Annotated in this window: 185 protein-coding genes, 6 tRNA genes and 6 pseudogenes; 102 read left to right on the top strand and 95 right to left on the bottom strand. The window is 71.8% G+C overall.

The genetic code is table 11. The features are described from left to right. The first annotated feature begins 385 nt into the window (after positions 1–385). Entirely contained in the window at positions 386–1,027 is a 642-nt protein-coding gene (locus tag ACF1A5_RS24855; RefSeq protein ID WP_392195065.1) for an SUKH-4 family immunity protein, read from the top strand. 12 nt (positions 1,028–1,039) lie between these two features. On the opposite strand, the gene ACF1A5_RS24850 is transcribed toward ACF1A5_RS24855, so the two are convergent. Then, positions 1,040–1,140 (bottom strand) — tRNA-OTHER (locus ACF1A5_RS24850). 218 nt (positions 1,141–1,358) lie between these two features. Between ACF1A5_RS24850 and ACF1A5_RS24845 the strand changes: the two genes are divergently transcribed. The 4 genes from ACF1A5_RS24845 (at position 1,359) to ACF1A5_RS24830 (ending at position 6,753) form a co-directional block, all read left to right on the top strand. Next, entirely contained in the window at positions 1,359–2,915 is a 1,557-nt protein-coding gene (locus ACF1A5_RS24845) for an MFS transporter (protein ID WP_392195064.1), read from the top strand. A gap of 149 nt (positions 2,916–3,064) precedes the next feature. Then, complete coding sequence (locus ACF1A5_RS24840) at positions 3,065–4,864, top strand: DEAD/DEAH box helicase (RefSeq protein WP_392195063.1); 1,800 nt, start codon at positions 3,065–3,067, stop codon at positions 4,862–4,864. Positions 4,865–5,211: 347 nt separating this feature from the next. Beyond that, entirely contained in the window at positions 5,212–5,853 is a 642-nt protein-coding gene (locus ACF1A5_RS24835) for an IclR family transcriptional regulator (RefSeq protein ID WP_392195062.1), read from the top strand. A 108-nt stretch (positions 5,854–5,961) separates the two neighbouring features. Beyond that, positions 5,962–6,753 (top strand): S16 family serine protease, encoded by a 792-nt coding sequence (locus ACF1A5_RS24830; RefSeq protein WP_392195061.1) that lies wholly within the window; start codon positions 5,962–5,964, stop codon positions 6,751–6,753. Here ACF1A5_RS24830 and ACF1A5_RS24825 read toward each other — a convergent pair. Genes ACF1A5_RS24825 through ACF1A5_RS24815 form a run of 3 tightly spaced genes read right to left on the bottom strand, consistent with a single transcriptional unit; the run spans position 6,750 to position 8,737 of the window. Next, positions 6,750–7,577, bottom strand: a complete 828-nt coding sequence (locus ACF1A5_RS24825) for an ABC transporter permease (protein ID WP_392195060.1) — start codon at positions 7,575–7,577, stop codon at positions 6,750–6,752. The genes ACF1A5_RS24830 and ACF1A5_RS24825 overlap by 4 nt on opposite strands. After that, positions 7,574–8,221, bottom strand: a complete 648-nt coding sequence (locus ACF1A5_RS24820; RefSeq protein WP_392195059.1) for an ABC transporter permease — start codon at positions 8,219–8,221, stop codon at positions 7,574–7,576. Before ACF1A5_RS24820 ends, ACF1A5_RS24825 begins: the two co-directional genes overlap by 4 nt. Before the next feature lie 36 nt (positions 8,222–8,257). Next, the gene (locus tag ACF1A5_RS24815; protein WP_392195058.1) at positions 8,258–8,737 is read right to left on the bottom strand and encodes an Lrp/AsnC family transcriptional regulator; all 480 of its coding nucleotides are present in this window, start codon (positions 8,735–8,737) and stop codon (positions 8,258–8,260) included. A gap of 123 nt (positions 8,738–8,860) precedes the next feature. On the opposite strand from ACF1A5_RS24815, the gene hppD reads away from it, so the two are divergent. Continuing rightward, positions 8,861–10,009: a 4-hydroxyphenylpyruvate dioxygenase gene (hppD, locus tag ACF1A5_RS24810; protein WP_392195057.1), complete on the top strand. Its 1,149-nt coding sequence runs from the start codon at positions 8,861–8,863 to the stop codon at positions 10,007–10,009. A 105-nt stretch (positions 10,010–10,114) separates the two neighbouring features. On the opposite strand, the gene ACF1A5_RS24805 is transcribed toward hppD, so the two are convergent. Further along, positions 10,115–11,743 (bottom strand): tetratricopeptide repeat protein, encoded by a 1,629-nt coding sequence (locus ACF1A5_RS24805; RefSeq protein ID WP_392195056.1) that lies wholly within the window; start codon positions 11,741–11,743, stop codon positions 10,115–10,117. A gap of 93 nt (positions 11,744–11,836) precedes the next feature. On the opposite strand from ACF1A5_RS24805, the gene ACF1A5_RS24800 reads away from it, so the two are divergent. The 3 genes from ACF1A5_RS24800 (at position 11,837) to ACF1A5_RS24790 (ending at position 16,103) form a co-directional block, all read left to right on the top strand. Next, the gene (locus ACF1A5_RS24800; RefSeq protein ID WP_392195055.1) at positions 11,837–13,252 is read left to right on the top strand and encodes an FAD-binding oxidoreductase; all 1,416 of its coding nucleotides are present in this window, start codon (positions 11,837–11,839) and stop codon (positions 13,250–13,252) included. Positions 13,253–13,559: 307 nt separating this feature from the next. Continuing rightward, positions 13,560–15,188: an RDD family protein gene (locus ACF1A5_RS24795; protein ID WP_392195054.1), complete on the top strand. Its 1,629-nt coding sequence runs from the start codon at positions 13,560–13,562 to the stop codon at positions 15,186–15,188. 135 nt (positions 15,189–15,323) lie between these two features. Then, complete coding sequence (locus ACF1A5_RS24790; RefSeq protein ID WP_392195053.1) at positions 15,324–16,103, top strand: RDD family protein; 780 nt, start codon at positions 15,324–15,326, stop codon at positions 16,101–16,103. Positions 16,104–16,233: 130 nt separating this feature from the next. Here ACF1A5_RS24790 and ACF1A5_RS24785 read toward each other — a convergent pair whose 3' ends face one another. Continuing rightward, entirely contained in the window at positions 16,234–16,548 is a 315-nt protein-coding gene (locus tag ACF1A5_RS24785; protein ID WP_392195052.1) for a hypothetical protein, read from the bottom strand. A 450-nt stretch (positions 16,549–16,998) separates the two neighbouring features. Here ACF1A5_RS24785 and ACF1A5_RS24780 point away from each other — a divergent pair, with 450 nt between their 5' ends. Both ACF1A5_RS24780 and ACF1A5_RS24775 read left to right on the top strand, forming a co-directional pair. Beyond that, positions 16,999–19,350 carry an immune inhibitor A domain-containing protein gene (locus ACF1A5_RS24780; protein WP_392195051.1) on the top strand — a complete coding sequence of 784 codons (2,352 nt, stop codon included), beginning with the start codon at positions 16,999–17,001 and terminating at the stop codon, positions 19,348–19,350. 120 nt (positions 19,351–19,470) lie between these two features. Next, positions 19,471–19,803 carry a hypothetical protein gene (locus ACF1A5_RS24775; protein WP_392195050.1) on the top strand — a complete coding sequence of 111 codons (333 nt, stop codon included), beginning with the start codon at positions 19,471–19,473 and terminating at the stop codon, positions 19,801–19,803. Between the two features lie 62 nt (positions 19,804–19,865). Here ACF1A5_RS24775 and ACF1A5_RS24770 read toward each other — a convergent pair whose 3' ends face one another. Both ACF1A5_RS24770 and ACF1A5_RS24765 read right to left on the bottom strand, forming a co-directional pair. Continuing rightward, positions 19,866–20,459 (bottom strand): isochorismatase family protein, encoded by a 594-nt coding sequence (locus ACF1A5_RS24770; protein ID WP_392195049.1) that lies wholly within the window; start codon positions 20,457–20,459, stop codon positions 19,866–19,868. 381 nt (positions 20,460–20,840) lie between these two features. Continuing rightward, a complete protein-coding gene (locus ACF1A5_RS24765; RefSeq protein WP_392195048.1) occupies positions 20,841–22,187 on the bottom strand; it encodes a nicotinate phosphoribosyltransferase in 1,347 nt (448 codons plus the stop codon). Between the two features lie 182 nt (positions 22,188–22,369). On the opposite strand from ACF1A5_RS24765, the gene clpS reads away from it, so the two are divergent. The 8 genes from clpS to ACF1A5_RS24725 all read left to right on the top strand — a co-directional run bounded on the left by clpS (position 22,370) and on the right by ACF1A5_RS24725 (position 27,945). After that, positions 22,370–22,687, top strand: coding sequence for an ATP-dependent Clp protease adapter ClpS (gene clpS, locus ACF1A5_RS24760; protein WP_392195047.1), 318 nt, complete (start codon positions 22,370–22,372; stop codon positions 22,685–22,687). 54 nt (positions 22,688–22,741) lie between these two features. Further along, on the top strand, positions 22,742–23,347 hold the full coding sequence (locus ACF1A5_RS24755) for a DUF2017 domain-containing protein (RefSeq protein WP_392195046.1): 606 nt from the start codon (positions 22,742–22,744) through the stop codon (positions 23,345–23,347). A 316-nt stretch (positions 23,348–23,663) separates the two neighbouring features. Next, entirely contained in the window at positions 23,664–25,124 is a 1,461-nt protein-coding gene (locus ACF1A5_RS24750) for an amino acid permease (RefSeq protein WP_392195045.1), read from the top strand. A 131-nt stretch (positions 25,125–25,255) separates the two neighbouring features. After that, a complete protein-coding gene (locus ACF1A5_RS24745) occupies positions 25,256–25,678 on the top strand; it encodes a Mov34/MPN/PAD-1 family protein (RefSeq protein WP_392195044.1) in 423 nt (140 codons plus the stop codon). Positions 25,679–25,811: 133 nt separating this feature from the next. Continuing rightward, a complete protein-coding gene (locus ACF1A5_RS24740; protein ID WP_356192990.1) occupies positions 25,812–25,907 on the top strand; it encodes a putative leader peptide in 96 nt (31 codons plus the stop codon). 87 nt (positions 25,908–25,994) lie between these two features. Further along, positions 25,995–26,273 (top strand): MoaD/ThiS family protein, encoded by a 279-nt coding sequence (locus ACF1A5_RS24735; RefSeq protein ID WP_356192992.1) that lies wholly within the window; start codon positions 25,995–25,997, stop codon positions 26,271–26,273. A 5-nt stretch (positions 26,274–26,278) separates the two neighbouring features. Further along, complete coding sequence (locus ACF1A5_RS24730; protein ID WP_392195043.1) at positions 26,279–27,229, top strand: PLP-dependent cysteine synthase family protein; 951 nt, start codon at positions 26,279–26,281, stop codon at positions 27,227–27,229. A 197-nt stretch (positions 27,230–27,426) separates the two neighbouring features. Further along, positions 27,427–27,945, top strand: coding sequence for a hypothetical protein (locus ACF1A5_RS24725; protein ID WP_392195042.1), 519 nt, complete (start codon positions 27,427–27,429; stop codon positions 27,943–27,945). 15 nt (positions 27,946–27,960) lie between these two features. On the opposite strand, the gene ACF1A5_RS24720 is transcribed toward ACF1A5_RS24725, so the two are convergent. Continuing rightward, positions 27,961–28,413: a type II toxin-antitoxin system PemK/MazF family toxin gene (locus ACF1A5_RS24720; protein WP_392195041.1), complete on the bottom strand. Its 453-nt coding sequence runs from the start codon at positions 28,411–28,413 to the stop codon at positions 27,961–27,963. Between the two features lie 215 nt (positions 28,414–28,628). Here ACF1A5_RS24720 and ACF1A5_RS24715 point away from each other — a divergent pair, with 215 nt between their 5' ends. After that, positions 28,629–29,381, top strand: coding sequence for an MBL fold metallo-hydrolase (locus ACF1A5_RS24715; RefSeq protein ID WP_392195040.1), 753 nt, complete (start codon positions 28,629–28,631; stop codon positions 29,379–29,381). Between the two features lie 107 nt (positions 29,382–29,488). Here the strand turns inward: ACF1A5_RS24715 and ACF1A5_RS24710 are convergent, their stop codons facing one another. Next, positions 29,489–30,700: a PTS transporter subunit EIIC gene (locus ACF1A5_RS24710; protein ID WP_392195039.1), complete on the bottom strand. Its 1,212-nt coding sequence runs from the start codon at positions 30,698–30,700 to the stop codon at positions 29,489–29,491. 330 nt (positions 30,701–31,030) lie between these two features. Here ACF1A5_RS24710 and ACF1A5_RS24705 point away from each other — a divergent pair, with 330 nt between their 5' ends. The 4 genes from ACF1A5_RS24705 (at position 31,031) to rdgB (ending at position 33,444) form a co-directional block, all read left to right on the top strand. Continuing rightward, positions 31,031–31,264 (top strand): glucose PTS transporter subunit EIIB, encoded by a 234-nt coding sequence (locus tag ACF1A5_RS24705; RefSeq protein ID WP_392195038.1) that lies wholly within the window; start codon positions 31,031–31,033, stop codon positions 31,262–31,264. Positions 31,265–31,359: 95 nt separating this feature from the next. Beyond that, positions 31,360–32,097, top strand: a complete 738-nt coding sequence (rph, locus tag ACF1A5_RS24700) for a ribonuclease PH (protein WP_392195037.1) — start codon at positions 31,360–31,362, stop codon at positions 32,095–32,097. A 173-nt stretch (positions 32,098–32,270) separates the two neighbouring features. Beyond that, on the top strand, positions 32,271–32,678 hold the full coding sequence (locus tag ACF1A5_RS24695; RefSeq protein ID WP_392195036.1) for a hypothetical protein: 408 nt from the start codon (positions 32,271–32,273) through the stop codon (positions 32,676–32,678). 163 nt (positions 32,679–32,841) lie between these two features. Beyond that, positions 32,842–33,444, top strand: a complete 603-nt coding sequence (rdgB, locus tag ACF1A5_RS24690; protein WP_392195035.1) for an RdgB/HAM1 family non-canonical purine NTP pyrophosphatase — start codon at positions 32,842–32,844, stop codon at positions 33,442–33,444. A gap of 52 nt (positions 33,445–33,496) precedes the next feature. Here rdgB and ACF1A5_RS24685 read toward each other — a convergent pair. Both ACF1A5_RS24685 and bcp read right to left on the bottom strand, forming a co-directional pair. Continuing rightward, a tRNA-Leu gene (locus ACF1A5_RS24685) sits at positions 33,497–33,580 on the bottom strand. Positions 33,581–33,619: 39 nt separating this feature from the next. Further along, entirely contained in the window at positions 33,620–34,087 is a 468-nt protein-coding gene (gene bcp, locus ACF1A5_RS24680; protein WP_392195034.1) for a thioredoxin-dependent thiol peroxidase, read from the bottom strand. Positions 34,088–34,236: 149 nt separating this feature from the next. Between bcp and ACF1A5_RS24675 the strand changes: the two genes are divergently transcribed. After that, positions 34,237–34,566, top strand: a complete 330-nt coding sequence (locus tag ACF1A5_RS24675) for a DUF3618 domain-containing protein (protein ID WP_392195033.1) — start codon at positions 34,237–34,239, stop codon at positions 34,564–34,566. Between the two features lie 56 nt (positions 34,567–34,622). Next, on the top strand, positions 34,623–34,979 hold the full coding sequence (locus tag ACF1A5_RS24670; RefSeq protein ID WP_356193026.1) for a co-chaperone GroES: 357 nt from the start codon (positions 34,623–34,625) through the stop codon (positions 34,977–34,979). Between the two features lie 79 nt (positions 34,980–35,058). Here ACF1A5_RS24670 and ACF1A5_RS24665 read toward each other — a convergent pair whose 3' ends face one another. Continuing rightward, the gene (locus ACF1A5_RS24665) at positions 35,059–37,341 is read right to left on the bottom strand and encodes a transglycosylase domain-containing protein (protein WP_392195074.1); all 2,283 of its coding nucleotides are present in this window, start codon (positions 37,339–37,341) and stop codon (positions 35,059–35,061) included. An 871-nt stretch (positions 37,342–38,212) separates the two neighbouring features. Between ACF1A5_RS24665 and ACF1A5_RS24660 the strand changes: the two genes are divergently transcribed. The 4 genes from ACF1A5_RS24660 to ACF1A5_RS24645 all read left to right on the top strand — a co-directional run bounded on the left by ACF1A5_RS24660 (position 38,213) and on the right by ACF1A5_RS24645 (position 41,844). Continuing rightward, on the top strand, positions 38,213–39,013 hold the full coding sequence (locus ACF1A5_RS24660) for an ABC transporter permease (protein ID WP_392195032.1): 801 nt from the start codon (positions 38,213–38,215) through the stop codon (positions 39,011–39,013). A 94-nt stretch (positions 39,014–39,107) separates the two neighbouring features. Then, the gene (locus tag ACF1A5_RS24655; RefSeq protein WP_392195073.1) at positions 39,108–39,932 is read left to right on the top strand and encodes an ABC transporter permease; all 825 of its coding nucleotides are present in this window, start codon (positions 39,108–39,110) and stop codon (positions 39,930–39,932) included. 128 nt (positions 39,933–40,060) lie between these two features. Continuing rightward, on the top strand, positions 40,061–41,035 hold the full coding sequence (locus tag ACF1A5_RS24650; protein ID WP_392195072.1) for an ATP-binding cassette domain-containing protein: 975 nt from the start codon (positions 40,061–40,063) through the stop codon (positions 41,033–41,035). Between the two features lie 59 nt (positions 41,036–41,094). After that, a complete protein-coding gene (locus ACF1A5_RS24645) occupies positions 41,095–41,844 on the top strand; it encodes a DUF1707 domain-containing protein (protein WP_392195031.1) in 750 nt (249 codons plus the stop codon). A gap of 384 nt (positions 41,845–42,228) precedes the next feature. Here the strand turns inward: ACF1A5_RS24645 and ACF1A5_RS24640 are convergent, their stop codons facing one another. Next, positions 42,229–43,611, bottom strand: coding sequence for an SGNH/GDSL hydrolase family protein (locus tag ACF1A5_RS24640; protein WP_392195030.1), 1,383 nt, complete (start codon positions 43,609–43,611; stop codon positions 42,229–42,231). A 298-nt stretch (positions 43,612–43,909) separates the two neighbouring features. Between ACF1A5_RS24640 and ACF1A5_RS24635 the strand changes: the two genes are divergently transcribed. The 3 genes from ACF1A5_RS24635 (at position 43,910) to ACF1A5_RS24625 (ending at position 47,632) form a co-directional block, all read left to right on the top strand. After that, a complete protein-coding gene (locus tag ACF1A5_RS24635; protein WP_392195071.1) occupies positions 43,910–45,172 on the top strand; it encodes a DUF445 domain-containing protein in 1,263 nt (420 codons plus the stop codon). A gap of 267 nt (positions 45,173–45,439) precedes the next feature. Then, a complete protein-coding gene (locus ACF1A5_RS24630) occupies positions 45,440–46,957 on the top strand; it encodes an MFS transporter (protein WP_392195029.1) in 1,518 nt (505 codons plus the stop codon). A gap of 201 nt (positions 46,958–47,158) precedes the next feature. After that, entirely contained in the window at positions 47,159–47,632 is a 474-nt protein-coding gene (locus tag ACF1A5_RS24625) for a carboxymuconolactone decarboxylase family protein (RefSeq protein WP_392195028.1), read from the top strand. 126 nt (positions 47,633–47,758) lie between these two features. On the opposite strand, the gene ACF1A5_RS24620 is transcribed toward ACF1A5_RS24625, so the two are convergent. Further along, a complete protein-coding gene (locus tag ACF1A5_RS24620) occupies positions 47,759–48,061 on the bottom strand; it encodes a hypothetical protein (protein WP_356195630.1) in 303 nt (100 codons plus the stop codon). 155 nt (positions 48,062–48,216) lie between these two features. Here ACF1A5_RS24620 and ACF1A5_RS24615 point away from each other — a divergent pair, with 155 nt between their 5' ends. Beyond that, positions 48,217–48,639 (top strand): Hsp20/alpha crystallin family protein, encoded by a 423-nt coding sequence (locus ACF1A5_RS24615; RefSeq protein ID WP_392195027.1) that lies wholly within the window; start codon positions 48,217–48,219, stop codon positions 48,637–48,639. 131 nt (positions 48,640–48,770) lie between these two features. Then, positions 48,771–49,343, top strand: a complete 573-nt coding sequence (locus ACF1A5_RS24610) for a DUF2267 domain-containing protein (protein ID WP_392195026.1) — start codon at positions 48,771–48,773, stop codon at positions 49,341–49,343. On the opposite strand, the gene ACF1A5_RS24605 is transcribed toward ACF1A5_RS24610, so the two are convergent. Next, positions 49,336–49,533, bottom strand: coding sequence for a DUF397 domain-containing protein (locus ACF1A5_RS24605; protein ID WP_392195025.1), 198 nt, complete (start codon positions 49,531–49,533; stop codon positions 49,336–49,338). The two genes, ACF1A5_RS24610 and ACF1A5_RS24605, sit on opposite strands and share 8 nt — an antisense overlap. Beyond that, a complete protein-coding gene (locus tag ACF1A5_RS24600) occupies positions 49,530–50,378 on the bottom strand; it encodes a helix-turn-helix domain-containing protein (protein ID WP_392195024.1) in 849 nt (282 codons plus the stop codon). The genes ACF1A5_RS24605 and ACF1A5_RS24600 overlap by 4 nt, the downstream gene beginning before the upstream one ends. A gap of 155 nt (positions 50,379–50,533) precedes the next feature. Here ACF1A5_RS24600 and ACF1A5_RS24595 point away from each other — a divergent pair, with 155 nt between their 5' ends. After that, positions 50,534–51,061, top strand: a complete 528-nt coding sequence (locus ACF1A5_RS24595; protein WP_392195023.1) for an ATP-binding protein — start codon at positions 50,534–50,536, stop codon at positions 51,059–51,061. A gap of 21 nt (positions 51,062–51,082) precedes the next feature. Here the strand turns inward: ACF1A5_RS24595 and ACF1A5_RS24590 are convergent. Beyond that, a pseudogene (locus ACF1A5_RS24590) lies at positions 51,083–54,230 on the bottom strand (DUF3427 domain-containing protein). Positions 54,231–54,409: 179 nt separating this feature from the next. Continuing rightward, positions 54,410–55,441 (bottom strand): SEC-C domain-containing protein, encoded by a 1,032-nt coding sequence (locus ACF1A5_RS24585; protein ID WP_392195022.1) that lies wholly within the window; start codon positions 55,439–55,441, stop codon positions 54,410–54,412. Between the two features lie 366 nt (positions 55,442–55,807). Between ACF1A5_RS24585 and ACF1A5_RS24580 the strand changes: the two genes are divergently transcribed. The 8 genes from ACF1A5_RS24580 to ACF1A5_RS24545 all read left to right on the top strand — a co-directional run bounded on the left by ACF1A5_RS24580 (position 55,808) and on the right by ACF1A5_RS24545 (position 64,016). Further along, on the top strand, positions 55,808–56,293 hold the full coding sequence (locus tag ACF1A5_RS24580) for a DUF2975 domain-containing protein (RefSeq protein ID WP_392195021.1): 486 nt from the start codon (positions 55,808–55,810) through the stop codon (positions 56,291–56,293). After that, a complete protein-coding gene (locus tag ACF1A5_RS24575; protein WP_392195020.1) occupies positions 56,293–56,514 on the top strand; it encodes a helix-turn-helix domain-containing protein in 222 nt (73 codons plus the stop codon). Before ACF1A5_RS24580 ends, ACF1A5_RS24575 begins: the two co-directional genes overlap by 1 nt. Before the next feature lie 197 nt (positions 56,515–56,711). Then, the gene (locus ACF1A5_RS24570) at positions 56,712–57,017 is read left to right on the top strand and encodes a hypothetical protein (RefSeq protein ID WP_392195019.1); all 306 of its coding nucleotides are present in this window, start codon (positions 56,712–56,714) and stop codon (positions 57,015–57,017) included. A gap of 7 nt (positions 57,018–57,024) precedes the next feature. Then, complete coding sequence (locus tag ACF1A5_RS24565) at positions 57,025–61,398, top strand: DUF6531 domain-containing protein (RefSeq protein ID WP_392195018.1); 4,374 nt, start codon at positions 57,025–57,027, stop codon at positions 61,396–61,398. Further along, positions 61,388–61,885, top strand: coding sequence for an Imm50 family immunity protein (locus ACF1A5_RS24560; protein ID WP_392195017.1), 498 nt, complete (start codon positions 61,388–61,390; stop codon positions 61,883–61,885). The genes ACF1A5_RS24565 and ACF1A5_RS24560 overlap by 11 nt, the downstream gene beginning before the upstream one ends. Continuing rightward, positions 61,875–62,282, top strand: coding sequence for an Imm50 family immunity protein (locus tag ACF1A5_RS24555; protein ID WP_392195016.1), 408 nt, complete (start codon positions 61,875–61,877; stop codon positions 62,280–62,282). Before ACF1A5_RS24560 ends, ACF1A5_RS24555 begins: the two co-directional genes overlap by 11 nt. 214 nt (positions 62,283–62,496) lie before the next feature. After that, positions 62,497–62,784 (top strand): hypothetical protein, encoded by a 288-nt coding sequence (locus tag ACF1A5_RS24550; protein WP_392195015.1) that lies wholly within the window; start codon positions 62,497–62,499, stop codon positions 62,782–62,784. A gap of 374 nt (positions 62,785–63,158) precedes the next feature. Then, positions 63,159–64,016, top strand: coding sequence for a fumarylacetoacetate hydrolase family protein (locus tag ACF1A5_RS24545; RefSeq protein WP_392195014.1), 858 nt, complete (start codon positions 63,159–63,161; stop codon positions 64,014–64,016). A 130-nt stretch (positions 64,017–64,146) separates the two neighbouring features. On the opposite strand, the gene ACF1A5_RS24540 is transcribed toward ACF1A5_RS24545, so the two are convergent. The 3 genes from ACF1A5_RS24540 to ACF1A5_RS24530 all read right to left on the bottom strand — a co-directional run bounded on the left by ACF1A5_RS24540 (position 64,147) and on the right by ACF1A5_RS24530 (position 66,702). Beyond that, positions 64,147–65,025 (bottom strand): LLM class F420-dependent oxidoreductase, encoded by an 879-nt coding sequence (locus ACF1A5_RS24540; RefSeq protein ID WP_392195013.1) that lies wholly within the window; start codon positions 65,023–65,025, stop codon positions 64,147–64,149. A 91-nt stretch (positions 65,026–65,116) separates the two neighbouring features. Then, the gene (locus tag ACF1A5_RS24535; RefSeq protein ID WP_392195012.1) at positions 65,117–65,632 is read right to left on the bottom strand and encodes a heme-degrading domain-containing protein; all 516 of its coding nucleotides are present in this window, start codon (positions 65,630–65,632) and stop codon (positions 65,117–65,119) included. After that, positions 65,629–66,702, bottom strand: a complete 1,074-nt coding sequence (locus ACF1A5_RS24530) for a Gfo/Idh/MocA family oxidoreductase (RefSeq protein ID WP_392195011.1) — start codon at positions 66,700–66,702, stop codon at positions 65,629–65,631. Before ACF1A5_RS24530 ends, ACF1A5_RS24535 begins: the two co-directional genes overlap by 4 nt. A gap of 109 nt (positions 66,703–66,811) precedes the next feature. On the opposite strand from ACF1A5_RS24530, the gene ACF1A5_RS24525 reads away from it, so the two are divergent. The 5 genes from ACF1A5_RS24525 (at position 66,812) to ACF1A5_RS24505 (ending at position 72,755) form a co-directional block, all read left to right on the top strand. Further along, entirely contained in the window at positions 66,812–68,209 is a 1,398-nt protein-coding gene (locus tag ACF1A5_RS24525) for an ROK family protein (protein WP_392195070.1), read from the top strand. Between the two features lie 203 nt (positions 68,210–68,412). Then, positions 68,413–69,282 carry a hypothetical protein gene (locus tag ACF1A5_RS24520; RefSeq protein WP_392195069.1) on the top strand — a complete coding sequence of 290 codons (870 nt, stop codon included), beginning with the start codon at positions 68,413–68,415 and terminating at the stop codon, positions 69,280–69,282. A gap of 160 nt (positions 69,283–69,442) precedes the next feature. Then, positions 69,443–70,222 (top strand): HAD-IIA family hydrolase, encoded by a 780-nt coding sequence (locus tag ACF1A5_RS24515; protein ID WP_392195010.1) that lies wholly within the window; start codon positions 69,443–69,445, stop codon positions 70,220–70,222. 397 nt (positions 70,223–70,619) lie between these two features. After that, positions 70,620–71,396 (top strand): sortase domain-bontaining protein, encoded by a 777-nt coding sequence (locus tag ACF1A5_RS24510; RefSeq protein ID WP_392195009.1) that lies wholly within the window; start codon positions 70,620–70,622, stop codon positions 71,394–71,396. Positions 71,397–71,711: 315 nt separating this feature from the next. Further along, the gene (locus ACF1A5_RS24505) at positions 71,712–72,755 is read left to right on the top strand and encodes a glycoside hydrolase family 6 protein (protein ID WP_392195008.1); all 1,044 of its coding nucleotides are present in this window, start codon (positions 71,712–71,714) and stop codon (positions 72,753–72,755) included. 81 nt (positions 72,756–72,836) lie between these two features. Here ACF1A5_RS24505 and ACF1A5_RS24500 read toward each other — a convergent pair whose 3' ends face one another. The 4 genes from ACF1A5_RS24500 to ACF1A5_RS24485 all read right to left on the bottom strand — a co-directional run bounded on the left by ACF1A5_RS24500 (position 72,837) and on the right by ACF1A5_RS24485 (position 78,109). Then, complete coding sequence (locus ACF1A5_RS24500) at positions 72,837–74,774, bottom strand: galactose oxidase-like domain-containing protein (RefSeq protein WP_392195007.1); 1,938 nt, start codon at positions 74,772–74,774, stop codon at positions 72,837–72,839. Further along, positions 74,771–76,882, bottom strand: coding sequence for a glycosyltransferase family 2 protein (locus ACF1A5_RS24495; RefSeq protein WP_392195006.1), 2,112 nt, complete (start codon positions 76,880–76,882; stop codon positions 74,771–74,773). The genes ACF1A5_RS24500 and ACF1A5_RS24495 overlap by 4 nt, the downstream gene beginning before the upstream one ends. A 318-nt stretch (positions 76,883–77,200) precedes the next feature. Further along, entirely contained in the window at positions 77,201–77,914 is a 714-nt protein-coding gene (locus tag ACF1A5_RS24490; protein WP_392195005.1) for a FadR/GntR family transcriptional regulator, read from the bottom strand. 121 nt (positions 77,915–78,035) lie between these two features. Then, positions 78,036–78,109, bottom strand: a tRNA-Lys gene (locus tag ACF1A5_RS24485). A 301-nt stretch (positions 78,110–78,410) separates the two neighbouring features. On the opposite strand from ACF1A5_RS24485, the gene ACF1A5_RS24480 reads away from it, so the two are divergent. The 3 genes from ACF1A5_RS24480 to ACF1A5_RS24470 all read left to right on the top strand — a co-directional run bounded on the left by ACF1A5_RS24480 (position 78,411) and on the right by ACF1A5_RS24470 (position 80,717). After that, complete coding sequence (locus ACF1A5_RS24480) at positions 78,411–79,388, top strand: SPFH domain-containing protein (protein WP_392195004.1); 978 nt, start codon at positions 78,411–78,413, stop codon at positions 79,386–79,388. Positions 79,389–79,485: 97 nt separating this feature from the next. Next, positions 79,486–80,091, top strand: a complete 606-nt coding sequence (locus tag ACF1A5_RS24475) for a lytic polysaccharide monooxygenase (protein ID WP_392195003.1) — start codon at positions 79,486–79,488, stop codon at positions 80,089–80,091. A gap of 161 nt (positions 80,092–80,252) precedes the next feature. After that, the gene (locus ACF1A5_RS24470) at positions 80,253–80,717 is read left to right on the top strand and encodes a hypothetical protein (protein ID WP_392195002.1); all 465 of its coding nucleotides are present in this window, start codon (positions 80,253–80,255) and stop codon (positions 80,715–80,717) included. Between the two features lie 50 nt (positions 80,718–80,767). On the opposite strand, the gene ACF1A5_RS24465 is transcribed toward ACF1A5_RS24470, so the two are convergent. From ACF1A5_RS24465 to ACF1A5_RS24435, 7 genes are all read right to left on the bottom strand, one after another. After that, a tRNA-Lys gene (locus ACF1A5_RS24465) sits at positions 80,768–80,841 on the bottom strand. A 132-nt stretch (positions 80,842–80,973) separates the two neighbouring features. Beyond that, on the bottom strand, positions 80,974–81,732 hold the full coding sequence (locus ACF1A5_RS24460) for an IclR family transcriptional regulator (RefSeq protein WP_392195001.1): 759 nt from the start codon (positions 81,730–81,732) through the stop codon (positions 80,974–80,976). Positions 81,733–81,939: 207 nt separating this feature from the next. Further along, positions 81,940–82,728 (bottom strand): ectoine/hydroxyectoine ABC transporter ATP-binding protein EhuA, encoded by a 789-nt coding sequence (ehuA, locus tag ACF1A5_RS24455; protein ID WP_392195000.1) that lies wholly within the window; start codon positions 82,726–82,728, stop codon positions 81,940–81,942. Beyond that, positions 82,718–83,368, bottom strand: a complete 651-nt coding sequence (gene ehuD / locus ACF1A5_RS24450) for an ectoine/hydroxyectoine ABC transporter permease subunit EhuD (protein ID WP_392194999.1) — start codon at positions 83,366–83,368, stop codon at positions 82,718–82,720. The genes ehuA and ehuD overlap by 11 nt, the downstream gene beginning before the upstream one ends. Then, on the bottom strand, positions 83,365–84,093 hold the full coding sequence (gene ehuC / locus ACF1A5_RS24445) for an ectoine/hydroxyectoine ABC transporter permease subunit EhuC (protein WP_392194998.1): 729 nt from the start codon (positions 84,091–84,093) through the stop codon (positions 83,365–83,367). Before ehuC ends, ehuD begins: the two co-directional genes overlap by 4 nt. Further along, the gene (gene ehuB, locus ACF1A5_RS24440) at positions 84,090–85,001 is read right to left on the bottom strand and encodes an ectoine/hydroxyectoine ABC transporter substrate-binding protein EhuB (protein ID WP_392194997.1); all 912 of its coding nucleotides are present in this window, start codon (positions 84,999–85,001) and stop codon (positions 84,090–84,092) included. Before ehuB ends, ehuC begins: the two co-directional genes overlap by 4 nt. Before the next feature lie 133 nt (positions 85,002–85,134). Continuing rightward, positions 85,135–86,082, bottom strand: coding sequence for a D-2-hydroxyacid dehydrogenase (locus ACF1A5_RS24435; RefSeq protein WP_392194996.1), 948 nt, complete (start codon positions 86,080–86,082; stop codon positions 85,135–85,137). 330 nt (positions 86,083–86,412) lie between these two features. On the opposite strand from ACF1A5_RS24435, the gene ACF1A5_RS24430 reads away from it, so the two are divergent. Next, positions 86,413–87,144: a decarboxylase gene (locus ACF1A5_RS24430; RefSeq protein WP_392194995.1), complete on the top strand. Its 732-nt coding sequence runs from the start codon at positions 86,413–86,415 to the stop codon at positions 87,142–87,144. A gap of 232 nt (positions 87,145–87,376) precedes the next feature. After that, complete coding sequence (locus ACF1A5_RS24425; protein WP_392194994.1) at positions 87,377–88,477, top strand: LLM class flavin-dependent oxidoreductase; 1,101 nt, start codon at positions 87,377–87,379, stop codon at positions 88,475–88,477. A 147-nt stretch (positions 88,478–88,624) separates the two neighbouring features. Here ACF1A5_RS24425 and ACF1A5_RS24420 read toward each other — a convergent pair whose 3' ends face one another. Next, the gene (locus ACF1A5_RS24420) at positions 88,625–90,736 is read right to left on the bottom strand and encodes a putative bifunctional diguanylate cyclase/phosphodiesterase (RefSeq protein ID WP_392194993.1); all 2,112 of its coding nucleotides are present in this window, start codon (positions 90,734–90,736) and stop codon (positions 88,625–88,627) included. A 403-nt stretch (positions 90,737–91,139) separates the two neighbouring features. Here ACF1A5_RS24420 and ACF1A5_RS24415 point away from each other — a divergent pair, with 403 nt between their 5' ends. Beyond that, positions 91,140–92,501, top strand: coding sequence for a M6 family metalloprotease domain-containing protein (locus tag ACF1A5_RS24415; RefSeq protein WP_392194992.1), 1,362 nt, complete (start codon positions 91,140–91,142; stop codon positions 92,499–92,501). 115 nt (positions 92,502–92,616) lie between these two features. Here ACF1A5_RS24415 and ACF1A5_RS24410 read toward each other — a convergent pair. From ACF1A5_RS24410 to ACF1A5_RS24380, 7 genes are all read right to left on the bottom strand, one after another. After that, a tRNA-Lys gene (locus ACF1A5_RS24410) sits at positions 92,617–92,690 on the bottom strand. Further along, positions 92,681–93,412 carry a bifunctional DNA primase/polymerase gene (locus ACF1A5_RS24405; protein WP_392194991.1) on the bottom strand — a complete coding sequence of 244 codons (732 nt, stop codon included), beginning with the start codon at positions 93,410–93,412 and terminating at the stop codon, positions 92,681–92,683. The genes ACF1A5_RS24410 and ACF1A5_RS24405 overlap by 10 nt, the downstream gene beginning before the upstream one ends. 201 nt (positions 93,413–93,613) lie before the next feature. Beyond that, a complete protein-coding gene (locus ACF1A5_RS24400) occupies positions 93,614–93,988 on the bottom strand; it encodes a hypothetical protein (protein WP_392194990.1) in 375 nt (124 codons plus the stop codon). A 142-nt stretch (positions 93,989–94,130) separates the two neighbouring features. Continuing rightward, positions 94,131–95,480, bottom strand: a complete 1,350-nt coding sequence (locus ACF1A5_RS24395; RefSeq protein ID WP_392194989.1) for an AAA domain-containing protein — start codon at positions 95,478–95,480, stop codon at positions 94,131–94,133. Further along, positions 95,477–97,126, bottom strand: coding sequence for a hypothetical protein (locus ACF1A5_RS24390; protein WP_392194988.1), 1,650 nt, complete (start codon positions 97,124–97,126; stop codon positions 95,477–95,479). Before ACF1A5_RS24390 ends, ACF1A5_RS24395 begins: the two co-directional genes overlap by 4 nt. After that, the gene (locus ACF1A5_RS24385; protein WP_392195068.1) at positions 97,117–98,325 is read right to left on the bottom strand and encodes a hypothetical protein; all 1,209 of its coding nucleotides are present in this window, start codon (positions 98,323–98,325) and stop codon (positions 97,117–97,119) included. Before ACF1A5_RS24385 ends, ACF1A5_RS24390 begins: the two co-directional genes overlap by 10 nt. Next, entirely contained in the window at positions 98,276–99,232 is a 957-nt protein-coding gene (locus tag ACF1A5_RS24380) for a phosphatase PAP2 family protein (protein WP_392194987.1), read from the bottom strand. Before ACF1A5_RS24380 ends, ACF1A5_RS24385 begins: the two co-directional genes overlap by 50 nt. A gap of 212 nt (positions 99,233–99,444) precedes the next feature. Between ACF1A5_RS24380 and ACF1A5_RS24375 the strand changes: the two genes are divergently transcribed. Beyond that, positions 99,445–100,041 carry a histidine phosphatase family protein gene (locus ACF1A5_RS24375; RefSeq protein WP_392194986.1) on the top strand — a complete coding sequence of 199 codons (597 nt, stop codon included), beginning with the start codon at positions 99,445–99,447 and terminating at the stop codon, positions 100,039–100,041. A 682-nt stretch (positions 100,042–100,723) separates the two neighbouring features. On the opposite strand, the gene ACF1A5_RS24370 is transcribed toward ACF1A5_RS24375, so the two are convergent. After that, the gene (locus ACF1A5_RS24370) at positions 100,724–102,178 is read right to left on the bottom strand and encodes a tetratricopeptide repeat protein (protein WP_392194985.1); all 1,455 of its coding nucleotides are present in this window, start codon (positions 102,176–102,178) and stop codon (positions 100,724–100,726) included. A gap of 287 nt (positions 102,179–102,465) precedes the next feature. Between ACF1A5_RS24370 and ACF1A5_RS24365 the strand changes: the two genes are divergently transcribed. Both ACF1A5_RS24365 and ACF1A5_RS24360 read left to right on the top strand, forming a co-directional pair. Next, a complete protein-coding gene (locus ACF1A5_RS24365; protein WP_392195067.1) occupies positions 102,466–102,903 on the top strand; it encodes a hypothetical protein in 438 nt (145 codons plus the stop codon). 373 nt (positions 102,904–103,276) lie between these two features. Then, positions 103,277–104,146 carry a spermidine synthase gene (locus ACF1A5_RS24360; RefSeq protein WP_392194984.1) on the top strand — a complete coding sequence of 290 codons (870 nt, stop codon included), beginning with the start codon at positions 103,277–103,279 and terminating at the stop codon, positions 104,144–104,146. 26 nt (positions 104,147–104,172) lie between these two features. On the opposite strand, the gene ACF1A5_RS24355 is transcribed toward ACF1A5_RS24360, so the two are convergent. After that, entirely contained in the window at positions 104,173–104,691 is a 519-nt protein-coding gene (locus ACF1A5_RS24355; RefSeq protein ID WP_392194983.1) for a hypothetical protein, read from the bottom strand. Between the two features lie 139 nt (positions 104,692–104,830). Here ACF1A5_RS24355 and ACF1A5_RS24350 point away from each other — a divergent pair, with 139 nt between their 5' ends. The 3 genes from ACF1A5_RS24350 (at position 104,831) to ACF1A5_RS24340 (ending at position 108,536) form a co-directional block, all read left to right on the top strand. Continuing rightward, positions 104,831–105,535, top strand: coding sequence for a response regulator transcription factor (locus tag ACF1A5_RS24350; RefSeq protein WP_392194982.1), 705 nt, complete (start codon positions 104,831–104,833; stop codon positions 105,533–105,535). Next, complete coding sequence (locus tag ACF1A5_RS24345; RefSeq protein WP_392194981.1) at positions 105,532–106,935, top strand: sensor histidine kinase; 1,404 nt, start codon at positions 105,532–105,534, stop codon at positions 106,933–106,935. The genes ACF1A5_RS24350 and ACF1A5_RS24345 overlap by 4 nt, the downstream gene beginning before the upstream one ends. A gap of 110 nt (positions 106,936–107,045) precedes the next feature. Next, the gene (locus ACF1A5_RS24340; protein ID WP_392194980.1) at positions 107,046–108,536 is read left to right on the top strand and encodes a cellulose binding domain-containing protein; all 1,491 of its coding nucleotides are present in this window, start codon (positions 107,046–107,048) and stop codon (positions 108,534–108,536) included. A gap of 184 nt (positions 108,537–108,720) precedes the next feature. On the opposite strand, the gene ACF1A5_RS24335 is transcribed toward ACF1A5_RS24340, so the two are convergent. The 4 genes from ACF1A5_RS24335 to ACF1A5_RS24320 all read right to left on the bottom strand — a co-directional run bounded on the left by ACF1A5_RS24335 (position 108,721) and on the right by ACF1A5_RS24320 (position 113,596). Next, positions 108,721–110,166, bottom strand: coding sequence for a GH1 family beta-glucosidase (locus ACF1A5_RS24335; RefSeq protein ID WP_392194979.1), 1,446 nt, complete (start codon positions 110,164–110,166; stop codon positions 108,721–108,723). A gap of 168 nt (positions 110,167–110,334) precedes the next feature. After that, complete coding sequence (locus tag ACF1A5_RS24330; RefSeq protein ID WP_392194978.1) at positions 110,335–111,240, bottom strand: carbohydrate ABC transporter permease; 906 nt, start codon at positions 111,238–111,240, stop codon at positions 110,335–110,337. Between the two features lie 11 nt (positions 111,241–111,251). Then, positions 111,252–112,265, bottom strand: a complete 1,014-nt coding sequence (locus tag ACF1A5_RS24325) for a carbohydrate ABC transporter permease (protein ID WP_392194977.1) — start codon at positions 112,263–112,265, stop codon at positions 111,252–111,254. Between the two features lie 5 nt (positions 112,266–112,270). Beyond that, positions 112,271–113,596 (bottom strand): extracellular solute-binding protein, encoded by a 1,326-nt coding sequence (locus ACF1A5_RS24320; RefSeq protein WP_392194976.1) that lies wholly within the window; start codon positions 113,594–113,596, stop codon positions 112,271–112,273. A gap of 371 nt (positions 113,597–113,967) precedes the next feature. On the opposite strand from ACF1A5_RS24320, the gene ACF1A5_RS24315 reads away from it, so the two are divergent. After that, positions 113,968–115,023 carry a LacI family DNA-binding transcriptional regulator gene (locus ACF1A5_RS24315; RefSeq protein WP_392194975.1) on the top strand — a complete coding sequence of 352 codons (1,056 nt, stop codon included), beginning with the start codon at positions 113,968–113,970 and terminating at the stop codon, positions 115,021–115,023. 165 nt (positions 115,024–115,188) lie between these two features. Here ACF1A5_RS24315 and ACF1A5_RS24310 read toward each other — a convergent pair. From ACF1A5_RS24310 to ACF1A5_RS24295, 4 genes and pseudogenes are all read right to left on the bottom strand, one after another. Next, positions 115,189–115,261: transfer RNA gene (locus ACF1A5_RS24310), tRNA-His, on the bottom strand. A 115-nt stretch (positions 115,262–115,376) separates the two neighbouring features. Then, complete coding sequence (orn, locus tag ACF1A5_RS24305) at positions 115,377–115,979, bottom strand: oligoribonuclease (RefSeq protein WP_392194974.1); 603 nt, start codon at positions 115,977–115,979, stop codon at positions 115,377–115,379. A gap of 146 nt (positions 115,980–116,125) precedes the next feature. Further along, a pseudogene (locus ACF1A5_RS24300) lies at positions 116,126–117,365 on the bottom strand (helix-turn-helix domain-containing protein). Between the two features lie 378 nt (positions 117,366–117,743). Then, the gene (locus ACF1A5_RS24295) at positions 117,744–118,076 is read right to left on the bottom strand and encodes a hypothetical protein (protein WP_392194973.1); all 333 of its coding nucleotides are present in this window, start codon (positions 118,074–118,076) and stop codon (positions 117,744–117,746) included. Positions 118,077–118,420: 344 nt separating this feature from the next. On the opposite strand from ACF1A5_RS24295, the gene ACF1A5_RS24290 reads away from it, so the two are divergent. Then, positions 118,421–118,948, top strand: coding sequence for a universal stress protein (locus ACF1A5_RS24290; protein WP_392194972.1), 528 nt, complete (start codon positions 118,421–118,423; stop codon positions 118,946–118,948). Positions 118,949–119,084: 136 nt separating this feature from the next. Next, a complete protein-coding gene (locus tag ACF1A5_RS24285) occupies positions 119,085–119,648 on the top strand; it encodes a GPR1/FUN34/YaaH family transporter (RefSeq protein WP_392194971.1) in 564 nt (187 codons plus the stop codon). A gap of 164 nt (positions 119,649–119,812) precedes the next feature. Here ACF1A5_RS24285 and glmS read toward each other — a convergent pair whose 3' ends face one another. The 3 genes from glmS to ACF1A5_RS24270 form a co-directional block, all read right to left on the bottom strand. Continuing rightward, on the bottom strand, positions 119,813–121,630 hold the full coding sequence (gene glmS, locus ACF1A5_RS24280; RefSeq protein ID WP_392194970.1) for a glutamine--fructose-6-phosphate transaminase (isomerizing): 1,818 nt from the start codon (positions 121,628–121,630) through the stop codon (positions 119,813–119,815). 24 nt (positions 121,631–121,654) lie between these two features. Further along, positions 121,655–121,912 (bottom strand): hypothetical protein, encoded by a 258-nt coding sequence (locus tag ACF1A5_RS24275; protein WP_392194969.1) that lies wholly within the window; start codon positions 121,910–121,912, stop codon positions 121,655–121,657. Between the two features lie 163 nt (positions 121,913–122,075). Beyond that, positions 122,076–122,960: a DUF4429 domain-containing protein gene (locus ACF1A5_RS24270; protein ID WP_392194968.1), complete on the bottom strand. Its 885-nt coding sequence runs from the start codon at positions 122,958–122,960 to the stop codon at positions 122,076–122,078. Between the two features lie 133 nt (positions 122,961–123,093). On the opposite strand from ACF1A5_RS24270, the gene ACF1A5_RS24265 reads away from it, so the two are divergent. Continuing rightward, positions 123,094–124,710 (top strand): beta-N-acetylhexosaminidase, encoded by a 1,617-nt coding sequence (locus ACF1A5_RS24265; protein ID WP_392194967.1) that lies wholly within the window; start codon positions 123,094–123,096, stop codon positions 124,708–124,710. A 100-nt stretch (positions 124,711–124,810) separates the two neighbouring features. Here the strand turns inward: ACF1A5_RS24265 and ACF1A5_RS24260 are convergent, their stop codons facing one another. From ACF1A5_RS24260 to ACF1A5_RS24215, 10 genes are all read right to left on the bottom strand, one after another. After that, on the bottom strand, positions 124,811–126,580 hold the full coding sequence (locus ACF1A5_RS24260) for an IucA/IucC family protein (protein ID WP_392194966.1): 1,770 nt from the start codon (positions 126,578–126,580) through the stop codon (positions 124,811–124,813). Continuing rightward, the gene (locus ACF1A5_RS24255) at positions 126,577–127,101 is read right to left on the bottom strand and encodes a GNAT family N-acetyltransferase (protein ID WP_392194965.1); all 525 of its coding nucleotides are present in this window, start codon (positions 127,099–127,101) and stop codon (positions 126,577–126,579) included. The genes ACF1A5_RS24260 and ACF1A5_RS24255 overlap by 4 nt, the downstream gene beginning before the upstream one ends. Further along, positions 127,098–128,381, bottom strand: coding sequence for a lysine N(6)-hydroxylase/L-ornithine N(5)-oxygenase family protein (locus ACF1A5_RS24250; RefSeq protein WP_392194964.1), 1,284 nt, complete (start codon positions 128,379–128,381; stop codon positions 127,098–127,100). Before ACF1A5_RS24250 ends, ACF1A5_RS24255 begins: the two co-directional genes overlap by 4 nt. Next, positions 128,365–129,831: a pyridoxal phosphate-dependent decarboxylase family protein gene (locus ACF1A5_RS24245; protein ID WP_392194963.1), complete on the bottom strand. Its 1,467-nt coding sequence runs from the start codon at positions 129,829–129,831 to the stop codon at positions 128,365–128,367. The genes ACF1A5_RS24250 and ACF1A5_RS24245 overlap by 17 nt, the downstream gene beginning before the upstream one ends. A 143-nt stretch (positions 129,832–129,974) precedes the next feature. Next, the gene (locus ACF1A5_RS24240; protein WP_392194962.1) at positions 129,975–130,841 is read right to left on the bottom strand and encodes a siderophore-interacting protein; all 867 of its coding nucleotides are present in this window, start codon (positions 130,839–130,841) and stop codon (positions 129,975–129,977) included. Positions 130,842–130,882: 41 nt separating this feature from the next. Continuing rightward, positions 130,883–131,932 (bottom strand): ABC transporter substrate-binding protein, encoded by a 1,050-nt coding sequence (locus ACF1A5_RS24235; protein ID WP_392194961.1) that lies wholly within the window; start codon positions 131,930–131,932, stop codon positions 130,883–130,885. Positions 131,933–132,097: 165 nt separating this feature from the next. Then, positions 132,098–133,258, bottom strand: a complete 1,161-nt coding sequence (locus tag ACF1A5_RS24230; protein ID WP_392194960.1) for an acyl-CoA dehydrogenase family protein — start codon at positions 133,256–133,258, stop codon at positions 132,098–132,100. 6 nt (positions 133,259–133,264) lie between these two features. Beyond that, positions 133,265–134,215: a hydroxymethylglutaryl-CoA lyase gene (locus ACF1A5_RS24225; RefSeq protein ID WP_392194959.1), complete on the bottom strand. Its 951-nt coding sequence runs from the start codon at positions 134,213–134,215 to the stop codon at positions 133,265–133,267. Beyond that, complete coding sequence (locus tag ACF1A5_RS24220) at positions 134,212–136,152, bottom strand: acetyl-CoA carboxylase biotin carboxylase subunit (RefSeq protein ID WP_392194958.1); 1,941 nt, start codon at positions 136,150–136,152, stop codon at positions 134,212–134,214. The genes ACF1A5_RS24225 and ACF1A5_RS24220 overlap by 4 nt, the downstream gene beginning before the upstream one ends. A gap of 16 nt (positions 136,153–136,168) precedes the next feature. Continuing rightward, positions 136,169–137,785 (bottom strand): carboxyl transferase domain-containing protein, encoded by a 1,617-nt coding sequence (locus ACF1A5_RS24215; protein WP_392194957.1) that lies wholly within the window; start codon positions 137,783–137,785, stop codon positions 136,169–136,171. A 96-nt stretch (positions 137,786–137,881) separates the two neighbouring features. On the opposite strand from ACF1A5_RS24215, the gene ACF1A5_RS24210 reads away from it, so the two are divergent. After that, entirely contained in the window at positions 137,882–138,484 is a 603-nt protein-coding gene (locus ACF1A5_RS24210) for a TetR/AcrR family transcriptional regulator (RefSeq protein ID WP_392194956.1), read from the top strand. Between the two features lie 49 nt (positions 138,485–138,533). Here ACF1A5_RS24210 and ACF1A5_RS24205 read toward each other — a convergent pair whose 3' ends face one another. After that, positions 138,534–138,884 (bottom strand): alpha/beta hydrolase, encoded by a 351-nt coding sequence (locus ACF1A5_RS24205; RefSeq protein ID WP_392194955.1) that lies wholly within the window; start codon positions 138,882–138,884, stop codon positions 138,534–138,536. Positions 138,885–139,284: 400 nt separating this feature from the next. Here ACF1A5_RS24205 and ACF1A5_RS24200 point away from each other — a divergent pair, with 400 nt between their 5' ends. From ACF1A5_RS24200 to ACF1A5_RS24190, 3 genes are read left to right on the top strand one after another with little or no spacing between them, the layout of a single operon-like run. Then, positions 139,285–140,442, top strand: coding sequence for an acyl-CoA dehydrogenase family protein (locus ACF1A5_RS24200; RefSeq protein WP_392194954.1), 1,158 nt, complete (start codon positions 139,285–139,287; stop codon positions 140,440–140,442). 34 nt (positions 140,443–140,476) lie between these two features. Then, positions 140,477–141,352 carry an acyl-CoA thioesterase gene (locus ACF1A5_RS24195; protein ID WP_392194953.1) on the top strand — a complete coding sequence of 292 codons (876 nt, stop codon included), beginning with the start codon at positions 140,477–140,479 and terminating at the stop codon, positions 141,350–141,352. 25 nt (positions 141,353–141,377) lie between these two features. Then, complete coding sequence (locus ACF1A5_RS24190) at positions 141,378–142,055, top strand: maleylpyruvate isomerase N-terminal domain-containing protein (RefSeq protein WP_392194952.1); 678 nt, start codon at positions 141,378–141,380, stop codon at positions 142,053–142,055. Between the two features lie 10 nt (positions 142,056–142,065). Here the strand turns inward: ACF1A5_RS24190 and ACF1A5_RS24185 are convergent, their stop codons facing one another. Together ACF1A5_RS24185 and ACF1A5_RS24180 are read right to left on the bottom strand one after the other, a co-directional pair. Continuing rightward, positions 142,066–142,854: a phosphatase gene (locus tag ACF1A5_RS24185; RefSeq protein WP_356192412.1), complete on the bottom strand. Its 789-nt coding sequence runs from the start codon at positions 142,852–142,854 to the stop codon at positions 142,066–142,068. A gap of 70 nt (positions 142,855–142,924) precedes the next feature. After that, a complete protein-coding gene (locus ACF1A5_RS24180; RefSeq protein ID WP_392194951.1) occupies positions 142,925–144,757 on the bottom strand; it encodes a helix-turn-helix domain-containing protein in 1,833 nt (610 codons plus the stop codon). Positions 144,758–144,977: 220 nt separating this feature from the next. Between ACF1A5_RS24180 and ACF1A5_RS24175 the strand changes: the two genes are divergently transcribed. From ACF1A5_RS24175 to ACF1A5_RS24165, 3 genes are read left to right on the top strand one after another with little or no spacing between them, the layout of a single operon-like run. After that, entirely contained in the window at positions 144,978–146,444 is a 1,467-nt protein-coding gene (locus ACF1A5_RS24175; RefSeq protein ID WP_392194950.1) for a sodium:solute symporter, read from the top strand. Between the two features lie 56 nt (positions 146,445–146,500). Further along, entirely contained in the window at positions 146,501–147,469 is a 969-nt protein-coding gene (gene speB / locus ACF1A5_RS24170; protein WP_392194949.1) for an agmatinase, read from the top strand. A gap of 35 nt (positions 147,470–147,504) precedes the next feature. Then, positions 147,505–149,196 carry a thiamine pyrophosphate-binding protein gene (locus ACF1A5_RS24165; RefSeq protein WP_392194948.1) on the top strand — a complete coding sequence of 564 codons (1,692 nt, stop codon included), beginning with the start codon at positions 147,505–147,507 and terminating at the stop codon, positions 149,194–149,196. Here ACF1A5_RS24165 and ACF1A5_RS24160 read toward each other — a convergent pair. Continuing rightward, a complete protein-coding gene (locus ACF1A5_RS24160; RefSeq protein WP_392194947.1) occupies positions 149,178–149,777 on the bottom strand; it encodes a low molecular weight phosphatase family protein in 600 nt (199 codons plus the stop codon). The two genes, ACF1A5_RS24165 and ACF1A5_RS24160, sit on opposite strands and share 19 nt — an antisense overlap. Then, positions 149,774–151,240 carry a polysaccharide biosynthesis tyrosine autokinase gene (locus tag ACF1A5_RS24155; RefSeq protein ID WP_392194946.1) on the bottom strand — a complete coding sequence of 489 codons (1,467 nt, stop codon included), beginning with the start codon at positions 151,238–151,240 and terminating at the stop codon, positions 149,774–149,776. The genes ACF1A5_RS24160 and ACF1A5_RS24155 overlap by 4 nt, the downstream gene beginning before the upstream one ends. A gap of 337 nt (positions 151,241–151,577) precedes the next feature. Here ACF1A5_RS24155 and ACF1A5_RS24150 point away from each other — a divergent pair, with 337 nt between their 5' ends. Genes ACF1A5_RS24150 through ACF1A5_RS24140 form a run of 3 tightly spaced genes read left to right on the top strand, consistent with a single transcriptional unit; the run spans position 151,578 to position 155,021 of the window. Further along, positions 151,578–152,297, top strand: coding sequence for an LPXTG cell wall anchor domain-containing protein (locus tag ACF1A5_RS24150; RefSeq protein WP_392194945.1), 720 nt, complete (start codon positions 151,578–151,580; stop codon positions 152,295–152,297). Then, positions 152,294–154,186, top strand: a complete 1,893-nt coding sequence (locus ACF1A5_RS24145) for a DUF4012 domain-containing protein (RefSeq protein WP_392194944.1) — start codon at positions 152,294–152,296, stop codon at positions 154,184–154,186. Before ACF1A5_RS24150 ends, ACF1A5_RS24145 begins: the two co-directional genes overlap by 4 nt. Continuing rightward, entirely contained in the window at positions 154,170–155,021 is an 852-nt protein-coding gene (locus tag ACF1A5_RS24140; RefSeq protein ID WP_392194943.1) for a glutaminyl-peptide cyclotransferase, read from the top strand. Before ACF1A5_RS24145 ends, ACF1A5_RS24140 begins: the two co-directional genes overlap by 17 nt. A gap of 82 nt (positions 155,022–155,103) precedes the next feature. Here the strand turns inward: ACF1A5_RS24140 and ACF1A5_RS24135 are convergent, their stop codons facing one another. The 4 genes from ACF1A5_RS24135 to ACF1A5_RS24120 form a co-directional block, all read right to left on the bottom strand. Then, positions 155,104–156,429: an O-antigen ligase family protein gene (locus tag ACF1A5_RS24135; protein WP_392194942.1), complete on the bottom strand. Its 1,326-nt coding sequence runs from the start codon at positions 156,427–156,429 to the stop codon at positions 155,104–155,106. Between the two features lie 101 nt (positions 156,430–156,530). Then, positions 156,531–157,721, bottom strand: coding sequence for a glycosyltransferase family 4 protein (locus ACF1A5_RS24130; protein ID WP_392194941.1), 1,191 nt, complete (start codon positions 157,719–157,721; stop codon positions 156,531–156,533). Then, entirely contained in the window at positions 157,718–158,461 is a 744-nt protein-coding gene (locus ACF1A5_RS24125) for a WecB/TagA/CpsF family glycosyltransferase (protein WP_392194940.1), read from the bottom strand. The genes ACF1A5_RS24130 and ACF1A5_RS24125 overlap by 4 nt, the downstream gene beginning before the upstream one ends. A gap of 32 nt (positions 158,462–158,493) precedes the next feature. Further along, a complete protein-coding gene (locus tag ACF1A5_RS24120) occupies positions 158,494–159,489 on the bottom strand; it encodes an NAD-dependent epimerase/dehydratase family protein (RefSeq protein WP_392194939.1) in 996 nt (331 codons plus the stop codon). Positions 159,490–159,902: 413 nt separating this feature from the next. Between ACF1A5_RS24120 and ACF1A5_RS24115 the strand changes: the two genes are divergently transcribed. After that, on the top strand, positions 159,903–160,652 hold the full coding sequence (locus ACF1A5_RS24115) for a methyltransferase domain-containing protein (RefSeq protein ID WP_392194938.1): 750 nt from the start codon (positions 159,903–159,905) through the stop codon (positions 160,650–160,652). Between the two features lie 4 nt (positions 160,653–160,656). After that, positions 160,657–161,580, top strand: a complete 924-nt coding sequence (locus ACF1A5_RS24110; protein WP_392194937.1) for a phosphotransferase family protein — start codon at positions 160,657–160,659, stop codon at positions 161,578–161,580. 288 nt (positions 161,581–161,868) lie between these two features. Here the strand turns inward: ACF1A5_RS24110 and ACF1A5_RS24105 are convergent, their stop codons facing one another. Both ACF1A5_RS24105 and ACF1A5_RS24100 read right to left on the bottom strand, forming a co-directional pair. Beyond that, entirely contained in the window at positions 161,869–162,822 is a 954-nt protein-coding gene (locus ACF1A5_RS24105) for an FkbM family methyltransferase (RefSeq protein ID WP_392194936.1), read from the bottom strand. A gap of 83 nt (positions 162,823–162,905) precedes the next feature. Further along, positions 162,906–164,144, bottom strand: a complete 1,239-nt coding sequence (locus ACF1A5_RS24100) for a lipopolysaccharide biosynthesis protein (RefSeq protein WP_392194935.1) — start codon at positions 164,142–164,144, stop codon at positions 162,906–162,908. A 517-nt stretch (positions 164,145–164,661) separates the two neighbouring features. Here ACF1A5_RS24100 and ACF1A5_RS24095 point away from each other — a divergent pair. Next, on the top strand, positions 164,662–165,618 hold the full coding sequence (locus ACF1A5_RS24095) for a glycosyltransferase family 2 protein (RefSeq protein ID WP_392194934.1): 957 nt from the start codon (positions 164,662–164,664) through the stop codon (positions 165,616–165,618). 92 nt (positions 165,619–165,710) lie between these two features. On the opposite strand, the gene ACF1A5_RS24090 is transcribed toward ACF1A5_RS24095, so the two are convergent. From ACF1A5_RS24090 to ACF1A5_RS24080, 3 genes are all read right to left on the bottom strand, one after another. Next, the gene (locus ACF1A5_RS24090) at positions 165,711–166,460 is read right to left on the bottom strand and encodes an FkbM family methyltransferase (protein WP_392194933.1); all 750 of its coding nucleotides are present in this window, start codon (positions 166,458–166,460) and stop codon (positions 165,711–165,713) included. Positions 166,461–166,616: 156 nt separating this feature from the next. Continuing rightward, a complete protein-coding gene (locus ACF1A5_RS24085) occupies positions 166,617–168,065 on the bottom strand; it encodes a glycosyltransferase (RefSeq protein ID WP_392194932.1) in 1,449 nt (482 codons plus the stop codon). A gap of 308 nt (positions 168,066–168,373) precedes the next feature. Further along, the gene (locus ACF1A5_RS24080) at positions 168,374–169,351 is read right to left on the bottom strand and encodes a UDP-glucuronic acid decarboxylase family protein (protein WP_392194931.1); all 978 of its coding nucleotides are present in this window, start codon (positions 169,349–169,351) and stop codon (positions 168,374–168,376) included. 251 nt (positions 169,352–169,602) lie between these two features. Between ACF1A5_RS24080 and ACF1A5_RS24075 the strand changes: the two are divergent. The 6 genes and pseudogenes from ACF1A5_RS24075 to ACF1A5_RS24050 form a co-directional block, all read left to right on the top strand. Then, positions 169,603–170,193: pseudogene (locus ACF1A5_RS24075) on the top strand (sugar transferase); the annotation flags it as partial. Between the two features lie 133 nt (positions 170,194–170,326). Next, positions 170,327–171,253: a serine hydrolase gene (locus ACF1A5_RS24070; RefSeq protein ID WP_392194930.1), complete on the top strand. Its 927-nt coding sequence runs from the start codon at positions 170,327–170,329 to the stop codon at positions 171,251–171,253. Positions 171,254–171,370: 117 nt separating this feature from the next. Then, the gene (locus ACF1A5_RS24065; RefSeq protein WP_392194929.1) at positions 171,371–172,432 is read left to right on the top strand and encodes an esterase-like activity of phytase family protein; all 1,062 of its coding nucleotides are present in this window, start codon (positions 171,371–171,373) and stop codon (positions 172,430–172,432) included. An 88-nt stretch (positions 172,433–172,520) separates the two neighbouring features. Continuing rightward, complete coding sequence (locus tag ACF1A5_RS24060) at positions 172,521–176,240, top strand: ABC transporter ATP-binding protein (RefSeq protein WP_392194928.1); 3,720 nt, start codon at positions 172,521–172,523, stop codon at positions 176,238–176,240. A gap of 82 nt (positions 176,241–176,322) precedes the next feature. Then, a complete protein-coding gene (locus ACF1A5_RS24055; protein ID WP_392194927.1) occupies positions 176,323–176,712 on the top strand; it encodes a hypothetical protein in 390 nt (129 codons plus the stop codon). A 136-nt stretch (positions 176,713–176,848) separates the two neighbouring features. Further along, entirely contained in the window at positions 176,849–178,300 is a 1,452-nt protein-coding gene (locus ACF1A5_RS24050) for a S28 family serine protease (protein ID WP_392194926.1), read from the top strand. Positions 178,301–178,325: 25 nt separating this feature from the next. On the opposite strand, the gene ACF1A5_RS24045 is transcribed toward ACF1A5_RS24050, so the two are convergent. The 3 genes from ACF1A5_RS24045 to ACF1A5_RS24035 form a co-directional block, all read right to left on the bottom strand. Continuing rightward, positions 178,326–178,970 (bottom strand): hypothetical protein, encoded by a 645-nt coding sequence (locus ACF1A5_RS24045; RefSeq protein WP_392194925.1) that lies wholly within the window; start codon positions 178,968–178,970, stop codon positions 178,326–178,328. Positions 178,971–179,110: 140 nt separating this feature from the next. Next, positions 179,111–180,967: a glycoside hydrolase family 3 protein gene (locus tag ACF1A5_RS24040; protein WP_392194924.1), complete on the bottom strand. Its 1,857-nt coding sequence runs from the start codon at positions 180,965–180,967 to the stop codon at positions 179,111–179,113. Positions 180,968–181,290: 323 nt separating this feature from the next. After that, positions 181,291–182,208 carry a LysR family transcriptional regulator gene (locus tag ACF1A5_RS24035; protein ID WP_392194923.1) on the bottom strand — a complete coding sequence of 306 codons (918 nt, stop codon included), beginning with the start codon at positions 182,206–182,208 and terminating at the stop codon, positions 181,291–181,293. A 145-nt stretch (positions 182,209–182,353) separates the two neighbouring features. Between ACF1A5_RS24035 and ACF1A5_RS24030 the strand changes: the two genes are divergently transcribed. Further along, positions 182,354–183,304, top strand: coding sequence for an EamA family transporter (locus tag ACF1A5_RS24030; protein WP_392194922.1), 951 nt, complete (start codon positions 182,354–182,356; stop codon positions 183,302–183,304). A 385-nt stretch (positions 183,305–183,689) separates the two neighbouring features. Here the strand turns inward: ACF1A5_RS24030 and ACF1A5_RS24025 are convergent, their stop codons facing one another. Together ACF1A5_RS24025 and ACF1A5_RS24020 are read right to left on the bottom strand one after the other, a co-directional pair. Beyond that, entirely contained in the window at positions 183,690–186,266 is a 2,577-nt protein-coding gene (locus ACF1A5_RS24025) for a SpoIIE family protein phosphatase (protein WP_392194921.1), read from the bottom strand. Positions 186,267–186,529: 263 nt separating this feature from the next. After that, positions 186,530–187,330 carry a sugar phosphate isomerase/epimerase family protein gene (locus ACF1A5_RS24020; RefSeq protein WP_392195066.1) on the bottom strand — a complete coding sequence of 267 codons (801 nt, stop codon included), beginning with the start codon at positions 187,328–187,330 and terminating at the stop codon, positions 186,530–186,532. A 481-nt stretch (positions 187,331–187,811) separates the two neighbouring features. Here ACF1A5_RS24020 and ACF1A5_RS24015 point away from each other — a divergent pair, with 481 nt between their 5' ends. Continuing rightward, positions 187,812–188,624, top strand: a complete 813-nt coding sequence (locus tag ACF1A5_RS24015; RefSeq protein ID WP_392194920.1) for a CAP domain-containing protein — start codon at positions 187,812–187,814, stop codon at positions 188,622–188,624. Between the two features lie 65 nt (positions 188,625–188,689). Here ACF1A5_RS24015 and ACF1A5_RS24010 read toward each other — a convergent pair whose 3' ends face one another. Further along, complete coding sequence (locus ACF1A5_RS24010) at positions 188,690–189,751, bottom strand: LacI family DNA-binding transcriptional regulator (protein ID WP_392194919.1); 1,062 nt, start codon at positions 189,749–189,751, stop codon at positions 188,690–188,692. Between the two features lie 303 nt (positions 189,752–190,054). Between ACF1A5_RS24010 and ACF1A5_RS24005 the strand changes: the two genes are divergently transcribed. Continuing rightward, the gene (locus ACF1A5_RS24005) at positions 190,055–190,594 is read left to right on the top strand and encodes a hypothetical protein (RefSeq protein WP_392194918.1); all 540 of its coding nucleotides are present in this window, start codon (positions 190,055–190,057) and stop codon (positions 190,592–190,594) included. Positions 190,595–190,816: 222 nt separating this feature from the next. On the opposite strand, the gene rbsD is transcribed toward ACF1A5_RS24005, so the two are convergent. The 7 genes from rbsD to ACF1A5_RS23970 all read right to left on the bottom strand — a co-directional run bounded on the left by rbsD (position 190,817) and on the right by ACF1A5_RS23970 (position 198,122). Continuing rightward, positions 190,817–191,206: a D-ribose pyranase gene (gene rbsD / locus ACF1A5_RS24000; protein WP_392194917.1), complete on the bottom strand. Its 390-nt coding sequence runs from the start codon at positions 191,204–191,206 to the stop codon at positions 190,817–190,819. Further along, positions 191,203–192,105, bottom strand: a complete 903-nt coding sequence (locus ACF1A5_RS23995; protein WP_392194916.1) for a ribokinase — start codon at positions 192,103–192,105, stop codon at positions 191,203–191,205. Before ACF1A5_RS23995 ends, rbsD begins: the two co-directional genes overlap by 4 nt. A gap of 68 nt (positions 192,106–192,173) precedes the next feature. Beyond that, positions 192,174–194,126, bottom strand: coding sequence for a substrate-binding domain-containing protein (locus tag ACF1A5_RS23990; protein ID WP_392194915.1), 1,953 nt, complete (start codon positions 194,124–194,126; stop codon positions 192,174–192,176). Beyond that, entirely contained in the window at positions 194,116–195,693 is a 1,578-nt protein-coding gene (locus ACF1A5_RS23985; RefSeq protein WP_392194914.1) for a sugar ABC transporter ATP-binding protein, read from the bottom strand. The genes ACF1A5_RS23990 and ACF1A5_RS23985 overlap by 11 nt, the downstream gene beginning before the upstream one ends. Next, entirely contained in the window at positions 195,690–196,736 is a 1,047-nt protein-coding gene (locus ACF1A5_RS23980) for a LacI family DNA-binding transcriptional regulator (protein WP_392194913.1), read from the bottom strand. Before ACF1A5_RS23980 ends, ACF1A5_RS23985 begins: the two co-directional genes overlap by 4 nt. 194 nt (positions 196,737–196,930) lie before the next feature. Then, positions 196,931–197,173 carry a hypothetical protein gene (locus tag ACF1A5_RS23975; RefSeq protein ID WP_392194912.1) on the bottom strand — a complete coding sequence of 81 codons (243 nt, stop codon included), beginning with the start codon at positions 197,171–197,173 and terminating at the stop codon, positions 196,931–196,933. A gap of 40 nt (positions 197,174–197,213) precedes the next feature. Then, complete coding sequence (locus ACF1A5_RS23970) at positions 197,214–198,122, bottom strand: hypothetical protein (RefSeq protein WP_392194911.1); 909 nt, start codon at positions 198,120–198,122, stop codon at positions 197,214–197,216. Positions 198,123–198,316: 194 nt separating this feature from the next. Between ACF1A5_RS23970 and ACF1A5_RS23965 the strand changes: the two genes are divergently transcribed. The 4 genes from ACF1A5_RS23965 to ACF1A5_RS23950 all read left to right on the top strand — a co-directional run bounded on the left by ACF1A5_RS23965 (position 198,317) and on the right by ACF1A5_RS23950 (position 203,174). Next, positions 198,317–199,153, top strand: a complete 837-nt coding sequence (locus ACF1A5_RS23965; protein WP_392194910.1) for a helix-turn-helix domain-containing protein — start codon at positions 198,317–198,319, stop codon at positions 199,151–199,153. A gap of 8 nt (positions 199,154–199,161) precedes the next feature. Further along, positions 199,162–199,347 (top strand): DUF397 domain-containing protein, encoded by a 186-nt coding sequence (locus ACF1A5_RS23960; protein WP_392194909.1) that lies wholly within the window; start codon positions 199,162–199,164, stop codon positions 199,345–199,347. Positions 199,348–199,391: 44 nt separating this feature from the next. Beyond that, positions 199,392–201,644 (top strand): ATP-dependent RecD-like DNA helicase, encoded by a 2,253-nt coding sequence (locus ACF1A5_RS23955; RefSeq protein ID WP_392194908.1) that lies wholly within the window; start codon positions 199,392–199,394, stop codon positions 201,642–201,644. A 240-nt stretch (positions 201,645–201,884) separates the two neighbouring features. Then, the gene (locus ACF1A5_RS23950; protein WP_356192495.1) at positions 201,885–203,174 is read left to right on the top strand and encodes a citrate synthase; all 1,290 of its coding nucleotides are present in this window, start codon (positions 201,885–201,887) and stop codon (positions 203,172–203,174) included. Between the two features lie 625 nt (positions 203,175–203,799). Here the strand turns inward: ACF1A5_RS23950 and ACF1A5_RS23945 are convergent. Further along, positions 203,800–204,039, bottom strand: a complete 240-nt coding sequence (locus ACF1A5_RS23945; RefSeq protein WP_392194907.1) for a heavy-metal-associated domain-containing protein — start codon at positions 204,037–204,039, stop codon at positions 203,800–203,802. 144 nt (positions 204,040–204,183) lie between these two features. Between ACF1A5_RS23945 and ACF1A5_RS23940 the strand changes: the two genes are divergently transcribed. Further along, on the top strand, positions 204,184–205,227 hold the full coding sequence (locus ACF1A5_RS23940) for a zinc-dependent alcohol dehydrogenase family protein (RefSeq protein WP_392194906.1): 1,044 nt from the start codon (positions 204,184–204,186) through the stop codon (positions 205,225–205,227). A gap of 211 nt (positions 205,228–205,438) precedes the next feature. Here the strand turns inward: ACF1A5_RS23940 and ACF1A5_RS23935 are convergent, their stop codons facing one another. Next, entirely contained in the window at positions 205,439–205,639 is a 201-nt protein-coding gene (locus ACF1A5_RS23935; protein ID WP_392194905.1) for a helix-turn-helix transcriptional regulator, read from the bottom strand. A 334-nt stretch (positions 205,640–205,973) separates the two neighbouring features. Here ACF1A5_RS23935 and ACF1A5_RS23930 point away from each other — a divergent pair. From ACF1A5_RS23930 to ACF1A5_RS23915, 4 genes and pseudogenes are all read left to right on the top strand, one after another. Beyond that, positions 205,974–206,210, top strand: a pseudogene (locus tag ACF1A5_RS23930) (5-deoxy-glucuronate isomerase); the annotation flags it as partial. Between the two features lie 34 nt (positions 206,211–206,244). Beyond that, positions 206,245–206,436 (top strand): annotated as a pseudogene (locus ACF1A5_RS23925) (hypothetical protein); the annotation flags it as partial. Between the two features lie 14 nt (positions 206,437–206,450). After that, complete coding sequence (mmsA, locus tag ACF1A5_RS23920; RefSeq protein WP_392194904.1) at positions 206,451–207,953, top strand: CoA-acylating methylmalonate-semialdehyde dehydrogenase; 1,503 nt, start codon at positions 206,451–206,453, stop codon at positions 207,951–207,953. Positions 207,954–208,331: 378 nt separating this feature from the next. After that, positions 208,332–209,729, top strand: a complete 1,398-nt coding sequence (locus ACF1A5_RS23915) for an APC family permease (RefSeq protein WP_392194903.1) — start codon at positions 208,332–208,334, stop codon at positions 209,727–209,729. A gap of 3 nt (positions 209,730–209,732) precedes the next feature. On the opposite strand, the gene ACF1A5_RS23910 is transcribed toward ACF1A5_RS23915, so the two are convergent. Next, entirely contained in the window at positions 209,733–210,149 is a 417-nt protein-coding gene (locus ACF1A5_RS23910) for a GNAT family N-acetyltransferase (RefSeq protein WP_392194902.1), read from the bottom strand. A gap of 115 nt (positions 210,150–210,264) precedes the next feature. Here ACF1A5_RS23910 and ACF1A5_RS23905 point away from each other — a divergent pair, with 115 nt between their 5' ends. From ACF1A5_RS23905 to ACF1A5_RS23880, 6 genes and pseudogenes are all read left to right on the top strand, one after another. Beyond that, complete coding sequence (locus tag ACF1A5_RS23905) at positions 210,265–212,925, top strand: alpha/beta fold hydrolase (protein WP_392194901.1); 2,661 nt, start codon at positions 210,265–210,267, stop codon at positions 212,923–212,925. Further along, positions 212,922–213,830 carry an ABC transporter permease gene (locus ACF1A5_RS23900; RefSeq protein WP_392194900.1) on the top strand — a complete coding sequence of 303 codons (909 nt, stop codon included), beginning with the start codon at positions 212,922–212,924 and terminating at the stop codon, positions 213,828–213,830. The genes ACF1A5_RS23905 and ACF1A5_RS23900 overlap by 4 nt, the downstream gene beginning before the upstream one ends. A gap of 188 nt (positions 213,831–214,018) precedes the next feature. Further along, a pseudogene (locus ACF1A5_RS23895) lies at positions 214,019–214,957 on the top strand (AMP-dependent synthetase/ligase); the annotation flags it as partial. A gap of 240 nt (positions 214,958–215,197) precedes the next feature. Continuing rightward, positions 215,198–215,467, top strand: a complete 270-nt coding sequence (locus tag ACF1A5_RS23890) for a hypothetical protein (RefSeq protein ID WP_392194899.1) — start codon at positions 215,198–215,200, stop codon at positions 215,465–215,467. Positions 215,468–215,720: 253 nt separating this feature from the next. Next, positions 215,721–215,948: a chaplin gene (locus ACF1A5_RS23885; protein WP_392194898.1), complete on the top strand. Its 228-nt coding sequence runs from the start codon at positions 215,721–215,723 to the stop codon at positions 215,946–215,948. A gap of 114 nt (positions 215,949–216,062) precedes the next feature. Further along, positions 216,063–216,653: a chaplin gene (locus tag ACF1A5_RS23880; RefSeq protein WP_392194897.1), complete on the top strand. Its 591-nt coding sequence runs from the start codon at positions 216,063–216,065 to the stop codon at positions 216,651–216,653. Between the two features lie 414 nt (positions 216,654–217,067). Here ACF1A5_RS23880 and ACF1A5_RS23875 read toward each other — a convergent pair whose 3' ends face one another. After that, positions 217,068–217,490 (bottom strand): hypothetical protein, encoded by a 423-nt coding sequence (locus ACF1A5_RS23875; protein WP_392194896.1) that lies wholly within the window; start codon positions 217,488–217,490, stop codon positions 217,068–217,070. Between the last annotated feature and the right edge of the window lie 260 nt (positions 217,491–217,750).

The following is a 217,750-nucleotide window of genomic DNA, read 5'->3' as shown; positions in this document are numbered from 1 at the left end:
AGCCCACCACGGCCAGACACCCCGACGGTCCGGCTGGTCGAGCCAACCAGAGCCACTTCAACCAGCCGGAAAACAGCCTAAATCACCAGTATTGCACCTAGGGCCGCACTTCCGGTTCTCGCCGGGGTCGCGGATCCTGGCGCGCACTCCCGCCGCCTCGTGAGGCGGGTCCGAGTCCGAAGCGCGTGCGATGAGTGCCGGGGCACGGGCAACGGAATCGGGCCGCCCGGCGTCTTCCCCCGCGGATATTCCGGGGCCGTTGTCAGTGCCCCGGCGTAGTCTTCGAGGCAGTGGGGACCGCGGGTTCGCCTCCGCCCAGGAGCGGTGGGTCCGGCCGTACCCTGCCCAGCACTGTGGATCTTCATGCGCGGGGGGAGCGATGAGCATGACCGGCACCGCTGCGGCGACCGTTCCGACCGGAGCGGACCCGGACCACCGCGTCGCGTGCGCGCCGACGCGCCCCCGGCCGATCGGGCCGGGCCTGATGGACACCCGCCCGCTCGCGCCCTGTCTGGAGACCCTGGTCCGCTTCGTGGCGATGACCCGTGAACTGGCGGGCTCGCACGGCGGGTTCGCCCTCCGTCCGGGACGTCACGGACTGACCCTGGACCTGCCCGCGCGTCTGCCGGCCCGCGAGTTCGGTCCCGGCCGCGTCGCCCGCTTCGAGGACGTCGACTTCCCCGCGGCCCTGACCCACGAGCCGACCCGCCGCTTCCTGCGCGAGACGGGCCTGCCCGACGACGGCCGTCTGCTGTGGACGGACTCCGACATCCCCCTGCCGACACTCGCCGAGTACTGCGCGGAGGAGCACCCCGGCCTGCCCCTCCCGGCCGGACTCGCCGCCGACGCGGACCGTTTGGTCCACCTCGGCCGCCTGATCGACGGCACCACCGTCCTCCTGGACGGCACGACGGGCGCCGTCCTGAACTGGCCGGGCCCCGGCAACCCGGGCGGGAACCCGCGCCCACTGACCACGGACGTCTCCACCCTGACCCTCACCCTGTGCCTGCTGCACCGGGGGATGTGACGGGGGCGTCCTTGGAGGCCGCGGCGGGGATCGAAACCGCGTGACTCTCCGCGAGCGGAGCTCGCTGACGGATGCTGCGCAGGCGAGTCCCTGAACCACTCGGGCACACGGCCGTGTCGGGGGCGGACGGGGGGTCCGCCGGTCCGAACTCGGTGAGTCGACCGTAGGGGCGGGGGAGCGGGGGCTCAAAGGAAGGCGGCGGGGGCGCAACAGGACTGCCATACGGTGTTCATGAACGGGGTGGAGGGGGGCGGTCGTACGACCAAGGTCTCAGTGCGGGACCTTCTCCCGACAGGGGTAAAACTTGGTCGTGGACCTTACCCTGGCGACCATGACCACCCCGGAACCGCGCGACACCGGCGTCGCCGACGTCCCCCTCGCCCCGGAGGCCTCTCTCGCCTCAGAAGCCTCGCTCGCCCCCCTCGCGGCCGGCCTCCCCGACGCCGCCGGGCGGCCCGGGCCCGGAGACCCGGGGGACGGCACGGTGCTGAGCCGGGCCTACCGGGCGCTCAGCATCGGCATCGTCACCGTCGTCCTCCTGATCGCCTTCGAGGCGACCGCCGTCGGGACCGCGATGCCGGTCGCGGCGCGGGAGCTGGACGGGGTGTCGCTGTACGCGTTCGCGTTCTCGGGCTACTTCACGACCAGCCTGTTCGGGATGGTGCTCGCCGGGCAGTGGTCGGACCGGCGGGGCCCGCTGGGGGCGCTGACCACGGGCATCGGCGCGTTCGCGGCCGGACTGCTGCTGTCCGGGACGGCGGGCACGATGTGGGTCTTCATCGCCGGGCGGGCCGTCCAGGGCCTCGGCGGCGGCCTGGTGATCGTCGCCCTGTACGTCGTCGTCGGCCGCGCCTACCCGGAGCGGCTGCGCCCCTCGATCATGGCGGCGTTCGCGGCGGGCTGGGTGGTTCCGTCGATCGTCGGCCCGCTCGCCGCGGGCGTGGTGACCGAGCACATCGGCTGGCGCTGGGTGTTCGTCGGCATCCCGGCGCTGGTGGTGTTCCCGCTCGCCATCGCCCTGCCGCAGATCAGACGGCGGGCCGCCGGGCCGGTGGGCGAGGAGGGCGCGTCGCCGGAGCGGACCTCCTTCGACCTGCGCCGCATCCGCCTCGCCCTCGGCATCTCCTGCGGCGCCGGGCTGCTGCAGTACGCGGCTCAGGACCTGCGCTGGCTCTCGCTGCTGCCCGGCGCGGCGGGGGTCGCGCTGCTGGTGCCGACGGTGCGCGGGCTGCTGCCGCACGGCACGTGGCGGGCCGCCCGCGGACTGCCGTCGGTCGTGCTGCTGCGCGGGGTCGCCGCGGGCTCCTTCGTCGCCGCCGAGTCCTTCGTGCCGCTGATGCTCGTCACCCAGCGGGGGCTCTCCCCCACCCTGGCCGGCTTCTCGCTCGCCGCGGGCGGGATCACCTGGGCGCTGGGATCGTGGGTCCAGTCCCGGGCCCGCCTGGCGCCGTACCGGGAACGGCTGATGACGCTCGGGATGGTGCTGGTGGCCGCGGCCGTCGCCGCCGCGCCCAGCGTGCTGATCCCCGCCGTCCCCGTCTGGACGGTCGCCGTCGCCTGGGGCTTCGGCTGCTTCGGCATGGGCCTGGTCATCGCCTCCACCAGCGTGCTCCTGCTGCGCCTGTCCGCCCCCCAGGAGGCGGGCGCCAACTCGGCGGCGCTGCAGATCTCCGACGCCCTGTCCAACGTGCTCCTGCTCGCCGCGGGCGGCGCCGCCTTCGCCGCCCTTGGGGGCGGCGCGGTGACGCACACGGCCACCACGGCCGCGACCGCCGCGGCGGGCGGCCAGGCAGGCGCCCGTCCGGCCGCGTTCGCCGCGGTGTTCCTGCCGATGGCGGCCGTGGCGCTGGCCGGAGCCTGGGTGACCACCCGGGTGCGGGAGCGGTGAACGGGCCGCGCCGCCACCGGTGATCTGTGACGCGTGTCGCACCCGGGGCCGGTGCGGCCACGCATGGCCGAGTGACGGGTGAGCACACCGGTAGGGTGGCCCGGTTGTCATACGTAGCCGAGCCGCTCGACCCCACCGAACCGGAGACCGTGACTACTACAGCTGCCAGCTCGTCCCACTCGCACCACCTCTCGCCCGCCTTCCCGGGCCGCGCCCCCTGGGGCACCGCCAGCAAGCTGCGTGCCTGGCAGCAGGGCGCGATGGACAAGTACGTACAGGAGCAGCCGCGCGACTTCCTCGCGGTCGCCACGCCCGGCGCCGGCAAGACGACCTTCGCCCTGACGCTGGCCTCCTGGCTGCTGCACCACCACGTCGTGCAGCAGGTGACCGTGGTGGCGCCGACCGAGCACCTGAAGAAGCAGTGGGCCGAGGCGGCCGCGCGGATCGGGATCAAGCTCGACCCCGAGTACAGCGCCGGCCCGCTCGGCAGGGAGTACGACGGGGTCGCCGTCACCTACGCCGGTGTCGGCGTGCGCCCCATGCTGCACCGCAACCGCGTCGAGCAGCGCAAGACCCTGGTCATCCTCGACGAGATCCACCACGCCGGTGACAGCAAGTCCTGGGGCGAGGCCTGCCTGGAGGCGTTCGAGCCGGCCACCCGCCGCCTCGCGCTCACCGGCACCCCGTTCCGGTCGGACACCAACCCCATCCCCTTCGTCACGTACGAGGAGGGCCAGGACGGCATCCGGCGGTCCGCCGCCGACTACACCTACGGGTACGGCAACGCGCTCGCCGACCACGTCGTCCGGCCGGTGATCTTCCTCTCCTACAGCGGCAACATGCGCTGGCGGACCAAGGCCGGCGACGAGATCGCCGCCCGGCTCGGCGAGCCCATGACCAAGGACGCCGTCAGCCAGGCCTGGCGCACCGCCCTCGATCCGCGCGGCGAGTGGATGCCCAGCGTGCTGCGCGCCGCCGACCAGCGGCTGACCGAGGTGAGGAAGGGCATCCCGGACGCGGGCGCCCTCGTCATCGCCTCCGACCAGGACTCGGCCCGCGCCTACGCCAAGCTCATCCGCGAGATCACGGGTACGAAGGCCACCCTCGTCCTCTCCGACGACGCCGGCGCCTCGAAGCGGATCGACGACTTCAGCGCCAACGACGACCGCTGGATGGTCGCCGTCCGGATGGTGTCCGAGGGCGTCGACGTGCCCCGGCTCGCGGTCGGCGTCTACGCCACCACCATCTCCACCCCGCTGTTCTTCGCCCAGGCCGTCGGCCGATTCGTACGGTCCCGGCGGCGCGGCGAGACCGCCTCCGTCTTCCTGCCGACCGTCCCCGACCTGCTCACCTTCGCCAACGAGATGGAGGTCGAGCGCGACCACGCCCTCGACAAGCCGAAGAAGGAGGGCGGGGAGGACCCGTACGCCGAGTCCGAGAAGGAGATGGAGGAGGCGAACAAGGAGCAGGACGAGGACACCGGCGAGCAGGACATGCTCCCCTTCGAGGCGCTGGAGTCCGACGCCGTCTTCGACCGGGTGCTCTACGACGGTGCCGAGTTCGGTATGCAGGCCCACCCGGGGAGCGAGGAGGAGCAGGACTATCTCGGCATCCCGGGGCTCCTCGAACCCGACCAGGTGCAACTGCTGCTCCAGAAGCGGCAGGCCCGGCAGATCGCGCACAGCCGCAAGAAGCCGGACGCCGAGGCCGACCTGCTCGAACTGCCCGCCGAGCGGCGGCCGGTGGTCAGCCACAAGGAGATGATGGAGCTGCGCAAGCAGCTCAACACGATGGTGAGCGCCTACGTCCACCAGAGCGGCAAGCCGCACGGAGTGATCCACACCGAACTGCGGCGGGTGTGCGGCGGCCCGCCGAGCGCCGAGGCGACCGCCGGGCAGTTGCGTCAGCGCATCGCCAAGGTGCAGGAGTGGGCGACCCGGATGCGGTGACGCGGGCCGGGCCCGGCGCCCGGGGCCCGGCGGGCGGGGGAGTCCGGCGCGGACTCGACGCCGCAGGTGAGCGTACGTATCGGGACGAACGAACTTACTCCGTACCGGCCGCTGCCCGGATTCTGGACCAAGTCTTCCGCTGAGCGAACCGGCTTCGCTACTGTCCCGCTACGCACACGCCCCGTGGCAGCGCCGCCGCGGAGCGCAGCCGTGAAGCGACTGAGTCCGGGATCACCGACCCGGACCGCCGGCCGATCGGCGGCCTCTGACGCGCGTCACTGACGGGACTCGGTGACGCATCCGCCGCGACGAGGTCCGCCGACCTCACCACTGAAGGAGTGGGCGTCGTGACCGCGGAGACCTCCCAGACGCTCGACCGGGGACTCAAGGTCCTCAAACTGCTGGCCGACACCGACCACGGGCTGACCGTCACCGAACTCTCCCAGAAACTGGGTGTCAACCGGACCGTCGTGTACCGGCTGCTCGCCACGCTGGAACAGCACTCGCTGGTACGCCGCGACCTCGGCGGGCGGGCCCGGGTGGGGCTGGGGGTGCTCCGGCTGGGCCGCCAGGTGCACCCGCTGGTACGCGAGGCGGCGCTCCCCGCCCTGCGGTCGCTGGCCGAGGACATAGGGGCGACGGCCCATCTGACACTGGTGGACGGGGCGGAGGCGCTGGCGGTCGCCGTGGTCGAGCCGACCTGGACGGACTACCACGTGGCCTACCGCGCCGGCTTCCGCCACCCCCTGGACCGGGGTGCCGCGGGCAAGGCGATACTCGCGGCCCGCCGCCGTCCGCCCGAGGAGCCCGGCTACACCCTGACCCACGGCGAGCTGGAGGCGGGGGCCAGCGGCGCCGCGGCACCGCTGCTCGGCGTGACAGGGGTGGAGGGCAGTGTCGGCGTGGTGATGCTGGCGGACTCCGTGCCGGAGCGGGTCGGCCCGAGGGTCGTGGACGCGGCACGCGAGGTGGCGGAGGCACTGCGCTGACGGAACGCGTCGCGGCCCGCCGCGACGGGCGCGGACGGGCACACGGCGGGCCGCGGACGGCGTGCGACCGGCGGGTGGCCCGAAGTCGTCGTCGCGTAGATTGATGGCGTGCTCTCTCGCCTCACACGCCTCCAGGCCGTCGCCGTCTGCGCTCTGCCCGTCGTGGCTCTGCTCGCCGCGGCGGTCCTCGCGCCGCTGCCGTTCTCGGTGGCGCAGCCGGGGATGACGGCGGACGTGCTCGGGAAGAACAAGGGCACCCAGGTGATCACCGTCTCCGGCGCGCCCACCCGGGACACCGAGGGACAGCTCCGGATGACGACGATCGAGGCGACCGGCCCGGACGCGCACGTCTCGCTCGGCGACGTGCTCGACGGCTGGTTCGCCACCGACCAGGCGGTCATGCCGCGCGACGCGGTCTATCCGAGCGGCGACAGCGTCAAGGAGATCGAGCGGCACAACGCCCAGCAGATGCGGCAGTCCCAGAACGCGGCGACCCTGGCCGCCCTGAACTACCTGCACCTCGGCGACAAGAACGTCAAGGTGAGCCTGAAGCTGGCCGACGTCGGCGGTCCCAGCGCCGGCCTGCTGTTCTCCCTGGGCGTCGTCGACAAGCTCGACGGCGACGGCAGCGGCGGCGACCTGACGGGCGGCCGCACGGTCGCCGGGACGGGGACGATCGGCGCCGACGGCACGGTCGGCGCGGTGGGCGGCGTCTCCCTGAAGACGCGGGCCGCCCGGCGCGACGGCGCCACCGTCTTCCTGGTGCCGAAGGCCGAGTGCGCCGACGCGAAGGCCGAACTCCCCAAGGGCCTGCGGCTGATCCCGGTGACCACGCTCAAGGGCGCGGTCGACGCCCTGGTCTCCCTGAAGAAGGGCAAGGGCCCGGTCCCGAGCTGCTAGCCGGCCGGAGGCGGGTCGGCGCGGGTGCCGGGCCGGCCGCTTCCCTCCCGTCCCGCGCGCCGGCGCCACAGGTGGGGCAGCAGGGTGGTGATCCAGTCGGCCAGCAGGGCCAGGGTGAGGGTGAGGACCGAGCCCAGGACCAGGACCGGGGTGCGCTGTTCGGTGATTCCGGCGCTGATCAGGGTCCCGAGACCGCCGGCCCCGCCGAAGGCCGCCAGGGTCGCCGTACCGACGTTCAGGACCAGGGCCGTGCGCAGGGCCGTCAGGAACGGGGACACGGCCGGTGGCGGTGCTGTCGGTGGTGGTGTCACCCGGTCCGGCCGGGTGGGCGGCACCGGGTCGGCCGTGTGCGCCTCGGCGACCGTTCGGGACAGCACCGGCAGGAAGGCGTACGCGACCAGGGCGGCCACGGCGGCTGGTGCGCCGGTGCCGAGCCAGAGGACCGCCAGGCCGAGCAGTCCGAGCGCGGGGACCGCCCGGCCGGCGCGGACGAGGGCCCGGGGCACCGGGCCCGCCCGCAGGACGGTCCCGCGCGTCAGCGCGGCGGCCGAGGGAAGCGCGAGGGCCAGCACGAGGACGGTCGAGACCACGGTGAGCTCGACGTGCCGCCACAGGGCGCCGGGCACCTGGCCGTGCGCCAGGGCGTCCACGGAGACCGGGTCGAGACGCGCCCGCCGGAACCACAGCCAGGTCAGGAGAAGGACGGCGACGATCAGGGCGGGCCGGACGGTCAGCCGCTGCCAGGTGACCCGGCCGAGCTGCCCGGCGGGCGCCCCGGGGGGCCCGGGGGCGTCCCGGGTCTCCTCCACCTCCGGAGCACTCACGCCACCCGCCCCCTCCGGACGGTCAGCCGTCCCAGCAGGACGAGCATGGCGTCGAACAGCAGGGTCAGGGCGGCGATCCCGAGGGTGCCCGCGAGGATCTGGTCGGGGGCGTCGGCGCTGTCCGGGGCGGTGAGGCCGCGGAAGATCTCGTTGCCGAGGCCGGGGGCGGAGACGTAGGCGGCGACGGCCGCGATGCCGGTCAGCAGCCGCGTGGCGGTCCGGACCCCGTCCAGGATCGGCGGCCAGGCCAGGGGCAGCTCCACCCTGAGCAGCCGGACCGGGCGGGACATGCCGAGGCCGCGGGCCGCGTCCACCGGCGAGGCGCCCACCGCGTGCAGGCCGCGGACCGTGTTCCGCGCCACCGGCAGCAGTCCGAAGAAGGTCAGTGCCGTCAGGGTCGGCGGAAGCCCCAGCCCGAGGACGGCGACGAGCAGGCCGAGGAGGGCGAGGGACGGGACGGCCAGGAGGGTCCGGGCGGCCGTGGCGGCGAGGTGGCCCGCCCGTTCACCGCGGTGGGCGACGACCCCGACCAGCACGCCGAGCACCGCCCCCGCGGCCACGCACGGCAGGACGAGTCCCGCGTGCCCGCCGGCCTCCGCCAGCAGCAGCGCACGGTGGCTGCCGAGGTACTCCCAGAACGTCACGTGCACCCCCAGCCACCACCGGCGTCAGGTCGTCGGTCAACTCCTCTCCCGGTCCTCCGCGGCCTGTTCCACCAGCGGGATGATCCGCAGCGGAACGGCATTCTCCATGACGATCGCCGTGGAGGCCCGGACGATGCCATCAAATCCGACAACCCGGTCGATCACCCGCTGGAGATCGGCGTTCGAGCGGGCCACCAGACGGCACAGCATGTCGCCGGTGCCCGTGGTCGTGTGCAGCTCCAGCACCTCCGGCACGGTCGCCAAGTGAGCCCGTACGTCGGCCCCTTGACCCTGCCGGATCTGCAGCGTGGCGAACGCGGTGACCGGGTAGCCGAGCGCCGCCGGATCCACCTGCGGACCGAATCCGCGGATGACTCCGTTCGACTGAAGCCGCTCCAGCCGGGCCTGCACGGTCCCCCGGGCGACCCCCAGCCGCCGCGACATCTCCAGGACACCTATGCGCGGCTCGCGCGCCAGCAGCACGATGATGCGGCCGTCCAGATGATCGATCGCCATGGCAGTCTCCCGGAGTGGTCATCCTGTACAGAAAGTCCGTCGACGCGGGTCGTTCACTGGTCGTATTGCCCAGTGGACGCGCAAACTATTGCGCACCTTGCAAGGCCGGGCGAGGCTTCGCCCATGACGCAGACCACACACGACACTCCCGAAGCGACCGCCCGGCAGGCCGACCCCTTCCCGGTCAAGGGAATGGACGCGGTCGTCTTCGCCGTGGGCAACGCCAAGCAGGCGGCGCACTACTACTCCACGGCCTTCGGCATGAAGCTGGTGGCGTACTCCGGACCGGAGAACGGCAGCCGGGAGACCGCGAGTTACGTGCTGGAGAACGGCTCCGCGCGCTTCGTGTTCACCTCCGTGATCAAGGCATCCACCGACTGGGGCCGCTTCCTCGCCGAGCACGTGGCCGAGCACGGCGACGGCGTCGTCGACCTCGCCATCGAGGTGCCCGACGCGCGTGCCGCGTACGCGTACGCCATCGAGCACGGCGCCCGCTCGGTGGCCGAGCCGTACGAGCTGAAGGACGAGCACGGCACGGTCGTCCTCGCCGCGATCGCCACCTACGGCAGGACCCGCCACACCCTCGTCGACCGCTCCGGCTACGACGGCCCCTACCTGCCCGGCTACGCCGCAGCGCGGCCGATCGTCGAGCCCCCGGCCCAGCGCACCTTCCAGGCCGTCGACCACTGCGTCGGCAACGTCGAACTCGGCCGGATGAACGAGTGGGTGGAGTTCTACAACAAGGTCATGGGCTTCACGAACATGAAGGAGTTCGTGGGCGACGACATCGCGACCGAGTACAGCGCGCTGATGTCGAAGGTCGTGGCCGACGGCACGCTCAAGGTCAAGTTCCCGATCAACGAGCCCGCCATCGCCAAGAAGAAGTCGCAGATCGACGAGTACCTGGAGTTCTACGGCGGAGCGGGCGTCCAGCACATCGCGCTCAACACCAACGACATCGTGCAGACGGTCCGTACGATGCGCGCCGCCGGTGTCGAGTTCCTGGACACGCCCGACACGTACTACGACACCCTCGGCGAGTGGGTCGGCGACACCCGCGTCCCGGTCGAGACCCTGCGCGAGCTGAAGATCCTCGCCGACCGCGACGAGGACGGCTACCTGCTGCAGATCTTCACCAAGCCGGTCCAGGACCGCCCGACCGTCTTCTTCGAGATCATCGAGCGGCACGGCTCGATGGGCTTCGGCAAGGGCAACTTCAAGGCCCTGTTCGAGGCGATCGAGCGGGAGCAGGAGCGCCGCGGCAACCTGTGACCCGCGGCCCGGCGCCGGGGGTCCGGCCCCGGTCCGGCCCTGCTCCGGCGCCGCCGGCCACCCCGGGAAAGGGGCGGCCGGCGGCGCCGTCGCCGTACGACGCGCTCAGCGGAACGGCCCCGGGGCGACGCCCGGCGGGGGTACCTCGCCGGACGGCGGCGCGGGTTCCTCGGTGGGTGGTGGCGCGGGTGCCGCGGTGAGCGGCCGCGAGGGCCCCGCGCCGGGTGGTGGCGGAGGCTCCCCGGCAGCGGGCGGCGAGGGCGCGTCGGCGGTCCGCGGCGCGGGCTCCTCGGCCGACGGGGGCGGGGTCTCCTCGACCGGCGGCTCGCCCAGGTCCGCCAGCGCCGTCCGCGCCGAGGGCACCCACAGCGGCGAGAAGTACGGATTGGTCCGCAGCGCCAGTTCCAGATGCCGCCGGGCCGGCCCGGACAGGTCCAGCGCCCGTTCGATCACCCCCCGGTGGTAGGCGTACAGCGCGTTGCGCACCCCGCCGCCCTTCGCCGTGTCCGTCGCCGCCGCGGCGAACTTCAGCGCCTCCTCGTCCTGCCCGGCCCGGTGCAGCGCCCAGCCGAGCGCGTCGGCCACCGCGGTCCCCGGCTGCCGTTGCCACTCGACCCGCAGCCGCAGCGCCGCCGACCGCGCGTCGCCGTGGTCCGCCTCGAACCGCCCCAGCACCAGCTCGTCGTCGACGCCCTCCGCGGCGTCCTGCCGCACCCGCGTGCGCAGCAGGTCGTACTGCGTCCTGGCCTGCGGACCCAGCCCCAGCGCCTGGTACAACTCGCCGAGCTCCAGGGCGTACTCGGGGCAGGGACGGTGGGCGAGCGCCCTGCGGTACGCCTTCACCGCGTCCACGTCGCGGCCCAGCGCGGCCAGCGCCCGCCCCTGCCCGACCCGCGCGGCCCACTGGTCGGGATCGAGCCGCACCGCCGCCTCGAAGTGGCGCAGCGCGTCCTCGCGGTCGCCCCGCTCCCACGCGATCCGTCCGGCCTGCTCCAGATACTCCGCCCGCTCCGCCGGCGCGGTCGCGGCCGCCGCGGCGGCCGACAGTTGGGCCGCCGCGTCCTCGCGCCAGCCCCGGTCCCAGTACACGCCCGCGGCCCGCGCCTTCGCCGCCGGCCCCTGGTGCAGCTTCAGCAGCCCGTCCAGGGTGCGCTGCGCGGCCCTGTGGTCACCGAGCCCGGTGTAGGCGTCGATCAGCGGCGGGTACGCCGTCCACCGCCCCGGCTCCCGCTTCAGCGCCTGCTCGCCCCACGCCCGCGCCGCCCGGAAGTCCCGGCGTTCGACCGCCAGCGCCGTCATGCCGTCCAGCGCCGCGCCGTTGCCCGTCGGGCGCAGCCGCAGCGAGGTCCGCAGCGCCCGCTCGGCCTTCGGATAGTTCCGGGCGTCCGCCGTCCGCCGCCCCCGCTCCACGTAGGCGGCCCCGAGCACCGCCCACGCCGCGGCGTCCCGCGGATGGGCCCGCACCAGCCGTTCCCGGTCGTCGATCAGCGCCGTCAGGCCGGACAGCGAGGCCGGCGCGCCCGCCGACACCGCCGCCAGGGCCCCGGCCGCGGGCGCCGCCGCCGGGCGCGCCGGCTGCCGCTGCGACGCCAGCAGCGCCCAGCCCCCGCCCGCCACGGCACCGCACGCGACCAGCGCGGCCAGGGTCCGGCGCACTGTGCGGGCCCGGGGCCGCGCCGTCTCCGGGCCGGTCGCCGGTCGGATCTCCCTACCGCCCACCGTGCGTCTCTCCATGCCGCACACTGTGCGTCAATATGATGATCGCCACCCGGTAGGCGGAGGGGTGCCGTCCGCGGGGTTCACACCGATGGCCCCGAGTGCGACGCTGTGATCATGAGCCGCATCCACGCCGTGCCCGATGGAGGCACCGCAGCCCAGGGCAACCTCACCGACCGGCTCCTTGCGGGCCTGCCGGCCGAGGCGGTCCTCACCGATCCCGACGTCACCGTCTCCTACGCCAACGACATGGCGAGTTTCTGCCCGTCCGGCGCCCCGGCCGTCGTCGTCCTGCCGCGCACGGTCGAAGAGGTCCAGCACGTCATGCGCACCGCGACCGAGCTGCGCGTGCCGGTGGTCCCGCAGGGCGCCCGCACCGGCCTGTCCGGCGCCGCCAACGCCTCCGACGGCTGCATCGTGCTCTCCCTGACCAGGATGAACCGCATCCTGGAGATCAACCCGGTCGACCGCATCGCCGTCGTCGAGCCCGGCGTCGTCAACGCCGAGCTGTCCCGCGCGGTCAACGAGCACGGCCTGTACTACCCGCCGGACCCCTCCAGTTGGGAGATGTGCACCATCGGCGGCAACATCGGCACCGCCTCCGGCGGCCTGTGCTGCGTGAAGTACGGGGTCACCGCCGAGTACGTGCTCGGCCTCGACGTCGTCCTCGCCGACGGCCGCCTGATGTCCACCGGCCGCCGCACCGCCAAGGGCGTCGCCGGATACGACCTCACCCGGCTGTTCGTCGGCTCCGAGGGCTCCCTCGGCATCGTCGTACGGGCGGTGCTGGCGCTCAAGCCGCAACCGCCGCAACAGCTCGTGCTCGCCGCCGAGTTCGCCTCCGCGGCCGCCGCCTGCGACGCCGTGTGCCGGATCATGGCCGGCGGCCACGTGCCGTCGCTGCTGGAGCTGATGGACCGTACGACCGTGAAGGCCGTCAACGACCTCGCGCACATGGGCCTGCCGGAGACCACCGAGGCGCTGCTGCTCGCCGCCTTCGACACCCCGGACCCGGCCGCCGACCTGGCCGCCGTCGGGGCGCTGTGCGAGGCGGCCGGGGCCACCCAGGTCGTCCCGGCCGACGACGCGGCCGAGTCCGAGATGCTCCTCCAGGCCCGGCGGCTGTCGCTCACCGCGCTGGAGGCGGTCAAGGGCACCACGATGATCGACGACGTGTGCGTGCCCCGCTCCCAACTCGGCGAGATGCTCGACGGAATCGAGCGGATCGCCGAGAAGTACCAGCTCACGATCGGGGTCTGCGCGCACGCCGGGGACGGCAACACCCACCCGACCGTCTGCTTCGACGCGCAGGACCCGGACGAGTCACGGCGCGCCCGCGAGTCCTTCGACGAGATCATGGGCCTCGGCCTCGAACTCGGCGGCACGATCACCGGCGAGCACGGCGTGGGGGTCCTGAAGAAGGAGTGGCTGGCGCGCGAGATCGGCCCGGTGGGCGTGGAGATGCAGCGGGCCGTCAAACATGCCTTCGACCCGCTGGGGCTCCTGAACCCGGGCAAGCTGTTCTGATCACGGGCTTCGCGGACCCGCGGTCTTCGCCGACCGGCAGGCTGCCGCTACGGGGCGGTCCGTACGAGCCCGCCGCGGGGGGTCCGTACCGCCCACGACGGGCCCGTACGAGTGAGAGGCGCCCCGGCGCCGGGCATTACGCGGCTCGGCGGAGTTTTTTTCTCCGGTACCGCTTCCGGGGTTGTGAAGTACGTGCACGAGGTTGCCCGGAAAGGAGTGGGTCCGGTCGGACCGGCGGTACCGGATGCGCCGGTCTGATAGATGTGTAGGCCCCCAGACGACCCCGAGCAGATACGGGACGACGGACATGAGCGCCCCAACCCCGGCACCCGGCGACGACAGGCCCCGCGAGGGGTACTACCCGGACCCGTCCATCCCTGGATACGTCCGGTACTGGAACGGTGCCGCCTGGGTACCGGGCACGAGCCGGCCCGCGCCGACCGACGGCGAGCCGCTCAGCCCGCCGCCCGGTGTGCGCTCCGCGACCGCCGCGATCCCGGCGGTCGAGGAGACGGGCCCGCATTTCTTCGATGAGGACCCGATCGACACGCCGGGCCCGACGGGGGCACCGCACGGCGGCCGCCCCGAGCCGGCGTCCGCGTGGGGCGCCGACCGCTCCCACCAGTCCGGCTTCGGCGGCGACCAGGACCGCCGCGTCTCCTGGGGCGCCCCGGCCGCGTCCGACCCCAGGGCCGCGCTCGGCGACCCGGCCGCGGGGCAGCCGGACGGCCGCGCCGCCCGCACCGACGGCACCGCGTCGATCCCGCCGGCGGACCCGGAACAGGCCTTCGCCGACGGCACGTTCGTCTTCCGCCGCCCGACGGCGCAGGCCCGGGGGACCGCACCGGCGACGGACGGGACCACGGGGGCGGCGCCCGGTACGCCGGCTCCCGGCATCCCCGCTCCCGGCGGTCCGCCCGCCGACGACGGCACCATGACCTTCCGCCCGGTACCCCGCACGGACCGGCCGGGGGGCCCGGCGAACACCCCGGGCGCCCCCGCCCTCCCTGCCCAGGGCTCACCCGCGTCCGCGGGCTCCCCCGGGGGCGGCTCGGGCGGTCCGGGGACGGCGAGCGGCTCCGCGGGGGCCGGCACGCCCGCTCCCGGCGGGGCCGGGGGACCGGGATTCGGCGCCGGCAAGGCGGCCGCCGCCCGCGCGGCCACGGGACAGCCGGAAACGCCGGCACCGCGGCCCTCCACCCCCTCGGCGGCGGCGAGTCCGCCCGCCGCACCCTTCCCGCCCTCGGCCGCGTCCGTCCCCCAGCAGTCCGCGGCACCGCAGGCCGCCGCCCCCGCCTCCGTGGGCACACCGGTGACCAGCGGCCCCGGTGGCGGCCAGTCCTCCTGGGCCCAGCAGGTGCACCGGCTCGCGGGGGCCGACGACGACCAGCCGGTCGTGCCCTGGAAGCCGCCGGTGGAGGACGTGTTCGCGGCCGCCGCGCGGCGGCAGGCGGAGGCCAGGCCCGCGGGTCTCGGCAAGCGGCTGGCCGCCCGGCTCGTGGACACGGTCGTCCTCGCGGGCGTCACCGCCGTGGCCGCCGTACCGCTCGGCACCAGGGCGGTCGACCACGTCAACGCGAAGATCGACGCGGCCAGGCTCTCCGGCCGCACCGTCACGGTGTGGCTCCTCGACGGCACGACGGCGACGTATCTCGGCATCGTCCTCGCCGTGCTGCTGCTGTTCGGCGTCGTCTACGAGGTGCTGCCCACCGCCAAGTGGGGCCGCACCCTGGGCAAGAAGCTGTGCGGCCTGGAGGTGCGGGACATCGAGGCCCACGAGCCTCCGTCCTTCGGCGCGGCCCTGCGCCGCTGGCTGGTCTACAGCGTGCCGGGTCTGCTCGGCGTCGGTGTCGTGGGCGTCCTGTGGTGCCTGTTCGACCGGCCGTGGCACCAGTGCTGGCACGACAAGGCGGCGCACACGTTCGTGGCGGGCTGACCGGAGCCGCCCCTCGGTGCCCCGGCCGGGACCGTCTCACGGGGCGCCGGCCCAAAGGGCGTGCGGGGGGCGGTCCGTCGCCCGTACGGCCGCGCGCCGGATGCGGACGTCCCGCGGTCGCGGTGCACTCGGCCCATGAGCACCGAACCGCCCTCCGGCTCCGGACCGCAGCCACCGCCCTCCGGCGGCGGCCCGTACGACGGCGGCTCCTCCGGCGACGGCCCGCATGGAGGAGGCCCTCCCGGCGGCGGCCCCCCACCGGGAGGCACCCCACCCGAAGGCCCGCCCCCCGGAGGCCCCGGGAGCGGCGCTCCCGGCGGCGGCTGGCAGGGCGGCGGCCCTCCCGGAGGCGGCCCCTACGGCCCGCCACCCGGCGGTGGCCCCCCGGGTGGCGGCCCCTACGGCGGCGGTGGCCCCTACGGCGGTGGCCCGCCCGGCGGCCCGTACCCGCCCGATCCGCTCGCCGGTATGCCCCCGCTCGCCGACAGCGCCAAGCGCACCGCCGCCCGCATCATCGACATGATCATGGTGGGTGTCGTCGTCTGGCTGCTCACCCTCGGCTTCAGGGTGAACGACTACACGATGAACGCGGACCGCTTCCAGGTCGGCGCATCCGTGGCGCAGGCGGTCGTCGGAGCCCTGCTGTACATCGCCTACGACACCTTCATGATCTCCAGGTCGGGGCAGACCCTCGGCAAGAAGTGGCTGGGGATGCGGGTGGCCAACCTCGCGGACGGCTCCACGCCCTCCGTGTCGACGGCGCTGGGCCGCGCGGCGGTGCTGTGGCTGCCCTTCTACTTCTGCTGCCCCTGCCTCTGGCTCGCGGTGGCCGGCGGCTGGAGCTACTTCGACCGGCCCTACAAGCAGGGCCTGCACGACAAGGCGGCCAGGACGGTTGTGGTCAGCGTCGAATGACGTACACCGATCGGCGCATGGGAAAGAGAACGGCGGGCCCGTCGGCAGGGGCCCGCCGTTCCCGCGTCGGACGTCCAGGCGTCCAGGCGCCCAGGTGTTCAAGAGCCCGGGTGTTCGCGCCGGGTGCGCCTCAGGAGCCCGTCGTCTCCCGCACCGGCTCCACGCGGGCGGAGACGGGCGCCCGTCGTACCGGCACCCGCACGGCCTCCGGAGCCGCCGGGGGCGCCACCGGGGGAACCGTCGCGGACGCCGTCCCGGGCGTCGCCGCGAGGGGTTTCGGCAGCGGTACCGTCATGGCGACCAGGAGTCCCAGGGCGAGCGCCGCCAGGGCGACGACCGTGATCCCCAGCACCGAACTCGTCTGTGACAGCAGCAGCATGGCGAGCGTCGAGAAGATCACGGTGCACGAACCGTAGGCGAGCTGTGCGGCGGTCGGACGAGGCATGGCAATCGGTCCTCGGAAGTGGGGTCTCCCCCCTGCCTCTCACTGAGGGGAGGTGCGGACAGAATCTGGGGCGAGACAAGGAGGTCGGCCTGGCTTTCCTCCGACTCCCGGGCACGGGGCCCATCGACTCTATTCGGCTGCATGCCCGAACGGAACGGCCGGTAAGCGTGACCTAACCCACGGTGCCGAAGCATGGGGGGCGCACGGAGTCATACCGTCCGCCAAGTGGACGGATCCACGCGCCGGGAGGACGTTCCCGGCCGTCCGCAAAGCGAACGTCGGCTCCGCATAGTGCACTTGAGCTGTCCAAGTCAAGGTCTGTCTTTTCTTGTAAACCTCTAGTCAAATGTCGTCACTTGACTACACGCGTTGAGCGCGCGCGGACCTTCCTGGGCAGAGGCAGAGACCCCCCTTCCGCGCGCTTGCACACGCGTCAGGGGAGGACATCAAGTGACCAGCAGACCCTGGACGTTCAGAGCGGCCGCGATCGCTGTCGCACTCGCGGCGGGGACCGCCACGATCTCGACGTTCGCCGTCGCGGAGGCCGCCACCACCGGCACGTCCGCCACCGTGGACCGGCACGACCCCGCGCCGGTCGGGCAGCAGAAGCACGACCTCGACGGGCCGCTGAGCAAGACTCAGGAGGCCCAGCGCCAGGAGGCGCTGAACCAGGTCATCGCCGGCAAGGCCAAGCTGAAGGACCGCAACGGCTCGAAGGTCGTCCAGCTCAAGGGCAAGAAGGGCGACAGCAAGTACGTCGAGATGAGCCGGGAGAAGACCGACAAGATCTTCACCATCCTGGTCGAGTTCGGCGACAAGACGGACCCGAAGTACGGCGGCACGGCCGGCCCCCTGCACAACACGATCGCCGCGCCGGACCGCACCAAGGACAACAGCACGGCCTGGCAGAAGGACTACAACCAGCAGCACTTCCAGGACATGTACTTCGGCACCGGCAAGGGTGTCGAGTCCGTGAAGAAGTACTACGAGAAGCAGTCCTCGGGCCGCTACTCGGTCGACGGCGAGGTCTCCGACTGGGTCAAGGTCCCGTACAACGAGGCCCGTTACGGCTCCAACTACTGCGGCTCCACCAACTGCCCGAGCGTGTGGAACGTCGTCGGCGACGGCGTCACCGCCTGGGTCGCGCAGCAGAAGGCGGCCGGCAAGTCCGACGCGGACATCAAGACGGACCTGGCCAAGTACGACCAGTGGGACCGCTACGACTACGACGGCGACGGCAACTTCAACGAGCCCGACGGCTACATCGACCACTTCCAGATCGTGCACGCCGGTGAGGACGAGTCCGCCGGCGGCGGCGTCCAGGGCACCGACGCGATATGGGCGCACCGCTGGTACGCCTTCGGCACCGACGCCGGCGCCACCGGCCCGGCGAACAACAAGCTCGGCGGCGCCCAGATCGGCGACACCGGAATCTGGGTCGGCGACTACACGATCCAGCCGGAGAACGGCGGACTCGGCGTCTACGCACACGAGTACGGCCACGACCTCGGCCTGCCGGACGAGTACGACACGGCCGGCGGCGAGAACTCCACCGGCTTCTGGACGCTGATGTCCTCCGGTTCCTGGCTGGGCCGGGGCAAGGACGCCATCGGTGACCTGCCGGGCGACATGAACGCGTGGGACAAGCTCCAGCTCGGCTGGCTCACCTACGACACGGCCAAGGCCGGCGTGAAGTCCTGGCACAAGCTCGGCCTCGCCGAGTACAACACCAAGTACCGCCAGGCGCTGGTGGTCTCCCTGCCGGACAAGGCGGTCACCACCGAGATCGTCACCCCGGCCCAGGGCGCGACCCAGTGGTGGAGCGGCAGCGGCGACAACCTCAAGAATACGCTGACGCGTTCCGTCGACCTCACCGGCAAGAAGTCGGCCGCCCTCACCCTCGACGGCTGGTACGACATCGAGGCCAACTACGACTACCTCTACACCGAGGTGTCGACCGACGGCGGCGCCAACTGGACCGCCCTGGACGGCACGGTGGACGGCCAGGCCATCCCGCGCGACGGCAGCCACAAGCCGGCGCTGACGGGCACGGTCGACGGCTACAAGAAGCTGGCGTACTCCCTCGACGCCTACGCGGGCCAGAAGATCCAGCTCCGCTTCCGCTACCAGACCGACGGCGGCGTGGCCCAGAAGGGCTTCGCGGCCGACGAGATCAGCGTCACCGCGGACGGCGCGGCGCTCTTCTCCGACAACGCGGAGAGCGCGGACGCGGCCTGGACGGCGAGCGGCTTCTCCCGCATCGGCGCGTCCTTCACCAAGGACTACAAGCAGTACTACATCGCCGAGAACCGCCAGTACGCGTCCTACGACAAGACGCTGGCGACGGGCCCGTACAACTTCGGCTTCTCGACGACCCGTCCGGACTGGGTGGAGCACTACCCGTACCAGAACGGCCTGTTGATCTGGAAGTGGGACACCTCCCAGGCGGACAACAACACCAAGGACCACCCGGGCGTGGGTCTGATCCTCCCGATCGACTCGCACCCGAAGCCGATGAAGTGGTCCGACGGCACGCTGATGCGCAACCGCATCCAGGCCTACGACTCGCCCTTCAGCCGCTTCGCGACGGACGGCATCATGCTGCACAAGGCGGGCGTCGCGGCCATCGTCGATTCGTCGAAGGGGGTGCCGGTCTTCAACGACCACACCAGCACCTACTACGACGCCTCGAACCCGGCCGCCGGTGTCAAGATCACTGACACCAACACCAGGATCAAGATCGAGAAGGAGGCCCGGGACGGGTCCACGATCGAGCTCGAGGTCGGCCGCGCGGTGAAGTAAGGCGCATCGTCGCAGGTCACAAGCGTATCGGCGGCAACCCCTTGGCGGGTTGCCGCCGATCGTGTTTAGGTGCGTCCTGTGGCTTTCTTATTGACACCGACCGGAACGGGGATGTGACGCATGGCCGCAGGAGGCTTCAACAAACTGCCGAACGGCACGGTGGTGGTGGCGCTGAATCTGCCCCGCCCCGCCGCCGACGGCGCCGGCAGCGTTCGCGTCCTCGTCCATGCCCGCAACCGGGCCCGCGCCCTGACGCGGCTGCGCAACCAGGGCCTGCGCGCCGTCTACCTGCGGGGCAACGCGGCCCCGCCCACCCCGGACGAGATCACGGCCGTACTGCACCACCCCGACGGCCTGATATGGCGTACTGCCCCCGACAACGCTGTCGGCCGGCCGCTGGAGCTGTGGCAGCCGATCAGATCGCTTGTCGGGCGTCCGGCGGCGCGGGCCTGAGGCAGGCCGGTCCGCCCGGTCCGCCGGGCGGACGCCGGTGGGGTCCGAACGGCGGCCGGGGCTCAGGCCCCGGCCACGACCGGCTTGCCGGTGAGCTCGACCCCCGCCTGCCGCATCTCCTCCAGCGCCCGTTCGGTGGTCTCCTGGGCCACCCCGGCGGTGAGGTCCAGCAGCACCTGGGTGCGGAAGCCCTCCTTCACGGCGTCCAGGGCGGTGGCCCGCACGCAGTGGTCCGTGGCGATGCCGACGACGTCCACCTCGTCGATCTCCCGGCCCCTGAGCCAGTCGGCGAGGGACACCCCGTTCTCGTCCGCGCCCTCGAAGCCGCTGTACGCGGCGGCGTAGGCGCCCTTGTCGAAGACGGCGTCGACCGCGCCGGAGGCGACGACCGGGGCGAAGTTCGGGTGGAAGCCCACTCCCTCCGTGCCCGCCACGCAGTGCGCGGGCCAGGAGCGGACGAAGTCGGGGTTGTCGGCAAAGTGCCCGCCGGGGGCGATGTGGTGGTCGCGGGTCGCCACCACGTGGCGGTACCCGGCGGGCGCCTGGCCGACCAGCTCGGTGATCGCGGCGGCGACATCGGCACCCCCGGCCACCGCGAGACTGCCCCCCTCGCAGAAGTCGTTCTGCACGTCAACGACGATCAAGGCGCGGCGCATGGTCGGTGTCCTTCGGCTGTCGGGGCGGGAGCATGGCGTGCGGTTGCCCGGCCGGTGCACTTACGAGCCTAGAGACTCCCGCGGACGCGCGGGAGAGGGCCGGGTGCCGGGAGGGCGGTCGGGTGGCCATGGGCCGGACGGGCGGAGACGGGCGGTCGGGTCACTGAGGTACGGACGGCCGACGGCACGGCGCGCGGTCGCGACGGGCGGAAGCGCGGCCGATGGCCGGACGGGTCGGCGCGGGCGGAAGGACGGCCGCGGGCGGGCGGGCCCGCGGAGGCCGGACGGACGGGGACGGGCGGGGCGGGCGTAGGCGGGCGGGACGGGCGTAGGCGGGCGGGGCCGGGCGCGGACGGGGTCGGGGGCCGGGTGGCACTCGCTCTAGCTACCCGAGCCGCCGTGCACGTACTCCGTCGCGATGACCGGTTCCCCGTGCGAGAGCTGGGTCGCCGACAGCGGCAGGCCGGCACGGGCCGCCGCGTGCCGGTCGCGGGCCGTGTCCAGCGGCTCCCGGGCGACCACCTCGCCGCCCTTGACCAGCTCCACCAGAAGCTGCCGCCCGGCGAGCTCCGCGGGCACCGGCCCGGTGCCGACCACCTCGGCCTCCGCCACGCCGTGCTCGTCCAGCCGCCGGGCCGCCCACTTGCGGCCGCCGACGGACGTCTTGCCCCCGCTGGACTTCTTCGCCACCGGCACCAGCGGCGCCGCCGTATCGGCGGACTCGGCCCGCGCGACCAGCTTGTAGACCATCGAGCAGGTCGGGTGCCCGGAGCCGGTCACCAGCCGGGTGCCGACGCCGTAGGCGTCCACCGGCGCCGCCGCCAGCGAGGCGATCGCGTACTCGTCCAGGTCGGAGGTCACGACGATCTTCGTGCCGGTCGCGCCCAGCTCGTCCAGCTGCTGCCGCACCCGGTGCGCGACCAGCAGCAGGTCCCCGGAGTCGATGCGCACCGCGCCCAGCGCGGGCCCGGCCACCTCCACCGCCGAACGGACCGCCTCGGCGACGTCGTAGGTGTCCACCAGCAGCGTGGTGTCCCGGCCGAGGGAGTCGACCTGCGCCCGGAAGGCGTCCCGCTCGCGGTCGTGCAGCAGCGTGAAGGCGTGGGCGGAGGTGCCCACGGTCGGGATGTTGTAGCGGAAGCCGGCGGCCAGGTCGGAGGTGGAGGTGAAGCCGCCGACGTAGGCGGCCCGGGAGGCGGCGACCGCGGCCAGCTCGTGGGTGCGGCGGGCGCCCATCTCGATCAGCGGACGCCCGCCGGCGGCGGAGGCCATGCGGGAGGCGGCGGCCGCGATCGCCGAGTCGTGGTTGAGGATCGACAGGATCACCGTCTCCAGCAGCACGCACTCGGCGAAGGACCCCTCGACCCGCAGGACCGGCGAGCCCGGGAAGTACACCTCGCCCTCGGGATAGCCCCAGATGTCACCGCCGAACCGGTAGTCGGCCAGCCACCGGAGCGTGGGCTCGTCGACGATCCGGCGCTCGCGCAGGAAGTCCAGGACGCCGGCGTCGAAGCGGAAGTTCTCCACCGCGTCCAGCACGCGCCCGGTGCCCGCCACCACGCCGTAGCGGCGCCCGTCCGGCAGTCGCCGGGTGAAGACCTCGAAGACGCTGCGCCGCCCGGCGGTGCCCGCCTTCAGCGCGGCCTGCAGCATCGTCAGCTCGTAGTGGTCGGTGAAGAGCGCCGTCGAGGGAACGTCCACCGGCAGCCCAAGGTCCGCTACGCCCACCGGAATCTCCTAGTTCATGTCTCGCGGGCCGACCCCCGGCATCGGCCGGGGGCCCGGGGGGTCGCCCCGGGAAATGCAGCATGGCGAAGGATCGTACTCCCATTTCGTCAGTCTGACGATTTTGGATGCCGCCCCACGCCGGGCCGGGCCGGTTTGTGCTCCCACCCCCCTGCGGTGGCAGCATGGGCAGTGTGACGTCACCCGCGCCCGTAGAGATCGAACGCCCCGAGTCGGCGGAGGAAGCGCTCGCCGTCCCCGAGCCCGACGTCCCCTGGGTCACGATCGTCCACAACGACCCGGTCAACCTCATGAGCTACGTCACGTACGTCTTCCAGTCGTACTTCGGCTATCCCAAGGACAAGGCCACCAAGCTCATGCTCGACGTCCACCACAAGGGCCGGGCGGTCGTCTCCAGCGGCAGCCGCGAGGAGATGGAACGCGACGTGCAGGCGATGCACGGCTACGGCCTGTGGGCCACGCTCCAGCAGGACCGCAAGTAGCCCCGAGACCGCAGACCGCGAACCGCCCCGGACCGGAAGCAGCGAACCCCCTTCATGCCAGGAACCTTCGAACCGCTCCCCGGCGGCGGCGCGGCCGTCGCGCTCGACGAGGTCGAGATCTCGATCATCCGGTCGCTGGCCGTGCAGCTCCTGGAGCTGATCGGCCCCGGCCCGGGCGAGGACCGGCCCGACGACCCGCTCGCCGAGCTGTTCGCCGAGGGCCCGAGCGAGCCGCCCGCCGACCCGGTGCTCAAGCGGCTCTTCCCGGACGCCTACAGCGACCCCGAGCAGGACCCCGGCTCGCCCCGCGAGGCCGAGGAGCAGCGCGCCCACTCCGCCGAGTTCCGCCGCTACACCGAGAACGACCTGCGTGCGGGCAAGCGCGATAACGCCCTGGCGGTGATCCGCTCGCTGGACGAGCTGTCGTCCCCCGGTGAGGGCGGAGCCGTGCTGAAGCTGTCGGTCGAGGAGTCCCGGCAGTGGCTCGGCGCCCTCAACGACCTGCGCCTGGCCATCGGCTCCCGGCTGGACATCGTCGACGAGGACGAGACCGACGCCCTCTACCGCCTGCCGGACGAGGACCCGCGCAAGCCGATGGTGATGGCCTACCTGTGGCTCGGCGGACTCCAGGAGACGCTCGTCTCGACGCTTATGCCCTGATCTCTCCGGTTTCGGTGTTCGCTCAGAGGACGCTCAAATCCGGATAACGATCGCGTCACCGTGGCGGCCCCGTATGGCCATTTGGGGCAACTTTTGTCCACTTCTTCCTGTGTGATGCGCCACAGGACCTTCCGGCGATCAGTGTTGCGGCCGTGATAGATCTTCACGACCGCCCGACGGACACCACCCATGTCCCGTCGGGTGCGCCACCGAGCCGGCGACCGCCGGCCAGGCACAGCTCCAGTTCCGGGGGGATCGCAACCCGATCCGAGGCCGACCAGCGGCCCGGGTCGGCATGGAGAAAGGCGCACCACACATGACCTCGTCGCAGGTCGGTAAGAACGTTACGAGCCGGGCCGGCAGTGAGGCCGTGAGCGGCGACGCCCCCGAGGAGGGGTACGAGCGCGGGCTCGGCAGCCGTCAGGTCCAGATGATCGCGATCGGCGGCGCGATCGGCGTCGGCCTCTTCCTGGGTGCCGGGGCGAACATCGCCAAGGCCGGACCCAGTCTCATCTTCATGTACGCCATCGCGGGCGTCATCATCTTCTTCATCATGCGGGCGCTCGGCGAGCTGCTGCTCTACCGCCCCGTCTCGGGCTCCTTCGCGGAGTACTCCCGTGAGTTCCTCGGCCCGTTCTTCGGCTACTTCACCGGCTGGACCTACTGGCTGATGTGGGTGGTGACCGGGATGGCCGAGCTGACGGCCGCCGCGATCTACGTCCACTACTGGTTCCCGCACATCCCGCAGTGGGTGACGGCCCTGGTCTTCCTGGTGGTCCTCTTCGTGGCCAACCTGATCTCGGTGAAGCTGTTCGGCGAGATCGAGTTCTGGTTCTCGATGGTCAAGGTGACCGCGCTCATCGGCATGATCGTCATCGGCCTGGGCGTGCTGACCTTCGGCTTCAGCGCCGCCGGCGACACCGCCTCGGTCGCCAACCTCTGGCAGTTCGACGGCTTCTTCCCCAAGGGCATCGGCTCCTCCCTGATGACCCTCCAGGGCGTGATGTTCGCCTACCTCGCCGTCGAGCTGGTCGGCGTCACCGCGGGCGAGTCCGAGAACCCGGAGAAGACCCTCCCCAAGGCGATCAACACCCTGCCCTGGCGCATCGCCCTGTTCTACGTCGGCGCGCTCACCGTCATCCTGTGCGTGGTGAAGTGGACCCAGTTCGCGGAGGGCGTCAGCCCCTTCGTGAAGGCGTTCGCCGTGATCGGCATCCCGGCCGGCGCGGGCATCGTCAACTTCGTGGTGCTCACCGCGGCCCTGTCGTCCTGCAACTCCGGCATGTACTCCACCGGCCGTATGCTGCGCACTCTCGCGGACAACGGCGAGGCGCCCCGCGTCTTCAGCCGGCTGTCGGCCTCCAAGACCCCGGCCCTCGGCATCACCGTCTCGGTCGCCTTCATGGGCATCGGCGTCGTGCTGAACTACATCGTCCCGGAGAAGGCCTTCGGCTACGTCACCTCCGTCGCCACCGCGGCCGGCATCTGGACCTGGCTGATGATCCTGGTCAGCCACGTGCTCTACCGCCGCGCGGTCGACGCGGGCCGGCTGCCCGCCTCCGCCTTCCCGGCGCCGGGCGGCGCGAAGTGCAGCTGGGTCGCCATTGTGTTCCTGCTCTTCGTCACCGGGCTGATCGCCATCGACGCCGACTCCCGCGTCTGCCTGTACGTGATGGCCGTCTGGGCCGCCGTCCTGGCCGCCGGCTGGGCGGTCCTCAAGGCCCGCAACCCGCAGGTCGCCGAGCGCCGCGACCCGGAGCTCGAGAAGGTCGGCTGACCTCACCCGCCCGGACGTCCGGCCGCCGGGGCTGCTCGTGGAAGCCCCGGCGGCCGCTCAGGGCGTCCGTCATATGGGCCGTTCCGTACCACCTTCCGGTACGGGGCGGCCCTCTGCTTATGCTGGCCGTCATGCTGACCATCACCCAGGCCCTCTACGACCAGATCGTCGCCCACGCCCGCGCGGACCACCCCGACGAGGCGTGCGGCGTGGTCGCCGGTCCCGAGGGCTCCGGCCGCCCGGAGCGCTTCGTCCCGATGCTGAACGCGGCCCGCTCGCCCACTTTCTACGAGTTCGACTCGCAGGACCTGCTCAAGCTGTACCGCGAGATGGACGACCGCGACGAGGAGCCGGTGATCATCTACCACTCCCACACCGCGACCGAGGCCTACCCCTCCCGCACCGACCTCTCCTACGCCAACGAGCCCGGCGCCCACTACGTCCTGGTCTCCACCGCGGACACCGACGGCGCCGGCGACTTCCAGTTCCGCTCCTTCCGCATCGTCGAGGGCGAGGTCACGGAGGAGGAGGTCAAGGTCGTCGAGGCCTACTGAGCGCCTGCCGAGCGCCGCCGAACGCCCGCCGAACGCCCGCCGGGCCCGGCCGCATCCCGCAGTTCGGTCAGAATTCATCCACGATGCGAGATCACATTCCGGTGGCCGGACCGGGAATCGATACGATGACCGCATGGTTGTTGATGACGTGAGCGACAGGACGCCGGGCATGCTGCTCGTGGCGCGGCTGCACGTCGACCTGTGCAGGCTGAACAGCGCCATCTGTTGACGCACCCCGCCGCCGTACGGCCGTGAGCCGCGGTGCGCTGTAGCGCGCCCCTCCAACCCTCAGACTTACCGACAGGAGCCCCAAGCCATGGCCATCGAGGTCCGCATCCCCACCATCCTGCGCCAGTACACCGACGGCCAGAAGGCCGTCGAGGGCACCGGGGACACCCTCGCCGACCTGTTCGCCGACCTCGAGACCCGGCACCCGGGCATCCAGGCCCGCATCGTCGACGGCGGCCAACTGCGCCGCTTCGTGAACGTGTACCTCAACGACGAGGACGTCCGCTTCCTCGACGGCATCACCACCAAGCTCGCCGACGGCGACAACGTGACGATCCTGCCGGCCGTGGCCGGCGGTATGGCCTGATCCCCATGCGCTACGACTCTCCGCTGGCCGCGGTCGGCAACACCCCGCTGGTGCGCCTGCCGCGGCTCTCGCCGTCCGACGACGTCCGCATCTGGGCGAAGCTGGAGGACCGCAACCCCACCGGCTCGGTGAAGGACCGCCCCGCCCTGTACATGATCGAGCAGGCGGAGAAGGAGGGCCGGCTCACCCCGGGATGCACGATCCTGGAGCCGACCTCCGGCAACACGGGCATCTCCCTGGCCATGGCGGCGAAGCTCAAGGGCTACCGCATGGTGTGCGTGATGCCCGAGAACACCTCGCAGGAGCGCCGGGACCTGCTCGGCATGTGGGGCGCGCAGATCATCTCCAGCCCGGCGGCCGGCGGTTCCAACACCGCCGTACGGGTCGCCAAGGAGCTGGCCGCCGAGCACCCGGACTGGGTGATGCTCTACCAGTACGGCAACCCGGACAACGCGGGCGCCCACTACGCGACGACCGGCCCCGAGATCCTCGCCGACCTGCCGTCGATCACGCACTTCGTGGCCGGCCTCGGCACCACCGGCACCCTCATGGGCGTCGGCCGCTACCTGCGCGAGCACAAGCCGGACGTGCGGATCGTCGCCGCCGAACCGCGCTACGACGACCTCGTGTACGGCCTGCGCAACCTGGACGAGGGCTTCGTCCCCGAGCTGTACGACGCCTCCGTGCTGACCACCCGCTTCTCCGTCGGCTCCGCCGACGCGGTCACCCGCACCCGCGAACTCCTCCAGCAGGAGGGCATCTTCGCCGGCGTCTCCACCGGCGCGGCCCTGCACGCGGCCATCGGCGTCGGCCGGAAGGCGCTGAAGGCGGGGGAGAGCGCCGACATCGTGTTCGTCGTCGCCGACGGCGGCTGGAAGTACCTCTCGACCGGCGTCTACACGGCGGCCACCACCGAAGAGGCCATCGAGACGCTCCACGGCCAGCTCTGGGCGTAGTACGCCCCGGCGCCACGGCGCCCCGAAGTCCATGGGCCCCGGCCGCGATGTGCGGCCGGGGCCCCGGCGTGCGCGGCGTCAGGGATCCTGATGTGCTGGAGAAACGTCACATCCGAGAACGGCACCACAGCGGAAGAGCACAACGACAGGACCGACAGGACACGGCACCCCGGGCACGGCAGAAAGGCGGACGCCCCATGCGCCGTACGACGCTTCCCCGCACCACCGCCACCGTCGCCGCGGCAGCGGCCCTCCTCCTCACGGGCTGCACCGCGCGGGACGGCGGCGGAAGCCCGGGGAGCCGCGCGGCGTCCCCACCGGTGTCCTCGCCCGCGAGCCCGTCCGCCTCGCCCCCCGCGTCCGTCTCCTCCTCGCCGTCGTCACCCACGACGGCCCGCTGCGCCGACCGCGTCGAACTCGGCGCCGCCGACTCCGGCCGCACCCTCTGCCTGAAGACGGGCGGGCAGGTCCGCCTCACCCTGGACGGCACCAGGGCCCGCCCGTGGTCGCCGGTCCGGACGACCGGCGGCGCGCTGCGCGCGGCCAACGCGGGCATCGTCATCCTGCCGGGCGACGCGGTGGCAGCCTTCGACGCCGTCGCTCCGGGCACCGCGCGCCTGACCTCGTCCCGGCCCGCGTGCGCCACCGGCGGTGGGGGTGTCTCGTGCAAGGGAGTCCAGGAGTGGACGGTCACCGTGAAGGTGACGCGGCCATGAGGTCCGCGCCGCCGCTCATCCGGCCAGGTAGCGCACCTGGTCCCACAGCACGGGGTCCACGACCCCCACCCGGCGGCGGAAGTCCCACACCGGCACCTCCCGCACCTCGCCGGTCTCCAGGAAGCTGGTCCGCCCCTGCGCGTCCCCCACCGAGCCCGGCGGCAGCGGGATGACCCCGGACCGCTCGTCGTGGTACTTGCTGGTGATCTTGGCGACCCTGGCCCGCTTGCCGTGCACGGAGAGCACCAGACAGGGGCGGTCCTTGACCCCCGCGCCGTTGTCGAACGGCACGTTCGCCCACCAGATCTCCGCCGGCCGCGGACGCGCCGCGGCCCGTCCGGCCGGGCGCCCGGGAGGCCGCGTCCGCCGCCCCTCGGGCCGGCGGCCCCGCCCCCAGCCGTCGACGAGCGTGGCGACGAGCGCGAGCAGCACCACCGCCGCGAGCGCGAGCCACCAGGACGTGTCCATGGGGACGACGTTACCGGCGTGCGATCCCCGGCGCGCGCCCTTCACCGCGCTACCCGCGCCACACGTCCAGCCGAACCGGTGACACCACAGGTGAGTTCGCCCACAACAGCCCTTGGTGGAGGAGCTACCAGAGGTTTTGCGCCTTACTCTCGACGGACCGCACGACCCCCGTCACTGTCTGTTCGATGTTTCCCGCCAGCGGAGGTTTCTGCTCCATGAAGCTCACCGTCGTCGGCTGCTCGGGGTCGTTCCCGTCCGCGGAATCGGCCTGCTCGAGCTACCTCGTCGAGGCCGACGGCTTCCGGCTGCTCCTCGACATGGGCAACGGCGCCCTGGGCGAGTTGCAGCGCCACTGCGGTCTCTACGACCTCGACGCGATCTTCCTGAGCCATCTGCACGCCGACCACTGCATCGACATGCTCGCGTACTTCGTCGCGCGCTACTACCGGTACGACGGCGGCCGCTGCGACCCCCTCCCGGTCTACGGACCCGAGGGCACCGAGCACCGGCTCACCACCGCCTACGCCGACACCCCCACCGCCTCGTCCATGAGCGAGGTCTTCGACTTCCACACGGTGAAGCCGGGCACCTTCGACATCGGCCCGTTCACGGTGCACACCGAGCGGGTGGCCCACCCCGTGGAGGCGTACGGCATCCGCATCGAGCACGGCGGCAGGACGCTGACGTACTCCGGCGACTCCGGCCTCAGCGACGCGCTGGAGGAACTCGCCCGGGACGCCGACCTGTTCCTGTGCGAGGCCGCCTTCACGCACGGCAAGGAGGACATCCCCGACCTCCATCTGAACGGCCGCGAGGCGGGCGAGACGGCCACCCGGGCCGGCGTCCGGAGCCTGCTGCTCACCCACGTCCCCCCGTGGACCGACCCCCGGATCAACCTCGCGGACGCCCGCGCGGTCTACGCCGGCCCGGTCGAACTGGCGGCACCCGGGGCGTCGTACGAGGTCTGAGGCCCGTACCGCCTCGGTGCGAGCCCCCGTGACGGCCGCGGCCCCGGAACGGAAACGTTCCGGGGCCGCCGTGGTGCCGCTGCCGTGGCCTGCACGGTCGCCGTGGCCTACTTGGCCTCGGCCTTCTGCAGTTCCGCGAGCTCCTCGTCGGACTCGCGGCCCGGCGTGGGCAGGTTGAACCGGGTGATCGCGAAGCGGAAGACCGCGTAGTAGACGACTGCGAAGCACAGACCCACCACGACCAGGCCCCACGGGTTGCTCGCGATGCCGAGGTTCAGCCCGAAGTCGATCGCGCCCGCCGAGAAGCCGAAGCCGTCCTTCATGCCCAGCGCCCACGTCAGCGCCAGCGATATACCCGTGAGCACCGCGTGGATGGCGTACAGGACCGGCGCGATGAACATGAACGTGAACTCGATCGGTTCGGTCACGCCCGTCACGAACGAGGTCAGCGCGACCGAGAACATCATGCCGCCGACCACCTTGCGGCGCTCCGGACGGGCGCAGTGCACGATCGCCAGGCACGCCGCCGGCAGACCGAACATCATGATCGGGAAGAAGCCGGTCATGAACTGGCCCGCGGTCGGGTCGCCGGCCAGGAAGCGGCCGATGTCACCGCTCTTGCCGTGGTAGTCGCCCGCCTGGAACCACGGGAACGAGTTGAGCAGGTGGTGCATCCCGATCGGGATCAGCGCGCGGTTGGCCACACCGAAGATGCCGGCGCCGACGGCGCCCGAACCCACCAGCCACTCACCGAAGTTGTGCAGGCCCGTGCCGAGGACCGGCCAGATGTAACCGAAGACGATGCCGAGGAGCAGACCCGCGAAGGCGGACAGGATCGGGACCAGCCGGCGGCCGCCGAAGAAGCCCGCCCAGTCCGGCAGCTTGGTGCGGTAGAAGCGCTGGTACAGCAGGGCCACCACGAGACCCATGACCACACCGCCGAGGACCTTCGCGTCCACCGGGGCGTTCACCATGACGACCTTGCCGTCGACGGCCTGCGCCACCTTCGGCAGGTTCTTGTCGGTGAACGTGCCCAGCACGTTCTTGAAGACCAGGTAGCCTACGACTGCCGCGAGAGCGGTGGAACCGTCCGACTTCTTGGCGAAGCCGATCGCGATGCCCACGGCGAACAGCAGCGCCATGTTGTCGAGGATCGCGTTGCCGCCGGCCGCCATGAAGCCCGCGATCTTCGTCAGGAAGGCCGGGAAGTCCGGGCGACCGAGCATGTCGGTGTTGCCGAGGCGCACCAGGAGGGCGGCGGCGGGCAGGACCGCCACCGGCAGCATGAGGCTGCGGCCGATGCGCTGCAGCACGGCCATCACGCCGGCGCCCTTCTTCTTGTCGGCCGCGGGAGCGGCGCCGCCCGGGACCAAGGGGGACGGCGGCGTCTGTGGTCTACACCACTGAGTGGTGTAGACCTGTTGTAGCACGATGAAGGGCGGGTAAGGAACCCGCGATTCCCGCTACCGGACCACTACGCGCCGTACCCGCCGCAGGCCCGCCCGCGGGGCGCCCACGAGGTGGCGGCGCGGGAGCCGCGAGTGGGCGGAGAGAACGGGACCCCGGGACCCCCACCGCGTTTGGCCACCGTCCGCAAGGTGGTGTAGACCGGTCCGTCAAGAACGGGGTTCGGATCAGGGAGAAGGAACATGGCCAGCAAGGCTGAGAAGATCGTCGCCGGGCTCGGCGGCATCGACAACATCGACGAGATCGAGGGCTGCATCACCCGCCTGCGCACCGAGGTCCACGACCCCTCGCTGGTCGACGAAGCCGCACTCAAGGCCGCCGGCGCCCACGGCGTCGTCAAGATGGGCACCGCCATCCAGGTCGTCATCGGCACCGACGCCGACCCGATCGCCGCGGAGATCGAGGACATGATGTGAACACGTGAACCCCGGACCGCTCCGGGATTCACTCCTCGGGGCTCCTTCCCACCGCGGAAGGAGCCCCGACGCCCGGGGGGACTAGGCTCGAGGCCATGTCTCGAATCGACGGCCGCACCCCCGAACAGCTCCGCCCGGTCACCATCGACCGCGGCTGGAGCAAGCACGCCGAGGGCTCCGTCCTCGTCTCCTTCGGCGACACCAAGGTCTTCTGCACCGCCTCCGTCACCGAAGGCGTCCCGCGCTGGCGCAAGGGCAGCGGCGAGGGCTGGGTCACCGCCGAGTACGCCATGCTGCCCCGCTCCACCAACACCCGCGGCGACCGCGAGTCCGTCCGGGGCAAGATCGGCGGCCGCACCCACGAGATCTCCCGCCTCATCGGCCGTTCCCTGCGCTCGGTCGTGGACTACAAGGCACTCGGCGAGAACACCATCGTCCTCGACTGCGACGTCCTCCAGGCCGACGGCGGCACGCGCACGGCGGCCATCACCGGCGCGTACGTCGCCCTGGCCGACGCCGTCGCCTGGGCCCAGCGCAAGAAGCTGATCAAGGCCGGCCGCCAGCCGCTGACCGGCACCGTCAGCGCGGTCTCGGTCGGCATCGTCGCCGGCGTCCCGCTGCTCGACCTCTGCTACGAGGAGGACGTCCGGGCCGACACCGACATGAACGTCGTCTGCACCGGCGACGGCCGCTTCGTCGAGGTCCAGGGCACCGCGGAGGCCGAGCCCTTCGCCCGCGACGAACTCAACGCCCTGCTCGACCTCGCCGTCGCAGGCTGCACCGACCTGGCCACCATCCAGCGCACGGCCCTCGAGGCGGCCCTCAGCCAGTAACCCGACGGAACAAGGTAAAGGGCGCCCCAAGAAACCCGCCCGCCCCGGGCAACCCGCCCGGCCCCTCCCGCGTCCCTACCGGTACGGGCGTACGGCCCACCGCCGTACGCCCGGCCACGCACCACGCACGGGACCGCCCCCGCGGCGGCCGCACACGGGGAGGGAACCCAGCCATGGCCGCGAGCCGACGCCGACGCCCGGGCCGCACCACCGCCATCGCCGCCGCGGCGGCCGCCGTCGCACTCACCGGCGCGGCCCTCACCGGCTGCGGCGCCGTCGACAAGGCCCTGGACTGCGTCCAGACCGCCGATTCCATCGCCGACAGCGTCACCGACCTCCAGCAGGCCGTGGAGAACGCGGCGAACGACCCCACCCAGGCCGACGCATCCCTCACCGCCATCGAGAAGGACCTGGGCAAGATCGGCGACCGGACCGACAACGCCGACGTCAACAAGGCCGTCGACCACCTGAACAAGGCCGTCCGCAACGTCCGTACCGCGATCAGGAACGGCGACCGGGCCCCGGACATCACCCCGGTCACGGACGCGGCCGGCGAACTGACCAAGGTCTGCACACCGTAGGCGGACCGGCGGGCACCGCCCGGAGCCTGTACCCCTGGGCCACGGACCACGCCCTCCGGACCGCCCCCTCGGAGCCGCTCCGGACCGCGCGCTCCCGGTCCGCCCGCGGCCCGCTCCGGACCGCCGCTCCGAACCGCTCCGACCGCCCGCGATACTGGACGGCATGACCCGCTTGATCCTCGCCACCCGCAACGCCGGAAAGATCACCGAACTCAGGGCGATCATCGCCGACGCAGGCCTGCACCACGAACTGATCGGCGCCGACGCCTACCCCGACGTCCCCGACGTCAAGGAGACCGGCGTCACCTTCGCCGAGAACGCCCTGCTCAAGGCCCACGCCCTGGCCCAGGCGACCGGCCTGCCCGCGGTGGCGGACGACTCCGGCCTCTGCGTCGACGTCCTCGGCGGCGCCCCCGGCATCTTCTCGGCCCGCTGGGCCGGCCGCCACGGCGACGACAAGGCCAACCTCGACCTGCTCCTGGCCCAGCTCGCCGACATCGACGCGGCCCACCGCGGCGCCCACTTCGCCTGCGCGGCGGCGCTCGCCCTGCCCGACGGCACGGAACGCGTGGTCGAGGGCCGCCTCACCGGCACCCTGCGCCACGCCCCCTCCGGCACCAACGGCTTCGGCTACGACCCGATCCTCCAGCCCGAAGGCGAGACCCGCACCTGCGCCGAACTGACCCCACCCGAGAAGAACGCCATCAGCCACCGCGGCAAGGCCTTCCGCGCCCTGGTACCGGTGGTACGGGAACTGCTGGGCTGACGACGACGAAGGCCCGGCTCGTGTCTCCTCGAGCCGGGCCCTGAAGCGTCAGTGCGGCCGGAGGGACTCGAACCCTCACGGGAGTTACCCCACTGGGACCTAAACCCAGCGTGACTGCCAATTCCACCACGGCCGCCTGGTGTTGCCCGGCCATGTTACTGGCCGGGCAGCGCCGTCAGACTCCCAGGTCCTTGATGATCTTGGCGACGTGGCCGGTCGCCTTGACGTTGTACAGGGCGCGTTCGACCTTGCCGTCCTCGTCGACGACGACCGTGGAGCGGATGACGCCGACGACCGTCTTGCCGTACAGCTTCTTCTCCCCGAAGGCGCCATAGGCCTCCAGGACCCGCTTGTCGGGGTCGGCGAGCAGGGTGACGCGCAGGCTCTCCTTCTCGCGGAACTTGGCGAGCTTCTCGGGCTTGTCGGGGGAGATGCCGATGACGTCGTAGCCCGCGCCGGCCAGGAGCTCCAGGTTGTCGGTGAAGTCGCAGGCCTGCTTGGTGCATCCGGGGGTGAGGGCGGCCGGGTAGAAGTAGACGATGACCTTGCGGCCCTTGTGGTCGGCCAGGGACACCTCGTTGCCGTCGGCGTCGGGGAGGGTGAAGGCGGGGGCCGTGTCCCCGGGCTGGAGTCGCTCGGTCATCGGGGTCGTCTCCTCGTACGTCTGTTCTGTGAAGGTGCGGCGGCCATGCCGTCCCGGTCCGAGGGTATCCGGGGGTGCCGACAGTACGGTCGCACGCAGAGCTGACAGACTGTCCCGAACAGGCATCAGTTGACTTCGGAGGCGCAGCGGTGGCGGACACGGCGGACACCAGGACCCCGGCTGAGATCGAGGCGGACATCAGGCGCCGTCGCGAGGTGCTGGCCGAGACGCTGGACGAGATCGGGGTGCGCGTGCACCCGAAGACCATCGTCGGGGACGCCAAGGCCAAGGTCGTCTCCAACATCGACCACACGCTCGGCCGGGCCTATGTGCAGGTCAACCGGGTCGTGACCGATGTGCGGGCGCAGTTCGTGGACGAGGAGGGCGCTCCCCGGCTGGAGCGGATCGTGCCGGTCGCGCTCGTCGCCGTCGGGATCGTCGGGCTGCTCGCCCTGGGTGTGCGGCGGAGCCGGGACTGACACGGGGCGGCGACCCACCGGCGTACGGATGTGCGGAAGGCAGGTAGGTTCGAGGGGTGAGCGCCAACAGACATGAGCACAGCACCCACCACGACAAGCTGCCCATCCGCATGCTGCACGACCGTGTGCTCGTGCGGCAGGACACCAGTGAGGGCGAGCGGCGTTCGGGCGGCGGCATCCTGATTCCGGCCACGGCTGCGGTGGGACGCCGGCTGGCCTGGGCGGAGGTCGTCGCGGTGGGGCAGAACGTCCGTACCGTCGAGCCCGGCGACCGGGTGCTGTACGACCCGGAGGACCGCGCCGAGGTGGAGGTGCGCGGCATCGCCTACGTGCTGATGCGCGAGCGCGACCTGCACGCGGTGGCCGCCGACCGCTTCGAGGGGTCGGAGGACTCCACCGGCCTGTACCTGTAGGACGCCCGGGCGGAGAACGGGAAGAGGGGCCGGCGACCGTGGTCACCGGCCCTCTCGCGTTCGGTGCCGCCGGTGGGTGTCACGGTTGCCAGGCGGCCGGTGTGCCTCCGGTGCCCGTCGTCGTTCCCCCGTCGCCGTTCGTGCCCTCGGTGGTGGTGCCGGTGGTGTCGCCCGTGGTGCCGCCCGTGGTCGGGGTGGGTCCGCCGTTCGTGCCGCCGGTGGTGTCGCCCGTCGTGCCGCCCGTGGCGGCCCCGCCGTTCGTGCCGTCGGTGGGGGTGCCGCCGGTGGTGCCGCCCGTGGTCGGGGTGGCGCCGGTGGTGCCGTCGGTGGGGGTGCCGGTCTGGCCCTGCGTCGCGCCCGCGTCCTGGCCCTGGGTGTCCTGGCCGCCGGTGGGGGGCCAGGTGCCGCCGTCGCCCTGCCCGCCGGTGTCCGGCGTCTGCCAGGGGTCGGTGGGCGGAGCCAGGGTCTCGTCGGCGCCGTTCTGGAGCTGGAGGTCGAAGTCGGTGGCCGGGGTGTCCTCCAGGGCGTCCCTGGTGAACTGGGACCAGATCTCGGTGGGCGCCCCGCTGCCGTTGATCCGGGGCAGGCCCATCGCCCCGTAGAGCGGCTTGTGGGCGGCGGTGACCGGGTCCTGGCCCATCACGGAGACGACGGTGGCGAGGTCGGGGGTGTACCCGGCGAACCAGGCCGCGGTGTCCTCCTCGGCGGTGCCGGTCTTGCCGGCCGCGGGCCGGCCGACGGCCTGCGCGGGGGTGCCGGTGCCGTTCTGGACGACGCTCTGCAGCACCGCGGTGGTGGTGTCGGCGGCCTCCCGGCTGATCGCCTGCGAGGTGGTCCGCTGCGGCAGCTCGACGACCTCGGCGCCCCCCTTGATGACCTTCTCGATCATCGTGTACGTGCCGCGCTCCCCGTGGTTGGCGAGCGTCGCGTACGCCTGTGCCATGTCGAGGACGCTGGCGGTGGCCGGGCCGAGGGCGATGGACGGGGTGGGGGTCAGGTCGGGGGTGGTGGCGGGCAGGCCGAGTGCGATCGCGGTCTCCTTCACCTTGTCGGGTCCGACGTCGACGGCCATCTGCGCGTAGACCGAGTTGACGGACTGGTCCGTCGCCTCGCGGGCGGTGATGTCGCCGTAGGAGCGGCCGTCCTCGTTCTCGGGCGCGTAGGAGCCGTTCCAGCCCTCCACCGGGCGCTCGTTGGTGCCGTCGTAGACGGTGTTGGGGTTGATCACGCGGCCGTCCTGCGTCTCGGAGTGGTTCTGCACGGCCGAGGCGAAGACGAGCGGCTTGAAGGTGGAGCCCACCTGGAAGTCGCGGCGGGTGGCGTTGGGCGTGTACTGCTTGACGTAGTCGACCCCGTTGTACATCGCGACGACCTTGCCGGTCCTGGGGTCGATCGCGGCCCCGCCGGCGCGGACGTAGGAGTCCACCTTGCGGTTCTTCGGGTCGAGCCTGGCCATCAGCTGGTCGTCGACGGCCTTGACGAAGGCGTCCTGCTTGCTCTTCTCCAGGGTGGTGGTGATGCGGTAGCCGCCGGCGGCGAGCTGCTCCTCGTCGAGGATCTTGTTGCCGGTGAGGTAGTCCCGGATGATCCGGACCAGGTAGCCGCGCTGCCCGGACATCCCGGCGGAGACGCTGGACTCCTTGGGCATCGGGAAGGTGAGCCCGGCCCGCTCGGACCTGGCGAGCCAGCCCTGCTTGACCATGCCGTCCAGGACGTAGTTCCAGCGGGCCACGGCCGCGCTCTTGTTCTCCGGGTGGGCGACGACGTCGTACTCGCTGGGCGCGTTGACCAGCGCGGCGAGGTAGGCGGCGCGGGCCGGGTCGAGGTCGGTGGCCTTCATGCCGTAGTAGGCCTGGGCGGCGGCCTGGATGCCGTAGGCGTTGCGGCCGAAGTAGCTGGTGTTGAGGTAGCCCTGGAGGATCTCGTCCTTGGTCTCGTTGCGGTCCAGCTTGATCGCGATGAAGAACTCCTTCACCTTGCGGGTGACGGTCTGTTCCTGACCCAGGTAGTAGTTCTTGACGTACTGCTGGGTGATCGTGGAGCCGGACTGCCTGCCCTTGCCGGTGACGGTGTTCCAGCCGGCCCGCAGCATCGCCTGGGGGTCGACGGCGGACTCGGTGTAGAAGTCGCGGTCCTCGGCGGCCAGGACGGCGTGCTGGGCGTCCTTGGAGATCTGGGCGAGGCCGACGTTCTCCCGGTTGACCACGCCGTCGCGGGCGATCTCGGTGCCGTCGGCGTAGAGGTAGACGTTGCTCTGCTTGAGCGCGAGCGCGTTGGCGGGCGGGATCTTGACCAGTGAGTAGCCGAGGAAGAACCCGCCGATCAGCAGCAGGAGGGCGAGGAGGAAGCCGCCGAGCACCATGCGCCAGGTGGGCAGCAGTCGGCGGAGCCCGGTGCGTCCGGGGCGCCTGGCCGTTCCGCTCTCCGCCACCCTCGTCCCGCTCTCCGCCACGACTGCCTCGCTCCTCGCCGTGGCTGTCTCGCTCTTCGTCATGCGCGGGCCGGCCTCCGCCACGGCTGTCCCGCCGTACGTCACGCGCGGGATGGCTTCCGTCGCGTCCGCCCGGCTGTCCGTCACGCGCGGGATGGCTTCCGTCGCGTCCGCCCGGCTGTCCGCGACGCGCGGGATGGCCTCTGTCGCGTCCGCACCGCTGTCCGCCATGCGCGGGATGGCTTCCGTCGCGTCCGCACCGCTGTCCGCCGTGCGCGGGATGGCCTCCGTCGCGTCCGCCCGGCTGTCCGCCGTGGGCGTCCCGCGGTCCGTCGCGTCCGTCCCGCTCTCCTCAACGCCCGGGCCGATCTTCGCCGATGCCGTCCCGCGGTCCGGCGTTGCCGTCCTGCTCTCCGATGCGTCCGGGCCGAGCTCCGCCGCCGGTGCCGTGCCCTCCGCCGCGGGTGCCGCACTCTGCGCCGTGGGTGCCGTCTCCTCCGCCGCGGGTGCCGCGGGCGGCTCCTCGGAGTCCGGGCCCTCCGCCGGTTCCTGCGGCTGCTGCGGCTGCGCCGGCTGCTGCGGCTGCGGCTCGTCGCTCATCTCGTGCGGGTACTCCTGTTTCGCGTCGTACGCCTCGTAAGCCCATATGCGCCTGCTGCGCCCCTGATGAAGACTCCCGCGCCCCGCGTTCCGTTCCCGGTCGAGGGAGATGGGTCCCAGCCGGAAAACGCGTGGCACGCCGAGTCAGGTGCGCACTAAGCTCCCGCGCTTCGGTGTCGGCGGACCTTGGAGGGCGGTTGGCGTGGGCGCTGGACGGTTGTACACGGCCGTCGCCGCGGGCGGGTTCAGACGGTACGCGACGTATCGGGCGGCCACGGCGGCCGGGGTGTTCACGAACACGGTGTTCGGCCTCATCCTCGTGTACACGTATCTTGCGCTGTGGGACGTCCGGCCGCACCTCGGCGGATACGACCGCGCGCAGGCCGTGACGTACGTGTGGCTGGGGCAGGCGTTCCTCTCGACGCTCGCTATCGGGGGCGGCGGCGTCGAGGCCGAGTTGATGGAGCGCATCCGTACGGGTGATATCGCGATCGACCTGTACCGGCCCGCGGACCTGCAACTGTGGTGGCTGGCGGCCGATCTGGGCCGGGCGGTGTTCCAGCTGCTGGGCCGTGGCCTGCTCCCGTTCGTCTTCGGGGCGCTGTTCTTCCCGGTGGCGCTGCCCACGGACGTGCGGATCTGGGTGGCGTTCCTGATCGCGGTGCTGCTGGGCATGCTGGTGAGCTTCGGGATCCGGTTCCTGGTGGCGCTGAGCGCGTTCTGGCTGCTGGACGGCAAGGGGGCGCTGCAGATGATGATGATCACCGGGACCTTCTGCTCGGGGATGCTGCTGCCGCTGAACGTCTTCCCGGGCGCGCTCGGCGAAGTCGTACGGGTTCTGCCGTGGTCGTCCCTGCTCCAGGCGCCGGCGGACGTTCTGCTGGGACGGGCCGGGGCGCTGGGCACGTATGTCTTCCAGGGGGCGTGGGCGGTGACGCTGCTGCTGGCGGGGCGCCTGCTGCAGTCGGTGGCGACGCGGCGGGTGGTGGTCCAGGGTGGGTGAGACCCGTGCACCGGGACCGCGCGCCACGGCGGAGGGGAGCGGTGACGGCTCCGCGGGCCAGCGTGCGCCGGCGGACGCGAGGAGCGACGGTCCCCTGGGCCGGCGTTGGCGTGCCCTGGGGGAGGGGCTGCGGGCGTACCGGCTGATCGCCGGGATGTGGATCCGGTCCACGATGGCCTACCGGGCCTCGTTCGTGATGACCGCCTTCGGCAACTTCGCGGCGACCACGCTCGACTTCGTGGCGATCCTGCTGATGTTCTCCCGGGTCGACGGGCTCGCCGGCTGGCCGTTGCCCGACGTGGCCTTCCTCTACGGGCTCTCCGCCGTCGCGTTCGGGCTGGCCGACCTCGCGATCGGTTCGGTGGAGGGGCTGGGGCGGCGGGTCCGCGACGGCACCCTGGACCTGCTGTTCCTGCGGCCCGCGCCGGTGCTCGCGCAGCTCGCGGCGGACCGTTTCGCGCTGCGCCGCCTCGGCCGGATCACGCAGGGGCTGCTCGTGCTGGGCTTCGCGCTGGCCGCGGTCGACGTGGACTGGACCCCGCTGAAGGTGCTGCTGATGCCGGTGACGGTGGTCAGCGGGGCGGTGATCTTCGGCGCGGTGTTCGTGGCCGGCTCGGCCTTCCAGTTCGTCGCGCAGGACGCGTCCGAGGTGCAGAACGCGTTCACCTACGGCGGTGTCACGCTGCTGCAGTACCCGCCGACGGTGTTCGCGAAGGAGCTGGTGCGCGGGGTGACCTTCGTACTGCCGCTGGCCTTCGTCAACTGGCTGCCGGCGACCTATGTGCTCGGGCGGCCGTATCCGCTCGCGCTGCCGCCCTGGGTGGCGTTCGCGTCGCCGCCGGCGGCCGCGGGCTGCTGCGCGCTGGCGGGGCTGGCCTGGCGGGCGGGGCTGCGTTCGTACCGGAGCACGGGGAGCTGAAGGGGTGTGAGGACGTGACGGTGGACGGCCGTACGACGGTGGGCGGAGGCAGGTCGGTGGGCGGTGACGGGGCCGGGGGCGGCGGCGGATCGGGGGGCGGCGAGGGGCCCGGGGGCGGCGGTGGGCCGGTGGGCGGTGGCTTCATCGAACTCGACCGGGTCGAGAAGGTCTTCGACGTGCGCAGGCGGACCGGGTTCCTCAGGAGCGAGCGGCGGCAGGTGCGGGCGGTCGACTCGCTCTCCTTCACCGTGGCGCGCGGCGAGATGGTCGGTTACATCGGCCCGAACGGCGCCGGCAAGTCGACCACGATCAAGATGCTCACCGGCATCCTGACCCCGAGCGGCGGCCGGCTGCGGGTCGCCGGCATCGACCCCGCACGCGAGCGGACGCGGCTCGCGCAGCGCATCGGCGTGGTGTTCGGTCAGCGTACGACCCTGTGGTGGGACCTGCCGCTGATCGACTCCTACCGGCTGGCGCACCGCATGTACCGCATCCCCATGGCGCGTTACCGCGAGAACCTCGACCGCTGCGTCGAACTCCTCGAACTGGGCGACCTGCTGGACGTGCCGGTCCGGCAGCTCTCGCTCGGGCAGCGGATGCGCGGCGACATCGCGGCGGCCCTGCTGCACGATCCGGAGGTGCTCTACCTGGACGAGCCGACGATCGGGCTTGACGTGATCAGCAAGGCGAAGGTCAGGGAGTTCCTGCGGGACCTGAACGCCGAGCGGGCCACCACGGTGCTGCTGACCACGCACGATCTGCAGGACATCGAGCAGCTGTGCTCGCGGGTCATGGTCATCGACCACGGTCGTCTGATGTACGACGGTCCGCTCGCGGGGCTGCACGAGGCGGGGGAGAGCGAGCGGACGCTGGTGGTCGACCTGGAGCGGGAGATGCCGCCCGTGGAGGTGCCGCCGGCGCGTGTGGTGCGCGTCGAGGGGCCCCGGCAGTGGCTGGCCTTCCCGGCGGGGCAGTCGGCCGCGCCGCTGGTGGCGCGGATCGCCGCCGCGTACCCGCTGGTGGACCTGTCCGTGCGGGAGCCGGACATCGAGGCGGTGATCGCCAAGATGTACTCCTCCGCCGCGGAACGCGCGGTCCCGTAGCCGCCCTGGCCCGCCGGCGGGGGGTGCCCGCGGCCGCCGGAACTCGTAGGCTGCTGTGCATGACCGACGATGCTCCTCAGCTGCGCGCCTCCGACGCCGATCGTGAACGAGTCGCCGAGATCCTGCGGGACGCCCTCGCCGAAGGGCGGCTGGACATGGGGGAGTTCGAGGAGCGGCTGGAGACCACCTACAAGGCGCGCACGTACGGGGAGTTGGCGCCGATCACCCGGGACCTGCCGGCCGCCGGTGCCGGGGCCGGCGTCGTGCCGCTGAGCAAGGAGACGGCGGAAGCGGGGAGTTGGCCGGGGCGGATCACCGGTGGCGAGGGGTCCTCGGCGTGGGCAGTGGCCGTCATGTCCGGCTTCCAGCGCAAGGGCCGCTGGACGATGCCGAAGCGCTTCCGCTGCTTCGCCTTCTGGGGCGGCGGCGAGATCGACCTGCGCGAGGCGAACTTCACCGACCGCGAGGTGGAGATCAACTGCGTGGCGATCATGGGTGGAGTGCAGGTGATCGTGCCGCCCGGTGTCGAGGTCGTCGTGCGCGGCATCGGTGTCATGGGCGGCTTCGACCACAGTGAGGAGGGCGTGCCGCCGGAGCCGGGCGCCCCGCGCGTGGTGGTGACGGGCTTCGCCTTCTGGGGCGGCGTCGGGGTCGAGCGCAAGCTCACCAGGGCCGAACGCCTCCGGCTGAAGGACGAGCGCCGCCAGGAGCGCCTGGACCGCCGCACCGAACGCCGCGAACTCCAGTCCGCCCGCCGCGAGGAGCGCTGGGCGGCCCGCGAGCGGCGCAGGAACGGGCGTACATCCTGACGCGGTGGAGCACGCCCGTGCCGCCGTTCAACAGGAAGTTCTCCAACGACTTGAAGAACCTGCACTACTCCATGCGGGCGTGCGCCCGCTTCAACGGGGCGAGCTTCTGCACCGGCTGGTACTACGACAAGGACTGAGCACTCCTCGACGGAGCACTCCCGGGCCACCCGGAGGCCCGGCACCTCGACGGCAACCCCCGTGCGCGAATCAGGCTGGGGAGCGCCTGGTAGCGCAGCACTGAGCGCGGCCGGCTGCCGGGGGGACCGGCTCGTCGGTGGTACGAGACTCCCGCGGCCCGCTCCCCGCGTCCAGCCCCGCCGAGGCAGGAGGGCCCCGCCCAGGACGACTGGGGCGAGCGGAGCCGTGACCGGCGGAGGGCGCCGCCTACAGCTCCGCTTGCCCCGCGCCCTTCAGGCTCTCCAGGTCGAACACCTGCCCCATCTCCTGGAAGCCCAGGTCGCTCGGGTGCAGGTGGTCGCCCGAGTCGAAGTCGGGCCGCAGGCGACGCGGGTTGGCCGGGTCGCGCAGCGCCCGGTCGAAGTCGACCACGGCGTCGTACACCCGGCCCGTCCGGATCTGCGCGTTGATCTGCCGGCGGACCGCCTCACGGGCCTCCGTGTAGCCGCGGTGCCCCTGGAAGGGCATCAGCGTCGCGCCGACGACCTTCAGGCCGTGGGCGTGGGCCTGCCGTACGAGCGTGCGCAGCCCCTCGGTGATCCGCACCGGGTCGGCCAGGCGCGGGTTGCGCAGGATGTCGTTCACGCCGAGGTCGATGACGACGACCTTGACGTTCGCGCGCTCCAGCACGTCCCGCCCGAACCGGTTCAGGCCGCTGGGGTTGTCCGCGGGCCGTCCCAGCCCGTCCGCGAGCACCTGGTTGCCGCTGATGCCCTCGTTGACCACGCTGTAGCGCGGCACGTTCCGGCCCGCCTGCACCTCGGCCCGCAGCCGGTCGGAAAGCACGTCGGTCCAGCGGCGGTTGGCGTCCATGGTGGAGGTGATGCCGTCGGTGATCGAGTCGCCGAGGACGACGACCGTGCCCGCGGCCTCGTTGCTGAGGACGTCCAGCGCGGTCAGGTAGCGCCAGTGGTTCGTCCGCTCCGTGTACGGCACCCCGGTCACGTCCTCGGCGCGGTCGCCCTGGGCGACGTAGGAGATCTGACGCGCGTGCGGGTGGTACGTGACCGGGCCGGACGGGGTGGGGGAGTACGTGGTGACCAGGACGTTGCCGCCCTGCGGGACGGGGACGCGCACGGCGTCGCTCGTCACCTGCCCGCCGGCCGGGACCACCACGGAGGCGGCGCCGGAGAAGGTGAGCCGCCGCATGGTGCCCGCCGTGGCGGCCGCCGTGTCACCTGCGGCGACGGCGAGCGAGGCGTGCGTGATGGTCAGCGGCGACTGGCCGTAGAGATTGGACAGCGTGATGCGGGCACTCGTACCCCCGACGCTCGCGTGCACGACGTTGCGCACCGAGCGGCCCGCCAGGCCGGCGGTCTCGGTGCCCGGCTCGGCGCCGGCCGGCGAGGTGGACCAGGTGCCCACCCAGGTGCCGGTGGAGGCCGGGGCGGCGGGATTGCGCGGGGCGCGGTCGGCGGCGACGGAGTGCGGGGGCGTGCCGTCGTCGGAGGCGACGGAGACGTAGAAGGCGGTCGACAGGACCGCGATCAGCGCGACGATGGCGGCCGGCAGGGCGCGGTGTTTGGCGGGGGCTGCGGGCAGCGGCTGCTGCGTGGCCGGCCCCACGCCGCCGACGTGACGCTTGGTCATGCGGGCGTTGTTCTCCTCGGGCGATGGGAGCCCGGGGCTCCGATCTGATGAGTTCATGATGCGTCATGAACGCGGAGGAGTTGACAGGGCCCTGCCTGATTCTCCCCCACCGACAGACGCCGGGAACTCTGGTTCCGTTCCGGAAGTAGCTCAGCAAGGGACAATTGTGTGCGGGATCACCGGACAGGCGGAGCGTATGGAACGTACGACACCGGAAACAGCGACCGACCGGGCGACGGGAGCCGCCCCGGACCGCGCGCCCCGGCAGGCGGCCGCGCAGGCGGCCTCGTACCGCGCGATGACCGTGTTCAGCGCCGCCGACGAGGAGCGCCGGCGCGGGGTGCGCCGGATGAAGCTGACCGCGAGCGGGCTGCTGCTGGCCGTGGCCGTCGTGTACGTCCTCGCCAAGTGGGGCCAGAGCGCGGGCGCCGGCGGATGGACGGCGTACGTCGCGGCGGCCGCCGAGGCGGGCATGGTCGGCGCGCTGGCCGACTGGTTCGCGGTCACCGCCCTCTTCCGCCACCCCCTCGGCCTGCCCATCCCGCACACCGCGATCATCCCCACCAAGAAGGACCAGCTCGGCATCTCCCTGGGTGAGTTCGTCGGGGAGAACTTCCTCTCGGAGGACGTCGTGCGCCAGCGGCTGCGCGCCGTCGGCATCGGCAGCCGCCTCGGCGCCTGGCTCGCCGTCCCCGAGCACGCCGAGCGCGTGACGGCGGAGCTGGCCACCGCGCTGCGCGGCGCCCTGACGGTGCTGCGCGACTCCGACGTCCAGGCGGTGGTCGGCGAGGCGATCACCCGCCGGGCCAACGCCCAGGAGATCGGCCCCGGCATCGGCAAGATGCTGGAGAGGGTCGTCGCCGACGGCGGCCACAAGCGGGTCGTCGACCTCGTCGTCTCCCGCGCGCACGACTGGCTGGTGCTGCACAGCGACTCCGTGATGGACGCCGTGCAGGGCGGCGCGCCCGGCTGGACACCGAGGTTCGTCGACAAGAAGGTCGGCGAGCGGGTCTACAAGGAACTGCTGCGCTTCACCACCGAGATGCGCGACATGCCCTCCCACCCGGCGCGCGGCGCCCTCGACCGGTTCCTCACCGACTTCGCCGGCGACCTCCAGTCCGACACCGAGACCCGTGCGCGGGTCGAACGGCTCAAGGGCGAGGTGCTCGGCCGCGGCGAGGTGCAGGACCTGATCGCCTCCGCCTGGACCGCCGTACGATCCATGATCGTCTCGGCGGCCGAGGACGAGCGCAGCGAGCTGCGCACGCGGGTCCGCGCCTCCCTGCTGTCCCTGGGCGCCCGCACCGCGGTCGACTCCCGGGCGCAGGGCAAGGTCGACCGCTGGGTCGAGGGCGCGGCGGTGTACGTGATCACGACCTACCGCAAGGAGATCACGTCCCTGATCACCGACACGGTCGCGAGCTGGGACGCCGAGCACACCACCCGCAAGATCGAGGCCCACATCGGCCGCGACCTCCAGTTCATCCGCATCAACGGCACGGTGGTCGGCTCCCTGGCGGGCCTGCTGATCTACGCGGTGTCGCGGGCGGTGGGGGCGTGAGGGGGTAAAAAAGCCCGTCTGGGGGTCCCCCCTGCTCGAAGAGCTTGGGGGAGTTTGAGGACGAGGCCGTTCAGGCCGAAAGCGGGGGTCTGAGGGCGCAGCCCCCAGGGACGGCACATCACCCCAGGGTGACCACTCACAGACGCGCACCACCCCCGGGCGTACACCGCGCACCGGCGTAGCGCATCCCCGGCGTAGCGCCTCCCCGGCGTAAAGCCGCAGCGCCCGGGCACCCGATGGTGGTTCCGCTCGCTGAGGAGGGAGCCCATGACCACCACGCAGGCCGAGACCGGCCGAACCATCACCACCAACATCCCCGCCCGCCTCGACCGGCTGCCCTGGTCGCGCTGGCACTGGACGATCGTCATCGGTCTCGGCACCGTGTGGATCCTCGACGGTCTCGAAGTCACCGTCGTCGGCAACATCGCCGGCCGTCTGTCGGAGCCCGGCAGCGGCCTCGCCGTCAGCTCCACCCAGGTCACCGGCCTCGCCGCCGCCCTGTACGTGGCGGGCGCGTGCCTCGGAGCCCTGTTCTGGGGGCGCCTGACCGACCGCTTCGGCCGTAAAAAACTGTTCATGATCACCCTGGCGGTCTATCTCGGGGCCACCGCGCTGACCGCGGTGTCCTTCAACGCCTGGTGGTTCTTCGCCTTCCGCTTCCTCACCGGCTTCGGCATCGGCGGCGAGTACGCGGCCATCAACTCCGCCATCGACGAGCTCATCCCGGCGAAGTACCGCGGCCGCGTCGACCTGATGATCAACGGCAGCTTCTGGATCGGCGCCGTCGGCGGCTCCCTGCTGTCGATCTTCGCGCTGAACACCGACTTCCTGGCCGCGAACGTCGGCTGGCGGCTGACCTTCGCCCTCGGCGCCGTCCTCGCCCTGGTCATCCTCCTCGTACGGCGGCACGTCCCCGAGAGCCCGCGCTGGCTGCTGATCCACGGCAGGGACCGCGAGGCCGAAGAGGTGGTCTCCTCGATCGAGAGCCAGGTCCGGGCCGAGCAGAGCGAACCGCTCGCGGAGCCGGACGGCGAGATCACCATCCACCAGCGCCGCAGCGTCTCCTTCCTGGAGATCGCCCGCACGGTCTTCGCCGACTACCGTAAGCGGGCCGTCCTCGGCTTCTCGCTCTTCATCGGCCAGGCGTTCCTCTACAACGCGATCACCTTCGGCTTCGGCGCCATCCTGACGAAGTTCTTCGACGTGCCCGCCGACCACACCGGCTACTACTTCGCCGTCATCGCGGTCGGCAACTTCGCGGGCCCGCTGCTCCTCGGCAAGCTCTTCGACACGATCGGCCGCAGGGTGATGATCGCGTCGACGTACCTGCTCTCGGGTCTGCTGCTGTTCGGCACGGCCTGGCTGTTCGACCAGGGCGCGCTCGACGCCGGGACGCTCACGGCGTGCTGGTGCGCGGTGCTGTTCTTCGCCTCGGCCGGCGCCTCCAGCGCCTACCTGACCGTGTCCGAGGTCTTCCCGATGGAGACCCGGGCGATGTCCATCGCCTTCTTCTACGCCCTCGGCACCGCGGCCGGCGGCATCAGCGGCCCGCTGCTGTTCGCCGACCTCACCGGTACCGGCAAGGTCGGCGACACGGTCCTCGCCTTCGAGATCGGCGCGGCCCTGATGTGCGCGGCGGGCCTGGTGGCCGCGTTCCTCGCGGTCAACGCCGAGCGCCGCTCCCTGGAGGACATCGCCAAGCCGCTGACGGCGGTGTCGCAGAAGGCGAAGGCGGCGACCGCCGCCCGGGGCGGCATGACGCCTCCGTCTTCGCGCACGGCCTGACGAACACGGGGCCCTCCCGGGCCTCCGGGCTTCACGAGTGACGAGCGAGCAGCGGGTGTGACCCAGGTCATGCCCGCTGCTCGCGTGCTGCTGTCACATCCCGCGGCCGCGCTCCGTCGTATCTGTGCACCCACCGAGCGACGCTGACACACACACGCACGTGCACAGACCCAGGCACAGACGCAGACCAGGGAGACCACGATGGAAGCACGCATCAACCTCTTCGGCAGCCCCGTCGGGACCAAGTTCCTCCGATACATCAACTCGGCGGGCAAGGTCCTGTCGGACTCGACCCTCCCGGCGGCGACGCAGGAACTGGTGAAGCTCCGCGCCAGCCAGATCAACGGCTGCGGCTTCTGCACCGACATGCACTACAAGGACGCCGTGCACGCCGGGGAGAGCCCGTTGCGCCTCAACATGGTCGCCGCCTGGCGCGAGGCGAAGGTCTTCACGGCGGCCGAGCGCGCGGCCCTGGAACTGACCGAGCAGGGCACGCGCATCGCCGACGCGGCAGGCGGGGTCACCGACGCGGCCTGGGAGAACGCCGCCAAGCACTACGACGAGGACCAGCTGGCCGCCCTGGTCGGCGCGATCGCCTTGATCAACGCCTACAACCGGATGAACGTGATCGTCCAGCAGCCTGCGGGGGACTACGAGCCGGGCATGTTCGACTGACTCGAGCGCCCGCCCATCCGGCGACGACGGCCGGTCCCGAGGGGCGCGGCCGTCGTCGCCGCAGGACCGGCCTCTGCCAGGGGCGCGGACGCACCAGCCCCCGGATCCGGCGTTCTTCCCGCTACGTCACCCGCGCCGGTCGGCGACGGCCCAGGAGGCCAGCGCCATGGCCCCGGCCACCCCGAACACGGACGGCCAGGCGCCGACCTTCTTGGCCAGCGGGTGCGAGCCGGCGAAGGCGGCGACGTAGGCGGCCGTGAGCGCCCCCGCGGCCTTGCCGCCCGCCCGCTCCTGCCATTGCCGCGCGGCCGCAGCCCCGGCGACGGCCAGCACGGCCCCGCCCAGCGGCCGTTTCCGCGTCCAGCGCGCCACGCCGTACCCGCCGACCAGCCCGCCCGCGGCGACCACCGCGCTCGGAACCTTCGCCATGAGATGCCTCCTATGTCCCGTTTCGGATGACATGAAGGCTAGCCGTGGATCACCACGCGGCCTCAACCTGAGCCTGAGCTTGTCAAGTTTCCTCCTTCGCGCTATATAAAAAGCCATAGGGCATCGCACCTCAGCGACGAAGGGAGTGACCTGTGATGCTCATGCGTACCGACCCGTTCCGCGACCTCGACCGACTCGCGCAGCAGGTCTTCGGTTCCACCACCCGCCCGGCCGCGATGGCGATGGACGCCTACCGGTCCGGTGACGACTTCATCGTCCACTTCGACCTTCCGGGTGTGGACCCCGAGACCATCGACCTGGACGTCGAACGCAACGTGCTCAACGTCCGCGCCGAGCGCCGCAATCCGGCCCCCGAGGGCGCGGAGATGCTCGTCGCCGAACGTCCGACGGGCACCTTCACCCGCCAGCTCTTCCTGGGCGACACCCTCGACACGGACCGCATCGACGCGTCCTACGCGTCCGGAGTCCTGACCCTGCGCATCCCCGTGGCCGAGCAGGCCAAGCCGCGCAAGATCCAGATCACCGGGGGCGACGACCGCAGGCAGCTCAGCGGCTGACCGTCCCGCCGCACCACGGAGAGCGTCCCGCAGGAGCCGCCGGCCTGCGGGGCGCCGTCACGTCACATCCTGTCGCCCACGCCCGCCCGGCCGGTCCCGCGGCGGGCTGCCCCCGAAGGAGGACCCGCACGATGACCGCGACCACGGTGCCGAGCGTGACGGTGCCGCGAGTGACGGTGCCCGGCCCGCCGCGGACAGGCGCCGCACGCCCGGGCGAAGAGCCGCTGAAGGCTCTCTTGACGCCGCAGACGAGGTCACGGAGGCCCGCCGGGCGCGACGCCGTGGCCACGTGGCGGGACCTGACCGAACGGGTGCGGTCGGCCGGCCAGTACGCGGAGCGAGCGGAGGCGGAACGCATCACCCGCATCGTCCTGTCGACCCTCGGCGGCCACGTCGTGGGCGACGAACGCGTCGAACTGGCCCGCGCCCTGCCCGAGGAGGCGGCGAGCGTGATCGCCGCCCAGATCCCCGTCGCCCGCCCCCTGACGGCCGCGCAGTTCGTCGACTCGGTGGCCGAACGCATCGCGGAAGCCACCCCGGCCACGGCCCGCTGGCACGCCGGCTCGGTCCTGAGCGCCCTGGCGGACTTGCTGCCCGACGCCCTCCTGACCCGCATCCTGGCCGAGCTTCCCCCGGGGTACGCATTGCTGTTCGGCAGGGCGGAGCTGGGATTGACGTCGCGTAGGAAGTCGGTGTCTACGTGAGCGTGCCGCGCGCCAAGGTCTGCACGAACGTGCGCCATGCTCCCGAACGGACCCGGACGAGCGGACCGTCCACCCGCTTCGAGTCGCGTATGAGGGTGCCGCCGTCGGTGTACGCGCACTCCACGCACTCGGTTCCACTGCCGCCGCTGTAGGAGGACTTGAACCAGTGCGACTCCGACGATGCCGTCATTGAGGCTCCCTGCTGATCCGGTCGACGAGCTCGGCTGAGGAATCCAAGTCGAGCGCCTGCGCGCTGAGGTACTCGAACGCCAACCTATAACGCTCCAGTTCCTGCGGCTTCTCCATGAAAAGGCCCCCGCCGAGGAGGTCGACGTACACGACGTCCAGGTCGGGGGCCTGCCCGCGCAGCACGGCGAAGCTGCCCACCGCCGCCGCGTGGGCGCCGCGTGCGAACGGCAGTACCTGGACGGTGACGTGAGGCCGTCGGGACATGGTGAGCAGGTGCTCCAACTGCTCGCGCATGACTTCATGGCCACCGACCTGCCGTCGGAGCGCTGCCTCGTCGATCACGCACCAGAGGTGCGGCGGCTCCTCCCTCCCCAGTAGTTCCTGTCGCTTCATGCGGATGTCGACCATGTGCTGCACCTCGCGCTCCCCGCACTGCACTTCCGAAGCCCGATGCACGGCCTCGGCGTATGCGCGAGTCTGGAGCAGACCGGGTACGTACATGCAGGCGAAGTGGTCCTCGCGTACCACTTCGTCTTCGAGGGTGAGCATGAGGTTCATGGATTCCGGGATGGGGTCCGCGAGAGAACGCCACCAGCCCTGGATCTTGGCGCCCTTCGCGAGCTCCACGAGAGCAAGGCGCTCCTCGTCGGTGGCTCCGTACTCCCGGCAGAGCGCGTCGACGGCCGGCCACTTGACCGCGCCCTCCTTCGTCTCATAGCGGCTGAGCGTGGCCTTGGAGATTCCGACGCGCGCTCCTGCCTCCTCGAGGGTCAGTCCCTTACGTTCCCGGAGGCGGCGCAGGTCGGCGCCCAGCTGGCGCCTGCGGGTGGTGGGTCCAACTGTCATGCCAACGGCCCTTCATATCGGTCTGGTCGATCGTCGTCGGCTCACGGGGTGGGCGGCAAGGTGGTGTGCGCCGGGGCGCGCTTGGGGAGGCCGTGCTCCCACTCACGCATTATGAGAGTTCCATTTTGAAAGTCTCACTGCCACTCTGAGTTGTCATGAGACCACAGAAAGTGCGCGACACTCAGCGTGCGGATGGCGGAGTGGACCAGCGCACGGACCTCACCGGCTGTATGCCGAGAACGCCTTGGGATCTTTCGTTCCTGGCCGAGCCCGAAGAGGTGCCCGCCTTACGGCGCATCCTGTGGCTCCGCTTGGAGCTCTGGGGCCTGCAGGAGCTCAGCGAAGCCGCCCAGTTGTGCGTCAGCGAGCTCGTCGCCAACGTCGTCAAACATGTCGGTCCCGGCACGCCGACCACGCTCGCTGTCTCCATGCGCGGCGCTCACCTGCGCATTGAGGTGCGCGACCCCGATCTCCGGGCTCTGCCCACCCTGACCGAAGCAGGACCGGAAGCCGAGTCGGGCCGGGGCCTGGCGCTTCTCGACGCCCTCGCCGACCGGTGGGGCGTCGAGCTCACCGCGGACCGCAAGTCGACATGGTGCGAACTGCGTACGGGCATCGCCGCGGTCCACCATCCGCTCGACCGGGCTCAAGCCCATTTCGAGGCGGAGCCCGGCGCGTACTGACTGTGGGCAGCGGTCCGGGCGTCAGCTGGCCGTGATCGCGGAGTACGTCCACACGTCGGCCGGGAGTTCGTGCTTCAGGCGCCAGGTGATCGCCATCGGCTTGCTACCGGTGTGGCTCTCGTAGGTTGCCGGGCCGAGGAGCATCCAGGGCTGCGACTTGCCTATGTCGGTGTTCTTGTAGCGCCGCATGAACAGCAGGACATGGCTGCCGCGCTGCTTGTGCTCCCGGTACCGCAGGCCCGTACGGGAGTCGGCCGCCGTGGCGTTCTGGGACTCCCAGTGGAAGAGGGTCGGACTCAGCGCGTAGTCCTTGTATCGGATGGTGGGCGAGAAGTCCTTCTCGTTCTTCTCCAGGGTCACGAGCAGGGCGTCCGTCTGGAGCCTCGACCCACTGCACGCCCTGCGCGAAGGAACGGGGCATCTGCCCACCGAAGCGGGCGACCCCGAGAGCGGCGAGGATCTCCGAGCGGTTGTACGCGCTGTGGACCTTCAACGGGACCTGGCTGAGACGCCCGGACAGCGGGAGGGGGACATGGTCCGCCTGCTCCATGACGTGCGACAGCACCTGCCTCAGCTCATCGCGGAAAGCCCGTTGGGATCGCAGTGACTCAAGGCCCTCCTGGAAGGTGGTGAACCCACCCGCGTCGTCCCAGAGGTTGAAGAACAACATGCGGGCGTACGACTGGTCACGCGGGCCCAGATCGTCGTACGGCGGTGCGTCGTCCTGAAGGAGACGGAGGTATGCGATGGCGCGCTCGGGGTCGTCGACGTGGAGGAACGCGTGCACCCGCTTCAGAAGTGCTGCCTCGCCGGAGGGCTCGGCCTCCTCGACGAGGCCGGCCCGGCGCAGCACGGTCGTCCAGGAGTTGCCGCTCTTGTACAGTTCCTTGATCTCCCGGCGGCTCTCGCGCAGGTAGTCCGCGAGACGCGGCGTGCGATAGTCCCGCACCTCCCTGACCAGCGTCTTCACGGTGGCACCCAGTTGCGTCCGGATGTTGCCCAGGACGAGGTCCTTGGACTTGCCCTCCAGGATGATCTGGCAGCCGGACGGCAGCTGCGGGAAGTCGTGCTCGATGTGGTCCACGAGCCGGTTCCGCGAAAGATTGGTCAGGGCCCGGAACTGCTCCTCGAAGCGGAACTCCGCCCGATGCTGACCGATGAAGTCGAGCACCGTGAGGACCGGCTTCGTCTCGGTGCGCCGCAGCCCCCGGCCCAACTGCTGGAGGAAGACGGTGGCGCTGTTGGTCGGGCGGAGGAGGAGCAGGGTGTCGACGTCGGGGATGTCCAGGCCCTCGTTGAACAGGTCGACGGAGAAGATGACCTGAAGCTTCCCCTCACGCAGATCGGACAGCGCCCGGGCACGCACGTCAGCGGGGGACTCACTGTCGAGCGCCATGGCCTGGAAGCCGGCCGCGCGGAAGAAGTCCGCCATGAAGCGGGCGTGCGCCTTGGTCACACAGAAGCCGAGCGCTCGCATCACGCCGGGGCGGGAGACCTTGTCCCGGATCTGCTTGACCACGATCCTGGCGCGCGCGTGGTTGCCCGTGTACAGGTTGCCGAGGTCCTGATCGGCGTACGAGCCCTTCTGCCACCCCAGGTTCGTCAGGTCCGTACCGTCCGGGATGCCGAAGTAGTGGAAGGGGCACAGCAGATCGTTCTCCAGGGCCTCCCACAGCCGCATCTCGGCGGCGATGCGGCCCTCGAAGAACTCGTCCTGGACGTTACGCCCGTCCATCCGCTCGGGTGTGGCGGTGAGCCCCAGCAACTCCTGCGGCTCGAAGTGGTCGAGGACGCGCCGATACGTGGTGGCGGTTGCGTGGTGGAACTCGTCGATGACGATGACGTCGAAGTGGTCCCGGGCCAGTTGCTCAAGGCGCTGTACGTTCAGCGACTGGACGCTCGCGAACACGTGATCCCATGCGCGGGGTTCCATGCCGGCATGGAGCAGCTCACCGAACGAGGCGTCGTCCAGCACCTCCCGGTAGGTGCGCAGCGACTGCCTCAGAATCTCCTTGCGGTGGGCGACGAACAGCAGCCGCGGCCGGCCGCCGTCCGTCTTACCGCACAGGCTGCGGTAGTCGAGAGCGGCCATCACGGTCTTCCCGGTGCCGGTGGCCGCGACCAGCAGGTTCCGGTGCCGTCCGCGGATCTCGCGCTCGACGGTGAGCCGCTCCAGCATGTCCCGCTGGTGCGGGAAGGGGCGCACCTCCAGGCCGGAGAGGTTGATCTTCAGGTCCGTGGTCGAGCCGGTGCCGCTCGCCTGCGCCAGGGCCTCGTCGAGTCGTTGCCCGTGCAGGTCGGGGTCGTACGTCTCGAAGGCGGTGTCGTTCCAGTACGCGTCGAAGGTCGCCTCGAACTTGTCCAGTACCGCGGGCGTGGCGATGGAGGACAACCGGACGTTCCACTCCAGGCCGTCGAGCAGCGCTGCTCGGGACAGGTTCGAACTGCCCACGTAGGCGGTGTCGAAGCCCGTCTCGCGCCGGAACAGCCAGGCCTTGGCGTGCAGGCGGGTGGAGCGGATCTCGTAGTTGACCTTGACGGTGGCACCGAAGTCGCGGACCAGGCGGTCGAGCGCGTGGCGGTCGGTGGCGCCCATGTAGGTGGTCGTGATGACCCGGATCTTCACACCTCGCTCCCTGGCGGAGCGCAGGGCGTCTTCCAGGACGCGGATGCCGTACCACTTCACGAACGCGCAGAGCAGGTCGATCCGGTCCGCCGTGGCGAGCTCGGCCCGCAGCTCAGAGCCCAGGCTCAGGTCCTCCGGCGAGTTCGTGAGCAGCGACGTCTCGGAGAGGGGAGTGAGCGGGCGGATGGCGTAGGCCCCGGGCGCTTCCTGCTTGGCGAGGGCGAGCAGCTGCCGGGGACCCTCGGCGACCGTGCTGAGGGGATCCGTGTCGCCCTGGCCGGGGGCGTCGCTCGCCAGCGACTTCAGGACCTGGTTGGCGAACGGGACCTGCTGGTGAGGCGGGAGCTGGTGGAGCCTGCGGGCGACCACGTCACTTATGTGGCGCGCCAGGACGTGGGGCGAGGACTCGGCGCTGACCTCAGCGTCGATGGCCTTCCACCCCACGGACTCGAGCCGCTCCAGGTCGTCCTGCACGCTGTGGGTGATCAGCTTCTCGTACACCCCGGCGACCGGCTGCGCCAGATCCCCCGCTTCCGCCACCATGTCCCCCTCGGCCACGCGTCAATGTGCTTCTGTTCTAACAGGAGCCACTGACAACCGGAGCCAAAGTGGGGCACGAGAACGAGCTCACCCCCAGGGCGCGAGAACGAGCTCACCCCCAGGCCCCCTTCGGTCCCACTCTCGGCACCGAAATGAATTGCTCTGACGGACCTGCCGGACTCTCAGGCGGTCGCCGCCGCTCCGGGCGTCCCGTGGCACTCCCCATAAGCCCGCCCCGACCCGCACCAGCACCCCGCCCCCCGCTGGGGCGGCCAGGTCACGGCCCGCCCCCGGGCCGCCAGCGTGGTCGCGTACTGCGGGAGCAGGGTCGCGTCCGACGGGGAGGAGCCCTCTGAGGCGGCGAAGGCCTCGTAGGACGGGACCGTGCCCGTGACGATGCCCAGGTTGGGGGTGCCCGAGGAGGCGAGTTCGCGCAGGGAGGTCTCTATCGTCGCCAGGTGGGCCTCGTAGGAGGGGTACTCCGTGGCCAGGTCCGGGTAGTCCGTGACCAGTTCCGACAGTTCCCCGGCCGGCCAGTGGAGAACCGCCACCGGGAAGGGGCGGGAGAGGGCTTCGCGGTAGGCGCCCAGTTCGGTGCGGAGGCGGTTGATCTCCGCTTCCAGCTCCGCCGGGTTCTCCGAGCCCAGGGACCAGATCCGCTTCGGGTCGTGCAGCTCGTCCAGGGAGACCGAGAGCGAGTGCAGGGTGTCGGCCACCCCGTCCCACTCGTCGTGCGACAGGCCCAGCATGCGCCGCACCCGGTGGCGGCCGAAGAGCAGCGGGCGTGTGGCGTACGGGGGCTCCGCGACGTCTGTCAGCAGCAGCTTCGTCCCCTCCGTGAACGTCTCGTGGGCCGCCTCCAGCTCGTCGTGCGACTCCAGCGCCTCCGCGACGATCACCCAGGGCGCCGGGTCCCGGGGAGCGGAGGCGCGGACGCCCTCGATGATCGCCCTGGCCTCCGCCTCATGGCCGTACTCCCACAGGTTCGACGCCTTCAGGGCGCGCACCAGGTGGGGGTTCTCCAGGCCGTCGGAGGACGACAGCAGGCGGTCGTAGAGCGTCGTCGCGGCGGGGCGGTCGCCGGACAGTTCCAGGTGGGCCGCGGCCTGGAGGAGCAGGGCCTCCGCGTCCTCGGGGTACAGGCCGGCGGTCCGCTCCAGGCGGGCCGCTTCGGCGGCGTGGTCGACGTTCTCGGCAGGCGTGTCGGGGCGCATGGGGGACACCGTACTGCCGTGCGGTGACAAAAGTGAGATATCTGCAGGCCAGGGTGGTCGTACGGGCTCCGGGGCCGGCGCGTGCCCCGGTGGTCGGCGCCGTCGTGAGCCGGCCTCCATGGCCTGAGGGCCGCACGAACCGTCTTGATCTTGTCGAGGTCGGTCTCGCTTCAGCGCAAATCGGACGCCACGTGACTCTGCCGAAGCCCTGGAGGCCGCATCGCGACCAGAGTCCCCGGCGACGATCCCGTAGCGGAGGCGGCGCCCCGCCACGGGGCGAAACCGCCGCCCGCCCTCCGCCGCAGCCCTTGTGTCATCTATCGAGTTTCGATAGATTCCCATCGTAAGTCGATGGAGGGACGGGCCATGGGAAAGCTGACAGTGCGGGCGCTGCGTGCCGTGCTCGTGGTGGTGCTCGCCGGCACCGTGTTCGTGCAGGCGTTGATGGTGTGGGCGTTGGCCACCGACCCGGAGGGCGGGTCGCTCCCGCTGACCCCGCTGCGCGTGATCACGATCCTGGGCATGGTGTCGGTCCAGGTCGCCCTGATCTGCGTATGGCGGCTGGTGGCGATGGTGCGACGCGGAACCGTGTTCTCCCACAGCGCCTTCCGGTACGTGGACGGCGTGATCGGCGCCATCGTGGCGGCTGCCCTCCTGTGGTTCGCGGTCACGGTCCTCAACGCGCCGGGCCAGCGGGACGACCCGGGCGTCACCGTCATCATGGGCGGGGTCGGCGTGGCCATCCTGGGGGTCGCGCTCATCGTGCTCCTGCTGCGGACGCTGCTCGCCCAGGCCGTCGCCCGCGACGTCGAAGCGGCTCAGATGCAGGCCGAGTTGGACGAGGTGATCTGATGCCGATCGCCGTCGACATCGACGTGATGCTGGCCAGGCGGAAGATGTCCGTGGGCGAGCTCGCGGACCGCGTAGGGATCACGCCCGCCAACCTGGCGGTACTCAAGAACGGCCGCGCCAAGGCGGTGCGCTTCGCCACGCTCGCCGCGCTCTGCGAGGTGCTCGAGTGCCAGCCGGGCGACCTGCTGCGCTGGGAGGCGGAGGACACCCCGGGCGGATGACGTGCCCCAGGGTGGGCGTGAAAGCGCCTGGCGCCCTGATGCGGCCCCGCCCCTGAATCGCGCCAACTCCGGCCCGTGGCGGGCATCTTTGCGTGTGCTTGACCCTGCCCATACTCCCCGCATAACCGCTCTCCCTAGGGTCGGTCGGGTTGGCATGTGCACAGAGTGAAGTGACGTACGTACGGGGGATGGGCGGTATGGCGGATCTGAGGAAGGAAGCCGCGTCGATGCACAAGGCGGCTTCCGGTCTGCGGGCGGTGGGGCATCACACGGCGAAGCCGTTGCAGGAGTTCAAGGCGGCCGCGCACGACCTCGACGCGCTGGGCGCGCTGGGTTCGCTGATGCACGCCAAGAGCCAGGTGCGCGAGGGGATGGACACGCTCGTCAAGCTGACGAAGCAACTGGACGAGGAGTGGCAGGGGGAGGCGAAGCTGATGGGCGAGGTGTCCAAGGCCTTCGACCTGCTGGACGTGCTGCTGGCCGCGGCGCAGAAGAAGGGCTGAGCGGCTCGTGGTCGACCTCAATCCGCTGCACTACGTCAACAAGTTCAACCACATGTTCGGCGACACTGTCGCAAGCGGGCTGGAGTTCCTCGGGATCTCCGATCCGGCCGTGGACCCGGACGGCGTGCGGGAGATCGCCAAGAAGTGGCGCCACCTGGCCGGCGGGCTGGACGGTGCGGCGGCCGCCGCGGAGAAGTCGCTGGCCGGTGTGGAGTGGGAGGGCAAGGCGGCCAAGGCGTTCGCCAAGCGCTCCAAGGCCGCACGCAAGCAGGCCACGGACATGGCGCACGCCCTGCGCAAGGGCGCCAAGGCACTCGACGACTTCGCCGACAAGGCGCACGAGATGCTGTCCGAGATCGGCGTACTGCTGGCGGAGATCGCCGAGTTCGAGATCGCGGGCCTGGCTCTGGACGTCCTGACCCTGGGTGCCTCCTCGGTCGCCTCCAGCCTGATGGCCGGTGAACGGGCCTTGAAGGTGGTCGCGTTGATCGGGCGGATCGAGGAGGAGGGCACGGCCCTGGGGGCGGTGGTCCGGGGTGTGCTGGAGGTCATCCGGAACGTGGAGCGGGCGCTGAAGGCGCTCAGGGAGGTCCGCGGGGTCAGGGCCGTGGGGAAGATGGCCGCGGAGGGCGCCAAGTTCTCCGCCTTCACCACCGCGCTGGAGGACCCGGGTGCCTTCAAGGACCCGGACAAGCTGGCCGGCATCCTCACCGAGGGCGCGCTGATGGGCGTCGGGTTCGGGGTGCTGGGCAAGGCGCTGGGGAAGGGGCTGAAGGCGCTGGGGCCGGCGGCGCTGGCCAAGCTCGGCAAGTCCCTCGGCCTGGACTGCGCGGCCTTCGAACGACTCAAACTGCGGCCGGGCTTCGACAAGCTGCCCGCCTCCATCCGCAACGCGCTGAAGAAGTTCGTCCGCGACCCGATCGACGTGGCCACCGGCGACATGGCGCTGACGCGGACGGACGTGACGCTGCCGGGCGTGCTGCCGCTGGTCCTGGAGCGGGTGCATGTGTCGTCGTACCGCTGCGGCGGCTGGTTCGGCCCGTCCTGGGCCTCCACGCTGGATCAGCGTGTCCAGGCCGACGAGGAGGGGTTCGTCTACGCCGCCGCGGACGGCGCCCGGCTGTGCTTCCCGGTCCCGGACACCGAGACCGGCGAAGGCGTCCGTCCGGAGACCGCCGGCTCCCGGCTGCTGCTGTCCTGGGACGACGAGACGGACGGCGCGCTGCGGATCACGGACCCCGACACCGGGCTGATCCATGTCTTCCACTCCCCGGTGGCGGCGGCCGGTGACATGGCCGTCGACCTGCCCCTGCAGCACATCCAGGACCGCAACGGCAACCGCATCACCATCGAGTACGACCGCGGCGACATCCCCGCGCGGGTCGTCCACTCCGGCGGATACCGCATCGCCCTGGACCACGACGCGTCCGCCTCCCGCATCACCGGCCTGCGCCTGCTCGACCCGGACGCGCCCGAGGGGCCGGGCATCACCCTGCTCACCTTCGGCTACGACGAGGCCGGCCGCCTGACGGAGGAGACCAACTCCTCGGGCCTGCCCCTGCGCTACACCTACGACACCGACGGCCGCATAACCTCCTGGACCGACCGCAACGACACGACGTACTGGTACGCCTACGACGACCGCGGCCGGGTGACCGCCACCGGCGGCACGGGAGGCGCCCTCGCCTCCACCCTCAGCTACGAGGACACGACCCGCACTACGCGGGTGACGGACTCGCTGGGGCACACGCGGGTGTACGAGCACAACGAGGCGCTGCGGCTGGTCCGGGAGACCGACCCACTCGGCAATGTCGTTACACAGGAATGGGACGCCGAGCATCGATTGACAGCCATCACTGATCCGCTCGGTCATACAACACGCTTGGCCTACGGCGACAACGGCCGGGTTGCTACGGTCACGCGTCCCGACGGGCATGAGGCCACCACTGAGTACGACCAATCGGGTCATGCTGTGCAGATGACGTTGCCCGGCGGCGCCGTCTGGCGAAAGCAATATGACGAGCGAGGCAACCGAACTGCTGTTGTGGAGCCGACTGGCGGCGTCACACAGTGCTCGTACGACGAACGCGGGCGCCTTGTCGCGGTGTCCGATGCCCTCGGAAACACGACACGCATCCGGCCCAACGCCGCTGGTCTTGCCCTTGAGGTCGTGGACGCGTTGGGCGCGGTCTCCCGTTATGACCGTGACGCGTTCGGACGGGTCGTCGCGAGCAGGGACGCAACCGGAGCAGCGACGCGTATGGAGTGGACCGTCGAAGGCCGCCCCCGCAGACGTGCAACCCCCGACGGAGCCGTCGAGACGTGGGCGTACGACGGCGAGGGCAACTGCACCAGCCACACGGATCCGCTCGGTGCTGTCACTTCCTTCGAGTACACAAACTTCGATCGTGTTGCCGCCCGCATTGGCAGCGACGGCGTGCGCCACGACTTCGTGTACGACAGCGAGTTGCGCCTGGTCCGAGTCCGTAATCCGGCTGGTCGGACCTGGGACTACGAGTACGACGCCGTAGGCAACCTCGCGTCAGAGACCGATTTCGACGGCCGAACCCGGAGGTACACCCATGATGCGGCAGGGCGGCTCCTGACCCGCACCAATTCATGCGGCCAGACGGTCCGGTATGGGCGCAACTTGTTGGGGCAGATGGTCAGCAAGGACGTCGTAGGAGAAGTCACGACGTTCGAGTACGCGCCTGCCGGACGACTCGTCGGAGCGGCTGGTCCGCATGGCTCGCTGATACTGGAGCTCGACCAGCTTGGTCGCCGTCTGTCTGAGACGTTCAATGGCCGTACGCTCAACTGGACCTACGATGCCCTTGGCCGCAGGACTCGTCGGACGACACCGTCCGGAGTGAGCAGCACCTGGCGGTATGACGCAGGGGGTCGTGCCGTCGAACTCCTTGCATCAGGGCGCTCGATTGACTTCGAGCGGGACGGTGCCGGTCGGGAAGTCGCCCGGCATTTCACCGACGGGATAACTTTTACTCACGCGTTCGATGCGGCGGGTCGTCTCACCGGACAGAGCGTTGTCACGGACGCAGGCGTGATCCAGGACCGTGCTTTCACGTACCGCCTGGACGGTGCCCTGTCGGAGATTACGGATCAGCTGAGCGGCAGCAGAAGGTTCGACCTTGATGCCGTGGGCCGCGTGACTGCCGTTCAGGCCTCGTCGTGGACTGAGTCCTACGCCTATGACGAGATGGGCAATCAGACGTTCGCGGACTGGCCTGCGACTCACCCCGGCCACGAAGCCACGGGGCAGCGCACGTATGCGGACGGCCGTCTGGTCCGGGCGGGAGGTGTGCGCTACGAATATGACGCCGCGGGTCGCATCGTGCTGCGGCAGAAAACAAGGCTGTCCCGCAAGCCCGACACATGGCGTTACGTCTGGGATGCTGAGGACCGACTGACCGCCGTCATCACTCCTGACGGGACGCGATGGCAGTACCTGTATGACCCGCTCGGGCGCCGCATCGCTAAACAGCGTCTCGCCGCTGACGGTGACAGAATTCTGGAGGAGACGCTCTTCACGTGGGACGGGCACACTCTTTGCGAGCAGATCACCGAGGCAGAGACCGTGCGGCAGTCAGTGGCCATTACATGGCACCATGACGGTCACCGCCCACTTGCCCAGACAGAGCGCATCATCGCTGCAAATGCGCCGCAGGATGAGATCGATCAGCGCTTTTTCGCGATCGTTACCGATATCATTGGCACGCCTACCGAACTTGTCGGGGAGAACGGCGAAATTGCCTGGCGTACCAGGACAACACTCTGGGGCACCACTGCGTGGAACGCCGACGCAACTGCCTATACGCCGCTACGGTTCCCGGGCCAGTACTTCGATCCAGAGACCGGCCTCCACTACAACTACTTCCGAACATACGATCCGGAGACGGCCCGCTACCTGACCCCGGATCCACTCGGACTGGCCCCTGCCCCGAACCCGGTCACCTACGTCGACAATCCGCACACGTGGATCGATCCCCTTGGCCTGGCTCCGGGGTGTGGCGATCCCGTCGGGCGAACGTTCGACGAAGCGAAGGCGCAAGCCTTGCGCGATGCTGGGATCCCCGAAGGTGTCGAACCACTTGAAGTAAACAGCCACGTCAAGGCGACGACGCCAGAATGGCAGGGATCGAAGCAGTTGATGACTGAGGACCACAGGCCTATCTTCTACACGGAGGAGATCTACGAGCATCCAAATGGAGAGGATTTGATCGTCTTCCAGGATCACTGGTTCGGGCATCAAAAGCCAGGCGAGCCCGGATATCAGGGACCGCATGTCCACGTGAGGCCGTTCGAGGATCCCCGAAATGGGCAAGTCCCCGGCTGTGAGGAGCATTATTATTATGACCTGTGACGCTTTTCTGGTGAATCCGGAATTGCTTCAGGCGCTCTATGGGCATGTTCCGAATCTCGTCGACGTCAGGGTTCGATCGATTAATTTGAACTGGCGCGGCCCTACGGTGACTCTACGGATCGACCTTCCTTACTTTCCGAGTTCAGCGCCACGGCAGTGGATCGATTTCGGGGCGGACACGGTTCAGTGCCAGTTTCAGTTCCTGGCGGTGGAGAATATTTCTCTCACGCAGTGGTCTCCGCCGGCTCAAGGATCCCTCGTGGTGGAGCCCCTAGGGGCGGAACGTCGTATGCGAGTGTCGGTCAGCGGCCGCGGGATCGCGTTGTCCTTCGACAGCAGTGAATTCGTGCAGGTCGGCCATGTGAGCGCCTATAAGATTGAGGCAGATGGCTCGGATGGCGGGCGCCATCTCTTTGTGAGCAAAATCGATGCGCGACGGTATGATTCGCTTCCCGGAACTGACGAAAAGACCTTCTATGAGCGCTGACTGGTTGCAGCTTTTGGCACTGCCGGGGTATCTGGGAGAGCTGTATGGCGGAAATCCGCCATCGGTCGAGGCGTGCGATCTCTTCTATGTACATATCGATGAGCGAGAGAATTCGGTAACTCTCGGATTCGATACCCGAGAGTTTCCTGTGAGTCCACCTCGAGAATGGACAGAAAGGGCACTGAACGCCTTCGAATTCTACCTTGTCTTTACAGGTGTGAGCGATCTTTGGATCACTGGGTGGGGAGCCTCAGAGGCGAAACAGGTGACTATTGGGCACTCGGATGGTCACGTCTTCGAGGTGGTCCTGGGATCGGACACGTCAGGGGTCGGCTTTCGCGCTTCGGCCGCGCGCCTGGCGAAGACGCGTGCGTATCTTGCTTCAGGCAGCCCGTGAGTCGTTAAGGGATCGGGCGCATCTCAACCGGCACTCTTCAGTGCCCCTTCCCCCTGCGGACAGGGCCGCTTGCGAGGGCTGGGGGATCGGTTCTCGTGAGAATTAATGCCGAGATGTCCAGTTTTCTCGAGATGACTCGAAAGCTGGTACGCCGTGAGTGGTTGTGAGGATTACTCGGATGTCGTCCACTACGGGGCGAGTGAACGGACGAGGGATGATCGACCATGACCTGCCGACCTCGGGGGCCGGGCGAACCGAGGCGCTTCTGTGTCGCCCCCTCGGGCACGCGTGCATGGCATTGCAGGCCGCACCGGTGAACCAGACGTGGCCGGTCTTTGCGTACGTCTCCCTGCCTGAAGGTGGGCTAGGAGATGAAGTCCTGACCTCGAATGTCACCTTCTGCTCCGATCGCTCCGACCTGCCACGCTACGTGGGCGACGTGGTGTCCTACAGGCGGGAAGCGCTTCTGGAACTCTCGGTGGATGCGCGGCTGTACTGCTGATGCGGTGAGAACCATTTGGGCTCACCTTCCCAATCGGCCCGACCCTCTCGGGCTCGCTCCATGCCTCACGGGTCTCTGAAGGTCCTTCCGTTCATGTCCTTCACCCTTGTCACCGTGGCCGTCGTGCCGCTGGCCGCCGCGCTGTACGTCGTCACCAGTACGACGTGGAGCGCCGTCGAGAGGGCCGTGCTGTACCGGTGAGCTGGCGCAGGGTTTGGACTGCCCGCGTTCACCGTCCATGGTCCAGTACGTGAACCGGTTCTTGCGGACTGGACTCAGAGCTTGGACGATCGACCAGTCCTCCGGTCGTCGCGTCCGCCGCACCCGGGTCGTCTTCGTCGGCGGACGGCCCGCGATCGAGGGAGTTGGGGAACATGAAGCTGCTGCGAGTCGGTACGGCCGGGGCGGAGCGGCCCGCGCTGCTGGATGCCGAAGGGACCCTGCGGGACCTGTCCGGCGTCGCCGCGGACATCGACGGCGGCCTGCTCGCGGACGACGCGGCGCTGGAGCGGATCCGTGCCGCCGCCGAAGCGGGGGAGCTGCCCGCACTGGACGCGGCGGGGCTGCGGATCGGGGCGCCGCTGGCGCGGATCGGCAAGATCGTGTGCATCGGGCTGAACTACCACGACCACGCACGCGAGACCGGCGCCGAGCCGCCGGCCGAGCCGGTGATCTTCTTCAAGGCGCCGGACACCGTGGTGGGGCCGTACGACACCGTGCTCGTGCCCCGCGGGTCCACAAGGACCGACTGGGAGGTCGAGCTCGCGGTCGTCATCGGGCGTACCGCCCGCTACCTGGAGACGGACGAGGAGGCGCTCGCGCATGTCGCCGGATACGCCGTCGCGCACGACGTCTCCGAGCGGGAGTTCCAGATGGAGCGGGGCGGGACCTGGGACAAGGGGAAGAACTGCGAGACGTTCAACCCGCTGGGGCCCTGGCTGGTGACGGCGGACGAGGTGCCCGATCCGCAGGCGCTCTCGCTGCGGCTGTGGGTGAACGGCGAGCTGAAGCAGGACGGCAGCACCGCCGAGCAGATCTTCCCCGTCGCCGAAGTCGTGCGGTACGTCAGTCAGTTCATGACGCTCTACCCCGGGGACGTCATCAACACCGGCACGCCGGCGGGGGTGGCGATGGGGAGGCCTGAGCCGAAGCCGTATCTGCGGGGCGGGGATGTCGTCGAGCTGGAGGTGTCGGGGCTCGGGCGGCAGCGGCAGGAGTTGAAGGACGCCTGAGGGGCAGGGGACTGCGGTCGGTCGGCGGCTGCGGGTGCGTCGTGGTTGGTCGCGCAGTTCCCCGCGCCCCTTTGCGCAGCTCCCCGCGCCCCCAGCGCGCAGCTCCCCGCGCCCCTTCAGGCCGGTCCTGTCACGCCAGTAGGGACGCCAGCCTGCGCCACTCCTGCCTCGGCAGGGCGTCCCGGTCGCTGCTTCCCGTCACGACCTGAAGGGCTACGTGGTCCGCGCCCGCCGCGTGGAACTCCTCGACGCGGGCGCGGATGCGGGTGTCGTCGCCCCAGGCGAACACCGCGCCGATGAGGCGGTCGCTGCCGCCGTCCAGCAGGTCGTCCTCGGTGAACCCCAGCCGCAGGAAGTTGTCGGTGTAGTTGGGGAGCGCCAGGTACATGGCGAGATAGGCGCGGGCGATCTCCCGGGCTCGGGCCGGGTCGGACTCCAGGACGACCTTGAACTCCGGGGCCAGGAGCGGGGCTTCGCCCAGGATCTCGCGGGCCCGGGCGGTGTGCTCCGGGGTGACCAGGTACGGGATCGCGCCCGCCGCCCGGTCCCGGGACAGCTCCAGCATCCTGGGGCCGAGGGCGGCCAGCACACGGCGCTCGGTGGGCACGCCGGCCCGGTCCAGCTCGTCGAGGTAGCGGACCATCGCCGAGTACGGGCGGCGGTACTGGTCCGCGAGCTTGGCGTGGCTCACCCCGAGGCCCAGGACGAACCGGCCGGGGTGGGCCGCCTCCAGCTCGGCGAAGCCGGCCGCGCTCGCCTCGGCGTCGTGCTGCCAGATGCTCTGGATGCTGGTGCCGACGGCGAGCCGCGAGGTCGCCGCCAGCAGCGGGGCGGCATTGCCGGGGGCGCTGCTGCCGCCGAGCCAGGCGGATCCGTAGCCGAGGGACTCCAACTCGGCTGCGGCCTCCTCGATCTCGCCGCGCCGGGCCGGGTTCTCCGAACGGAGGCCGACGCTCCAGACGCCGTACCGTCCGACCGTCTCCTTCAGTGAAGCTGCCGTGTCGCTCATCGGTTGTCCATCCCTCCGGGTGGGGTGCCGTGATCATCACGTGTACAGCCACCCCAACCCGAGGGAACGCGCCGGTAATCCCCCGACGGGCCTACCGGTCCAGGAACCGCTCCAGCGCCTCCACCACGAACCGGTGGTCCTGGAGCTGCGGCAGACCGGACACCGTGACCGCGCCGATCACGCCCACGCCCTCGACGGTGATCGGGAAGGAGCCGCCGTGCGCCGCGTAGACGTCGGGGTCGAGTCGCGAGGAGTCCTCGAACGTCGTGCCCTTGGCCCGGAAACGGGCGCCCACCAGGTACGACGCGGAGCCGTAGCGCTCCACCACCCGGCGCTTGCGGCCGATCCAGGCGTCGTTGTCGGGGGTGGAGCCGGGCAGGGCCGCGTGGAAGAGCTGCTGGCCGGCGCGGTGGATGTCGACGGCGACCGGGGCCTGCCGCTCCCGGGCCAGTTCCACCAGCAGGGAGCCCAGCGCCCAGGCGTCGTCGTGGCCGAACCGACGGAACACCAGGCGGCGCTCCTGCGCCTCCAGTTCCTCCACGCTCGGTGTGATCTCAGGGGCCGACTTCGGAGTGGGCTTCGCGGTGGGCCTCGGGGTGCCGGTCACAGCGTCACCTCCACCCGGTCGCGGGCCGAACGGCGGGCGGCCTCCAGGACGTCGAGTGCGGCGGCCGCCTCCAGCGCGGTCACCGGGTTCGGGGCGCCGTCGCGGAGGGCGGCGGCCACGGCGGCGTAGTACGCGGGGTAGTCGCCGGGGAGGGTCGGTACGGGGCGGCCGCCGCCGGTCACCGGGGACTCCCCGGCGCCGAGCCGGCCCCAGAGCTCCTCGGACTCCGTGCCCCAGTCGGGCGCAGTGCCGGGGCGCCGGCCCTCGCGCAGGGCCGACTCCTGCGGGTCGAGGCCGTACTTCACATAGCCCGCCCGCGAGCCCAGGACCCGGAAGCGGGGGCCGAGCTGGGCGGTGGTGGCCGAGACGTAGAGGTGGGAGCGGACACCGCTCGCGTGCGTGAGGGCGATGAAGGTGTCGTCGTCGGCCTCGGCGCCCGGGCGGCGCACGTCCGACTCGGCGTACACGGCGGTCGCGGGTCCGAACAGGACGAGGGCCTGGTCGACGACGTGACTGCCGAGGTCGTAGAGCAGACCGCCGATCTCGGCGGGGTCGCCGGACTCGCGCCAGCCGCCCTTCGGCCGCGGCCGCCACCGCTCGAACCGGGACTCGAACCGCCACACGTCACCCAGCTCGCCCTCGGCGATCAGCGCGCGCAGGGTGAGGAAGTCGTTGTCCCAGCGGCGGTTCTGGAAGACGGAGAGCAGCAGTCCCCGCTCCTCCGCCAGGGAGGCGAGGTCGCGGGCCTCGGCCGCCGTGCCGGCGATCGGCTTGTCCACGACCACGGGCAGACCGGCCTTGAGGGCGGCCGTGGCCAGCGGGACGTGCGTCTTGTTCGGGGAGGCCACGACCACCAGGTCGAGCTCGTCGGCGCGGGCGAACAGCTCGTCGGGGGCGGCGGCGACGCGGACGTCCGGGAACTCCGCACGGGCCTGTGCCTGCCGCTCGGGGTTCGAGGTGACGACCGTGTCGAGGGTCAGGCCCTCGGTCGCGGCGATCAGCGGGGCGTGGAAGACGGAGCCCGCGAGGCCGTAGCCGACGAGGCCCACGCGGAGGGGAGTACCAGTCATGGCTCTACTTTCGCAACGCTGTTGCCAAAGTGCAAGCGCGGGCGACAATGGAGGAGTGAGCAGCGAGAAGGGTGGCGCGGTGGCGGGCTGGAGCGGCACGGTGGCGGCGATGAGGGGAGCGACCGCGGGGGTGAATCTGCTGGCGCTGCGCAGCCACAACACCGCGCTGGTGCTCGATCTGCTGCGGGCCGCCGGGCCGGACGGGATCAGCCGGCTGGAGCTCGCCGAGCGGACGGGGCTGACCCCGCAGGCGGTCAGCAAGATCACCGCGCGGCTGCGGGAGGAGGGGCTCGCGGCGGAGGCGGGACGGCGCGCCTCCACCGGGGGCAAGCCACGCACGGTGCTGCGGCTGGTGCCGGAGGCGGGGCACGCGGTGGGCGTGCACGTCGACCGGGACGAGATGCGCGCGGTGCTGGTCGATCTGAACGGCGCGGTGGTCGGGGAGCGGCGCCGCCCGCTGGATCTGGAGGCGGGGACGGGGGCGGAAGCCGTGGTGGAGACCGTGGCGCGGGAGGTTGAGGGCCTGGTGGCCCGGGTGGCGGGGGGAGGAGGGTGGCCCCGGGGCGCCGAGGGGCCGCCGTCCGGAGTGCCGGTGGCCGGAGCGACGGCGGCTGGGCGGACGGCGACCGAGCGGGTGACGGTCGAGCAGGGGGCGGTCGAGCGGACGGCGGCCGGGCAGGTGGTTGCCGGGCCGGCCGGGCAGGCGGCGGTCGAGGGGCCCCCGCCCGCGATGCCGGTGACCGGGCAGGCGGCCGCCGACGGGCCGGGGGGCGAGGCGTTGACGGGAGGGGCCGGGTCCCAGTCCCCGGAGGCGGTCGGCGCGGCGCCCCTCGCCCGGGTCGGGACCCTGCTCGGCGTCGGGGTGGCGCTGCCCGGTCCGCTCGACCATGTGCGGGGAGTGCTGCACCGGGTGACCGGGTTCCCGGAGTGGGACGGCTTTCCGTTGCGGGAGGCGCTCGCCCGGCGGCTCGGGGTGCCGGTCGTCGTCGACAAGGACACCAACGCGGCGGCGCTGGGACTCGCCGTCGCCGGGGAGGGCGGGGCGTTCGCTTATCTCCACCTCGGCACGGGACTCGGCGCAGGGCTGGTGATCGGCGGGAGCGTGCACCGGGGGGCGCGGACCGGGGCGGGGGAGTTCGGCCACCAGGTCATCCAGCTGGACGGGCCGCCGTGCGGCTGCGGCGACCGCGGCTGCATCGAGGCGCTGTGCCTGGCGGCCGTGGAGCGCGGGCGGACGGCGGAGGCGGCGCGGGTGCTCGGCGCCGGGGCGGCCAATCTCGTGGGGCTGCTCGACATCGACCTGGTGCTGCTCGGCGGCCGTACGGTCGCCGCCGCCCCGGAGGCCTTCGTCGCCGGCGTGGGCGCGGTGCTCGCAGCGCGGGCCCGGCGCGAGGGGGTGCCCGGCGGGGCCGTTCCCGTGCGGATCGCCCCCGGCGGCACGCGAGGGGTTGCGGAGGGCGCGGCCCAGCTCCTGCTCGCACCGCTGTTCGGCCGGGGCGAGGGCTGACGAAGGTGGCCGGAGACGGGCGAGTCCGCCTGATCCCCGACCGGGGCCAGAGCGCTCCAGCACCGGCCGATCCCTGATTCCGTCCCGCCACGGATCACCCGGGTCCAGGCGCGGCCGGTCGGGTGGATCCGTACCGCCGTTGGGGGCCTGTGTCCGGAGTGGCTCCGCCGCCCGCCGACTTCCTCCGGGACGGTCATGTGTTCATGCGACTGTGCACATTATTGTCCCCCTGCCTTGCCGCAGCCGCCGTCCTCCTGTCCGGGCCGGCCCACGCCGACGCGCGTCCCACCTGCGCCGGGCCGGACGACCGCAGCTTCCCGATCACGACCCGCATCCACGGCGGTCCCGGCACCTATGAGGCCGGTGGTGGGTACGGCACCTTCCTGCTCGACCTCACCAACACCACCGACCGCACCTGTGCCGCCATCCACCCGGTGCTGGTGCTGGTCGACTCCCGGCACGCGCTCAAGGCCGGCCAGCCCCGGCTGGAGTTCTACGACGCCGGCCGCCCGCACCCCGTGCGCTTCTCGGCCACCGACCAGGACGAACTCGTCGGCCCCTTCGACGCGGGGCTCCCGGGCTTCACCGTCGAGCCGCGCCGGACCGTCACCGTGAAGGTACGGCTGGCGCTCACCTCCGACGCCGTGGCCAACGACGTCACCGCCAAGGCCGCCGTCGTGCAGCGGCACGAGGACGACGGGGACTGGGTGGGGCAGTCCAACGACTACCGCTTCCGCGTGCACGGCGCCCCGGCCGAGGACGCGGCCAGTGAGCCGCCGGCCAAGGACCCCGGCTCCACGGCGCGTCCCGACACGAGTACGGCTCCTCAGGCGACCAAGACCCACCACGCGACCGGGGCCTCCGACCCCGCGGCCCGCCCCCGGCCCACGGCCGGCTCCAGCACCGGCACCGGCACTCCGCCGTCCCCGGCCCCCTCCGCCTCGGACGGCGGGCTGCCGTTCGCCGACGAGCTGGCCGGCACGGGCCTCGACACCCCGCTCGGCGTGATCACGGCGACGGCGCTGCTGCTCGCGGCCGGCGGCACGGTGGTGCTGACCTGGAGACGCCGCTGATCCGCAGGCCAGAGCCACCGACCGGAGGCACCGGGGCCGCGGGTCCTGAGGTGCGTGGAGAGCGGAATGCGGGGCACCGGAGACGGACCGTTCCGGCAAGAATCGGCCACTGGCTAGGCTGGGGCCACGCTGGCCCCGCGTACGGCAGGAGATCCCGCACATGGCAGACCGCAAGCCCATCGAGTCGTGGCTCACCGACATGGACGGCGTCCTGATCCACGAGGGTGTGCCGATCCCCGGCGCCGACGCCTTTCTGAAGAAGCTTCGTGAGTCCGGCAGGCCGTTCCTCGTCCTCACCAACAACTCCATCTACACCCAGCGCGACCTGCACGCCCGGCTGCGGCGGATGGGCCTGGAGGTGCCGGTGGAGAACATCTGGACCTCGGCCCTGGCCACGGCCCAGTTCCTGGACGACCAGCGGCCGGGCGGCAGCGCGTACGTCATAGGCGAGGCGGGCCTGACCACCGCGCTGCACGAGATCGGGTACATCCTGACCGACCACGAGCCCGACTTCGTGATCCTCGGCGAGACCCGGACGTACTCCTTCGAGGCCATGACGAAGGCCGTACGTCTGATCAACGACGGGGCCCGGTTCATCGCCACCAACCCGGACAACGTCGGCCCCTCGGCCGAGGGCGCGATGCCCGCCACCGGCTCGGTCGCGGCCCTGATCACGGCGGCCACGGGCAAGAAGCCGTACTTCGTGGGCAAGCCCAACCCGCTGATGATGCGGGCCGGGCTGAACGCGATCGGCGCGCACTCGGAGACCTCCGCCATGATCGGCGACCGGATGGACACCGATGTGCTCGCGGGTCTGGAGGCCGGGATGCGGACCTTCCTGGTGCTGACCGGTGTCACGCGGCCGGAGGAGGTCGACCGCTACCCGTACCGGCCCTCCATGGTCGTCGACTCCATCGCCGATCTCGTCGAGCGGGTCTGACCGGCCGCTCAAACCTGTGTTCACCCGCATGGAGCAGCGCGGCCGTCGCTGCGGATGCGGGGCCCGGCCCCCGGGGGTCTGCTGGATCCCGGAGGTCTCACGATGGGTTCACTGCACGTCACTCTCTGTACGGGGGCTCTGGTGGCCGCCGCGTTGTCCCCGGCGCCGGCGGCCTCGCCGGCCGCCGCCTCGGTGAGCGTGCCCGCGTCCAGGGACGGCGCCTCCGGGCGTCTCGGCCCCGCCGGTCCCGGTGCGGCACAGGCGGTGACCGGGCTGGTCCTCGCCGGTGCCGCCGGTGCCGCCGTCGCCTTCCTGCCCCGGGCTCGCGGATCCTCCCGGGGCGGGGAAAGCCGTCCGGTGGACCGTCGCCGGGGGACGGACGAAGGAGGCGAGCACGGTGTCCGACGGTGAGCGCTCCCTCGCCACCGGCCGGCTCCTGGCGGGCCTGGCCTGGGTGGTGCTGCTGCTCGGGCTGTGGCTGTGGGGACGCGATCTGACCGACGCGCGGCCGCAGTCGACGGGACCGGCCATCGGGGACATGGCCGCGGTCGGCCGCCCCCCGCAGGACGACCTCCTGCCACCTGCCGCCGCGCCGCTCGAGGGCGCCCTGCCGCAGGCCCTCGACATTCCCGACCTCGGCGTGCGGGCGCCTGTGGTGGCCCGCGGCCTGGACGGTCGGGGCGCCGTCGAGCCGCCGCCCGCCGACCGGCCCGGCCTCGTGGGCTGGTACGGCGCCGGTGTGCGGCCGGGGACGCCCGGGACAGCGCTCCTGGTGGGGCGCGCCGGCACCGGGACCCGGCCCGCCGTGTTCGCCCGGCTCGGCGCGCTGCGCGCCGGCGAGACGGTCCGTGTGCTCCGCGACGACGGACGGGCCGCCGCCTTCACCGTCGAGGACGTCAAGGTGCTCACCCGCGACCCCGGCCCTGCCCCCGGCCCCGTCCTCAAGCCCGACCCCGCCCCCGAGCCCGACCTGAACCCCGCCCCCCAATCCGCCCGGGAGTCCGGCCCCGCCCCCCATTCCCGGCCCGCACACCCCCCACAGGCTCCCACCCCCCACCGGTCGGACCGCGCCGAGCTGCGGCTGATCACCTGCGCGGGAGCCTCCGGCCGCGCGGACGGCGGCTGTGCCGCGGACGTGGTGGTGTCGGCGTACCTCACCGGGACCGTTCGCTGAGGCCGCCCGGCCCGGTCGGCGACCCGCTCCCGCTGGAGCCGCCGGCCGGGCCGGTCCTCGACCGCGTCGCGCACGGGCTGCGGGAGTGACCCGGCGCGACCGGCGCGGAAGGCTTCGGGCCTCCTGCGCGGGCGGTGCGCCCCGGCGGTGGGCCGGGACCGTGTGGCACGACTCCAGAACGTGTGAACAGCCGTGGCCCAGAGGTGAGTTGCCGTAGATTCCAGCCCGGTGGCGCTGCGTTGCCCAGGACCCCGCCGTCGCCGCACCGGCTGTGTCAGCATGGTGACTTGGCCGACTGCACCAAGGGGGAGTGGGATGTACGGCATGAGGGGGGCCTTCTCGTGCGCTCCTTCGGCGGGGGTACGGGCGTCCGCGACGGTGCTGGGGGTGGCGCTGCTGGTCGCGGGGTGTTCTTCGGAGGGCGGGGGCGAGAAGGACGGCGGCAGGGGCGCGGGCGCCACGATCACCCAGCAGCCCCGGGAGGCGGACCCGTTCTGGGTCAACCCGGACAGCAACGCGGCCCGTCAGGTCGCCGCCCACGTCAAGGCGGGCCGGAAGGCGGACGCCGAGCAGATCCGGAAGATCGCCGCGCAGCCGACGGGGGAGTGGATCGGCCCGGAGAACCCCGAGGCGGAGGCGCGCGGCTTCACCGAGGCCGCCGACCGGGCGGGCCGCACCGCGCTGCTCGTCCTGTACGACATCCCGCACCGCGACTGCGGCCAGTACTCGCAGGGCGGTGCCGCCGACGGCGACGCCTACCGGGCCTGGGTCGACGGTGTGGCCCGGGGCGTCGGGGACCGAGCCGCGACCGTGATCCTGGAGCCGGACGCCGTGCTGCACCTGGTGGACGGCTGCACCCCGGCCCAGTACCAGGAGGAGCGCTACGACCTCCTCAAGGGCGCGATCGGCAAGCTGAAGTCGCTGAGGAACACCAAGGTCTACCTGGACGCGGGCAACGCCGGCTGGGGCCACCCCGACCAGATCTTCCAGCCGCTGCGCCGGGCCGGCGTCGACCGGGCCGACGGCTTCGCGGTCAACGTCTCCAACTTCTACTCCACCGAGGAATCCATCGCCTACGGCAAGCGGCTGTCCGCCAAGATCGGCGGCAAGCACTTCGTCGTCGACACCAGCCGCAACGGCAACGGCCCGTACACCGCCGGTGATCCGGGCGAGCGCTGGTGCAACCCGCCCGGCCGGGCGCTGGGCGAGCCGCCGACGATCAGGACGGACGACCCGCTGGTCGACGCCTACCTGTGGGTCAAGCGTCCCGGCGAGTCCGACGGCACCTGCAAGGGCGGCCCGAAGGCGGGGAACTGGTGGGCCGACTACGCGCTCGAACTGGCCGAGGCCACCCGGTAGTTCTCCGGACCGGCGGTTCTCCGTACGTCACCGGGGGCGCCCTCCGCCGCGGAGGGCGCCCCCGGTGACGTGAAGGCGTTTCTAGGGCACCCTGACCCACTGCGCCTTGCTGGGTGTCCCCTGGTCGTCGTCCACGAACAGCATGTACCAGCCCGACTGCACCAGGTTCCGGTTCTTCGGCACCGTCACCGTGATCCGGTCGCCGGAGGTCTTGAAGTCCAGCGCGATCGAGCGCTGGTCGACGTCCGTGACGTGGGTGGAGGCGCTCGGGCGGATCATCCGCACCTTCCTGACGGCCGACGCGTGCCGCGAGGTGAAGGTCCCGGACGCGCCGCGCGCGATGGTCCGCGGGCCGCCCGCCAGGGAGGGGCGCGCGCCGCGGTACAGGTAGGGCGGCGTGTAGATCTCGATGCGCTGCTCGAAGGTGCCCGGCTTGGTGTTGGCCCTGTCGCCGTAGAGCGAGTCGGAGCCGAAGAACATCACCCGGCCGTCGGGCAGCAGGATCGAGCCCGAGTGGTAGTTGCGTCCCACCAGCGGGTCGGCGACCCGCTTGAAGGTGTTGGCCGCCGGGTCGTACAGACGCGCCTGGTGGATGTTGGAGTCGCCGCGGCCCCGGTAGTCCTCCGAGCCGCCGGAGACCAGCACCGAGTCGTCCGGCAGGATCGAGGACTGCGGATAGCGGGTGCCCTTCTCCAGGGACGGCCCGTCCACGAAGTGCGGGTTCCTCGCCTTCAGGTCGACGACCCGCGTCCTGCGGCTGGACAGCCTGGACTCGCCGACCCCGCCGCCGCCGATCACCAGGAACCGCTCGTCCTGCGCCGGAGGCAGCAGGACCGTGCCGGAGGTCTCCATCATGTTCGCGTCGCTGAGACCGGGCAGCCTGGTGAACCGGTTGCTGGCCACGTCCCAGACGCCCGGCTCGCGGCCCACGTCGTCCGGACCGTAGCCCGCGTTGGAGCCCGAGTAGAACAGCTTGCCGTTCTGCAGCAGGAACAGCGCCGGGTAGGTCGGGAACTGACGGATCTTCGGGGTGTACGCCCACTTCCGGGTCGTCGGGTCGAAGATCTCGTTCTTGCCCGGGACGAGCTGCCCGATGTCGTCGAGGCCGGAGACGCTGAGGATCCGCCCGTCGCTCAGGGTGGTGAGCGTCGGATACCAGCGGGCCTCGTTCATCGGGTCGACCTTGATGTACTTCTCGGCGACCGGGTCGAACTCGTAGGCGTCCCGGATCCCCTGGAAGTCCTTCTTGTCCAGGGCGAGCTTCTGCGCGATGCCGTAGGTGTTGCGGGCGTCCACGCCGGTCAGCCCCTGGATGCGGTAGTTGTCCTGGGTGCCGGTCTCGTACCGGCTGCCGCTGCGCTGCGCCTCGACGTAGATGCGGCCCAGGCCCGGGTCGTTGCGCAGGAACCTGCCGGTGCCCCGGTCGAAGACCTTCTTCGCGCGCGGCACGAGGACGGGGTCCTTGGAGACGAAGGTCCTGCCGTTCGCCTTGCCGGTGAACCGGGTGCCAGCGGGGAGCGTGACCGGCTTGTCCGGGTTCTCGTTGTGGACGATCATCAGGCCGCCCGCCTTGGTGACGTCGCCCTTCAGCTTCTCGTACCGCTTGGTGCCGCCGGCGATCAGGATGTTGCCGTTGGCGAGCTGGGTGTGGCCGGTGCAGAACAGGTCCTTCGGCGTGGGCACCTTCTTGACGGTGCCCTTGACCGGGTCCCAGATCCGGCTGTCGAACCTCTTGGCGTCGAAGTTGTCCTGGTTGTTGCCCGAGCCCGCGACCAGCAGGACCTTCCCGGTGTGCAGCAGCACGGCGTGGATGGTGTCCTGACGGTACTTCTTCGGGAACTCGACGATGTCCCAGTGGCCGTTGGCGGCCTTGTACTCGGGCTTGTTGATCACGTACTGGTGGTAGCGCTCCGTGCCGAAGCGGTACAGCCACGGCCCGTTCATCCCGGCCAGCGCGATGACCACCACCGCGCCGATCCCGAGCCGACGGGCGCGGCGGAGGCCGGCCTGGTCCCTCATTCCTTACGACCCCCCGGTCCACCCAGGGCGATCTGCATGGTCTGGCCGCCCGTACCCGTCTCTCCGGCCTCCCCGGCCGTCCCGTCCGCCGCGCTCTGCGCGTCCGGAGCGGGTGGGCCCGGCGGACCGTCCGGCCCGGCCCAGCTGGGCCGTGGCCGCGGAGGGTGCGCGGGGTGCGGCGACGGCGGGGCCGCCGCGGAGACCGGCGCTCCCGGCGCGGGCGGGTGCGCCGCGTACGCCGGCACGGCGTCCCGCGGCTCCGGCGCGGCGGCGGCCGCCGCACGCCCGCGGCGCTCCTGCCGCAGCGTCCACCGCCAGGCGAAGATCGGGGACGCGGTGATGAGCAGGGCGAACACCCCCCAGGTGATCATCGCCGGGTGGGAGTGCCCGAGGGCGAAACCGGCGACGAGGGAGCCGCCGAAGACCAGGATGAAGAACCAGTGGACGCGGAACGTCCCGAACAGGGTGTCGGGGCTGGCCGACTCGCCCTTCGGGGTCACCACGAACGTGCTCTTGCGGCGCAGCACGGCGTCCATCAGGGACCGGGCGTAGATCGGCGCCGACAGCGCCGACATCACCATGCCGGCGACCCCGCCGGAGCCCTCCGGCTCGTGCGGGGAGACGTTGTGCCGGCGGTTCCAGATGTACAGGCCGATCTGGAGCGCGGAGGCGTTGCCGTACAGCATCAGCCACACGGTCGGGTCGATGTTGACGCCGGAGGCGCCCAGGCCCAGGAACAGCGCGCAGCTCAGCGCGGCCAGGATCCAGTTGAGGGCCGACATCGGATAGAAGATGATCATCATGGTGTAGTTGAAGAGCTTGCCGGGCGGCATCGAGCCGAAGCCCTTCCAGTACTGCTTGAGGATCGTCTCGTACGTCCCGCGCGACCAGCGCAGTTGCTGGGTGAAGAAGTCCGTCCAGGCGTTCGGGCCCTCGCCGACCGCGAGCACGTCCGGGGTGTAGACCGACCGCCATTTGCGGCCGGTCGCCGGGTTCTTCGCGCGGTGCATCTCGAAGCCCGTGGCCATGTCCTCGGTGATCGAGTCGTACAGGCCGCCGATCTGCTTCAGCGCCTTGATGCGTACGGCGTTCGACGTGCCGACGAACATCGGCGCGCCGTAGCGGTTGCCGGCGCGCTGGATGAGGGCGTGGAAGAGGAACTGCTGCGACTCGGCGGCCTTGGTGACGAAGGTGTCGTAGTTGCCGTACACCTGCGGGCCGATGACGAAGCCGACGTCCGGGTCGCGGAAGTAGCCGAGCATCCGCTCCAGGTAGTTGGGCAGCGGGACGTGGTCGGTGTCGACGGAGGCGAAGAAGTCGTACGCGTCGCCGTGCGCCGCCAGCCAGGCGTTGTAGTTGCCGTGCTTGGTCCTGGCGCGGTGCGGGCCCTTGGGCTGGTTCCACCGCGCGACGCCCTTGCGGGAGAAGTGGTGGACGCCGAGCCGGGCGCAGACCTCCTTGACCTCCGGGTCGTCGCCCTCGTCGAGCAGCCAGACGTGCAGCAGGCCCCGGTGGCGCAGCCGAACGGCGGCCTCCAGGGTTCTGGTCACCATCTCCAGCGGTTCCTTGCCGGGCACGAAGGAGGTCAGGAAGGCGACCCGCGTGCCGGTCTCCGGCACCACGGGCACCGGGTCACGGGCGACCAGGGTCGCGTGCGCGTTCGACAGCACGTTCATGCAGCGGAAGAACTCGATCAGGCCGATCGAGACCAGCATCACGGTGTCGAGCGCGGGCAGGAAGTCGTGGGCCGGGTAGTCCCGTTCGGTCCAGTGCTCCGGTTGCAGCAGCCAGCCCAGCAGGACCAGCGACAGCAGGGGGGCGGCGGCCAGCATCAGCGCCACCCGTATCCGGTGCGGTTCCTGCGAGATCAGCGACCGGTACTGCACCCGGTACGGCTTCTCCGGGTCGGGCTGGGTGAGGGGTCCTGCCAGGCGGCTGTAGTGCTCGTAGTCGTATCTCGGCAGGGTCCTCTTGATTCTCCGGAAGGTTCCGGTGGTGGTGCTCGTGGTGGTGCCCGTGGCGGTACCGGAGCGCTGCGCGGGCGGCCTGGCGGCGGCCGCCGGTGAAGAATGGTGAGTGTGTCCGGCGCCGGTCGGCGTCGACTTCATGAGTCATCCCCCCACACGCAAGATTCAGCGCGTGTTCGTTCGGTTGGTTCGCCTGCTTGAGGTCCCCCTCGACCGGCACAGGCGTCTGCGTGGTGGGCCGCAGGCACCACCTCGTCCGTACCCCATGGACTGAGGACCGCGGCCATCCGGTTGCATGGTTGCCCCCCTCGGCAGCCATCGACGCACGGGTCCCCTTTTCCCCGTAGATCCGGCAACCGGCCCCTTACCCCCCAAGTGCCGCGCGAGGGCGGCAGCTCGGCGTCCAGGGTTCTACGGTGTCCAGCATGATCGCAAGATGCGAAACTCGGAGTTTACCGGTCATACAAGCGCATTATGGCGCGAGTGGGTGACCTGTGGGCCGGTACCGGACAGGCGGGAGCGGATGGTGCCGAAGTGGTCCCTTACCGCCTCCTCCGCCCGCAGGGAGTCGCCGGACCGGACCGCCTCGAGGATCTCCCGGTGCTGCCGGCAGGTGACCCGCGGGTCCCGGGGCACGTCCGCCAGATCCCGCTGGACCTGGTGGAAGGCGTCCCAGAACGCCTCCAGGGCCTCGCTCAGCAGCACGTTGTCCAGGCCTCGGTAGAGGGTGGCGTGAAAGGCGCGGTCGGTCTCGGCGAGGACCGCCCCGTCGGCGGCCTCCTGTTCCATACGGATGAGGAGCGACTCCAGTTCAACGAGGTCCGCCCCGGGCAGCCGGCCGGCGAGCCGGGAGACCAGCCCGGTCTCCATCGTCTCGCGCAGGTCCAGGAGTTGCCGCAGGGAGTCCTCGCCCCGGTGGTGCGCGGCCAGCGTGCGGAAGGCGAGCCCCTCGGCCATCGGGGCCAGCGACATCGGGCCGACGTAGGTGCCGAAGCCGTGCCGGATCTCGACGATGCCCATCGCCTGGAGCGCCTTGAGCGCCTCCCGTACCGAGTTCCGGCTCGCCCCGAGGAACTCCATCAGCTCGGGTTCGGTCGGCAGCGGGGCTCCGGAGGCCAGCCGGCGGTCGACGATCAGCTTCTTGATCCGCTCCTGGAGGTCGCGTGCTGCCATGGCGGGAGGGTATCCGGCCAAAACAGGGGGAAGGCGGTGTTCCGGCCAGGCGACGGGGGGCGGAAACAGCGATGGCGAGCCGATCCGCGCTGCTCGCGGACGTGGCTCGCCATCGTCGTCGTGCGCCGCCAGGGACTCGAACCCCGGACCCGCTGATTAAGAGTCAGCTGCTCTAACCAACTGAGCTAGCGGCGCCTGCTGACGTCGTTAACTCTACATGACGTGCGCAGGTGCTCCCGACCGGCCGCCCGGGCCCGGCGGCGGGCCCGGGCGGGGTGGGCCACGGGCCGCCCGCGTACGTCGTTCGGACGGTCGACATGCGCGTCCGGCGGGCGCTGGCGACACTGATCTTCGTACACCGTTTGCCGACATGTCCCCCGAGGTGAGGTGACGCGCATCCCGTCGTACCCACGGGCCGGCCGCACCCCGGCTCCGGCGCCCGCCCGGTGGGCGGCCCACTGTCCTGAACCGACCGGCGCGGAGGCTGGAGGCAGGTATGCGTACGACGGCCACGTCCCCCACCCCCGATCCCTCGGAGTCCGGCGGGCAGCCGGGACCCGTGGACGGCCAGGGCGGCCGCCCAGCCCGGCTCATCCGCACCGAGGTGACCACCGAGATCCCCGTCCACCTGCTGTTCCGTGACGAGGCCGCCCCGGCTCCGGCGCCGCCCGGGTCGGCGGTCGTGGCACTCCGGCCGGGCACGGGCGAGCCGTCGCGGCTGCGGCACCGGAGCGCCGGGGCGGTGCGGGTGGTGCCGGAGGTGGAGGCCGGACTGGAGGAGCGCGCGGCGCGGGTGCTGCCCGGGGCGGCGGGGGTGGCCGCCGGGGTCGTCGGCACCGCGGGCTGTGCGCTCGCCTCCTGGTGGGCCGGGGTGCTGCCGTTGCTCGTCGCCGGGGTGCCGCTGCCGGACATATCGGGCGCCGGGCCGGGGCTGTCGCAGTGGGCCGCGTGCGCCGGGGCCGGGGCGCTCGGACTGGCCGGCTTCGCCGGGCTGGCCCGGGGGCGCGCCGGGCGGGCCTGGGTGCTCGGCCTGTTCGGCCGCTACCGGGGGACGGTGCGGCGCACCGGGCTGCTGTGGGTCAACCCGCTGGTGTCACGTCGCCGGGTGGACGTACGGCTGCGGCACTGGCGCAGTGAGCCGATGTCGGCCGCCGACCCGGACGGTCTGGCGCTGCGGGTGGCGGTGCTCGTGGTGTGGCGGGTGCGGGACACCGCGCGGGCCGTGCTCGGGGTCGACGACCACGAGACGTATCTGCGCGCCTGTGTGGAAGTCGCGCTGGCCCGGGTTCCGGTGGAGCCGCCGGGGGCGGGGCGGGGCCCGGCGGAGGCTGCCGAGGGTGCGCTGACCCGGTTGGTGGCGCGGGAGACGGCGCCGGTCGGCCTGGAGGTGTTCTCGGTGCGGGCGGCCCGGGTGGAGTGGGCGCCGGAGGCCGCAGGGGCGGTCCGCGAGGGGCGCCGCGAAACAGGCCCGTGATTGGTATGGACATGTTCAACTACCGGCCATAATCTGAGACTTGGTCTAGACCTGCACGGCTCACTGAACCTCCCCCACGTTCTCCAGGAGCGGCAGCATGCGCACTCAGGCCACGTTGTACGCCGCCGTGCTGGGCCTCACGACCGCCGGAGCCCTCGTGCTCTCCACCGGCGGCGCCAGCAGCCACGGCTACACCGATCTCCCCGTCAGCCGGCAGAAGCTCTGCGCGAACGGCACCGTGCCGAACTGCGGCGACATCCAGTGGGAGCCGCAGAGCGTCGAGGGGCCCAAGGGCTTCCCGGCGTCCGGCCCCGCCGACGGCCGGCTCTGTTCCGGCAACAACACCCGGTTCGCCCAGCTCGACGGCCCGCGGACCCCGTCGGGCGGCGCCTGGCCCACCACCCGGGTCACCGGCGGGCAGAGCTACACCTTCCGCTGGCAGTTCACGGCCATGCACGCCACCACCGACTTCAGGTACTACGTCACCCGCCAGGGCTGGAACCAGGACCACGCCCTGACCCGCGCCGATCTCACCACCACACCGTTCCTCACGGTGCCCTACGGCGGTCAGCGCCCGCCCTCGACCCTCAGCCACAGCGGCACCCTGCCGTCCGGGCTCAGCGGCCACCACGTCATCCTCGCGGTCTGGACGATCGCCGACACGGGCAACGCGTTCTACGCCTGCTCCGACGTCACCTTCTGACCCCCCCCGCGGGCAGGCCGCGCGTGCGCCGGTACCGGCCGTACCGGCGCACGCGCCGCCCCGATCTCTGAGCCTCCCTTGAGCCACCAAACCGGCCCGTCCGGGTAGGTTCCTGGCACGCCGACCGAACGGGGGAGGCGGACCGACCACGGGGGATCTCCATGAACGCGCTGATGTATGCCGTACCCGTCCTGATCATGGGTGTGGCCCTGCTCCTGGCCTACCGCGTGGTGCGCCGCGCGATACAGCTGCGGCGGGCCTGGAACAGCGGGCTCACCGCCGAGGGCCGCTGTCTGCGGATGTTCACGACGACGCACGGCGGAGCACACGACACCTCCGTCCGGACCGAGCTCCACCACGTCTACGAGTTCACCGCGCGGGACGGCCGCCTGGTCCGGTTCGAGGAGGAGGGCGGCCCCGCGACCGTCCTCGAGGGGGATGTCGTCACCGTCCACTACACGCAGGGCCGCGAGATCGCCGCCACGGCCCGGCGGCCGAGCCGGGGGAAGAACGCGGCGGCCACCCTCGGCATCCTCGCCTTCCTCGGCGCGGTCGTCGGCTTCTGCGTCGGCTTCATGGTCACGTACGCCGACACCTTCGGCGTGACGGGCGCCGGCGGCTTCTGACACGGCCGACGCAGAAGGGCCCCTCGTGTGCACGAGGGGCCCTTCATCGGTGCGCCGCCAGGGACTCGAACCCCGGACCCGCTGATTAAGAGTCAGCTGCTCTAACCAACTGAGCTAGCGGCGCATGACTCCCGCCGTCCGCTTCCCGCGGCCGGCGACGTAGAAAATACTACCTGGTCCCCGGGGGTGCTCCTGACCAATTTCCGGGGGGCCGGGACCGGTCCGGCCCCCCGGCGGGATCCGAGAGAGGGAGGCCCTAGATCGCCAGGGACAGCAGCATCGGCGCCGCGCTCCGGTTCAGCTGGTCCGCGGCCCGGCGCAGCCGGTGCGCGTGCTCGACGGGAAGCGACAGCGCCAGGCAGCCCACCGCGGAGCCGGCGGTGATCGGGACGGCCGCGCAGACCGTGCCGATCGCGTACTCCTGGAGGTCGAGGACCGGCACGGTGGGCGGCTGCGCCGCCAGCCGGGAGAGCAGCACCCTGTCGCTGGTGATGGTCCGCGACGTCAGCCGGGCCGGCTTGTGCCGGGCGAGGTGGTCGCGCCGGGCGTTGTGGTCGAGCTGGGTCAGCAGGCTCTTGCCGACCGCGGTCGCGTGCGCCGAGTAGCGGAAGTCGACCCACTCGTTGACCGCCGGGGTGGTCGGCCCGTCGGCGTACTGGGTGACCTTGACCTCGCCGTCGATGTACCGGCTGATGTAGACGGCCGCGCCCACCGTGTCGCGCAGCCGGTCGAGGTTCTGCTGGATCTTGTCGCGCAGGGCCTGGTCGCGGCCGCGCGCCGAGCCCAGGCGGGCCAGTGCGTCCCCGGTGACGTACGTCCCGTCGCCACCCTGTTCCACGTACCCCTCGCGGCGCAGCATCCGCAGCAGGGCGGTGAGCCGCTCGGGGCCGAGGCGGGTGGCGCGGGAGAGTTCTCCGCCGGTCACTCCGGCGGCGTGCTGTGTCACGGTCTCCAGGACGCGCAGGGCGTCCTGGGCCGATTGGTACGGTGCGGTCGGCTCGTGCATCAGCGCCACGGTTTCCCCCTGCGCTCGCTTACTGTGCCGTGATCCGGTCAGCGATCGCTTCCACGATAACGGGCAAACGCCCTGCGGGGAGCGGGGGTTGGGGGGATCGTGCCACTTTCAACTGTAGCGGTCGGCACACTGGCACATGCCATGGTCATGACCCGATGTGCCGACCTCGGGTGATGGGTCGGTCTCGCACGTCCCGTCTTCGGATCGTCAGATCACGGCGCTGAGGAATTCCCGGGTCCGCTCCTGCTCCGGATCCCCGAAGATCTTCTCCGGCGGCCCCGACTCCACCACCCGGCCCGCGTCGAACATCAGGACCTGGTCGGAGATGTCCCGGGCGAAACCCATCTCGTGGGTCACGCAGAGCATCGTGATGTCGGTGGTGCGGGCGATGTTCCTGAGCACGTCCAGGACACCCGCGACCAGCTCCGGGTCCAGCGCCGAGGTCACCTCGTCCAGCAGCAGCACCTGCGGCCGCATCGCCAGCGCACGGGCGATCGCCACCCGCTGCTGCTGGCCGCCGGAGAGCTGGGAGGGCCGGGCGTCGCACTTGTCGGAGAGGTCCACCATCTCCAGCAGCTCGCGGGCGCGCGCCTCGGCCTCGTCCCGGGACAGCCCGAGCACGGTGACGGGCGCCTCGGTGATGTTCCTGAGCACCGTCATGTTCGGGAACAGGTTGAACTGCTGGAAGACCATGCCGATCTTCTTGCGGATCTCGCGGACCTGCTTCCCGGTGGCCGGAAAGAGCCGCTCCCCGTCGACCGTGATCGTGCCCTCGTCGGGCCGGGTCAGGGTCATCAGCATCCGCAGGATCGTGGTCTTGCCCGAGCCGGAGGGGCCGATGAGGGTGACGTGCTTGCCGGCGTCGACGGAGAAGTCGAGACCGTCGAGGACGGTGTGGTCGCCGAACCGCTTGGTGACGTTCTCCAGCCGGACCAGTTCACCGGTGCGCGGGTCGGTTCCGGGGTGTTCGGTGTTCTTCGTGGCGTCAACGGACAAGACGTCGCTCCAGTGTTCGCAGGAGGAGGGAGGCCAGGTAGGACACGAGGATGAAGGCCACCCCGATCACGGTCAGGGGCTCGGTGAACTGGAAGTGCTGCTGCGAGAAGAGGCGCGCCCGCCCCAGCATCTCCAGCACGGTGATCACCATCAGCATCGGCGTGTCCTTGAGCATGGCGATGACGTAGTTGCCGAGGGCCGGGACCACCCGGCGGATCGCCTGCGGAAGGATCACCGCCGTCCAGGTCCGGCGCCGCGGCAGGTTCAGCGCCGTGGCCGCCTCCCACTGGCCGGCCGGAACCGCCTCGATGCCGGCCCGGTAGACCTGCATCGTGTACGTCGAGTAGTGCAGCCCGATAGCGAACACGCCGGTGGTCAGGGCCGAGAAGGTCAGTCCCCACTCGGGCAGCACGTAGAAGAGGAAGAACAGCTGCACCAGCAGCGGCGTGTCACGGACGAACTCCGTCACCGCCCCCACCGGCCAGCGCACCCACCGGGTCGGCGTCCGCATCAGCAGCGTCCACACCAGCCCCAGCGCGAAGGAGATCAGCGAGCCGAGCGCCAGCGCCTGGAGGGTGACGAGCAGTCCGTCCCAGAAGTGCGGGAGGAAGTCGTGCACGGCGTTCCAGTCCCACTTCATGCCACACCACCGCCCGCGGCGCCCACGCCGGTCGTCTCGGCGCGCTTGGTCTCCCGCGGGGCCGCGGCGGTCGGTGCGCCCTTTCCGACCCCGGCCTTGAGCCGCTTCTCCAGCCCGCGCATCAGCCGGGTCAGCAGGAACGCGATCACGAAGTAGATCAGCAGCACGTACGTGTAGATCTGCGCGCTCTCCTGGAGCGCCAGCCGCACCAGGTTGCCGCTGAACGCCAGGTCGCCCATGCCCATGACGGACACCAGCGAGGTGCCCTTGAGCAGTTCGACCAGCAGGTTGGAGAAGGACGGGATCATCTCCGGCACCGCCTGCGGCAGCAGGATCAGCCGCATCCGCTGCCAGGGGGTGAAGCTGAGCGCGACACCGCCCTCCCGCTGCGCCGGGTCGACGGACTTCAGCGCGCCACGCACGATCTCCGAGCCGTACGCCCCGTAGGTCAGCCCCAGTGCCAGGGTGCCCGCCCACAGCGGCACCAGCTGCCAGCCGAAGGCGAGCGGCAGCACGAAGAAGACCCAGAAGATCATCACGAGGGCCGACGTACCGCGGAACACCTCGGTGTAGAAACCCGCGAGGAAGCGCACGAGCCGGCGCCGGTGGGTGCGGGCCATGCCGACCAGGAAGGAGACGGCGGCGGCCAGCAGCGCGCTGAGGACGAGGAGTTGGAGGGTGGTCCACGCACCCTTGAGGACGAGTTCCCAGAGCCCTGTGGTCATCCGCCGCACAGCTCCTTCATGGTCAGGTCCGTCATCTCGGCCTGGGTGAACCCGAAGGGCCGCAGGATCCGGAACAGCTCGCCGTTCCGCTTCATCTTGCGCAGCTCCACGTTGAAGGCGTCCCGCAGCGCCGTCTCGGTCGGCCGGAAGGCGAAGGCGCCGCCGTCGACGTGCGGTTTGCCGCCGACCAGCGGCGCGAACTGTTTGGTCGCCTCGGCCTTGGCCGACTTCTTGACCACCTCGCGGACGGTCAGCGCCGTACCGGCGAACACGTCGACGCGGCCGGCCTCGACCGCGTTCAGGCCGGCCACCTGGTCGGGCACGATGAGGATGTCGCTCTCCTTGTACCCGGCCTCCACCGCGTACTGGATCTCCGCGTATCCGGTGCCGGTCGCGAACTTCGCCTTCTTCGCGACGACGTCCCGGTAGCTGTGCAGCCCCTTGGGGTTGCCCTTGCGCACGATGAACGCGTCGAGCATCTGGTAGTCGGGATCGGCGAAGATCACCTGCTTGCAGCGCTCCGGAGTGACGTACATCCCGGCGGCCACGACGTCGAACTGCTGGGAGTTCAGGCCCGGGATGAGCGAGCCGAACTCGGTCGGCACGGGCTGGACATGGTCCACGCCCAGCCGCTTGAACACGACGCGCGCCAACTCCGGTGCCTCACCGGTGAGCCGGCCGTCGCGGTCGATGTATCCGAAGGGGATCTCGCCGGCGATGCCGAGACGTACGACCCTCTGCGCTCTGAGTCTGTCGAGCAGGTCACCGCCCTTCGCGGTGGACGCCGTGGCCACCCGGCTGCATCCGGCGGCGCCCAGCGCGCCGAGCGCCGCGACCCCCGCGAGCAGCGACCGGCGGCTGGGCCCTGGTATCTGTCTGTCTTTACGGCCTGGAAGTGGTGGAGCCATGGGCGCGCGGCTACCCAAGGCGATACGAGTCATGCCGCCGCACGCCGTGGGGGTGCGGTGCCCATGCGGTGCCCGCCCTGTGGCGATCCGGTGCCGTGTCAGCAGGGGCGTGACGGACGGCGGTTGGGCGCGGTCAGTGCCCGGGGACGTAGCCGAGCCGCTTGTCGACCACGTTCGGCAGTGGCCTGCCCGCCTGCCAGCGCTCGTACAACTCGACGAACTGTGCCCCCAGTTCGTCCCGCCATCCCACGGTGTCCCCACTCATGTGCGGGGACACGATCAGCCCCGGCGCCTCCCACAAAGGGCTGTCGGGGCCGAGCGGTTCGTCCTGGAACACGTCCAGGGCGGCGCCCGCGATCCAGCGCTTGGCGAGAGCCTCCGCCAGCGCCTCCTCCACGACGAGCCGTCCCCGGCCGACGTTGACGAAGCAGGCCGAGGGCTGCATCACCCCGAACCGGCGGGCGTCGAACATGCCCCGGGTCCGCTCGGTCAGGGGCGCGGCCGCGACGACCCAGTCCGCGCGGGCGATCAGCCGGTCCAGGTCGTCGGGGCCGTGGATGCCGGTGCGCGGCACCCGGCCGACGATCGCGGTCGTCACGTCGAGCGCCCGGAGCGTGCGGGCGATCGCCCGGCCGATCGGCCCCGAGCCGACGACGCACGCTCGGGTGCCCGCCACCCGCTGCGTCTCACGGTGCCGCCACGTCCGCTCGCGCTGGAGATCGAGGGTCCGCGGCAGATCCTTGGCCATGGCCAGCACGAGGGCCGCGACGTACTCGGCGACCGGTTGTTCGAAGACACCGCGCGCGTTCGTCACCACCGTTTCGCCGGCGGCGAGTTCGGCGCACATCAGATGGTCCACGCCCGCGCTCGCCGTGTGCACCCAGCGCGGCCGGGGGCCGCCGCCCGGCCAGGCCCGGCGCACCGCCGTCGAGGTGAAGTCCCACACCAGCAGCACGTCGGCCTCCGGCAGCCGTGCGGCGAGACGGGCCTCGTCCGTGTGCACCACCCGGGCCCGGCCGGTCAGGCGGCCCAGCCGGGGCGGTGGGTCGGCGTCGAGGACGAGCAGGACGGGGACGGTCATGGCGAGCCGTTTCTCCAGGGGGCAACCGTCTGACGTGCACGGATCGACCACGCTCGCACCCCGGCCCGGCGCCGTCAACACGGCCTCCGCCCGGACGGCCGGGGTGCGGTGCCGTACGGAGGCCGGGTGTGGGTGCCACGCCGCGACCGGGCTGCCTTCGGCCAACCCGGTCATGCGATGCGCGCCGCCGTGCCCACGGGGTACCCGAGCGATGGGGCCGCTACGGGCGCCGCCACGCACGGCGGGTCCGCGCCCGGCCCGCGGGCCGGACGGACGGCGGAAGGCCGCCGCCCGGCCCGTACCGCCGGACCGACAGCAGGAAGGCTGGACATGACCGCACTCGGATTCCTCTATCCGGGCCACTTCGCCGAGGACGACTATCCGCGCATCGAGCAGCTCCTGGGCAGCGACATCCGGGTGGACGTGGTCCACACCGAAGCGGGCGAGGGCGCGCACCGGCCGGTCGTGCCGCGCGAGCCCGGGGCGGCCGATCGGCTGGCCCAGGGCGTCGAGGGGCTGCGGCTGTCCGGCGCTGAGGCGGTGGTCTGGGCGTCCGCGAGCGGCAGCTTCGCCGACGGCTGGGAGGGCGCGCACCAGCAGGTCCGCACGCTGGCCCACGCGGCCGGGATGCCGGCCTCCTGCACCTCCTTCGCCTTCGTCCACGCGGTACGCGAGATCGGCGTACGGCGGGTCGCGGTGGCCGCGACCTACCCGGCCGAGGTCACCGGCCTCTTCACGGACTTCCTGCGCGCCGCGGACGTGGAGGTGGTCGCGGCGCACAGCGTCGGCCCCGTCGCGGCGGCCGAGGCGGCGACCTGGGGCGAGTCCGAGATCCTGGCGCTGGCGCGGGAGGCGGACACCCCGGACGCCGAGGCGGTCCTGCTGCCCGACTCCGCCCTGCACACCGCCTCGCACATCCCCGCCCTGGAGAAGGATCTCGGCAAGCCGGTCCTCACGGCCAGCCAGGTCACCGTCTGGGAGGCGCTGCGCCTGACCGACCGCCGGGTGAACGCCCCGACCCTCGGCGCCCTCTTCACCCGCGAGCCGATCGTGCAGGTCTGACCGCGGGGTCGTGCAGGTCTGACCGCGGGGTCGTGCAGGTCTGACCGCCAGGGTGGGGCCGGTCCGAGTGCCGGGACGGGGCCCGGGAACGGGCAGGCCCGAGTGTGGGGACGGGGCCCGGGAGCGGACAGGTCCCCGACCGGGGCGGAGCCCGGCACGGGGAACATCCGGGGGTCGTCTCCTGTTGACGCCGGGCGAGACAGCGCACGGCCACGAAACAGGAGGCACCCCCGTGTCGGCAGACGAGATCCGCGGCGAGGCCCACGGCACCGCACCCGTACCCCTCTCCGTACTGGACCTGGTCACCGTGGGTGCGGGCCGCACCGCCTCCGACGCGCTGCGCACCAGCGTCGCGATCTCCCGCCTCGCGGAGTCCCGCGGCTACCACCGTTACTGGGTCGCCGAGCACCACTCCATGCCGGGCGTCGCCTCCTCCTCCCCGGCCGTGATCCTCGGCCACCTCGCCGCGCACACCGAGCGCATTCGCCTGGGCTCCGGCGGCGTCATGCTGCCCAACCACGCCCCGCTGGTCATCGCGGAGCAGTTCGGCACCCTGGAGGCCATGGCCCCCGGCCGCGTCGACCTCGGCCTCGGCCGCGCGCCCGGCACCGACGGCGCCACCGCCGCGGCCCTGCGCCGCACCGAACGTCTGAACGAGGGCGCCGACCACTTCCCCCAGCAGCTCGCCGAGCTCACCCGCTTCCTGGACGACGACTTCCCGGACGGACACCCCTACGGCCGTATCCACGCCGTTCCCGGCCCGGTCCAGGCGACCTCCCCGGGCGGGGTCCAGTCGCCGCACCGCCCGCCGATCTGGCTGCTCGGCTCCTCCGGCTTCAGCGCCCGACTGGCCGGCGTGCTCGGCCTGCCCTTCGCCTTCGCGCACCACTTCTCCGCGCAGAACACCGTCCCGGCCCTCGACCTCTACCGCGAGTCCTTCCGGCCGAGCGAGATCCTCGACGCCCCCTACGCCCTCATCGGTGTCGCCGCGCTCGCCACCGACGAGGAGCGGGAGGCCCGCCGGCAGGTGCTCGCCGCCGCGCTCAACATGGTCCGGCTGCGCTCCGGCCGTCCCGGCCTCGTGCCCACCCCGGAGGAGGCGGAGGCGTACGACTTCAGCCCGATGGAGCGGGAGTTCGTCACCTCCTGGAACGCCAACGTCGTCCACGGCACCCCCGACGAGGTCCGGGCCGGCCTGGACGACCTCCAGAAGCGCACCGGCGCCGACGAGCTGATGATCACGAGCAACGCGCACAGCGGCGACATACGCCTGCGCTCCTACGAACTCATCGCGGACGCCTACGGCCTGCCGGGCGGACCCGGGGCCGCCTGAACGGAGCTCGCGGTCTGACGGTCCGACGGAGTTCACGGCCGGACGGACTGACGGAGCTCACGGCCTGACGACCTGACAGCCGGATGATCTGACGGAGCTCCCGGCCTGGCGTCCGAAGGCCCGGGCGGCCGTGCGGCGGCCGGTGGCTCACGGTCTGCGGCAGGCGCGTCCGTCCAGCAGGTCGGAGATGCGATCCGCCGGCACCGGGCGGGAGTACAGCCAGCCCTGCCCGGTGTCGCAGCCGATGCGGCGCAGCCGGCTGGCCTGGTCGGACGTCTCCACGCACTCCGCGGTCACGGTCAGTCCCAGCCGGTGGGCGAGTTGGATCATCGCCTCGACGATCACCTCGTCGGCGGGGCTCGGACGCGCCGCCGCGTCCCGCTCCGGGTGCTCGAAGCCCCGTACGAAGGCCCCGTCCAGCTTCAGCCCCGACACCGGGAGCCGGCTGAGGTAGGCGAGGTTCGAGTAGCCCGTGCCGAAGTCGTCGATGGCGATGCCCACGCCCATGTCGCTGAGCGCCTGCAGAACCTGGATCGGGCGGCCGGCCGAGCCCATCACGGCCGACTCGGTCAGCTCCAGTTGCAGCAGCCGGGGCTCCAGCCCGGTCTCCGCCAGGATCGCCGCCACGTCGGCGATCAGGTCGGAGTCCCAGACCTGGCGGACCGCCACGTTGACGCTGACGAAGATCGGCGGCTCGTCCGGGTGCTCCAGGTGCCAGCGGCGGGCCTGGCGGCAGGCGGTGGCCAGGATCCACCGGCCGAGCGGCACGATCGCGCCCTCCTCCTCCGCCAGTCCGATGAACCGATTCGGCGTCAACATGCCGAACTCCGGGTGGTTCCACCGGACGAGGGCCTCGACCCCGCGCAGCCGTCCGTCCTCCATGCCGACCAGCGGCTGGTACTCCAGGGTGAACTCACCGCGCTCGATGGCCTGGCGGAGCGTCGAGGCGAGGGCCTGGCGGGTCATCCGGTGCGCGTTGCGCTCGGGGTCGAACAGGGTCCAGCGGGCCTTGCCGTCCGCCTTGGCCCAGTACAGGGTCGTGTCGGCCGCCTGCATCAGCGCGGTCGCCGTCGTCCCGGCCGCCTGCCGCTCGACCACGCCGATGGACGCCGACACCGACAGCCGCCGACCCGAGATCTCGAACGGCGCCTGGAGCGCCTTCAGCGCCGACTCGGCCAGCCCGGCCAGCTGCTCGGTGCCGGTCGACTCCTCGACGAGCAGAGCGAACTCGTCGCCGCCGAGCCTGGCCACGAGGGGAGGGCTCGGCCGGCCGTACCCCGCCTCGTCCGCGCAGCGTGTCAGCCGCTCGGCGACGGCGGCGAGCAGCCGGTCGCCGACCCGGTGGCCGAGGGTGTCGTTGATGGCCTTGAACCCGTCGAGGTCGAGGTAGCACAGGCCGATCCGCCCGGACGTGCTCTGCTCGTACGACTCCGCCTCCAGGGCGGCGGACAGGCGTTCGAAGAACAGTGTGCGGTTGGGCAGCCGGGTCACCGGGTCGTGCATCTGCAGGTGCCGCAGCCGGGCCTGGAGTTCGCGGCGGGCGGTGATGTCGGTGAGGGACAGCAGCACCCCCTCGGACTCCGGCGCCAGGGGCGCGGCCGTGACCTGGACCCACAGGGAGTGGCCGTCGGGATGCTTGAGGCGGCGTGTGCAGCGCAGCCGGGCCTGGCGGCCGCGGAGCACCTCGCGGTAGGCGTGCCAGGTACGGGCGTCGGAGGCCAGGTCCACCAGATCGGTGGCGACCTGCCCGGCGAGCGTGTCGGCAGTGACGCCGAGCAGGGACCCCAGGGCGTCGTTCGCGACGACGACCAGGCCGTCGCGGTCGAGGACGGCCAGGGGGACGGGCGCGAGACGGAAGGCGGGGCGGAAGGGCGCGGAAGACGGCTCGGCCGAACCGGCCGATACGGCCGAACGGGTGGGGGCGGCCGGTTCGGCCGGTTCGGCCGGTTCGGCCGGCGCGGGCGGTGCCAGGTCGGTCAGGCCGGGCAACGGCTCGGCGAGGACGGGGGGGTCGGCCGGGGCGGACCGCGCCAGTTCGGTGAAAGCGGGCGAGGGTTGGGCCAAGTCGGTGAAGACGGCGGCCGCGGCGGCCTCGGCCAGGTCGGTGAGCGCAGGCGTGGGGGCGGCGGCATCCGTGAGCCGCCCACCGGAGACGGGCGCGACCGGCCCGGCACCCGGCGACTTCGCGATATCACTCTCGGTGATGCTCGGCCGGGTGAGGCCTGCCGCGGGCGTGGGCCCTTCGGACGTTCCGCTCACTGCTCGCTCCCGCAGTGCACTCGGTCTTCGTATCGGTCTCGTCGGGTTGGCCGACCGGGTGACGATCGGCCGCTCGGTCCGTGTCCGCGCAGGAAAGTGCCACCAAAGTGTGCCGATCATAGATGCTGTCGCACGGCCCCTTCCAGCCACTTGCCGGTCTCCGGTCACACCCCGACCCTCTGGCAGATCGTTTCTGCCCGCACCTGGCCGGGTTCTTCGGATGGCCGATCACTTGTGACGTTCCGTGAGTGGCTCGGGGGTGTCGTATCCCCGGAACCCCGCCGTTTCTCGGGCCCGATGGATCCGGGCCTTTCACTCTTCCGGTGTAGGCGAACAAGGCATACAGCTACAAACTCGCACAATCTGGGTGCGGTGTCCCCGCGCAACGCACCCGGAGGTCCCTGTGCCGCGTCAGCTCCCGTTGGAGGCACTCCACCGTGAGGCCCTCAAGGTGCTCGGACGTGCCGGGGTGCGGCCCCGACTGCGCAGTACAGCGGCCGTGTTCACCACCCTGTCGGCGGTCGCCGCGACCTCGATCCTGACCGGGCCCTCGGTCGCCGAGCCGTTCTCGGCCACCCCCTGCGCCCTGCAGCGGACCGACGCGCACCACTCGGAGGGGCTGGACACCTGGAACGCCGCCTACACCCGGCCCGCCCGGCAGTTGAACGCCGTGATGGTGTTCCTGTCGTTCCCGGACTCGACCCCGCTGACCACCCCGGCCGAGTTGGCCGCCGACCACTTCCCCGCCACCAGCCGCTTCTTCGAACAGGCGTCGTACGGGAAGTTCACGCTGCGCCCGCACCCGCTGCGGCACTGGCTCCGGATGCCGCGGCCGTCCACCGCGTACGCGATGCACCGGGACTGGCAGGCCGCGGACCGGTCCGCCTACCTGAGTGACGCGCTGGCCGCGGCCGACCCGGAGGTCGACTTCTCCCGCTACGACGTCGTCTACTTCGTCGCCGACCCGGATGCGCCCGGCGTTGACTCGGACGCGACCAAGGTCGTCAATCTGGACACCCCGCTGCGCGCCGACGGAGTGGACATCCGCCGGGTGGTGACGGTGTTCGAGAGGCATCCGCCGGACCGGCTGGTGCTCGCGCACGAGACCGGCCATGTGTTCGATCTTCCGGATCTGTATCACCGGCCGGCGGACGGCAAGGGCGACTGGGACACCTATGTCGGGGACTGGGACCTGATGGGCAGCCAGTTCGCCGAGTCGCCCGACCTGTTCGCCTGGCACAAGTGGAAGCTCGGCTGGCTGGACGCCCACCAGGTGGTGTGCGTGCGCGGGACCGGGCCGACCCGGCTGACCCTGGAGCCGGTGGAGGTGGGACCACGGGACGGGGGCCCGGCGGTGACGGCCGCGGCGGGAGCGGCGGCCAGGGGGGCGGCGGGGGCGGGCGCGGCCGGGAGGCCGGGGTTCGGGACGGGGAACGGCACGAAGCTGGCGGTGGTGCGCACGGGCAGCGACAGCGTGCTGGCCTTCGAGGCGCGGGCCTCCCTCGGGAACGACGCGGGCGGCTGCCGGCAGGGCGTGCTGGTGTACCGGGTGAGCAGCGGGGCGGAGTCGGGCGGCGGCCCGGTCCAGGTGGTCGACGCCCATCCCCACTCCGAGGCCTGCTGGGAGTACTCGGTCTACCCGCCCCTCGCGGACGCGCCGGTCGCGGAGGGGGAGACGTTCACCGTGCCGGGGGACGGTGCCCGTGTCGAGGTGGAGTCCCGCACGGCCTCCGGTTCGTACACCGTCAAGATCACCCCGGGGTGATACCGGGCACGGGTGCAGCTGCGGGTGGCGAAACCGTGCGGGGCCGACGGCCGTACAAAACAGCGATGGCGAGACTCGTCCGCGTTGTCGCGAACATGCCTCGCCATCGTCGTCGTGCGCCGCCAGGGACTCGAACCCCGGACCCGCTGATTAAGAGTCAGCTGCTCTAACCAACTGAGCTAGCGGCGCCTGCTGACGTCGTAGACCTTAGCATCCTGATCGGCGGGAGGAAAAATCGATATGCGTACAGCGGCGCGGGCCGCCCGCACCGCCGCCCAGAGCAGGATTTCCGGGCCCGGCAGCCAGGGATGACGGGTGTCCGGGGCGACGAGCCAGCGCGAGGCCGGGCGGCCCGCCGGGGCGTCGCCGGCGGGGCCCGCCTCGTCCGTGGCCCGCGCGGCCGGGGTGCCGTCGGCCGCGGAGTGGAGGGCGGGGGTGCCGCCGGCCGGGGCCGCGGCCGGTGCCGGTGCCGGTGCCGGGATGGTCACCGCGTCGCCGGTGCCGTGGCACAGCAGCGGTGGCACGTCTTCGGTGCGGCCGCCCTCCCTCCCCCCGGAGGCCCCCCACTCCTCCCACTCCAGCAGCGAGGGCAGCCGTTGGGCGGTGCCCGGCGCGGCGAACAGCAGCATCCGCCCCCGATGGACGGCCACCGGGCCCGACCCCGGGCCCTCGTCCCACAGCCGGTCCAGCATCCGGCGCCCGAAGATCACCGGTGCGTTGACCACGTCGAAGGCGATGCCGCAGGGCAGCACGACCGGGGCGTCCGGCCGCTCCCGCCAGAAGGCGAGCGTGCTGCGGGGATACGTTCCTGCCGAGGCCAGCCAGGCGGCACCGTCCGCGGTGACACCCGTGGCCCCGTGGCGGCGGTCGTCGCACTGGTCGAAGAACGGCTCGTTCCCGATACGGCTCATGCCGGATACATCTACCGGCCGTGACGGTGCGGTTCCCCAGGGTTGCGGGAATCCGGGACAGGGAGGGCCGGCGAGGGGTATCGTCCGCGCCCGGCATATGCCAGAGCGCGATGCGGGGGCGGGACGCGCGGGCGACGCGCTGGGTCAGTCGGCCGCGGGCGCCGGGCGAAGCCGTCCCGCCAAGGCGCGGGGCGTCCCGGGTCACACGGGGTCGGCGGGGCTGGCGTGTCCGCCGCCCTCGGCTCCCCGCAACAGGTCGCGGCCGAAGTCCACCATCTTCTTGGCGTAGTCCTCGGTCCACTCCGCCCGCTCGGCGATGCCCGCCGGGGTGAGCCGGTCGAACCGGCGCGGGTCGGCGAGCTGCGCCGCCGCGATCGCCTGGAACTCCACCGCGCGGTCGGTCGCCGCCCGGAACGCGAGCGTCAGTTCCGTCGCCCGCGCGAGCAGTTCCCGGGGGTCCTCGATCGACTCCAGGTCGAAGAAGTGCTCGGGGTCGGCGGCCGCCTCGGCGGGCTCGAAGATCAGGGGCGCGGGGCGTAGCCGCGGCTCGTTGCGACGCGGCGTGGGCTCCGCCATGTCTTCTCCTCCTCGTACGGTTCGGGTGGCGCCGCCTTGTGGAAGGGCCACCGTCCATTGTCGCGCGGCCGCGCAAGGGGGCCCCTGCCACCGGCACGTGCACCGGGCAGCGGCACGTCGTGGCCGGACGCGCCCCGCGGTCTCAAGGCGTCCAGGCCGCGCGATGTTCCCGCAGGTGGGCCAGTACCGCGTGGTTGGCCTCCCAGCCGTCGGGGAACTTCACCGTCACCCCCAGCTGCACCGGCTCGGTCGAGGGATGCTCGTCCAGCAGTTCGCTCACCCCCGCCCGGCACACCACGACGCAGGCGTGCCGGTGCCGGGACGCGAGCACGCACAGGCGGCCGGTCTCCAGGTGGAAGGCGGTGGCGTCGGGGCGGCCGGAGAGCGGGTGCAGGACCACCGTGACGTCGAATTCCCGGCCCTGCAGCCGGTTCGCCGTGTCCACGGTGACGTCCGAGACGCCCAGCTCTGCCAGGGCCGCCCGTACGGCCGCCGCCTGGTCGCGGTGCGCGGTGCCGACGGCGATCCGGTCGGCGGTCAGCGGGGCGGGGTCCGGCGACCGCTCCGAGGCGGTCGCGCCGCCCCGGTCCAGCAGCCGCCGTACGACCGCGGCCACCGCCCGCACCGCCTCCGGGTCGGTGCGCGGGGTGTGCCGCGCGGGAAGCTCCAGCAGGCCCCAGCCGGAGGCGGCCGCCTCGTCGATCACGCGGTCGGGGCCGGAGCCGTCCGACGGCACCGCGAAGGCCAGCCGCCGGTCGCCGTGGCCGGTGCCGCTGCGGAACGGCGTGTACGGGTAGAACGCGGCCGAGACCAGCGGCGCCGCAGAGGCCGGCAGCCGCCAGGACACCGGCAGCCGGTGCTGCGGCAGCTCGGGGTTGTGCGCGAGCAGTGTCGTCACGGCGGATGCCGAGGGGTCGTACGACAGCCCCGCCCACTGCTCGCTGCCGACGATCGAGAACGGATCCAGCTGCCCGGGGTCGCCCACGAAGAGGGCCCGCTCGAACAGCCCCGCCACGGCGAGCAGCGCGTCCGAGCGCATCTGGTAGGCCTCGTCCACGATCGCGTGCCGCCACGGCTCGTCGGTCTTCACGTGTGCCCACTTCGCGGCGGTCGACAGCACCACGTCCAGACCGGCGAGGTCGGCGGCCTTGGCCGACTTCCGTACGTTCGGCAGGGCGTCCAGCGCCTTGTCGTAGGCGTCGGTGTCGCTGCTGTGCAGCCGTCCGACCGGCAGCTCGGGGTTCTTCTCCGCCAGCCGCAGGACCAGGTCGTCCACCTGGGCGTTGGTCTGCGCGACCACCATCAGCGGGCGCCCGGCGGCGGCCAGTTCCAGCGCCGCGCGCACCACGAGGGTGGACTTGCCGGCGCCGGGCGGGGAGTCCACGACGACGCCGCGGTGCGCGCCGTGCAGGGTGTCCTGGAGGATCGCCCCGGTGGCACGGGCGGCCGCCGCGCCGGGGTCGAAGGCGGTCTCCGGGGCGTGGGTGGTCACAGGGCGTCCTCCTCGGTCACCGGGTCGGCGGCTTCGGGCGCGGAGGCCTCGCCCGGCGGGCCGCCGTGGGTCCACGGGGTCTGCTCCGGGTCGGGCAGCTTCGCGCCGCCTCGCTGCTCGTGCTCGAAGAGCGTGAAGCAGAGGCGGTCGCCCTTCTCCGGCACGGACCCGGCCGCGGGCTCCTTGCCGCGGCCCATCTTGTCGAGGACGCGGAGGACGACCAGGGCGCCGCCGGTGCCGTCCGCCCCCGCGGCCCCCTCCGTGACCTCCGTGCCGTCCGCACCGTCGTCCGCGTACCCGACGAACTCGGCCGACTGCGGCTTGCCGCCCAGCGAGCGGTACACCCTGGCCCGCTCGCCCAGGTGCGGCCGGTCCTCCGTGCGCACGGTGACCAGGGGCCGCGGACTTGGGCGCCTGCCCTCGCCGTACGCCATGACGACGTCCGTGACCTCGCCCGCGAACGCCTCCCCGGCCAGCCGGCGCCCGGCCATCACCAGCGGATCGTCCAGCGCCTCCTGTGCCTCCAGGCGCGCCTGCTCGCGCTCGCGGGTGGCGAGCTTGTTCGCCGCGGTGACGGCGTCGTCGTGGCGCGGCTGTGGGGGCTCCCCGGCGAGGACGCGGTCGCGGTGCCCGGTGAACGACCAGCGGTCGCGCGTCCACCGCTCCTCGACATGCGCCCCCTCGGGCAGCGCCCGCAGCAGGTCGAGCCCCTCCCACACCGCGTCCCAGGCCGGGCGCGTACGGCTCTCGACGAGGGCGCGGATCTCGTGCTCGGCCGCGGTCAGGGCGCCGAGCCGGTCGTCCGCCTCCAGACCGTCCTCGGCGGCGGCCAGGGCGGTGCGGGCACGGTCGTAGCGCTCGATGGCGGGGGCGAGCAGCTTGTTGTCGAACGCCGGGTCGGTGGCCGGGCCCGCGGGCGGGCACAGCAACTGCCCGGTCGCGTCCCGGGCGAGCTCCGCCCGCAGCGCGGCCTCCGCCCCCGAGACGCCCTCCGGCGGGGCGATCCAGGCCAGCAGGGCCCCGAGGTGCTGGTCCTCCAGACTGGACTGGCCGGTGATCCAGTGCCCGGCCAGGACGTCGCTCAGCGCCAGCAGCAGCGAGGAGCCGGGCACCCGGGCCCGCTCGCCGAAGTGGGTCAGCCACCGCCCGAGCAGCGGCACCCGGGGCGGCGCCGGATGCGGCGCCTCCGGCTCCTGCTCGGCGGTGCGCCGGAAGCGCATGGAACGCCCGAGCAGCCGTACGAAGTCGACGCCCGCGCGACTCGGCACGATCAACTGGGGGGCGTCTGCGCACAGTTCGACCTCGACCTTGACCCGCTTGCCGGTCTCCGGGTCGGTCTCGCTGCGCTCGGCGGCCTCGACCGTCCCGGCGTACGCGTCGATGTACGGCAGGACCACGTCGGCCAGTTCGGCGAGGAACGCGAACCTCAGGTCGCGGTCGCGCGGCTGCGGCACGGCCAGCAGCCGCGGCGCGGCCCGGTCCGTGCCGACCAGCGCGCCGAGCGGGGCGCCCGCCTCACCGGCGGTGGTCAGCGGCACGAACACCAGCGGGTGCGCGGACAGATGCCGGTGCCGGACCGTCGCGGCGGGCTGGGCGCGCCCGGACCGCACGGCCTCCAGCCGGCCGAGGGTGGCGATCAGCGACACGGGGCCACCTCCCGGCCGTCGGCGCGGGACGGATCGTCCCCCGCGGTGCCCGGCGGGCGGTGTCCGGCGTCCGCGAGCGCCTCCGCGCGCAGGGCGGCCGCCCGCCGCAGCGCGGCGACCGCCGGGTCGTCCGGGTCGCCCGCCTCGCCGTGGGCCGCCGCCAGGACGTCCTCGACCGTGGTCAGTCCGCCCAGTTCGGCGCGGACCGAGCGGCCCAGGGAGGTCACCGCGCCGGCCGCGCGAGACCGTGCGCGGCAGTGGAAGGCCAGCTCGCAGGCGGCCAGGCACTCGGGTGCGTACGCCGCCGGGACCGCCTCGACCGCCGCCGTCAGCTCGTCCGGCGGCAACTCGGGGGAGAAGCAGACCCCTTCGGGGAGCGCGTCGGCGATGTCCTCGACGCGCGTCAGCCGCGCCAGTTGGCGGGCCGTCACCGCGCGCTGCTTGCGGACGTCCACGGGGGAGGCGGTGGGCAGGTTGGAGAAGTCCTTGGGGCACACGAGCAGCACCTGGTGCCGCACGGACGGGGCAGGGTCCAGCCGGGCGGCGACGTCCTCCAGCGCCAGCACGTACACCGCCGACTGCCGGGCGGCCGCGCCCACCTTCGCCGGGTCCGCTGAACCGTCCAGCATCGGGAACGACTTGATCTCGACGACCGTCCAGCCGCCGTCCGGGTGCACCACCACCGCGTCCGGCTCCAGGAAGGCGGGGGAGCCCGCCACGTCCAGCGCGAGCATCGGATGGTCGAGCAGCGTCCACGCGCCCGTGCCCGTGCCCGAGTTCGTGTCCGCACCGGTCGCCTCGCGCAGTGCCAGTGCCGTACGCGCCGCGCGTCCCTCGGGACCGGCGGCCGTCAGGTCGGGCACCTGGGCCTGCCCCGGCGGTTCGGCGCCCGGGTCCAGCGTCCGGTGCACCAGTCGCAGCAGCTCCGCGCCGCCGTCCGCCTTGACCCGCGCCTCGAACGCGTTGCCCCGCATGAAGGCGAACTGGGACTGCCCGAAGCCGGAAGGCGTGCCGAGCGCGCCGGCCAGCGCCGCCTTGTCCACTCCCGCGCCGTCCAGGATCGCGCGCCGTCTGCAGCCCGGGTTCGCGGCGAGCGCCGCGAGGGCGCGGGCGTCCAGCGCCCTGGCCGGTACGCCGGGGCCGCGCAGTTCAGCGAGCCGGTGCCGGAGCGCCGTCCCCCGCGTCCGTGGGGGAGGCACCCGGCTCGGCTCCGGGTCCGAACCGCGACTCGCGCTGCCGTGGAATTCGCTCACCCGGGGAAGTCTGGCATCCGCCACTGACAATCGAGGAACCCGCGACGGGAGCGGCGCCCGCGACGGCCGTGACCCGGGCCGCGGGCACGGCCGCGCGGACCCGGTCCGCGGCGCGCAGCACGTACGGCGTCAGCAGCAGCCCGGCGCCCATCACGGCCACGCCCGCGACCGCGTCCAGGGAGTAGTGGTTCGCGGTGCCCATCACCACGAGCGCGGTCAGCAGCGGATAGCCGACGCCCGCCGCCTTCGCCGTCCGCGTGCCGCCGTGGCGCCACAGCATCACCCCGCACCACAGCGCCCAGCCCACGTGCAGGCTCGGCATGGCCGCGTACTGGTTCGTCATACCGCCCAGGCCCCGCGGGGCGCTGGCCTGGCCGCCCCACCAGCCGTACGAGCTGTACTGGGCCATCGTGTCCACGAAGCCGTGGCCCGGCGAGAGCAGGCGGGGCGGGCAGGTCGGCACCAGGGTGAAGCCGATCAGCCCGATGAAGGTGGACGTCATCAGCCAGGTGCGGGCCGCGCGGTACAGCCCGGTGCGCGTCCTGAACAGCCACACCAGGATCGCGGGCGTGACCAGGTAGTGCAGGGACGCGTACCAGAAGTCGGCCGGGACGCCGAGCCACGCCTCGTGCGTGAACAGGCGGTTGAGCGGGTGCTCGGCGTTGAGGTGCAGCAGTTTCTCGGCGCGCAGGATCGCCAGGCCGTGACCGACGGCGGAGGAGACGTCGCCGCGGGCGAGGAGCCGCCCCGCCGAGTAGCACCCGTACACCAGCACGATCAGTGGCAGCTCGGTCCACCATCGCAGCCGGATCCGCGGGGCCGTCCCGGTGCCCGGTGCCTCGGTCTGAAGCATCCGATGCCCCTCCCCCTGATCGATGTGATCGATGTCCCCCCGGCGCCCGGTGCGGCCCGGCCGGACGTGTCACCTTACGGTGTATGCGCCCCCTCCGGAGGGGGCGCCCCCGGCCCTGATAGACGCCGGGATCGCCCCCCGGGTTGCCCGCGTGGGGCGTGCGCGATGATGGGAGGAATTCACCCCACGTTCTCTCCCGGAAGGTCTTCTTCATGGCACCGCGCATCCTGCTGGCCCGGCACGGACAGACCGCGTGGTCGCTGTCCGGCATGCACACCGGCAGGACCGACGTCCCCCTCCTGGAGGAGGGCCGGCGCGGCGCCAAGCTGCTCGGCGAGCGGCTGCACCGGGCGCCGTTCGACGGCCTGCCCGGGGTCGAGGTCCGCACCAGTCCGCTGGTCCGCGCGCGCGAGACGTGCGAACTCGCCGGGTTCGGCGACCGCGCGGCGCGCTGGGACACCCTCATGGAGTGGGACTACGGCGCCTACGAGGGCATGACGCCGGAGGAGATCAAGGCCGAGCGGCCGGGCTGGCTCATCTGGCGGGACGGTGTTCCACACGGTGAGAGCCTCGCCGAGGTGACCGCGCGCGCGGACGAGGTGGTGGCCTGGGCGCGGGCCGAGGACCGTGACGTGCTGGTCTTCGCGCACGGGCACATCCTGCGCTCGATCGGCGCGCGCTGGCTGGGCCTCCCGCTGGACTTCGCGGCCCGGATACGGCTCAACCCGACGTCCCTGTCCGTCCTCGGCTGGGCCTACGGCGAACCGGCGATCGAGAGCTGGAACGACCTGGGGCACCTGGCGGCGTAGTACCGGGGGCCGCCCCGCCCCCTGCCTGCCGCTGGGCGCGCCGCCCACGGGCGCCCGCCCGGTGGTGCGCCGGCCTGGTGGTGCGCCGGCCTGGTGGTGCGCCGGCCTGGTGGTGCGCCGGCCTGGTGGTGCGCCGGTCAGGTGGTGCGCCGGCCCGGTGGTGCGCCGGCCTGGTGGTGCGCCGCCCTGGCGCGGAGCGGGCGTCACTTCTCGACCGGCGCGAGCGTGTCGACTCCGGCGTGGCGCAGGGTTTTCGCTGCTCGGTGCGCCGCGCGCCTCGGACGGTGAGCCTCGCGATCGCGGGCCATCCGCGCGCAGCCCGCAGCCCGCAGCCCGCAGCCCGCAGCCTGGCGCGTCTGCCCTCCGCGTCCCGTTGCCCGTCGCCCGCCTCCCGTCGCCTGCAGCCTCCCGCCCGTCGTCCGCGGCCTCCCGCCCGCCGCTCGGCTTCTGCTCCTCGCGGCCCGCGGCCCGCCGCCCGCCGCCTGGCGCGTCCGCCGCCCGCGTCCCGTCGCCTGCAGCCTCCCGCCCGTCGTCCGCGGCCTCCCGCCCGCCGCTCGGCTTCTGCTCCTCGCGGCCCGCAGCCCGCCGCCCGCCGTCTGCCGTCCGCCGCTGTCGAACCCGGGGCCGGCGCGCCCGGGTGTCCGCACCGCGCCGTGCGGGGCGCGCTCGCCGCGTTCGCGGCTCACGCCGTCCGCGGCGCGTTCGCGTGGCGTTCCAGGAAGACGGACACTCCCGACGCCCGCCGGTGCGGCAGCAGCACCCGTGCCGTGCCCGCCAGCATCGTCTGGATGCGCGACGACTGGACCTCCTCCAGCAGGTCCAGCACCCGCATCCCGGCCGTCGCCGCCTCGTCTGGACGCCCCCCGCGCGCGAGGTCGTCGGCCAACTCGGCGGTGTAGAGCGCGATGTTCCGGGTGAAGTGCGGATCCTGGAGCTGCGCCGCGCGGCGCGCGTGCCGGGCCGCCCGCGGCCAGTCGCCCAGCGTCGACCAGCACTGCGCCTCCAGGCCCTCCAGCTCGGCCTCGCCGTAGAAGCTCATCCACTCGGGGTCGGCGTCCGAGGTGCCCCGCTCGAACAGCGCCTGGGCGCGGGCGAGCGCCTGCTCGCACGCGGTGCGGTCGGCGAGCCCCGCCCAGCCGCCCGCCTCACGCAGCGCGAGCAGTGACATCAGACGCGCGGAGCCCAGCCCGCGCGCGATGCGCTGCGCCGCCTGCGCCGCCCGCACCGCCTCCCGGGGCCGTCCGGTGTCCCGCGCGAGGAACGCCGTGTTGCAGAACGCGTGCGCCTCCAGGGCCGCGTCCCCGGTCATCCGGGCGGTCGCGAGCGCCTCCGCGTAGTGCGAGCGGGCGTCGTCGAAGCGCCCCGAGTCGTGCGCCAGCCAGCCTACGGAGATGGCCAGTTCACCCGCGCCGGAGTGCAGCCGGTCGGCGGTGGTCTGCCGGGTGGCACCGGCGTCGAGCAGCGCGTACGCGGCGCGCAGCGGAGCGGCGGCGCGCCGGTAGAGGCCGTCGGCGCCGTGCCGGTCGTCGAGCAACCGGATTCTGCGGACGGCCTCTTCGAGGGCGCTCGCCTCGCCCGACCCGGCGCGGCGGACGGGGCGGTCCGCGGCCGAAGCGTCGAAGGCGAGCCCCAGGGGGCCCAGCGAGGCGGCGGCCACCGTGGCGCCCCCGCGGGTCATGAATGCGCGACGCAGCACGTCGCTCTCCTCGTGGTCTTCGTGCGGGTGGTACGGGTCGTGCGGGTTCTGCGTGTCATACGGGTGGGTCGCCCCTCGCGTTTCATGCCGGGCGCCCGCGGGGCTCGTGGTGCACGAGGGGGGCGCGTCGTCCGTGGAAGCGCGCGCCCCGCGTCCGCGCACGGAGGAGCGCGGCGCGAATCCCAGGTCGGCCAGCGTGCTGCCGGGGAACATGTGCAAGAACACCCGTTCGTATGCGTAGTTGGGGCAGCGGATCTCACCCGCCTCGACCCGGCCGATGTAGCGCGCGTCACAACTGACCCGCTCGCCGATCTCGCGGGCCGCCCGCCGCACCGCCGCGGCGAACTCCGCCGGCGAGCGCTGTCCGCGCAGCCGTCGGAAGGCGAGATTCGGCCGCGATGGCCGGGGGGACTGAGACGAGGTCACCGCTGACGACGCCATGGCCGGGCCCTCTCTGCGAACCGTCGAACCGTGCCGGTTTCGGGGTGAGTTGTCCGAGTGGCACCCTTGGTTCCGGCGAGCAAGAACGTACCTGCTGCATCTGGTCCGCCATGCGGTGTTTGGCTACAAACCGGATATCTCATCCACGATCTGCCATGAACTGCCATCCTTTGCGGCTGACTTCCGCCGTAGCGGTTGACGCCCTGCCGCGTTGTACCCCGTGGACCGGGAGCCGCCGGACTCCCGACCCGCTCGCCCATGAGGAGGGTTCCGTGAGGGAAGCACGGATGGACACCGACCAGAGCGTCGACCCTGGTGTGCTGTCGGCGGTGGCCTGGCCCCTGCCGACCGCGCCGAGCGACGGGCCGCCGGGGGCGCAGGCCGCGTGCGACCTGGTGACGGTGCCCGCCCGGCAGGGACTGGAGGCGGTGGACATCCTGCGCCGCGGCGCGGGCGACGCGGTCGGGCCCGTACTGCACGACGACGGGAGCGACACGCTCGGGTTCGTGGTCCCGGCCGGCACGGCCGCCGGATGGGACGTGCCGGGGAGCACGTGCACCGGGACCGACGGGCAGGGGCTCCGGCTGGTCCCGGAACCGGCGGTGCGGAGGGCGGACTGGCTGCTCCCGCCCGGTGAGGCCGATCCCGCGACGGATCCCGCGGTGCTGCGGCGGGCCCTGGGCGAGGCGGCGCGAATGATCGAGGCCGCGGACCGCTGCTGCTGAGCCGCGGAGGCGGACCGCCGGGCCGCTGCCTCCGTCGATCCGAGAACGGGCACGTTCGGGTGGCGGCAGCCTCCGCCGAGTCGCGCACCGTCACGGTCGAGTGGCGGCAGCCTCCGTCGATCCGAGAACGGGCACGTTCGAGTGGCGGCAGCCTCCGCCGAGTCGCTCACTGTCACGTTCGAGTGGCGGCAGCCTCCGCCGAGTCGCGCACCGTCACGGTCGAGCCGCGACAGCCTCCGTAGAGCCGCGCGCGGCCGTCACCGGGTAGCGGACCGTCTGCGCCGAGCGGCGGAGAGCCGCCGTCGGCAGGTGCCGGCGGCGGCCGCCCTCCGCGCCGATCGCCGAGGCCTCCGGCACCCCCGATAATGGTGTGGTGGGAAAGTCCAGGAGCGTCCGCCGTGGGCGCGGCGCCGTCGAAGCCGTCGTCGAGCAGGTCGACGGTGGGCTCGCCGAACTCATACCCGACCGGGAGCGGGCGCGGGTCTGGACCCTGCTGATCGACGGCGCACCACAGTCGCACGTCGACCTCGACGACCCGGCCCGCCTCTCCTTCGAGTACCAGCGGCGGCTCGGGCACGTCATCGACCTCGCCGCCCCCGCCGGGAAGCCGGTCCACGCGGTGCACCTCGGCGGCGGGGCGTTCACCCTCGCGCGGTACGTCGCCGCCACCCGCCCCCGGTCCACCCAGCAGGTCGTCGAGCGCGATGCCGCCCTCGTGCAACTGGTCCGCCGCGAGCTGCCGTTGGACCCGAACGCCCGGATGCGGGTGCGCTCCACGGACGCCCGGGAGGGGCTGGCCAAGGTGCCGGAGGGGTGGGCCGACCTCGTCATCGCGGACGTGTTCAGCGGAGCCCGCACCCCCGGTCACCTCACCTCGACGGAGTTCCTCGACGAGGTCCGCAGGGCCCTGAGGCCGGGCGGGGTCTACGCCGCCAACCTCGCCGACGGGCCGCCGCTCGCCCATCTGCGCGGTCAGATCGCCACCGCGGCCGCCCGGTTCGCGCAGCTCGCCCTGGTCGCCGACCCGGCCGTGCTACGGGGCAAGCGGTTCGGCAACGCGGTGCTCGTCGCCTCCGACCTGCCGCTGCCTGTCGCCGAACTGACCCGCCGGGCCGCCTCCGACCCGCATCCCGGCCGCGTCGAGCACGGCAGGGCCCTCACCGACTTCACCGGCGGCGCCCCCCCGGTGACCGACGCCGCCGCGGTGGCCTCCCCGGCCCCGCCCGCCTCGGTCTTCCGCTGACCGGGCGCCCCGGACTCCGACAGTGCCTAGTAGGTGCCCACCTCCACGTGCGGCGGTCCGTCGTGCCAGGTGCAGAACACCGACACCCGGCCGGCGCCCGAGGTGAACTCCACGCGGATCCAGGACGCGGTCTTCCAGACCTGCATCGACCAGCCCGTGCCCGGAGTCGCCGAGACCAGGGAGGCGGAGGCCGGTCCGAGGTCGAACACCACCCGGCCGCCGTCGGTGTCATAACTCCTGACCCGGCCCGCGTCGCCGGGGGAGGGGCTCGGGCCGGGGGACGCCGGCTTCGTGGCGGTGGGGGCCGACGGGCGGGGCGACCGGCCCGGTCGCGCCGGCGCGCTCTTCGACGGAGCCGGCCGGCGGGTCGAGGAGGCGCGGGGATCCGACGCCGGAGCGGCAGCGCCGGCCGCGGTGATCGGCAGCGCGCGCGGCGGGTCGTAGGCCGTGCCCGCCATCACGGTGTGGACGCCCCACCACGACAGCGTGACCGCCGCGCCCGTGGCGAGCGACCACGCCAGTACGTGAACGAGTCCTCTGCGCATCGCGGCCATACTGCCTCACCCGTCCCACCCGTGTCCCCCGAGCGCGGTCGGGGTGAGGTTGTCCACAGGCCCTGGGCGGCGAGGGGGAGTTGTCCACAGGCCCGCACCCGCTCCGCCCGCATGGCGTACGGTGCGGCGCATGGCAAGTGTGCTCGTTGTCGAGGACGACCAGTTCGTACGCTCGGCGCTGATCCGGCACCTGACCGACGCCTCGCACACCGTGCGCAGCGTCGGTACGGCACTGGAGGCGCTGCGCGAGGTCGCCCATTTCCACTTCGACGTGGTGATCCTGGACCTCGGACTGCCCGACCTGGACGGCTCCGAGGCCCTGAAGATGCTGCGCGGCATCACCGACGTCCCCGTCATCATCGCCACCGCGCGGGACGACGAGGCGGAGATCGTCCGGCTGCTCAACGCCGGGGCGGACGACTACCTGACCAAGCCCTTCTCCGTCGAGCACCTCTCCGCGCGCATGGCCGCCGTGCTGCGCCGCTCCCGCTCCGGCGCCGGGGACACCCCGCCGTCCACCGTGATCCGCGTCGGCGGCCTGACCCTCGACCCGCTGCGCCGCCAGGCCGAGTTGGACGGGGCGCGCCTGGACCTCACGCGCCGCGAGTTCGACCTGCTCGCCTTCCTGGCCGGCCGTCCCGGAGTCGTCGTCCCGCGCAAGGAGCTGCTGGCCGAGGTGTGGCAGCAGTCCTACGGCGACGACCAGACCATCGACGTCCATCTGTCATGGCTGCGGCGGAAGTTGGGGGAGACCGCCGCACGGCCCCGCTATCTGCACACCCTGCGCGGTGTCGGCGTGAAGCTGGAGCCCCCGGGAGCGGAGCCGCCGCGATGAGATGGGCACTGGTCAAGGTCTGTCTGGCCGTCACCGCGATGGTCGTGGTCGCCTTCGCCGTCCCGCTGGGGCTGGTGGTCAAGGAGATGGCCCGGGACCGCGCGTTCTCCAACGCGGAGCGGCAGGCGGCGGCGGTCGCCCCCGCACTGTCCATCACCACCGAGCGGGACCAGTTGGAGCGGGTCGTCGCCTCGGCGGGCTCGGACACCGAAATGGCCGTGCACATCCCGGCGGTCGACGGCCAGGCGGCCGTCGACATCGGGCGCAGGCGCGCCGCGGGCGAGGACATCGAGACCGTGCGGAAGCTGGGCCGCGCCTCTACCACCGAGGTGCCCGGCGGCTCCACGCTCCTGCAGCCGGTCGCGCTCAGCTCCGGCGCGATCGCGGTGGTCGAGGTCTACGTCCCCGAGTCCGAGGTCAGCAACGGTGTCGGCACGGCCTGGGCGGTGCTCGCCGCGGTCGGCGTGGCCCTCGTCGTCGGCTCTGTCGCCGTCGCCGACCGGCTGGGCGTCCGGATGGTGCAGCCCGCGCAGCGGCTCGCCGAGGGCGCGCACGAGCTGGGGGAGGGCAAGCTGGGCGCCCGGGTGCCCGAGGAGGGGCCGACCGAACTGCGCCTGGCCGCCGTCGCGTTCAACTCCATGGCCGACCAGGTCGTCCAGCTGCTGGCCAACGAGCGGGAGCTGGCGGCCGACCTGTCCCACCGGCTGCGCACCCCGCTGACCGTGCTCCGGCTGAACGCGGCCTCACTCGGCGAGGGACCGGCCGCCGAGCAGACCCGGGAGGCGGTCGCCCAGCTGGAGCGCGAGGTCGACACCATCATCCGGACCGCGCGGGAGGCCAAGCCGCAGACGGCGGCCGCCGGACCCGGCGCCGGATGCGACGCGGCCGAAGTGGTCCGGGAGCGGATGGAGTTCTGGTCGGCGCTCGCCGAGGACGAGGGACGCAAGTGGCGGCTGGCCGGCGTCGAGCGGCCGGTGCGCATACCCGTGGCCCGAGCCGACCTGGCCGCCGCCCTGGACGCCCTGCTCGGCAACGTCTTCCGGCACACCTCCGAGGGCACGGCCTTCGCGGTCGACGTGCACAACGGCGACGACGCGGTGATCGTGCTCGTCTCCGACGCCGGCCCCGGCATACCCGACCCCGAGGCGGCCATGGCGCGCGGCCGTGGCTCCGGCGCCGACGGCTCCACGGGGCTCGGCCTGGACATAGTGCGCCGGCTGGCCGAGGCGACCGGCGGTGACGTGCGGATCGGCTCGTCCGTGCTGGGCGGCACGGAGGTGCGGATCTGGATCCAGCTGGACGGACGGCAACCGGTGCGCCGGGGGCACCGGGGCACCGTGCGCCGCCGCCGGCCGGGCAAATTGGTCTCGACCTTTAACCGTCCCCGATCCCTCCCTTAAGCGCACCCTAAGATCCTCGACAGCCGTCCCGTTCAAGCCGTTTGCCCGATTCCGGGTCGCTAGCGTGCTGCCGCATCCCACCCCCCGTGAACAGCGAAGGCAGGCACGCGATGAGCACGCACCGGCGACGTATCAGTGGCAGGAACAAGGCGATCGGCGGTCTCGTCGCCGCGGCCGCGGTCGGCGGCGGCGCGCTCGTGTTCACCGGCATCGCGCAGGCCGCGGGCGTCGGCGCCGCGTACACGAAGACCAGCACATGGTCGACCGGGTACACCGCGCAGTACGCCGTCACCAACAACACCGGCCAGGACGAGAAGGACTGGACGCTGGAGTTCGACCTCCCCGCGGGCAGCAGGCTCGGCTCGCTGTGGAACGCCGAGTCGAGCGTCAGCGGGCAGCACGTCACCGTGAAGCCCGCGAAGTGGGACACCGACGGCCTCGCCCCCGGCAAGTCCGTCACCGTCGGCTTCGTGGTCGACGGCACCGGCGACCCGGCCGGCTGCCGTATCGACGGCGCCTCGTGCTCCGCCGACGGCGGGGCCACCCCGGAGCCGAGCGGCCGCCCGACCCGGTCCGCCACCCCGGCCCCCACCGCCACCCCCACCCGGTCCGGCACACCGACCGTCACCGCGAAGCCGACCGCCACACCCACCCCGACGGCCACCGCCTCGCCCTCGCCCTCGCAGAGCACGGGCACCGGCACGAAGGCCGCGGCCGGCTTCGCGCCGTACGTCGACACCTCGCTCTACCCGGCGTTCGACCTGCTCGCGAGCGCCGACGCCACCGGCGTGAAGAACTACAACCTCGCCTTCGTCACCGACGGCGGCGGCTGCACCCCGAAGTGGGGCGGCGTGACCGACCTCGCCGGCGACGGCGTCGCGGCCCAGATCGGCGCGCTGCGCGCCAAGGGTGGAGACGTGCGCGTCTCCTTCGGCGGCGCCTCGGGCACGGAGCTGGCGACCACGTGCTCCTCGCCGGACACGCTGGCCGCCGCCTACGGCAAGGCCGTGGACGAGTTCAAGCTGACGAAGGTCGACTTCGACGTCGAGGGCGGCGCGCTGCCCAACACGGCCGCCAACACCCGCCGGGCGCAGGCCATCGCCAAGCTCCAGCAGCAGCACCCCGGCCTGGACGTCTCCCTCACCCTCCCCGTCATGCCCGAGGGCCTGACCCAGGACGGCGTGAACCTGCTGTCCGACGCCAAGTCCCGCGGCGTGCGGATCTCCGCCGTCAACATCATGGCCATGGACTACGGCGCCTCCTACAACGGCGACATGGGCACCTACGCCGAGCAGGCCGCCACCGCCACCCAGGCCCAGATCAAGGGTGTCCTCGGCCTGTCCGACAGCGCCGCCTGGAAGACGGTCGCCGTCACCCCGATGATCGGCGTCAACGACGTCTCCACCGAGGTCTTCAAGGTCGACGACGCCTCCCAGCTGGTGAACTTCGCCCGGTCCAAGGGCATCGGCGCGCTGTCGATGTGGTCGGCGGCCCGGGACAAGCAGTGCGCCGGCGGGCCCAAGCCCACCGCCGACGCGACGTGCAGCTCCGTCGCCCAGGAGAAGTTCGCCTTCTCGAAGGCCTTCGGCGCCTTCAACTGAGGGGTCGAAGAGCCGGATTCCCCAGGTCCGGCCGGGGCGCGGCACTCCCCTAGGTCTTCTGTGCCGCGCCCCGCCCCCCGGTTCAGCCGACGCCGGATGCCCGGATGCCCGGATGCCCGGAGGCCCGGAGGCCCGGACGTCCGGATGCCCGGATGCCCGGACGTCCGGATGCCCCCGGCCGCCGTCAGACGCCGTCGACCGGGGCGAGTTCCCCGCTCCGGGCGGCCTTGGAGTACCACAGTGCGCTGGACTTGGGCGTCCGGGCGAGCGTCGCGTAGTCCACGTACACCGCGCCGAACCGCTTGCCGTAGCCGTAGGCCCACTCGAAGTTGTCCATCAGGGACCACAGGTAGTACCCGCGCACGTCCGCGCCGTCCGTGATGGCCCGGCGGACCGCCGCCAGGTGGCCGCGCAGGTAGGCGATGCGTTCCGGGTCGTGCACCCGGCCGTCCGCGTCCATCTTGTCGTCGTAGGCGGCGCCGTTCTCCGTGATGTAGAGCGGCAGGCCGGGCGCCTCCCGCGTGTAGCGCATGATCAGCTCGTGCAGACCCGTCGGGTCGATCGTCCAGCCCATCTCCGTGCGGTCGCCCGGCGTCTGGTGGAACATCACGTCGTCCGCGCCCGGCCACGGCGAGAACGCGCTTGGTCCGTGGCCGTCCGCGCGCGGGCCCTCCGCCGCCGCGTCGGCCGCCGACACCAGCGCCGGGGTGTAGTAGTTGAGACCGAGGGCGTCCAGCGGCTGGTTGATGCTCCCCAGGTCGCCGTCGAGGACGTACGACCAGTCGGTGATCGACGAGGTCGCCTCCAGGAGCGTGGCCGGGTAGGCCCCGTGCAGCATCGGGCCGTGGAAGACGCCGTTGGCCAGGTCGTCGATCCTCCGGGCCGCCCCCAGGTCCGCCGGGTCCTGCGAGACGGGCCGTACCACGGAGGAGTTGAGGCTGACGGCGACCGTGTTGCGTGCGGGCATCACCGACCGCAGCGCCTGCGTGCCCAGCCCGTGCGCCAGGTTCAGATGGTGGGCCGCGCGCAGCGAGGCCTGCGGGTCCGTGCGGCCGGGCGCGTGCACCCCGGAGCCGTAGCCCAGGAAGGCGCTGCACCACGGCTCGTTGAGCGTGATCCACTGCTCCACCCGGTCGCCGAGCGCCTCCCCCACCATCTGCGCGTACTCGGCGAAGCGCAGGGCGGTGTCCCGCTCCGGCCAGCCGCCCGCGTCCTCCAGCTCCTGCGGCAGGTCCCAGTGGTAGAGCGTGACCGCGGGTTTGATCCCGTGGGCGAGCAGCTCGTCGACCAGGCGGCGGTAGAAGTCCAGGCCCACCTGGACGGCGGGGCCGCGGCCCGTGGGCTGCACACGCGGCCAGGAGACGGAGAAGCGGTAGGCGTTCAGGCCCAGCTCCGCCATCAGCGCCACGTCCTCGCGGTAGCGGTGGTAGTGGTCGACAGCGATGTCACCGGTCTCGCCGCCGGCTGTCTTTCCCGGCGTATGGCTGAAGGTGTCCCAGATCGAGGGGGTGCGGCCGTCCTCCCGCACCGCCCCCTCGATCTGGTAAGCGGAGGTCGCCGCGCCCCAGAGGAAGGAGGGAGGGAAGGTCACCGGGGTCACCGGGGTCACCTGCTGTGCGGACTCAGACATGGAAGCGCTCCCAGAGGAGGTCGTTCGGACCGACGGGTAGGGGGAGGGAAAGAAGGAGGGGAGAGAAGAAGAAAGGGGGGGAGAACAAGGGGCCGAGGCTTCGGTGACCCGGCCCCCTGGGGTGTCTGCGGTGCGCGGGCTGCGTACGGCCGTGCGCGCCGCGGAAGTTCAGCCCTTGACCGCGCCCTGCATGATGCCGCCCACGATCTGCTTGCCGAAGATCGCGAAGACCAGCAGCAGCGGCAGCGTGCCGAGCAGCGCGCCCGCCATGATCAGCGACTGGTCGGGGGTGTAGCCGCGACCCAGGCCCGCGACCGCGACCTGCACGGTCGGGTTCCCGGTCTGGGTCAGCACCAGGAACGGCCACAGGAAGTCGTTCCAGGTCTGCACGAACGTCAGCATGGCCAGCACGGCCATCGCGGGACGCGCCGCCGGGAACACCACGTGCCACACCACGCGCCAACTGCTCGCGCCGTCCACCCGGGCGGCCTCGATGATCTCGTCCGGCAGCGCCTGGATCAGGTACTGCCGCATGAAGAACACACCGAACGCGCTGACCAGCGACGGCAGGATCACCGCCTGCAACTGGTCGGTCCAGTCCAGCTTGGCCACCATCATGTACAGCGGGATCACGCTGAGCTGCGGCGGCACCATCATCGTGCCGATCACGATCAGCATCAGGGCGCCCCGGCCCCTGAAGCGCAGCTTGGCGAAGGCGAACCCGGCGATCGTCGACAGGAAGACGATCGTGGCCGCCGACACCCCCGCGACGATGGTGGTGTTGAGGAAGGCCTTGCCCAGATTGGCGTCCGACCAGGCGACCTGCAGGTTGTGCATCAGGTTGGAGCCGAACCAGAAGGGCGGTGGTGTCTGCGCCAGCCGGGCGTTGTCGCGGGACGCGGCGACGGCACTCCACACCAGCGGGAACAGTGAGCCGATGGTGAACAGCACCAGGACCACGTAAGCCACCGGTCCGGCGTGCATTTGGCCGCCGGCGCGCGCCGACTTGGGCCGCCGGATGCGCTTGGCCTTGGGCGGGGCGGCGGCGCCGGGATTCGTCAGGGTCGTCGTCACGGCTGGTTCTCCTAACTACTGGCGCGCAGCCGGCGCGAGATGACGTAGTTGACGAACCCGATCAGGATGAGGATCAGGAACATCGTCCAGGCGATCGCGGAGGCCCGGCCCAGGTGCTGGTTGACCCAGCCCTGCTCGTACAGGTAGACGCCCAGGGTCTGGAACTGGTGGTCGGCGCCGCCGGAGGCGCCCTTGATGGAGTCGAAAAGCAGGGGCTCCCCGAACAGCTGGCTGGCGCCGATCGTGGACACCACGGTGGTGAACAGGATCGTCGGACGCAGCTGCGGCAGCGTCACGTGGAAGAACTGCTGCCAGCGGTTGGCGCCGTCCAGCGCCGCCGACTCGTACAGGTCCTGCGGGATCGCCTGCATCGCCGCGAGATAGATCAGCGCGTTGTAGCCGGTCCACCGCCAGATGACGATGGAGGAGACCGCGATCTGCGACGGCCACTTGTCGTTCTGCCAGTCGACGGAGCCGACGCCGACGTGGTGCAGCGCCCAGTTGATCATGCCGTAGTCGCGGCTGAAGAGCAGCACGAAGACCAGGGAAGCGGCGGCGATCGAGGTGGCGTACGGCGCGAGCATCGCGACCCGGTAGAAGGTCGACGCCCGCAGCCTGTAGTTGAGGATGTGCGCGAGCCCCATCGCCATCAGCAGCTGCGGAACGGTGGAGATGATGCCGATGGTCAGCGTGTTCTTCGCCGCGTTCCAGAAGAAGTCGTCGTCGAAGATCCGGGTGTAGTTGCGCAGGCCCGCCCACTGCATGTCGGTGGGCGTGGTCAGCTCCACCGTGTGCAGCGAGGCCCAGCCGGTGTAGACCAGCGGGAACAGGCCGAACGCTATGAAGAGCAGGAAGAACGGCGAGACGAAGGCGTACGGGCTCCAGCGGAGGTCCCGCTGCCAGCGGCGGGACAACCGGGCGCGGCGCTTGGCCTCGGCCTGCGAGGCGATGGCGGCGGGAGGGCGGACCGGGGCCGCGCCCCCGTCCTTGACGGGGAGCGCGGCGGTGTCGTGCCGGGGTGACATACCGGTCACTTCTCCAGGTTGTTGTCGATCGTCTTGGTGGCCGTCTTCCAGGCATCCTGGGGCGACTTGCCCTTCGTGACGAGGATGACGCCGTTGTCGCCCAGGCCGGCGCCGATGATCTGGTCCTTCGGGCCGATCGGCTGGAGCGGGATGGACTTGGCGGCCTCGGCGAAGATCTGACCGATCGGGCTGTCCCCTGTCATGGCGTTCTTCGCGTTCTGCACCGCGGGCATGTCGTAGACGGCGGGGGCGCTGGGGAAGCTGCCCTGTACGGCGAAGAGCTTGGCCTGCTGCTTCGGCGCGGTCAGCCAGGCGATGAGCTCCTCGGCCTCCTTCACGTGCTTGCCGCTCTTGGGCACGGTCAGGAAGCTGCCGCCCCAGTTGCCGGCCTTCGGCGCGGCGGCCACGTCCCACTTGCCGACCGCGTCCTTGCCCGACTTGGCCTTGAGGTAGCCCAGCATCCACGGGGGGCAGGAGATCGCGGCGAACTTGCTGTTCGCGATGGTCTGGTCCCAGGCCGGCTGGAACTGGGTCTGCGGCTGGACCAGGCCCTCCTGGGCAGCCTTCGCGGCCAGGTCGAAGTCGGCCTTGACGGCCGGGTTCGTCTTGTAGACGACCTTGCCGGAGGAGTCGTAGAACTTCGTCTCCTCACTGCTCAGGATGGCGCTGAGCAGACCGCCGGGGGAGTCCATGAAGACGGTGCCGCCGGGCGCCTTCTTCTTGTACCGCTCACCGACGCCGACCAGCTTGCTCCAGTCGCCCGCCCACAGCTTGCCCACCGCCTCGCGGTCCGAGGGCAGGCCGGCCTTCTGGAAGAGGTCCTTGCGGTAGCAGATCGCCATCGGGCCGATGTCGGTGCCGAGGCCTATGGTCTGGCCGTCCTTGGTGGTGGCCTGCTGCCACTTCCAGTCGAGCCAGTTGCTCTTGTTCACGCCGGACACCTTGGAGAGGTCCTCGAGCTTGGCCGCCTGTGTGTTCACCACCTCGGCGATGTTGCCGACCTCGACGGCCTGGACGTCCATCAGGCCGCTGTTGGTGGTGAGGTGGTTGACGAGCGCCGGATAGTAGTTCTCGTTCCGCTCGGTGACGTTCTCCTGGATCTTGATGTTGGGGTGGAGCTTCTCGTACTCGGTGTAGAGGCCGGCCTCCTTGAAGCCCATGGTGCCGAAGAGGCCCAGGGTGATCGTGGTCTTGCCGTTCGAGCTGCCACCGTCCGACGAGCCGGACGAGTTCTTGCCGTCGTCGGCACAGCCGGCCAGCAGCCCGGCGCCCAGCGTCGCGACTGCCGCCAGGGCCACCGCCCTCGTGGCGGTACGGGTACGTGCTCGCATTGCGTCCTCCTGTTGCCCTGACGTGCCGACCCCCCGGCCAACTGCATCTGCTGGGCCCCTGTGTTCTCGCTGCGGCTCGGGCGGGGAACGTGCGGGTTGTGTATGTGCCAGGTACCGTGGGAGCGCTCCCACGAATGATGTGTTGAAGGGTCGCGGGTTCGGGCGGGGGTGTCAAGGGAGTCGGCAAGCGGAGATGGCTCCAGTTATCGGCCTGTTAACTGGGCCCCGTCGCCCCCGGTCCGAGGTGCGGGGGCGAGCCGGTGCGGGCCGGGGCGCGGCCCGCGGTGGCGCCCCTCGCGGACGGCCACTCTCCCTGGTGCGGCTGTTAGATTCCAGCTCAGCGTGATGACGACGGCGGAGAGGCGGGGCCCATGGCAAGCCACGGAGCGCGGAGCCGGAGCGGTGGGCGGCCGACGCTCGAAGAGGTCGCCGCACGGGCGGGCGTGGGACGCGGCACCGTCTCCCGGGTGATCAACGGCTCGCCCAGGGTCAGCGACGCGACCCGCGCCGCGGTCGAGGCCGCGGTCGCCGAACTCGGCTACGTCCCCAACACGGCGGCGCGCGCCCTGGCCGCCAACCGAACGGACGCGATCGCCCTCGTCGTCCCCGAGCCGGAGACCCGATTCTTCGCCGAGCCGTACTTCTCCGACATGCTGCGGGGCGTCGGCTCCGAGCTGTCGGACACGGAGATGCAGCTGTTGCTGATCTTCGCGGGCAGCGACCGGGAGCGCAGGCGGCTTGCGCAGTACCTGGCGGCGCACCGCGTCGACGGCGTGCTGCTGGTGTCGGTGCACGCCGACGACCCGCTGCCCGACCTCCTGGCCCAGCTGGAGATCCCGGCGGTGATCAGCGGCCCGCGCTCCGCGGGGGAGACGCTCACCTCGGTCGACTCCGACAACTACGGCGGCGCCCGCTCGGCGGTGGAACACCTGCTGGCCCGTGGCCGCCGCACCATCGCGCACATCACCGGCCGCATGGACGTCTACGGTGCCCAGCGCCGTGTCGACGGCTACCGGGACGCGCTGCGCGACGCCGGCCAGGAGGTGGACGAACTCCTCGTCGAGCCGGGCGACTTCACCGAGGAGGGCGGCCGCCGCGCGATGACCCGGCTGCTGGAGCGGCGCCCCGGCCTGGACGCGGTCTTCGCTGCCTCGGACGTGACGGCGGCCGGCGCCCGCCAGGTGCTGCGCGAGGCGGGCCGCCGCATTCCGGAGGACGTGGCCCTGGTCGGCTACGACGACTCGGCCATCGCCCGTCACCTGGACCCGCCGCTCACCAGCGTCCGCCAGCCGATCGAGGAGATGGGCCGCGCGATGATCGACCTGCTGCTGACGGAGATCGCGGACCGTCGCCCGGCGGTGTCCCGGGGGCTGGAGCGGCGGCACGCGGTGCTGCCGACGGAGCTGGTGACGCGTACGTCGTCGTAGCGGTCGCGGCGGCTGTGGCGGTCGTAGCGGTCGCGGCGGCCGGTCCCGCCCGGTCGCCCGGCCCGCCGGCCGTGGGGCGCGAGGTGTGGGCCATGGGCCAATGGACCGTGGGCACAAAAGAATCAGCCGGTGACTCCGTTTCCGGAGTCACCGGCTGATCACCAGGGTGAGTGACGGGACTTGAACCCGCGGCCACCTGGACCACAACCAGGTGCTCTACCAACTGAGCTACACCCACCATGACCGGCGGTTCGCTTGGTGGCTTCCCGACCGGACGAGAAAAAGTGTACAGGGTCCGGAGGGGTGCTCGCGCACGGCTTTCTCCGGTGCCCCGCCACGTGTCCCCGGCGCCCTTACCGTGCGGGCAGGACGTGCTTCGCGGCGATCGTCTTGGCGGTGTCGGAGTCCGGGCCGGGCTGCGGAACGAAGACGGCCTCGCGGTAGTAGCGCAACTCCGCGATGGACTCGCGGATGTCGGCGAGGGCGCGGTGGTTGCCGTTCTTCTCCGGGCTGTTGAAGTACGCCCGGGGGTACCAGCGCCGGGCCAGCTCCTTGATCGAGGAGACGTCGACGATCCGGTAGTGCAGATAGTCCTCCAGCGTCGGCATGTCGCGCAGCAGGAAGCCGCGGTCGGTGCCGACCGAGTTGCCGCACAGCGGGGCCCTGCCCGGTTCCTTCACGTGCTCCCGCACATAGGCCAGGACCTGCTCCTCGGCGTCCTTCAGCGTCGTGCCGCCGGCCAGCTCGTCGAGCAGACCGGACGCGGTGTGCATCTGACGCACCACCTCCGGCATCGTCTCCAGCGCCGCGTCCGGCGGGCGGATGACGATGTCGACTCCCTCGCCGAGCACGTTCAGCTCGGAGTCGGTGACGAGGGCGGCCACCTCGATGAGCGCGTCGTCGGACAGCGAGAGGCCGGTCATCTCGCAGTCGATCCACACCATGCGATCGTTCATGTGTCTAACCTTACGGCGCGCCGGGGCGGGCTGAGCCGACCGTGCGGCGACCTCGTTCCGGGGGCCGCCCGAAAGGTCCCCGCGAGCGGCTTCTACGCCGGTCGAGCCGGGCGGGTGGGCGAGGGCCCCCCGCCCACCCGGTCCCGTCAGCTTCCGCTGCGCTGCCCCGGCAGGCTCGCCAGCGGTGCCGGCGTGCGGCGGCCGTGGTGCGGCAGCGGTCCCGGCCCCTCCGGGTGGAGGGACGGCGCCGGGGCGGACGGACCCGGCAGCCCGAGCGGGCCGGACGGAGCCGTCGAGCCGCCGGTCCCCGCGGGTCCGGCGGGGTTCGCCGGTCCCGTCGGACCGTCGCCGTCCATGGGCCGCTCACCCTGGGGGCGGCGCGCCCGGTAGGCCGCCCGGTAGGCGGCCGGGGACGAGCCCAGCTGCCGCCGGAAGTGCCCGCGCAGCGCCACCGGCGAACGGAAGCCGCAGCGCCCCGCGACCTCGTCCACCGAGTAGTCCGACGTCTCCAGCAGGCGCTGCGCCTGCAGCACCCGCTGGGTGATCAGCCACTGCAGCGGCGCGCTCCCGGTGAGGGAGCGGAAGCGGCGGTCGAACGTACGCCGGCTCATGTACGCCCGTGCCGCGAGCGTCTCCACGTCGAACTGCTCGTGGAGGTGCTCCAGTGCCCAGGCGACGACCTCGGCGAGCGGGTCGGCGCCGATCTCCTCCGGTAAAGACCTGTCGAGATAGCGCTCCTGCCCGCCGCTGCGGCGCGGGGGGACCACGAGGCGCCGGGCGAGCGCGCCCGCCGCCTCGTTGCCGTGGTCCGTCCGCACGATGTGCAGGCACAGGTCGATCCCGGCCGCCGTGCCGGCGGAGGTGAGCACGTCGCCGTCGTCGACGAACAGCTCTCGCGGATCGACGTGCACCGACGGATAGCGCTTGGCCAGCGTCGGCGCGTACATCCAGTGCGTGGTCGCCGGGCGCGCGTCGAGCAGGCCCGCCGCGGCCAGTACGAAGGCGCCCGTGCACAGCCCGACGATGCGGGCGCCCTCCTCGTGTGCCCGGCGCAGTGCGTCGAGCGCCTCCTCCGGTGGCGGAGAGGTGATCGAGCGCCAGGCCGGCACGACGACCGTGCCCGCGCGTGAGATCGCCTCCAGGCCATGTGGCGCGGTGAGTTCCAGGCCCCCTGTGGTCCGCAGCGGGCCTTCCTCGCCACCGCACACCAGCAGGCGGTAGCGCGGCACTCCGGCGTCCTGGCGGTCAATCCCGAACACCGAAAGCGGTATGGAACTCTCGAAGATGGCCGCCGCTGAACAGCAGCACCGCGACGATCTCCTTGCGACGTCGCCCGGAGAGTTTCCGGGCCGCGGCTTCCGGCGCGGCAGTGGAGTCGTGGCTCATACTGCTAAGCCCCCCTCGGTGGTCGCGGCTCCTCGGTTGTGTCGCTCCTGCACGTTTCCCCTCGGTTTTGCACGAGTCCCCCGCCGTAAGACAGTCAAGATCGAATCTACTGGGTCCCGCCGTGCCGACGTGGCCGGTTCAGCACCCGGCAGATTGTCGACATGGCAACTTGGCGTAAAGCATTCGATCACGAAGCGTTGCACTCGGGGAGCGCGCAGGGAAGTGCGCCTTGTGACGGTGGCCAATCCACATAGGGTGCGCGGGGCCCTTCGGACCCTTTCGGTGCAGGTGGAACGGGGGTTGGGGGGCACCTGGGGGCAGTGATGCGCCATCGCAAGAAGTTGGCTGAAAAGATACGGGCGGGAGCGCGGAAACCGGTCAGCCGACCGGTGTGGATCCGCCGGTGTGACGCCCGCCTCGGTGGGCTCCGGTGCCCGTCCGGTGCCGGCGGCCGCGATGCGGGGCCCGCTCCTCGGCGAGCAGCCGGGCCGCCCCGCGCTCCGACTGGCGCAGCAGCACGCGGCAGGCGGTGGTGACGGCCGCCAGGCCGAACGCGGTGCCGGTCGCGCCGGCCAGCGAGGTGCCGTACCAGAGCAGGACCACGGGGACGAGGACGCAGCTGAACGCCGCCCAGCGCACCACGTCGCTCGCGGTGTCGGTCGCGCGGGGCGGCGACGGGCGGCGCTCGGGGACGGTGCGGGGTCCGGACACGAAAGGTGCTCCCTACGGCGGTGGTTCACCGGGTTCAACGCATGTTCGAACTGTCGGTCACTGTGCGGAACGCGTCACCCTCCGGTCGCGTTGGGTGAACGCCGTACGAACCGCCTGTACCGGACAGCGACCATTGCCATCCGGGCGTCACTCGTGCATGCTCCGGGGAGCCGCGACCACGGGGGTCCCCCTGTGGCCCCGAGAAGTCGGGGGAGCGCGCGGCAACTGGGCCAAGGAGGCGTGCCGCCGTACCCTTGGGGGTATGGGGACGGGAAGACCATTCCCGGACACAGCTCCGCCGCAGACCGAAGTCCCTCATAAAGGATCACATCGCCGAGACAGCCATGGCCGGTCACGAATTCTTCGAACCCGCGGACCGCAAGCGTCCGGTCGCCGATCCCACGGCGGCCGATCCCCTGGCGGCCGAAGAGCCGCGCGCCGCGTGCGATCCCGCCTTCCAGCACGGCGTCGTCGTCGGCTTCGACGGTTCCACCTCCAGTGAGCGCGCCCTCGCCTACGCGATCGGCATGGCGCACCGCTCCCGGGCCGGGCTGATCATCGTCCATGTCGCCAACCGGCTGCCCACCACGGTGTGGGCGGGGTGCGAGCCTCCCGTCTTCGTGGACGTGCCGGACCACCGCACCGAGGTCCTCGGCCTCGAACTCGCCTGCGCGGAGTACCTCACCGAGGTGCCCTGGATCCTGGTCGAGCGCGGCGGCGACATCTGCCACGAACTGGAGGAGGTCGGCAAGGAGTACGAGGCGGACGCCATCGTCGTCGGCTCCACGCACGGCCTGGTCGGACGCCTCTTCGGCTCCGTGGCCGGCCGGCTCGCCAAGCGCGCGCGGCGGCCGGTCGTCGTCATCCCGTAGGCACCCGCGCACAGGCGCCCGTGCACGGTGCCACTCCTTTCCCCACCGCTGAATCTCCCCTCGCGCGAAGGTGTTTGTGCCCTTGTGAAGGGCATATACCGGTCACGCACCTGCGCACGCATGAAGGGAGCCCGCCGTGGACAACGACGTCTCCGCGGGAAGCACCACCACGATCGCCGGCCGACTCGCCCTGGGTATCACCCTGTTGGCCTTCGGCCTCGGACACACCAGGGTCATCGACGGCGTCACTGCGGCCGATGCCGTGACACTCGCTCACTATGTGGGCGGGGTGGCCCTGTTCCTCACCGGCCTGCTCGCCCTGCGCGACCACGACACCGCGAGCGGTACGGCGTTCACCGCGCTCGGCGCCCTGTGGTTCACCTGGGCCCTCTCGGCCGGCGGCCCGGCCTCCGGCAACGGCGCGGGAGTCTTCCTGCTGCTGTTCGCCCTCGTGACCCTCACCCTCACCCTCGCCGGCGGCGACCTCCTCGGCCAGGGCACCTACGGACTGTTCCTCGTCTCCCTGCTCCTGCTCGCCGTGGCGGAGTTCGCCGACAGCGGCAGCCTGGCGAAGGCCGGCGGCTGGTTCGCCGTCGCGGCCGGCGCGGTCTCCTGGTACGCGGCGACCGCGGCCCTCACCCACTGGCCCACGGCACTTCCGCGACGCGCTGCCGGCCGGGGGGTGACGGCCACCGGCTGAGGCAGCCGCGGGCCGGGCAGTTGGGCGGACCCCGGCCCCTGTGAGGAGCGACCCCCTGCGCCGGTGGCACCAGGGGGTCGCTCATGTCCGACCGGTCGCGCGGGAGTTGCGTCCGATCGACCGCTACTGCGCGACCTCGCGGCGGAGTTGCTCCGCCGCGCCGGTCACTCCACGGTGACGGACTTGGCCAGGTTGCGCGGCTTGTCGATGTCCCGGCCCAGCGCCAGCGCCGTGTGGTAGGCGAGGAGCTGCAGCGGAATGCCCATCAGGATGGGGTCCAGCTCGTCCTCGTTCTTCGGCACGACGAGCGTCTGGTCGGCCTTCTCCTGCTCCTGGTGCGCGACCGCGAGGATCTTGCCGCTGCGGGCCTTGATCTCCTCCAGCGCCGCGCGGTTCTTCTCCAGCAGGTCGTCGTCCGGCACGATCGCCACCGTCGGCAGGGCGGGCTCGATCAGCGCCAGCGGGCCGTGCTTGAGCTCGGAGGCCGGGTAGGCCTCGGCGTGGATGTAGGAGACCTCCTTGAGCTTCAGGGAGGCCTCACGCGCCACCGGATAACCCCGCACCCGGCCGATGAAGAGCATCGAGCGGGCGTCGGCGTAGCTCTCCGCCAGCTTCTTGATCTCCTCCTCCTGCTTCATGATCTGGGAGATCTGCTCCGGCAGCCGGCGCAGGCCCTCGATGATGCGCTTGCCGTCGCGGACCGAGAGGTCCCGGGTGCGGCCGAGGTGCAGGGCGAGGAGCGCGAAGGCGACCGTGGTGTTGGTGAAGCACTTGGTGGACACCACGCAGACCTCGGGTCCGGCGTGCACGTAGATGCCGCCGTCCGCCTCGCGGGCGATCGCCGAGCCGACCACGTTGACCACGCCCAGCACCCGGGCGCCCTTGCGCTTCAGCTCCTGGACGGCGGCCAGCACGTCGTAGGTCTCGCCGGACTGCGAGACCGCTACGTACAGCGTGTCGGGGTCCACGACCGCGTTGCGGTAGCGGAACTCGGACGCGGGCTCGGCGTCCGCGGGGATGCGGGCCAGCTCCTCGATCATCTGGGCGCCGATCATGCCCGCGTGGTACGAGGTGCCGCAGCCGAGGATCTTCACGCGGCGGATCTGGCGCGCCTCGCGGGCGTCCAGGTTCAGGCCGCCGAGGTGCACGGTGGAGAAGCGGTCGTCGATGCGGCCGCGCAGCACGCGGTCCACGGCGTCGGCCTGCTCGTGGATCTCCTTGTGCATGTACGTGTCGTGGCCGCCCATGTCGTACGAGGCGGCCTCCCACTCGACGGTGGTCGGCTCGGCGGTCGTGCGGGTGCCCTCGGTGGTGTACGTACGGAAGTCGTCGGCCTTGAGGGTGGCCATCTCGCCGTCGTCGAGCGTGACGATCTGGCGGGTGTGGGCGACCAGCGCGGCGATGTCCGAGGCGACGAACATCTCCTTCTCGCCGATGCCGAGGACGACCGGGGAGCCGTTGCGGGCCACGACGATACGGTCCGAGAAGTCGGCGTGCATCACGGCGATGCCGTAGGTGCCCTCGACGACCCGCAGCGCCTGGCGGACCTTCTCCTCCAGGGTCTCGGCCTGGGAGCGGGCGATCAGGTGGGTCAGGACCTCGGTGTCGGTCTCGGAGAGGAACTCGACGCCGTCCGCCTCCAGCTTGCGGCGCAGGTCGGCGGCGTTGTCGATGATGCCGTTGTGCACGACGGCGACCTTGTCGTCGGCCGACATGTGCGGGTGGGCGTTCACGTCGGAGGGGGCGCCGTGGGTGGCCCAGCGGGTGTGGGCGATGCCGGTGGTGCCCTTGAAGCGCGCCGGGACCTTGGCCTCCAGGTCGCGGACCCGGCCCTGGGCCTTGACCATCTTCAGGCCGGCCGCCTTGGGCGAGGTGACGACGATGCCCGCGGAGTCGTACCCGCGGTACTCCAGGCGCTGCAGGCCCTCCAGGAGCAGCGGCGCGACGTCACGCTTCCCGATGTATCCGACGATTCCGCACATATATACGTATCCCTCAGTCTGGACTCAGCCGTAGACGATGCGCCGCAACTGCCGGAGGGTGAGCTCCGGCGGCGCCACGGCCCGGTATTTCAGGTCCGCCGCGATCCGTTCGAAGATCGTCGCGTTCACCAGGCCCTGGGCCTGGAGCTCGCGGTGGCGGCGACGGACGTATTCCTCGGTCGTCTCGTCGAAGTAGGCGAGCACGTCCTGGATCACCCGCAGCGCCTCGCCCCGGCTCAGAGGCGTGGAGCGTGTCAAATGATCAACAAGTTCGTCGTGCACCCGGTTGATCCTGGGGTACCGGCGCGGCTTTCGCAACCAGCCTGCCCGATTTCGGGCACGATCCCGTTCAAACTGTCGTGGATCTCTCGTCGCGGCCGTCCGGTGGTGTCGGGTGGTGTCCGGTGGCGGCCCGGCCGTGGTGCGGCTGCCCTCCGGGGTGCCGTTACATGCGCCGGAGCACCGCCTGCTTGGCCAGGGAGAACTCCTCGGCCGTCAGCACGCCGGTGCGATGCAGCTCGCCCAGCTCCCGCAGCCGCCGCAGCAGCGCGTCGTGGTCGTCCTCGGCGGCGGGCGGGAGCGGTCGGCGAGCCTCGGGCTCCGGCGCCCGTACGGCCCCCGCCCCGGGCGCGCAGGGGTGCGGCAGCCGCGCCTGCACGGCCGCCGCGACCAGCGCCATCAGCGGGTCCTTCCGGAAGCCCCACAGCTCCACCGCGTTCGGGTCGAACTTCGGCGGGGCCTTGGTGGGCGCGTTGCGCACGGTGAAGCGGAGGTGGCCGTTCTCCAGCCCGGCGGCGGGCAGCCACTCCACGGCGGTGATGTCGGACAGGTCCAGCGTCCGGGTGCCGGCGGCGGCCTTGGCGTCCTCCGTCTTCCAGTTCCACTCCAGGCGCACGCGCTCGCCGTCGAAGCTCGCCGTGCCGTCCCCGGCGGACGCGGACAGCGGCACGGACGGGCCGGGCAGCAGGTACTCCGTCACCGGATCGGACGGAACCTCGTCCAGCAGCAGCGCGTTGCGGACCTCGTCGACGACGTACTCGGCGACGCCGTAGCGGTCGGACTCCACGAGCAGCTGATAGGGGTCGTGCGGCTCGGTCAGCCGTCCGCCGGTCGCGTGCAGCAGCGGGTCGGCGCCGTCGCGCAGCCGCAGCCTGAGCCGCCCGGACTTCCTCCCCTGTTCGAACGACACACCCGCCAACGCCGCCAGCGGGACGACGAGTTCACCCAGACTCTTACGGAGCACGCTGACGTTCTTGTCCCGTCCCGGGGTCAGCCGCAGGGCGTCGCCGTCGAACACCCACGTGCCGTCCTTCTGGATGATTTCCGCCATGGGGGGATTGTTTCACCGCTGCCACTTCTGCGAGAGAGTGGTCTATACCCGGCCGGGCCGCCGGCCCCGGAGTCGAGTTCCAGTCGAGAACTGTCGAGACCAGTCGAGAACAGCCGAGTTCAAGGGAGCGCATGTGAGACGGCACCCCAGCACGACTCCCCGCACCCCCCGGTTGACCCGCGTCCTCGGTGCGCTGCTGCTCGTGGCGGCGGCCGGGGTCTTCGCCGTCGGCGCGGCCCCCGCCGGGCAGGAGCGGGCCGCCGCGACACCGCTGGACCGGATCGTCCCGGCCCCCGCCTCGGCCGAGGCGTTCGGGTCCCCGTACCGCATCACCCGCGACACCCGCATCCGGATCGACATCGCGCGCGAGGACACCCGCCGGATCGGCGACTACCTCGCGGACGTCCTGCGCCCCTCGACCGGCTACCCGCTGCCGCTGACCACGCACGGCCGCGGCGGCATCCGGCTGCGCCTGGCGAACGGCCGCTTCGGCGCCGAGGGCTACCGCGTCGACAGCGGCCCCCAGGGCGTGACGATCACCGCCGGGGAGCCGGCCGGCCTGTTCCACGGCGTGCAGACCCTGCGGCAGCTGCTGCCCCCCGCCGTCGAGCGGAAGTCCGCGCAGCCCGGCCCGTGGCTGGTCGCGGGCGGCACCGTCGAGGACGCCCCGCGCTACGCCTACCGCGGCGCGATGCTCGACGTCTCCCGCCACTTCTTCACCGTGGCCCAGGTCAAGCGCTACATCGACGAGCTGGCCCTCTACAAGATCAACAAGCTGCATCTGCACCTCAGCGACGACCAGGGCTGGCGCATCGCCATCGACTCCTGGCCGCGCCTGGCGACCTACGGCGGCTCCACCCAGGTCGGCGGCGGCCCCGGCGGTTTCTACACCAAGGACGACTACCGGGAGATCGTCCGGTACGCGGCCTCCCGCTACCTGGAGGTCGTCCCCGAGATCGACATGCCCGGCCACACCAACGCGGCCCTCGCCTCCTACGCCGAGCTGAACTGCGACGGTGTCGCGCCCCCGCTCTACACCGGCACCAAGGTCGGCTTCAGCTCGCTGTGCGTGGCCAAGGACCGCACCTACGACTTCGTCGACGACGTCGTCCGTGAACTGGCCGCCCTCACCCCCGGCCGCTATCTGCACATCGGCGGCGACGAGGCGCACTCCACCAGCCACGACGACTACGTGAAGTTCATGGACCGGGTGCAGCCGGTCGTCGCGAAGTACGGCAAGACGGTGATCGGCTGGCACCAGCTCACCGGCGCGACCCCGGCCCCGGGCGCGCTCGCCCAGTACTGGGGACTGGACTCCACCGCCGCCGCGGAGAAGGAGCAGGTCGCCAAGGCCGCACGGAACGGCACCGGGCTGATCCTCTCCCCTGCCGACCGGGTCTATCTCGACATGAAGTACACCAAGGACACCCCGCTGGGGCTGGCCTGGGCCGGCTACGTCGAGGTGCGGCGGTCCTACGACTGGGACCCCGGCGCCTACCTGTCCGGCGCCCCCGCCTCCGCGGTCCGGGGCGTGGAGGCCCCGCTGTGGTCGGAGACCCTCTCGACCTCCGCCCACATCGACTACATGGCCTTCCCGAGGCTGCCCGGCGCCGCCGAACTCGGCTGGTCGCCCGCGGCCACGCACGACTGGGAGACCTACAAGGTGCGCCTCGCGGCCCAGGCGCCCCGCTGGGACGCCCTGGGCATCGGCTACTACCGCTCGCCCCAGGTGCCCTGGCCCAGCCGGTGACCCGGTAGGGCACGGCCGCGCACGGGTGCCCCGGAGGTCCGTACTCCGGGGCACCCGCCCGTCCGGGCCACCACCCCGCGAGGGGGTTCACCCGTCCGGGTTACCGCCCCGCGAGGGGGTTGGGCAGCGTGCCCGCCAGCCGGAGGGAGCCGGCCGGGTCGGTGAGGTCGACCATGTGGCGGTTGTCGCGCAGCTGGAGGCGGTTGAGGCAGGACAGGGCGAACTCGGGGGCGAACAGGTCGTACCGGCGGAACCGGTCGGCCAGTTCGGGCGCCGAGTCCTGGTACTCCCGGACGACCTCCGCGACCGTGCGCCAGAAGTCGTCCTCCGGCAGGACCCCCTCGGTGGCGAGGCCTGCGGCGAGGAAGCGGAAGAAGCAGTCGAAGACGTCCGTGAAGACCGACAGCAGCTTCCTGTCCTCCGGCACGTCCACCCGGATCCGCCGCACCTGGGGCGGCAGCGCGGCGTCCGGGTCCATCACCGCGATCTCCTCGGCGATGTCCTTGAAGATCGCGCGCCGTACGGCACCGCCCTCCAGGACCAGGATCACGTTCTCGCCGTGCGGCATGAAGACCAGGTCGTAGGCGTAGAAGCAGTGCAGCACAGGGACGAGGTACGCCCGGAGGTAGCCGCGGAGCCACTCGGCCGGCCGCAGCCCGGAACGTGCGATCAGCGCGTCGGCGAAGGACGCGCCCTCGTGGTCCGCGTGCAGCAGCGAGGCCATGGTGGCCAGGGACTCGCCCTCCTGAAGGGAGGGCACCGGGCTCTCCCGCCACAGCGCGGCCAGCATCTTCCGGTACGGCGAGTGGCGGTCCGTCGCCGCCTCGTACTCCAGGTGCCGGTAGCCGACCGCGGCCCGCTCCCGGATGATCGACAGGCCCGTCGCCTTCAGCACCGCATCGCCCTCGATCAGCCGGGCCAGCCAGTCGTTGACGGCCGGGGTGGCCTCCATGTAGGCCGCGGACAGTCCCCGCACGAAGCCCATGTTGAGGACCGACAGCGCCGTCTTGACGTAGTGCCGGTGCGGTTGGGAGGTGTTGAAGAAGGTCCGTATGGACTGCTGGGCCAGGTACGCGTCGTCGCCCTCGCCGAGGCACACCAGGTGCCGGCGGGCGACCTCGGCGGCGAAGGTGACGGACAGCTTGTTCCACCACTGCCAGGGGTGGACCGGCATGAGCAGGTAGTCGGCGGGGTCGAGTCCCCGGCCGCGCAGGACGCCGGCGAAGCGCTCGACCGTCTCCGCGCCCAGCTCCTGCCGTACGAACGTCTCGTACGCGATCCCGGCCCCGGCCGTGAACACCGCCCGGGAGCGGTGCGCGGCCAGCCACACCAGCCGGACGGGACGCGCGGTCTCGGGGGCGTACGCCAGGTACTCGTCGATCCCGAAGCCGAGCCGCCCGTTGTTGGCGACGAAGCAGGGGTGGCCCTCGGTCATGCCGGTCTCGACGTCCTGGAAGCCGCTCGCCGCCAGCTCGGCCGACGTGACGCGCGGCTTGGCGAGCTTGTAGCAGGTGCCGGCCAGGGTGGAGGAGATCTCCTCCAGGTAGACCGGCAGGATCTCGTCGCTCAGGCCCAGGGAGTCCTTCAGCTCGACGACGAAGTCCATCGCCGAGAGGGGGAGTTCGGTACCGTCGCGGTGGCGGGCGACGGAACCGGCGTCCACCTGCCAGTGGTCGAGCGCGCGGCGGACCGCGGTGAAGCGGTACCGGGTGCGGCCGTCGTCGCTGTGGACGGTGTAGTGGCCGCCGTCCCGCTCCGGGGCGATCAGCCGCTCGTGCGCGAACTCGGCGAGCGCCTTGCGCACGAGGAGGCGGTTGGCGGTGTCCCAGCGCTCGGGGGAGAGGTGGACCACGGCGTCGGCGGGGTTCACGCGCCCACCGCCCTCTCGAACCGCTCCCGGGTGCAGAAGCTCAGCAGCGCCGTCTTCTCCGGAGTCTCGATCTCGCGCTCCGGCACGAACCCGACGGCCGCGTTCAACGCGTGCACGGCCGTGTTGCGGACATCGGGCTCCACCACGACCCGGCGCGTCGCCGGATCCTCGAACAGGTGCCGCATCACCGCGGTGATCACGGCGTGGGTGAACCCGTGCACGGGCGTTTCGGCCGGTGCGACCAGGAAGTGCATCCCGACGTCGCCCGGACGCGCCGCGTACAGTCCGGCCAGTTCCCGGTGGGCGGGGTCGTAGCGCTCCATCAGGAAGACCGGCTCGCCCTCGTGCAGCCCGAGGAACGCGTCGTGGTGCTCGTCGGCCGCGATCCCCGTATAGACGCGCTCCACGTCCTCCGGTCGCGCGTCCCGCATCCTCCAGAACGCCGCCTTGGGGTGCGTGACCCAGCCGTGCAGCAGGCCGGCGTCCCGCGCCGGGTCGAGCGGGCGGATGGTGAAGGTCATACGGCGAACTCCTGGAAGGCGATGGTCTTCTCGACCGGGTAGTACTCGCTGCCGAGCAGCTCGCGGATGATGCAGCTGTTGCGGTAGGCGCCCATGCCGAGGTCGGGGCTGGTGACGCTGTGGGTGTGGACGGCGGCGTTCTGCAGGAAGACGCCGCGTCCGGTGACGTCGATCGCGTAGTTGCGGGCCACGTCGAAGTTGCCGTGGGCGTCGCGGCGCAGGCGGTCACGGACGGGCGCGAGGAAGTCCGGCTCCCGGTACCGGTAGCCGGTGGCCAGGACCAGGCCCTCGGAGCGCAGCTCGAAGTCCTTCCCCTGCTCTTCCTGGCGGAAGGTGAGGGTGTACGTGCCGTTGTCGTGCCGCGCGCCGTTCAGGCTGGAGTTGGTGAGCAGGCGGGTCGGGACGGGGCCGGCGAGGTTCTTCTCGTAGAGCAGGTCGAAGATGGCGTCGATCAGGGCCCCGTCGATGCCCTTGAACAGGCCCTTCTGCTCGGCCGTGAGGCGGTAGCGGACGGCCTCCGGGAGTCGGCGGAAGTAGTCGATGTACTCCGGGGAGGTCATCTCCAGGGTGAGCTTGGTGTATTCGAGCGGGAAGAAGCGCGGGGAGCGGGTCACCCAGTTCAGCCGGTAGCCGTGGACGTCGATCTCGCCGAGCAGGTCGTGGTAGATCTCGGCGGCGGACTGGCCGCTGCCGACCAGGGTGATCGACTCCTTGCGCCGGAGCTCCGCCCGGTGCCGTGCGTAGCGCGAGGTGTGGATGAAGTCGCCGCCCAGGCCCCGGCAGGAGTCGGGAAGGTACGGCGAGGTGCCGGTGCCGAGGACCAGGTGGCGGGCCCGGTACGTCTCGCCGTCCGCCGTCCGCACGGCGTAGAGCCCGTCCGCCTCGTCGTACGTCACCTCGGTCACCGTGGTGCCGAAGCGCACGCCGGACAGTTTCGAGGCGGCCCAGCGGCAGTAGTCGTCGTACTCGACGCGCAGCGGGTAGAAGTTCTCGCGGATGTAGAACGAGTACAGCCGTCCGCGCTCCTTGAGGTAGGTCAGGAAGGAGTACGGGGAGGTGGGGTCGGCCAGGGTGACCAGGTCCGACAGAAACGGGGTCTGCAGGTGGGCGCCGTCGAGGAACATCCCCGAGTGCCACTCGAAGCCGGGCTTGGACTCCAGGAACACGCCCGTCAGTTCGGCGATCGGCTCGGTGAGGCAGGCGAGGCCGAGGTTGAACGGGCCCAGGCCGATCCCCACGAAGTCGTACGCGGCGCCCGGGCCTTCAGGATGCGCGGTCAAGGGACTCTCCCAGGTACTGCTCGGCGTGGCCGGCGATCAGGTCGAGGACGGCGGCGAGGTCGGCCGTCGTGGTCTCGGGGTTGAGCAGGGTGAACTTCAGGTGGTGGCGGCCGCCGACCTTGGTGCCCGCGACGACCGCCGCACCGGAGGCGAACAGGGCCTTGCGGGCGTGGAGGTTGGCGCGGTCGATCTCGGCCGGGTCGGTGGCGGCCGCCGGGACGTGGCGGAAGACGAGGGTGGACAGCGCCGGCTCGACGACCACGTCGAAGCGGGGGTCGGCGGCGAGCATCCCCCAGCCCTCGGCGGCCAGGTCGCACACCTCGTCGAAGAGGCGGCCGATCCCGTCGGCGCCCATCACGCGCAGGGTCGTCCATAGCTTGAGGGCGTCGAAGCGACGGGTGGTCTGCAGGGACTTGTCGACCTGGTTGGGGATGCGCTCGCTCACCGTGCGGCGCGGGTTGAGGTACTCGGCGTGGTAGGTGGCGTGCCGCAGGGTGGACGCGTCCCGGACCAGGAGGGCGGAGGAACTCACCGGCTGGAAGAAGGACTTGTGGTAGTCGACGGTGACCGAGTCGGCGCGCTCGATGCCCGCCAGGAGGTGGCGCCGGGTGGGGGACACCAGCAGACCGCAGCCGTAGGCCGCGTCCACGTGCAGCCACACGCCGTACCGGTCGCACAGCTCGGCGATCTCCGGCAGCGGGTCGATGGAGCCGAAGTCGGTGGTCCCCGCGGTGGCGACCACGGCCATCGGGACCAGGCCCTCACGGCGGCAGCGTTCGAGTTCGTGGGCGAGCGCGACGGTCCGCATCCGGCGGTCCCGGTCGACGGGGAGAGACACCACCGCCTCGGGGCCGAGGCCGAGCAGCTTCGCCGCCTTGCGCACGCTGAAGTGACCCGCCTCGGAGACGAGGATCCGCAGCCCGGCGAGGGAGTCCGCCCCCGCGCGCCCCCCCTGGCCCGGCTTGGCCTCCTCGCGGGCCAGGAGCAGCGCCTGGAGGTTGGACTGGGTGCCGCCGGAGGTGAACACGCCGTCGGCGGCGGGGCCGAGGCCGATCCGGGAGGCCGTCCAGTCGACCAGTTTGCGCTCGATGAGGGTGGCACCGGCCGACTGGTCCCAGGTGTCGAGGGAGGAGTTGACGGCGGACAGGACCGCCTCGCCGAGCACCGCCGGGATCACCACGGGGCAGTTGAGGTGGGCCACGTAGCGGGGGTGGTGGAAGTGGACCGCGTCCCGCAGATAGACCTCCTCCAGTTCGTCGAGGACCGCCGCGGTGTCGTGCAGCGGCCGGTCCAGGTCGATGGCGTCGATGCGGGGGGCGAGGGCGTCGGCGGTGATGCCGGTGAACGGACGGTCGGTGGCGGCGAGATGGGCGGCCACCCGCTCTACTCCTTGGGTCACGGAGCGGCGGTAGTGCTCCGCGGTGAGGTCATTGAGCAGGTGCGAGCGCATGTGGGGGTCCTCCGGTGGGTGGGGACGGTCCGTGCGGACGTGGGCGAGGGGCGAAGCCCGGCATCAACTTAGGTTAGCCTAACCTAAGTTCCCCCTGGAACTCCGCCCCTCGGTGACCGCGTCACGCCATCGCTGCCGCCGCGTCACTCCCGGGTGCGCAGCTCCTCCTCGCTCAGGCCGTGCCGCCAGTAACCGACGAAGGTGACGCGCCGCCGGTCGATCCCGCGCTCTCCGACGAAGTGCCGGCGCAGTTCCCTGACGCATCCCGACTCGCCCGCGAGCCAGACGTACGGGCGCGCCCCGGAGGGCAGCCGGACGTTCCGTACGGCGTCGAGGGCCAGGGGGGAGTGCGCGGGCCGGGCGGCGTCCCGGACCAGCCAGGTCACCTCGGCGTCGGCCTCGGTCGGCACGTCCTGGATGTCCCCGGCGTGCCGCACCTCCAGCCAGGCACGCACCGGGGTACCGGCCGGCAGGGACTCCAGGACGGCGCTCGCCGCGGGCACGGCGGTCTCGTCGCCCCACATCAGGACCAGGTCGGTGTCCTCGGGCGGGCGGAAGCGGATCGCGCGGTTGTCCGCGACGGCGGGACCCAGCAGCAGCACGCGGTCCCCGGGGGCGGCCCGGGAGGCCCAGAGCGAGGCGGGGCCCGCCGGGGCCGTGGCGCCCGGCCCGACCCCGTGCAGCACGAGGTCGATGTCGATCTCGGCGGTGCTGCCGCGCGCGTCCCGGCGCAGGGCGCGCAGGGTGTACGAGCGCATCACCGCCCGTACGTCGTCCGGGAGGTCGCGCCAGGCCTGCCACCACCCGTCCCCGAAGCGGACCGGGACGACGGGTTCGCTCGTGCCGGGGCGCGGCAGGAACAGCGACAGGGACTGGTCGCGTCCCCCGGAGTGGAAGGCGTCCAGGTCGGGGCCGGCGAAGGTGACGCGGACGAGCGAGGGGCCGAGCCGCCTCGTCGCCACGACCTGGAGGGAGAAGAAACGGAACGGGGCGGCTACGGCGGTGGTCATCGGGGCTCCTGAGAACGTCGTCCGGGGTGGGGGCCGGGGTGTCAGCCGACCTTCTGGGCCTTCTCGATGGCCGCGGCGAGATCGTCGAGCAGGGGCGCGCACTTGTCGTACGACAGGATCGGCTCGGGATTGCGCGCGATGACCTGGCCGGCCCTGACGGCGGGGAGCTTCTTCCAGGTGCCCGCGGTGATGTCCGCGGGCTGGATGGCCGAGGTGCGGTTGTCCATCATGATGATGTCCGCCGCGTACTTGTCGACGTTCTCCCAGCTCAGCGACTCGTACCAGCCGCCGCCCTCGGCCTTGGCCCGCTCCGGGGGCTCGACGAAGGTGACGCCGAGCGCCTTGAAGTACTCGAGGTCGACGGAGAGGTCGGTGCCGGAGACGTAGAAGAGGTCCTGGGCGGCCGAACCGGCCAGCACCCTGATGCCGGGGTTGGCCCGGGCGGCGGCGCGCAGCCGGGCCGCCGCGTCCTCGAAGCGCTTCCGGGCCTGCTTGATCTTCTGCGTGGTGACATCGGCGCCGAGCGACTCGGCGAGGGCGAGCATGCGCCGGAGCGGTTCGGTGAGTTGACGGTCGTAGACGGAGAGGCCCACGGTCGGGGCGCCGACGGCGAGGATCTTCTTCTTCGACTCCTCGGGGACGTACCAGAGGGTGCCGGCGTCGTCGAACATCGTGGAGACGAGGAGGTCGGGGGCGAGGGCCGCGTACTTCTCGATGCTGAATCGGCCCCACGCGTTGCCGAGGACGGTCACCTTGCTGACGTCCATGTCGCCGGCCTGCACGTCGCCCTTGCCGTCCTTGGTCCTGGTCGGGCCGAAGACGCCCTTGGCCTGGATGCCGTAGTCGTACAGCGCGGCCGCGACCCCGACGAAGGCGACGATGTCGGACGGCACCCGGTCCGCCTTGGCGCTCCGGCCGCGGTCGTCCCGGAAGGACCAGCGGCCGGGCCCGGCGGCCCCCGCCGCGTCGCCCGGGCCACCGTTTTTCGCGTCCTCGCCGCCGCAGGCCGCTAGGACGGCGCCGAGGCCGAGGGCGCCGCCCGCGGCGAGGACGCCGCGGCGGGAGGGGTGGGTTGCACGGGAGTTGGGCATGGGTGCGACTGCTTTCGAACGGGGCGGGGCGCCCGCCGGACAGGAGTGAAGTTAGGTTAGCCTAACCTCACTCCCTGTCCAGGGGGTGGGTGCCGCGCCCGGCCCGGTCGGCGGCCCGTGCGCTGTTCGGTTGTCGGTTCGTCAGCTCGTCAGAAGGTCAGCCGGTCAGCTGGTCAGTCCCAGCTCTCGCGCGATGAGCATCCGCTGGACCTCGCTGGTGCCCTCGCCGATCTCCAGGATCTTGGAGTCGCGCCACATACGGGCGACCGGGTACTCGTTTATGAAGCCGTAGCCGCCGTGGATCTGGGTGGCGTCGCGGGCGTTGTCGACGGCGATCGTCGAGGAGTAGAGCTTCGCCAGCGCCGCCTCCTTCTTGAAGGGCTCGCCCGCCACCAGGCGGCTGGCCGCGTCGCGCCAGGCGAGGCGGGCCGTGTGGGCCTTCATCTCCATGTCGGCGATCTTGAACTGGACGGCCTGGTTGGCGCCGATGGGCCTGCCGAAGGCGTGCCGCTCCTTGGCGTACTTCACCGACTCGTCGACGCAGCCCTGGGCCAGGCCGGTCGCCAGGGCCGCGATGGCGATGCGGCCCTCGTCGAGGATCCGCAGGAACTGCGCGTAGCCGCGGCCCTCCTCGCCCAGCAGGTTCGCGGCCGGCACACGGACGTCGGCGAAGGACAGCTCCCGGGTGTCGGAGGCGTTCCACCCGACCTTCGAGTAGGCGGGCGCCACCGTGAAGCCGGGCGTGCCGGAGGGGACGATGATCGCGGAGATCTGCGGCCGCCCGTCGGGCTTGCGGCCCGTCACCGCCGTGACCGTGACCAGGCCCGTGATGTCGGTGCCGGAGTTGGTGATGAAGCACTTGGTGCCGTTGATCACCCATTCGTCGGTGTCCGGGTCCAGGCGGGCCGTCGTCCGGGTGGCACCCGCGTCGGAGCCGCCGTCCGGTTCCGTCAGGCCGAACGCGCCGAGCATCTCACCGGAGCACAGGCGCGGCAGCCACGTGCGCTTCTGCTCCTCGGTGCCGAAGAGATGGACCGGCATGGCGCCCAGCGAGACGCCCGCCTCCAGGGTGATCGCCACCGAGGAGTCCACCCGGGCCAGCTCCTCCAGCGCGATACCGAGGGCCAGGTAGTCGCCGCCCATCCCGCCGTACTCCTCGGGGAACGGCAGCCCGAACAGGCCCATGCGGCCCATCTCCCGCACGATCTCGTACGGGAACTCGTGGCGCTCGTAGAAGTCGCCGATCTTGGGCGCGACGACGTCGTGCGCGAACGCCTCCACCGTACGGCGGAGTTCTTCCAGCTCGGGGGAGAGACGGTGGTCCATCGGTGATCACTGCTCCTTGTGGGAGAGGGCTCGTACGGTGCGGGACGGGCTGGGCCGGCCCAGCCGCTCGGCCATCCACTCGCTCGTGGCGACGAGGCGGCCGAGATCGACTCCGGTGTCGATGCCGAGGCCCTGCAGCATCCACACGAGGTCTTCGGTGGCGAGGTTGCCGGTGGCGGACCTTGCGTACGGGCAGCCGCCGAGGCCGCCCGCGGAGGCGTCGACCGTCGTGACCCCGTGCTCCAGCGCCGTGTAGGTGTTGGCCAGTGCCTGGCCGTAGGTGTCGTGGAAGTGCACCCCGAGGACGCTCGTCGGCACGCCCGCCTCGTTCAGCGCGGCGAGCAGCTCCCGCACATGGCCGGGGGTGGCGACGCCGATGGTGTCGCCGAGGCTCAGCTCGTCGCAGCCCATGTCCGTCAGCGCCCGGCACACACTCACCACCTGGTGCAGCGGGACCGCCCCCTCCCAGGGGTCGCCGAAGCACATGGAGACATAGCCGCGGACGTGGGCGCCCTCCTCCTTGGCGCGGGCGACCACCGGGTCGAAGACCGCGAGGGACTCCGCGACCGTGCGGTTGAGGTTGGCCTTGGCGAAGGACTCGGTGGCGCTGGCGAAGACGGCGATGCGCTCCGCGCCGAGGGCGAGCGCCCTCTCCAGGCCGCGCGCGTTCGGCACCAGGACCGGCAGCCGCACCCCCGGCAGCTCCTTGACCTGCGGGAACAGCGCCTCCGCGTCGGCCAGTTGGGGCACCCACTTCGGGTGCACGAAACTGGTCGCCTCCACGGTGGTCAGACCGGCCCCGGCGAGACGGCGGATGAACTCCGCCTTCACCTCGGTCGGCACCGCGTTCTTCTCGTTCTGCAGGCCGTCGCGCGGGCCGACCTCGTGGATCCGCACCCGCTCGGGCAGGTTCCGGGCCGGGACGACCATGGGCAGGCCGATCTCGGATGCGCTCATGCCGGCTGCGCCCCTTCCTCCTCGTGCGGCGCGATCACGGCCAGCACCTGGTCCATGGCGACCGTGGTGCCCGGCGCCACGTCCAGGCCGGTGACGGTGCCGGCGTGCGGGGCGGAGATGACGTGCTCCATCTTCATCGCCTCCACCACGAGCAGGCTCTGGCCCGCGGTCACCTCGTCGCCGACGGCGACCTTCACCACCGTCACCGTGCCCGGCATGGGGGCGGTGAGCGAGTCGGCGCCGCTGTGCGCGGCCCGGCTGAGGGACGCGGCCACCGGGTCGTGGTCGCGCACGTGCCAGGCGTCGCCGTCGCGGCCGAGCCAGTCGGCGGCGCGGTGGAAGGTGTGGCGGACGCCGTCCAGGGTCACGGAGACGGTGTCGCCGGTGACGGTGTGGGTGCCGCGCGGGGTGTGCTCCACGGGGTCGGTCACCCGCAGCGGGAAGACGGCCGGCTTCGGCTCCCCGCCCATGCGCCAGCCGCTCGGCACCGAGAACGGGTCCTTCCAGCCGCCGCCCGTCGGGCGCAGGGCGTCGAGCCGCACCGCCGCGGCGGCCTCGTAGACCTCCTCCGGCACGTCCGCCGGGACCAGTTCGTCGACCACGCGCTCGACCAGCCCGGTGTCCAGCTCGCCCGCGACGACCGCCGGATGCGCCAGCAGCCGCCGCAGGAACCCGGCGTTGGTCTGCACGCCCAGCGTCACCGTCTCCGCCAGGGCGGCCCGCAGCTTCCGCAGCGCGGTGGCGCGGTCCGGCCCGTACGCGATCACCTTGGACAGCATCGGGTCGTACAGGCTGCCGACCTCGGTGCCCTCGCTGAGCCCGGAGTCGGTGCGCACCCCGTCGCCCTGCGGCTCGCGCAGCCTCAGCACGGTGCCGCCGGAGGGCAGGAACCCGCGCGCGGGGTCCTCGGCGCAGACGCGCGCCTCGACGGCGTGCCCGGTCAGCCGGACGTCGTCCTGCGTGAACGGCAGCGGCTCGCCCGCGGCCACCCGCAGCTGCCACTCCACCAGGTCCAGGCCGGTGACCAGCTCGGTGACCGGGTGCTCCACCTGGAGGCGGGTGTTCATCTCCATGAAGTAGTACGACGACGGGTCGCCGCCGGGAACGATGAACTCCACCGTGCCCGCGCCCCGGTACCCGCAGGAGCGGGCCGCCTGGACCGCCGCCTCACCCATCGCGGCGCGGATCTCCTCGTCGAGCAGGACGCTCGGCGCCTCCTCGATGATCTTCTGGTGGCGGCGCTGGAGCGAGCACTCGCGCTCGCCGAGGTGGATCACGTTGCCGTGGCCGTCGGCGAGGACCTGGATCTCGATGTGGCGGGGGGTGTCGACCCAGCGCTCGACGAGCAGGGTGTCGTCGCCGAACGAGGCGCGGGCCTCGCGGCGGGCCGCCGCGATCTCGTCGGCCAGCCGGTCCTCCTCGCGCACCAGCCGCATTCCCTTGCCGCCGCCGCCCGCCGAGGGCTTCAGCAGCACCGGCATGCCGATCTCACGGGCGGCCCCGGCCAGTTGCGCGTCGGTCAGGCCCGAGCCGCTGGAGCCGGGCACCACCGGCACCCCGGCCGCCCGGACCGTCTCCTTGGCGCGGATCTTGTCGCCCATCAGGGCGATGGCGTCGGCCGGAGGCCCGATGAACACGAGCCCGGCTTCGGCGCACGCGCGCGCGAAGCCCGCGTTCTCCGCGAGGAAGCCGTACCCGGGGTGGACGGCCTGGGCTCCGGTGCGGGCGGCGGCCTCAAGGAGCCGCTCGGCCGACAGATAGCTTTCGGCGGCCGCAGCCGGGCCGATCCGGACCGCGGCGTCCGCCTCCCGGACGTGCCGGGCGTCGGCGTCGGCGTCGGAGAAGACGGCCACCGACCGCACGCCCAGGGCGCGCAGCGTACGGATGACCCGGACGGCGATCTCGCCGCGGTTGGCCACAAGAACTGTCTCGAACATGGTCGGAAGGTCCCCCTCACATCCGGAAGACGCCGAACTGGGGATCACCCAGCGGGGCGTTGGCGCACGCGGTCAGTGCCAGGCCCAGCACCTGACGGGTCTCCAGCGGGTCGATCACGCCGTCGTCCCAGAGGCGGGCGGTGGCGTAGTAGGCGTTGCCCTGGTGCTCGTACTGGGCGCGGATCGGCGCCTTGAAGGCGTCCTCGTCCTCGGCGGGCCACTGCTCGCCCCGGGCCTCCATCTGGTCCCGCTTGACGGTGGCGAGGACGGAGGCGGCCTGCTCGCCGCCCATGACGGAGATCTTGGCGTTGGGCCACATCCACAGGAAGCGGGGCGAGTAGGCCCGGCCGCACATGGAGTAGTTGCCCGCGCCGTAGGAGCCGCCGACGACGACCGTCAGCTTCGGTACGCGGGTGCAGGCCACCGCCGTGACCATCTTGGCGCCGTGCTTGGCGATGCCGCCCGCCTCGTAGTCCCGGCCGACCATGAAGCCGGAGATGTTCTGCAGGAACAGCAGCGGGATCCCGCGCTGGTCGCACAGCTCGATGAAGTGGGCGCCCTTCTGGGCGGACTCCGAGAACAGGATGCCGTTGTTCGCGACGATGCCGACCGGGTGGCCGTGGATGCGGGCGAAGCCGGTGACCAGGGTCTGCCCGAACTCGGCCTTGAACTCGGCGAAGCGGGAGCCGTCCACCACGCGCGCGATGATCTCCCGCACGTCGTAGGGGGTGCGCGAGTCGACCGGGACGGCGCCGTAGAGCCCGGCGGGGTCGACCTTCGGCTCGATCGCCTCGGTGACCTCCCAGGGCAGCGCCCCGCGCGCCGGGAGGGTGGCGACGATGTTCCGCACGATCCGCAGCGCGTGCGCGTCGTCCTCGGCGAGGTGGTCGGTGACACCGGAGGTCCGGGAGTGCACCTCGCCGCCGCCGAGCTCCTCGGCGGTGACGACCTCGCCGGTGGCCGCCTTCACCAGCGGCGGGCCGCCCAGGAAGATGGTCCCCTGGTTGCGGACGATCACGGCCTCGTCGCTCATCGCCGGGACGTACGCCCCGCCGGCCGTGCAGGAGCCGAGCACGGCCGCGATCTGCGGGATGCCCGCGCCGGACATCCGCGCCTGGTTGTAGAAGATCCGCCCGAAGTGCTCGCGGTCGGGGAAGACCTCGTCCTGCATCGGCAGGAACGCGCCGCCGGAGTCGACGAGGTAGAGGCAGGGCAGCCGGTTCTCCAGCGCCACCTCCTGCGCGCGCAGGTGCTTCTTCACCGTCATCGGGTAGTAGGTGCCGCCCTTGACGGTGGCGTCGTTGGCGACGATCACACAGGCGCGGCCGCTGACCCGGCCGATACCGGCGATCACGCCGGCGGCCGGTGCCTGTCCGTCGTACAGCCCGTCGGCGGCCAGGGGGGCCAGCTCCAGGAACGGCGACCCGGGGTCCAGAAGAGTGTCCACGCGCTCGCGGGGCAGCAGCTTGCCGCGCGCGGTGTGGCGGGCGCGCGCCTTCTCGCCGCCGCCGAGCCGGGCCGCGGCGAGCTTGCCGCGCAGCTCCTCGACGAGCGCCCGGTGCGCCTCCTCGTTGGCCCGCCAGGCGTCCGACGCGGGATCGGCCGCGCTCGTCAGCTCCGGTGCCTCGTGCATCCTGCGGTACCCCTCACCCAGTGGTCGACTGTTAATGAGCGTTAACCATTTCCTTCAGGTTAACGACCGCTAACCTCGCTGTCTAGAATTGTTTTCATGGCCACCAGAACCGACGCCCCCACCCGCCGCGAACAGATCCTCAAGGAAGCCGCCCGGCTCTTCGCCGAACGCGGCTTCCACGGCGTCGGGGTCGACGAGATAGGCGCCGCGGTGGGGATCAGCGGGCCCGGTCTCTACCGGCACTTCGCCGGCAAGGACGCGATGCTCGCGGAGCTGCTGGTGGGCATCAGCGGCCAGCTGCTGACAGGAGCGAAGCTGCGCCTGGCGGAGGCAGGCGCGGGGGCCGGTCCCGAGGCGGTCCTCGACTCGCTCATCGAGGGGCACATCGACTTCGCGCTCGACGACCGCCCTTTGATCACCTTGCACGACCGCGAGCTGGACCGCCTGCGGGACAGCGACCGCAAGCTCGTGCGGCAGCTCCAGCGGCAGTACGTCGAGCTGTGGGTGGAGGTGCTGCGCGCGGTCTACCCGGCGCTGGCCGAGCCCGCCGCCCGTTCGGCGGTGCACTCGGTCTTCGGTCTGCTCAACTCCACCCCGCACCTGGGCCGCCCCGGCTCCCTGCCCGGACGGCAGACCACGGCGACGCTCCTGCACCGCATGGCGCGGGGCGCGTTCGCGGCCGCGGGCCGCGACGACTGACGCGCGCTGAGGGCGGCCACCCTGGAGTACGCGGGCCGGGGCGGCGCTCTCACTTGCCGGGCGCGCGGGCGTCCGGCGCGAACGGCCGGACGTCCTGGCCGCAGACGGCGCCGCGGGGCGGCAGGGCACCGGAGAGGACATAGCGGACCTCGTGGCCGCCGACGCAGGAGCTGGGGTTCAGCAGCGTGGTGTGCCCGTAGCCCCGCACGGTGACGAGGCGGGCGTCGGCCAGGTGCCGGGTCGGGTCCACCGCCTGCTGGTACGGGATGGCCGGGGCGAACGTGGTGTTGACCGCGAGGAGGGGAGGGGCGGGCCGTTTCCACGGTCCGGTGTGGCGGTCGGCCGCCCGCGTGGGCCAGGTCGCGCACGGCTCGGCGAGCCAGGTCCAGTACCGGCCCACGTCGCCCGACCGGGCATGGCCCGCTGTTCGAAGGTGTGGTGGCGGCGTGTCGCGGCCACGGCCGCCGTCGCGGCGACGGCGCCCCGCCACCGGGGCCTTCGGGGAGACGAGATGCGTGCGGCCTTCCTACGATCGCTGCCCGGCAGCCTGCGCGAGGCCCGTGAGCCGGACTTTCCGCAGGCTGCCGGGGCCCGGAGGGGCGCGCCCGGTGGGGCGGACCGTACGGGGGCCGTGTCCCGGCCGGCCGGGTGAATGGGGTGCCGCCCGCGACCGCGCGGCGTGGCGAGGGTGACGAGCGTTACGCGGACCCCTCTGGACGCCTCCGCCTACTCGCCGGTACGTTGACATGAGCAAGCGCTTAGACATGCTCAGACATGCCGAAGTACGTGGAGGTGGCGGCGTGCGCCGTACGGTGTTCAACGAGGATCACGAGGCGTTCCGGGAGACCCTTCGCGCCTTCATCGAGGCCGAGGTCGTCCCCGTCTACGACGAGTGGTTCGCCGCGGGCCAGGCGCCGCGCGACTTCTACTACAAGCTCGGCGAGCTGGGCATCTTCGGCATCAACGTGCCCGAGGAGTTCGGCGGCGCGGGCATGGACAGCCACAAGTTCGAGGCCGTCCTCTACGAGGAGACCGCCCGCGCGGGCGTCCAGTTCGGCGGCTCCGGCGTGCACGTGCTGCTCGCCCTGCCCTACATCAAGATGCTCGCCACCGACGAGCAGAAGAAGCGCTACCTGCCGAAGTTCGTCACCGGCGAGGAGATGTGGGCCATCGCGATGACGGAGCCGGGCACCGGCTCCGACCTCGCGGGCATGAAGACCACCGCCAAGCTCTCCGAGGACGGCACGCACTACGTCCTCAACGGCGCCAAGACCTTCATCACCGGCGGTGTGCACGCCGACAAGGTCATCGTCTGCGCCCGGACCTCTGCTCCCACCGCCGAGGACCGCCGCTTCGGCATCTCCCTCTTCGCCGTGGACACCAAGTCCGAGGGCTACTCCGTCGGCCGCAAGCTGGACAAGCTCGGCCTGCGCACCTCCGACACCGCCGAGCTGGCCTTCGTCGACGTCAAGGTGCCGGTCGAGGACCTGCTCGGCGAGGAGAACAAGGGCTTCTACTACCTCGGCCACAACCTGGCCTCCGAGCGCTGGGGCATCGCCTTCGGCGCCTACGCCCAGGCCAAGGCCGCCGTCCGGTTCGCCCAGCAGTACGTGCAGGAGCGCACCGTCTTCGGCAAGCCGGTCGCCCACTTCCAGAACACCAAGTTCGAGCTGGCCGCCTGCCAGGCCGAGGTGGACGCCGCCGAGGCCGTCGCCGACCGTGCCACGGAGGCCCTGGACGCCGGTGAGCTCACCCCCGCCGAGGCCGCCAGCGCCAAGCTGTTCTGCACCGAGGTCGCGCACCGCGTCATCGACCGCTGCCTCCAGCTGCACGGCGGTTACGGCTACATGAACGAGTACCCGATCGCCCGCCTGTACGCGGACAACCGCGTCAACCGCATCTACGGCGGCACCAGCGAGATCATGAAGTCGATCATCGCGAAGAACATGGGGCTGTAAGGTCCCGGAAACCGGTGCAGGATACAACTGACGTATGAGTCAGGCACTTCAGTCGCTGCTCGATCTGCTCGACCTCGAGCGGATCGAGCAGGACATCTTCCGGGGCCAGTCCCGCTCGGCGGTCGTCCCGCGCGTCTTCGGCGGCCAGGTCGCCGCGCAGGCGCTGGTCGCCGCCGGCCGGACGGTCCCGGCCGACCGGCACGCGCACTCGCTGCACGCGTACTTCCTGCGGCCCGGCGACCCCGGCGCGCCCATCGTCTACACCGTGGACCGCATCCGCGACGGCCGCTCCTTCACCACCCGGCGGGTGGTGGCGGTGCAGCACGGGCAGCCGATCTTCCATCTCTCGGCCTCCTTCCAGACGGACGAGGAGGGCCTGGACCACCAGGCCCCGATGCCGTCCTCCCCGGACCCGGCCACCCTGCCGACCTCACAGGAACGCCTGCGCGACTACGGTCACCTCGACCCGGCGGTCGTGGAGAAGTTCCTGGAGGCGCGGGAGGCGGTCGACCTGCGCTACGTGGACGAGCCGCCGTACGGCAGGTTCGGCGAGCCGCGCGAGCCGCACTCCCAGGTGTGGTTCCGCACCAACGGCAAGCTGGCGGGCGCGATCGACGAGCCGCTGCTGCACGTCGTGCTCGCCACCTACGTCTCCGACATGACGCTCCTGGACTCGGTCCTGCTCGCCCACGGGCGCGGCGGCTGGGCCGTCGGCGACGTGGTCGGGGCCTCGCTCGACCACGCGATGTGGTTCCACCGGCCGTTCCGCGCCGACGAGTGGCTGCTGTACGACCAGGAGTCCCCGTCGGCGCACGGCGGCCGCGGCCTGGGCCAGGCCCGCATCTACACGCAGGACGGCCGCCTGGCCATCTCGGTGATCCAGGAGGGCGTGGTCCGGGTTCCCCGGTGACCGGTTCCCCCGCTTGGATAGGGACATGACAGTCATCGAAGAGCCGTGGAACTGGCGGGGCGGACGGGTCCGGGCGGCCTTTCTGGAAGCGGCCGGACGCGTCGCCGACCTGCTCGCCGAACCCGCCGTCGCCCACGCCTGGAACGACCCCAGCGCGCTGAAGGACTTCAGCGTGCGAGGGCTCGCCGGGCACACGTTCCGGCAGGAGCTGGAGCTGCCCGGCCTGCTCGCGCGGCCGGTGCCCACGGAACAGGTGGTGTCGTTGCGGGAGTACTACCTGGAGCGCGTCATCTGGCTCGACGCCGGTCCCGACGCCGCCGTGAGCGCGCGGATCCGCCGGAGCGGCGAGGACACCGCGGCCGACGGGCACGCGGCCCTGCTCGCCCGTGTACGCGAGGCGGTCGGGAAGCTGCGCACCGCCGTGCCCGAGGCTCCCGCCGGACGGCCGGTCCACGTGCCCACCTGGGGCGAGTGGTCCCTGGACCTCGACGACTTCCTGCTCACCCGGCTGATGGAACTCGTCGTCCACGCCGACGACCTGGCGTGCAGCGTGGGGCTGCCGGCGCCCGAGTTCCCCGAGCACCTGACGGCCCCGGTCGTCGACCTGCTGGCCCGCCTCGCGGTCCGCCGCCACGGCCCGGCCGACGTCATCCGGGGGCTCGCCCGCGTCGAACGCGCCCCCGCCTCGATCGCCGGGATCTAGGAAGCGGGGGTCACTCCAGCCCCGCCTGCTCCAGCAGGTACGCCGTCATCGGGTCGTAGTGCCGGGGGCTGACCACGTGGTCGTCGAGGGGCACCGTCACCTGGAGGGTGCCCTCGGACTCCGCGAGGAAGAGGGCCGGGTCGTTGCTGTCGGCGTAGCCGACGGAGTCGATTCCGTGCTGCCCGGCGTATCCGGCCCAGCCGTGGTCGGCGACCACCAGGTCGGGCAGCGGGCGGCCCTCGCGCTCCAGGCCGGTGAGGACGGCCCGCATCGGCGCGCCCGAGTGCGTGTGCCACAGCGTGGCACCGTGCTCCAGCACCGCCACGTCGGCGAACTGCATCACGTACCCCTCGTCCGTCTGCAGCCCGTCCGGGATCACGACGATCTCGCAGCCGGCGGCGCGCAGCGCGGCGGCCGTGGCCCGGTGGACGTCGAGCAGGCCGCCGGGGTGGCCGGTGGCGAACAGCACCCGCTGCCGCCCCTCGGCCGCCTTGCGCAGCCGCCCCGCCATCCGCTCCAGGGCGTCGACGGTCAGCTCGGGGTCGATGGTGTCCTGGCCGTACCGGTGCTCCGGGTCGTCGTTGACGCCGACCCGCTCCGCCATCACGGCGAGCACGTCCTGCTCGTCCCGCCAGCGGTCGCCGAGTTCCAGGCCGAGCCAGAAGTTGCGGTCGCCGTTCGCCAGCTTGCGGTAGTGGGAGAGGTTGTTCTCGCGGGGGGTGGCGACGTCGCCCGCGATACGGGTTCTGACGAGGTGGTCGACGAGCTCGGCGCGGCTGGGAGTCCCGGGTATCGGCATGGCTCCCATTGTGGGGCAGCCGCCTGTCCCCGTGTCCCGGGCGGGGCGCGCTGGGACGCGGGTCACGCCGTCAGATCCGCCCCAGGGCGAACCACAGTTCCATCCGGACGTCGGGGTCGTCCAGGTCGGTGCCGAGGAGGGCCGCGCAGCGGGCGACTCGCTGGCGGACGGTGTTGCGGTGCACGGACAGGGCGACGGCGGTGCGGTCCCAGCTGCCGTGCAGCGACAGCCAGGTGCGCAGGGTCTCGGTGAGCGCCGGAACCGCCGTGACGGGGGCGAGCAGCGCGCGGGCGTGGGCGTCCGCCTCGTCGTGCGGGACCAGGTCGGCCAGGCCGCGCCGGGCGGTGTGCCGGACCAGCGGGGTGCGGGTGGCGCGGGCGCGGGCCAGGGCGCGGGCCGCCTGGGTGTCGGCGGCCGGCCAGTCGCCGGGGGCGACGGCGGCGCTGACGCCGAGGGTCCAGCCGGGCTGTGCGGCCGGTTCCCGCCCGGCGGGGACGAGGACCCGTACGGCCTCGTCCGCGAGGTCGACCAGCGCGGAGCCGAGGGCGGCGCCGAGCGCGGAGGCCGCCACGGCGTCGGGGGCCTGCGCGTTGGGCCGGGCGTGCACGACGAGCCACTGCGCGGCCCCCAGCAGCGGGGCCACGTCCTCGGGCGGTGCGCCCAGCAGCAGCCGGACCAGGGCCGAGGAGCGCGCGGCGCCCGTGGCGCTCTGGTGCTCGCCGGTGAGGAGGGAGAGCAGGACGGCGGCGACGGACACGACGGTGTGGTCGCCGGGCTCCCGCCGCGCGGCGGCCACCCCGAGCACGAAGCCCTGGCCGGCGCCGAGCGCGTAGGCGGAGAGATGACCGCCGGGGACGGTGTCGGTGGCGGAGGAGGGGACGGGACGGGCGGCGGAGGGCGAGGTGGTGCGCCCGGTGGTGGGCGAGGCGGCGGGGCGGCCGCCGGGCGAGGCGACGGGACGGCCGGCGGGGGACGGGGCAGCGGGGTGGCCGGTGAGGGACACGGCAGGCCGGCTGGTGGGCGAACCAGGGCGGCCCGTGGTGGAGGCCGCGGGACGGTCGGCGGACGAGGCGCCAGGGCGGTCCTTGGGGGAGGCCGCGGAACGGTCGGCGGGCGCGGCGGCGGGGCTGCCGGAGGGGGAGGGTGTGGTGCCGTCGGGCCGGGAAGGTGCCGTGTCGTTGGGCCGGGAGGGTGCGGTGCCGTCAGGGGCCGTGGGGCGTACCACCTGGGCCAGGCCGGCCAGGGCCTGCCGTACCTCCTTGTCCGGCTCCCGGCCCGCCGCCGCGATCTCCGTCCCGTCCGGTCCGTAGAGCACCGCCCGCCCCGCCACCCGCCGGGCCAGCTGGCGCAGCACCGCGGGCACGGGGTCGGGCCGGGAGGCCGCGACGGCCAGACTCCGCTGGGCCTCGGTCACCCGGCGCAGTTCGGCCAGCCGGGCCTGGGCCATCAGCTGCCAGACCGCCCGGGCCACGCCCGAGAAGGTGGTCTGCGGGGGGACCTCCAGGAGCGGCAGCCCCTGCGCGTCGCAGGCCTCCACCAGCGCGCGCGGCACCGTGTCGTGGACCGGCGCCAGGCCGAAGCCGAGGGCCGCGCCGCCCGCCGCCACGATCCGCGCGACGTAGCCGTCGAAGTAGTCCCCCAAGCGCTCGGCCTCGCTGGTGCAGGGGGGACCCCCGTCCGAGACCGCCGCCCCCGGGACGTGCACGCCCGCCGTCAGCAGCAGCTCGCCGCCCAGCAGGTACGGGTAGGGGTCGGCCATCTCCGAGGTGTGCGCCCAGTGGATCACGGTGGCGGGGTCCGCCGGCCCCGCGATCCGGCGCAGGCCCAGGTCCTCGCGGGCCAGCAGCGCCGCCAGCGGGACCGGCGGGGTCGGCGGGACCGCCGGGGCGGCCGGGTCCGGCATGTGCACTCCCTCCATCCGGTTCCGCTCGAATGGATGAAACGTACACTTCGCAGTCGCTTTCCGGCCACCTAGGGTCAAGCGCAGACCGGCGGCCGTGGGTACGGGCGGATGTCCCCGCGAACCGCTGCCGGTGTCCCTGTTTCCAGGAACCCCCCACGTTTCCAGGAACCCCCCACGTACCTGCACGACACGCCACCGGATTGCGCGCGAAGGAGGGCCCATGGCCGTCGACTACACAGTGATCGTCGTCTATCTGGCCGGGATGCTGGCCGTGGGCTGGTGGGGCATGCGCCGCGCCAGGTCCAAGAGCGAGTTCCTGGTGGCGGGCCGCCGCCTGGGGCCCGCGATGTACTCCGGCACCATGGCGGCGATCGTCCTCGGCGGCGCGTCCACCATCGGCGGCGTGGGCCTCGGCTACCAGTACGGCCTCTCCGGCGCCTGGATGGTGTTCACCATCGGCCTCGGTCTGCTGGCCCTGTCCGTCTTCTTCTCCGCCCGCATAGCCCGGCTGAAGGTCTACACCGTCTCCGAGATGCTCGACCTGCGCTACGGAGGCCGGGCGGGCGTCATCTCCGGCGTGGTCATGTGGGCGTACACCCTCATGCTCGCGGTCACGTCCACCATCGCCTACGCCACGATCTTCGACGTGCTGTTCGACATGAACCGCACCCTCGCGATCGTCCTCGGCGGCTCGATCGTCGTCGCGTACTCGACCCTCGGCGGCATGTGGTCGATCACGCTGACCGACATGGTGCAGTTCGTCGTGAAGACGATCGGCGTGCTGCTGCTCCTGCTGCCCATCGCGGTCGTCAAGGCAGGCGGCTTCTCCGAGATGAAGGCCAAGCTGCCCACCGAGTACTTCGATCCGCTGGGCATCGGCGGCGAGACGATCTTCACCTACGTCCTGATCTACACCTTCGGCATGCTCATCGGCCAGGACATCTGGCAGCGCGTGTTCACCGCCCGCAGCGACACCACGGCGAAGTGGGGCGGCACGGTCGCCGGCACCTACTGCCTGGCGTACGCCCTGGCCGGCGCCGTCATCGGCACCGCCGCCAAGGTGCTCTACCCCAAGCTCGGCAGCGCCGACGACGCCTTCGCGACCATCGTCAAGAACGAACTCCCCGTCGGGGTGCGCGGCCTGGTGCTCGCCGCCGCCCTGGCCGCCGTGATGTCGACCTCCTCGGGCGCGCTGATCGCCTGCGCCACCGTCGCCAACAACGACATCTGGTCCCGGCTGCGGGGCCTGACCCGGCGCGCCTCCGACGGGGGCGAGCACGACGAGGTCAAGGGCAACCGTGTGTTCATCCTGATCATGGGCCTCGCCGTGATCGGCACGGCGATCGCGCTCAACAACGTCGTCGAGGCGCTGACCGTGGCGTACAACCTGCTCGTCGGCGGGCTGCTCGTGCCGATCCTCGGCGGTCTGCTGTGGAAGCGCGGCACCGTGCACGGCGCGCTGGCCTCCGTGATCGTCGGCGGTCTCGCGGTCATCGGCCTGATGGCCACGTACGGCATCCTCGCCAACGAGCCCGTCTACTACGGCCTGCTGTCCTCCCTGGCCGCCTACGTCGCCGTCTCCCTGGCGACGAAGCCGACCGACGCGGCCGTCCTCGCCGCCTGGCGCGAGCGCCTCGCCGGGCGGACCCCCGAACTCGCGTCCGAACCGGTCCCGGCTCACCAGTAGAGTCGTACGGAAAGCAGTACATGCGCGACCAAGCGCAAGGAAGAAGGCATTTCACCATGAGCAGCAGCGAGACGCCCCGCGGTCCCGTCGACTCCTCCCGCATCCCGCGGTACGCCGGTCCCGCGACCTTCGCCCGGCTGCCCCGCCTCGACGAGGTCGGCGCCGCCGATGTCGCCGTCGTGGGCGTGCCGTTCGACTCCGGCGTCTCGTACCGGCCGGGCGCCCGCTTCGGCGGCAACGCCATCCGCGAGGCGTCCCGGCTGCTGCGCCCCTACAACCCGGCGCAGGACGCGTCCCCGTTCGCGCTCGCCCAGGTCGCGGACGCCGGTGACATCGCCGTCAACCCCTTCAACATCAACGAGGCCGTGGAGACCGTCGAGGCCGCCGCGGACGAGCTGCTCGGCACCGGCGCCCGCCTGATGACCCTCGGCGGCGACCACACCATCGCGCTGCCGCTGCTGCGCTCGGTCGCCAAGAAGCACGGCCCGGTCGCCCTGCTCCACTTCGACGCCCACCTCGACACCTGGGACACCTACTTCGGCGCCGAGTACACCCACGGCACCCCGTTCCGGCGCGCGGTCGAGGAGGGCATCCTCGACACCGAGGCGCTCTCCCACGTCGGCACCCGCGGCCCGCTGTACGGCAAGCAGGACCTCACCGACGACGAGAAGATGGGCTTCGGCATCGTCACCTCCGCGGACATCTACCGCCGGGGCGCCGACGAGGTGGCCGACCAGCTGCGCCAGCGCATCGGCGACCGCCCGCTGTACATCTCCATCGACATCGACTGCCTCGACCCGGCGCACGCCCCCGGCACCGGCACCCCCGAGGCCGGCGGCATGACCTCCCGCGAACTGCTGGAGATCCTGCGCGGCCTGGCGTCCTGCAACCTGATCTCGGCGGACGTCGTCGAGGTGGCGCCCGCCTACGACCACGCCGAGATCACGTCGGTGGCGGCCTCCCACACGGCGTACGAGCTGACCACGATCATGACCCGCCAGATCGCCGCGGCCCGCACCGCGTAACTCCCGCGCACGACCCCCGAGGAGACCGAGCACCAGTGACCCACGACCACGACCTGGTACTCCGCCCGACGCCCGCCCAGAAGGAGGCCGCCCTCAATCCTCCCCCCGGCCGCATCGGCGGAGACCTGGTCGTGGAGACCCTGGCCGGGCTCGGCGCGACCACCGTCTTCGGCCTGCCCGGCCAGCACGCCCTCGGCATGTTCGACGCGCTGCGCCGCTCGGACCTGCGGTACGTGGGCCTGCGGGTGGAGAACAACGCGGGCTTCGCGGCGGACGCGTACGGCCGTATCACGGGCGAGGCGGCGCCCCTGCTGCTGTCGACCGGCCCGGGAGCCCTCACCTCCCTGGCCGCCCTCCAGGAGGCGGCGGCCGCCTCCGCGCCGGTCCTGGCGATCGGCAGCCAGGTCCCGACGGCCGGACTCGGCGGCGGCCGGCACGGCTATCTCCACGAACTGCCGGACCAGGCGGCCGCGTTCCGGGGCGTGGTGAAGTCGGTCCACACGGTCCGCACCCAGTCCCAGATCCCCTCGGCGATCGCCGCCGCCTGGAAGTCGGCGCTGACCGTGCCGCACGGCCCGGTGTGGGTGGAGATCCCGCAGGACGTGCTGCTGGCCGAGGCGCGGCTGCCGGTGGTGACGGCGATGGACGCCACTCCGGAGGAACTGCCGCCGCGCCCCGAACTGACGGCGCTGGCGGCCGAGTCGCTGTCGACGGCGGCCCGCCCGGCGATCATCGCGGGCGGCGGGGTGGTCCGGGCGGACGCCTCGGGCAAACTGCTGGCGCTGGCCGAGAGGCTGAACGCGCCGGTGGTGACCACCTTCGGCGGCAAGGGCGCGTTCCCCTGGGAGCACCCGCTGTCCCTCCAGTCGTGGCTGGAGGACCGGCACACCACGGACTTCCTGGAGGACGCGGACGTCCTGCTGGTCGTCGGCTCCGGCCTCGGCGAACTGTCCTCGAACTACCACACGTTCAGGCCACGCGGCCGGGTGATCCAGATCGAGGCGGACGCCGGCAAGCTGGAGTCCAACCACCCGGCACTGGGCATCCACGCCGACGCCCGCTTTGCACTGCAGGCCCTGCTGGAGACGGTCGAGGACCGCGCGGACGAGGGCGCCGAGCAGCGCGTACGGGAGCTGCTGGCCAAGGTGCGCGACCGCATCGCGGCGCAGGAACTCACCCTGGAGCAGGACGTGCTGGCCGCGGTCCGGCGCGCCCTGCCCGCGCACGCCCCGTCCTTCTGGGACATGACGATCCTGGCCTACTGGGCCTGGTCCGCCTTCGATCCGCGCGGCGCCAACACCATGCACTCGGCCCAGGGCGCCGGCGGCCTCGGCTACGGCTTCCCGGCGGCCCTGGGCGCCGCGGCCGCGGACCCCACCCGCCCGGTGCTGGCGGTCTCCGGCGACGGCGGCGCCCTGTACTCGATCGCCGAGTTGGCCACGGCCCGCCAGTACGACCTGAACGTCACCTGGCTGATCGTCGACGACGGCGGCTACGGCATCCTCCGCGAGTACATGACCGACGCCTTCGGCCGGCCCACGGCGACGGAGCTCACCCGCCCCGACTACGTGGCCCTGGCGGAGTCCTTCGGCGTCCCCGGGGTCCGCACGTCCCCCGAGACCCTGGAGGCCGACCTCGCCAAGTCCCTGGCGGAACCGGGCCCCTCGGTGGTCGTGCTCCCGGCGGTGCTGCGCATGTTCGCGCCCACTCACCTGGGGGGAAACTGACGCGGCGGCAGCGGGCCGCCCTCCAGCAGCGCGGCGAGCACACCGACCTCGTCGTCGATCTCGCGGGCGCACCCGTACAGCACGTCCCAGGGCCTTCCCACCGGGTCCGTGAAGTCGTCCCCGGCCGGCGGGACCGGGGCGGCGATGCCCCGGCGGGCAGCCGCGGCCGCCACCACGGCCTCAGCGCTCCCATGGTCCGCCCGGCCCTGCCCGCCGCTGCGCACCCGGCCGGCCTCCCCGGTGGCGAGCCGCACGAACTCCTTCAGAGTGAAGCACCGCCGCAGCGCCGACGGCACCAGGCGCACGGCGGCTTCCCGGTGCTCGCGTGCGAGCCCGAGGACCAGCGACGCCTGCGCGACGAGCTGCGCGGTGAGCGGGCGGGCCGAGAAGCCCGAGCCGTCACCGCCCAGCTTCTCCAGCACCTCCTTGGTGGAGGCGTTCATGCCGAAGGCGGGCCAGGCCTCCGTGCCTGCGCTCTCCGGCCGCACGGCCGAGCCGGGCCGGAGTCTCGCGGCCAGCAGCCGTTCGGCGAGCACCGAGCGGTGCACGTTGCCCGTGCAGACGAACAGGACGCGGGTCACCTCCGGCCCGCGCCGCTCGCGCCGGCGGGCTCGCCGGTCTCCTCCTCGGTGGCCGAGGCGCGGGGAGCGGGCAGCTCGCCGTACCGGCCGTAGGTTCCGTAGCGATCGCCCTTGGGGACCGGCGCCATGCTGAAGACGGTGCCGAGGGCCCGGACGCCCACGCGCTCCAGCGACGCCGCGGCGGTACGCACCTGGTCCCGGGTGGTCCTGGCGGCGCGTACCACGAGCAGCGCGCCCTGGGCGAGCGAGGCGAGTCCGACGGTGTCCGCGACCGGCAGCAGCGGCGCGGTGTCGACGATCACCGCCTCGTATGTTTCCGCCAGCTCGCGCAGCACCTCCTGCATGCGCGCCGAGGCGAGCAGCTCGGTGGGGTTCGGCGGCACGGCCCCGCTGGCGAGAACCGCCAGCCGCCCCTCGGCCTGTTGCATCACGTCCTCGAGGCGGGCCTGCCCGATGAGCACCGTGGTCAGACCGGCGTCCTGGACCAGACCGAAGGTCGAGGCCACGCACGGGCGGCGCAGATCGCCGTCCACCAGGCACGTGGACACGCCGGCCTCGGCGAGCGAGAGAGCCAGGTTCACCGCGGTGTTGGTCTTGCCCTCACCGGGCACCGAACTGGTCACCACGATGATCCGGGGCCGGTCGTCGACCTGCGAGAACTGCAGATTGGTGCGCAGCTTGCGAAAGGCCTCGGCGCGCTTGGAGTGTCCGTCGGCGGTGACCAGCGGCCGCTTGGGGGTGTTCCTGTCGTACGGGATGGTGCCGAGGCCGGGCAGCGCGGTGAACTCGCCCAGCGCCTCGCTGGTCTTGAGCGTGGTGTCCAGGGTCTCCCGCAGGGTGACCATCCCGGCGCCGAGCAGAAGGCCGCCGAGGATCCCGGCGGACAGGTTCAGCAGCGGGCGGGGCGAGACCGGCCGGGTCGGGGCGACGGCCTGCTGTGTGACGCCCAGTGAGACGGGTGACGTGGCCGGTGCGTTCGCGCGGCGCTTCCCGGGCCGAGCCGGGGCAGACCCGGCGGTCTGCTTGGGCGTCTCCAGCCGCTCGACGACCGTGCTGAACCGCTCGGCCACGGCGTTGGCGATGCGCGCCGCCCGCCGAGGGGCGGTGTCCTGCACGGAGATGTCGATGAGCACCGTGTTGAGCGGGGCGACGGCTGTGATCCGCGATGCCAGCTCCTCGGGCGTGGTGCTCAGCTTCAGCTCCCTCACCACGGGCTCGGTGACCTGACGGGTGGCCACGATCGCGGCGTACGACTGCACCCGCGCCTGCGAGAAACTCTGACCCTGGTTCAGCTGGGCCGTGTCCTCACCGGTGCGGGTGGCGACGAAGAGCTGGGTCCTGGCTTCGTAGACGGGGGTGCTCAGACACGTCACGGCGACTGCCGCCCCGGTCGAGAGCACCAGGCAGACCACGACGGTCGGCCAGCGCCTGACGAAAGCCTTCAGGAATCCATGGAGATCCAAGCTGCACCCCTCTGAGAACGAAGGGAACAGCCCGAAAATGGGCATTCTGCTCCCTCTTGCGCATAGCAGACTAGGGATTCGCGGGCCCGGATAGGTGCCGCCACCCTCATGCCCCTCCCGTGAATGACCCGAGCGGCACATGCGACCGCGCGTGGCGACGGCGTGAGCCATCCAGCGAAGGAAGCGCCACCCCATCCGGTGAGTCCTGGGCGACGGCGTGTCAGGAGCCGATAGACATCCCATTTATTCGATATGTCAGGTCTTGCGGATCAGGTTTGAGTCTGGCCCACGTCGGGCGCCCGGACTGGACCGAAGTCGAGGAGAGCGAGTGAGGGAAATGACGACAACGTCCAGGTGGCGCGTCGCGCTGGTGTCGGCGGCGTCCGCCGCCGTGCTGGCCGCCGTACCACTGGCAGCAGCTCAGACCGCCCATGCGCAACCGCCGTACCCCCCGACGACGGGCGCCCTGTCCATCAGCACCACCACCGTGACACGCGGACAGACCGTGACCTTCAGCTCTTCCGGCGTCTTCGGCGCCGGCTCGGCCGTCACGGCACTGCTGGAGTCGACGCCGATCGTTCTCGGCCGGTTCCGGGCCGACGCCAACGGAACGGTCTCGGGAACCGTGACCGTTCCGAGGAGGGCACCCCTCGGCTGGCACGTCTTCCGACTCACGTCGAACCGTCCCGACCAGAGCGTCGGCACCACCGTCTACGTGCAGGACGCACCCTCCACGCCCCCGACCGGTACCCCGACCCCGACCCCGACCTCGACGCACCACCCGAGGCCGGAACCCCCGGGCAGGCCCGACCACCCCGGCGGCCACGGCCCCGGAGGTGGAGACGACGGGCGCAACCCCGGCCACCCGGGTGGACACAGCCAGGGAGGCGGAGACGACGGACGCAACTCCGGTCACCAGGGGTCACGGTCGCACCAGGCCAGCCTCGCGAACACTGGCAGCACCGAGAAGGCCCTGACCCTGGGCGGCGCCGCAGCCGCGCTGCTCGTGACGGGCGGTGGCACGATGCTGGCCGTGCGCCGTCGTCGCAATTCATGACGGATCGAGACCTCCGCACCGCGGATACACGGCGCCCCGGCCTCGTCCGGGGCGCCGCCTGTACGCCCGGGCTCCACCGCCCCGGCGACCCGGCGCCGCACCGCCGTCGCATCCTTCGCATCGCCCTGCTGGCCGGTGTGGCCCTCCCGCTGGCCGGCGCCGTCTGGATCGGTGTCACCGGACTGCTCGCCCGTTCCGAGTTGATGGCGGCCCAGCGGGACCTGGACACGCTGCGGAAGTCGGTGACGGCGCCGTCCGACCCGGGTTCCGCCTCCCATTCGGCTCCCGCGAGGGCCGGGGAACGCGACCGGTTGGTGCGTTCGGCGGCCGCCCACGCGGCTCGTGCGCACCGTCTCACCACCGGCCCGGCCTGGTATCCCGGCGCCCACCTGCCCTTTCTCGGCGGCCCGGTCAGGACGGTGCGCGGTGCCGCGTACGCGGTGGACCGGCTGGCCGGGGAGGTGCTGGCTCCCCTGGCCCAGGCCCTGCCGCGGTCCACGTCGGACGACGGCGGCATCGGGATGTCACAAGCCCTCGTGGTGCTGCGCAAGCACGCTCCGGAGATCGTCCGGGCCGCACAGGTGGCGGCTCAGGTGCGGGCCGACGTGCACGGCCTGCCCAGGTCCACCTGGCTGCCCGCCGCCGACCGGGCCCGGGCCCTGCTCGCGCATCAGACGGACCGGCTCGCCCCCGTGACGACCGACGCCTCCGTGGCGGCCCGCGTTCTGCCGTCCATGCTCGGCCTGCAGGGGGAACGGCACTACTTCCTTGCCTTCCAGAACATCGCCGAGGCACGCGGTACGGGAGGCCTGCCAGGGGCGTTCGCCGTGCTGCGGGCAGACCGAGGCCATCTGGCCTTCGAGCGGTTCGGCAACAACACCGAGATGGCCACGGCGAAGGCGGACATCGACCTGGGAGCCGAATTCGCGGCCCGCTACCGCGACAACCAGCCCACCACGGTGTGGGAGAACTCCAACCTGAGCCCGCACTTCCCCGACGCCGCCAGGATCTGGGCCGCCGCGTGGCGCGAGCACACCGGCGAGCGGGTGGACGGCGCGATCGCCGTCGACCCCGTCACGCTGAGCCGTCTGCTGAGGGTGACCGGCCCGGCCCGAATGGCCGACGGCACCGTGCTCACCGCCGACAACGTCGTGGACCTCACCGAGCGGACCAGCTACGCGAAGTACGCCGACGTCGAACGGCGCAAGGCGTTCTTCGTCGACGCGGCCCGCGCCGCCGCCGCTCCGCTGATGGCCGCGGTCGACACCCCCCGACTGCTGCCCGCGCTGATCGTCGCGGTGCACGACACCCAACGGGACGGTCGGCTGAAGGTGTGGAGCGCCCACGTGGCGGAGCAGCGCATCCTCGAGTCGCGCCCCTATTCGGGCACGCTCCCGAACGTCCCGGGCCCTTTCGCGGGGCTCGTGGTGAACAACGCGGCGGGCTCCAAGCTGGACTACTACCTCGACCGGAGCATGGTCTGGGAGGCGGGCGACTGCTCCGGCGGTGAACGCGAGGTGACCGCAACCGTGACTCTGACCAACCGGGCCCCCACCTCCGGCCTGCCCGACTACGTCACGCAGCGCGGCGACCGCCCCCCCTACCGCACCCGACCGGGTGACAACCGGCTCATGGTGTCCTACTACGCGGGCGCCGGTGCCAAGCTCACCGGTGCCACCCTGGACGGCCGTCCCGCGCTGCTCGCACCCGGCGTCGAACGCGGCCACCCCGTGTTCACCCTCGACCTGGAACTGCCTGCAGGATCCCACCGCACGCTGGTCCTGCACCTCCTGGAGCCCCACGCGAACCGGGCCCCTGACCTGTTGCAGCAGCCTCTGGTGACACCGCTGCGGACCACAGTGAGGACGAGGGGTGCGTGCGGTGCGTGAGCACCTGCGCCGGACCGGCGCGGTGATGCTCGTAGGCGCACTCGCGCTCGGATCATCCGCGGCCGGGAGCCGCAGTGCCGACGGGCGGCAGGCCGCTGGGCACCGTGTCGAGCGCCTGCGGGTGAAGGTGCTGGAGGTCCTCCCGCACGACCCGAAGGCGTTCACCGAGGGCCTCGAGGTGGCCGGCGGCACGCTCTACGAGGGCACCGGGCTGTCCGCCCAGTCCTCCGTGCGGGCCGGGCCACCGGGCCACCCGCCCACAGTCCGCGCCACGCTGCCCGCACCGCTGTTCGGTGAGGGGATCACACTGCTCGGCCGAACCCTGTGGCAGCTGACCTGGCGGGACCGGATCGCCATCGAGCGCGACGCCCGGACGCTCGCGGAACTGCGCCGCGTCCCGTACCCGGACGACGGATGGGGCACCTGCTTCCAGCGGGCCCGGCACCGGCTGGTGACGAGCGACGGCTCGGCCCGCCTGACGTTCCGCGACTCCCGGACGCTCGCGAAGACGGGCGAGGCCGCCGTGACCGACGCGGGCCGCTCCGTCACGGCCCTGAACGAACTGGAGTGCGTCGGTGACGCCGTGTACGCCAACGTCTTCCTCACCGACCGGATCGTGCGCATCGACCCCGCCACCGGAGCGGTGACGGCGAGCGTCGACGCCTCGGGCCTGCTCCGCGCCGACGAGATCGTCCCCGGGGCCACGCTGAACGGCATCGCGGCCGTTCCCGGAACGGATCAGTTCCTGATCACCGGGAAGTTCTGGCCCAAGATGTTCCGCGTGGTGTTCGTGCCGTCGTCCGGCCACCCCCATCGAGGCGGGCCTCCAGGGTGAGCTCTACGGGCGGAACCTGGACGCTCGGCGCGGTCGGGGCTGCGCCGTCCCGTGCCTCCGCACCGTGAACGTTCAGATGCCCTCAGCCGACACTTTCCGTGACGCGGGCCACGGCGGGCACAAGTGTCTCTTCCGACTTCCTTCCTCGGTGTCTTTGCCGCGAACGGTGACCCGCGAGCAGGATCCCGGCCGCCCAGTAGAAGGGAGCGGCCCCGAAAGGCGACTCCAGGACGACACCCAGTAGTGCCACGACAAAGATTGAGATCACCAGGAGCACGCACAGCGAGGTCAGTTCATCCGGTGGCCCACGGCGCACTGTCTGGACGACGACCACAAGAAGTGAGGTCAGCAAAGCGGCGACCACCGTGAGTCCACTGAAACCGAGCCGGGCGAACACGGTCAGCAGAAAGTTGTGCGGTGAGCGCAAGCCGTCACCTCGATCCTCGCCCCTGCCCCACAGCGGCAGATCGGCATGGGAAACCGCCATGAAGTTGACTCCGAAGCCGACCCCGACGGACGCCCGCACCGGATCGTGCAGGGTGTACGTGATGACTCGGTTCCAGGCGGTCATCCGTGCGCGCTTGGTGCCCACGGCACCCGCTACCACGTCACTCGAAGCCGTCGAGCTGTCGCCGTTGGTTGCAAGAAGGCGTTGCCCACCTGGCGTGAGCGGCAGTACCGCCAGCAGGGCAACGACAACGGCGGCTGCAGCCAGCAGTGTGCGGGCGTTGAGAGGGCCGTTCTTTCCCGCCCTGAGCAGGACGGCCACGAGCACGCACGCACCGCATGCGAGGATGCCGGCCCTTGAGGGCAGGGCAAAGGCAGGTACGAGGGCCGCAGCGGCAACCGTCCCGTGGCGCCACACCCTTCCGCGTCTGATCCGAAGAAGCGACATGCCTGCCAGCACACCGAGCAAGGCCACATCGAAATCGGTTCTGATCCCCATGACGCGTGCGTTCTCGCTCACCTGGGGCATCGCGTCGGCGACCTGCGGCACGAACGTGGCGACCGCCACCCATCCAAAGTGCAGGAGCAGGCCGCCGTACAGCAATCGGACCGTTCTCTCCCGGCAGTGATCCCGTGATCTGTGGTAGGAACTCGCAGACAAATACGCCATGGCAACGTAGGCGAAGGGTGCTGCGTCACGAGCCGCCAGCCGTACGTCGCCCCCCACAGTGATCAGGTGGAAGACAGTGATCAGCAGCAGCAGTCCGATCAGGATTCCGGGCCCGTAGGCGCGCTCGAGCCGCTCGGTGGAGAACAGACTTGACTGGGCGACGTGAAGAAAAGCCACGCACATCAGGACATCGCTGATGTAGAGGGGCCCCACCGGCACGTGCGAGATCCAACGGCTGCCGGTGAGCAGAACGGCGACCACAGCGACACCGGCGATCATCCTGCGGTCCACGGTGGAATTCCGTGTGGTTGTCCGAGTACCAGACGGACGGTGACTCAAGTTGCCACTTCCGGCTGCTTGACGGCTCGCGTTCAGCACGTGCACTCCTGCTTTCACGAATCAACCGCCTCACCGGTCGCCACGCCCGCGGCAACCGCGGTGCGGCGGTCTGCGGCGCGTCCCGCCTCCTCGTAAGTCCCGCAGATACGAGTGGTCCAGGTGCTCTCGGCGAAATGGGCCGCGTACACCTGGCGGCAGTGCTCACGCAGATCCGGGAATGTCGAGGCCGCCTCAGCGAGCAGCGGGTACAGAGGCTCGTCCCACCGTGTGACGAAGCCGGTGCCGTTCTCCCGCACCGCCTCGGCCACCGCGGATCCCTCGAAGGCGATCACCGGCAGCCCCGCCGCCAGGCCTTCGATGTAGACGAGCGGCACGGCTCCCTCGTACCAGCGGCTGGGAAAGATCAGACCACGCCAGGAAGGCATCCGGCTGCGCAGGTCGTTGCGGTCGAGGTGGCCGAGGAAGCGAACCGACGAGGGTGCCGCGTCCTTGCAGGCGGTGAGCAGCTCACCGTCTCCGACGACGTCCAGCGGTTGGGTCTCCGGCCACTTGCGCAGAAGTTCCAGTACTCCCTTCTCGGCCCTGAGACGCGCCGCGACCAACCAGCGCCCGCTCTGGGCAGGCGACGACCCCTCGCGCGACACGCGAACGAAATTGGGCACGAGAGCAAGACGTTCGGGAGGCACACCGGCCCGTTCGTAGGTACGGCGACTGAGAGCGGACAGCACGATGATCCGGTCCGCTCGGGCGAGCAGCGGGTCGGCCGTCGCTCCCCGTCGCCCCGCCCACGACAACGGGAGCGTCGCCACGCGGGACCCCCGGTAGCAGCCGTGCCGCGTGCCTGCCCACCGCTCGCCGTCCGGGCAGCGGGTGCACTCAGCACCCGCACGGTAGAGCGTCGCCGCAGCACACAGGGGCCGGAAGTTGTGCAGAGTCGCGACGAGGGGCCCGTGCCACTCCCGCAGCCAGGAACGCCCGAAGTTCGGAAAGAGGTTGTGGACGTGCACGACGTCGGGGGCGTACGCCCGCAACCCGGCCAGAGGGTTGTGCCCCCGGCCTGACGCCACGCGCGCCGCGGCTCGCAGCGGGTAGAGGGGATCCCGGACCAATTCGTCGGTGTGGGCGGCGAACAGCCTGACGTCGTGGCCCGCTGCGCGCAGCGCGCTGACCTGGTCGTGGACGGCCACGTTCTCACCGCTGGGCTGTCCGGAAGCGTAGAAGCTGTGGACAATCGCGATCTTCATGACAGCGTGCCTTCGCTCGTGATCAGCCGAGGAGGACGCATACTGATCCGCGTCAGATAGGCGGGGTTGTTGCGGAGGTAGCGGCGCCACAGGCGACGCGGTTCCTTCACCAGGCGGAAGGCCCACTCCAGTCCTCGCTGCTGCAGCCAGCCGGGCGCCTGCGGTTTGAGACCGGCATGGAAGTCGAAGGCGGCACCGACGCCGAGCAGAGCCGGAGCCTTGAGCCGGTCGCGGAATTCGGCCATCCATCGTTCTTGCTTCGGTGTCGACAGCCCGACCCAGACCAGATCCGCGCCGGAGGCGTTGATGGTGGCGACAACCGCATCCGATTCCTGCGCGCTCAGCGGTCTGTACGGCGGTGAGAGAGCACCCACGATCTTCAGCCCGGGGATCCTGCCTGCCAGGCGTTCGCCGAGCAGTTCGGGTACTCCCGGCGCCCCACCGTACAAGAAGGAGGACCAGCCGTTGTGGGCCGCGCGTTCGAGGACGGTGAGCATCAGGTCGGGCCCGTAGACGCGGCGCATCCAGGCCGCCCCGGCACGGTGGCCGGCCCATACCATGGGCATGCCGTCGGGCACGGTCAGGCCAGAGGCGTTGTGGATGCGGCGGAGGGCAGGGTCACGCTGGCATTCCATGACGCCGTGGACCCCGGTGACGCAGACGTAGGATCGTTCGCGGGTTTCGATCCAGCGGGCGATCTCCTCGACGGCGGAGTGGGGGGTGACGGCGCTGATGCCCACACCCAGTACGTCCACCCGCGGGTGCCGGACGGTCAACACGTGACGGGCCTGCCGTCGAGCTGGGCCTTCACCTGGTCGTACACCCAGCGGTACGTGACCTCCAGACCCTGCACGAGAGACGTCTCCGGGGCCCACCCGAGTTCCTTGCGGATCAGGGTGTTGTCGCTGTTGCGGCCCCGTACCCCGAGTGGGCCCGGGACGTGCCGGTGCCGAAGCTGCACACCCGCGATCCGCTCGACGATCGCGTACAGCTGGTTGACGGACACCAACCGGTCGGAGCCGATGTTGAGCGGATCCGTGTACTCGCTGCGGGTCAGGCGCAGTGTGCCCTCGACGCAGTCGTCGATGTAGGTGAAGCTGCGGGTCTGCTCGCCGTCGCCCCAGACCTCGACCTCGCCGGTGCCGGTGAGCACGGCGAGGGCAACCTTGCGGCAGGCAGCAGCCGGAGCCTTCTCGCGTCCGCCCGCCCAGGTACCGTACGGGCCGTAGATGTTGTGATAGCGGGCAGCGCGAGTGGCCAGGCCGTAGTCCTCGCGGAAGTGGCGCGCCATGCGCTCGCTGAACAGCTTCTCCCAGCCGTAGCCGTCTTCCGGCATGGCGGGGTAGGCGTCTTCCTCCCGCAACGGGAGCACGTCGGCGTCCACTTGCTTGTGGGCCGCGTACACACAGGCGGACGACGAGTAGAAGTAGCGCCCGACGCCGGCCTCCTTGGCGGCGAGCAGCATGTGTGTGCTGGAGAGTACGGACAGCATGCACGCGGCCTTGTTGTTCTCGATGAAGCCCATGCCACCCATGTCCGCGGCGAGGTGGTAGACCTCGTCGGCGCCGCCGTCCAGGATCTCGGTGCAGGTCTCGCGCAGCGAGACGTCGCCCACGACGTTCACCGCGTCCTCGTGGACCTGGTACCACTCGTCGAGCGGCTTCCGGTCGATGGCCCGCACGCCACAGCCTTCGGCGAGCAGCGCCCTGGTCAGATGTCCGCCGATGAACCCTCCGGCCCCTGTCACCACCGCATTGATCTCAGCCACTGCCTTGCTCCTTGATGTTCATTGGACCATTTCCGGCAACGGACACATTTGCGCAGTCGGCAGGTCCTGGAGCGCCATTGGGGCGCACGCTCCAGTGAGCCCACTCGCCTGGCGGAACTAGGGGAAAACGTCGTCACGGCCCAGAATCCGTGCAAGTCTCGATGAAGGGCCGCCGCTTTCTTCTCCTCGTAGTGGCAACATGATGTCGTATCAAATGACCATCAGAAAATGGTATGGACCTCGGGGATCGGGAGCGCGGGAGTGCCGCCGCCGTGAGCGCTGAGACAACGGCCATGCGAGTGATCTCCAACAAATTTCGCGGCCCTTTACCGGTTGCCGGGTCTAGGATTGTCAAACAGGCGGTATACCGCCTGACAGTTCTCCGCTCCCAGCAAATGAAATGGGTCAGCCGCATGGCGAGTTCGGGATGGACCGGCTACGAAACCAGGTTCTCCGACGAGAAGAGCGTAAGGGATTACGTTCGTCTCTACGACAAGGGCAGTCATGACGACTACATCTGGTCTCTGGAACGGCCTGTCCTCGTAGAGGCGCTACGAAGGGAACGAGAACGACGCGGCCGTCTCCGCCTGCTCGACTTCGCATGCGGAGCCGGACGAATTCTGCAGGCGGTGGAAGAAGTAGTGGACGAGCTCACCGGCCTCGACATCTCTGTCCAGATGGCCAGGCACGCGGCGGCTGCAAGTCCAAAGTCCACGATCAGGACCGGCGACGTACTGACGGATGACCTTTTGAGTGGCCCCTACGAAGCCGTCACCGTCTTTCGGTTTTTCCTGAACGCGCCCGAAGAGCTGAGACTTCCTGTTCTCGTTAAGATCAGAGAGCACATGGAGCCAGGTTCTTTGCTGGTCCTCAACAATCACGGTCACTGTCCCAGCCTGCGGTCACTCGTGGTTCGGGCACCCAAGCCGAGGCAACAGCGCCCCAACGAGTTGCGGCATCGGGACGTCGCCGCTCTGCTGCACATGTCCGGCTTCCGCATCGAGGACCGGTACGGCTTCTCCATGTTTCCGTCAGTTCTCCACCGATGCCTTCCCGATAGGGCTCTGAGGGCAGCCGACGGCGCCGCCGGTTCACCGATCATCCGAAGGTTCACGCGGAGGCTGATGATCGAGCAGCTGTACTTCGCCAGAGCTGTGGGGTGAACAGGTGGATCAAGACCATGTCGTGTGGCGCCGTGGCCTGTTCCGCGCCGGGCCGCTGGGACGGCGCATCGGTCTGAGGACCACCGGAGGGCGCGACGGCGTGGCAGCGGCCCACATCATCGACCGGCCGTCACGTCCCATCGGCCGGGCGGCCGCATCGCTCGACAGGCTCGCGGCGCGCCTGAGCGTCGGACCCAGGGTCCCGGACCCCCTGGCCGGTGTGGAGCCACTGATCCGGACCTTGCTGATGGAAGCGGACGGTGCGGCTTTCGTTCATTCCTCGATGTCCGGACGATGCGTCGCTGCGATTTCCACCGGCGGAAGACCTCATCGCGTACTGAAGTTGGGGAAGGCCGACGACCACCCGCTCCGCAACGAAGCTGAATTTCTCGAGCAGATCCCCGGGATACGGCTTCCCTTCAAGGTCCCCGATCTGATCTATGCCGGCCACCTGGGAGACCACTACGTGGTGATGACCCATGCCTGGCAACGCTCGCGCCTGGCGGGACCGCTGTCACCGAGCGAATTGCTGAACCTGACGGAGGCCCTGAGCAGAGCGAGGGTCGGCGACCGTTCCATCGTGCACGGAGACCTGGCGCCCTGGAACGTACTCAGGACTCCGCAGGGGATTGGTCTGGTCGACTGGGAAGCCGCGACTTTCGCGGATCAGCCATTGCGAGACCTCGTTCACTACCTGGTGCAAGCAGGTGCACATCTCCGGTGGATGGATGTGAAGACGGTGGTGCGGGAACTGACGCACCCCGCCGGGACGGTGGCGTCCCTGGCGCATCGCCTCGGTTGCCGCCGGTCGCAGGTGGAAGAGGAGCTTCATTCCTATTTCACCACATATCCACCAATCCGCATTCCGCGTGTACGCCGCTTTCGTGACCGTGTTGCCCTCGAGGTGGGAATCACGACACCGGCATGAGCGGGGGGCGCCCAGGAGGTCGTGAAAATCTACCGTCAGGCAGCGGCCCACCAGAGCCCGGCCGGCTCGCCTTCGGTGGTGGGCGCCCGGCCGTCGGGGACCTTCGCCACCCGGCAGCGCTCGCGGCCTTGATCCGGCGCTTGGGCGGGGACGGCTCGCGATCGACCGGAACCCGGCCGCCGGCCCCCCACCCGGCGAGCACCCCACCCGGCAGCGTCCCCGCGGGGCGGAACCGTTGAGCGACGTCTCAGCCCAGCACTGGACTTCAGCCGTCCCCGCCGTGACCGGTCAACGAGGACGTCCGAGTCGTTCGGCGTCGATGCGGGAGAAGACGAGGTCACAGTTGTCCGTGACCGGCTTCCGCCAGCGCGTGGGCAGCAGCGGGGCGCCGAGCGCCTGCGGATAGCTTCCGGGTTCGTAGCGGTTGTCGAGGCGGTAGACATGGAAGCCGCATCGCAACAGCGGATCGATGACGTCGTGGACCGAATCGCCCTGCCTGGCCAGCCGTTCCGGTCCCACCTCGATGACCAACTCCACGTCGGGTCGCAGCCGGTCGAGCGTGGAGGTGAGCCCGCGGACGACCGCGGCCTCGGCCCCTTCCACATCGATCTTGATGAGCCTTGCCCCACGGATCTCCTGTTCCGTGAGAATCTGCGGCAGAGACTGCGCGGACATCTCGAAGGTCTGCTGAGCGGCCCTGGTGGGGCGGACGATGGTCGTCGCCCCGAGGTTGCCGGCGTCCTCCAGGTAGAAGGTGAGGACTCCGGCGGTGTCGGAGACAGCCGTGTTGACGCTGCGGACGTTGGTGCACTCGTTGGCACGCAGGTTCTGTCGCAGCATCTCGTGGAAGCGAGGGGAAGCCTCGATGGACACGACCTGGCCGCGCGGTCCGACCTGGCGCGAAGCGAGCACGCTGAAGTAGCCGATGTTGGCACCGATGTCGATGAATGTGTCTCCGGGGCTCAGCCGTTCCTGCATCCAGTGCGTCAGGTGCGGCTCCCACATGCCGAACAGGTACAGGTACCTCTGGATCACATCACTGGTGTCGACGGCGAAAACCGCGCCGAACCGGGTCTGGACGGTGTCTGTGACCGGACGTTCTCGGAGGTACTTGTTGAGCAGCCTCACCGTCGTCTTGTTCAGCCATTGCGCAGCAGGGTGGTGTTGGCCTGTCGCGCCCCCTCCGTGGCGCACGTACGAGTGCAAGAGGCGACGTCCTTGAGCTGGAATGGGAGGAATCACGTGAGGCTCCTGGCATGGAGATGCGGGGCGGTCATGACGGGGAAGAGAGGCGGTGGCAACGGGAAAGCACGTCCCTGGTCCAGCTACTTCGGTTCAGCAGTGCGGCACTGTGCGTCCGGCCGGGAAGCGCCTTGCGCCTTGCGGAAGGCCTTTCGGAAACAGGGGATGCTGATGCAGAGGGTGTGGGAGACCGCCGACGCGATCACGGGTCCGGCCGGGCCGACGGCCCCGGCCAGGGGAACCGACAGGACGAGACTGGCCAGGGCCATGAACACGTACCGGGCGGCCAGAAAACGCAGGGCCGCGGGCTGGGTGAGCCACATCGTCACCGGGCTGACGACGGCGTGCACCAGGAGCAGTGCCGCGAACGACGCCATGAGGCCAGTGCTCGCACCTGCGTTTCCATGAGTCATCCAGCCCGTCACGGATGGCCCCGCAGCCACCAGGCCGGCGCCGATCAACAGGGCGCCCGAGCCGAACCACGCGGACAGTTTGGCCAGTTCGGTCCGCGGGATCCGGATGCTGTCCCGCCGCTGCCGAACGAACAGGTTCCACAACGGCACCGCCGCGGCGTTGACCAGTGCCCAGGCCGGTGTGTACAGCTGGGCTCCCGCGGAGTAGACCGCGACGTCGGTCGTACCGGCCACATGGCTCAGGACGAGCCGGTCGGTGCCGTACGCGCAGGCCGTGGCCACGTTGATCACCGTCACCGGACCGGACAGATGGACAATGCGTGTGACGGACCGGCCTGGCCGGAGGCTGGTTACGACGATGCGCAGCACGGACATGCGAAGGATCCGCCCGGCGATGAGAAGCCCGACGAGGCTGGCAGCTGACTGCCCGAGGAATCCCGCCGAGAGGAAACAGTAGATGGGGGCGTCAAGGGCAGCGAACAGCAGGACCAGGGACAGTGCCAGCAGGTTGCCGCCCGCCTGCAGGAGGGTTGCCACGTGGGCCCGGCGGAGGGCGATGAGGGCGGAGCTGCCGAGAGCCAGTGGCATGCCGCAACCGATCAGGACAACCGTGACGCCGAGGCATGCCTCGGCCTCAGGAGCCGAGGCGGCGCCGAGCAGGACGGCCTGCGCTCCGGTGCCGATCACCGCCAGACCGCAGAAAATGACCAGTACGCCCGTGCATGTCAGAGCCCGGGCACTGGAGGTGATGGTTGTTTCGATACGTTCACGGTCGCCCGGCCTGCCACAGTCGGCCTCAATTGCATCAATGAGTGCCGCGCCGGCGCCCAGATCTCCGATGGGAAGGAGTGAGGGCAGCATGACGATGAGAGCGAAGAGAGCGTAATCGGAAATCCCGAGCGCACCCACGATGGTATGACCGGAGTAGAGGGCGCAGAAACCCGAGACGGGCAATGCGGCGGTCCTGGCGAGCAGCGAGGGAAGAGAGGCCCCCAGCAGTGGGGACGCCCTGAGACCGGTTTTCCTCCGAAGAGGCATGGACGGCCGCGCCACTGAGACCAATGCAGTTCCCTTTCCTGGGTAGCGCCGCAGTCGAGAACATCCACTTGCAGGGGTAGCCGTAATAAGGCGAGGCCGAGTCGACCCGGAACGAGGGTAACCAGAGCAGGCGGCCGACCCTCGGTAGCGGCGCGACGTGAGGGGGTTCATTTGGTCCGATGAAGGACTCCGGGACTGCGCCAACAGATTTGTCCTCCAAAATCCGAGGAGTCGGCGTGTCCAGTTCGCTGTCCGGCACGATGCCTGCACCATCCTTGTATGCAAGCTCCGTGAAGTGGCAATCGAAACCGGATACCACCGCGAGCGATGCTTCCGAGCGTTACGGCATTCAGCGAGTGCTGCTGAGGATCTGCCCTGGAGCCGCCGTATGCACAGTGTCCTGATCGCCGTCCCCACTCTGGGGCGTCGGCCAGTCGGTCCGCTGCTCACGGAGTTGGCCAGGCAGGCGGCTCAGGTGCGCCCTTCTGGACGTGCGGTGGAGATCGTCCTCTTGGACAACTCGGCCGGCGGGTCCGTCACTGCTCGCCGAACCGCGGCTGCCCACGACGCCCATTACCGGCGAGTGCCCCGTCGCGGGTACGCGCAGGTGCGCAACGCCGCCCTCGACATGGCTGAGGAACATGAAGCGCTCGTCTTCATCGATGACGACGAAATCCCCCTTCAGGGCTGGTTGGAGGCCCTGCTCAAGGGCGCTGACCGGTACGGCGCCGACGTGGTCTGGGGGCCTGTCCGTGCCGTGGTACCGCCGGGCTCCCCGCGATGGGCCGCAGGTGGCAGCACACTGCGTCGGCAGTGCCCGCGGCCTGACGGCCCTCTCTGCCGGGGCGTGGCCGGATCAGGCAACACCCTGCTGCGTACGTCTGCGGTGCAGAGAACGGGGCTGCGCTTCGAAGAGCAATTTGATCTGTCCGGCGCAGAGGACACGGTGTTCTTCTCCAAGATGGCCCGCGCCGGAGCGCGAGTCGTGTGGATCGGTTCCGCCCGTGTCGTGGAGACGCAGGATCCGGACCGGCTCACGCTCGCAGGGCTGCTGCGGCGTGGTTATCGCCGTGGTGCCGCCAGCGCCTGGGCGCAGCAGGCACTTGAGCAAGGATGGGGTCCTCGCCTCGTGGTACGGCGCTCGGCGAGGATGGCGCGAGGTGTGGTGCGCATCATCGGCGGGTCGGCAGTGTTCAGGCCGGTGACCGTGGCCCTGGGAGCTGAGGATATGGCCTTTGTGAGCGGGTGGGGCGCCGCGGTGATCCGGGCCCTTTTCCGAGCCTGTCGCAGGCCACCGACCACGGGCGCGGCACCTCTTTCCGAGCGGGTGCCTTTTCAGCAGTGAGTGAGGGCGAGGTCGCGCCCGACACGGTTCGATCGATGCGCGGATCGAGCCGAGTGATGCACTTCAGCCAACCCGGACTCCTGCGCACGGAGTCAGTGGGCGGTGTCGACCTCGACGGCGCTCACGCCGATGTCTTCCGGCCTCTCCGGATGGATTCCTACGACGTTGCAGCTCCAGCCGCAGTGGTCTTCAGGGCTCTCAACACGACGCAGCTCCCCCTGATCCGTGATGCGATGCATACGGTAGCCCTGGGCTGCCAGGAGATCCCAGGCGGTCAGATCCGGGGCTACGGCTCCGGATCGCCGTGCCAGCAGTTCGAAGATTACGACAGGGCGGTCCCTGCGGAGAACGTGTTCGGCGCCTTTGAGCGCTTGGGCCTCGTAGCCCTCGATGTCCATCTTGATGAGAGAGATCCGGCGTCCGGGCGGAGCCACATCGTCCAGTCTGACCACTTCGACTGACGGGGTCTCCGCAGCGTCTCCGAGTGACGCGTACAGGGATGCACGGGACCGGTCGTCGTGCATGTGAAGGGCGGCATGCCCGGCTTCGGCCCCGGCGGCTACCGGGAGAAGTTGCACATTCCGAAGATCGTTCCTCCGGATGTTCTGTTCGAGGACGGAGCAGGCGTGGGCGGCCGGCTCCAGAGCCAGCACGTGCCCCCGGGCTCCGACCAGCCCGGAGAGGGGCAGCGTGTAGCTGCCGTAATGTGCACCGACGTCCATCACCACGTCCCCAGGCCGAACCCATCGATGGAGGTGGGGGATTTCGCTTTCGTAGTCATCGCGCCACACGTACATGATCTTGGCGGCCCCACGCCATTCCGGAGGGCACCAGAAGGTCATACGTCTCCCTGAAATGGGGACGGAGGTGCCCAGGCGCACGGCGGTACGGATCCGCCACATGGCCAGGCGGGTCAGAACGGTGGCGGGAGACGCTGTGCGAGTGGGGCGTTGGAGCGCCCACTGAGTTTTGTTCAGAAGGAACATGGTTCACCGTACTTACTGAGAGTGATCACGAGACAGAATGAACGTCGGCCGGGCTGAGTTCGGTACGCCTGCAGTTGCAGTGGAATGTTTCTGGGCGGGCAGTGTGGAGCGGTAGAGCGCTTCGGCGCTCTGTGCTTTCGCCGTCCATGTGTGTTTCCGTGCCCAGGCCGTTGCGGCTCTTTCCATGCAGTGCTGTGTTTGCCGATCGCTGAGCATGCCGCTGAGCGCTTGCGCGAGTCGTTGTGGTAGATCCGCGGGACTGCCGAGTGGAACGGACATCGCCCCGCCCGGGGCTGAGAAGTCGCTGATTCCGTGGTGGCCAAGATGGACCACGGGTAGGCCTCTGGCCCATGCTTCCAATGCCTGCATGCCGAAAGAGTCCCGTAGGCTGGTCATAAGGAGTGCATCGGCGTTGTCGTACGCCGTGAAAACCTCTTCCCTGGGCAGTCGACCGCGGAAGTCAACCGAATCTCCCACTTCCAGGTGAAGCGCGAGTCGCTCAAGGGCGGCGCGCAGAGGGCCGTCGCCCAGGATGACGAGGCGCGCCTCGGGAACTTCTGACCGGAGATGAGCGAGCGTACGCAGCGCCAACTCGGGGGCCTTGATCCCGATCAGTTTGCCCACCCACAGGATGGTTGGAGCATGAGTCGGCCGGAGCCGCCCATCCTCCGGCCTTTCGCGGATCAGCGACTCGTGGATGCCGTCGGCCAGCATCAGACGGGCATCCCGACGGCCCAGGCGATGAGCCAGTTGTTCCGTGTCCCGGTTGGTGGTGAGCACCACCGCTGCTTCACGGAGTGTCGCACGGCACAACGGCCGACGGCCGAGGCAGCGAATGCGCAGGGTTCTCAACGCTTCCTGCCAGTACGCGGCGCCCAGGTAACGTCGGTGACTACGTGGAGCGGTCTGGCCACCGCCGACGGGTCCGAACACCAGGGGCGGTCCCAGGCGATGCAGGGCAGAGCCGCCTTGCAGGGATCCGTAGGAGACGTGGTGCACGAGATCGGCACGGTCGAGTCCCCGGGTGCGGGCGTAGGCCAGGGCCCGGCGTTGCCAGCCGTCGTAGCGCAGGAACTCCACGACCATGTCGCTCAGGCAGCCGGGCAGCATCGAGGTCCAGGAAGGCACGGGTGGCACCGGGATGGCGTGCGCTTTGATCCTTTTCCCGGCCGGTCCCATCTCCGCCGCGCTACGCATGACGTGCTGCGCGTTGCCTGCGTAAGTGAGCACCTCCACGGTGTGGCCTCGTCTCGCAAGGGTCTCGGCCCAGCCCCAGCCGACGGCAGGCTCACTGCCACGGTTTGGATCACAGGCGAAGGCGACCAGCACGATGTGCAGTCCCGTTGACTCTGTATGAGGACCGGGTTCCGTCTGTCGCGTACTGGCGGAACCTTCTTCGGCCGGCCCTGTCACCGGGCAGACATCAACAGGCCCGGCTTCGTTCAGCCCTGTCTGGCGCATGACGGCATCTCCTCCTGCTGTGGGCCTTCTCGGGGCAGTGATGTCGGGAGACGACAAGGTGACAGCGGCGATCGTTCCGAGGGCCGACCTGGTGCTCGAAGGTATGGCCTGGTCCCGCCATGAGGAGCCATACGGGAGTCGGAGCAGACCGAGACGACGTCCGCCCCCGCTGAGCGGATGTCGTCCTGTTGTCTCCGTACGTTCTGAGTGCTCGGGGCCCGGCCCCGTGCTCCGGACCAGCGGGAAGCCGTGTGCGCGCCCGGAGGGCGTACGCGCTTGCTGAAGCGGTCATCGGCGGGCCGAGGCGGTCAGCGGTGAGGACCCGGCCGAACCTTGCGCTCGGTGAAGTCCCCAGAGGCCAGGCGGAGGCGGAAGTCGTTGATGGTGTCGCGCAGCCCCTGCTCCACCGGAGTCGTGGGCTCCCAGCCCAGCAGCTCGCGGGCCATGGTGATGTCCGGCCGGCGTCGTTCCGGGTCGTCCTGGGGGCGGGGGACGAGCGTGATCTCGGAGGTGGCGCCCGACAGCTTCCTGATCCACTCCGCCAGCTCGAGCATGGAGACCTCGTGAGGGTTGCCCAGGTTGACCGGGCCGCCGTGATCACTCGCCAGCATGCGCAGCAACCCGTCGACCAGGTCGTCCACGTAGCACAGCGACCTGGTCTGACCGCCGTCACCGGTGACCGTGATCGGCTCTTTGCGCAGTGCCTGGCCGATGAAGTTGGGGATGGCCCTTCCGTCGTCCGTACGCATCCGCGGCCCGAAGGTGTTGAAGATGCGCACGATCTTGGCATCCACACCGCGGTGTCTGCGGTAGGCCACGGTCAGGGCCTCACTGAAGCGTTTTGCCTCGTCGTACACCGAGCGCGGGCCGACGGGGTTGACATGGCCCCAATAGCTCTCCGGCTGGGGGTGGACGAGCGGGTCGCCGTACGACTCGGAGGTGGAGGCCAGGAGAAAGCGGGCGCCCTTCGCGGCGGCCAGGTCGAGGGCGTGCCAGGTGCCGGCCGATCCCGCACGAAGCGTTTCCAGGGGCAGTTTCAAGTAATCCGCGGGCGAGGCCGGCGATGCCAGGTGGAACACGGCGTTCACCGGACCGGGCACTTCCAGGCCCTGGGTGATGTCCCGTTGGTCCAACCGGAAATGCCGCTCTTCTCGGAGATGTTCGACGTTGGCGGGCTTGGATGTCAGAAAGCTGTCCACGCAGACCACCTCGTGGCCCTCGTGGAGCAGCCGTTGGCACAGGTGGGAACCGATGAACCCGGCCCCGCCCGTCACTACCGCACGCATGCAGATCCTTTCGGCCGCGCCGCCCACGGCCGGACGGGGGCAAGTCACGGTGTCAATACCGAAGTTGGGGCATATGCCGTTTATCTATGCTATTGCTGTCTACGTGCCAATGGGGGCATTTATTTCCCAGACATGCCTCCATTTGAAAGCCTTTCACCTGTTCTGCCCAATGGAGGCACTAGATGGCGGTATCCGCTGTAGAGACCACTCGTCACACGCCGGCATTGGGGCGACAGTCGTCGCGGACGGGCCGAGCGAGTAAACGCCTTATCGACGTGGTGGGGGCCGTCGTCCTGCTTCTGCTGTTGTCGCCGCTGCTCCTGGCGGCCGCTGTCGCCGTGAAGGTCGACACGCCGGGCCCCTTCCTTTTCCGCCAGCGGCGAACCGGCTGGCGGGGTAATGAATTCGAGGTCCTCAAGCTGCGCACGATGCGAGTGGGGTCCGAGAAGATGCGGAAGGCCATGGCGTTCCGGAACGAGTCGGACGGGCACCTGTTCAAGGTTCGTGAAGACCCGCGCGTGACCCCGGCCGGTCGCTGGTTGCGCCGCTATTCCCTGGACGAACTGCCGCAGTTGGTGAACGTGCTCAAGGGGCAGATGTCCCTGGTCGGTCCCCGGCCGTTGCCGGTCGAGGACTCGGCGTTCACCGGGGAGGCACGCCGTCGTCTCCAGGTGCGGCCGGGACTCACCGGACTGTGGCAGATCAGCGGGCGGTCCGACCTGTCCTGGGAGGACGCCCTGAGCCTGGACCTGCGCTACGTCGACACCTGGTCCCCCAAGCTGGACCTGGTGATCCTCCTCCGTACCCTGCCTGCGGTGCTGCGCGGTGACGGTGCCTACTGAGCGGGCGGCCCCCGGCGGAACCAGAGCTCGCGCACGGCGGAGCGACCGGCGCGGCGCGCACTCACGTGTAACGGCCTGTCAAACCCGCTGCCGTCCGTACAACCATTGCCCCCGACTCGCGCGTCATTTCAGCATGACTCACTGGATATCCCGACGCGCCAGAGCGCTCGCGGCCGTCGGCGTCGGCGCCGGGATGCTCGTCCCCTGCGTGGCCGCCGCGACGCCCGCTGCGGCCACCACCCCGACGGTCAGCTGCACCTCCGGCAAGGCGGGCCTCGCCGCCAAGCTGGAGAAGGACATCACCGCGGCCATGGCGACGCGCAAGGGCACGATCGCCGTCGGTCTGCGCGACCGCAGCACCAACACGACCTGCACGCTGCGCGAGTCGACCGCCTACGACTCCGCCAGCGTCGTCAAGGTCACCGTCCTCGCCACCCTGCTGTGGGACGCCAAGAAGCACAACCGCTACCTCACGCAGCGGGAGGGCGACCTCTCCAAGGCCATGATCACCCAGTCGGACAACAGCGCGACCAGCACGCTGTGGAAGCAGCTCGGCATCACGAAGATCCAGGCTTTCCTCACCGCCGCCGGCATGACCCAGACCAAGCCGGGCGCGAACGGCTACTGGGGCCTGACCCAGATCACCGTGCGCGACGAGCAGAGGCTGCTCGGCCTCATCACCGCGAAGAACACGGTGCTGAGCGACAACTCCCGCGCCTACATCCTGAAGTTGATGGGCCAGGTCATCTCCTCCCAGCGCTGGGGCACGCCCGCCGGGGCGCCGTCCACCGTCGCCGTGCACGTCAAGAACGGCTGGCTGCAACGGGCCACGCACGGCTGGCGGGTGCACAGCGTGGGCACCTTCAACGGCGCCGGCCACGACTACATGATCACGGTGCTCACCCAGGACAACAGCACCATGAGCTACGGCGTCACCACCATCCAGAACATCGCCAAGGCCATCCACAAGGACATCGTCCCCACGACGACGAGCACCCTGCGGTACACGCCGACGAGCACGCCCCGGGAGGCGTTCGTGGCGGCCCCGTCGAACGGCTGACACTCCATGAGGCGACGCGGGGCGAGGGCTGACGCTCCATGAGGCGGTGACGTCCGGCGGGTGTCGCTTCACGGGGCGGTCTCCCGCCGGTCACCGGCACGTCCTACGGTGACGGTCATGCGCCTGAGAACCACACTCGCCACCTTCGCCGCCGGCCTGGCGGCGGCCACCTGCCTCACCGCCGGTCCGGCCGCCGCCGACAGCGCCTGGCCGATCGCCGCCGGGCCGACCACCACCACGACCGGCGGCCACGCCTGCTCGCCCGCAGTCTCCGTCGACCGCTTCTCCGACGCGCTGGACAAGACGACGTACCGGGGCACCTTCGTCGGCAACCTCTCCGCGCTCGCGGTGGACCGCGACGGCTCCCTGGCAGCGCTCTCCGACCGCTCTGCACTCTTCCGCCTCGACCCGAAGACGCCGCGCCCCACGGGCGCCGTCCCGCTCACCGACGAGAACGGCGCGGAACTCGACTCCGAGGGCCTGGCCATCGCCGGCGACGGCACCCGCCTGATCACTTCCGAGAGGGAGCCGTCCGTACGCCGCTACTCCCGTGACGGCCGTATCCTCGACCGGCTGCCCGTGCCGGACGCCCTCCGTGTCGCCCCGGCCGGCCGCGCCACCGCGAACCAGACGTTCGAGGGCCTGACCCTGCTGCCCGGCGGCCACCGGCTGCTCGCATCCATGGAGTACTCGGTCTCCGGCGACACGCCGGGCATCGTCCGCTTCCAGAGCTGGGAGCGGACGGGGACCGGTCACTTCCGCCTCGCCGCCCAGTACGCCTACCGCACCGACCCCGGTCTGGGCGTCCCCGAGATCCAGGCGACCGGCGACGGCCGGCTGCTCGTCCTGGAGCGCGGCTTCACCGCCGGCGTCGGCAACACGGTCCGCCTCTACCTCGCCGACCCGCGGCGCGCCACCGACACCCGTGGCGTGGACCACCTCACCGGCCAGGCGGGGGTGCGGCTGATCAAGAAGACGCTGCTCACCGACCTCGTCTCCTGCCCGTCCCTGGGCGCCACCGCCAAGCAGCCCCAGCCCAACCCGCTCCTGGACAACATCGAGGGCATGACGATCACGGGCCGGGACACCGGCGGCCGCCTGAAGGTGCTCCTGGTCAGCGACGACAACCAGAACCCGGCCCAGACGACCCGCCTCTACTACCTGCGCGTGCGCGTCTGACCGGACACGTATCGCCGCGGAGGGATGAAATCCGCTCGTTCGCGCGTTGGTGCCTTCCGGCAGATCATGTCTACAGGGAGGCATCGACGTGGCAGCGCAGCCGGGATGGGCGCGAAGACTGGCCGGATACGCCTGGCGGTATCCGAAGGACGTCGTCCTCTCCCTCGGTGCCTCGCTCGGCGGCATGGTCGTCATGGCGCTGGTCCCGCTGATCACCAAGGTGATCATCGACGACGTGATCGGCGGCCACAGCCGCGCCATGGCGCCCTGGGCGGGCGCCCTGATCGGCGCCGCGCTCGTCGTGTACGTCCTCACCTACATCCGCCGCTTCTACGGTGGCCGGCTCGCGCTCGACGTCCAGCACGACCTGCGCACCGAGATGTACGGGACGATCACCCGCCTCGACGGCCGACGCCAGGACGAGCTGTCCACCGGACAGGTCGTCGGCCGCGCCACCAGCGACCTCCAGCTGATCCAGGGACTGCTCTTCATGCTGCCGATGACCATCGGCAACGTGCTCCTCTTCATGATCTCCCTGGTGATCATGGCCTGGCTGTCGCTGCCGCTGACCCTGGTCGCCCTGGCTGTGGCGCCCGCGCTCGGCTGGATCGCGCGGCGCAGCCGCACCCGGCTGCACCCGGCCACCTGGTACGCCCAGGCGCAGGCCGCCGCCGTGGCGGGCGTGGTCGACGGCGCCGTCAGCGGCGTACGCGTGGTGAAGGGCTTCGGGCAGGAGGAGCAGGAGACCGGGAAGCTGCGGGAGGTCGGCCGGCGGCTGTTCGCCGGGCGGCTGCGCACGATCCGGCTGAACGCGAGGTTCACCCCGGCCCTGCAGGCCGTGCCCGCCCTCGGCCAGGTCGCGATGCTGGCGCTCGGCGGCTGGCTGGCGGTGCGCGGGCACATCACGCTCGGCACCTTCGTCGCCTTCTCCACCTACCTCGCCCAGCTCGTCGGCCCGGTCCGGATGCTCGCCGTGGTCCTCACGGTCGGGCAGCAGGCGCGGGCGAGCTCCGAGCGCGTGCTGGAGCTGATCGACACCGAGCCGACGATGGCCGACGGCACCAAGGAGCTGCCCGCCGACGCGCCCGCCACCGTCGAGTTCGACGACGTCTCCTTCGGCTACGCGGACGGCCGCCCGGTCCTCCAGGGCCTCTCCTTCGAGATCCGCCCCGGCGAGACCCTGGCCGTCGTCGGCTCCTCCGGCTCCGGCAAGTCCACGGTCTCCCTGCTGCTGCCGCGCTTCTACGACGTCACCCACGGAGCCGTCCTGGTCGGCGGGCACGACGTGCGCGAACTGACCCTCCAGTCGCTGCGGGCGGCCATCGGCCTGGTGCCCGAGGACTCCTTCCTCTTCTCCGACACCGTCCGCAACAACATCGCCTACGGCCGCCCCGACGCGACCCGCGAGGAGATCGAGGCCGCCGCCCGCGCCGCCCAGGCGGACCGTTTCATCACCGAGCTGCCCGAGGGCTACGACACCAGGGTCGGCGAACACGGCCTGACCCTCTCCGGCGGCCAGCGCCAGCGCATCGCGCTCGCGCGCGCCCTGCTCACCGACCCCCGGCTGCTCGTCCTCGACGACGCGACCTCCGCCGTGGACGCCGGCGTCGAGCACGAGATCCACGAGGCGCTCAAGCGGGTCATGGAGGGCCGCACGACCCTGCTCATCGCCCACCGGCGCTCCACCCTCGGCCTCGCCGACCGCATCGCCGTCCTCGACGGCGGCCGGCTGGCCGACCTCGGCACCCACGACGAACTCCAGCGGCGGTCCGCCCTCTACCGCCGCCTGCTCACCGACCCCGACGAGCTCGGCGGGGTCTCCCCGGGCCACGCCCCGCCCGCCGTCCCGCAGGAGGACACCTCCGTCCGCGAGGAACTGGACGCCGAGTTCGACGCCGAGCGCGGCATCACGCCGGGGCTCTGGGCGGGGGAGCGCGAGCCCCGGGACGCGGCCATGGACGGGATGCCGGCCACGCCCGAACTCCTCGCCCAGGTCGAGGCCCTGCCGCCCGCGACCGACACCCCCGCCGTCGACGAGGCCCGTGCCGTGCGCCCGGAGGAGTCCTACGGTCTGCGCCGCCTCCTGCACGGCTTCGGACTGCCGCTGCTGGTCAGCCTGTGCCTGGTCGCCGTGGACGCGGGCATGGGCCTGCTGCTGCCGATCATGATCCGGCACGGCATCGACCAGGGCGTCTCCCGGCTCGCCCTCGGCGCCGTCTGGTCGGCGTCCCTGCTCGCCCTGCTCGCCGTGCTCGTGCAGTGGGCGGCGCAGATCGGCGAGACCCGGATGACCGGCCGCACCGGCGAGCGCGTCCTGTACGCGCTGCGCCTGAAGATCTTCGCCCAGCTCCAGCGGCTCGGCCTCGACTACTACGAGCGCGAGCTGACCGGCCGGATCATGACGCGGATGACGACCGACGTCGACGCGCTGTCCACGTTCCTGCAGACCGGCCTGGTCACCGCGTTCGTCTCCGTGGTCACCTTCTTCGGCATCATGGTCGCCCTGCTGGTGATCGACCTTCAGCTGGCGCTGGTCGTCTTCGCGACGCTGCCGCCGCTGATCGTCGCCACCTTCTTCTTCCGCCGGGCGAGCGTGAAGGCGTACCAGCTGGCCCGTGAGCGGGTGTCGGTGGTCAACGCCGACCTGCAGGAGTCGGTGGCCGGGCTGCGGATCGTGCAGGCCTTCGGGCGCGAGCGTGACGGCGGGCGCCGGTTCGCCGAGCGCAGCGACGGCTACCGCCGGGCACGCGTCCGCGGCCAGCGGCTGATCTCGGTCTACTTCCCCTTCGTGCAGTTCCTGTCCTCGGTCGCGGCGGCCTCGGTGCTGATCGCCGGCGCGGGCCGGGTGGAGGCGGCCACGCTCACCACGGGCGCGCTGGTGGCGTACCTGCTCTACATCGACCTGTTCTTCGCGCCGGTCCAGCAGCTGTCGCAGGTCTTCGACGGCTACCAGCAGGCGACCGTCTCCCTCGGCCGCATCCAGGAGCTGCTCCGGGAGCCGGCGTCCACCGGGTCCGCCGAGCAGCCCCGGCCGGTCCACTCGCTGCGCGGCGAGATCGCCTTCGAGGGCGTGAGCTTCGCCTACGGCACCGACGAGGAGGCCCTCACCGGCATCGACCTGACCATCCCCGCCGGGCAGACCGTCGCCTTCGTCGGCGAGACCGGCGCGGGCAAGTCGACGCTGGTCAAGCTGGTGGCCCGGTTCTACGACCCGACCGGCGGCCGGGTGACCGCGGACGGCACGGACCTCAGGGACCTGGACCTCACCTCGTACCGCCACCGGCTCGGGGTCGTGCCGCAGGAGGCGTACCTCTTCCCGGGCACCGTCCGCGACGCCATCGCCTACGGCCGGCCCGAGGCCACCGACGCCGAGGTGGAGGCGGCGGCCCGGGCGGTCGGCGCGCACGAGATGATCGCCACGCTGGAGGGCGGCTATCTGCACGCCGTCGCCGAGCGCGGCCGCAACCTGTCGGCCGGTCAGCGCCAGCTGATCGCGCTGGCCCGCGCCGAGCTGGTCGATCCCGACGTCCTGCTCCTGGACGAGGCGACGGCCGCGCTGGACCTGGCGACCGAGGCACAGGTCAACCAGGCCACCGACCGCCTCGCGGGCCGGCGGACGACGCTCGTGGTCGCGCACCGGCTGACCACCGCGGCACGCGCCGACCGGGTGGTCGTGATGGACCACGGCCGGGTCGTCGAGGACGGCACCCACGAGGAACTGCTCGCGCTGGACGGGCGGTACGCGCGGCTGTGGTGCACCTTCATCGGCGCGAGCGAGCCCGAGGAGCCGGTCGGCGCCTCCCGCTGATCCCCCGACGCAACCATCGGACTGGTGTACGGCGTCCGTACACCAGTACGTTGCTGTGCTTGCCGTAACGGGAGGGACGACCGTGGACAGTGGTGCGATACGCCGGCGACTGACGCTCGGCCTGGGCGTGCTGACGGCGTCGCTGGTGCTGGCCTGCGCCGTGCCCGGCACCGCGCAGGCGGCCCCCTCCACCTGCTCCGGCCGCCAGGTCAGGACCCTGTGGTTCGCCACCGGTTCGGTGCACGTCTACAAGCGCGACGGCTACGTCTGTGCCGTCACCCGGGCCCGCGTCCCCGGCGCCAAGCGGCCGATGTCGGTGACCGTGCAGGCCCGCGGCAACCGCCCGGTCACCGACCAAGGCTGGTTCGGCAGGCTCGCGGGTCCGGTGACCGTGCATGCCGGCCACCGCTGTGTGCGGGTGGGCGGATCGGTGGGAGGCACGTCGGTGAAATCGGGCTGGATCCTCTGCTGACCGTCCCGGCCGCCCGAACCGCCGGGCGCACCGAGGGATTTCCCCACCTTCCCCGGCGCGTCGGCCAACTCCCCTGGTGCCCGGCCGAGTTGCTCCGATAGCTTCCGGCGCACATCTGTCTCACAGGGGAGTGTGCATGCGCAAGGCGCTCAGATGGCTGCTCGCGCTCACGGTGTCCGTCGGCACGCTGAGTTCGGCGGGGGCGGCCACCGCGGCCCAGCCGGAAGCCACCGCCACCACCGCGAGCACGACCGACGCGGACATCAAGGACCGGCTCCTCGCGATTCCGGGCATGCGCCTGGTCGAGGAGAAGCCGTACACCGGCTACCGGTACTTCGTCCTCACCTACACGCAGCCCGTCGACCACCGCCACCCGTCCGAGGGCACGTTCCAGCAGCGGATCACCGTGCTGCACAAGGACGTCGACCGCCCGACGGTGTTCTACACCGGCGGCTACAACGTCTCCACGAATCCGAGCCGCCGCGAGCCGACGCAGATCGTCGACGGCAACCAGGTCTCCATGGAGTACCGCTTCTTCACCCCGTCCCGGCCCGACCCCGCCGACTGGTCCAAGCTCGACATCTGGCAGGCGGCCGGCGACCAGCACCGCATCTTCCAGGCGCTGAAGCCGATCTACGGCAAGAAGTGGATCGCCACCGGCGGCTCCAAGGGCGGCATGACGGCGACCTACTACGAGCGCTTCTACCCGCGGGACATGGACGGCGTCGTCGCGTACGTCGCGCCCAACGACGTGGTCAACGACGAGGACTCCGCCTACGACCGCTTCTTCACCACCGTCGGCACCAAGGAGTGCCGGGACCGGCTGAACGCGGTGCAGCGCGAGGCGCTGGTGCGCCGTGAGCCGCTGGAGAAGAAGTACGCGCAGGCCGCGGCCGACAACGGCTGGACCTTCACCACCATCGGCAGCCTGGACCGGGCCTACGAGGCGGTCGTCCTCGACTACGTGTGGGGCTTTTGGCAGTACAGCCTGCTGAAGGACTGCGACACGATCCCGGCGGACGCCAGAAACGCCACCGACCAGGAGATCTGGGACTCCGTCGACACCATCTCCGGCTTCTCCGCCTACACCGACCAGGGACTGCAGACGTACACGCCGTACTACTACCAGGCGGGCACCCAGCTCGGCGCGCCGACCATCCACTTCCTGTACATCGAGAAGCAGTTGATCCGCTACGGCTACCAGCCGCCGCGCAACTTCGTGCCGCGCTCGATCCCGATGCGCTTCCAGCCGTGGGTGATGCGGGACGTGGACGGCTGGGTGCGCCGCCACGCCGAGCACATGCTCTTCGTCTACGGCCAGAACGACCCGTGGGGCGCGGAGCGGTTCCGGCTCGGGCACGGGGCGCGGGACTCCTACGTCTTCACCGCGCCGGGGCTGAACCACGGGGCGAACGTCGCGGGCCTGGTCCCGGACGAGAAGGCGCTCGCCACGGCCAGGATCCTCGAGTGGGCCGGTGTCGCTCCCGCGGCGGTGCGGGAGAACCCGTCGGCGGCCAGGCCGCTGGCCCGCTACGACGCGAAGCTGGACGTGCGGGACGTGGAGCGTGAGCCGGCCCTCAGGCCGTGACGCTCCGGGGCCGCGTCCGGAGGCGTCACAGTCTCCGGGCGCAGCCCACCGGCCGCTCCCCGCCCAGCTGCACGTACAGGGCCGTCGAGGCCGGGCACTCCGAGCGGCCGCGCACCGCCCGCGTCACCCGGTACTCCGGCTTCCGCTTCCCCGAGCCGTCGCACGCGGTCTCCCGGACCTCGCCCCGGCCGGCGCCGTAGACGCAGTCGCCGACGACGGTGCGTGGGCCGCCCCCGCCGCCGGGGTCGCCGGGGTGCGGCGGCTCCAGGTTGCGCATACAGGCGTAGCCCTGCGGGATCGTGCCGTCGCCCCGCTCGCCGGAGGACCGCCGCTGGGCGCTGATGTGCAGCACGAAGTCGGTGGTGGGCGGGCAGGGCGGGCCGTCGCGCACCGCGCCGTCGTGCCGGGCGATCACCCGGGCCGCCGCCCGTTCCCCGGAGCACGGCACCTCGGTGAAGCTGGTCGTGCCGAAGGAGCTGCACTCGTCCACCGCAAGGAACACCGCCCCGTAGCCGGAGGGCCGCGAGGCCGTCGGCGTGCCGCCGGGCGGGCCGTGCTGCGCCGCCGGCCCGGCCCCCACCTTCTGGCAGCCCGTCAGTACGGCGGCCAGGAACACGGCGGGCAGAGCCGCCAGGGCACACGCCTGCCCCACGGACCACGTCTTGCGCATCGCCATCCCCCCCGGTCCACCCGGGTCCAGCGTGGCCCGCCGCGGCGGGCCACGCCAGACATGTGGGGTGTTTCGGTCCAGTTGGAGGCGGTGCGCCGGGTGCGCGTCGTACGTCTGGTACGTCCGATGTGCGAACCCGGCTAGTACGTCAGGCCGTACCCGAGGGGATACAGCACCTTCGCCGGGTCGTCCGCGCGCTGCACGGGCACCGGCAGTTTCCCGTTCGGCTCCACCCGGCCGGCCACGACCCGCGCGGCCGCGCGCAGTTCCACGTCCGTCCAGGAGTACGCCGCCAGGAAGGCCGGGACGGACGGCAGTTGGGCCACGTCGTAGGGGTTCCTGATGGCGATGGCCACCACCGGGCGGCCGGTGGCCACGAGCCGTTGCACCAGGGTCCGCTGCGAGCTGCCCGCACCGACGTTGTACGTGCCGACCACCACGGCGTCCGCGTCCCGGGCCGCCGCGACCGCCTTGTCGATGGTGGCCGCGGACGGGGTGATGCCGGTCGACAGGACGGTGGCCGTGAAGCCCAGTTCGGTGAAGGCGGCGGCGAGCACGCCGGTGGGCGGGCCCGTGGTGCCCGACGGGGAGGCGGGATCGGCGCCGACGACGAGCAGCCTGCGGTGCTCGCTGCGGGAGAGCGGCAGCAGCCGGTCCCGGTTGACCAGCAGTGTGGGCGTGCGGTCGGCGATGCGGGCGGCCGTGTACTGGTGCGCCGGGTTGCCGACCGTGGTGGCGACCCGGGCCTGGCTGGCGTAGGGCTGCTCGAACAGCCCCAGCCTCGTCTTCAGCCGCAGGATGCGCAGGATCGATTCGTCGAGCCGGGCCTCGGTCAGCTCGCCCTCGCGCACGGCCTGGAGCACCGCGTTCCAGGCGACGTCCAGGGACGGCGGGTTGAGCAACTGGTCCACGCCCGCCTTCAGCGCGAGCACCGGCACCCGGTCGTCGCCGTACTTGGTGCGGACGCCCTGCATGCCGAGGGAGTCGGTGACCACGACCCCGTCGTAGCCGAGTTCGCCGCGCAGGATGCCGGTCAGGATCGGGTGCGAGAGGGTGGCCGGGTCGCCGGAGTCGTCGAGCGCCGGGAACTGGATGTGCGCGGTCATGATCGAGTCGATGCCGGCCTCGATCGCGGCCCGGAAGGGCGCCGCGTCCAGCTTCTCCCACAGGTCGCGGCTGTGCGTGATGACCGGGAAGCCGTAGTGGCTGTCGGTGGCGGTGTCGCCGTGCCCGGGGAAGTGCTTGGCGGTCGCCGCGACCCGCGAGCCCTGGTAGCCCTCCACCTCGGCCGCCACCAGGGCGGCCACCGCGTCGGGGTCGGCGCCGAAGGACCGTACGCCGATGACCGGGTTGGCCGGGTTGACGTTGACGTCGGCGTCGGGGGAGTAGTCCTGGTTGATGCCCATCGCGCGCAGCTCGGCGCCCGAGATGCGGCCCAGGGCGCGGGCGTCGGTGGGGGATCCGCCGGCGCCGATCGCCATCGCGCCGGGGAAGAGGGTGGCGGGCTTGCCGACCCGGCAGACGATGCCGTGCTCCTGGTCGGTGGTGACGAGCACGGGCAGACCGCGCGGCTGCTCCAGCGAGGCCCGCTGGATGCCGTTGGAGAGGTCCGCGATCTGGTGCGGGTCACGGGTGTTGTGCGCCCAGGTGAAGTAGATGATGCCGCCGACCCGGTACCTGGCGATCAGCTCGGCGGCCGTGCGGACGCCGATCTCCTTGAGGTTGGCGTCGATGTCGGTCTGGTCGGGGGCGGTGGCCGAGTGGCCGTAGACCCGCATCACGAAGAGCTGGCCGACCTTCTCCTCCAGCGTCATGCGGGAGATGAGGGCGCGAAGCCGGTCGTCGTCGGCGGGGGCGGCGTGCGCGGAGCCGCCGACCGCCAGGGCGGCGGTGAGCCCCGCCGTCGCGGCGAGGACGGAACGCCTGGAGGGCCCCGCGGCCCGTCTGTTCCCCGCGCCTTCCGTGCTTCCCTTGCTTTCCGTGCCGGTGTCGTGCACGTGCGCTCCTTCCGGAGGTGATCCGCTGGAGTGTCGCTGAAGGAAACTTCCGAGGAGTCACCAATATCCGGGAAGTTTCTGCCAGTCAAGGGAACGCACAGGACTCGGCGGGGGGCCGCCATCGGCGCCGTGAAAGGGGGGCGCGCCGACGGCGGCGTGCTGCCGGCCGCGGTACGGCGGAGAGGGTGGTCGGCGATCGCAGCCAGCAGCGAGGGCCGACACCGCACGGCGGGGACTCATCCGGCAGCCTGTGCATGGGACGGGCGGGGAGGGGGCCGGGTTCCCGGCCGGGCGCGGATCGCCGGAAGTTGGTGCGGGCGTGCTCAGCGGGGTGTGTGTGCCGACACCGCCGGCCAGTGTTCCCGCAGGGTGCGCACCGTCTCCGCGATCGACGGACGGCGCGCGGCACCCTGACGCCACAGTGCGTACAACCGCCGTACGGGCAACGGGTCCAGCGGGACCTCGACCACCCCGTCCGGCAGCGGGCCGCGGCCCAGGCGCGGGATCAGCGCGACCCCGAGGCCGGCGGCCACCAGGGCGACGAGCGTCGGGTTCTCGTCGGCCTGGTGCACCACGTCCGGTTCGTGGCCGGCGGCCCGCAGCGTGCGCAGCAGCCAGTCGTGGCAGACCCGGCCCGGCGGCTGGCAGATCCACCGCTCACCGCCCAGCTCCGCGCGGCGCACCGCCGTCCGCCCGGCGAACGGATGCCCGGCCGGCACGAGCAGGTCGCACAGGTCGTCCCCGATGAGCGCGTGCTCCACCCCGGCCGGGGCGGGCAGCGGCGCGATGTCCCAGTCGTGCGCGACGGCGAGGTCCACCGCGCCCTTGGCCACCAGGTCCACGGACAGATGCGGGTCGATCTCGCTGAGCCGGGCGTCGAGGGCGGGGTGCCGCCGGGCCAGGTCCGCCAGCACCGGCGGCATGAGCCCGCGCGCGGCCGAGGCGAACGCGGCCACGGTCAGCCGTCCCGCGGGCTGCCCGCGCCGCTCCTCGAGCTCGGTCTCGGCCCGCTCCACGATCGCCATCAGCTCCCGTGCGGTGGCGACCAGTTGGTGCGCCTCGTCGGTGAGCCGGACCCCGCGCCCCGCGCGTTCGAGCAGCACCGTCCTGGTCTCCCGCTCCAGCTTGGCGATCTGCTGGGACACGGCGGAGGAGGTGTAGCCGAGCGCGGCGGCGGCCGCCCCCACGGTGCCGTGCACCGAGACGGCGTGCAGGGCGCGCAGACGCTGGAGATCGAGCATGGCGGGGCCTCCCGGGGGACTGGACCGTCAGCCTAGGCTCACCGGGTCCGCCCGTCGTCGCCACGGTATCCGTAAGCAGTGCTTCATCCGTCCCGGTAGAAATCCGCGCTGGTGCTGCACGGTCCGGCGGGCGAGGCTCGACGGCATGAGACCCGCACACCTCCTCCTCGCCGTCCTGGTCGCCGCCGTCTGGGGCGTGAACTTCACGGTCGTCGAGGTCGGCCTCGGCCACTTCCCGCCCCTGCTGTTCTCGGCGCTCCGCTTCCTGGCGGCCGCGGTGCCCGCCGTCCTCCTCGTGGGCCGGCCGAAGGTTCCCTGGAAGTGGATCGTGGCGGTCGGACTGGTGCTCGGCGTCGCCAAGTTCGGGCTGCTGTTCGTCGGGATGAGCGCGGGTATGCCCGCCGGGCTGTCCTCCCTGGTCCTGCAGATCCAGGCGGTGTTCACCGCGCTCATCGCCTGCGCCGTCCTCGGCGAACGGCCCACCCGGCCGCGGGCCCTGGGCATGGCGGTGGCCCTCGGCGGCGTGGCGCTCGCGGCGGTCGACGAGGGCACGGCCGGCCCGCTCGGCGCGTTCGCCCTCGTGGTCGCGGCGGCCGCCTGCTGGGGCCTGTCCAACGTCCTCACCCGCAGGGCCTCCCCGCCGGACCCGCTGAACTTCATGGTCTGGGTGAGCACGGTTCCGGTGCTCCCGCTCCTCGGCCTGTCGCTCCTGACGGAGGGCCCGTCCCGCGACCTCGCCGCGCTTCGCGCCCTGGACTGGCAGGGCGCGGGCGTCGTCCTCTACGTCGCCTGGGTCACCACGGTGTTCGGCTTCGGCGCCTGGGGCTGGCTGCTGCGCCGCCACCCCGCCTCCACGGTCGCGCCCTTCTCCCTCCTCGTGCCGGTCTTCGGCATGTCGTCCGCGGCGCTGTTCCTCGGCGAGCCGGTGAGCCCGCTGCGCTGGTGCGCGGCGGCCCTGCTGGTCGGCGGGGTGGCGCTGACGTCCCTGGCGCCCGCGAGGGTGCGGGCTGCCGACGGTGCGGCGGAGACGGGGGCGGAGGAGCCGGTCGGGGCGGTGGGGGACACGGTGCGGCTGGCGGGGGAGGCGGGCCGGTGAGACTCGCGGCGCGGAGGCGTGATGTGGGAGGGCAGGACCTGGCGCCGGTGTCGTCGCGTGGGGACGGGGCGTCGAGTGGATGGTGCGGCAGGGCTCGCGGTGCCAGGGTGCGGGTGGGGGAGGGCAGGGACCGGGCACGCCGCGGCGCGGGGCGGCAGGGCTCGCGGTGCCAGGGTGCGGGTGTGGGAGGCAGGGCCCCGTGCCCGCGGGGAGGGCGGTGCCGTAGGACTCTCCGCGCCGGCGCGGGCGCCGGAGGGCAGGGACCGGGCCGCCCCGAGGACGATGCGAGGCCGCCGAAGGGGCGGTGCCGGGGGCGCCGGGGCGGTGCGGGGTGGGGTCGGAGGGCGGTGCGGGCCCGCCGGAGGGGTGGTGCGGGGCCGTGTGCTCAGCCGAGCGGGTGGCTGACGGGTTGTGAGGGCGGTTCCGGCCCCCGCTCGTGGGGCGCGGGTGCCTCCGGACGGGCCGCCACCGGCCGGGCGCGCTGCCCGGTCCGGGGTGCCGTCGCCGGGCCGGGCAGCGCGACCAGGAGCAGGGTCACGTCGTCGTCGTGGGCCTCCGTGTCCGGGATGAGCGCCTCGACCAGCCGGTCCGCGGCCCGGTCGAGGCGGTCGGGACCGGTGGGGGCGCCCTCCAGCGCGCTCCCGAGGGCGTGGGCGAGGAGGTCGATCTGGGCGTCGATGTCGGTGCCGGGCCGCTCGACCAGCCCGTCGGTGTAGAGGGCGAGCGTGCTGCCCGGCGCCAGCGGCAGCGTCACCGCCCGGTACGGCGTGCCGCCGCCCGGATCGTTGACGCCGAGGGGCACGTCGACCGGCACGGGAAGCCGCCGGGCGGGGCCGCCGGGCGGCAGCGCGATGACCGGCAGGTGCCCGGCCGAGGACAGGGTGATCTCGTCCGTCTCCTGGTCGATCACCAGGTAGCAGCAGGTGACGAGCTGCCCCGCCAGGTCGGCGACGAACGCGTCCAGCCCGGCCATGAGCCGGCCGGGCTCCATGCCCGTACGGGCCAGGGCGTGGGCGGCGGCCCGCAACTGGCCCATGACGGCCGCCGCCTCCAGGCCCCGGCCCATCACGTCGCCGATGACGACGCCCGTGCGGTGCTCGTCCAGGGGGACGAGGTCGAACCAGTCGCCGCCGACCCCGGGGTCCTGGAGGGAGGCCAGGTACCGGTGGGCGCTGGGCAGGTGCGGCAGACGGGGCGGCACGCCCATGAGGCTGTGCTGCAACGTGTAGGCGATGCGCCGCTGCTGCTCGTAGCGCTCGGCGCGTTCGGCCTCGGCCTGCCTGCGTTCGGTGATGTCCCGGACGGTCAGGAAGACCAGGGTGTCCTGTTCGGCCTGCAGGGTGCTGACGCTCACCTCGGCCGGGAACTCGCTGCCGTCGCCGCGCAGCCCGTACAGGCCCCGGTCCACGACCGTCGGCTCGGGATCGCGCAGCCGAAGGTACGCGTCGAGGAGCGCGGTGTGGTGCCGGCGCCGCGGACCGGGCACCAGCTCGTGCACGCTGCCGCCGACGAGATCGCGCGCCGTGCGGCCGAACAGAGGCTCCACCTGGGCGTTGGCCAGGATGACGATGCCGTCGCCGTCGGTGATGAGGGTTGCGTCGGGGGCGGACTCCAGCAGGGCGAGGAAGCGCCGGGTGGCCCGCGCGATCTCGCGCTGCGCCGCCACCCGCTCGGTGATGTCGGTGGCGACCCCGCACACGGCGTAGGGGCGGCCGGACGGATCGGTGAGCGCGAAGAGAGTGGTCAGGTAGTGCCGCGGCGCCTCCGCCACCCCGAGGACGTCCTCACGCTGCACGGACGTGCCCCGGGCGAGCATCTCCAGGTCGGCGGCGCGTGCGTGCCGGGCGGCCTCCGGCGGCAGCACGTCCTCGTCCCTGCGGCCCAGCGCCTGCCGGCGGGAGACGCCCGTGCTCTCCTCCCACCGGGTGTTGACGGCGAGGTAACGCCCGTCGAGGTCCTTGATGAACACGACCGCGGGCGTGTGGTCCATGAACGCCTGGAGCAGTTCGTTCTGCCGGACCTGCCACTCGGCGCGGGCGTGCGCCACCTCGACCCGGCGGCCCACCGCCAGCGCGGCGAAGCTCACCGCGGTGAACACGGCCACCTGGCCGCACACCAGCAGCGCCGTGGCCTGGTGTTCCTCGTACAGTCCCGCGTTCTGGCCGGCCAGCACGATCCAGCCCAGCAGCGGCGGAGCGACCAGGGCGGCGGCGAGCAGCCGGCGGCCCAGCGCGCCCGTGGTCCCGGCGTTCGTCACCAGCCCGGCCGGGCCCTCGTCCGGCCGGGCCAGGAAGGCCGCGACGCCCAGCAGCACCATGGCCAGCGCGGTGTGCAGGGCCATGCCCCGGAAGGCGCCGAGCCGGTCCAGCTGCGGCACGTCGTAGAGGAACCCGTAGAACCGGAGCAGGCCCAGGGCGAGGACGGTCAGCCCCGGGATCTGGGCCGTCCAGGCCGGCAGTCTGGCCGTGCTCCCGCACAGCGCCGCCGCGCCGCTGAGCATCAGCGCCCCGGCGGTGGTCGGCGCCATGCGCCCCGGTGCCAACGTCTCCACCTGGGCCGTGTCGTCCTTGAACAGCAGCTCGTCGATGCCCAGGCTCTTCCCGGTGGCGTACTCCAGGAGTGTCAGGGCGCCGATCACGACGGCCAGGACGGCGGCCGCGCGGGCCGCCGCGAGCGCCGCCCGGGAGGTGGGCGCGCGGGCCACCACGAACAAGGAGAGACCCAGCGCCAGCACCGCCACCGCGGTGTCGGCCTTCATGGACGCGGTCACGCCCGGGAGCACGCTCTTCAGGACCTCGACGCCGAAGATCCAGCCGGACAGGCCCACCGCGCCGAGGGCGGCGGCCACCAGGGCGGCGACCTGCGCCACCGCGCGGGCGGCGGCCAGCCTGGGGCCGTGGAAGGGCAGACCCTCCGCTCCCGGGGCGGCGGGCCCCGCGGGCCCCCGCCGCTGTGCGCGCATCACGGGCTCTCTGTCCTTCGGGGACGAAATGTCTTGGATCCGTATCAACAGCTTAAATAGTGCGGCTGGTACACGACCGGGACATATGCGTCCACTCGCGCGCTCAAGGTTCGGTGGAACGCCTGACGGGATCCGGTGAAGCGCCTCACGGAACCCGGTGAAGCGCCTCACTGGCCACGGGGGAGCGCCTCACGGAACCCGGTGGAGCGCCTCACTGGCCACGGGGGAGCCGCCTCACGGAACCCGGTGGAGCCCCCGGCGGCTCACGCCGAGTCGCTGAGCAGCCGGACCAGATGCTCCCGGCCGGGGCCGAGCAGGTCCGGCAGCGGCGCGGCGGCCTCGTACCACCGCTTCTCGTACTCCCAGCACAGCCAGCCGTCCCAGCCGTTGCGGGAGAGGACCTCCACGCACTCGGTGAGCGGCAGGACGCCGGCGCCGAGCGGCAGCGGGCTGGTGTCGTCGGCCGAGGCGATGTCCTTGACCTGGACGTAGCCGAGGTAGGGGGAGAGGGCCGCGAAGGTCTCCTGCGGCTGCTCGCCGCCCAGCAACGTGTGCATCACGTCCCACAGCGCGCCCACGTGGCGGTGGCCGACCGCGCCGAGGACGCGGAGGGCGTCGGCGCCGGTGCGGTGCGAGTCGTGGGTCTCCAGCAGGATCCGCACGCCGAGGTCGGCGGCGTACTGGGCGGCCGTGCCCAGGCGGCGGGCCGCGGTCGCGTCGGCCTCCTCCGTACTCTGCTCGGGCGCGGCGCCGGGAAAGACGCGCACGAAGGGGGCGCCCAGGTCGTGGGCCAGGTCGACGAGGCCGCGGATCTCGGCGAGCACGGGGCCGTCGTCGCCCGGCGCCGCCACGCGCGCGTACCCCCCGAGCCCCAGGATCTCGACCCCCTGGGCCTTGAACTCCGTGACGACCCGGTCCCGCTCGGCCTGGTCGATGCCGGGGTGCACGGGCTCCTCGGGATGGGCGCGCAGTTCGACTCCGTGATAGCCGTGGGCGGCCGCGAGCCGGACCACGTCCGGTATCGGAAGGCCGGGGACACCGAGGGTGGAGAACGCCAGCTTCATGCTCACGGACCCTACTCGCCGCACTCCGGCGGCGCCTGTCGTCACGGGGGTGTTTCGCGCGGGTCGAGGCCGGCCGGCTGTGGGGGCGGAGGGTGCGGTTCCGTGATGTCGGTCACAGGGGGATCGGCGATTAGGGGTGCGGGATAGTAGACGACGGCCCAGGCGACATAGTCGCCTATGTCCGTCTTGGTGGTGACCTGTCGCGGCACCGGGCGCTACGGCATCCCGCCTCTCCGCCGTGCCCGCCGACTTCTCCCGCCCGGCACCGTGCTGACGGAGAGTCGCCTTCCCGTCGGATCCGCGGAGGGCGTGCCCGCCCGCCGCCCCAGCCCGGCAAGATCCATCACGCGCCTACGAGGACAGGTAGTAGAAGCGCTCTTTGCGTCAGGTCCGTGGCCCTCCCAAGAATGACGACCCGCAAGGCGTCACCGCAGACCGGAAGCGGAGTTCAAGCCTCGGCGATCACCGAGTGAGGTCACGCATGGGCAAGCATCGCAAGGACAGCCGCTACCGGCGCATAGTCGTCGCCGCCGTCGCCGTGGGCGCCGTGGGCGTGCCGTCCGTGGCCATGGCCTGCGCCGACTGGCAGGACGACGGCGGGAACACGTCCGCCGCCGCGAGGGACACCTCCCGGGACTGGTGGAACGACAGCGACCTGTACCGCGCCTGGAACACCGACGGGGGCGGTGAGCAGTCGGCGACTCCCACCCCCTCCGCGAGCGCTTCGAAGACGGCCGGGCACCGGCACCGGCCGAAGGCCGTCAAGCCGTCGCAGCGGACCAGGCACCACACCCCCCGGGCCACCGCGTCCCACCCCACCCCGAAGGCCACGGCCTCCACCCCCGCGGCGAAGTCCACCGCCCCCGCCTCCACGACTCCCACGGCGTCGAGCACCCCAAAGCCCACCGCAACGGCCTCCGGGGTCACCGCCCGCATCGTGGAACTCGTCAACGCCGAGCGCGCCAAGGCCGGTTGCTCGCCCGTGACACTGAACGCGACCCTGGCCAAGGCCGCCCAGGCGCACAGCGAGGACATGGCCGCCCACCAGAACATGTCGCACACCGGCTCCGACGGCTCCTCCCCGGGCGACCGGATCACGCGGGCCGGCTACGACTGGAGCACCTACGGCGAGAACGTCGCCTACGGCTACTCCACCGCCGACCAGGTCATGTCCGGCTGGATGTCCAGCCCCGGCCACCGGGCCAACATCCTGAACTGCTCCTTCAAGGAGATCGGCGTCGGCCACGCCGGCCCCGGCGACTACTGGACCCAGGACTTCGGGGCCACCCGGTAGGAAGCGGCTCCGGGGCCACGGACAGGGAGCGCCGAGGGCGTGGGGGCAGGGCAGGGCCGAAGGACCTACGCCCCCGCGCGCCCACCCCGAGGCACCCCGGAGGACCCCCGCACCATCAACTCCCCGCGCAACGTGGCGATCCCGCCGGGCGGGGGCTCCTCGCGCCCCATCGCTATGCGTCCCGCCCGGGCGCCCGCCTCCGCGAGGGGGAGCCGCACCGTGGTCAGCGAGGCCACCGCGTCGACGCTGAAGGGGAGGTCGTCGAAGCCCGCCACCGAGACGTCCTCCGGGATGCGCAGCCCGGAGTCGCGCAGCGCGGCGCACGCGCCGAGCGCGACGGAGTCGTTCGCGGCGACGACGGCGGTCAACGTCACGTCCCGGCGCAGCAGTTCCAGCATCGCCTCGTAGCCGGACCGCCGGTCGTAGCGACCGTACACCGTCCGGCGCGGGTCCTCCTCGATTCCCGCCGCCGCCAGCGCCGCGCGGTGCCCCTCCAGGCGGTGGCGGGTCGTGGTGCGCTCCTCGGGACCGGCCAGGTAGCCGAGCTGCCGGTGGCCGAGGCCGATCAGATGGTCCGTGAGCTGCCGGGCGCCCCCGCGGTTGTCGAAGGCAAGCGCCACCGCGTCGGTGTCCGGGGCCGGCGGCCGGCCGCACAGCACCACCGTCGTCCCGGCGTCCGCCAGCCTGCGCAGCTTCGCCGTCATGGCCGCCGTGTGCGAGGCGTCCTCGATGGCCCCGCCGGTCAGCACCACCGCGGCGGCCCGCTGCCGTTGCAGCAGCGTGAGGTAGGTCAGTTCGCGCTCCGGGCAGCCGCCCGTGTTGCAGACCACCGCCAGCCGTTCCCCGCCCGCCCGGCCTCCCGGACCTCCGATCTCGGACTGGATCGCGCTCGCCATGATCCCGAAGAACGGGTCGGCGATGTCGTTCACCAGGATGCCGACGAGGTCGGAGGTGGCGGCTGCGAGCGCGCTCGCGGGGCCGTTGAGGACGTAGTCCAGCTCGTCGACCGCCTTCAGCACCCGCTCGCGCGTGGTGGCGGCCACCGGGTAGTTGCCGTTCAGCACGCGCGACACCGTCGCGGGCGAGACCTGGGCGCGGGCCGCCACGTCCGCCAGGGTCACCGTCATGTAGTCGTCCTCCGGTCGAGCGTCTGGTCGTACGTCCTCGCCGGCGCGGCCCCCGGCTCCCCGCCGCCGGCCACACCCCCACGGTCCGCGGCACCCCCGTCGGCCACGCCGTGCTGCCGACCTTACGGCCCCGGCTCCCTCTCGTTCGACCCCTCGAACAACATGGCGTGGACACGGTCTTGTCCGGCCACCGCCCGGCGGCGGCTTCACGCGCGGGTACGCCGACGCGGGTGCGGGACCGCGACGCAGTGCGTCGAACGCGTGAGTGGAACGCGCAGGGGGAACACGTGATCCAATGAGCGCATGACGGACACCGGAACGTCCCTGGGGCCGCTGGAACTCGTGGACGGCCGCTGGGTGGTGGGGGACTCCCGGCGCCCGGGCGGCTCCTGGATCGAGTTCCGCTCGCAGGGGCTGTACCCGCACACCCCGGACGGGGCGGGAGAGCCGATCCCCTGGTCCAGGATCATGTCGCGAATGCGCCTGACCCTCGGCGGCAGGTACCCGAACAAGGGCGTGTACACGCTGCGGGGCCTGCTCGCCCTGCTGCCCGGGCTCCGGGGCAGCGGCGGCGGCTACCTGCACCTGACCGTGCGCGAGCCGTACGAGGACCGGACGGTGTACTTCGACCGCCACGTCCGGGGCTACCCGGGTGCCCGGCTGATGCTGCTGGAGGAACTCCTGTCGCAGATCCACGGCGCGGGGGAGACGCACCGGCTGGGCGACCCGCACTGGCTGGGCCGCGTGGTCGCGGAGCTGGCGGCGGTGACGCCGTGGACGTTCGGCCGGCTGCACCAGGAGGTCGCGCGGGCGCGCCGGGCGGGGGAGCGCACCGGCCCCTGAGCACCGTCCATAAGAAAATCCGGGATCCGTGCAACCTTTTCCGCGCGGCTGGTGTCGTACCTGGCATCAGAACTTCTGGAGGGGGATCTGGGGGGATCGCGGGGGTTCTGATGCAGGAGGGGAAAGCCGAGGGGGCCCGGTCCGACGGACCGGGCCCCCTCCAGGCTTCGTGCGCATGACCGCGCCTGCGCTCTCCCGGCACTTGATCGGCCGGTACAGGGCCTAGAAGAACACCCCGCACCGCAGCAGCACGTTCGCGTACGGCCGTGCCTCCCCGGTCCGTACGACCAGACGCGCGCCCGCCGACAGCTCCTTGAGCCGCTCGTGGGGGACGAGGGCGAGATCGGGGAAGTGCCCGTCCAGCAGCGCGGCCGCCGCCGGGTTGGCCCCGCGCACCTCCGCCGCCGCAGTCGCCCCCTCCACCACCAGCTCGGCCAGCAGCCCCTCCAGCACCTCGGCGAAGGACGGCACCCCGGCCCGGAACGCCAGGTCCACGACGCGCGGGCCGTCCGGCACCGGCATCCCCGCGTCGCACACCAGCACCCCGTCGCCGTGGCCCAGCTCGGCCAGCGCGCCGCACAGATGACGGTTCAGAATCCCGGCCTTCTTCATACGGCCGCGACCTCCGCCGCCGTCGGGAAGGACTCCTGCGCCCCCGGCCGGGTGACGGCGGCCGCCCCGACCCGGGCCGCGTAGGCGGCCGCCTCGGCCAGGGCCGCGCCCGCGCCCAGCTTCCAGGCCAGCGCGGCGGTGAACGCGTCGCCCGCGCCCGTGGTGTCCACGGCGTCCACCCGCACCGAGGGCACCCGCGTGACCTCCGCGGCGGACGCCACCAGCGCGCCCCGCGCGCCCAGCGTGACCACCACCGAGCGCGGGCCGTGCGCGAGCAGCGCCCGCGCCCAGTCCTCGGGCGCGTCACCGGCATCGTTGGAGCCCAGGATCACCTTGGCCTCGTGCTCGTTCACGATCAGCGGGTCGCACGCGGCGAGGAGCTCCCGCGGCAGCGCGCGCGGCGGCGACGGGTTCAGCACGAACCGGCTGCCGGGCGCCAGGTTCCGCACCACCTCCACGACCGTCTCCAGCGGGATCTCCAACTGCGCCGAGACCACCCGGGAGGACCGCAGGAGGCGGTCCGCCGACCGGACGTCCTCGGGAGTGAGCCGCCCGTTGGCGCCGGGGGAGACCACGATGCTGTTGTCCCCGGACGGGTCCACCGTGATCAGCGCGACCCCGGTCGGCGCCCCGCCGGCGAGCACGCCCGCCGTGTCGACCCCGGCCGCCCGCTGCGCGTCGAGCAGCAGCCGCCCGTGAGCGTCGTCGCCGACCCGGGCCAGCAGGGCCGTACGGGCTCCGAGCCGGGCGGCCGCGACGGCCTGGTTGGCGCCCTTGCCGCCCGGGTGGACGGCCAGGTCGGAGCCCAGCACGGTCTCCCCGGCGGCGGGCCGCCGCTCGACGCCGATCACCAGGTCGGCGTTGGCCGACCCCACGACCAGGAGGTCGTAGTCGTACATGAGTTGACTCCCCTGAGAGACGACGGGAGGCGGGCGGTCGCCGTGACCGCCCGCCGCCCGCCCGATGTTCAGCCGCTGAACCCGGCCACGTTCTGCTTCGTGACCACCTTGACCGGCACCTTCACCGTCGTGGCGACCTTCTTGCCCTGGGCGGCCCGCAGCGCGTTGTCCACCGCGATCCTGCCCAGCCGGCTCGGCTGCTGCGCCACCGACGCGTACAGCGTGCCGCCCTTGACCGCCGTCAGACCGTCCGGCGTGCCGTCGAACCCGACCACCTGGACCGACTTGCCGGCCTTCGCGCCCAGCGCCTTGACCGCGCCGAGCGCCATCTCGTCGTTGGCGGCGATGACACCCTGGACGTCCGGGTGTGCCTGGAGCAGGTTCGACATCACGTCGAGGCCCTTGGTGCGGTCGAAGTCGGCGGGCTGCTGGGCCACGACCTGGATGCCCGGGTAGTCCCTCAGGCCCTGGGCGAAGCCCGCGGCGCGCTCCCGGGCGGCCGAGGTGCCGGCCTGGCCCTGCAGGATCACGACCTTCCCCTTGCCGCCGAGCTTCTGGGCGATCGTCTTCGCGGCGAGTTCGCCGCCCGCGACGTTGTCGGACGCCACCAGCGCCTTCGTCGTCGCCTTGTTGACGCCCCGGTCGACCGCGATCACCGGGATCTTCGCCCGGACGGCGGTGCGGACCGACGGTCCCGCTGCGTCCGAGTCCACCGGGTTGACGATGATCGCGCCGAGGCCCGAGCTGGTGAAGTTCTGCAGCTGGTTGGCCTGCTGGGAGGCGTCGTTCTGCGCGTCCGTGACCGTCAGGTCCACGCCCAGCTTCTTCGCCTCGGCCTGCGCGCCTGCCCGGATCTGCACGAAGAACGGGTTGTTCAGCGTGGACAGCGACAGGCCCATCTTCGGCGCGGCGGTGGCGGCGGAGCCGGAGTGCAGCAGCGAGGTCGCGGCCACCACGGCCGCGGTGACCACGGCGGCCAGGCCGTACAGGACGGCCTGCCTGCCCTTTCCGCCCGGGGAGGTGCCGGCGGCGGCGGGGGTGGCCCCGGCCTTGCGCCGCACCGTGTCCAGCAGCACCGCCAGCGCGATCACGGCCCCGATGACGACCTGCTGCCAGAAGGCCGACACGGACAGCAGGTTGAGGCCGTTGCGCAGCACCGCCAGGATCAGCGCGCCGACCAGCGTGCCCGAGGCCTTGCCCGTGCCGCCGGCCAGCGAGGCGCCGCCGATGACGACCGCCGCGATCGCGTCCAGCTCGTAACCCTGCGCGGCCTGCGGCTGCGCGGAGGACAGCCGCGCGGCGAGCACGATGCCCGCGGCCGCGGCGAACAGCCCGGACAGGGCGTAGATCGCCAGCTTCTGCTTCTTGACCTTCAGACCCGAGAGCCGGGCCGCCTCCTCGTTGCCCCCGATCGCGTACATCGAGCGGCCGATGTACGTCCGGCCCAGCACGAACGCCGTGAGCAGGCCCATGACCACCATCACGAGCACCGGCACCGGCAGCCAGCCGCCGAGCGTGTCGCCGAGGTGCGAGACGGAGTCCGGCAGGGCGATCGGGGAGCCCTGCGAGATCACCAGGGACAGACCGCGGCCCACGGACAGCATGGCCAGCGTCGCGATGAACGGCGGCAGCTTCCCGTACGCGATCAGGAAGCCGTTGACCAGGCCGCAGACGATGCCGGTGGCGACGGCGAGGACGACCGCTAGCACCACGGGGACCCCGGCCGAGGTGGCGCTCCAGGCGAGCACGGTCGCCGACAGCGCTGCCACCGAACCGACCGACAGGTCGATGCCCGCGGAGACGATCACGAAGGTGACGCCGAAGGCGAGGATGGCGGTGACGGCCGCCTGGACGCCGATGTTGAGCAGGTTGTCCGTCGTCAGGAAGTCGCCGGACAGCGCCGACAGGGCTATGACGAGGACGACGAGCGCGGTGAGCGCGCCGTTGTCGAGCAGGACGCGGCGCAGGCCGCCCGAGGCGCCACCCGCGCCCGTCGTGCTCTTGAGCGTGTCAGTGGCCACGGGTGGCCTCCCGTCCGGTGGTAGGGGTGTGGGGGGACTTGCTGGAGTCGGGGGCACCGCCGGGCGTGTCCGACGTGCCGGGCGTGCCGACGGCGAGCGCCATCACGGCGTCCTGCGTGGCCTCGGCGGCGGGGAGTTCACCGGCGAGCCGGCCCTGCGCCATCACCAGCACCCGGTCGCTCATGCCGAGCACCTCGGGCAGATCGCTGGAGATCATCAGAACGGCGGCTCCGGCGGCCGTCAGCTCGTTGACGAGCTGGTAGATCTCGACCTTGGCGCCCACGTCGATGCCGCGCGTCGGCTCGTCGAGGATGAGCACCTTGGTGTCGGCCAGCAGCCACTTGCCGATGACGACCTTCTGCTGGTTGCCGCCGGACAGCGTCCGCACGTGCTGCCCGAGCCCGGCCATCCGCACCCCGAGCTGCCCGGCGATCCGCTCGGCCGCCGCGTGCTGCCCCTTGCGGTCGACGAGCCCGGCGCGGGTCGCCGAACGCAGGGTCACCAGGCCGAGGTTCTCCTCGACGGAGGCGTCCAGCACGAGCCCCTGGCCCTTGCGGTCCTCCGGCACCAGCCCGATGCCGGCGGCCATGGCCGCGCCCACGTCGTGGGGGCGCAGCGCGGCGCCGTCGACCCGCACCGCGCCCCGGTCGTAGGGGTCGGCCCCGAACACCGCCCGGACGACCTCGGTGCGCCCGGCGCCGACGAGCCCCGCGACACCGACGACCTCACCGGCGCGCACCTCGAAGCTGACGTCGTGGAAGACGCCGTCCCGGGTCAGTCCCTCGACGGTGAGCAGCGCGGATCCGGTCTCGGCGCGCTCGCGCGGGTACTGCTGCTCGATGGACCGTCCCACCATGAGCCGTACCAGCTCGTCCTCGGGGGTGGACGCGGGCACCTGGCCGACGCTCCTGCCGTCCCGGATGACCGTGACCCGGTCGCCGAGGGCGGCGATCTCCTCCAGGTGGTGGGTGATGAAGACGACGCCGACCCCGTCCGCGCGCAGCGCCCGCACGATCGTGAACAGCTTCTCCACCTCCTCGGAGGTGAGCACGGCGGTCGGCTCGTCCATGATCAGCACGCGCGCGTCCAGGCTGAGCGCCTTGGCGATCTCGACCATCTGCAGCCGGGCGATGCCGAGTTCGCGCACCCGCGCGCGCGGGGACACGTCGACGCCGACCCGCTCCAGCAGGACGGCGGCGTCCGCCTCCATCCGCTTCCGGTCGATCACCCCCAGCCGGCGTGGCTGGCGGCCCAGGAAGATGTTCTCGGCGACCGTCAGATCGGGCACCAGGTTGAACTCCTGGTAGATGGTGGCGATGCCGAGGCGCTCGGAGTCCGCGGCGCCCTGGATGCGCACCTCCTCACCGTCGACCAGGACACGTCCGGCGTCGGGGGTGTAGGCGCCGGAGAGCATCTTGATGAGGGTGCTCTTGCCCGCGCCGTTCTCACCGAGCAGTACGTGCACCTCGCCGCGGCGCAGATCGAAGTCGACGCCGTCGAGCGCGACCACGCCGGGAAAGGTCTTCCGTATGCCTTCGATGCGCAGCAACTCGTCCGGGTTGCTCACGGAGTTCTCCTTTGCAGGGGGGAGAGCCGCGCAGCGGGGGCCTGCGCGGCGGCCCGCTCGCCGCACGAGCGGCGGACGACGAGCCGGGCGGGGAGGGTGACGGACCGGGGAGGCCGCCCCTCGATGCGGTCCACCAGCGCGCGCACGGCGGCGCGCCCCAGCTCGCCCGTGGGCTGGGCGATCGCGGTGATCGGCGGGTCGGTGTGCACGAACCAGCGGATGTCGTCGAACGCGGCCAGCGCGATGTCGTCGGGCACTCGCAGTCCGCGCGCGCGGAGGGCGTCCAGCGCGCCGAGCGCCATCAGGTTGTCGGCGGCGAAGACGACCTCGGGCCGCTCGGGCAGGTCGAGGAAGCCCTCGGTGACCCGGCGGCCGCTCTCGGCCTGGAAGTCGCCCTGGCCTATGTAGGCGTCCGGGAGCGGGATGCCGTAGGCGGCCAGGGCCTCGCGGAAGGCGTCGACGCGCTCGCGGCCGGTGGTGGTGGCCGCCGGGCCCGCGATGATGGCGAGCCTGCGGTGCCCCAGCCGGTGCAGATGTGCGACGAGGTCCCGGACGGCGGCCCGGCCGTCGGAGCGGACCACGGGCACGTCCACCCCCTCGATCCACCGGTCGACGAACACCATCGGCGTCCCCGCGCGGGCGGCGTCCAGCATCAGCGGGGAGCCGCCGTCGGTGGGGGAGACCAGCAGGCCGTCGATCCGGCGGTCCAGGAGGGTCCGTACGTGGTGGTCCTGGAGGTCGGGGCGCTCGTCGGCGTTGCCGATGATCACGCTGTAGCCGAGGGCGCGGGCCTCCTCCTCCACCGAGCGGGCCAGTTCGGTGAAGTACGGGTTCAGCACGTCGCTGATGACCAGGCCGAGGGTGCGGGTCTGGTCGGTGCGCAGGGAACGGGCGACGGCGTTGGGGCGGTAGCCCAGCGACTGGACGGCCGCCAGCACGCGCGCGCGGGCGTCGGCGCTGACCGACGGGTGCTCGTTCAGGACGCGCGAGACAGTGGCGACCGATAGACCCGCCTCGGCGGCGACGTCCTTGATGCTCGCCATCGCCGATCCACCTCCTTGTGGAATCGATTACACGGAGGATTGGAATCGATTACACACGCGCGGGCAAGGGTGTGTTGCCGAATCGTGATACGCGGCGGTTGGCGCGGTGGCCTTCCTGCGGGGGCTCGCCGGCCGAGGTCGCGGCGCGCCCGCCGGGCGCCCGCTGAACGGCGGGCGGCCCGGCGGGCGAACGCTCACTCCTCGGTGAACGGCTCCTGTGCGGCGGTGGCGTGCAGGGCCCTCCGGGCCAAGATCTCGAGACGGTCGAGGTCGGTGCAGGCTTCGACCCGCTCGCGGACGTCTTGCGGCACCGGGATGCCGCGCCACTCGAGGATGCGGAGAACCATTTCGGCCCGGGCCTCTGCCCTGCCCTGCTCCCGCCCTTCTTCCCGTACCTGTTCGGCCAGCGGGTGGCGCCAGAAGTACTGAGTCGCCATCAGCTCCGTCCCGCCGCCTCTGCTTCGCCCGGGCGTCCGCTCACTCCTCGGTGAACAGTCCCTGTGCGGCGGTGGCGTGTACGGCCCGCTGGGCCCAGGTCTCCAGCTGGTCGAGGTCGGTGCAGGCTTCGACCCGCTCGCGGACGTCTTGCGGCACCGGGATGTCGCGCCACTCGAGGATGCGCAGGATCATCCCGCGGCGATCCTCGATGCGGCCTTCCTCCCTGCCTTCCTCCCGGCCCTCTTCCCTGCCTTCCTCGCGTACCTGTTCGGCCAGCGGGTGGCGCCAGAAGTACTGAATCGCCGTCATCAGGTCCCTCCACATCTGCTTCGCCTGGGAGTCGGCCAGGCATGAATCGACGAACTGCACGAAGACCGCGGCGCTGTCGGGGTCGATGGTCCGCAGGGCGGATGCCAGGGACTCCAGTATTGCCGGAGCCTGCGGGCCACGCCCGTGTGTCATCGCCGAGAGAACCGCAAGAGGTACGTCGTGTTCGGCCTGCCGCTCGTCCGCGATGACCGGCACGTTGTCCGGGCCCAGCACCAGAGGCCGGACGGTCAGCGAATGCCAGCCGGGGAAGCCGAGCCGGATCGGCCGCGACGCCCAGCGCGCCGTGGCACTGCTCTGCGTGATGACTATGAGCACCGGCTCACACCGGTACTTCTCGTACAAGTAGGCCAGGTAGTAGGGCCAGCTGCCCCGCTTGCGCTCGTCTGTCTTTCCCTGGGACTCGACCACGAGCAGGTAGGTGCCCTCGTCCGTCTCCGCCCGTAACAGCGTGTCCACGCGACGCTCGACCGGTTCGATCTCGGTGAGGTCCACGTTCAGCGCGGCGATCTCCCTCGGCTCGGGAAATGGCACGTGCAGCACCTTCTGCAGTGCTCTCGTCAGCAGCGCCGGGTCCTTCTGGAAGATCCGGTGCAGTGCCTCGTGCGACGAGCCGACCATCAGCTCTCCTTTCCGTACGACGTGATCAACGAGCTAGGCCGCCGCAAGTTCGCACCACACGTACTTCCCCCGGTCCCCGAAGCGCGCCGACGGGTGCCAGCCGCAGAAGTCCGCGCACGCCTTCACCAGGCCCAGCCCCCTTCCGCCCTCCGCCTCCGCGAGTCGCGCCTGCAGCGCGTCAGGAGGGCCGGTAGATGGTGAAGAGGCGTGAGCCCACAGCACGCCAAATGCGATTGGCCACTGAGCTGCGCAGGCTCCGCGAGGCCGCGGGCCTCAGCTCCCGTCAGGCGGCCGCGCTGCTCGGTGTCGGAGCCGCACAGATCACCCATATCGAGTCGGCGCTCGCGGGTGTGAGCGAGCAGCGAGTCCGTCGCCTCGCCTCTCACTACGCCTGCACGGACCAGGAGTTCGTGGCCGCCCTGGTGGCGGTGGCCACTGATCGGACGCGCGGCTGGTGGGAGGAGTACCGGGGTCTGCTGCCCACGTCCTTCCTGGACTTGTCGGAGTTGGAGCATCACGCGCGGTTCCTACGGCACGTGGCGATCCTTTACGTGCCGGGCCTGCTGCAGACCGAGGACTATGCGCGTGCCGTCTTCGAGTCGAGGCTGCCGGAACTGACCGGCGAAGAGATCGAGTTGCGCATCCAGCACCGAAAGGCGCGCCAGGACTTCGCCGTCCCGTACGAAGCCGTGATTCATGAGGCGGCACTCAGGATCAGAGTCAGCGACCGTGTCACGGCAAGGGCTCAACTCACCCGGCTCCTCGAATTGTCCGAAGCGGACCACATCACCGTGCGCGTCATCCCCATGGACCTGGACGGCTTCGCCACAGCGTCGAGCACGATGACCTATGTCGGTGGCCCCCTGTCCAAGTTGGACACAGTCGTGCGCGACGCGCCTCATGGCTCACTCCTCATCGACGCCGAGGCACAGCTCACCACCTATCGAACGCGCTTCCATAGAGTGGAGACCGCATCACTTGACCCCGACCGGTCGCGCGACTTCATCCACAATCTGACGAGAGAGCTGTGAGGCACCCGATGGACTACTGGCGGAAGTCGTCCTACTCCGGCGAGGGCGACGGCAACGAATGCGTCGAGATCGCGAACCGTCCCGCCCACATAGCCGTCCGCGACTCGAAGGTCCCCGCCCGAGCCACCCTCACCTTCCCGGCTCCCGCCTTCACCGCCTTCCTCGAAGACCTCAAGAGGCGGCCCCGCCCGTAGGGCGGACCGTGCCCGTTGTCGGACCTCCCGGGTACCGTCGGATCATGGCTCAACAGGCGGGGAGCGACACGGGCGAACGGCGGCTCGCCGTGGTCGAAGGCGTGCTGGAGCGGATCACCTACGCCAACGAGGAGAACGGGTACACGGTCGCCCGCGTCGACACCGGCCGCGGCGGCGGTGACCTCCTCACGGTCGTGGGTGCGCTGCTGGGCGCCCAGGTCGGCGAGTCCCTGCGCATGGAGGGCCGTTGGGGATCGCACCCCCAGTACGGCCGGCAGTTCCAGTGCGAGAACTACACGACCGTCCTGCCGGCCACCGTCCAGGGCATCCGGCGCTACCTCGGCTCCGGCCTGGTCAAGGGCATCGGCCCGGTCTTCGCCGACCGCATCACCCAGCACTTCGGCCTGGACACCCTGAAGATCATCGAGGAGGAGCCCAAGCGGCTGATCGAGGTTCCCGGCCTCGGCCCCAAGCGCACCAGGAAGATCGCCGACGCCTGGGAGGAGCAGAAGGCGATCAAGGAGGTCATGCTCTTCCTCCAGACCGTCGAGGTGTCGACGTCGATCGCGGTGCGCATCTACAAGAAGTACGGCGACGCCTCGATCTCGGTGGTGCGGAACCAGCCGTACCGGCTGGCGACGGACGTCTGGGGCATCGGCTTCCTCACCGCCGACCGGATCGCGCGGTCCGTCGGCATCCCGCACGACAGCCCGGAGCGCGTCAAGGCGGGCCTGCAGTACGCGCTGTCGCAGTCCACCGACCAGGGCCACTGCTTCCTCCCCGAGGAGCGGCTGATCGCGGACGCGGTCAAGCTCCTCCAGGTCGACACCGGCCTCGTCATCGAGTGCCTCGCCGAGCTCGCGGAGCCCGCCGAGGAGGGCGCCGACCCCGGAGTCGTACGGGAGAAGGTGCCCGGCCCGGACGGCGGGGACCCGGTGACGGCGGTCTACCTCGTCCCCTTCCACCGCGCCGAGCTCTCCCTGGCCGCCCAGGTGCTGCGCCTGCTGCGCACGGACGCCGACCGGATGCCGTCCTTCCGGCAGGTGGACTGGGACCGGGCGCTGGGCTGGCTGCGCGGCCGCACCGGGGCCGAGCTGGCGCCCGAGCAGGAGGCGGCGGTGCGGCTGGCGCTCACCGAGAAGGTGGCCGTGCTGACCGGCGGCCCCGGCTGCGGCAAGTCCTTCACCGTGCGCTCGATCGTGGAGCTGGCCCGGGCCAGGAAGGCCAAGGTGGTGCTGGCCGCGCCCACCGGCCGGGCCGCCAAGCGGCTGGCCGAGCTGACCGGCGCCGAGGCGTCCACCGTCCACCGCCTGCTGGAGCTCAAGCCCGGCGGGGACGCGGCGTACGACAGGGACCGCCCGCTGGACGCCGACCTGGTGGTCGTGGACGAGGCGTCGATGCTGGACCTGCTGCTGGCCAACAAGCTGGTCAAGGCGGTGCCCCCGGGCGCCCATCTGCTCTTCGTCGGGGACGTGGACCAGTTGCCCAGCGTCGGCGCCGGCGAGGTCCTGCGGGATCTGCTGGCCGAGGGCGGCCCGGTCCCCGCCGTCCGCCTCACACGCGTGTTCCGGCAGGCCCAGCAGTCCGGCGTGGTGACCAACGCGCACCGGATCAACGCGGGGCAGCACCCGGTCACCGACGGCATGAAGGACTTCTTCCTGTTCGTCGAGGACGACACCGAGGAGGCCGGCCGGCTCACCGTGGACGTGGCGGCGCGGCGGATCCCGGCCCGGTTCGGGCTGGATCCGCGCCGGGACGTGCAGGTCCTCGCGCCCATGCACCGCGGCCCGGCGGGCGCCGGCACCCTCAACGGCCTGCTCCAGCAGGCCGTCACGCCGGGCCGGCCCGACCTCCCGGAGAAGCGGTTCGGCGGCCGGGTCTTCCGCGTCGGAGACAAGGTCACCCAGGTCCGCAACAATTACGAGAAGGGGAGGAACGGTGTCTTCAACGGCACCGTGGGCGTGGTCACCTCGCTCGACCCGGTCGACCAGCGCCTGACGGTGCTGACGGACGAGGACGAGGAGGTGGCCTACGAGTTCGACGAACTGGACGAGCTGGCCCACGCGTACGCGGTGACCATTCACCGCTCCCAGGGGAGTGAATACCCCGCCGTGGTGATCCCCGTCACCACGGGTGCTTGGATGATGCTGCAACGCAACCTGCTGTACACGGCGGTGACCCGGGCCAAGAAGCTCGTCGTCCTCGTCGGTTCCCGCAAGGCGATCGGACAGGCGGTCCGCACGGTGTCGGCGGGGCGGCGCTGCACGGCACTCGACCTCCGGCTCGAACGGGCCTGAACGGCCCGAACAGGCCGTCTGAGCCCCGCATCCCAAAAAATGATCGATCAAACGAGTCGCGAAGGTCACACAGCACTTCCCGTGACCGGATCGAGCGGGCAGGATGAGCAGGTTGGCGGCACTGAGTGCCGCCAATAGGCCCAATGGTCGACCCCGAGTGCACTCTCCTGAGCCAAATGGGGGATGGTAGAGACAGTCAGGGCACCTCGAAGATGAGGCACTACGTCGGTGAGGGAAGACGTGAGCGACAACTCTGTAGTACTGCGGTACGACGGCAGCGAGTACACCTACCCGGTGATCGACAGCACCGTCGGCGACAAGGGCTTCGACATCGGGAAGCTGCGCGCCCAGACCGGTCTGGTGACCCTGGACAGCGGGTACGGCAACACGGCCGCCTACAAATCCGCCGTCACCTACCTCGACGGTGAGCAGGGCATCCTCCGCTACCGCGGCTACCCGATCGAGCAGTTGGCGGAGCGCTCCACCTTCCTGGAGGTGGCCTACCTGCTGATCAACGGTGAGCTGCCGACCGTCGACGAGCTCACCACCTTCAAGAACGACATCACGCAGCACACCCTGCTGCACGAGGACGTCAAGAACTTCTACAAGGGCTTCCCGCGCGACGCCCACCCGATGGCGATGCTGTCGTCCGTCGTCTCGGCGCTGTCCACCTTCTACCAGGACAGCCACAACCCGTTCGACGAGAAGCAGCGCAACCTCTCGACCATCCGTCTGCTCGCCAAGCTTCCGACGATCGCCGCGTACGCCTACAAGAAGTCGATCGGTCACCCGTTCGTCTACCCGCGCAACGACCTCGGCTACGTCGAGAACTTCCTGCGCATGACCTTCTCGGTGCCGGCCCAGGAGTACGACCTCGACCCGGTCGTCGTCTCGGCGCTCGACAAGCTGCTGATCCTGCACGCGGACCACGAGCAGAACTGCTCGACCTCCACGGTCCGCCTGGTCGGCTCCTCGCAGGCCAACATGTTCGCGTCGATCTCGGCCGGCATCAACGCCCTGTGGGGCCCGCTGCACGGCGGTGCCAACCAGTCCGTCCTGGAGATGCTGGAGGGCATCCGCGACTCCGGGAACGACGTCGACACCTTCATCCGCAAGGTGAAGAACAAGGAGGACGGCGTCCGCCTGATGGGCTTCGGCCACCGGGTCTACAAGAACTTCGACCCCCGCGCCAAGATCATCAAGGCCGCCGCGCACGACGTGCTCTCGGCCCTGGGCAAGGATGACGAGCTCCTCGACATCGCCCTGAAGCTGGAGGAGCACGCCCTCTCCGACGACTACTTCGTCGAGCGCAAGCTCTACCCGAACGTCGACTTCTACACCGGTCTGATCTACCGGGCCATGGGCTTCCCGACCGAGATGTTCACGGTCCTGTTCGCCCTCGGCCGCCTGCCGGGCTGGATCGCCCAGTGGCACGAGATGATCAAGGAGCCGGGCTCCCGCATCGGCCGCCCGCGCCAGATCTACACGGGTGTGGTCGAGCGCGACTTCGTCCCGGTCGAGGAGCGCTAGACCTCAGGCGCACTGCGGGCAAGCGGAAGGCGCCCTGGCGCCGGTCCCCCCACGGGCCGGCGTCCAGGGCGCCTTCCCATGTCCCGGTGCGGATTCCCCCCACGGGATCCGGCCGGGCGCCTATGAGGCCAGCGCCTGAAATCGCTGTGTGAGCAGAACGAGCAGAAGTCGTCGTGCTCCCGCACTTCCGTACGGTCGTGCCATTGTGCTGTCGTACTGCTGTGCGATCTGCCGGGACGCGCACGCGCGGGAGGGCCGCTCAAAGCTTCCCGGTGTACGTGCCCCGGCAACGCTCCCCCAAGCTCTCAACGTCGTGCGAGCAGGGAGGTACCCCCAACTGAGGAAGTCCCCCAAGACATCCTCAGATGTCAGCCAACGCCCCCCAAGACGCTGTCTGACATCGCCAACTTAGACCTTCGAACCCCTTCGATGGTTACGTTCGCGTCACTGTGATCTGCATCTCTTGCATCTGTCCCTTTGATACGCAAGGGCCCCGATACGGCGATCGGGGCTCCAGCGTAAGGAAGATGCGCGAGCCTTGTGAAGAGCTTATGTGAGGCGCGCGCCCGACTCTAGAGGGACTCTTACTTCCGCCGCAGTGAAATCGCCTCGGCCGGAGCGCGGTTCAGGCCTTGCCGGCGAGTTCGAAGCCCGCCTCGTCGACGGCGGCGCGCACGGCCTCCTCGTCGAGCGGCGCCGCCGAGACGACCGTGACCTCGCCGGTCGAGGCGACGGCCTTCACCGAGCTGACGCCGGGCAGCTCCGAGAGCTCGGCGGAGACGGACCCCTCGCAGTGTCCGCAGCTCATCCCGCTCACCTGGTAGACGGCGGTGACGGTGTCCGGGGTGCCGGTGTGGACGGTCATGGCGTTGCTCCTTGTCGAGGCGGGCGAAACCGGTGTGGCCAACGAGGGGAAGTATACCCCTAGGGGGTATGAAGTCGCGGCGCCCCGCCGGGCGGCGGCTACCGTTCCGCCGGAGATCCCGGCGGAAGAACGGCGAGGCGACGGATGCGGGCTGTGGTGTTCGAACGGTACGGAGAGCCGGCCGAGGTGCGCGAGGTGGCCGACCCGCGGCCCGCGGAGCGCGGGGTCGTGGTGCGGGTCGAGGCGACCGGCCTGTGCCGCAGCGACTGGCACGGATGGATGGGCCACGACCCCGGCATCACGCTCCCGCACGTGCCGGGCCACGAACTCGCGGGGGTGGTCGAGGCGGTGGGCCCCCGGGTGACCCGATGGCGGCCCGGCGACCGGGTCACCGTCCCCTTCGTCTGCGCCTGCGGCACCTGCCCCGCCTGCGCGGCCGGGGACCAGCAGGTGTGCGAGCGGCAGACCCAGCCCGGCTTCACCCACTGGGGCTCCTTCGCCCAGTACGTCGCGCTCGACCACGCCGACGTCAACCTGGTCGCCGTGCCCGAGGCGCTCTCCTTCGCGACGGCGGCCTCGCTCGGCTGCCGGTTCGCCACCGCGTTCCGCGCGGTGGTGCGGCAGGGCCGGGTCGCGCCCGGCGAATGGGTCGCCGTGCACGGCTGCGGAGGCGTCGGCCTGTCGGCGGTGATGATCGCGGCGGCCGCGGGGGCCCGGGTCGTGGCGGTCGACGTGTCGCCGAAGGCGCTGGAACTGGCGCGGACGTTCGGCGCGGCCGCGTGCGTGGACGCGGCGGCCGGGCCCGACACGGCCGAGCGGATCCGCGAGGTGACCGGCGGCGGCGCCCACCTCTCCCTCGACGCGCTCGGATCCGCGGCCACCTGCGCGGCCTCCGTGAACGGACTGCGCCGCCGGGGCCGCCACGTCCAGGTCGGCCTGCTCCCCTCCGCGACGGGCACGACCCCGGTGCCGATGGCCCGCGCGGTCGCCCTGGAACTGGAACTGCTCGGCAGCCACGGCATGGCCGCGCACGCCTACCCCGAGATGCTGCGCCTGGTCGAGGCCGGCGTACTGCGCCCCGACCTGCTGGTGACGGCGACCGTCCCGCTCGCGGCGGCTCCCGCCGCGCTGGCGGCGATGGGGACGGCGCCGGGTTCCGGGGTGACGGTCGTCGAGCCGTGGAACTGACTCGTCGGGCCGTGGAACTGACTCGTCGGGCCGTGGAACTGACTCGTCGGGCCGTGGGACCGACTCATCGGGCCGTGGAACTGACTCATCGGCCCGGGGGACCGACTCGTCGAGCAGTGGGACGGGCTCACCGGGTCGTGGGCCCGACGTGACGGTGCCCCACCCGTGCGTGGGGCACCGTCACGTCGGGCCGCGGGAGAGGAGGGGCGGGTCAGCCACCTCCACGGCTGCGGTTGCGGGGCCGGGAGGCGACCCAGGTCCGGACCGTGTCGGCGTACCAGTAGGGCTTGCCGCTCTCCACGTGGTCGGGCGGGGGCAGCAGGCCGTGCTTGCGGTAGGACCGCACTGTGTCCGGCTGCACCTTGATGTGCGCCGCGATCTCCTTGTACGACCAGAGCCTTTGGTCGGTCATGCGTGGCACCTCCCCGCGCCGCGGCGGAGGCCGGGTGGGCCGTCGGGGGAGCCGGGCGCTGTGCTGGCGATCACAAAGCCTGTGTTCCGAGAACGACCCACGTCGGGAGCGGCAAGTGCCTGTCGAGGGGGTGTGACGGACAACCCGCGTACATGCGACATGTGTGACACGGGCGAGGTCTTTGTGACGGAACCGATGCACAGGACACCCGTGACCCGAGGGGTGACGGGACGGTGGACAGCAGGAGAATGTCTGGTCCGAATGTCCGGACAAAACATTGACAGGGTTCCGTGCCCGGCACTACAACCGGGGGAGGCGACGCGAAAGGGAGCCGATGGCGTACGACCTCGTCACCGGAGGCGGAGCGGGGTGGACCCGTGTCCCCCGCCCGGAGACGGGGGAGCAGCACATCCCGGGCCGTGCGGGCGTGTCCGGCGGGGCCGCCCGCCCCGTCCCCGCGCGTTGCGCCACCCGGGTACAGATCGCCTCCGGCGCGGGAGGCCGCTTCGCCCTGGCAGGAGCGAAGTGCGAGCGTCGACTCCCCGCCCGCCACGGCCCCGCGCCGGAGGTTCTTCCCACGGACACCGTCGAGGTCCGCTCGCCACGCCGAGGCCCCGGGGGCGCACACTCCCACATGTGTCTACGCGGGGACCGAAACCGCAGACACAGTGTCGGGCGCGCCCTCGCCGCCGGACTGGTGGGATGGACCTGTGACCGCGGCCGCGACCCGATCGTCGGCGGCCGGGGCGCATGAGCCGTACGCACGGCACGTCTCGACCCGACGCCGCCACTCGTGAAGGAGTTACCGGGCATGACGAAGATCGTCAACCACTGGATCGGCGGGAAGACCGTCGAAGGCGCCTCGGGTACGTACGGGCCGGTCACCGACCCGGCGACCGGCGAGGTCACCACCAAGGTCGCCTTCGCGACGGCCGACGAGGTGGACGCGGCGGTCGCCGCCGCCAAGGACGCGTTCGCCGCCTGGGGCCTGTCCTCGCTGGCCCAGCGCACCTCGATCCTCTTCAAGTTCCGCGCGCTGCTCGACGCGCACCGCGACGAGATCGCCGAGCTGATCACCGCCGAGCACGGCAAGGTGCACTCCGACGCGCTCGGCGAGGTCGCCCGCGGCCTGGAGATCGTCGACCTCGCCTGCGGTATCACCGTGCAGCTCAAGGGTGAGCTGTCCACGCAGGTCGCCAGCCGTGTCGACGTGGCCTCGATCCGGCAGCCGCTGGGGGTGGTCGCGGGCATCACGCCGTTCAACTTCCCGGCGATGGTCCCGATGTGGATGTTCCCGATCGCCATCGCCTGCGGCAACACCTTCGTGCTGAAGCCGAGCGAGAAGGACCCCTCCGCCTCCCTGAAGCTCGCCGAGCTGCTGGCCGAGGCGGGCCTGCCGGACGGCGTGTTCAACGTCGTGCACGGCGACAAGGTGGCGGTGGACCGCCTCCTGGAGCACCCGGACGTCAAGGCCGTGTCCTTCGTCGGCTCCACCCCGATCGCCCGCTACATCCACACCACCGCCTCCGCCAACGGCAAGCGGGTCCAGGCCCTCGGCGGCGCCAAGAACCACATGCTCGTGCTGCCGGACGCCGACCTGGACGCGGCCGCCGACGCCGCCGTCTCGGCCGCCTACGGCTCCGCGGGCGAGCGCTGCATGGCCATCTCCGCGGTCGTCGCGGTCGGCGCCGTCGGCGACGAGCTGGTGGAGAAGATCCGCGAGCGTGCCGAGAAGATCAAGATCGGCCCCGGCACCGACCCGGCCTCCGAGATGGGCCCGCTGATCACCAAGGTCCACCGCGACAAGGTGGCGTCCTACGTCGAGGGCGCGGCGGCCGAGGGCGCCGAGGTGGTGCTCGACGGCACCGGCTTCACGGTGGACGGCTTCGAGGACGGCCACTGGATCGGCATCTCGCTGCTCGACAAGGTGCCGACCACCGCCAAGGCGTACCAGGACGAGATCTTCGGCCCGGTGCTGTGCGTGCTGCGCGTGAACACCTACGAGGAGGGCGTGGCACTCATCAACGGCTCGCCGTTCGGCAACGGCACCGCGATCTTCACCCGGGACGGCGGTGCCGCCCGCCGCTTCCAGCTGGAGATCGAGGCCGGCATGGTCGGCGTGAACGTCCCGATCCCGGTGCCGGTGGGCTACCACTCCTTCGGCGGCTGGAAGGACTCCCTCTTCGGCGACCACCACATCTACGGCAACGACGGGACGCACTTCTACACCCGCGGCAAGGTGGTCACCACCCGCTGGCCGGACCCCGCCGAGGCCCCCACAGGCGTGGACCTCGGGTTCCCGCGCAACCACTGAGTCTCACCGAACGCCGTTGTCAGGCCGTCCGTTATGCGGACGGCCTGACATTTTTTTTGCCCCCCGCGCTGCGGATGTCGTGTGCGGAGGACGAAAAGGGCGACGCAGGCCACGTGTACTGATGACCTTGGAAAGCAAGGTCAGGTTCTCAAAAGGCTTGCTGAATGCCCTACTGTGCTCTCGGCGCCTGGGAAAGTGATGTGATCTCAGGCGATCAACGAGTGCGGATTCCGTAGGTAAACGGCCATTGACGTGGCGGTTTTCGTCGGGGTTCCATTCAGCGCCGGGAGCGGACGACAGTACGTAGGACCGAAGCCGCCGGAGGCGATAACGCTCCCGAAGCCCTCATCTGCTGCACGAGTCGATCGGAACCGCCGCATGACCGACACGCTCCGCCCTGTCGAGAACGCCGTCCCACAGGCGACAGACAGCCCCCAGACGCTCAAGCGCTCCATCGGGGTGGTCGGCGGCACGCTCCTCACCCTCTCCTGCGTGACGCCGGCCTCCACGCTGTTCGTGGTCGTCCCGGACCTGTTCGGATCCCTCGGCACCGCCACCGCCCTGACGATCGCCATCGGCTCCCTCCTCTGCATCGCCGTGGCGTTCTGCTACTCGGAGCTGGGCACCCTCATTCCCAGCGCGGGCGGCGAGTACGCCATGGTGTCGACGATGGCCGGACGGCTTGCGGGCTGGCTGGTCTTCGTCCTGTCGCTGCTGGTCGTGATGATCGTGCCGCCCGTGATCGCCATCGGTACGGCGGACTACCTGGCCCCGATCGTGCACCTCGACGCGTCCTGGACCGGCGCCGGCGTGATGCTGCTGGCCACCCTCGCCGGTCTGCTGGACCTGCGCGCCAACGCCTGGATCACCGGCGTCTTCCTGGTCCTCGAAGTGATCGCCGCCGGTGTCGTGGCCCTGCTGGGCTTCGCCCACAGCCACCGCGGGGTGGGCAGCCTCGTCTCGATGCAGGTGGCCGGCACCGACGGCCACACGGACACCGTGACGGCCATGCTGATCGTCTCCGGCCTCGCCATCGCGCTCTTCGTCACCCAGGGCTTCTCGACGGCCGTCTACCTCTCCGAGGAGCTCGAGCACCCGCGCCGCAACGTGGCCCGCACGGTGCTCGCCACCCTCGCCATCTCCACCGTGATCATCCTGGTGCCGGTCGTCGCCATCACCATGGGCGCCTCCGACGTCAAGGAGCTCACCGGCGGCGACCTCAGCGGCATGGTGACCGCCTGGTCCAACTCCGCCGTCGGCACCTTCGTCAGCCTCTGCGTGGCCCTCGCGATCATCAACGCGGGCATCGTCATGGTCATCCAGAACTCCCGCGTCCTGTTCGCCTCCGCCCGCGACAAGGCCTGGCCCGAGCCGGTCAACAACGTCTTCGCCAAGCTCGGCCGGTTCGGCTCCCCATGGGTCTCCACGCTCGCGGTGGGCGTGCCCGGGGCGGCCCTGTGCTTCGTCAACCTGGACACCCTCTACGGCGTCACGAGCGTGTCGGTGACCGGCATGTACCTGCTCGTCGCGGTCGCCGCGCTGCTCGCCCGCAGGGGCTCGCACAAGCACACGCCCGCCTGGCGGATGCCGCTGTGGCCCGTGATGCCCGTCCTGCTGATCGCCGTCCTGACGTACGTCCTCAGCCAGCAGGAGACCAGCTACCTGCTGTGGACCGGCGGCATCACCGCCGTCGCCACCCTGTACTGGGCCTTCTACCTCCGCCCGCGCCGCCACACCCGCTGGCTGGTGTCCGTCCCGGAGGACGCGCGGGCCTGACCCTCAGGCGAGGTCCCAGGTCATCACCGAGCACGATCCGTCGTCCTTGCCCCCCGCACTGCGGTAGGCGGCAAGGGCGACGTCGTTTCCGGCGTCGACCAGGACCCACATGCCGTGGCAGCCCGCCTCCCGGCCCAGCGCGGCGAGCCGCCCGATCAGCGCCCGCGCGATCCCCCGCCGCCGGTACGGCTCGGCGACCGCCAACTCGTACAGGAGCATGTCGGCGCCCTTGTCCGGATGCACCGTCTCCACGCCGGACACGAAGCCGACGGGCGCCTTCGCGTCGTCCGCGTACGCGAGGAGGAGATGGTGCCCGGCGGCGGTCAGGAAGCGCTCGGCCCCGTCCGGACGGACCGGATTGTCGAACAGGTGCTCGGCGGCGGCCAGTTCGGCGACGGTGGCGGCCCTTCGAATCTCCATGCGCCTTCGTACCACGGCCGCAGTACGCCGCCGCAGGCCCGTACTCCCCCGGGAGGGCACCGGGTTCGGCCCGGCGGGCGCTTCGGATGTCGGTGGTGGCCCGTACCGTGGACGCATGGATCTTCGACTGCCCGCACCGCGGGGCCTGCTGCGGGGACCCCGGCGCCTGCTGGCCGCCGGGGCCGCCGTCGCGGTGCTCGCCGGTGCCGGCGCGTGGACGGCGGCCGCCTCCGACGGGCCGGCCCCGGTGCACCGCGCCGACCGGGTCGTGGACATGGGCGGCGGAGTGCGCGTCGACACCTCGTACTTCACCTCCGGCGGCACCGCCCGCCGCCCCGCCGTCCTTCTCGCGCACGGCTTCGGCGGCAGCAAGGACGACGTGCGGCAGCAGGCCCAGGGCCTGGCCCGGGACGGGTACGCGGTGCTGACCTGGTCCGCCCGCGGCTTCGGCCGCTCCACGGGGAAGATCGGGCTGAACGACCCCGGGGGCGAGGTCGCCGACGTCTCCCGGCTCGTCGACTGGCTGGCGAAGCAGCCCCAGGTCCGGCTCGACGCGCCCGGCGACCCGCGCGTGGGCGTGGCCGGCGCCTCCTACGGCGGTGCGGTGTCGCTGCTCGCCGCGGGGCACGACCGCCGGGTGGACGCCATCGCCCCGGCGATCACGTACTGGAACCTCGCGGACGCCCTGTTCCCGAACGGCGTCTTCAAGAAGCTGTGGGCGGGCGTCTTCGTGAACTCCGGCGGCGGATGCGCCAGGTTCCGGCCCGAGCTGTGCCGGATGTACCAGCGGGTCGCCGAGTCCGGCAGACCGGACGCCGAGGCCCGCCGGATGCTCGAGGAGCGTTCGCCCTCCGCCGTCGGCGACCGCATCAAGGTGCCGACGCTGCTGGTGCAGGGCCAGTCCGACTCCCTCTTCCCGCTCGGCCAGGCCGACGCGGCCGCCCGGGCGATCCGCGCCAACGGCGCCCCGGTCGACGTCGACTGGATCGCGGGCGGTCACGACGGCGGCGACCTGGAGACCGGCCGCGTCCAGACGCGGGTGCGGGCCTGGTTCGACCGGTACCTCAAGGGCGACCGGGGCGCCGACACCGGCCCCGCCTTCCGCGTGACCCGCACCGGAGGCGTCGACTCCACCGACGGCGCGGCCCGCCTGCGCGGCGCGAGCGGCAGCGCGTACCCGGGGCTGGCGGGCGGACGGCGTCCGGTCGCGCTCACCGGCGGTGAGCAGCGCTTGGAGAACCCGGCCGGGGCGAACCCGCCCGCCGTCTCCGCCCTGCCCGGACTCGGCGGCTCCGGTGGCCTGGCCCAGCTGTCCTCGCTCGGCGTCGGCGTGTCCCTGGACTTCCCGGGCCAGCACGCGCGGTTCGACTCCGCCCCCGTCCGCGACGACCTGCGCATCACCGGCTCGCCGACGGTGCGTGTCCGGGTCGGGTCGACGAGCGCGGACGCGGTGCTCTTCGCCAAGCTCTACGACGTCGGCCCGGGCGGCGGGCGGCCCGTGCTGCCCTCCCAGCTGGTGGACCCGGTGCGGGTCGAGGGCGCCCGGGCGGGCAGGGACGTGACGCTCACCCTCCCGGCGATCGACCACGAGGTGCAGAAGGGCCACCGGCTCCGCCTGGTCCTCGCCTCCACCGACCTCGGCTACGCGTCCCCGCTCTCCCCGGCGACGTACACCGTCTCCCTCCGGAGCGACCTGGAGGTACCGACGGCGGCCGGTGTGACCAGCGCGGCGGCTCCGCTGCCCGCCTGGGTGTGGTGGCTGCCGCTCGCGGGCGCGGTCGTCGCGCTCGCGCTACTGGCGACGGCCCGCCGCCGCACGGCCGCCCCCGCCCCCGCCCCCGACCCGGAGTCGGCCCCCGAGGTCCCGCTCCGGATCACCGGCCTGAGCAAGCGGTACGCGAAGTCGGCGGACCGGTACGCGGTCAGGGACCTGTCCTTCCGCGTGCAGAAGGGCCAGGTGCTCGGCCTGCTCGGACCGAACGGAGCGGGCAAGACCACCACCCTGCGCATGCTGATGGGCCTGATCACCCCGGACGACGGCGAGATCCGCGTCTTCGGCCACGCCGTGCGGCCCGGCGCACCGGTGCTGTCGCGGGTCGGCGCGTTCGTGGAGGGCGCGGGCTTCCTGCCCCACCTGTCCGGGCGGGAGAACCTGGAGCTGTACTGGCGGGCCACCGGCCGCCCGCGGGAGGACGCCCACCTGGAGGAGGCCCTGGAGATCGCGGGCCTCGGCGACGCCCTGGCCCGCGCGGTGCGCACCTACTCCCAGGGGATGCGCCAGCGCCTCGCCATCGCCCAGGCCATGCTCGGCCTGCCGGACCTGCTCATCCTGGACGAGCCGACCAACGGCCTGGACCCGCCCCAGATCCGCCAGATGCGCGAGGTGATGATCCGGTACGCGGCCGCCGGCCGGACGGTGATCGTCTCCAGCCATCTGCTCGCGGAGGTCGAGCAGTCCTGCACGCACCTGGTGGTGATGGACCGCGGCCGGCTGGTCCAGGCCGGCCCGGTCGGCGAGATCGTCGGCTCCGGGGACACCCTGCTCGTCGGCACCGGCACGCCCGTGGACGAGCCCGTCGCGGAGAAGGTGGCCGCGCTGCCCGGCGTGGTCTCGGCGGTCCGGACGGAGGACGGGCTGCTGGTCCGGCTGGAACCGGGCGGCACGGCCGAGCGCCTCGTCGCGGAGCTGGTCCGGCTGGAGGTGCCCGTCGCCTCCGTGGGCCCGCACCGCCGCCTGGAGGACGCCTTCCTCACCCTGATCGGAGGTACCGCATGAGCACGCTCGCCGATCACGCCGACCGCACCGGTCGCCCGGAGCGCGGTGAGCCCACCGGGCCGCAGGAGACCGCCTCCGGCTACCGGGCCGGCCGCACCCTGCCGCTGAGGGTGGAGCTGGTGCGGCAGCTGAAGCGGCGCCGCACCCTCGTCATGGCCGGGATCCTGGCCGCGCTGCCCTTCGTGCTGTCCGTCGCCTTCGCCATCGGCGGCGACCCGGGCGGCCGCAACGACCGGGTGACCCTGATGGACACCGCCACCGCGTCCGGCGCCAACTTCGCCGCGGTGAACCTGTTCGTGTCGGCGGGCTTCCTGCTGGTCGTCCCGGTGGCGCTGTTCTGCGGGGACACGGTGGCCTCGGAGGCGAGCTGGTCCTCCCTGCGCTATCTGCTCGCCGCGCCCGTGCCGCGGGCGCGGCTGCTGTGGTCGAAGCTGGTGGTGGGGCTCGGGCTGAGCCTGGCGGCGATGGTGCTGCTGCCGGTGGTGGCGCTCGCCGTGGGCACGGTGGCCTACGGCTGGGGCCCGCTGCAGATACCCACCGGCGGCGCGCTGGACACGGCCACCGCGACCGGGCGGCTGGTGGTCGTCGTCGGGTACGTCTTCGTCTCCCAACTGGTCACGGCCGCGCTCGCGTTCTGGCTGTCGACCAGGACCGACGCCCCGCTCGGCGCGGTCGGCGGCGCGGTCGGCCTGACCATCGTGGGCAATGTGCTGGACGCCGTCACGGCGCTCGGCCACTGGCGCGACTTCCTGCCCGCGCACTGGCAGTTCGCCTGGGCCGACGCCGTGCAGCCGCACCCGGAGTGGTCCGGCATGATCCAGGGCACGGCGCTCTCCGTCGGCTACGCGCTCGTCCTGTTCGCCCTGGCCTTCCGCTCCTTCGCCCGCAAGGACGTCGTGTCATAGGGCGCCGGGACGGCGTCCCTCCGCCGTGCGCGGCCCATTGACCTTTCCTTACGCGTGAGTAAGTTGACCTCCCCGTAAGTACGTACGGCAGCAGTTCAGTTCCAGCCGCGACCGGGAGCCGTCATGGGCGTACGCAGGGATCTGAAACGGGCACGACGGCGCGCCGACCTGGCGGCGCGCACCGAGTGATCGGCCGGGGCGCGTCGTTCGAGCGGGCCCACCGCGTCGGGGTGCGCTTCGGGGAGGCGTACCTGCGGAAGTTCCTCGGCACCGGCAAGGGCCCGGGGCCCGGCCTGTACGCGGCCTGGGCGCTGTACGACCTGCTGGTCTACCGGCGCGTCCGCAAGGAGCTCGGCGGCCGGTTGCGCTACGCGATCAGCGGCGGCTCCCCGCTCGACCGCGACCTCAACCTCTTCTTCCTCGCCGCCGGCATCGTCGTTTACGAGGGCTACGGCCTGACCGAGACGACGGCCGCGGCCACCATCGTCCCTCCGCTGCGTCCCCGCCCCGGCACGCTCGGGCTCCCGGTCCCCGGCACGGCGGTCCGCATCGCCGACGACGGCGAGGTGCTCGTCAAGGGCCCGGTGGTCTTCGGCTCGTACCTGAACAACCCGGCGGCCACGGAGGCGGTGCTCGACGACGGCAGGTTCGCCACCGGGGACCTCGGTTCCCTCGACGACGAGGGCCACCTCGCCATCACCGGCCGCAAGAAGGACATCCTCGTCACCTCCGGCGGCAAGAACGTCTCCCCGGCGGTCCTGGAGGACCGGCTGCGCAGCCGGCCGCCGGTCGGGCAGTGCCTCGTCGTCGGCGACAACCGCCCCTTCGTCGCCGCCCTGATCACCCTCGACCCGGAGTCGGTCGCGCACTGGCTCTCGGTCCGCAGGCTGCCCGCCGGCACCCCCATGTCCGAGGTCGTCCGGGACCCGCGGATGCGTGCCGACGTCCAGAAGGCCGTGGACCACGCCAACCGGGCCGTCTCCCGCGCCGAGTCGATCCGCGCCTTCACCCTGGTCGAGGGCGAGTTCAGCGAGGAGAACGGGCTGCTCACCCCGTCCCTGAAGGTCAAACGGCACGCGGCGCTGACGGCGTACGCGCGGGAGATCGAGGCGCTCTACTCCCGCTGAACCGGGCCGCGGTCGCCGAACCGGCCGCGTTCTGGTCAACTGCGCGGATCCTGCGTGGCTTCCGCCGTTCGCCCCCCGGCCGGTGGAGGTCGCGGGCTGGTTGTGTGTTTTCCCGACTCCGTGATTTTCCGGCGTTCCGAGGGGCGTGCGGGCCAACCGGGTGAACCCCCGAAACCAAACCCCGGATGCCGTGTTGAACGAGGCGTAGGGCATGCGTCGCCACGAGGAAAGGAACGCGAAGTGCTCAGGAAGGCAATGGTCGCCGCCGCGGCCGCCGCTTCTGTCGTCGGAATGGCGGTGGCGGCCGCTCCATCGGCGCTCGCCGTCGGCCACGACAACGGACCGGCGGTGACGAACGGCACCGGCGCCACGTCGTCGTTCGGTAACTCGGCGGCGAACGCAAACCTGGGCCCGCAGCTCTCACCGGTTCAGGGAACAACGCGGGACAGCGCGCTGTCCCAAGCCCTGGAGAAGCTGTCGGTCCTGTCGGCCAACGGCGAGCAGGGCTGAGCCGATTGAGACCGGCCTGGGCCGACCGCCGCTGCTTTCGCGGGCTTCCCGGGCCTTTTCCGAAAAAGTGTTTTCGGCACTCCGGTCGAGAGTGAAACGTGTGACGGACGGACGCGATCGAGTGAATAGCCCGCCGCGTTACGTTCCATCAGATCCTATGTCGTACAACCCTCGTTCAGTGCTGCGAATTTCCAGGTCGTGCTCATCCGGTTCCGGCCGGAATGGGGGCACGACCCCGAAGAAGGGAACATTCATGAAGAAGAGCTTCGCCGTCGTCACGGGCACCATCATGGCCCTGGGCATGGCCGCCCCCGCTTTCGCCGACGCCGGTGCCAACGGTTCCGCGGCCAACTCCCCGGGTGTCCTCTCGGGCAACGTCATCCAGGTTCCCGTGCACGTCCCGGCCAACGTGTGCGGCAACACGGTCGACGTCATCGCCCTGCTGAACCCCGCGTTCGGCAACGCCTGCGTCAACGACTGACCTCGTCACGCACCAGCCGTCCCGGCTGTGCCGCAGCCGGCCTTGGACCGACTCACCCGGCCAAGGCCGGCTTTCCCACTTCTCCACGTTCTTCAAGCAGGAAGATCAACGATAGTGCGACAGACCCTGAGCAGGGGAGTGTTCGTGGCGGCCGCCGCGACGAGCGTGCTGTCCCTGTACGCCAACCCCGCCCTGGCGGACACGTTCGCGAACGGCAGCTCCTCGGGCTCGCCGGGCGTCCTGTCCGGCAACACCGTGCAGGCCCCCATCGATGTGCCGGTGAACGCCTGCGGCAACACCGTCGACGTGGTCGCGGGCCTGAACCCGGCGTTCGGCAACTCGTGCGCCGGCCAGGCGAACGCGACGGCCACGACGGACACGCCCACCCCGTCCACCCCGCCGGTCCGCAGTACCCCGGAACCCGGCTCCGGCGACGAGCAGCCGCCCGCCGGGGATTACCACACGCTGCCCGCTCCGACCGACAAGCACTCGACTCCTCCGGGATACGGCGAGCCGGAGCCCGGTCCGACGTTTCCGCCCCCGCGCGGCGCGTCCATGCCTCCGGCCGAGCACATGCAGCCGCACGCGCCCGAGCTGGCCCAGACCGGCGCCGGCGCCCTGCTGGCCACCTCGGCCGCCAGCGCGGCCCTCATCGCGGGCGGCGCGGTCCTCTACCGCCGCGCCCGCTCCACCGCGCGCCGCTAGGCAGCGTCTCACCCGGCCAGGCCGTGGGCCCCGGGTGCCGGCCCCGCACGATCCGGCACCCGGGGCCCACAGCCATGTCCGCAAGCGTGCGGCCCCCGGGCGCACCGGGAGGGCGGCTCGTCCAGCACCCCCGGCACCTCGGGGCGCGTCGGGGGCATGCGCGGCAGCAGCGAGAGGGCGGCCAGGACGGCCAGGAGCGGCGGGTGGCGCCGCGACTCGGTCAGGGTCGGGGCGCCCAGCAGGGCGGCGGTGCCGTTGGCGACGAGCAGCGGCAATGGCGGGGCCGGCCGCGGCGGGCGCCGGTCCACGGGCAGCCGGAGTACGGCGGGATCGCCGCGCGCCGGGACGACCGAGGCGGCCGCGCATCCCTGGTCCAGTGGCTGATCGCCGGGGGAGGGGAGGGTGCTTCCCCGGTCACGATCGGGTGGACTCCATGTACTCGACGGGCGCGGGGCGCCTGCTGATCCGGGCCGCCGCCCCGGCGCCGGCGCCTCTGCTGGGGGGACGGCCGTGTCCGGTCCCGGGGGCCTTCGCGCGGCCGGCCGCCCGGAATCGGCGCCCCGGCGGCGGGACGCGGGGCGCCGAGCAGCTCGCGGTAGACGTCCGCGACGACTCGGCGGCGCGCCGTACGTCGTGGGTGGACAGCACGCGCCGGCGTCCGCGGAGACCGAGCGACTCGCGCAGCGGCGGGTCCAGCATCAGCCCGGCGAGGGCCGCGGCCGCCGCCTGCCGCCCGAACCACGCCGCGCGCCGCCTGGTCCCGCCCGGGAACCCGGCGGCGAGCCCGGCCGTCGAGCTGTGCGCGTGCACCGGACCGGGGCGCACCGAGCGGACCACCCGGGCCAGATTCCCTAAACCCGAGCGGGCGACGGACCCGGCGCCCCCGTGGCCTCCCACGGCCGTACGTCCGCACCGACCATGGGCGCGGATTTCCTTGCTCACGACAGCACTTCGTACGGGCGGGGACGTGTCTCACTTCCGGGCGTACGCGGCGGATTGGGCCTAGGTGTTCTGTCCACGGAGGTTGGTGACGCAGGTCTCGGCTGAGAGATCTTGAAATGGGTGAGGGCCCTCTGGCCTGGTGTGGATTGCGACAT

Source organism: Streptomyces sp. NPDC014864 (assembly GCF_043081525.1).
Taxonomy (GTDB): Bacteria; Actinomycetota; Actinomycetes; order Streptomycetales; family Streptomycetaceae; genus Streptomyces.
Note: the sequence above shows the minus strand (reverse complement) of the source record. Positions and strands in the feature narration are given on the sequence as shown.

Coding starts and splice junctions, on each gene's coding strand:
- ACF1A5_RS24855 (WP_392195065.1), top strand. CDS start 386: ATGACCGGCACCGCTGCGGCGACCGTTCCGACCGGAGCGGACCCGGAC.
- ACF1A5_RS24845 (WP_392195064.1), top strand. CDS start 1,359: ATGACCACCCCGGAACCGCGCGACACCGGCGTCGCCGACGTCCCCCTC.
- ACF1A5_RS24815 (WP_392195058.1), bottom strand. CDS start 8,737: ATGGCGATCGATCATCTGGACGGCCGCATCATCGTGCTGCTGGCGCGC.
- hppD (WP_392195057.1), top strand. CDS start 8,861: ATGACGCAGACCACACACGACACTCCCGAAGCGACCGCCCGGCAGGCC.
- ACF1A5_RS24805 (WP_392195056.1), bottom strand. CDS start 11,743: ATGGAGAGACGCACGGTGGGCGGTAGGGAGATCCGACCGGCGACCGGC.
- ACF1A5_RS24795 (WP_392195054.1), top strand. CDS start 13,560: ATGAGCGCCCCAACCCCGGCACCCGGCGACGACAGGCCCCGCGAGGGG.
- ACF1A5_RS24790 (WP_392195053.1), top strand. CDS start 15,324: ATGAGCACCGAACCGCCCTCCGGCTCCGGACCGCAGCCACCGCCCTCC.
- ACF1A5_RS24785 (WP_392195052.1), bottom strand. CDS start 16,548: ATGCCTCGTCCGACCGCCGCACAGCTCGCCTACGGTTCGTGCACCGTG.
- ACF1A5_RS24775 (WP_392195050.1), top strand. CDS start 19,471: ATGGCCGCAGGAGGCTTCAACAAACTGCCGAACGGCACGGTGGTGGTG.
- ACF1A5_RS24770 (WP_392195049.1), bottom strand. CDS start 20,459: ATGCGCCGCGCCTTGATCGTCGTTGACGTGCAGAACGACTTCTGCGAG.
- clpS (WP_392195047.1), top strand. CDS start 22,370: ATGGGCAGTGTGACGTCACCCGCGCCCGTAGAGATCGAACGCCCCGAG.
- ACF1A5_RS24755 (WP_392195046.1), top strand. CDS start 22,742: ATGCCAGGAACCTTCGAACCGCTCCCCGGCGGCGGCGCGGCCGTCGCG.
- ACF1A5_RS24750 (WP_392195045.1), top strand. CDS start 23,664: ATGACCTCGTCGCAGGTCGGTAAGAACGTTACGAGCCGGGCCGGCAGT.
- ACF1A5_RS24745 (WP_392195044.1), top strand. CDS start 25,256: ATGCTGACCATCACCCAGGCCCTCTACGACCAGATCGTCGCCCACGCC.
- ACF1A5_RS24740 (WP_356192990.1), top strand. CDS start 25,812: ATGGTTGTTGATGACGTGAGCGACAGGACGCCGGGCATGCTGCTCGTG.
- ACF1A5_RS24735 (WP_356192992.1), top strand. CDS start 25,995: ATGGCCATCGAGGTCCGCATCCCCACCATCCTGCGCCAGTACACCGAC.
- ACF1A5_RS24730 (WP_392195043.1), top strand. CDS start 26,279: ATGCGCTACGACTCTCCGCTGGCCGCGGTCGGCAACACCCCGCTGGTG.
- ACF1A5_RS24725 (WP_392195042.1), top strand. CDS start 27,427: ATGCGCCGTACGACGCTTCCCCGCACCACCGCCACCGTCGCCGCGGCA.
- ACF1A5_RS24720 (WP_392195041.1), bottom strand. CDS start 28,413: ATGGACACGTCCTGGTGGCTCGCGCTCGCGGCGGTGGTGCTGCTCGCG.
- ACF1A5_RS24715 (WP_392195040.1), top strand. CDS start 28,629: ATGAAGCTCACCGTCGTCGGCTGCTCGGGGTCGTTCCCGTCCGCGGAA.
- ACF1A5_RS24710 (WP_392195039.1), bottom strand. CDS start 30,700: ATGGCCGTGCTGCAGCGCATCGGCCGCAGCCTCATGCTGCCGGTGGCG.
- ACF1A5_RS24705 (WP_392195038.1), top strand. CDS start 31,031: ATGGCCAGCAAGGCTGAGAAGATCGTCGCCGGGCTCGGCGGCATCGAC.
- rph (WP_392195037.1), top strand. CDS start 31,360: ATGTCTCGAATCGACGGCCGCACCCCCGAACAGCTCCGCCCGGTCACC.
- ACF1A5_RS24695 (WP_392195036.1), top strand. CDS start 32,271: ATGGCCGCGAGCCGACGCCGACGCCCGGGCCGCACCACCGCCATCGCC.
- rdgB (WP_392195035.1), top strand. CDS start 32,842: ATGACCCGCTTGATCCTCGCCACCCGCAACGCCGGAAAGATCACCGAA.
- bcp (WP_392195034.1), bottom strand. CDS start 34,087: ATGACCGAGCGACTCCAGCCCGGGGACACGGCCCCCGCCTTCACCCTC.
- ACF1A5_RS24665 (WP_392195074.1), bottom strand. CDS start 37,341: ATGGTGCTCGGCGGCTTCCTCCTCGCCCTCCTGCTGCTGATCGGCGGG.
- ACF1A5_RS24645 (WP_392195031.1), top strand. CDS start 41,095: ATGACCGACGATGCTCCTCAGCTGCGCGCCTCCGACGCCGATCGTGAA.
- ACF1A5_RS24640 (WP_392195030.1), bottom strand. CDS start 43,611: ATGACCAAGCGTCACGTCGGCGGCGTGGGGCCGGCCACGCAGCAGCCG.
- ACF1A5_RS24635 (WP_392195071.1), top strand. CDS start 43,910: ATGACCGTGTTCAGCGCCGCCGACGAGGAGCGCCGGCGCGGGGTGCGC.
- ACF1A5_RS24630 (WP_392195029.1), top strand. CDS start 45,440: ATGACCACCACGCAGGCCGAGACCGGCCGAACCATCACCACCAACATC.
- ACF1A5_RS24625 (WP_392195028.1), top strand. CDS start 47,159: ATGGAAGCACGCATCAACCTCTTCGGCAGCCCCGTCGGGACCAAGTTC.
- ACF1A5_RS24620 (WP_356195630.1), bottom strand. CDS start 48,061: ATGGCGAAGGTTCCGAGCGCGGTGGTCGCCGCGGGCGGGCTGGTCGGC.
- ACF1A5_RS24615 (WP_392195027.1), top strand. CDS start 48,217: ATGCTCATGCGTACCGACCCGTTCCGCGACCTCGACCGACTCGCGCAG.
- ACF1A5_RS24610 (WP_392195026.1), top strand. CDS start 48,771: ATGACCGCGACCACGGTGCCGAGCGTGACGGTGCCGCGAGTGACGGTG.
- ACF1A5_RS24605 (WP_392195025.1), bottom strand. CDS start 49,533: ATGACGGCATCGTCGGAGTCGCACTGGTTCAAGTCCTCCTACAGCGGC.
- ACF1A5_RS24600 (WP_392195024.1), bottom strand. CDS start 50,378: ATGACAGTTGGACCCACCACCCGCAGGCGCCAGCTGGGCGCCGACCTG.
- ACF1A5_RS24595 (WP_392195023.1), top strand. CDS start 50,534: ATGAGACCACAGAAAGTGCGCGACACTCAGCGTGCGGATGGCGGAGTG.
- ACF1A5_RS24585 (WP_392195022.1), bottom strand. CDS start 55,441: ATGCGCCCCGACACGCCTGCCGAGAACGTCGACCACGCCGCCGAAGCG.
- ACF1A5_RS24580 (WP_392195021.1), top strand. CDS start 55,808: ATGGGAAAGCTGACAGTGCGGGCGCTGCGTGCCGTGCTCGTGGTGGTG.
- ACF1A5_RS24575 (WP_392195020.1), top strand. CDS start 56,293: ATGCCGATCGCCGTCGACATCGACGTGATGCTGGCCAGGCGGAAGATG.
- ACF1A5_RS24570 (WP_392195019.1), top strand. CDS start 56,712: ATGGCGGATCTGAGGAAGGAAGCCGCGTCGATGCACAAGGCGGCTTCC.
- ACF1A5_RS24560 (WP_392195017.1), top strand. CDS start 61,388: ATGACCTGTGACGCTTTTCTGGTGAATCCGGAATTGCTTCAGGCGCTC.
- ACF1A5_RS24555 (WP_392195016.1), top strand. CDS start 61,875: ATGAGCGCTGACTGGTTGCAGCTTTTGGCACTGCCGGGGTATCTGGGA.
- ACF1A5_RS24550 (WP_392195015.1), top strand. CDS start 62,497: ATGATCGACCATGACCTGCCGACCTCGGGGGCCGGGCGAACCGAGGCG.
- ACF1A5_RS24545 (WP_392195014.1), top strand. CDS start 63,159: ATGAAGCTGCTGCGAGTCGGTACGGCCGGGGCGGAGCGGCCCGCGCTG.
- ACF1A5_RS24540 (WP_392195013.1), bottom strand. CDS start 65,025: ATGAGCGACACGGCAGCTTCACTGAAGGAGACGGTCGGACGGTACGGC.
- ACF1A5_RS24530 (WP_392195011.1), bottom strand. CDS start 66,702: ATGACTGGTACTCCCCTCCGCGTGGGCCTCGTCGGCTACGGCCTCGCG.
- ACF1A5_RS24525 (WP_392195070.1), top strand. CDS start 66,812: ATGAGGGGAGCGACCGCGGGGGTGAATCTGCTGGCGCTGCGCAGCCAC.
- ACF1A5_RS24520 (WP_392195069.1), top strand. CDS start 68,413: ATGCGACTGTGCACATTATTGTCCCCCTGCCTTGCCGCAGCCGCCGTC.
- ACF1A5_RS24515 (WP_392195010.1), top strand. CDS start 69,443: ATGGCAGACCGCAAGCCCATCGAGTCGTGGCTCACCGACATGGACGGC.
- ACF1A5_RS24505 (WP_392195008.1), top strand. CDS start 71,712: ATGTACGGCATGAGGGGGGCCTTCTCGTGCGCTCCTTCGGCGGGGGTA.
- ACF1A5_RS24500 (WP_392195007.1), bottom strand. CDS start 74,774: ATGAGGGACCAGGCCGGCCTCCGCCGCGCCCGTCGGCTCGGGATCGGC.
- ACF1A5_RS24495 (WP_392195006.1), bottom strand. CDS start 76,882: ATGAAGTCGACGCCGACCGGCGCCGGACACACTCACCATTCTTCACCG.
- ACF1A5_RS24490 (WP_392195005.1), bottom strand. CDS start 77,914: ATGGCAGCACGCGACCTCCAGGAGCGGATCAAGAAGCTGATCGTCGAC.
- ACF1A5_RS24480 (WP_392195004.1), top strand. CDS start 78,411: ATGCGTACGACGGCCACGTCCCCCACCCCCGATCCCTCGGAGTCCGGC.
- ACF1A5_RS24475 (WP_392195003.1), top strand. CDS start 79,486: ATGCGCACTCAGGCCACGTTGTACGCCGCCGTGCTGGGCCTCACGACC.
- ACF1A5_RS24470 (WP_392195002.1), top strand. CDS start 80,253: ATGAACGCGCTGATGTATGCCGTACCCGTCCTGATCATGGGTGTGGCC.
- ehuD (WP_392194999.1), bottom strand. CDS start 83,368: ATGAAGTGGGACTGGAACGCCGTGCACGACTTCCTCCCGCACTTCTGG.
- ehuC (WP_392194998.1), bottom strand. CDS start 84,093: ATGACCACAGGGCTCTGGGAACTCGTCCTCAAGGGTGCGTGGACCACC.
- ehuB (WP_392194997.1), bottom strand. CDS start 85,001: ATGGCTCCACCACTTCCAGGCCGTAAAGACAGACAGATACCAGGGCCC.
- ACF1A5_RS24435 (WP_392194996.1), bottom strand. CDS start 86,082: ATGACCGTCCCCGTCCTGCTCGTCCTCGACGCCGACCCACCGCCCCGG.
- ACF1A5_RS24430 (WP_392194995.1), top strand. CDS start 86,413: ATGACCGCACTCGGATTCCTCTATCCGGGCCACTTCGCCGAGGACGAC.
- ACF1A5_RS24405 (WP_392194991.1), bottom strand. CDS start 93,412: ATGAGCCGTATCGGGAACGAGCCGTTCTTCGACCAGTGCGACGACCGC.
- ACF1A5_RS24400 (WP_392194990.1), bottom strand. CDS start 93,988: ATGGCGGAGCCCACGCCGCGTCGCAACGAGCCGCGGCTACGCCCCGCG.
- ACF1A5_RS24380 (WP_392194987.1), bottom strand. CDS start 99,232: ATGCTTCAGACCGAGGCACCGGGCACCGGGACGGCCCCGCGGATCCGG.
- ACF1A5_RS24375 (WP_392194986.1), top strand. CDS start 99,445: ATGGCACCGCGCATCCTGCTGGCCCGGCACGGACAGACCGCGTGGTCG.
- ACF1A5_RS24370 (WP_392194985.1), bottom strand. CDS start 102,178: ATGGCGTCGTCAGCGGTGACCTCGTCTCAGTCCCCCCGGCCATCGCGG.
- ACF1A5_RS24365 (WP_392195067.1), top strand. CDS start 102,466: ATGGACACCGACCAGAGCGTCGACCCTGGTGTGCTGTCGGCGGTGGCC.
- ACF1A5_RS24355 (WP_392194983.1), bottom strand. CDS start 104,691: ATGCGCAGAGGACTCGTTCACGTACTGGCGTGGTCGCTCGCCACGGGC.
- ACF1A5_RS24350 (WP_392194982.1), top strand. CDS start 104,831: ATGGCAAGTGTGCTCGTTGTCGAGGACGACCAGTTCGTACGCTCGGCG.
- ACF1A5_RS24345 (WP_392194981.1), top strand. CDS start 105,532: ATGAGATGGGCACTGGTCAAGGTCTGTCTGGCCGTCACCGCGATGGTC.
- ACF1A5_RS24340 (WP_392194980.1), top strand. CDS start 107,046: ATGAGCACGCACCGGCGACGTATCAGTGGCAGGAACAAGGCGATCGGC.
- ACF1A5_RS24335 (WP_392194979.1), bottom strand. CDS start 110,166: ATGTCTGAGTCCGCACAGCAGGTGACCCCGGTGACCCCGGTGACCTTC.
- ACF1A5_RS24325 (WP_392194977.1), bottom strand. CDS start 112,265: ATGTCACCCCGGCACGACACCGCCGCGCTCCCCGTCAAGGACGGGGGC.
- ACF1A5_RS24320 (WP_392194976.1), bottom strand. CDS start 113,596: ATGCGAGCACGTACCCGTACCGCCACGAGGGCGGTGGCCCTGGCGGCA.
- ACF1A5_RS24315 (WP_392194975.1), top strand. CDS start 113,968: ATGGCAAGCCACGGAGCGCGGAGCCGGAGCGGTGGGCGGCCGACGCTC.
- orn (WP_392194974.1), bottom strand. CDS start 115,979: ATGAACGATCGCATGGTGTGGATCGACTGCGAGATGACCGGCCTCTCG.
- ACF1A5_RS24290 (WP_392194972.1), top strand. CDS start 118,421: ATGGCCGGTCACGAATTCTTCGAACCCGCGGACCGCAAGCGTCCGGTC.
- glmS (WP_392194970.1), bottom strand. CDS start 121,630: ATGTGCGGAATCGTCGGATACATCGGGAAGCGTGACGTCGCGCCGCTG.
- ACF1A5_RS24270 (WP_392194968.1), bottom strand. CDS start 122,960: ATGGCGGAAATCATCCAGAAGGACGGCACGTGGGTGTTCGACGGCGAC.
- ACF1A5_RS24255 (WP_392194965.1), bottom strand. CDS start 127,101: ATGACCTTCACCATCCGCCCGCTCGACCCGGCGCGGGACGCCGGCCTG.
- ACF1A5_RS24245 (WP_392194963.1), bottom strand. CDS start 129,831: ATGCGCTCGCACCTGCTCAATGACCTCACCGCGGAGCACTACCGCCGC.
- ACF1A5_RS24240 (WP_392194962.1), bottom strand. CDS start 130,841: ATGACCACCGCCGTAGCCGCCCCGTTCCGTTTCTTCTCCCTCCAGGTC.
- ACF1A5_RS24235 (WP_392194961.1), bottom strand. CDS start 131,932: ATGCCCAACTCCCGTGCAACCCACCCCTCCCGCCGCGGCGTCCTCGCC.
- ACF1A5_RS24230 (WP_392194960.1), bottom strand. CDS start 133,258: ATGGACCACCGTCTCTCCCCCGAGCTGGAAGAACTCCGCCGTACGGTG.
- ACF1A5_RS24225 (WP_392194959.1), bottom strand. CDS start 134,215: ATGAGCGCATCCGAGATCGGCCTGCCCATGGTCGTCCCGGCCCGGAAC.
- ACF1A5_RS24220 (WP_392194958.1), bottom strand. CDS start 136,152: ATGTTCGAGACAGTTCTTGTGGCCAACCGCGGCGAGATCGCCGTCCGG.
- ACF1A5_RS24215 (WP_392194957.1), bottom strand. CDS start 137,785: ATGCACGAGGCACCGGAGCTGACGAGCGCGGCCGATCCCGCGTCGGAC.
- ACF1A5_RS24210 (WP_392194956.1), top strand. CDS start 137,882: ATGGCCACCAGAACCGACGCCCCCACCCGCCGCGAACAGATCCTCAAG.
- ACF1A5_RS24195 (WP_392194953.1), top strand. CDS start 140,477: ATGAGTCAGGCACTTCAGTCGCTGCTCGATCTGCTCGACCTCGAGCGG.
- ACF1A5_RS24190 (WP_392194952.1), top strand. CDS start 141,378: ATGACAGTCATCGAAGAGCCGTGGAACTGGCGGGGCGGACGGGTCCGG.
- ACF1A5_RS24185 (WP_356192412.1), bottom strand. CDS start 142,854: ATGCCGATACCCGGGACTCCCAGCCGCGCCGAGCTCGTCGACCACCTC.
- ACF1A5_RS24180 (WP_392194951.1), bottom strand. CDS start 144,757: ATGCCGGACCCGGCCGCCCCGGCGGTCCCGCCGACCCCGCCGGTCCCG.
- ACF1A5_RS24175 (WP_392194950.1), top strand. CDS start 144,978: ATGGCCGTCGACTACACAGTGATCGTCGTCTATCTGGCCGGGATGCTG.
- speB (WP_392194949.1), top strand. CDS start 146,501: ATGAGCAGCAGCGAGACGCCCCGCGGTCCCGTCGACTCCTCCCGCATC.
- ACF1A5_RS24150 (WP_392194945.1), top strand. CDS start 151,578: ATGACGACAACGTCCAGGTGGCGCGTCGCGCTGGTGTCGGCGGCGTCC.
- ACF1A5_RS24145 (WP_392194944.1), top strand. CDS start 152,294: ATGACGGATCGAGACCTCCGCACCGCGGATACACGGCGCCCCGGCCTC.
- ACF1A5_RS24130 (WP_392194941.1), bottom strand. CDS start 157,721: ATGAAGATCGCGATTGTCCACAGCTTCTACGCTTCCGGACAGCCCAGC.
- ACF1A5_RS24115 (WP_392194938.1), top strand. CDS start 159,903: ATGGCGAGTTCGGGATGGACCGGCTACGAAACCAGGTTCTCCGACGAG.
- ACF1A5_RS24095 (WP_392194934.1), top strand. CDS start 164,662: ATGCACAGTGTCCTGATCGCCGTCCCCACTCTGGGGCGTCGGCCAGTC.
- ACF1A5_RS24090 (WP_392194933.1), bottom strand. CDS start 166,460: ATGACCTTCTGGTGCCCTCCGGAATGGCGTGGGGCCGCCAAGATCATG.
- ACF1A5_RS24085 (WP_392194932.1), bottom strand. CDS start 168,065: ATGCGCCAGACAGGGCTGAACGAAGCCGGGCCTGTTGATGTCTGCCCG.
- ACF1A5_RS24080 (WP_392194931.1), bottom strand. CDS start 169,351: ATGCGTGCGGTAGTGACGGGCGGGGCCGGGTTCATCGGTTCCCACCTG.
- ACF1A5_RS24070 (WP_392194930.1), top strand. CDS start 170,327: ATGACTCACTGGATATCCCGACGCGCCAGAGCGCTCGCGGCCGTCGGC.
- ACF1A5_RS24065 (WP_392194929.1), top strand. CDS start 171,371: ATGCGCCTGAGAACCACACTCGCCACCTTCGCCGCCGGCCTGGCGGCG.
- ACF1A5_RS24050 (WP_392194926.1), top strand. CDS start 176,849: ATGCGCAAGGCGCTCAGATGGCTGCTCGCGCTCACGGTGTCCGTCGGC.
- ACF1A5_RS24045 (WP_392194925.1), bottom strand. CDS start 178,970: ATGCGCAAGACGTGGTCCGTGGGGCAGGCGTGTGCCCTGGCGGCTCTG.
- ACF1A5_RS24035 (WP_392194923.1), bottom strand. CDS start 182,208: ATGCTCGATCTCCAGCGTCTGCGCGCCCTGCACGCCGTCTCGGTGCAC.
- ACF1A5_RS24030 (WP_392194922.1), top strand. CDS start 182,354: ATGAGACCCGCACACCTCCTCCTCGCCGTCCTGGTCGCCGCCGTCTGG.
- ACF1A5_RS24025 (WP_392194921.1), bottom strand. CDS start 186,266: ATGCGCGCACAGCGGCGGGGGCCCGCGGGGCCCGCCGCCCCGGGAGCG.
- ACF1A5_RS24020 (WP_392195066.1), bottom strand. CDS start 187,330: ATGAAGCTGGCGTTCTCCACCCTCGGTGTCCCCGGCCTTCCGATACCG.
- ACF1A5_RS24015 (WP_392194920.1), top strand. CDS start 187,812: ATGGGCAAGCATCGCAAGGACAGCCGCTACCGGCGCATAGTCGTCGCC.
- ACF1A5_RS24010 (WP_392194919.1), bottom strand. CDS start 189,751: ATGACGGTGACCCTGGCGGACGTGGCGGCCCGCGCCCAGGTCTCGCCC.
- ACF1A5_RS24005 (WP_392194918.1), top strand. CDS start 190,055: ATGACGGACACCGGAACGTCCCTGGGGCCGCTGGAACTCGTGGACGGC.
- rbsD (WP_392194917.1), bottom strand. CDS start 191,206: ATGAAGAAGGCCGGGATTCTGAACCGTCATCTGTGCGGCGCGCTGGCC.
- ACF1A5_RS23995 (WP_392194916.1), bottom strand. CDS start 192,105: ATGTACGACTACGACCTCCTGGTCGTGGGGTCGGCCAACGCCGACCTG.
- ACF1A5_RS23980 (WP_392194913.1), bottom strand. CDS start 196,736: ATGGCGAGCATCAAGGACGTCGCCGCCGAGGCGGGTCTATCGGTCGCC.
- ACF1A5_RS23975 (WP_392194912.1), bottom strand. CDS start 197,173: ATGGCGACTCAGTACTTCTGGCGCCACCCGCTGGCCGAACAGGTACGG.
- ACF1A5_RS23970 (WP_392194911.1), bottom strand. CDS start 198,122: ATGGTCGGCTCGTCGCACGAGGCACTGCACCGGATCTTCCAGAAGGAC.
- ACF1A5_RS23965 (WP_392194910.1), top strand. CDS start 198,317: ATGGTGAAGAGGCGTGAGCCCACAGCACGCCAAATGCGATTGGCCACT.
- ACF1A5_RS23960 (WP_392194909.1), top strand. CDS start 199,162: ATGGACTACTGGCGGAAGTCGTCCTACTCCGGCGAGGGCGACGGCAAC.
- ACF1A5_RS23955 (WP_392194908.1), top strand. CDS start 199,392: ATGGCTCAACAGGCGGGGAGCGACACGGGCGAACGGCGGCTCGCCGTG.
- ACF1A5_RS23945 (WP_392194907.1), bottom strand. CDS start 204,039: ATGACCGTCCACACCGGCACCCCGGACACCGTCACCGCCGTCTACCAG.
- ACF1A5_RS23940 (WP_392194906.1), top strand. CDS start 204,184: ATGCGGGCTGTGGTGTTCGAACGGTACGGAGAGCCGGCCGAGGTGCGC.
- ACF1A5_RS23935 (WP_392194905.1), bottom strand. CDS start 205,639: ATGACCGACCAAAGGCTCTGGTCGTACAAGGAGATCGCGGCGCACATC.
- mmsA (WP_392194904.1), top strand. CDS start 206,451: ATGACGAAGATCGTCAACCACTGGATCGGCGGGAAGACCGTCGAAGGC.
- ACF1A5_RS23915 (WP_392194903.1), top strand. CDS start 208,332: ATGACCGACACGCTCCGCCCTGTCGAGAACGCCGTCCCACAGGCGACA.
- ACF1A5_RS23910 (WP_392194902.1), bottom strand. CDS start 210,149: ATGGAGATTCGAAGGGCCGCCACCGTCGCCGAACTGGCCGCCGCCGAG.
- ACF1A5_RS23905 (WP_392194901.1), top strand. CDS start 210,265: ATGGATCTTCGACTGCCCGCACCGCGGGGCCTGCTGCGGGGACCCCGG.
- ACF1A5_RS23900 (WP_392194900.1), top strand. CDS start 212,922: ATGAGCACGCTCGCCGATCACGCCGACCGCACCGGTCGCCCGGAGCGC.
- ACF1A5_RS23885 (WP_392194898.1), top strand. CDS start 215,721: ATGAAGAAGAGCTTCGCCGTCGTCACGGGCACCATCATGGCCCTGGGC.